The 230,686-nt window shown below is 45.3% G+C and carries 200 protein-coding genes, 1 pseudogene and 1 riboswitch (1 of these 202 cut by a window edge); of the genes and pseudogenes, 118 read left to right on the top strand and 83 right to left on the bottom strand.

Translation table 11 applies throughout. The annotated features are described in order from the left end of the window. The first annotated feature begins 1,245 nt into the window (after nt 1–1,245). Complete coding sequence (locus GZN30_RS14600; protein ID WP_075648084.1) at nt 1,246–3,216, top strand: replication initiator protein RctB domain-containing protein; 1,971 nt, start codon at nt 1,246–1,248, stop codon at nt 3,214–3,216. A gap of 237 nt (nt 3,217–3,453) precedes the next feature. Here the strand turns inward: GZN30_RS14600 and thiE are convergent, their stop codons facing one another. From thiE to GZN30_RS14650, 10 genes and pseudogenes are all read right to left on the bottom strand, one after another. Beyond that, nucleotides 3,454–4,071 (bottom strand): thiamine phosphate synthase, encoded by a 618-nt coding sequence (gene thiE / locus GZN30_RS14605; protein ID WP_075648083.1) that lies wholly within the window; start codon nt 4,069–4,071, stop codon nt 3,454–3,456. Nucleotides 4,072–4,128: 57 nt separating this feature from the next. Beyond that, the gene (gene thiM / locus GZN30_RS14610; protein ID WP_075648082.1) at nt 4,129–4,929 is read right to left on the bottom strand and encodes a hydroxyethylthiazole kinase; all 801 of its coding nucleotides are present in this window, start codon (nt 4,927–4,929) and stop codon (nt 4,129–4,131) included. A 9-nt stretch (nt 4,930–4,938) separates the two neighbouring features. After that, nucleotides 4,939–5,610 carry a thiaminase II gene (tenA, locus tag GZN30_RS14615; protein WP_075648081.1) on the bottom strand — a complete coding sequence of 224 codons (672 nt, stop codon included), beginning with the start codon at nt 5,608–5,610 and terminating at the stop codon, nt 4,939–4,941. 18 nt (nt 5,611–5,628) lie between these two features. After that, complete coding sequence (locus GZN30_RS14620; protein ID WP_075648080.1) at nt 5,629–6,579, bottom strand: ABC transporter substrate-binding protein; 951 nt, start codon at nt 6,577–6,579, stop codon at nt 5,629–5,631. 22 nt (nt 6,580–6,601) lie between these two features. Beyond that, nucleotides 6,602–7,336: pseudogene (locus GZN30_RS14625) on the bottom strand (ABC transporter permease); the annotation flags it as partial. Between the two features lie 58 nt (nt 7,337–7,394). Beyond that, nucleotides 7,395–8,147, bottom strand: coding sequence for an ABC transporter ATP-binding protein (locus tag GZN30_RS14630; protein ID WP_075648078.1), 753 nt, complete (start codon nt 8,145–8,147; stop codon nt 7,395–7,397). Between the two features lie 5 nt (nt 8,148–8,152). Next, a complete protein-coding gene (gene thiD / locus GZN30_RS14635) occupies nt 8,153–9,004 on the bottom strand; it encodes a bifunctional hydroxymethylpyrimidine kinase/phosphomethylpyrimidine kinase (RefSeq protein WP_075648077.1) in 852 nt (283 codons plus the stop codon). Nucleotides 9,005–9,102: 98 nt separating this feature from the next. Beyond that, a riboswitch (TPP riboswitch) is annotated at nt 9,103–9,212 on the bottom strand. 279 nt (nt 9,213–9,491) lie between these two features. Beyond that, nucleotides 9,492–9,965: a transcriptional regulator gene (locus tag GZN30_RS14640; RefSeq protein WP_075648076.1), complete on the bottom strand. Its 474-nt coding sequence runs from the start codon at nt 9,963–9,965 to the stop codon at nt 9,492–9,494. Then, on the bottom strand, nt 9,962–10,894 hold the full coding sequence (locus GZN30_RS14645; protein WP_075648075.1) for an ATP-binding cassette domain-containing protein: 933 nt from the start codon (nt 10,892–10,894) through the stop codon (nt 9,962–9,964). Before GZN30_RS14645 ends, GZN30_RS14640 begins: the two co-directional genes overlap by 4 nt. After that, nucleotides 10,891–11,739 (bottom strand): ABC transporter ATP-binding protein, encoded by an 849-nt coding sequence (locus GZN30_RS14650; protein ID WP_075648074.1) that lies wholly within the window; start codon nt 11,737–11,739, stop codon nt 10,891–10,893. The genes GZN30_RS14645 and GZN30_RS14650 overlap by 4 nt, the downstream gene beginning before the upstream one ends. Nucleotides 11,740–12,110: 371 nt before the next feature. On the opposite strand from GZN30_RS14650, the gene GZN30_RS14655 reads away from it, so the two are divergent. The 3 genes from GZN30_RS14655 to GZN30_RS14665 all read left to right on the top strand — a co-directional run bounded on the left by GZN30_RS14655 (nt 12,111) and on the right by GZN30_RS14665 (nt 13,479). Beyond that, complete coding sequence (locus GZN30_RS14655) at nt 12,111–12,308, top strand: PA3496 family putative envelope integrity protein (protein WP_075648073.1); 198 nt, start codon at nt 12,111–12,113, stop codon at nt 12,306–12,308. Nucleotides 12,309–12,452: 144 nt separating this feature from the next. Continuing rightward, the gene (locus GZN30_RS14660; protein ID WP_075648072.1) at nt 12,453–12,662 is read left to right on the top strand and encodes a DUF3283 family protein; all 210 of its coding nucleotides are present in this window, start codon (nt 12,453–12,455) and stop codon (nt 12,660–12,662) included. Between the two features lie 100 nt (nt 12,663–12,762). Beyond that, the gene (locus GZN30_RS14665) at nt 12,763–13,479 is read left to right on the top strand and encodes a YebC/PmpR family DNA-binding transcriptional regulator (protein WP_075648126.1); all 717 of its coding nucleotides are present in this window, start codon (nt 12,763–12,765) and stop codon (nt 13,477–13,479) included. Between the two features lie 62 nt (nt 13,480–13,541). Here the strand turns inward: GZN30_RS14665 and GZN30_RS14670 are convergent, their stop codons facing one another. From GZN30_RS14670 to GZN30_RS14680, 3 genes are all read right to left on the bottom strand, one after another. After that, nucleotides 13,542–14,552 carry a DUF2955 domain-containing protein gene (locus GZN30_RS14670; RefSeq protein WP_075648071.1) on the bottom strand — a complete coding sequence of 337 codons (1,011 nt, stop codon included), beginning with the start codon at nt 14,550–14,552 and terminating at the stop codon, nt 13,542–13,544. Between the two features lie 22 nt (nt 14,553–14,574). Then, a complete protein-coding gene (locus tag GZN30_RS14675; protein ID WP_075648070.1) occupies nt 14,575–15,636 on the bottom strand; it encodes an HlyD family secretion protein in 1,062 nt (353 codons plus the stop codon). A gap of 70 nt (nt 15,637–15,706) precedes the next feature. After that, nucleotides 15,707–15,922 (bottom strand): DUF2798 domain-containing protein, encoded by a 216-nt coding sequence (locus tag GZN30_RS14680; protein WP_075648069.1) that lies wholly within the window; start codon nt 15,920–15,922, stop codon nt 15,707–15,709. 83 nt (nt 15,923–16,005) lie between these two features. Between GZN30_RS14680 and GZN30_RS14685 the strand changes: the two genes are divergently transcribed. The 3 genes from GZN30_RS14685 (at nt 16,006) to GZN30_RS14695 (ending at nt 19,239) form a co-directional block, all read left to right on the top strand. Beyond that, on the top strand, nt 16,006–16,896 hold the full coding sequence (locus tag GZN30_RS14685; protein ID WP_075648068.1) for a LysR family transcriptional regulator: 891 nt from the start codon (nt 16,006–16,008) through the stop codon (nt 16,894–16,896). Between the two features lie 96 nt (nt 16,897–16,992). Further along, complete coding sequence (locus tag GZN30_RS14690) at nt 16,993–18,444, top strand: NAD-dependent succinate-semialdehyde dehydrogenase (RefSeq protein ID WP_075648067.1); 1,452 nt, start codon at nt 16,993–16,995, stop codon at nt 18,442–18,444. A 195-nt stretch (nt 18,445–18,639) separates the two neighbouring features. Next, on the top strand, nt 18,640–19,239 hold the full coding sequence (locus GZN30_RS14695) for a copper resistance protein NlpE (protein WP_075648066.1): 600 nt from the start codon (nt 18,640–18,642) through the stop codon (nt 19,237–19,239). 82 nt (nt 19,240–19,321) lie between these two features. Here GZN30_RS14695 and GZN30_RS14700 read toward each other — a convergent pair whose 3' ends face one another. Then, on the bottom strand, nt 19,322–20,983 hold the full coding sequence (locus GZN30_RS14700; RefSeq protein WP_075648065.1) for a methyl-accepting chemotaxis protein: 1,662 nt from the start codon (nt 20,981–20,983) through the stop codon (nt 19,322–19,324). A 207-nt stretch (nt 20,984–21,190) separates the two neighbouring features. Further along, nucleotides 21,191–21,976: a DUF4344 domain-containing metallopeptidase gene (locus GZN30_RS14705; RefSeq protein WP_075648064.1), complete on the bottom strand. Its 786-nt coding sequence runs from the start codon at nt 21,974–21,976 to the stop codon at nt 21,191–21,193. 223 nt (nt 21,977–22,199) lie between these two features. Here GZN30_RS14705 and GZN30_RS14710 point away from each other — a divergent pair, with 223 nt between their 5' ends. Beyond that, nucleotides 22,200–22,556: a YibL family ribosome-associated protein gene (locus tag GZN30_RS14710; RefSeq protein ID WP_075648063.1), complete on the top strand. Its 357-nt coding sequence runs from the start codon at nt 22,200–22,202 to the stop codon at nt 22,554–22,556. Between the two features lie 66 nt (nt 22,557–22,622). Here the strand turns inward: GZN30_RS14710 and GZN30_RS14715 are convergent, their stop codons facing one another. Continuing rightward, complete coding sequence (locus tag GZN30_RS14715) at nt 22,623–23,276, bottom strand: helix-turn-helix transcriptional regulator (protein ID WP_232060509.1); 654 nt, start codon at nt 23,274–23,276, stop codon at nt 22,623–22,625. Nucleotides 23,277–23,815: 539 nt separating this feature from the next. Here GZN30_RS14715 and GZN30_RS14720 point away from each other — a divergent pair. The 4 genes from GZN30_RS14720 to GZN30_RS14735 are packed head-to-tail and all read left to right on the top strand — an operon-like array spanning nt 23,816 to nt 26,490. Further along, complete coding sequence (locus GZN30_RS14720) at nt 23,816–24,772, top strand: hypothetical protein (protein ID WP_075648062.1); 957 nt, start codon at nt 23,816–23,818, stop codon at nt 24,770–24,772. 14 nt (nt 24,773–24,786) lie between these two features. Beyond that, nucleotides 24,787–25,137, top strand: a complete 351-nt coding sequence (locus GZN30_RS14725; protein WP_075648061.1) for a carbon storage regulator — start codon at nt 24,787–24,789, stop codon at nt 25,135–25,137. A gap of 1 nt (nt 25,138) precedes the next feature. Beyond that, a complete protein-coding gene (locus tag GZN30_RS14730) occupies nt 25,139–25,816 on the top strand; it encodes a C39 family peptidase (RefSeq protein ID WP_075648060.1) in 678 nt (225 codons plus the stop codon). A gap of 2 nt (nt 25,817–25,818) precedes the next feature. Next, nucleotides 25,819–26,490 carry a hypothetical protein gene (locus tag GZN30_RS14735; protein ID WP_075648059.1) on the top strand — a complete coding sequence of 224 codons (672 nt, stop codon included), beginning with the start codon at nt 25,819–25,821 and terminating at the stop codon, nt 26,488–26,490. Nucleotides 26,491–26,577: 87 nt separating this feature from the next. On the opposite strand, the gene GZN30_RS14740 is transcribed toward GZN30_RS14735, so the two are convergent. Further along, nucleotides 26,578–27,567, bottom strand: coding sequence for a transporter (locus GZN30_RS14740; protein ID WP_075648058.1), 990 nt, complete (start codon nt 27,565–27,567; stop codon nt 26,578–26,580). Between the two features lie 293 nt (nt 27,568–27,860). Then, entirely contained in the window at nt 27,861–29,024 is a 1,164-nt protein-coding gene (locus tag GZN30_RS14745) for an amino acid permease (RefSeq protein WP_075648057.1), read from the bottom strand. A 465-nt stretch (nt 29,025–29,489) separates the two neighbouring features. Between GZN30_RS14745 and GZN30_RS14750 the strand changes: the two genes are divergently transcribed. Beyond that, nucleotides 29,490–30,923 carry a catalase gene (locus tag GZN30_RS14750; protein WP_075648056.1) on the top strand — a complete coding sequence of 478 codons (1,434 nt, stop codon included), beginning with the start codon at nt 29,490–29,492 and terminating at the stop codon, nt 30,921–30,923. Nucleotides 30,924–31,141: 218 nt separating this feature from the next. Here GZN30_RS14750 and GZN30_RS14755 read toward each other — a convergent pair whose 3' ends face one another. Then, nucleotides 31,142–32,032 carry a LysR family transcriptional regulator gene (locus tag GZN30_RS14755; RefSeq protein WP_075648055.1) on the bottom strand — a complete coding sequence of 297 codons (891 nt, stop codon included), beginning with the start codon at nt 32,030–32,032 and terminating at the stop codon, nt 31,142–31,144. A 140-nt stretch (nt 32,033–32,172) separates the two neighbouring features. Here GZN30_RS14755 and GZN30_RS14760 point away from each other — a divergent pair, with 140 nt between their 5' ends. The 10 genes from GZN30_RS14760 (at nt 32,173) to GZN30_RS14805 (ending at nt 47,524) form a co-directional block, all read left to right on the top strand. Further along, entirely contained in the window at nt 32,173–32,475 is a 303-nt protein-coding gene (locus GZN30_RS14760) for a monooxygenase (protein WP_075648124.1), read from the top strand. A gap of 41 nt (nt 32,476–32,516) precedes the next feature. Then, the gene (locus GZN30_RS14765; protein ID WP_075648054.1) at nt 32,517–32,888 is read left to right on the top strand and encodes a hypothetical protein; all 372 of its coding nucleotides are present in this window, start codon (nt 32,517–32,519) and stop codon (nt 32,886–32,888) included. A gap of 611 nt (nt 32,889–33,499) precedes the next feature. Beyond that, on the top strand, nt 33,500–34,204 hold the full coding sequence (locus tag GZN30_RS14770; protein WP_075648053.1) for a GntR family transcriptional regulator: 705 nt from the start codon (nt 33,500–33,502) through the stop codon (nt 34,202–34,204). 29 nt (nt 34,205–34,233) lie between these two features. Next, complete coding sequence (gene prpB, locus GZN30_RS14775; protein ID WP_075648052.1) at nt 34,234–35,130, top strand: methylisocitrate lyase; 897 nt, start codon at nt 34,234–34,236, stop codon at nt 35,128–35,130. 136 nt (nt 35,131–35,266) lie between these two features. Next, nucleotides 35,267–36,394, top strand: coding sequence for a bifunctional 2-methylcitrate synthase/citrate synthase (gene prpC / locus GZN30_RS14780; protein WP_075648051.1), 1,128 nt, complete (start codon nt 35,267–35,269; stop codon nt 36,392–36,394). A gap of 131 nt (nt 36,395–36,525) precedes the next feature. Next, on the top strand, nt 36,526–39,123 hold the full coding sequence (acnD, locus tag GZN30_RS14785) for a Fe/S-dependent 2-methylisocitrate dehydratase AcnD (protein WP_075648050.1): 2,598 nt from the start codon (nt 36,526–36,528) through the stop codon (nt 39,121–39,123). A gap of 9 nt (nt 39,124–39,132) precedes the next feature. Next, a complete protein-coding gene (prpF, locus tag GZN30_RS14790; protein WP_075648049.1) occupies nt 39,133–40,317 on the top strand; it encodes a 2-methylaconitate cis-trans isomerase PrpF in 1,185 nt (394 codons plus the stop codon). 171 nt (nt 40,318–40,488) lie between these two features. Further along, on the top strand, nt 40,489–42,366 hold the full coding sequence (locus GZN30_RS14795; RefSeq protein ID WP_075648048.1) for a propionyl-CoA synthetase: 1,878 nt from the start codon (nt 40,489–40,491) through the stop codon (nt 42,364–42,366). Nucleotides 42,367–43,216: 850 nt separating this feature from the next. Further along, nucleotides 43,217–44,362 carry an efflux RND transporter periplasmic adaptor subunit gene (locus tag GZN30_RS14800; protein WP_075652470.1) on the top strand — a complete coding sequence of 382 codons (1,146 nt, stop codon included), beginning with the start codon at nt 43,217–43,219 and terminating at the stop codon, nt 44,360–44,362. Between the two features lie 12 nt (nt 44,363–44,374). Next, a complete protein-coding gene (locus GZN30_RS14805; protein ID WP_075652471.1) occupies nt 44,375–47,524 on the top strand; it encodes an efflux RND transporter permease subunit in 3,150 nt (1,049 codons plus the stop codon). 66 nt (nt 47,525–47,590) lie between these two features. On the opposite strand, the gene GZN30_RS14810 is transcribed toward GZN30_RS14805, so the two are convergent. Next, nucleotides 47,591–48,622, bottom strand: coding sequence for an NADP-dependent oxidoreductase (locus tag GZN30_RS14810; protein ID WP_075652472.1), 1,032 nt, complete (start codon nt 48,620–48,622; stop codon nt 47,591–47,593). Nucleotides 48,623–48,723: 101 nt separating this feature from the next. Continuing rightward, entirely contained in the window at nt 48,724–49,308 is a 585-nt protein-coding gene (locus tag GZN30_RS14815) for a TetR/AcrR family transcriptional regulator (RefSeq protein ID WP_075652473.1), read from the bottom strand. Between the two features lie 256 nt (nt 49,309–49,564). On the opposite strand from GZN30_RS14815, the gene GZN30_RS14820 reads away from it, so the two are divergent. Together GZN30_RS14820 and GZN30_RS14825 are read left to right on the top strand one after the other, a co-directional pair. After that, nucleotides 49,565–49,894, top strand: coding sequence for a hypothetical protein (locus GZN30_RS14820; protein WP_075652474.1), 330 nt, complete (start codon nt 49,565–49,567; stop codon nt 49,892–49,894). Nucleotides 49,895–49,896: 2 nt separating this feature from the next. Further along, nucleotides 49,897–50,391: a GNAT family N-acetyltransferase gene (locus GZN30_RS14825; protein WP_075652475.1), complete on the top strand. Its 495-nt coding sequence runs from the start codon at nt 49,897–49,899 to the stop codon at nt 50,389–50,391. Between the two features lie 84 nt (nt 50,392–50,475). On the opposite strand, the gene GZN30_RS14830 is transcribed toward GZN30_RS14825, so the two are convergent. Both GZN30_RS14830 and GZN30_RS14835 read right to left on the bottom strand, forming a co-directional pair. After that, nucleotides 50,476–51,144 carry a CatA-like O-acetyltransferase gene (locus GZN30_RS14830; protein ID WP_075652476.1) on the bottom strand — a complete coding sequence of 223 codons (669 nt, stop codon included), beginning with the start codon at nt 51,142–51,144 and terminating at the stop codon, nt 50,476–50,478. Between the two features lie 48 nt (nt 51,145–51,192). Then, nucleotides 51,193–52,083 carry a LysR family transcriptional regulator gene (locus GZN30_RS14835; protein ID WP_075652477.1) on the bottom strand — a complete coding sequence of 297 codons (891 nt, stop codon included), beginning with the start codon at nt 52,081–52,083 and terminating at the stop codon, nt 51,193–51,195. Nucleotides 52,084–52,184: 101 nt separating this feature from the next. Between GZN30_RS14835 and GZN30_RS21455 the strand changes: the two genes are divergently transcribed. The 9 genes from GZN30_RS21455 to GZN30_RS14880 all read left to right on the top strand — a co-directional run bounded on the left by GZN30_RS21455 (nt 52,185) and on the right by GZN30_RS14880 (nt 61,296). After that, the gene (locus GZN30_RS21455; RefSeq protein ID WP_269472809.1) at nt 52,185–52,472 is read left to right on the top strand and encodes a DUF1656 domain-containing protein; all 288 of its coding nucleotides are present in this window, start codon (nt 52,185–52,187) and stop codon (nt 52,470–52,472) included. A gap of 18 nt (nt 52,473–52,490) precedes the next feature. Continuing rightward, entirely contained in the window at nt 52,491–53,396 is a 906-nt protein-coding gene (locus tag GZN30_RS14845) for an HlyD family secretion protein (protein WP_075652478.1), read from the top strand. A 2-nt stretch (nt 53,397–53,398) separates the two neighbouring features. Continuing rightward, complete coding sequence (locus GZN30_RS14850; RefSeq protein WP_075652479.1) at nt 53,399–55,609, top strand: FUSC family protein; 2,211 nt, start codon at nt 53,399–53,401, stop codon at nt 55,607–55,609. 143 nt (nt 55,610–55,752) lie between these two features. After that, the gene (yidA, locus tag GZN30_RS14855) at nt 55,753–56,562 is read left to right on the top strand and encodes a sugar-phosphatase (protein ID WP_075652480.1); all 810 of its coding nucleotides are present in this window, start codon (nt 55,753–55,755) and stop codon (nt 56,560–56,562) included. Between the two features lie 540 nt (nt 56,563–57,102). After that, the gene (locus GZN30_RS14860) at nt 57,103–57,399 is read left to right on the top strand and encodes a 2TM domain-containing protein (RefSeq protein WP_232060511.1); all 297 of its coding nucleotides are present in this window, start codon (nt 57,103–57,105) and stop codon (nt 57,397–57,399) included. A 972-nt stretch (nt 57,400–58,371) separates the two neighbouring features. Continuing rightward, the gene (locus tag GZN30_RS14865) at nt 58,372–58,629 is read left to right on the top strand and encodes a YjhX family toxin (protein ID WP_075647633.1); all 258 of its coding nucleotides are present in this window, start codon (nt 58,372–58,374) and stop codon (nt 58,627–58,629) included. A gap of 200 nt (nt 58,630–58,829) precedes the next feature. Then, a complete protein-coding gene (locus GZN30_RS14870) occupies nt 58,830–59,318 on the top strand; it encodes a GNAT family N-acetyltransferase (RefSeq protein ID WP_075647632.1) in 489 nt (162 codons plus the stop codon). Between the two features lie 598 nt (nt 59,319–59,916). Then, on the top strand, nt 59,917–60,561 hold the full coding sequence (locus GZN30_RS14875; protein ID WP_075647631.1) for a LysE family translocator: 645 nt from the start codon (nt 59,917–59,919) through the stop codon (nt 60,559–60,561). A gap of 24 nt (nt 60,562–60,585) precedes the next feature. After that, on the top strand, nt 60,586–61,296 hold the full coding sequence (locus GZN30_RS14880; protein ID WP_075647630.1) for a class I SAM-dependent methyltransferase: 711 nt from the start codon (nt 60,586–60,588) through the stop codon (nt 61,294–61,296). Nucleotides 61,297–61,356: 60 nt separating this feature from the next. Here the strand turns inward: GZN30_RS14880 and GZN30_RS14885 are convergent, their stop codons facing one another. Together GZN30_RS14885 and GZN30_RS14890 are read right to left on the bottom strand one after the other, a co-directional pair. Continuing rightward, on the bottom strand, nt 61,357–62,685 hold the full coding sequence (locus GZN30_RS14885; protein WP_075647629.1) for a sensor domain-containing diguanylate cyclase: 1,329 nt from the start codon (nt 62,683–62,685) through the stop codon (nt 61,357–61,359). A gap of 547 nt (nt 62,686–63,232) precedes the next feature. Continuing rightward, nucleotides 63,233–65,053: a PhoX family protein gene (locus GZN30_RS14890; RefSeq protein ID WP_083627116.1), complete on the bottom strand. Its 1,821-nt coding sequence runs from the start codon at nt 65,051–65,053 to the stop codon at nt 63,233–63,235. 353 nt (nt 65,054–65,406) lie between these two features. Between GZN30_RS14890 and GZN30_RS14895 the strand changes: the two genes are divergently transcribed. The 13 genes from GZN30_RS14895 to GZN30_RS14955 all read left to right on the top strand — a co-directional run bounded on the left by GZN30_RS14895 (nt 65,407) and on the right by GZN30_RS14955 (nt 80,121). Next, complete coding sequence (locus GZN30_RS14895; protein WP_075647627.1) at nt 65,407–65,832, top strand: hypothetical protein; 426 nt, start codon at nt 65,407–65,409, stop codon at nt 65,830–65,832. Nucleotides 65,833–66,008: 176 nt separating this feature from the next. Continuing rightward, nucleotides 66,009–66,626 carry a LysE family translocator gene (locus GZN30_RS14900; RefSeq protein WP_075647626.1) on the top strand — a complete coding sequence of 206 codons (618 nt, stop codon included), beginning with the start codon at nt 66,009–66,011 and terminating at the stop codon, nt 66,624–66,626. Nucleotides 66,627–66,846: 220 nt separating this feature from the next. Continuing rightward, a complete protein-coding gene (locus GZN30_RS14905; protein ID WP_075649535.1) occupies nt 66,847–67,365 on the top strand; it encodes an Hcp family type VI secretion system effector in 519 nt (172 codons plus the stop codon). Nucleotides 67,366–67,390: 25 nt separating this feature from the next. Beyond that, nucleotides 67,391–67,528, top strand: coding sequence for a hypothetical protein (locus GZN30_RS14910; protein ID WP_161987076.1), 138 nt, complete (start codon nt 67,391–67,393; stop codon nt 67,526–67,528). Continuing rightward, a complete protein-coding gene (locus GZN30_RS14915) occupies nt 67,521–69,644 on the top strand; it encodes a type VI secretion system Vgr family protein (RefSeq protein WP_161987078.1) in 2,124 nt (707 codons plus the stop codon). The genes GZN30_RS14910 and GZN30_RS14915 overlap by 8 nt, the downstream gene beginning before the upstream one ends. Next, nucleotides 69,641–70,474: a DUF4123 domain-containing protein gene (locus GZN30_RS14920; protein ID WP_075650188.1), complete on the top strand. Its 834-nt coding sequence runs from the start codon at nt 69,641–69,643 to the stop codon at nt 70,472–70,474. Before GZN30_RS14915 ends, GZN30_RS14920 begins: the two co-directional genes overlap by 4 nt. Next, nucleotides 70,464–73,454: a toxin VasX gene (locus tag GZN30_RS14925; RefSeq protein WP_075650190.1), complete on the top strand. Its 2,991-nt coding sequence runs from the start codon at nt 70,464–70,466 to the stop codon at nt 73,452–73,454. The genes GZN30_RS14920 and GZN30_RS14925 overlap by 11 nt, the downstream gene beginning before the upstream one ends. Then, entirely contained in the window at nt 73,454–74,422 is a 969-nt protein-coding gene (locus GZN30_RS14930) for a hypothetical protein (protein WP_075650192.1), read from the top strand. The genes GZN30_RS14925 and GZN30_RS14930 overlap by 1 nt, the downstream gene beginning before the upstream one ends. A gap of 15 nt (nt 74,423–74,437) precedes the next feature. After that, on the top strand, nt 74,438–75,427 hold the full coding sequence (locus GZN30_RS14935) for a hypothetical protein (RefSeq protein WP_161987080.1): 990 nt from the start codon (nt 74,438–74,440) through the stop codon (nt 75,425–75,427). 57 nt (nt 75,428–75,484) lie between these two features. Continuing rightward, on the top strand, nt 75,485–76,441 hold the full coding sequence (locus GZN30_RS14940; RefSeq protein WP_075650196.1) for a hypothetical protein: 957 nt from the start codon (nt 75,485–75,487) through the stop codon (nt 76,439–76,441). Nucleotides 76,442–77,073: 632 nt separating this feature from the next. Continuing rightward, complete coding sequence (locus GZN30_RS14945) at nt 77,074–77,919, top strand: hypothetical protein (RefSeq protein WP_075650198.1); 846 nt, start codon at nt 77,074–77,076, stop codon at nt 77,917–77,919. A 12-nt stretch (nt 77,920–77,931) separates the two neighbouring features. After that, a complete protein-coding gene (locus tag GZN30_RS14950) occupies nt 77,932–79,050 on the top strand; it encodes a BamA/TamA family outer membrane protein (protein WP_075650200.1) in 1,119 nt (372 codons plus the stop codon). Nucleotides 79,051–79,059: 9 nt separating this feature from the next. Next, on the top strand, nt 79,060–80,121 hold the full coding sequence (locus GZN30_RS14955) for a DUF4056 domain-containing protein (protein ID WP_075650202.1): 1,062 nt from the start codon (nt 79,060–79,062) through the stop codon (nt 80,119–80,121). Nucleotides 80,122–80,177: 56 nt separating this feature from the next. Here the strand turns inward: GZN30_RS14955 and GZN30_RS14960 are convergent, their stop codons facing one another. Then, complete coding sequence (locus tag GZN30_RS14960) at nt 80,178–80,924, bottom strand: phosphatase (protein ID WP_075650204.1); 747 nt, start codon at nt 80,922–80,924, stop codon at nt 80,178–80,180. 343 nt (nt 80,925–81,267) lie between these two features. Here GZN30_RS14960 and GZN30_RS14965 point away from each other — a divergent pair, with 343 nt between their 5' ends. Beyond that, entirely contained in the window at nt 81,268–82,767 is a 1,500-nt protein-coding gene (locus GZN30_RS14965) for a glutathione synthase (protein WP_075650206.1), read from the top strand. 252 nt (nt 82,768–83,019) lie between these two features. Here GZN30_RS14965 and GZN30_RS14970 read toward each other — a convergent pair whose 3' ends face one another. Then, nucleotides 83,020–83,448, bottom strand: coding sequence for a PACE efflux transporter (locus GZN30_RS14970; protein ID WP_075650208.1), 429 nt, complete (start codon nt 83,446–83,448; stop codon nt 83,020–83,022). A gap of 116 nt (nt 83,449–83,564) precedes the next feature. Here GZN30_RS14970 and GZN30_RS14975 point away from each other — a divergent pair, with 116 nt between their 5' ends. Next, nucleotides 83,565–84,440: a LysR family transcriptional regulator gene (locus tag GZN30_RS14975; protein ID WP_075650248.1), complete on the top strand. Its 876-nt coding sequence runs from the start codon at nt 83,565–83,567 to the stop codon at nt 84,438–84,440. A 76-nt stretch (nt 84,441–84,516) separates the two neighbouring features. On the opposite strand, the gene sodC is transcribed toward GZN30_RS14975, so the two are convergent. Then, nucleotides 84,517–85,029 (bottom strand): superoxide dismutase family protein, encoded by a 513-nt coding sequence (sodC, locus tag GZN30_RS14980; RefSeq protein ID WP_075650210.1) that lies wholly within the window; start codon nt 85,027–85,029, stop codon nt 84,517–84,519. A gap of 275 nt (nt 85,030–85,304) precedes the next feature. After that, the gene (locus GZN30_RS14985; RefSeq protein WP_075650212.1) at nt 85,305–86,795 is read right to left on the bottom strand and encodes a UxaA family hydrolase; all 1,491 of its coding nucleotides are present in this window, start codon (nt 86,793–86,795) and stop codon (nt 85,305–85,307) included. Between the two features lie 330 nt (nt 86,796–87,125). Between GZN30_RS14985 and GZN30_RS14990 the strand changes: the two genes are divergently transcribed. The 6 genes from GZN30_RS14990 to GZN30_RS15015 are packed head-to-tail and all read left to right on the top strand — an operon-like array spanning nt 87,126 to nt 93,058. Beyond that, nucleotides 87,126–88,559, top strand: coding sequence for a tagaturonate reductase (locus GZN30_RS14990; protein ID WP_075650214.1), 1,434 nt, complete (start codon nt 87,126–87,128; stop codon nt 88,557–88,559). A gap of 36 nt (nt 88,560–88,595) precedes the next feature. Further along, nucleotides 88,596–89,588 carry a C4-dicarboxylate TRAP transporter substrate-binding protein gene (locus tag GZN30_RS14995; RefSeq protein WP_075650216.1) on the top strand — a complete coding sequence of 331 codons (993 nt, stop codon included), beginning with the start codon at nt 88,596–88,598 and terminating at the stop codon, nt 89,586–89,588. Between the two features lie 51 nt (nt 89,589–89,639). After that, complete coding sequence (locus GZN30_RS15000) at nt 89,640–90,173, top strand: TRAP transporter small permease (protein ID WP_075650218.1); 534 nt, start codon at nt 89,640–89,642, stop codon at nt 90,171–90,173. Nucleotides 90,174–90,175: 2 nt separating this feature from the next. Then, nucleotides 90,176–91,462, top strand: a complete 1,287-nt coding sequence (locus GZN30_RS15005) for a TRAP transporter large permease (protein WP_075650220.1) — start codon at nt 90,176–90,178, stop codon at nt 91,460–91,462. 10 nt (nt 91,463–91,472) lie between these two features. Continuing rightward, nucleotides 91,473–92,432, top strand: a complete 960-nt coding sequence (locus GZN30_RS15010) for a sugar kinase (protein WP_075650222.1) — start codon at nt 91,473–91,475, stop codon at nt 92,430–92,432. After that, a complete protein-coding gene (locus GZN30_RS15015) occupies nt 92,429–93,058 on the top strand; it encodes a bifunctional 4-hydroxy-2-oxoglutarate aldolase/2-dehydro-3-deoxy-phosphogluconate aldolase (RefSeq protein WP_075650224.1) in 630 nt (209 codons plus the stop codon). The genes GZN30_RS15010 and GZN30_RS15015 overlap by 4 nt, the downstream gene beginning before the upstream one ends. 30 nt (nt 93,059–93,088) lie before the next feature. On the opposite strand, the gene GZN30_RS15020 is transcribed toward GZN30_RS15015, so the two are convergent. Next, on the bottom strand, nt 93,089–93,997 hold the full coding sequence (locus GZN30_RS15020) for a GntR family transcriptional regulator (RefSeq protein WP_075650226.1): 909 nt from the start codon (nt 93,995–93,997) through the stop codon (nt 93,089–93,091). A gap of 137 nt (nt 93,998–94,134) precedes the next feature. Between GZN30_RS15020 and GZN30_RS15025 the strand changes: the two genes are divergently transcribed. The 4 genes from GZN30_RS15025 to GZN30_RS15040 all read left to right on the top strand — a co-directional run bounded on the left by GZN30_RS15025 (nt 94,135) and on the right by GZN30_RS15040 (nt 98,381). Next, nucleotides 94,135–95,154 (top strand): zinc-binding alcohol dehydrogenase family protein, encoded by a 1,020-nt coding sequence (locus GZN30_RS15025; RefSeq protein WP_075650228.1) that lies wholly within the window; start codon nt 94,135–94,137, stop codon nt 95,152–95,154. Between the two features lie 149 nt (nt 95,155–95,303). Continuing rightward, entirely contained in the window at nt 95,304–96,467 is a 1,164-nt protein-coding gene (locus GZN30_RS15030) for a methyltransferase domain-containing protein (RefSeq protein WP_075650230.1), read from the top strand. 26 nt (nt 96,468–96,493) lie between these two features. Continuing rightward, nucleotides 96,494–97,033 carry a GNAT family N-acetyltransferase gene (locus GZN30_RS15035; RefSeq protein WP_075650232.1) on the top strand — a complete coding sequence of 180 codons (540 nt, stop codon included), beginning with the start codon at nt 96,494–96,496 and terminating at the stop codon, nt 97,031–97,033. A gap of 361 nt (nt 97,034–97,394) precedes the next feature. Further along, nucleotides 97,395–98,381, top strand: a complete 987-nt coding sequence (locus GZN30_RS15040; protein ID WP_075650234.1) for a cytochrome-c peroxidase — start codon at nt 97,395–97,397, stop codon at nt 98,379–98,381. An 81-nt stretch (nt 98,382–98,462) separates the two neighbouring features. Here the strand turns inward: GZN30_RS15040 and GZN30_RS15045 are convergent, their stop codons facing one another. Then, nucleotides 98,463–99,821: a ferredoxin reductase family protein gene (locus GZN30_RS15045; protein ID WP_075650236.1), complete on the bottom strand. Its 1,359-nt coding sequence runs from the start codon at nt 99,819–99,821 to the stop codon at nt 98,463–98,465. Between the two features lie 608 nt (nt 99,822–100,429). Here GZN30_RS15045 and GZN30_RS15050 point away from each other — a divergent pair. The 5 genes from GZN30_RS15050 to GZN30_RS15070 all read left to right on the top strand — a co-directional run bounded on the left by GZN30_RS15050 (nt 100,430) and on the right by GZN30_RS15070 (nt 106,567). Next, on the top strand, nt 100,430–101,404 hold the full coding sequence (locus tag GZN30_RS15050; protein WP_075650238.1) for an autoinducer 2 ABC transporter substrate-binding protein: 975 nt from the start codon (nt 100,430–100,432) through the stop codon (nt 101,402–101,404). A 73-nt stretch (nt 101,405–101,477) separates the two neighbouring features. Then, nucleotides 101,478–102,971, top strand: coding sequence for a sugar ABC transporter ATP-binding protein (locus GZN30_RS15055; RefSeq protein WP_075650240.1), 1,494 nt, complete (start codon nt 101,478–101,480; stop codon nt 102,969–102,971). After that, complete coding sequence (locus GZN30_RS15060; RefSeq protein ID WP_075650242.1) at nt 102,964–103,962, top strand: ABC transporter permease; 999 nt, start codon at nt 102,964–102,966, stop codon at nt 103,960–103,962. The genes GZN30_RS15055 and GZN30_RS15060 overlap by 8 nt, the downstream gene beginning before the upstream one ends. Next, nucleotides 103,962–104,921, top strand: coding sequence for an ABC transporter permease (locus GZN30_RS15065; protein ID WP_075650244.1), 960 nt, complete (start codon nt 103,962–103,964; stop codon nt 104,919–104,921). Before GZN30_RS15060 ends, GZN30_RS15065 begins: the two co-directional genes overlap by 1 nt. An 11-nt stretch (nt 104,922–104,932) precedes the next feature. Further along, nucleotides 104,933–106,567 carry an FGGY-family carbohydrate kinase gene (locus tag GZN30_RS15070; protein ID WP_075650246.1) on the top strand — a complete coding sequence of 545 codons (1,635 nt, stop codon included), beginning with the start codon at nt 104,933–104,935 and terminating at the stop codon, nt 106,565–106,567. 46 nt (nt 106,568–106,613) lie between these two features. Here GZN30_RS15070 and GZN30_RS15075 read toward each other — a convergent pair whose 3' ends face one another. The 4 genes from GZN30_RS15075 to GZN30_RS15090 all read right to left on the bottom strand — a co-directional run bounded on the left by GZN30_RS15075 (nt 106,614) and on the right by GZN30_RS15090 (nt 115,146). Next, nucleotides 106,614–107,945, bottom strand: coding sequence for an IS4 family transposase (locus GZN30_RS15075; protein WP_075649976.1), 1,332 nt, complete (start codon nt 107,943–107,945; stop codon nt 106,614–106,616). Nucleotides 107,946–108,089: 144 nt separating this feature from the next. Further along, nucleotides 108,090–110,921, bottom strand: a complete 2,832-nt coding sequence (locus tag GZN30_RS15080) for a M16 family metallopeptidase (RefSeq protein WP_075648287.1) — start codon at nt 110,919–110,921, stop codon at nt 108,090–108,092. A 4-nt stretch (nt 110,922–110,925) separates the two neighbouring features. Beyond that, nucleotides 110,926–112,608, bottom strand: a complete 1,683-nt coding sequence (locus tag GZN30_RS15085; RefSeq protein ID WP_075648285.1) for an ABC transporter ATP-binding protein/permease — start codon at nt 112,606–112,608, stop codon at nt 110,926–110,928. 63 nt (nt 112,609–112,671) lie between these two features. After that, on the bottom strand, nt 112,672–115,146 hold the full coding sequence (locus GZN30_RS15090; protein WP_075648283.1) for a TonB-dependent receptor plug domain-containing protein: 2,475 nt from the start codon (nt 115,144–115,146) through the stop codon (nt 112,672–112,674). Nucleotides 115,147–115,373: 227 nt separating this feature from the next. Between GZN30_RS15090 and GZN30_RS15095 the strand changes: the two genes are divergently transcribed. Genes GZN30_RS15095 through GZN30_RS15120 form a run of 6 tightly spaced genes read left to right on the top strand, consistent with a single transcriptional unit; the run spans nt 115,374 to nt 120,142 of the window. Next, entirely contained in the window at nt 115,374–116,156 is a 783-nt protein-coding gene (locus GZN30_RS15095) for a DUF3450 domain-containing protein (RefSeq protein WP_075648282.1), read from the top strand. Then, entirely contained in the window at nt 116,156–117,445 is a 1,290-nt protein-coding gene (locus GZN30_RS15100; protein WP_075648280.1) for a MotA/TolQ/ExbB proton channel family protein, read from the top strand. The genes GZN30_RS15095 and GZN30_RS15100 overlap by 1 nt, the downstream gene beginning before the upstream one ends. Then, complete coding sequence (locus tag GZN30_RS15105) at nt 117,446–117,964, top strand: MotA/TolQ/ExbB proton channel family protein (RefSeq protein ID WP_075648278.1); 519 nt, start codon at nt 117,446–117,448, stop codon at nt 117,962–117,964. It begins immediately after the preceding gene. Then, entirely contained in the window at nt 117,948–118,349 is a 402-nt protein-coding gene (locus GZN30_RS15110; RefSeq protein ID WP_075648276.1) for an ExbD/TolR family protein, read from the top strand. The genes GZN30_RS15105 and GZN30_RS15110 overlap by 17 nt, the downstream gene beginning before the upstream one ends. Continuing rightward, nucleotides 118,324–118,992, top strand: coding sequence for an energy transducer TonB (locus tag GZN30_RS15115; protein ID WP_075648274.1), 669 nt, complete (start codon nt 118,324–118,326; stop codon nt 118,990–118,992). The genes GZN30_RS15110 and GZN30_RS15115 overlap by 26 nt, the downstream gene beginning before the upstream one ends. Continuing rightward, nucleotides 118,976–120,142 carry a tetratricopeptide repeat protein gene (locus tag GZN30_RS15120; RefSeq protein WP_075648272.1) on the top strand — a complete coding sequence of 389 codons (1,167 nt, stop codon included), beginning with the start codon at nt 118,976–118,978 and terminating at the stop codon, nt 120,140–120,142. The genes GZN30_RS15115 and GZN30_RS15120 overlap by 17 nt, the downstream gene beginning before the upstream one ends. Nucleotides 120,143–120,220: 78 nt before the next feature. On the opposite strand, the gene GZN30_RS15125 is transcribed toward GZN30_RS15120, so the two are convergent. Then, nucleotides 120,221–121,618 (bottom strand): glycoside hydrolase family 1 protein, encoded by a 1,398-nt coding sequence (locus GZN30_RS15125; RefSeq protein ID WP_075648270.1) that lies wholly within the window; start codon nt 121,616–121,618, stop codon nt 120,221–120,223. 32 nt (nt 121,619–121,650) lie between these two features. After that, nucleotides 121,651–121,944 (bottom strand): glucose PTS transporter subunit EIIB, encoded by a 294-nt coding sequence (locus GZN30_RS15130; protein ID WP_114764849.1) that lies wholly within the window; start codon nt 121,942–121,944, stop codon nt 121,651–121,653. Between the two features lie 337 nt (nt 121,945–122,281). Between GZN30_RS15130 and GZN30_RS15135 the strand changes: the two genes are divergently transcribed. Both GZN30_RS15135 and GZN30_RS15140 read left to right on the top strand, forming a co-directional pair. Beyond that, nucleotides 122,282–123,265: a 3',5'-cyclic-nucleotide phosphodiesterase gene (locus GZN30_RS15135; RefSeq protein WP_075648266.1), complete on the top strand. Its 984-nt coding sequence runs from the start codon at nt 122,282–122,284 to the stop codon at nt 123,263–123,265. 304 nt (nt 123,266–123,569) lie between these two features. Next, nucleotides 123,570–124,337 (top strand): alpha/beta fold hydrolase, encoded by a 768-nt coding sequence (locus tag GZN30_RS15140; RefSeq protein WP_075648264.1) that lies wholly within the window; start codon nt 123,570–123,572, stop codon nt 124,335–124,337. Nucleotides 124,338–124,432: 95 nt separating this feature from the next. Here GZN30_RS15140 and GZN30_RS15145 read toward each other — a convergent pair whose 3' ends face one another. After that, complete coding sequence (locus GZN30_RS15145) at nt 124,433–126,124, bottom strand: methyl-accepting chemotaxis protein (RefSeq protein WP_075648262.1); 1,692 nt, start codon at nt 126,122–126,124, stop codon at nt 124,433–124,435. A 502-nt stretch (nt 126,125–126,626) separates the two neighbouring features. Between GZN30_RS15145 and GZN30_RS15150 the strand changes: the two genes are divergently transcribed. After that, on the top strand, nt 126,627–128,825 hold the full coding sequence (locus tag GZN30_RS15150; RefSeq protein ID WP_075648261.1) for an immunoglobulin-like domain-containing protein: 2,199 nt from the start codon (nt 126,627–126,629) through the stop codon (nt 128,823–128,825). Between the two features lie 66 nt (nt 128,826–128,891). Here the strand turns inward: GZN30_RS15150 and GZN30_RS15155 are convergent, their stop codons facing one another. The 3 genes from GZN30_RS15155 to GZN30_RS15165 all read right to left on the bottom strand — a co-directional run bounded on the left by GZN30_RS15155 (nt 128,892) and on the right by GZN30_RS15165 (nt 132,677). Then, complete coding sequence (locus GZN30_RS15155) at nt 128,892–129,743, bottom strand: tetratricopeptide repeat protein (protein WP_075648259.1); 852 nt, start codon at nt 129,741–129,743, stop codon at nt 128,892–128,894. A 123-nt stretch (nt 129,744–129,866) separates the two neighbouring features. Then, a complete protein-coding gene (locus tag GZN30_RS15160) occupies nt 129,867–131,798 on the bottom strand; it encodes a putative bifunctional diguanylate cyclase/phosphodiesterase (protein WP_161987081.1) in 1,932 nt (643 codons plus the stop codon). 219 nt (nt 131,799–132,017) lie between these two features. Then, nucleotides 132,018–132,677 (bottom strand): NAD(P)H-dependent oxidoreductase, encoded by a 660-nt coding sequence (locus GZN30_RS15165; protein WP_075648255.1) that lies wholly within the window; start codon nt 132,675–132,677, stop codon nt 132,018–132,020. 215 nt (nt 132,678–132,892) lie between these two features. On the opposite strand from GZN30_RS15165, the gene GZN30_RS15170 reads away from it, so the two are divergent. Both GZN30_RS15170 and GZN30_RS15175 read left to right on the top strand, forming a co-directional pair. Next, the gene (locus tag GZN30_RS15170) at nt 132,893–133,111 is read left to right on the top strand and encodes a hypothetical protein (RefSeq protein ID WP_075648253.1); all 219 of its coding nucleotides are present in this window, start codon (nt 132,893–132,895) and stop codon (nt 133,109–133,111) included. 119 nt (nt 133,112–133,230) lie between these two features. Then, a complete protein-coding gene (locus GZN30_RS15175) occupies nt 133,231–133,710 on the top strand; it encodes a GNAT family N-acetyltransferase (RefSeq protein ID WP_075648251.1) in 480 nt (159 codons plus the stop codon). 25 nt (nt 133,711–133,735) lie between these two features. Here GZN30_RS15175 and malT read toward each other — a convergent pair whose 3' ends face one another. After that, nucleotides 133,736–136,432 carry an HTH-type transcriptional regulator MalT gene (malT, locus tag GZN30_RS15180; RefSeq protein ID WP_075648249.1) on the bottom strand — a complete coding sequence of 899 codons (2,697 nt, stop codon included), beginning with the start codon at nt 136,430–136,432 and terminating at the stop codon, nt 133,736–133,738. A gap of 647 nt (nt 136,433–137,079) precedes the next feature. Between malT and GZN30_RS15185 the strand changes: the two genes are divergently transcribed. From GZN30_RS15185 to GZN30_RS15205, 5 genes are all read left to right on the top strand, one after another. Then, complete coding sequence (locus tag GZN30_RS15185; RefSeq protein WP_075648248.1) at nt 137,080–139,533, top strand: glycogen/starch/alpha-glucan phosphorylase; 2,454 nt, start codon at nt 137,080–137,082, stop codon at nt 139,531–139,533. Between the two features lie 62 nt (nt 139,534–139,595). Further along, nucleotides 139,596–141,779 carry a 4-alpha-glucanotransferase gene (gene malQ / locus GZN30_RS15190; RefSeq protein WP_075648247.1) on the top strand — a complete coding sequence of 728 codons (2,184 nt, stop codon included), beginning with the start codon at nt 139,596–139,598 and terminating at the stop codon, nt 141,777–141,779. Between the two features lie 325 nt (nt 141,780–142,104). Next, complete coding sequence (gene glgB, locus GZN30_RS15195) at nt 142,105–144,285, top strand: 1,4-alpha-glucan branching protein GlgB (protein WP_075648245.1); 2,181 nt, start codon at nt 142,105–142,107, stop codon at nt 144,283–144,285. A 94-nt stretch (nt 144,286–144,379) separates the two neighbouring features. Further along, nucleotides 144,380–144,766: an MAPEG family protein gene (locus GZN30_RS15200; RefSeq protein WP_075648243.1), complete on the top strand. Its 387-nt coding sequence runs from the start codon at nt 144,380–144,382 to the stop codon at nt 144,764–144,766. Nucleotides 144,767–144,768: 2 nt separating this feature from the next. Further along, a complete protein-coding gene (locus tag GZN30_RS15205; protein ID WP_075648241.1) occupies nt 144,769–145,299 on the top strand; it encodes a DNA mismatch repair protein in 531 nt (176 codons plus the stop codon). Nucleotides 145,300–145,359: 60 nt separating this feature from the next. On the opposite strand, the gene GZN30_RS15210 is transcribed toward GZN30_RS15205, so the two are convergent. Beyond that, nucleotides 145,360–146,382, bottom strand: a complete 1,023-nt coding sequence (locus GZN30_RS15210) for an acyltransferase (RefSeq protein ID WP_075648239.1) — start codon at nt 146,380–146,382, stop codon at nt 145,360–145,362. 211 nt (nt 146,383–146,593) lie between these two features. Between GZN30_RS15210 and GZN30_RS15215 the strand changes: the two genes are divergently transcribed. The 4 genes from GZN30_RS15215 (at nt 146,594) to GZN30_RS15230 (ending at nt 150,183) form a co-directional block, all read left to right on the top strand. Next, nucleotides 146,594–147,190, top strand: a complete 597-nt coding sequence (locus GZN30_RS15215) for a TetR/AcrR family transcriptional regulator (RefSeq protein WP_075648237.1) — start codon at nt 146,594–146,596, stop codon at nt 147,188–147,190. 198 nt (nt 147,191–147,388) lie between these two features. After that, the gene (locus GZN30_RS15220) at nt 147,389–148,243 is read left to right on the top strand and encodes an alpha/beta hydrolase (protein ID WP_075648235.1); all 855 of its coding nucleotides are present in this window, start codon (nt 147,389–147,391) and stop codon (nt 148,241–148,243) included. 119 nt (nt 148,244–148,362) lie between these two features. After that, nucleotides 148,363–149,751 carry an SLC13 family permease gene (locus tag GZN30_RS15225; RefSeq protein WP_075648233.1) on the top strand — a complete coding sequence of 463 codons (1,389 nt, stop codon included), beginning with the start codon at nt 148,363–148,365 and terminating at the stop codon, nt 149,749–149,751. A gap of 159 nt (nt 149,752–149,910) precedes the next feature. Further along, a complete protein-coding gene (locus GZN30_RS15230; RefSeq protein ID WP_075648232.1) occupies nt 149,911–150,183 on the top strand; it encodes a nitrogenase-stabilizing/protective protein NifW in 273 nt (90 codons plus the stop codon). Between the two features lie 110 nt (nt 150,184–150,293). On the opposite strand, the gene GZN30_RS15235 is transcribed toward GZN30_RS15230, so the two are convergent. The 4 genes from GZN30_RS15235 to GZN30_RS15250 form a co-directional block, all read right to left on the bottom strand. Continuing rightward, nucleotides 150,294–150,641 (bottom strand): RidA family protein, encoded by a 348-nt coding sequence (locus GZN30_RS15235; protein WP_075648231.1) that lies wholly within the window; start codon nt 150,639–150,641, stop codon nt 150,294–150,296. Nucleotides 150,642–150,897: 256 nt separating this feature from the next. Next, nucleotides 150,898–151,824, bottom strand: coding sequence for an agmatinase (gene speB, locus GZN30_RS15240; RefSeq protein WP_075648230.1), 927 nt, complete (start codon nt 151,822–151,824; stop codon nt 150,898–150,900). Beyond that, entirely contained in the window at nt 151,825–153,735 is a 1,911-nt protein-coding gene (gene speA, locus GZN30_RS15245; protein ID WP_075648229.1) for an arginine decarboxylase, read from the bottom strand. 341 nt (nt 153,736–154,076) lie between these two features. Beyond that, nucleotides 154,077–154,433 carry a DUF413 domain-containing protein gene (locus tag GZN30_RS15250; protein ID WP_075648228.1) on the bottom strand — a complete coding sequence of 119 codons (357 nt, stop codon included), beginning with the start codon at nt 154,431–154,433 and terminating at the stop codon, nt 154,077–154,079. Between the two features lie 249 nt (nt 154,434–154,682). Here GZN30_RS15250 and GZN30_RS15255 point away from each other — a divergent pair, with 249 nt between their 5' ends. Beyond that, complete coding sequence (locus tag GZN30_RS15255) at nt 154,683–155,564, top strand: LysR family transcriptional regulator (protein ID WP_075648227.1); 882 nt, start codon at nt 154,683–154,685, stop codon at nt 155,562–155,564. A 153-nt stretch (nt 155,565–155,717) separates the two neighbouring features. On the opposite strand, the gene GZN30_RS15260 is transcribed toward GZN30_RS15255, so the two are convergent. The 3 genes from GZN30_RS15260 to GZN30_RS15270 form a co-directional block, all read right to left on the bottom strand. Then, nucleotides 155,718–156,296 (bottom strand): FMN-dependent NADH-azoreductase, encoded by a 579-nt coding sequence (locus GZN30_RS15260; RefSeq protein ID WP_075648226.1) that lies wholly within the window; start codon nt 156,294–156,296, stop codon nt 155,718–155,720. Between the two features lie 258 nt (nt 156,297–156,554). After that, the gene (pflB, locus tag GZN30_RS15265) at nt 156,555–158,852 is read right to left on the bottom strand and encodes a formate C-acetyltransferase (protein WP_075648225.1); all 2,298 of its coding nucleotides are present in this window, start codon (nt 158,850–158,852) and stop codon (nt 156,555–156,557) included. A gap of 557 nt (nt 158,853–159,409) precedes the next feature. Further along, nucleotides 159,410–159,610: a hypothetical protein gene (locus tag GZN30_RS15270; protein ID WP_075648224.1), complete on the bottom strand. Its 201-nt coding sequence runs from the start codon at nt 159,608–159,610 to the stop codon at nt 159,410–159,412. Between the two features lie 242 nt (nt 159,611–159,852). Between GZN30_RS15270 and GZN30_RS15275 the strand changes: the two genes are divergently transcribed. Together GZN30_RS15275 and GZN30_RS15280 are read left to right on the top strand one after the other, a co-directional pair. Beyond that, complete coding sequence (locus GZN30_RS15275) at nt 159,853–161,208, top strand: DNA-3-methyladenine glycosylase 2 family protein (RefSeq protein ID WP_075648223.1); 1,356 nt, start codon at nt 159,853–159,855, stop codon at nt 161,206–161,208. After that, on the top strand, nt 161,205–161,687 hold the full coding sequence (locus tag GZN30_RS15280) for a methylated-DNA--[protein]-cysteine S-methyltransferase (RefSeq protein WP_075648222.1): 483 nt from the start codon (nt 161,205–161,207) through the stop codon (nt 161,685–161,687). The genes GZN30_RS15275 and GZN30_RS15280 overlap by 4 nt, the downstream gene beginning before the upstream one ends. Here the strand turns inward: GZN30_RS15280 and GZN30_RS21300 are convergent. From GZN30_RS21300 to nhaD, 5 genes are all read right to left on the bottom strand, one after another. Further along, the gene (locus GZN30_RS21300; protein WP_167521314.1) at nt 161,684–161,854 is read right to left on the bottom strand and encodes a hypothetical protein; all 171 of its coding nucleotides are present in this window, start codon (nt 161,852–161,854) and stop codon (nt 161,684–161,686) included. The genes GZN30_RS15280 and GZN30_RS21300 overlap by 4 nt on opposite strands. Nucleotides 161,855–161,960: 106 nt before the next feature. Beyond that, nucleotides 161,961–162,509 carry a class IV adenylate cyclase gene (gene cyaB / locus GZN30_RS15285; RefSeq protein WP_075648221.1) on the bottom strand — a complete coding sequence of 183 codons (549 nt, stop codon included), beginning with the start codon at nt 162,507–162,509 and terminating at the stop codon, nt 161,961–161,963. Next, nucleotides 162,506–163,705, bottom strand: a complete 1,200-nt coding sequence (locus GZN30_RS15290) for a DEAD/DEAH box helicase (protein WP_075648220.1) — start codon at nt 163,703–163,705, stop codon at nt 162,506–162,508. The genes cyaB and GZN30_RS15290 overlap by 4 nt, the downstream gene beginning before the upstream one ends. Nucleotides 163,706–163,774: 69 nt before the next feature. Further along, a complete protein-coding gene (locus tag GZN30_RS15295; protein ID WP_075648219.1) occupies nt 163,775–164,068 on the bottom strand; it encodes a hypothetical protein in 294 nt (97 codons plus the stop codon). Nucleotides 164,069–164,217: 149 nt separating this feature from the next. After that, the gene (gene nhaD / locus GZN30_RS15300; RefSeq protein WP_075648218.1) at nt 164,218–165,648 is read right to left on the bottom strand and encodes a sodium:proton antiporter NhaD; all 1,431 of its coding nucleotides are present in this window, start codon (nt 165,646–165,648) and stop codon (nt 164,218–164,220) included. Nucleotides 165,649–166,213: 565 nt separating this feature from the next. On the opposite strand from nhaD, the gene GZN30_RS15305 reads away from it, so the two are divergent. The 4 genes from GZN30_RS15305 to GZN30_RS15320 all read left to right on the top strand — a co-directional run bounded on the left by GZN30_RS15305 (nt 166,214) and on the right by GZN30_RS15320 (nt 169,092). Then, the gene (locus GZN30_RS15305; RefSeq protein ID WP_075648217.1) at nt 166,214–166,945 is read left to right on the top strand and encodes a nucleoside recognition domain-containing protein; all 732 of its coding nucleotides are present in this window, start codon (nt 166,214–166,216) and stop codon (nt 166,943–166,945) included. Beyond that, nucleotides 166,942–167,409: a YjiG family protein gene (locus tag GZN30_RS15310; protein ID WP_075648216.1), complete on the top strand. Its 468-nt coding sequence runs from the start codon at nt 166,942–166,944 to the stop codon at nt 167,407–167,409. Before GZN30_RS15305 ends, GZN30_RS15310 begins: the two co-directional genes overlap by 4 nt. Before the next feature lie 9 nt (nt 167,410–167,418). Next, entirely contained in the window at nt 167,419–168,543 is a 1,125-nt protein-coding gene (locus tag GZN30_RS15315; protein ID WP_075648215.1) for a M20 family metallopeptidase, read from the top strand. A gap of 153 nt (nt 168,544–168,696) precedes the next feature. Next, nucleotides 168,697–169,092 carry a YkvA family protein gene (locus GZN30_RS15320; protein ID WP_075648214.1) on the top strand — a complete coding sequence of 132 codons (396 nt, stop codon included), beginning with the start codon at nt 168,697–168,699 and terminating at the stop codon, nt 169,090–169,092. An 88-nt stretch (nt 169,093–169,180) separates the two neighbouring features. Here GZN30_RS15320 and GZN30_RS15325 read toward each other — a convergent pair whose 3' ends face one another. Continuing rightward, nucleotides 169,181–170,485, bottom strand: coding sequence for a dicarboxylate/amino acid:cation symporter (locus tag GZN30_RS15325; RefSeq protein WP_075648213.1), 1,305 nt, complete (start codon nt 170,483–170,485; stop codon nt 169,181–169,183). Between the two features lie 412 nt (nt 170,486–170,897). On the opposite strand from GZN30_RS15325, the gene GZN30_RS15330 reads away from it, so the two are divergent. Together GZN30_RS15330 and GZN30_RS15335 are read left to right on the top strand one after the other, a co-directional pair. After that, the gene (locus tag GZN30_RS15330; RefSeq protein WP_075648212.1) at nt 170,898–171,356 is read left to right on the top strand and encodes a YaiI/YqxD family protein; all 459 of its coding nucleotides are present in this window, start codon (nt 170,898–170,900) and stop codon (nt 171,354–171,356) included. A 234-nt stretch (nt 171,357–171,590) separates the two neighbouring features. Continuing rightward, a complete protein-coding gene (locus tag GZN30_RS15335) occupies nt 171,591–172,238 on the top strand; it encodes a class I SAM-dependent methyltransferase (protein ID WP_075648211.1) in 648 nt (215 codons plus the stop codon). A gap of 6 nt (nt 172,239–172,244) precedes the next feature. On the opposite strand, the gene GZN30_RS15340 is transcribed toward GZN30_RS15335, so the two are convergent. Both GZN30_RS15340 and GZN30_RS15345 read right to left on the bottom strand, forming a co-directional pair. Further along, a complete protein-coding gene (locus GZN30_RS15340) occupies nt 172,245–172,688 on the bottom strand; it encodes a hypothetical protein (protein ID WP_075648210.1) in 444 nt (147 codons plus the stop codon). A gap of 18 nt (nt 172,689–172,706) precedes the next feature. Further along, nucleotides 172,707–173,135: a c-type cytochrome gene (locus GZN30_RS15345; RefSeq protein WP_075648209.1), complete on the bottom strand. Its 429-nt coding sequence runs from the start codon at nt 173,133–173,135 to the stop codon at nt 172,707–172,709. A gap of 160 nt (nt 173,136–173,295) precedes the next feature. Here GZN30_RS15345 and GZN30_RS15350 point away from each other — a divergent pair, with 160 nt between their 5' ends. Then, nucleotides 173,296–173,970: a cytochrome b/b6 domain-containing protein gene (locus tag GZN30_RS15350; protein ID WP_075648289.1), complete on the top strand. Its 675-nt coding sequence runs from the start codon at nt 173,296–173,298 to the stop codon at nt 173,968–173,970. Nucleotides 173,971–173,987: 17 nt separating this feature from the next. Then, on the top strand, nt 173,988–174,416 hold the full coding sequence (locus tag GZN30_RS15355; RefSeq protein ID WP_075648208.1) for a MarR family winged helix-turn-helix transcriptional regulator: 429 nt from the start codon (nt 173,988–173,990) through the stop codon (nt 174,414–174,416). Nucleotides 174,417–174,424: 8 nt separating this feature from the next. On the opposite strand, the gene GZN30_RS15360 is transcribed toward GZN30_RS15355, so the two are convergent. The 3 genes from GZN30_RS15360 to GZN30_RS15370 form a co-directional block, all read right to left on the bottom strand. Continuing rightward, nucleotides 174,425–175,075 carry a glutathione S-transferase N-terminal domain-containing protein gene (locus tag GZN30_RS15360; RefSeq protein WP_075648207.1) on the bottom strand — a complete coding sequence of 217 codons (651 nt, stop codon included), beginning with the start codon at nt 175,073–175,075 and terminating at the stop codon, nt 174,425–174,427. Beyond that, nucleotides 175,056–176,225: a YbfB/YjiJ family MFS transporter gene (locus GZN30_RS15365; RefSeq protein ID WP_232060554.1), complete on the bottom strand. Its 1,170-nt coding sequence runs from the start codon at nt 176,223–176,225 to the stop codon at nt 175,056–175,058. The genes GZN30_RS15360 and GZN30_RS15365 overlap by 20 nt, the downstream gene beginning before the upstream one ends. A gap of 210 nt (nt 176,226–176,435) precedes the next feature. Then, nucleotides 176,436–177,290 carry an N-acyl homoserine lactonase family protein gene (locus tag GZN30_RS15370; protein WP_075648205.1) on the bottom strand — a complete coding sequence of 285 codons (855 nt, stop codon included), beginning with the start codon at nt 177,288–177,290 and terminating at the stop codon, nt 176,436–176,438. Between the two features lie 114 nt (nt 177,291–177,404). Here GZN30_RS15370 and GZN30_RS15375 point away from each other — a divergent pair, with 114 nt between their 5' ends. The 10 genes from GZN30_RS15375 to GZN30_RS15420 all read left to right on the top strand — a co-directional run bounded on the left by GZN30_RS15375 (nt 177,405) and on the right by GZN30_RS15420 (nt 190,707). Further along, nucleotides 177,405–178,301 carry a LysR family transcriptional regulator gene (locus tag GZN30_RS15375; protein WP_075648204.1) on the top strand — a complete coding sequence of 299 codons (897 nt, stop codon included), beginning with the start codon at nt 177,405–177,407 and terminating at the stop codon, nt 178,299–178,301. Nucleotides 178,302–178,469: 168 nt separating this feature from the next. Then, complete coding sequence (locus tag GZN30_RS15380; RefSeq protein ID WP_075647792.1) at nt 178,470–178,994, top strand: hypothetical protein; 525 nt, start codon at nt 178,470–178,472, stop codon at nt 178,992–178,994. Between the two features lie 167 nt (nt 178,995–179,161). Next, entirely contained in the window at nt 179,162–181,237 is a 2,076-nt protein-coding gene (locus GZN30_RS15385; RefSeq protein ID WP_075647793.1) for a metallophosphoesterase family protein, read from the top strand. A gap of 50 nt (nt 181,238–181,287) precedes the next feature. After that, on the top strand, nt 181,288–182,160 hold the full coding sequence (locus tag GZN30_RS15390) for an endonuclease/exonuclease/phosphatase family protein (protein WP_075647794.1): 873 nt from the start codon (nt 181,288–181,290) through the stop codon (nt 182,158–182,160). A gap of 180 nt (nt 182,161–182,340) precedes the next feature. Then, on the top strand, nt 182,341–182,832 hold the full coding sequence (locus GZN30_RS15395) for a hypothetical protein (RefSeq protein ID WP_075647795.1): 492 nt from the start codon (nt 182,341–182,343) through the stop codon (nt 182,830–182,832). Next, nucleotides 182,814–183,122 carry a PTS fructose transporter subunit IIB gene (locus GZN30_RS15400; protein WP_075647796.1) on the top strand — a complete coding sequence of 103 codons (309 nt, stop codon included), beginning with the start codon at nt 182,814–182,816 and terminating at the stop codon, nt 183,120–183,122. The genes GZN30_RS15395 and GZN30_RS15400 overlap by 19 nt, the downstream gene beginning before the upstream one ends. Next, a complete protein-coding gene (locus GZN30_RS15405; protein ID WP_075647797.1) occupies nt 183,122–184,234 on the top strand; it encodes a PTS fructose transporter subunit IIC in 1,113 nt (370 codons plus the stop codon). Before GZN30_RS15400 ends, GZN30_RS15405 begins: the two co-directional genes overlap by 1 nt. A 96-nt stretch (nt 184,235–184,330) precedes the next feature. Beyond that, nucleotides 184,331–186,937 carry a glycoside hydrolase family 38 N-terminal domain-containing protein gene (locus tag GZN30_RS15410; RefSeq protein ID WP_075647798.1) on the top strand — a complete coding sequence of 869 codons (2,607 nt, stop codon included), beginning with the start codon at nt 184,331–184,333 and terminating at the stop codon, nt 186,935–186,937. A 22-nt stretch (nt 186,938–186,959) separates the two neighbouring features. Then, nucleotides 186,960–189,458, top strand: coding sequence for a phosphoenolpyruvate--protein phosphotransferase (ptsP, locus tag GZN30_RS15415; protein WP_075647799.1), 2,499 nt, complete (start codon nt 186,960–186,962; stop codon nt 189,456–189,458). 58 nt (nt 189,459–189,516) lie between these two features. Continuing rightward, on the top strand, nt 189,517–190,707 hold the full coding sequence (locus tag GZN30_RS15420; RefSeq protein WP_139312167.1) for an MFS transporter: 1,191 nt from the start codon (nt 189,517–189,519) through the stop codon (nt 190,705–190,707). A gap of 54 nt (nt 190,708–190,761) precedes the next feature. Here the strand turns inward: GZN30_RS15420 and GZN30_RS15425 are convergent, their stop codons facing one another. After that, nucleotides 190,762–191,169, bottom strand: coding sequence for a DUF1330 domain-containing protein (locus GZN30_RS15425; RefSeq protein ID WP_075647800.1), 408 nt, complete (start codon nt 191,167–191,169; stop codon nt 190,762–190,764). Nucleotides 191,170–191,477: 308 nt separating this feature from the next. Between GZN30_RS15425 and GZN30_RS15430 the strand changes: the two genes are divergently transcribed. Next, entirely contained in the window at nt 191,478–192,140 is a 663-nt protein-coding gene (locus GZN30_RS15430) for a cupin domain-containing protein (RefSeq protein WP_075647801.1), read from the top strand. 168 nt (nt 192,141–192,308) lie between these two features. Further along, nucleotides 192,309–193,004: a VC0807 family protein gene (locus GZN30_RS15435; protein WP_075647802.1), complete on the top strand. Its 696-nt coding sequence runs from the start codon at nt 192,309–192,311 to the stop codon at nt 193,002–193,004. A 72-nt stretch (nt 193,005–193,076) separates the two neighbouring features. Here the strand turns inward: GZN30_RS15435 and arfB are convergent, their stop codons facing one another. From arfB to GZN30_RS15450, 3 genes are all read right to left on the bottom strand, one after another. Beyond that, complete coding sequence (gene arfB / locus GZN30_RS15440) at nt 193,077–193,490, bottom strand: alternative ribosome rescue aminoacyl-tRNA hydrolase ArfB (RefSeq protein ID WP_075647803.1); 414 nt, start codon at nt 193,488–193,490, stop codon at nt 193,077–193,079. Between the two features lie 64 nt (nt 193,491–193,554). Further along, a complete protein-coding gene (locus tag GZN30_RS15445; protein ID WP_075647804.1) occupies nt 193,555–194,853 on the bottom strand; it encodes an alpha/beta fold hydrolase in 1,299 nt (432 codons plus the stop codon). A gap of 70 nt (nt 194,854–194,923) precedes the next feature. Beyond that, a complete protein-coding gene (locus GZN30_RS15450) occupies nt 194,924–195,700 on the bottom strand; it encodes an AraC family transcriptional regulator (RefSeq protein WP_075647805.1) in 777 nt (258 codons plus the stop codon). Between the two features lie 94 nt (nt 195,701–195,794). Between GZN30_RS15450 and GZN30_RS15455 the strand changes: the two genes are divergently transcribed. Next, a complete protein-coding gene (locus tag GZN30_RS15455) occupies nt 195,795–196,964 on the top strand; it encodes a multidrug effflux MFS transporter (RefSeq protein ID WP_075647806.1) in 1,170 nt (389 codons plus the stop codon). Between the two features lie 112 nt (nt 196,965–197,076). Then, entirely contained in the window at nt 197,077–197,841 is a 765-nt protein-coding gene (locus GZN30_RS15460; protein WP_075647865.1) for a ferredoxin--NADP reductase, read from the top strand. A gap of 18 nt (nt 197,842–197,859) precedes the next feature. Here the strand turns inward: GZN30_RS15460 and GZN30_RS15465 are convergent, their stop codons facing one another. Beyond that, on the bottom strand, nt 197,860–198,198 hold the full coding sequence (locus GZN30_RS15465) for a hypothetical protein (protein ID WP_075647807.1): 339 nt from the start codon (nt 198,196–198,198) through the stop codon (nt 197,860–197,862). A 259-nt stretch (nt 198,199–198,457) separates the two neighbouring features. Between GZN30_RS15465 and GZN30_RS15470 the strand changes: the two genes are divergently transcribed. Further along, nucleotides 198,458–198,814, top strand: coding sequence for an acyl-CoA synthetase (locus GZN30_RS15470; RefSeq protein ID WP_075647808.1), 357 nt, complete (start codon nt 198,458–198,460; stop codon nt 198,812–198,814). Nucleotides 198,815–198,885: 71 nt separating this feature from the next. Here the strand turns inward: GZN30_RS15470 and nagB are convergent, their stop codons facing one another. Then, a complete protein-coding gene (gene nagB / locus GZN30_RS15475) occupies nt 198,886–199,686 on the bottom strand; it encodes a glucosamine-6-phosphate deaminase (protein WP_075647809.1) in 801 nt (266 codons plus the stop codon). Nucleotides 199,687–200,134: 448 nt separating this feature from the next. Here nagB and GZN30_RS15480 point away from each other — a divergent pair, with 448 nt between their 5' ends. Next, nucleotides 200,135–201,313, top strand: coding sequence for a tetratricopeptide repeat protein (locus GZN30_RS15480; protein WP_075647810.1), 1,179 nt, complete (start codon nt 200,135–200,137; stop codon nt 201,311–201,313). Between the two features lie 78 nt (nt 201,314–201,391). Here GZN30_RS15480 and bcsG read toward each other — a convergent pair whose 3' ends face one another. The 3 genes from bcsG to bcsE are packed head-to-tail and all read right to left on the bottom strand — an operon-like array spanning nt 201,392 to nt 204,762. After that, nucleotides 201,392–203,017: a cellulose biosynthesis protein BcsG gene (gene bcsG, locus GZN30_RS15485; RefSeq protein ID WP_075647811.1), complete on the bottom strand. Its 1,626-nt coding sequence runs from the start codon at nt 203,015–203,017 to the stop codon at nt 201,392–201,394. A 3-nt stretch (nt 203,018–203,020) separates the two neighbouring features. Further along, nucleotides 203,021–203,182: a hypothetical protein gene (locus tag GZN30_RS21305; RefSeq protein ID WP_167521315.1), complete on the bottom strand. Its 162-nt coding sequence runs from the start codon at nt 203,180–203,182 to the stop codon at nt 203,021–203,023. Beyond that, the gene (gene bcsE / locus GZN30_RS15490; RefSeq protein WP_075647812.1) at nt 203,179–204,762 is read right to left on the bottom strand and encodes a cellulose biosynthesis protein BcsE; all 1,584 of its coding nucleotides are present in this window, start codon (nt 204,760–204,762) and stop codon (nt 203,179–203,181) included. The genes GZN30_RS21305 and bcsE overlap by 4 nt, the downstream gene beginning before the upstream one ends. 471 nt (nt 204,763–205,233) lie before the next feature. Between bcsE and GZN30_RS15495 the strand changes: the two genes are divergently transcribed. From GZN30_RS15495 to GZN30_RS15520, 6 genes are read left to right on the top strand one after another with little or no spacing between them, the layout of a single operon-like run. After that, nucleotides 205,234–205,443, top strand: coding sequence for a hypothetical protein (locus GZN30_RS15495; RefSeq protein ID WP_075647866.1), 210 nt, complete (start codon nt 205,234–205,236; stop codon nt 205,441–205,443). Next, entirely contained in the window at nt 205,440–206,216 is a 777-nt protein-coding gene (bcsQ, locus tag GZN30_RS15500; protein ID WP_075647813.1) for a cellulose biosynthesis protein BcsQ, read from the top strand. Before GZN30_RS15495 ends, bcsQ begins: the two co-directional genes overlap by 4 nt. A gap of 3 nt (nt 206,217–206,219) precedes the next feature. Further along, nucleotides 206,220–208,853: a UDP-forming cellulose synthase catalytic subunit gene (gene bcsA, locus GZN30_RS15505; RefSeq protein WP_075647814.1), complete on the top strand. Its 2,634-nt coding sequence runs from the start codon at nt 206,220–206,222 to the stop codon at nt 208,851–208,853. Further along, nucleotides 208,843–211,131 (top strand): cellulose biosynthesis cyclic di-GMP-binding regulatory protein BcsB, encoded by a 2,289-nt coding sequence (gene bcsB, locus GZN30_RS15510; protein WP_075647815.1) that lies wholly within the window; start codon nt 208,843–208,845, stop codon nt 211,129–211,131. Before bcsA ends, bcsB begins: the two co-directional genes overlap by 11 nt. Beyond that, nucleotides 211,128–212,234, top strand: coding sequence for a cellulose synthase complex periplasmic endoglucanase BcsZ (gene bcsZ / locus GZN30_RS15515; protein ID WP_075647816.1), 1,107 nt, complete (start codon nt 211,128–211,130; stop codon nt 212,232–212,234). The genes bcsB and bcsZ overlap by 4 nt, the downstream gene beginning before the upstream one ends. After that, a complete protein-coding gene (locus GZN30_RS15520; protein WP_083627121.1) occupies nt 212,225–215,998 on the top strand; it encodes a cellulose synthase subunit BcsC-related outer membrane protein in 3,774 nt (1,257 codons plus the stop codon). Before bcsZ ends, GZN30_RS15520 begins: the two co-directional genes overlap by 10 nt. An 88-nt stretch (nt 215,999–216,086) precedes the next feature. Here GZN30_RS15520 and sstT read toward each other — a convergent pair whose 3' ends face one another. The 11 genes from sstT to GZN30_RS15575 form a co-directional block, all read right to left on the bottom strand. Beyond that, the gene (gene sstT, locus GZN30_RS15525; protein ID WP_075647817.1) at nt 216,087–217,310 is read right to left on the bottom strand and encodes a serine/threonine transporter SstT; all 1,224 of its coding nucleotides are present in this window, start codon (nt 217,308–217,310) and stop codon (nt 216,087–216,089) included. A 387-nt stretch (nt 217,311–217,697) separates the two neighbouring features. Beyond that, nucleotides 217,698–218,753, bottom strand: a complete 1,056-nt coding sequence (gene rsgA / locus GZN30_RS15530) for a ribosome small subunit-dependent GTPase A (RefSeq protein ID WP_075647818.1) — start codon at nt 218,751–218,753, stop codon at nt 217,698–217,700. Nucleotides 218,754–218,968: 215 nt separating this feature from the next. Continuing rightward, the gene (locus GZN30_RS15535; RefSeq protein ID WP_075647819.1) at nt 218,969–219,412 is read right to left on the bottom strand and encodes a copper chaperone PCu(A)C; all 444 of its coding nucleotides are present in this window, start codon (nt 219,410–219,412) and stop codon (nt 218,969–218,971) included. An 18-nt stretch (nt 219,413–219,430) separates the two neighbouring features. Beyond that, nucleotides 219,431–220,015, bottom strand: coding sequence for an SCO family protein (locus tag GZN30_RS15540; RefSeq protein WP_075647820.1), 585 nt, complete (start codon nt 220,013–220,015; stop codon nt 219,431–219,433). Continuing rightward, the gene (locus tag GZN30_RS15545) at nt 220,012–220,437 is read right to left on the bottom strand and encodes a hypothetical protein (protein ID WP_139312168.1); all 426 of its coding nucleotides are present in this window, start codon (nt 220,435–220,437) and stop codon (nt 220,012–220,014) included. Before GZN30_RS15545 ends, GZN30_RS15540 begins: the two co-directional genes overlap by 4 nt. A gap of 203 nt (nt 220,438–220,640) precedes the next feature. Continuing rightward, nucleotides 220,641–221,195 (bottom strand): GNAT family N-acetyltransferase, encoded by a 555-nt coding sequence (locus GZN30_RS15550; RefSeq protein WP_075647822.1) that lies wholly within the window; start codon nt 221,193–221,195, stop codon nt 220,641–220,643. A 14-nt stretch (nt 221,196–221,209) separates the two neighbouring features. Continuing rightward, entirely contained in the window at nt 221,210–221,833 is a 624-nt protein-coding gene (locus GZN30_RS15555) for a DUF2057 family protein (RefSeq protein WP_075647823.1), read from the bottom strand. 396 nt (nt 221,834–222,229) lie between these two features. Continuing rightward, nucleotides 222,230–224,347, bottom strand: coding sequence for a type I secretion system permease/ATPase (locus GZN30_RS15560; RefSeq protein ID WP_075647824.1), 2,118 nt, complete (start codon nt 224,345–224,347; stop codon nt 222,230–222,232). 20 nt (nt 224,348–224,367) lie between these two features. Further along, nucleotides 224,368–226,284 carry a bifunctional diguanylate cyclase/phosphodiesterase gene (locus tag GZN30_RS15565; RefSeq protein ID WP_075647825.1) on the bottom strand — a complete coding sequence of 639 codons (1,917 nt, stop codon included), beginning with the start codon at nt 226,282–226,284 and terminating at the stop codon, nt 224,368–224,370. Nucleotides 226,285–226,289: 5 nt separating this feature from the next. Then, nucleotides 226,290–226,922: a transglutaminase-like cysteine peptidase gene (locus tag GZN30_RS15570; protein WP_232060557.1), complete on the bottom strand. Its 633-nt coding sequence runs from the start codon at nt 226,920–226,922 to the stop codon at nt 226,290–226,292. A 78-nt stretch (nt 226,923–227,000) separates the two neighbouring features. After that, the gene (locus tag GZN30_RS15575; RefSeq protein ID WP_075647827.1) at nt 227,001–228,392 is read right to left on the bottom strand and encodes an HlyD family type I secretion periplasmic adaptor subunit; all 1,392 of its coding nucleotides are present in this window, start codon (nt 228,390–228,392) and stop codon (nt 227,001–227,003) included. Between the two features lie 312 nt (nt 228,393–228,704). Here GZN30_RS15575 and pdxH point away from each other — a divergent pair, with 312 nt between their 5' ends. Next, a complete protein-coding gene (gene pdxH / locus GZN30_RS15580; RefSeq protein WP_075647828.1) occupies nt 228,705–229,340 on the top strand; it encodes a pyridoxamine 5'-phosphate oxidase in 636 nt (211 codons plus the stop codon). Nucleotides 229,341–229,376: 36 nt separating this feature from the next. On the opposite strand, the gene GZN30_RS15585 is transcribed toward pdxH, so the two are convergent. Both GZN30_RS15585 and GZN30_RS15590 read right to left on the bottom strand, forming a co-directional pair. Next, on the bottom strand, nt 229,377–230,075 hold the full coding sequence (locus tag GZN30_RS15585) for a helix-turn-helix transcriptional regulator (protein WP_075647868.1): 699 nt from the start codon (nt 230,073–230,075) through the stop codon (nt 229,377–229,379). A gap of 311 nt (nt 230,076–230,386) precedes the next feature. Then, a protein-coding gene (locus GZN30_RS15590) for an SUMF1/EgtB/PvdO family nonheme iron enzyme (protein WP_075647829.1) crosses the window boundary here: on the bottom strand, nt 230,387–230,686 show its 3' portion. 1,527 nt of this gene lie beyond the right edge of the window; 300 of the gene's 1,827 nt are visible here — the last part of the coding sequence; the start codon falls outside the window, past its right edge; the stop codon is at nt 230,387–230,389.

Below are 230,686 nucleotides of genomic sequence, written 5' to 3' on the forward strand. Positions count from 1 at the left end.
ATTCCGTTATTAGTAACCTAACGCTATTGTACAGCACTTAATGCTTTTTACAATAAAAAGGTGAACATACTACAATCGACAAACATCACATTAAATTGAGACAAACTTAGCCTTTTAATGATTTGTGAGACAAATTAGTTAAAAAATGACCATTCAATTTGTCACGCTTTACTCCCGCTAACACCACAAAACAAAAGTGTTACAGCGTCACTAATTTACAATGTAAAAAATAATTTTTGGGTGTCTTTTATCCAACTTTACCGGAACGATTAAAAAACCACGATAATTTACGGACAGTGTCAAATGGACTTTAACAATTTCAGCTGGAAATTGAGCGATAGTAGAATTCACGATGAAATGAGGCTGATGCTCTCTACATTTCACTGTATTCAGCGTTGCAGAACTGAAAGCATGATCAAGGAAGCTATCATGATCATGCTTTCGTGTGTAAAACCCATTTACGGAAAAATGATCAAGGCGATTTGGTGTCGAAGCATCAACTTAGAACCCACTAAGAAGAGAGATCCAAAATAGGATCAATGATCAAGGTCGTCATTGTTCCGGAAGCATGAGAATTCTGAGCTAACTTACGGTGAAATGCTGATGAACACTAGCTTTGCGCAAAATAAGCCTAAGAACCGAGCGAAATCGATGCGACATTCGATTTGGAAAGCAAACGCATTGAAATCCTTGATCATGCTTGCGGATATCTATTTTCAATGTCGAAAACATGCTTTTAGTTATAAGAGTTGAAATTTCAATGACACGATTGATGATATAAGCGGCAAAATTGCGTAGAATAAGACCCTACCTTGATCATCGTTTCGACATTACTGCGAGTAATACCAGGCAAAGACCTATTTGCATCGCCAAAAGCTAAGATCCGGCTGTGGATAAGGTGTGTAACTATGATGATCATGCTTCTTAGGTACTGTTGATCATCGTTTCAAAACTTTCATGATCATCGTTTCTAAAATGTTTGATCATGCTTTCCTTGCGGTAGTGATCATGTTTTCGGTCTAACCATGATCATGCTTTCACAAGCTAAAAAAAATATAACTTTACTTTCAGTTACTTAGAAGCAAAATTCCATTCAGATCAATAGATCATATAATCAATTAAGATCAATATAATCAGAAAGATCAGTTTAAAAGAACAATAAGTTTTTTCTTTATTTATGATCTTTTTTTCTTTATTCTTCGGGAACTATATCGATATTACGGCTTATGTGACACGGATCCAAGAATGAGCTCAGAAGAAAAAATACTGATCAAAGCCCCACGCAGTCATAAGGATGGACATCTATTTGAAGTCTCCGAAGCAGCCGTAGACTGGATCGAACAATACCAACACTTTAAAGGTGTCACCAAAAGCATCGTTGAATTACTTAACTTGATCTCATTACGCGGGTTTCGCAGTAAAGATGGGTTAGTTTCAACTACCGAACTCATCGAAGCAACTGATGGACAGATTACCCGTGCCGCGATCCAGCAACGTTTACGTGCCGCGGTCAATGTCGGTTTGTTTGATCAAATTCCGGTTAAGTTTGAAGAAGGTTTAGCCGGAAAAACGATGCTGCACAAGTTTGTTAACCCAAATAAGCTCATTTCAGCCTTAGGTGCCACCAGCTTAGTCACCGAAAGTGTCAAACAAACAGAAAAGAAAAAGCGTTCAAAAGCACTTGCGCAGACTCAAGTGAATAAGCGACTGCTTAATGAGTATGGTCTTAACACGCCACCAGCGATGAAAGATGAAGCGGATCAGTTTGTGGTATCGCCGACAAACTGGGCGGGCATTATCGATCAAGCGCTCGCGCCACCAAGAACCCGCAAAAACTATCAAAAATCGATGGTTTCGATCTCTGGTACACGCGCGGTGATCGAGACACGATCTTCAAAAAATATTATGACGGTCGATGATCTGATGACCTTATTTGCGCTGTTTACGTTGACCGTGCAATATCACGATCACCATCAGCATCAATACCAGCTTGATGCGAAGCAGACGCCGAACAAAACGCCACTCTACATCACGGATATCCTCTCTTTGCGTGGCAAAAAAGATAGCGGACCAGCACGCGATTCGATTCGTGACAGTATTGATCGTATCGAATTTACCGATTTTCAGTTGCATGAACTAACAGGTCGCTGGTTAAGCGAAAACATGCCTGAAGGCTTTAAAAGTGATCGCTTCCGTTTCATTGCACGCACCATTACGGCATCGGAAGAGGCTCCTACTGAGGGCGCTGACGGTGAAATTCGTATTAAACCGAACTTGTATATCCTCGTTTGGGAACCGTCGTTCTACGAAGAACTGCTAACTCGAGATTATTTCTTCCTATTTCCGCCAGAAATTTTGAAGCAGCACACTTTGGTATTCCAACTGTACAGCTACTTCCGTAGTCGTATGTCGCGTCGCCATACTGATGTGATGCTACTGAGTGAGCTGAATCAGAAATTGGCGCGTAACATTGAATGGCGCCGATTCTCGATGGATCTGATCCGTGAGCTGAAGCGACTATCCGATGGTAAAGGGTCTGAGGATCTTTTTGTGGTCAATTTGTGGGGTTACCACTTAACGATCTCTGCCATTGCCGAAAAGAACAAGATCACAGACTATCAAGTTGATATTAAATGTGATGTGGAGGAGGTGCTGCGCTACTCACGAGCTCGTACAACTAACGCGGGTAAACGTAATATGGCGCCAACCCTGCCTAACCCATTACGTAACGAGATGGTCACTCGACAGCAATTAGACGAGCTTTCACAAATCATTGATGGCGAATTTGAGCCGATTCAACGCAAAGAACGCTCACCAAAGGGCAATTTGGGTCGTCGTGTTAAGCAGAAAAAGCACTTAGTTGAGATTAATGCTGACGAAATTACCATAACCTTATCTAAATATACCTCTGAGGAGGCGCTAGAACGCAGTATAGCGGCTTTAGCGGCAATGACAGGGCATTCCCAAGGATCTATCCGAGAAGAGTGTCTGGAGTTGATTGACAAGCTTGATTGGCTGAGAGTGGGTGAAGATCCTATTCCTTACCAAACCTTGAGTAAGATGGTTGAACTGTACAATACGCAAAGCGATAACAAACATCTGTCGATTGAACGATTAATCGCGGGCTTAGCGGTAAGACGCAAAGTATGTAAACAGGTGATGGACGGTCACCTTGATGAATCGGTATTCCGTGCTCTTGATGAGGTGGCAATCTAAACAAGTGCTTGAATAGTAAATGAACAGTTTTACTACATTACGCTGACAGAGTACTGACAATGCAACTGAGCCAAACGTTATGATTAATCACGAATAGACAACCTTTTGTCCTTTCTGATGAAATTTAAGGATACTTCCTATCCTATAGATTGGCTCATATTGTTACATTCATTCTGAATTGTTCGCGAGTTCTTATGAACTCGCTTTTTTTTGTCTAAATTTTGCTGATTTTTTCCGTTATCGTTGCATTAACGCCAACAGTTCCTGAGCGGCTAACTTTGGGTCTTCCGCGTGACTAATGGCAGAAACCAGTGCCAGCCCATCAACACCCGTTGCGCTAAGTTGAGGAATGTTAGCGCGATTAATGCCCCCAATTGCCACGATAGGCAGCCTTGTTTTGCGAAGCGCAAACTCTAAACCTGCGATGCCCCAATGTTTTTGGGTATTGGTTTTCGTTGGCGTCGCAAAGATCGCACTGAGCCCGATGTAATCAATGGGCAGTTGATCGGCGACATTGAGCTGATCTTCGTTTTCGATCGACAAACCGAGGATCTTATCCGGACCAATCAATTTGCGAGCGATTCTCGCCGGCAGATCGCTTTGCCCTAGATGGAGGCCATCGGCATCAACGGCTAAAGCGACATCAACTCGGTCATTGATGATAAGCGGCACGCCTGTACCTTGCAGTACTTGTTTGACTGCCATGGCGCGTTCAATAAACGCACGTATATCACCATGTTTTTCACGTACCTGAACCATAGTGACGCCACCAGCGACTGCTTGCTCAACCACGTTTAGTAGAGTCGCGAGATCCTGCTGGTCATCGGTGACCAAATATAAACGGTAAGGGTTCATAAGAGTTCCTATTGCGCTCCTACTTGTCGATAAGCAGGAGCGGCTGAGTGAAATGGATTAAGCGTTTTCGCTCATTTGCAGCTTGATGCGCGCGACTAGATCAGAAGGTTCAAGCTGATAGAGAGTATCGAGCAGCGCCGTTTGTAGGCTGCCAGGACCCGCTGCTTGCTGTGCGGCAATTTCACCCGCGACGCCAAGTACTGCCGCCGCAGCGACGCCAGTATCCTCACCAACCGCTGCAAATGCGCCTGTAAGCGCCGATAATGTACAACCCATCCCAGTGACGCATGGCATCATTTTATCGCCATTAGAGAGCTTTACAGTGCGTTTGAGAGTAACGACGTAATCGGTCTCTCCGGAAATCACCACGTTGGCGCCGTACTCTTTGACTAAGAACTGGGCAGCACCAAGTGCCGCGTCGCTGCTGTCGAGCGCATCAACGCCCTTGCTTTGCGCTTGTTCACCAGCCAAGGCGATAATTTCCGATGCGTTACCGCGAATGATGAGCTTGTCTGCTAAGCGAGCAATTTGACGCGACGTTTCCGTTCTTAGACTACTGGCACCACAGGCCACAGGGTCGAGTACGACGATTTTGTCATTGGCATTGGCTTGCTCAACCGCAAACCTCATTCTTGGCGTCCAAACACTATCGAGAGTGCCGATATTGATCACCAGAGCCCCGGCAAAAGAGAGCATTTCAGCCATTTCTTGTTTTGAATGCGCCATGATAGGAGAAGCGCCTATAGCCAGTAAGGCATTGGCGGTGTTGTTCATCACGACATAGTTGGTGATATTAACCACCAGCGGTTTTTGCTGGCGAACGGCATTAAGAGCTTGCGAAATTTGTTCGATTAACATGGCTGTTTCCTATTTTACTAAATGGGCATCAAGCCCTTGCTGCCAAAAGGCAATTTCCATACGAGTCGCGGTTTTAAATACGTGGATGAGGTTTTTCCCGCGAGCGCTATCAATCTCTATGTCGGCGAGTAACTGGTTGAAGTGTTCAGCACCTGAGGCGACTCCGGTTTGGAATTCATCGCCTCCGTATAACTGGATCCAGCTTGCGTACGGGTTACCTTCAATCTGAGTCTGTGGGTCATTGATCAACAGATGACCAATGGTGGCATAGCCAATAGAGCAAGGAGCAAGAGCGGCATAGAGATCGACCAGGTCACCACTCATACCGGCATCCAACACATATCGGGTGTAGGCAACGGTGCCAAAATCTTCGGCTTCGTTTTCAAGGTCTGCCTCCGTTAGCCCCCATTGCTCGCAATAGCTCACATGGTGAGCGATTTCTGAATCGAGCAGAGCATGCACACTTGGCAATGCGCGACGCATATCATCAAGTGTGCGAGCCTTGTAAATTGCCAGCGCATAGGCACGAGCATACTGTTTGAGAAATAAGAAATCTTGCTTGAGGTAGTGAAGAAAACAAGCCTGTGGCAAGGTGCCTTTTGCTAATTGTTGTACAAAGTCATGCTGAGTATATTGCTGCCAATCTTCTTGGCATGCCTCAATTAAGTCTTGGTATTGCATGATGAGTAAATCCCAGTATTAGTTGAAATTTGGTACGTAATCTTGTGCTTTTGGTAGCGTGGTAATGATCTTTTGTGCGTACATAAATTGGGCATAATCGTCGTAACGTTTGAGATCCACTGCGGCAGGACGCAGGGCAAAGCGGGTTAACGTGTCATTCCATGCGCGTTGGTTTAGTTCATTGTTGAGTGTGTCAGGCGCGTAGCTGACGAACTCTTGCCAAGCTTGCTTAGGGTGATTGACGATATAAGTTGTCGCCTGCTCGAGCGCTTGGTTGAAGGCTTGAATGGCTTGTTTATCATAGGTGTTTGCGTTGGCAACAAAAACCAACTCATCATAAGTTGGTACTCCATGTTCCTCAGGGAAGAAAGCTTTGGCTTGATAGCCCTCTAATGCTAATTGGTTGGTTTCAAAGTTGCGTAAACCACCCCAAATTGCATCCACTTTGCCTGAAGCGAGTGACGAAGAGAGTGCCCAACCGACGTTGATGATCTCTACATCTGAGTAGCTCACATTGGCGCTTGCTAGCATAGTACCGATCGTCGCTTCTTCATTACCCGCGATAGCGATGCCGATTTTCTTGCCTTTTAAATCACTCAGATGGTTGCTGTGACCATTGTCGAGCACCATCAGGGTATTTAGCGGTGTCGCTATTAGGGTGGCAGAGCGGATCAAAGGCAGCCCAGCCGCAACATCAATGGTCAAATTTGGTTGGTATGAAATTGCCATATCCACTTTGCCAGCGGCGACGAGCTTAGGGGGCATGGTTGGGTCAGCTGGCTCTAAGATATTGACTTGCAAACCATGTTGTTTGAAATAGCCTTTTTGTTGAGCAATGACAATCGGTCCATGGTTGGGGTTTACAAACCAGTCGAGCATTAAGCTAATAGGTTTATCTTGCGCTAAAGCGTGAGTGGATATGAGGCTAGCAAGCAGAGCCGTTACGCGTACGAATTTGATGTTTAACATGTCTATTCCTTGTTGAAGTCGCCTATTTGTTTTCCCATGGAATGGCGGTTTTTAGTAATTTGTCGGTGATGAAATAGAGCGCGACAGAAATCGCAGCCAAAATAAATAACGCGGCAAACATTTCATCGATGATCATGCGGGCATTGGCTTGCAGCATCAGATACCCCAATCCCGCACTGGAGCCCACCCACTCCCCAACCACCGCGCCAATTGGTGCGATGACAACAGCAACACGAATACCCGAAGCTAAGGTCGGTAAGGCGGCAGGTAATTGAATATGGCGTAACAATTGCCATTTAGATGCGCCCATCGTTTTGCCAAGGTCGAGGTAACCCGTTGGGGTATTACGTAGTCCGTCGTAACAACAAGTTGTTACAGGAAAGAAGATAATGATTGCAGCCATCACCACTTTGGATGCGATGCCGTAGCCGAGCCAAAGCATTAATATCGGTGCAATGGCAAAAACAGGAATCGCTTGGCTGGCGATAAGAATGGGTAGCAACCAGCGTCTTAGGGGCTCAAACAACAACATTTGCAGGGCAAACAATAACCCCATCGTGATACCAAGCCCCAAGCCGAGTAAGATCTCCTGCGTTGTTACCCAGCTATGTTTGAGCAGTACAGGGTAGCGATTGAGCATGGTGTGCAGTACATCAAGTGGGGCAGGTAGGATAAAGCTCGGCATATCAAATGCCACCACAATCAGTTGCCATAACCCGAGGATGATTAATGCGCTAAAGATGAGTCTGAGCACTGGGCGGTGGACCTGTTCGCGCTCATCAAGCAGTTTTGCTGGCGTTGACCCTTGGGTTATATCAGTCATAGTCGCGCTCCAATTGATGTAAAATCGCTTGTTGCAGCGCCGCGCACTCGGCATCGAGACTTCTTGGCGGCAAGGTACTGGGTACCGTAAGCTTGACCGCTTGTGCTGGGGTTCCCTGCAGTACATAAAGCTGATCAGCCAAGCGCACCGCTTCTTGTGGATCATGGGTGATTAGAATCACGGTTTTGTTGGCGAGTAATTCAGCAGCAAGTCGTTGTAGTTTGTGCCTAGTAACCGCATCGAGCGCAGAAAATGGCTCATCCATCAGCACCAGCGGCTTGTCTTGCATCAGGGTACGCGCCAATGCGACTCGTTGGCGCATGCCTCCAGATAATTGATCGGGCTTTGTGTTGGCATATTGAGCGAGATCGACTTGTTCAAGCAGCGCTAGTGCCTTGTCTTGCATCTGCTGCTGATCACTTGCAGTAAATTTGGCGCTGAGACAGACGTTATCTAACACGTTGAGCCAAGGCAGCAATAAATCTTGTTGTGCCATGTAGGCAATGCGTTGTTCAAAAGGTTGATCATCACTTGAACGTATCTCACCACTAAGAGTGACGCTGTCACCTAGCAATCCAGCAAGATAGCGTAAAAGTGTGGTCTTGCCACTGCCACTGCGCCCCAACAATACAGTCCAACATCCAGCAGGAATCGACATATTAACGTTGGCTAGCGTGGCGACCACGTTAGTTTGGTACTGTAAGTAGGCGTGATTGATTTCCACGCCCAAAGCTTGTGTCGTCATTGGCTTTACTGCTTTGCGGCGTAAGCAAAGAAATGATTCACAGGTCCATGACCTTGACCGACTTGCAGCTCATCAGCGTGGGCGATTGCCTGCGAAATGTAGTGTTTAGAGAGCTTAACCGCCTCGGTCAATTCATTGCCTTGCGCAAGGTATGAGGCAATAGCAGAAGAGAGGGTACAGCCTGTACCATGGGTATTTTTGGTTTGGTGACGCTTGGCGCTGATCAATTCAGCTCGATTGGCGGTGATCAGCAGATCGTTACTGTTAAGATCTTTTTCTAGATGCCCGCCTTTTAGCAGCACCGCTTTGGCACCAAGCTGGCGAAGATCGCTGATCATGTCATTCATTTCAGCTTGAGATTGAGGTATAGCTAGGGAAGTCAGAGCCGCGCCTTCAGGAAGATTCGGGGTAATAATATCCGCCAAAGGCAGCAGTTCGCTTTTTAAGGTGGCAATGGCAGATTGCTCAAGCAGCAAGTCACCACTGGTAGCAACCATCACCGGATCCACCACCAAAAATCTTGGTTGGTATTGCTTAATTTTATTCGCGACGACCTTGATGATATTCGCATCTGCCAGCATACCGATTTTGACTGCGACGATATTGAGATCGGTAAACACGGCGTCTAATTGGCTCTCAACGTGCGCTAATGGGATCGGAAAAATAGCGGAAACGCCTTGAGTGTTTTGCGATGTGATGGCGGTAATTACGGAACAAGCAAAGCTGCCCGTTGCTGATATGGCTTTGATGTCAGCTTGGATTCCTGCGCCGCCGCCACTGTCTGAACCCGCGATAGTGAGCACAATTGGCGTGTGAGTAGAAGAGTTTGCGGTAATGGTTTGGCTTGTGTGCGCCATGGTCGCTCCTATTGTCTGACGGATAGGAACTGACTTTGACCAGGAGCATTAACGCGATCACAAAACGGATCGACGCTAGGGTGCGGAATGTAAGTGGTAGCAAAGTGTTGATAGTTCCCTACGTCAGTGTTAACTGAATCAGGTTCAACGGGTCTCGAAATTCGATCTCAGCCTTTGCACAATGGCAACAGCCCCCCGACTATGTGAGAGATAGTATCAGCTCATACTGATAACTACTACAACAAGCCTGATGTTTATCGTCTGCTGATTGAAAGATATTTGCCTTGATCACACTTCCGGGTTCCCTTTGAATCAGAGGCGTGATTAAGCAATTGATGGATAAACATAGCAACAAACCGCGATTGGTGGTTTGTCAGATTTAAGCAAGCAGGGCGAGAATAGGGCGCTAAGCCCTTTAAACAATCGGAAGCATGAATCGAATTGCGGAAAGATGATCAAGGCGGGTTAAAGTGAATTGCGGTGTAGATCAATGAAATGAAGCTTTGCCTTGATCATGCTTTCGAGGTTCATTCCAATTATGCGCTGCCATAAATTGCACGTGTGATTCGATCAAGTTATCCGACTCTTGTTGCCACTGGCTTTGTGGTTGTTGATTACAAAACTCCAGTGCCAGTACAGTAAGGTGTTGGAGGCGTTTCATTGACCAGTCTCGTAGCTCAAGCTCGGCAAGAGGTTGACTCGCGGTTGCCTGCAACTTACTGCTAGCCAGTTGCAGATATTGGTAGGCTTTAGTTGGGTTGCTGTAGCGCAACCCATGAAAAACCCGCAGGCAGCCATCTAACCAGCAGGCGATGGCTTTACTTTGTAGTTCGGTGACTTGAGGACCCCAAACAGAATCAGGAACAGAAAGGATCAATGAACACAAGGAATCATCTTGATCATGCTTCCGGTTTTGGTACCAATCAGAGATCGCTTCTACCCAAGATTCTAGTTTGATCATGCTGCATCATCCCACTGTTTTACAAAGTGATTTGGACCAACCTGTCGCACACCGTGCTGCACGATGGCGCTGGTGGCACGAATTTCATCCGCTTGTTGAGAATAGTTTGGTTCACTTTCGACCAAATGACCAAATGGCTGATCGGGATCGGGCACGGCGGAAATCAGTAGTTTGGTGTAAGGATGCTGTGGATTGGTCAAAATGGATTGTGTATCACCCCATTCAACGATCTGCCCTTTGTACATCACTGCGGTCTCTTCCGCGATGTAGTGGGCTGTCGCAAGGTCATGAGTGATATACAAAAAGCCAATGCCGAGCTCTTGCTTCATCCGTTGCATTAGGTTTAGTACCCCAAGTCGAATGGAAACGTCGAGCATCGAGGTGGGTTCATCGGCGAGAATCACTTCCGCGCCAACCGCGAGTGCGCGGGCTAAGTTCACTCGTTGACGTTGACCACCACTCAGTTCATGGGGGTACTTATCGAGCGTATCGGGTGCCAGTTCAACCAGTTGGATCAACTCATTTAATTTCGCTGGGATCTCAGCGTTATTTGTCACTTGCTTGTGGATCTTCAGTGGGCGAGTTAAATGGTGGCGAATAGTATGAGTGGGATTGAGTGAGCCAAACGGATCTTGGAATACCATTTGCACTTTACTGCGGTAATCGAGGAGATCTTTACGGCTGTTGATCTCATCAATATTACGCCCTTTAAATAAGATCTCACCGCTGGTGGTAGGGTAGACTTTAGTGATCAAGCGGGCACAGGTACTTTTACCACAGCCTGATTCACCCACTAACGCCAGCGTGCGACCTTTATGCAGATTAAAGCTCACCCCTTGCAGCGCTTTAAAACGTTCTACGGCAGAGAAACCGCCTCCGACATTAAATTCTTTTACGATATCATTAACTTGGATGATGGGTTCGTTCATGCTGGCGCTCCTTGCGTTTGATGTTTACCTTCATGGATATTCGGGAACGATGCCCATAGTTTTTGCGTATAAGCGTGTTGCGGATTAACACGGATCTCTTTGGAGGTATTCACTTCGACAATCTCACCGTGACGCATGATCGCGATACGATCACAGAGTTGGGTCATCAGTGCCAGATCGTGGGTAATAAACAGAATCGAAAAACCAAACTCTTCACGCAATTGGTAGATCTGTTGCAAGATCTCTCGTTGCACCACGACATCGAGCGCAGTCGTCGGCTCATCCATGATGATCATTTTGGGGTTAAGGGAGAGGGCTATCGCGATAACGAGCCGTTGGCGCATTCCGCCACTGAACTGGTGAGGATATTCAGTGAGACGTTCTCGAGGGATATTGACTAAATCCAGTAGCTGTTCGGCGCGCTTTTTCGCTTGCTCTTCACTTAGACCTTGATGGTGGCGCAGTACATCAGCGAATTGTTCTTGCACGGGTAACACTGGGTTGAGTGAGTTCATCGCACTTTGGAATACCATGGCAATTTCACTCCAGCGAATGGTGTTGAATTCACTCTCAGGCAATTTGAGAATATCACGACCTTCAAAGTGAATTTGTCCCCCTGAGATAAATGCTGGCGGCTTATGTAAGCGGTTTATAGCAAAAGCAATGGTACTCTTACCACAACCAGACTCTCCGGCAAGCCCAAAGATTTCACCTTTGCCGATATCAAAGCTGACCGACTTCACGGCGTTAAAATCACCGTTGTCGGTGATGTAGTCCACACACAAATTGCGTATTTGTATGATTGGATTGGCATGAAAAGCATGCTGTAAAAAATGTTCACTCATAACGACACTCGATTGGTAAGGATAATGATTATCATTAACTCTTATTTCGAATGAGAAAAGAAGTCTGAGATAAAAGGGTGAAGTTGATCTAAAAATAGCCAGTGAGCATGGAGATAAAAGAAGGGTTGGCACAGGAATTCGCTGATGGAATTTTGCGCTTTGCGTGATCTAAAACAAGGTAGGTTTTCACAGGGGAATTTTTTAAATGTACAGCGCAATTTCGGTGGGTGCAAAGCAATTTTCAGTGAATTTTATTATCGCTATTTGAACTATTATCGAAGTCACATTCTCGACCAATTGTACTTAACAAGCTAGGGTCGCGTTTGCTAAAGATTACCTCGTCCCTTGCATGGTTTTTCGCGGAGGTTTTTATGTCCATCAATTCTTTAGACCATGATGAAATGACAAGTATTGCAAGTAAGTGGGACTTCACGGAAGAAGTTGAATCACACAAACCTACTTCAATGGTTAAATCAGCTGAAGCTCGTCGCCGCATTGAGGCACTTCGCGAGATTCGTGAAAGCGGCTTAACAATCGAAGAAGCTCGAGAGCTAGGTTTGCTCCACTAAGCCAAATTAAGGCAATACTTTCCAGTAGGGTGGCTATTCTGTAAGCCACCCTTTGTTGTTTTTGATCTCACCCCATTTTCTTTTCTCAACATTTACTTCTGTTGTGGTATATTTCCGCCTCGTATTTTTAATCGAGATCTGACTATGTCGGTAAATTTGTCGTTGTTACCCGCAGATGAAAAGAACAAAGTGGAGCTAGATAAGCAAGCTGCGTTTCTTGTGTGGAAGCTGAAAGAAGCCAAAGCAGGACCTGATGAGATTGATCAACAAGCAGGAAAGATCGTCGATGATGCTGAACGTACTTGGTTTACTGAGTGTGTGGTAAAATACAAACGACTTATGGGTGTCGCGTAAGCCCAAGCTTACCTAATCAGGTATGAGAGGCGAAATTGAAAAGCCTCGAATTTTTGCTAAAATCCTTCGCGTTAAATTTAAATTAAGAGAGATCGTCCCGATGGGAAGAAGTTTTGAAGTGCGCAAAGCCTCTATGGCGAAAACTGCAGGCGCAAAAATTAAAGTTTATTCCAAATACGGTAAAGAAATTTACATGAGTGCGAAAAACGGTGGTTCAGATCCAGATATGAACCTATCACTTCGTCACCTAATCGCGAAAGCGAAGAAAGACCAAGTACCAGCACACGTTATCGAAAAAGCACTAGACAAAGCTAACGGCGGCGGCGGTGAAGATTACGTACCAGCGCGCTACGAAGGTTTCTCTCCAGGTGGTGCTAGTGTAATCGTTGACTGTCTAACAGATAACGGTAACCGTACTTTCCAAGACGTACGTCAATGTTTCGTGAAAACAGGCGCGAAAATTGGTGTTGAAGGTACTGTATCTCACATGTTCGCTCACCAAGCTGTATTCCAGTTCAAAGGCGAAGATGAAGAGTCAGTACTAGAAGCGCTAATGATGGCTGACTGTGATGTAACGGACATCGAGCTTGAAGACGGTGTGATCACTGTTTACGCGCCAAACACTGAGTTCTTCAAAGTGAAAACGGCTCTAAACACTGAGTACCCAGAGCTTACTCTTGACGTTGAAGAGATCACTTTCGTTCCTCAGTCTTACCATGAAATCGGTGCTGACGATCAAGAGAAATTCCAGAAGTTCCTAGACCTTCTAGAAGACTGTGATGACGTACAACAAGTTTACCACAACGCTGAAATCTAATTTGAGCGGGTGACAAACGATAAAGGCTTCGCAATTGCGAAGCCTTTTTTTATATCGAAATATCATGCTGGTTTACGTGAGCGCGTGACCAGTGTGTAGAGCGTAAATAAAATCCCGAGTGTGACCGCCAGTTGCCAGCCGCGCAGGAAGGTACGCTCTAAGCCCATCTCATTCGCACCAATATAGAGTTGAATTGGCAACATAGTCGCGAGTAGGGCGTCGCCATGAAGGTCACGCAGTTTGAAATCCGCCTTAGCCATCATGCTGGCAAGCAGAAAGATCAAACTGCCAAGTAAGATTACGTACAGCCCAATGTTGGTCTGGTGACCAGACAGCACTAAGGTAAAAATAAACGCCAGCGCACAACCGCCCACTTGGGTGATAAAACGTCTTTCCACCACTTGGCGAAACGCATCGGCTTGGCTTTGGGTAGCTGCGGCAATCACCGGAACCAGACAGAAAGTGGCGGATAACATTTCGACCTGCAGTAAAAAACCAACGCCAATACCAATTAGCGCAAGCGACAATAGCCGTTGCTCGGCGTTAACCGGTGTCTCTTCAAACACTGGCGGCTTCCCTTTGCTGGCAACTGGAAACAGTGCCACAGCGGCTTTGCACACCAGTGTGGTGATCACCATAGCAATCAAGATTTCATGGATGCGCGTGGTCATATCGGCGCTGGTGTGCTGAGCAAAGACGATCACCAAAATCCAGTTGAAAGTTGGCATCAACATGGCGCCCATTTTGGCGGGGGTTGTTGCTCTGCGGCGCATCCAATCGAAAAAGATCAGGCTAATGGTCCAAATAATAAATGGATGTTGTGAGAAGGTGTTGCTCACCACTAAAGCGCAGCTTGCCGCGAGTAGTGTTGGCGCTAGGGTTTTGCCTAAACCTAACCAAGAATAGTCTTTCGCCTTGGTCATGATAATGGTTGGATAGAGTGCTAAATAGACTGGGGATCCAAGGTTAAGCAGCTTACCCAGCACCATACACACCGTAATCGCCAGCGTGATACGCAGCGCCTCATTGCGCTGCGATATTTGATCAAATTGGAATAGGGAAGGGAATGTCATACTCATCACCTTTGTCTGCCAATTAGTAGATATAACGGAACAGTGATACTAGGTGGATCCAGCTGTAGCTGATTGCATCAATGATGGTTGAACCGTTTTGTACCGATACAGATGCTCTTGAGCCGGAAATTAAGCGCTGCGCCATTTCTGGTTGCATATCGTCTAGCACAATACGCACGCGTACTTTTTGCTGCTCACGGATCCAACGGGTATCGTTGACCACATCAACCAGCTGACCATTACTGTTATCACTATCACGAATTGCACGCTCTTGGCTTTCAATATGTCCAGTGAAAACCTGACCTGGAATCGCGTCAAACGCGATATAAGCGTGATTGTTGGTATTTAAGTGGCTGATACCTTTTTCATTGAAATCGGCGCTTAGCCACGCTTGAGATTCGTTTATTAGTAGTAAAGCGGTGGTGCCTTGGCTGATGTAGCTGCCTGGTTGTAATTGTAAATTGGTGACGGTGCCGCTTGTTTGCGCCGTAATATGAGTGTGCTGCTCATCGAGCTCGGCACTGGCTAACTTCGCTTTAGCCAGTTGGATGGCGGCATTGCTGTCACTGTCTGCCAATTGCGCTTCGATGCGCATGATGTCGGCTTGCGCGGCAAGCAAAGCACTTTTGGCTACTTTCACATTCAGTTCGCTGTCTTCAATCGCTTGCGTGGTGGTGAGTCCTTTCTTGTACAAGGCTTTATTACGCGTCAGTTTGGCGATGGCATTGCGTTCTTGCTCTTGTTTTTGAAGCAGCGTTTGTTTGGCGACGTTAAGCTGTTGTGTACTGGCTAGAAATGCTTGTTGTGCTTGCGCCAATTCTGCTTTGGCTTGGGCAACTTTGAGCTGATAGCCTTGATCATCTAAGCGGAATAGCGTCTCGCCTGCTTGTACGTGTTGACCATTTTTCACCGCGACCTGTTCAATTACCCCAGAGGTTTCGGGTGCAATGGTCGCGATGGTGCGATGTAACGACGCTTGAGTGGTAAAAGGGGCAATATTATCAGCAGCCACCAAGAAGAGTGAGAAAAGGATGGTGATGCTGAGAACGGTGTAAAGTAGGTATTGGTAGAATTTTTCTGTCATTAGGCTTCTCTTTATGCTGAATTATTTTTCACCTCCTTGTCTGTTCTTCTCATTGAATCACGTTTTTTGGTTAAGCTGTTATCCATGCAGCTAACCGGCGAACTTGCGGTAATACGGTCAGGTTGAGAAATAGCGCACACGGCCAAGCTAAACTGAAACTTTCTAACCAGATCAGAGACCAATCACTGCTAAAGCCAAGCTTGTAGCCTGACAGCACGCCAGACATCATTAGCGCCATCGTGAAAGAGGACATTAGTGCGGTGAGCCAAAATTGTTTTGTGTTCATGCTTTTCTCCTGTCTTGCTTGGCTTTGCGATAAAGAAACTATATAACCATTCAATAAATGGAAAAATAAGCAGGATTAGAAGTATGAATTCCATATTTGGAAATATTGATGATCTCTATCTGTTTTGCGCAGTCGTTGAGTTCGGCTCGCTACAAGAAGCCTCACGTCAGTTACGTCTACCGATTTCCACTATGTCACGCCGTTTAAACGCGCTAGAAGAGAGGCTTAACGTGAGATTATTGGAGAAACAAGGTCGGGAATTGGCGGCGACAGAATCCGGTATACATGCTTTTAATCTTTTCAAAAGTGGTATGGAAAGTATCGAAGCCGCGTTTGAACAGTTGAGCGAAGATCGCCAAGATGTGGAGGGCAAAATCAAACTCGCCTTACCCTACAATTTCTACCGTGGTTTTGCTGAAGATGTGGTTGAGGAGTTTCTCCAGCGTTATCCGAAGGTACAGCTTGATCTGGTATTAAGCCAAGAGCAGCTTGTCCCGCAAACCGATCGCGATTTGCTGATGACCTTTGATTTGCGCGAGATGGAAGGGATGATTGCCAGACCACTGTTTGAAGCCAAGCACGGCTTTTTTGCCAGCCCAGAATATTTGGCGAGAGTGGCACCAATCACTAACTTAGAACAGCTGCGTGAACAAGAGTGGGTGTCGGTCGATAACATAATCGACTTGCCGATTTATCGCGGAGATGAGCTGGTGGAGGTGATGTCGATTCAGCCCAAACTGGTCGTGAATGATATCTTGGCGGTGATCCAAGCGGTTGAAAAAGGGATTGGCGTCGCCTCTTTGCCCTTGCGCCACGTTAAGCCAGCAGCAAAACAAAATTTGCAGCAAGTGTTACCTGAGTATAACCGCAGCAATCGCAAAGCCTATTTGGTCTATAAACAGCGCCGTTATCAGCCGCGTGCGCTGTCATTATTTATTGAAGCCTTGCTGCAAGGAGTGAAAAAGATTTGGTAATGACCTTAGAGCGAAACTTAGGTTGCACAGCACTGGCTTAAAACCTCGACTAATGTTTGCTACTGTAGCCCGAAAATTGAGTCTAATGGGGAAAGTATGCAGCTTAAGTATCCACAATTGTTCCAACAACACTGTTTTATTAATGGACAGTGGCGCGCAGCGACCGGAAAGCAACAGGCGATTACTAACCCTTCCAATGGTGAGGTGATTGGTCATGTTCCTGATTTTGGGGCAGCAGAAGCGCTAGAATGTGTCGATGCAGCCCAGCAAGCTTTTACCTTGTGGAAGCAGACGACCGCCGATCATCGAGCCGACATTCTACGCAGATGGTATGAGTTATTAGTCGAACATATTGATGATCTCGCGACTATTTTAACCCTTGAGCAAGGTAAGCCATTTGCAGAGGCAAAAGGGGAGATCACCTACGCAGCCAGTTTTGTGCGCTGGTACAGCGAAGAGGCGCGTCGTGCTTATGGCGAAATCACCCCTAGTCATCGTCCAAACGGCAAAATCCTGGTTACTAAAGAACCGATCGGTGTGGTGGCCGTCATCACGCCGTGGAACTTTCCCGCCGCGATGATCACCCGCAAATGTGCACCTGCTTTTGCCGCAGGCTGCGCGATGGTATTAAAGCCCGCACCAGAAACCCCATTCACCGCGCTCGCATTAGCCAAGTTGGCTGAAGAAGCTGGTCTGCCAAATGGCTTGTTTAATGTTGTGACTGGTGATGCGATTGAGATTGGACGCGTGTTTACTGCTGATAAGCGGATGCGCAAAGTGTCGTTCACCGGTTCAACCAATGTCGGCAAGATTTTAATGAACCAGTCAGCCGCAACAATAAAGAAAATGGCGTTGGAGCTAGGCGGCAACGCGCCATTTATCGTATTTGATGACGCAGACATTGATGCGGCAGTTGAAGGGGCGATGATTGCGAAGTTTCGCAATGCAGGGCAGACCTGCGTGTGTGCCAATCGCTTATTTGTTCACGATGCAGTCTATGATGAGTTTGCCAGCAAGCTTGCTGAGCGAGTTAAAGCGCTCAAAGTTGGTGACGGTTTTGCCGCTGATGTCACCATTGGCCCCCTGATTAACGCCAATGCGGTCGCGAAAGTGCGCTCACATGTTGAAGATGCGCTGAGTAAAGGGGCGCAAATACTCTGTGGCAACTTGCCCCAAGACGACAGCTTACTGGTTGAGCCTTTTGTGTTAACGCAAATGCAAGACGAAATGCTGGTGGCAGATGAAGAAACCTTTGGTCCACTTGCTCCGCTATTTCGCTTTTACACTGAGGCAGAGGTGGTGGAACGTGCCAATAATACGGATTCAGGTTTGGCTGCCTATTTGTATACCCAGTCGCTTGGTCGAGCTTGGCGCGTCGCTGACGCTCTCGAAGTCGGCATGGTGGGGATCAATGAAGGTTTAATTTCAACCGCCGCCGCCCCATTTGGTGGCGTCAAAGAGTCCGGGCTTGGGCGCGAAGGTTCGCGTCACGGGATGGAAGAGTATCTCGAAATGAAATACCTGCTGATGGGTGGGTTAGATCGGTAAGTTTGACTGATTAGCTTAAGGTGTCGGTTTGTCACCAAAATGGTTGAAAGTAGTATGACAAATTGGTGCTTTTTTCTTGTATATCAAGGATTCCTGACAAAAGCGGATCAGTAATTTGCTTTTATTCTGACTTAAGCAACAGAAACACTCCTATGATTACAAGGGTGTATAGCAGTTGTTGAATAAGGAAAGATGATGAAAAAAACACTATTAATATTGGCGAGTTCTGCGTTTGTACTCGCAGGGTGTCAAGATGAAGCGCCAAGTGAACCGATTGGTCAAGCGCCACAGGAACAGGCAGCACAACCAGCCGATGCCCAGCCATTAGATAGCGTGACTGAAACAGTAACTGAAACTGTGACTGAGGGCATTCAAACTATTCAGTCTGCCGCTGAATCAACGATTTCAGCAGCAAGTAGTACTTTAAGACCGGAAACCGAGCAGGCTGATGAGCCGAGATTAACCCACAGTGCGCGCAACTCACTGGATTGGGAAGGCAATTACATGGGGACCATGCCTTGTGCTGATTGCTCTGGAATTGCGACGTCGCTAACTCTGAACTTTGATGGCACCTACTCTTATGATCAAGTTTATTTAGGTAAAGGCGAAGAGGGTGAATATAAGTCGACAGGTGAATTTGTGTGGAACAGCAAAGGTGACACCATTACTTTGTCTGAAAAAGATGATTCACAGCAGTTTTTCGTTGGTGAAAACGTACTGATGATGCTTGATGTTGATGGTAATAAAGTGGAAGGTGCGATGGCGGATAACTACACTTTAGTGCAACAAAAATAATGGCATTGGTGCTACTCATACCAATAAAAAAGTGACCGAATGGTCACTTTTTTTGTCTTGGCTGTTTAAATGTTGAGCAAGTTTACACTGTAAAACGGTTAACCAGTTCGTATAGTTCATTGGCTCGACCGTTGAGGTTCTGACTGCCAGCGCGGTTTTCATTGGCAAGCTGAGCTGATTGCGCACTTTGATCGGAAATGACCACAATACGCTCAGAAATCTCTTGTCCAACTAAGCTCTGCTGTTCTGTTGCTGTGGCAATCAGTGAGTTCATATCCATAATGGTTGCAATGGAGTGCTGAATCTTGACTAAGGCTTCAGCCGCAGCATTCGCTTCACTAACCGTATCTGAGCTGCGGTTTTGGCTGCTTTCCATCGCGCGTACAGCATCGTCCGAAGCCGATTTCAACTGTTCTATCATATTGTGAATTTCACCGGTACTCTCTTGAGTGCGGCTTGCTAGTTTACGCACCTCATCGGCGACGACGGCAAAGCCTCGTCCTTGCTCACCAGCACGTGCTGCCTCAATCGCTGCGTTGAGCGCGAGTAGGTTGGTTTGCTCGGCAATATCTTGAATCACTTCTAGCGATGAAGAAATGTTTTGAACATCACCTTCGAGGCGAGAGATAACCTCTGTCGCATGATGTACTTCATCAGCAAGTGCTCCGACAGAGTTCGCCGCGGCGTTAACGACTTGTTGCGCTTCAAGCGCATTATTGTCGGCTTCACGTGCTGATTCTGCCGCCTGACTGGCATTATTGGAGATCTCTTGTGCGGTGGTGGTCATCTCCGTCATCGCTGTTGCAACTTGCTCAGTTTCTTCACGCTGACCGGTGGCTAACTCATCCACTTTCGCGGCACGAGAGGACATGCTGGTGGTTTCTGATACCACTTGCTGACCCACATCGCTTACGTTACGGATGATGTTTTGTAGGCTTTCAACAAAGGCATTAAAGTTTTGACTTAAACGACGATATTCAGGTGCCTTAAACAGCTCCATACGTGCGGCTAAGTCAGCGTCGCCATTAGCGAACGATTGAATCGATTGGTCAAACTGCTCAAGTGGTCTCATGATAGAGCGGTTGATCGCAATGGCTGCAAATGCGACTACCGCTGAGATGCCCGCACAGAAAAGGACTATCATCCACAGAGTGTTTTCTAAGGCTTGGTTGGCATTGCTGTTCATATCAGCAATAACAGCATCGATATCGTCAGTATAAAAACCGGTACCCATCATTAAATCCCATTCAGGGATATAGATTGAATAACTGAGTTTCGGTAGCGCGACGGTCTCGCCCAATTTAGGGAAATAGTAGGTAGTGAAATCACCGGTTCTCGCATTTTTGATCAGGTCTTGGATCAGATAATTACCTTGTTTGTCTTGCAAGTTTAGGAAGTTATCGCCAATGCCTTTATCACTTTTACCATTGAATAAACGCACACCTTTTGAGTCATAGCCAAAGATATAGCCGTTTTCACCATACTCAAGCTCGCGCAGAGTTGGCAGTGCCTCTTGTAACGAAGCGCCACGATCTAAAAAAGGCTGGATAGCTGAGCGTGCCATTTGCACGTAGGTTTTTAGTTCACCTTTTTTTTGACTCATCATGGTACTGCTGGTGGATTCAACCTGCTGCGCTGTTAAGCCAGTTGTCTTGACATAGGTTACTCCCATGACACCCATCGTAATCAACAGCAGAGGTAAAAAAGACATCAAATAAAGACGTGTTCTTATTGTTAAATTCATAAATGGTTTCCGCACTCGTTTTTCTATTTTGTACAAACTGCAGGCGTTTGTGTTGCAAGCGTATGAAGTATGTTAACAATTGTGTCGGCAGATTACTGTGAAGCTGAAGGGGATAAAATTTAATTATTGGTGCAAAAGAACCAGTTGCAGCTTGGGTTGGCTGCAACTTATTGGTTAATCTTGGCGATACTTGCTGATATGTCTGTGTTAAAAGTATGTATTATCTTTGTTTTTTAGATAAATATGCCAATTATTGCTTATGATTTGATATTGAGAAACACAGTTATCTTTTCTTTCGTTAAGGAGATCTTTGTCGATTTCGTTAAGTAGATCGACATGCTTTTGTGGATCGCTGCCGAAAACCAAGCATAAAGTTGAGAAATAGCGTTGCAAATCAAAACTGTGCTCACCAATGTACTCATCGGCTTGATAATACTCGGGTCTATCTTCCGATTCGAAGGCGAACATATCGGCAGCACTAATCGCTGCATTGTCGCCATCTTCTACGTATTCCAGCATGATGACTGCGGCAAAATTATCAACCGCGTCCTCTTCTTTACCTAAAATCGGGATCGATTGGTCTTCAATGTAGGCATGACCAGCTTCATGCAGCAACGTATGCAAAATCGTGTCAATCGCGCCTGATTGCGCTGAGCGACCAAATTTTTCTTGGTACTGATTTTCCTCAAAATAGTGCAGCGCTTGATTATAAAAACTGTACGGCATTAGCATGGTGTGTTCTTGAGGGTCGTATAGCGGTCCTTCATCGCCACCATAACGAATGGTGAGCTTGTTTTTGAAAGGGAAGTGCTGCTTAGATAGCTCGACTAAAAGCAGATTGACTTCACTGTCTAGGATGGCTTGTTTGGCTTGTGTTTCTTGTTGTGATTCCGGAGCGAGATAGATGACTTGTATATTGGCATTGGCAGCAAAAACGCCGAAAAGCAACCACAGAGAGAGTAGACGTATACACTGAGTTAAATGGCTAAACATGGCAAGACCTTGGTTTATCGAGACTTAATTTAATATTAAGAGGTGAAGTTTGGCTGTGCCAGTTTTTACCTAATGATATGCGACTAACCCCCAAAGCATGATGAGATGGGAGATAGGCAATTTACATGGCTGCGAATTTAGGATGGAATCGATTATAATTAGGGCTCTAGATATGAGTGTGATAAACTCGCCGCCCTTTATTATTCGAGAGAGACTAATTGCCATGAGCTTAAAGCAAGATCTGCAAAAACTTCATAACCGTTTAGATAGTGCACAGCGTAAGCTAGATGCAGCGAAAACCCGTAACGATCAACCAATGATTACTAAGTTTACGGATGAAGTTGAGGATCTGACCAAGAAAGTGAATTCGCTACGTGGCAAGCAAGATTACGACTTGAACAAAGAGCGTAAGACTCTGTTGGATATGCCATTCTCTCGTGAAATTACTAAAGAAGAACAAGCTGATTTGGGTAAGTTGAAGAAGTCGGTGAAAGGTCTAGTGATTGTGCACCCAATGACAAAAATGGGTAAGCAACTACGTCTTGAGGCTATGACAGGTTTCGCACCGAAGAAATTCTAATCTCTTCTCGGAGAGCAAAGCGATAGTATCTCGCTTTGCTCTTGATACCGTTCTAATTTCCCTTCGTTACTCAAATCGAGCATGATTATTGTGCATTGCTTTCGTAATGTGCATTGCGTCTCTGCGTTTATGCACGTCAAGCTTTTTGAAAATTTTGTACACATGTGATTTTACCGTGCTCTCAGATAAGAATAGAGTGTTCGCAATTTGTTTATTTGATTTACCTGAAGCGACATGGTCAAGAATTTGTCGTTCGCGTGTGGTTAGATTGGTATAGAGCTGGCAACGATCCAGATTAGGGTTACGTCTGAGTTGCACCAAACTTTCTAAGCACTTTCTTGGCAGCCACAGACCACCACTTAATACATAAGCGACGCTTTCGCATAGGTGATCGATTGGGGCATTACTGAGCAAAATACCTTTGAGAGACTGCCAATACACATACTCACAATGCAATTCGTTTTGTGGCATGTTGTAGATGAGGACATCGAGCTTTAATAGATCGAAATTAGGCAAAACTTCATTGGTGATCATCATCTGCAGTTGTTCGAAATCTACCAAGATTAGATTGATAGGTTCGTCGTTAGTGTCTTTGTCCAATTGTGTCGCAGAGAAAACCTCTACTCGCACGTTGAGCTTTTCAGTTAGTTGCTGCTCCATCAGACTTGTCTGTAAAGATTTCTCAGACAAAATAACCACATATTTGGTTGTCGTATCCACTGTGTTTGACCTCTTTATTTCTGTTCTTATCCTATCTCACGCCTTTGATATCAACGCGGGTCAGATAAAGTATATTCAAGAAATCCCAGGTGGTTATTCATTTCATAAAATCTAATTACTTTTTTGTCAGTAATAGTTAGTAATTTAGTTTAGTTGAAACTTTACCTGTTAGTTAGTCCTTCATACTGCTGATTTTAACTCTTTGATCTAGTGTTCAATTTGGACTTTTACTCTATTGCGTATCGATTTGTCACTTAGAAAAAGTAGGAGTCGTGTTGGTAAAAGTATGAGGGTTAACATCAGTCGAATCCCAACTAAATCTTCATACTTCACTCAGTCGCAGGTTTTTAATCACCCGTAACTGCATGTTTATTAACAAGATGCATATTCAACTGTTTTTGTTCAACTGCGCATATCAATCTCACCTCGATTTACAGTCTCAAGTTTGAGACTTGTGCTGTCAGCTGCCTACCTATAATCGAGTTGCTCAAGGGCATAAACGAACAATTCAGACATGGATACACAACGGAGTGAAGGTTATGAATCTTAGAAAAACCAGCGTAGCGATCGCAATGGCAGCAATGATGATGAGTGGCGCAGCATTAGCAGGCGGCGGCGGCGGTGGCGGCGGTGCTGATTACTTCAGTAACAATGGTAATGGTCCGGGTAACGACAATAACCATGTGACTAACACTAGTGGCGGCGGCAACGACAACAATCGCTCAAACAATGGTAACGATGACAACATGATTACCAACACTGGTGCTGGCAATGATCACAATCGTTCAAATGATGGTCACGATAATAACTCGTACAGCCACACTTCTGGTGGTGGTGACGACGGTAATACGATGAAAAACAGTCATAACACTAATAATGGTGATGACAATAATCGTATTCGTACAAATGATGGTAACGACAACAACAAGTCTTACTCGAAAACGTACAGCAACAACGGTGACGACAACAACAAGACTTACACCAAGTCTGACAACGGTGATGATCACAACAAGACTTACACCAAAACTAACAACGGTGATGATGACAACACTTGGACTATGAAGAATAGCAACAATTCCGATAACGGAAATGATGGTAACTCATGGAAAAACAGTGCAAACAGTGACAGTTCTAAGTCTTGGAAAAACAGTGCAAACACTGATAACTCAATGTCTTGGAAAAACAGCAACAACAAAGTTGACCAAAGCCATACTTTGAACTTTGAAGTTGATATGGTAGTTGCAAGTTCTGATCTTGATGCTCACATTTCGAAAGCAAGTGTTGAATACGGTGAGTCAGCGAGTGGATACCGTGGACATCGTGGTAAACGTGGTGGTTGCAACACATGTCAAGGCGCAGGTGTACGCGTGAACAACAACAACACTATGACAGGCTTTAATAACGCTGCTGGTATTACCACTGTGTCTCAGTCTGCTGGTGCTAACTCTCTAGTTCAACAATCTGTTGTTACTAACGCTACTGTTAAAACTAACTAATTCTGGAGATTGTCATGCGCTTAGCACTATTCGCAATAAGCAGTATTTTAGTTGTCAATGCTTATGCTGAAGATTTGGTGCTGGCAGACGACTTGGAACTGTCCATGGATACCATGGATAGTTCCCGAGGCGGACAGTACATAATGGAAGTGGACCAATATAACGTCGATATTGACAGTATTACCGCTTCATCAGAAGTGAATGGAGTCAGCCTTGGCAACAGTGCGATTAATACCGTAAATGGTAATAATAACATTGGTGCTGGAGCTTTCGGTGCAGCTTCTGGAGTCAATAATGTTATCCAAAACACCGGTAACAACGTGCTGATTCAAAACTCAACAGTCGTTAACCTGACACTGAAATGATATGGTTTTCTTGCGAATCTTAACCTTGTGGATGCTGATTTTTTCAGCATCCTCTTATGCTTTAACTTACAACCCACATCGTGGGGCATTTAATGTTCCGGTCAAAAGCTATAAAGAGATGCTGTTTGGCGACGTTGTCCGTCAAGAGTACGATTTTAGCTGCGGATCGGCGGCGTTAGCCTCGCTTCTTACTTACCATTATGACTATTCAGTCAATGAAGACTCAATCTTTGAAGTTATGTTCGAACGTGGTGATCAAGATAAGATCAGAAAAAGCGGCTTCTCGCTGCTTGATATGCGAAATTACTTGCAAGGACTGGGTTATGACGCGGATGGTTTCAAAATTCCTTTAAGTAAGATGCAAGATCTTGGCGTACCAGGCATTACTTTAGTTAACTTTGATGGCTACATGCATTTTGTAGTGATTAAAGGGATGAACAGCCATTCGGTTATATTGGGGGATCCTTCTCGCGGAACCATCCAAATGAAATATACCGATTTTGAGCAGTATTATTCCGGCATAGTGTTACTGATTCGCGACAACGTCAATATTGCCAGAAACAGTTACATATCTGATGACGACTACACACTTTATGCACCTGCTCCGGTTGGTTCTGGAGTTTCACGGAACTCACTAGGTGTATTTAGTATTACGCTACCCGAACGTGGGGAGTATTAGAGATGTTCAGAAAAATAGGAGTGATAGGAGTTGCTTGTATTTGCCTCAGCGCACCTACGGTTGCATCTATCCAACTGGATCATCTACAGCCTCTCGATAATCAAGAGCTCGCCAGTTATCGTGGCGGATTTCTTGGTGAAGACTTTATGATCAATATAGGGCTCGATATTGCAACATCCGTAAATGGCGAGACACTTTTTAACAATCGAATTGCCAATCTATTCTTTCAGAATGGTCGATTAATCGCGGAGCAACCCGCTGCTGTACCGACAACAACCGTGGTTCAGGTTGGGAGTGGTAATAATGCTGCGATAATTCCGAGTGTCGAGCCGGTATTACCAAATTTACCGCCGCAACCTTCTTTACCAACACCAGCTTTACCTGCTGTAGCAGAGGCGGTTAATGCAGTAGAAGAGGTTACATCACAGGTTGTCGCCCCACCGACGACACCTGCCCCGGTGATTGAAACACCACAAATCACTGTGAGGCAAATTAGTGCGCCATTGCCAAGTGTCACTCAGACAGCAATTAATCAGGTTATCCAGAATTCACTGGATAACACGGTTCTTGGTTTCCAAACCACGCTGAATATTGATGCTCAGGTTGAAGGTGCTCTGAGACGAATAGATACGAGTAACAAAATCCAGCAATCCCTGCAATTTAACTTTAACTAGATTCGCCCTCAGTTATCAGGGTGAAAAAAGAGCCAACTATTTACTTAGTTGGCTCTTTTCTTTTGATGCTTTTGTTTCAATATTTGATTACAGACTAAATGGTACACGTACGTTAAGTTGGAAATCTGGCGTGTCTTCGGTAAGCCCTGCTTGCGCGCTAATGCTGATCGATGTCGTTGGAGAAAGAGAGTAGCTAACCCCAAAGTTTAGTGAGTCAAGTTGAAGTAACTTGGCATCTGGCGCTGTACTACCGTTGATTTTACTTTCCAAAATAGTTTGGTGACTAAAACCAATTGAAAGTGATAGATCTCTATTGATGGCAAAACCTAACCCAGCCCCAACAGAAATGGTATCACCTAAGTCAATATTAGCGTTTTGCCCGCTAATATTGTAATCCTCTTCGATGTTGTACACATATGACAAGCTGGCGAAAAGTACCGCAGGATCGGTGGGATAAATCATAGAGATGCCTGGTTCAATGCTCCAAAAACCTGAACCCGTTGGCGCATCGAGCAGTAGTAGTGGATCATTAGGGTCAGTTGCAATCTCGTAAGGTGATTTACCGGTATCAGATTTTATTCTTAAACTACCAACCCAGTATGGAGAAGTATCAAAGTTGAATTGATGACGAATGGCGAATTCAATATCGCCAAGACCGCCACCATCGACATCACGATTGATTGTCTCGTTGGAAGGTTGCGCGAGTGAGCGACCTGCTACTTGGTCACTACGGTAGACATACGGGATTCTAATTTCGATTTCTGTCGCATTCGTCAAGCCATAGCGGGTGGTGTAACCAGCAGTCATAGTTGTTCGGTCTGCATCACTGACTTGGATATCCCCCACAACCAATGCAGGTAGAACCGTATAACCAATAACGTTGACCCGATTTGATGAGTTCTGTGAGTAATTTAATGAGAACTCAATGCCCGCTTTTCCTTTAGGGGTTAAAACACCTGGTCGGTCAATCACATCTGCAACTGTTTGCGCGCGTTTGGCATCGGTTGCCGCGTCTTCTGCAAAGACCGATGGAGCGAGCAAAAGCAGTGGAAGAGAATAGAGTAGAGGCTTTGCCATTTTTTCGTCCCTTTTTTATTTGGCCCTCCTTCTAATTAGTTCAGTAATGTGACTCTCGCCACTATTGATTTTGGTGCTATTTGCACTCTTGCATATGCACAACAATGTCGATATTTTGCTTGTTGTTGATAAAAAAGAAAATTAGTGGTTCAAGTTATAAAGAGTGAGCTAACCGCTATTGGTTGCTTTTTAGTATATTTCTTGGTCTGTCTTATTTTTGAGACGTACTTTCTTCACTGACAGCAATAAAAAAGAGCCCGTAGGCTCTTTCAAGAAATCAATGGTTTACAGGGTTACCCCATAAACCAAGAGACAAAGATTAGCACGCCAAACATGAAGGTCGCGATAAGTGCTGGCTGACCACCACCAACCGTGTAGGTTTCAGTGCGGCCAGCTAGGGCGAAATCAGGTTTACGCACTTTAACCGCCATCGCTAATGGTCCCCAAATCGCTAGGAATACCAATACCATACCAGCGTAGTCCAACATACTGATGAACTGGTTAGCGAACAGCGTAGCCAGTATCAGTGGCAGAATAAAGGTAAGCGAGTAAGCGATCGCTGGATTTTTTGAAATCGCATCTTTGTTTTGGTCATACAGAGCCATCGATACGCCAAGGTATGAAGTGATCAGAGCAAGCGCTGAGAAAATCGCCACGACGCTTTTTAGTACGCTCGTCTCACCATCAAACGCGGCAATCAGTTGTGAGATGTTATCGAACTGGCTGACGGTATCTACACCTAAATTACCAATCACAGCAAATAGCCAAGTTAGGTAACATACCAGTGGGATCACACAGCCTAACAGCACCATGTTGCGAATTTGCGCGATAGTTGCATCTTGGTTGTAGCTCACCAGTGAAGGGATCACGATGATAGCGGCAAAGCTGGTAAAGATAACCGCGCTGTACTGAACTACATCGCTGGTGGTAAATGAACTTTCTTGGCTTAAATTGGCGATTTCAATGTTGTTCATTAGCGAGAAAATTACCACAAACAGCATCGCGATCATCAGGATGAACAGACCACGGTTAAGTTTGTCGATATATGACTTACCTGCCACGACAACTAAGCCCATGATCAAGCTAAAAATGGTGTAGCCAACAACCGGTGAAAGGTCTACGCCCACTTCCAGCAACATGCTGTGTAGCAAGTCACCAATGCCAATGGTGTAGGCAATCATTAGGCAAGCAAGCAAAAGGTAGAAAAGAATGTTGGTAAAGTGCATACCCTTGCGACCCAGCGTGAAATAAGCCGTGCTACTCATACTGGTGCTTTGTTGAGTTTTGGTGCATGCCTCAGCAAGCAGTAGTGTCGCGTACGTAGTGCCAATAAAGATCACGAACATCAAGCCTGCACTAACAAAAAAACCAAACTGCGCTAGCACCATTGGAATCGCCAACATACCTGCACCCAATGCGGTTCCCGCTAAAATGAGGGAACTACCAAACAACTTCATGTTCAAAAGAAAAGACCCTTACTGAAAATAATTTCAGAACAATGTGTAAATTTTATTTGCCAAGACTAACAAGAAATACTGAAAATTACGCATAAAATATTTTTATCTATTGGGATACTTTTTCTAATAACATGAGGAATTAAGGCGATTTCAATCTCAAAAACAGAGTTGTTAAATATTAGTGTTATCAAAAAGGGTGAGATCGATTGGTGAGTGAAATTTGTTCGGAATAATCGTTGGGTTGGGTTATAATTTGTCGAAATTTAATGCTATAACGAATAGTTATAATGAATCTGGTTAACTTTGTTTATTTTGTTATTTAACAAATGGTTAAACCATAGTTATTGCCTATCACACTAATAAGTATAATTGTTTTTGATATCCGGCATTTGAGTACTAATCTTCTTTCCTAGAAATCGGTTGAGACCGAAAACAAATAAAACTATTTCTGGAAGGAAGATGAACATGAGTAAAAAACTCACCACTGCTGCTGGCTGCCCTGTCGCACATAACCAAAACGTAATGACTGCTGGTCCTCGTGGTCCACAATTGCTGCAAGATGTCTGGTTTCTTGAAAAACTTGCGCACTTTGACCGTGAAGTGATTCCTGAGCGTCGTATGCACGCTAAAGGCTCTGGTGCTTACGGTACTTTCACCGTAACACACGATATTACTCAATATTCTCGCGCAAAAATCTTCTCTGAAATTGGTAAGCAAACCGATCTATTTGCTCGCTTTACCACCGTTGCGGGTGAACGTGGCGCAGCAGACGCAGAGCGCGATATCCGCGGTTTTGCGCTTAAATTCTACACTGAAGAAGGTAACTGGGACTTGGTTGGTAACAACACGCCAGTATTCTTCCTGCGTGACCCGCTAAAATTCCCAGATCTAAACCACGCAGTGAAACGTGATCCACGCACTAACATGCGTAGTTCAACCAACAACTGGGATTTCTGGACTTCACTTCCAGAGGCATTCCACCAAGTTACTATCGTGATGAGTGATCGCGGTATTCCTGCTTCTTACCGTCATATGCACGGTTTTGGTAGCCACACTTTCAGCTTCATCAACGCAGAAAATGAGCGCTACTGGGTGAAATTCCACTTTAAAACTCAGCAAGGCATCAAAAACCTGACTGACCAAGAAGCAGAAGCTATCGTTGGTAAAGACCGCGAAAGCCACCACCGTGACCTTTACGAAGCGATTGAGCGTCAAGACTTCCCTAAATGGAAGATGTACGTACAGATCATGCCTGAACTAGAAGCGGATGAAGTTAATTTCAACCCATTCGACCTAACCAAAGTATGGTCTCAAAAAGATTACCCTCTGATCCCTGTTGGTGAGTTTGAGTTGAACCGCAACCCAGAAAACTTCTATGCGGAAGTTGAGCAATCTGCGTTTAATCCAGCGGCAATTGTCCCTGGTATCGGTTTCTCTCCAGACAAGATGCTGCAAGGTCGTCTGTTTGCTTACGGTGATGCACAGCGTTACCGCTTGGGCGTTAACCACCACCAAATTCCTGTGAACGCACCTCGTTGCCCTGTTCACAGCTACCACCGTGATGGCGCAATGCGCGTAGACAGCAACTACGGCTCAACCATTGGTTATGAGCCAAACTACAAGCAAGAGTGGGCAGAGCAACCAGATTATTCTGAGCCACCACTACGCATCAACGGCAACGGTGATAATTTCGACCACCGCGTTGATGAAGATTACTTTAGCCAAGCGGGTGACCTATTCCGTCTAATGAGCGAAGCGCAGCGTCAAACTCTGTTCGACAATACGGCTCGTGCAATGGATGGTGTGCCTGAGTTCATCAAACAGCGTCATGTAGAGCATGCTTACCAAGCGGATGAAGCATACGGTCGCGGCTTAGAGTTAGCATTAAATCTAAAGTAACGGACTCTTAGTTATCCAAATCTAGGTAATAAAAAAGGCGCATTTCGCGCCTTTTTTGCATAATTTATACCCAAACAACTTGGAGATGCAGGTAGGCGACAAAGGAACAAAGCCTCTGAGCATAGATGGTCTATGTGATGAGGTTTGTGAGTGTCAGTCCCTTTTAAAACCAATAAAGCGCTGCAACTTCAAGTAGGACGGGTATATATGTGTGTTTACTAGATGCGCGTTTGCGCACTTTCAAGCAACTGTTGATACAGGGAAAGCGCCGCAGGACCGGTGTTAGCGCCCTTGGGTAGAGTAATATGCAGCGCGACTTGATAACGCTCTGAGTGCTCAATATTAAGCACAGTGATTGTTTGCTGGTGGGATTGCTTGACCATATGCAGCGGCAATCGACAATAACCTACGCCTTGTTCCACCGCGCGCAGCGCATGGTCGAAATTGTCGACCGTAATCCGCTGTCTTGACTTAAGCCAACCCACATCTCGTTTCGTGTTGCTGTTCTCACCTAAATCCCTCACGACGATTTGGCAGGTGGTGGCAAAATCAGCCAACTGGAGATTGTCTTTGTTTGTCAGTGGGTGATCATGAGCGACGACTGGCACCATAGTGGTGGTGCCAAATGCCTCAGCAGGGTAGTTGGTGATTGGTAAGTTAATGATCGCGATATCCGCTTGCTCACTTGTCACCATTTCGGTGGTTTTACTTAATGATGTTTCAACCACTTGAATCGATGTCGCACTGTTGTCTGCGAGAAAAGCCTGCATTGGTGCATAGAGCCAAGTTGGGTCGCAGAGGTGGTCAAGAGAGACCGTGATTTGCGACTCGATGCCACTGTTAAGCTGCTTGCTGATCATCTCTAGTTCATGGGCTTGTTCGAGCATCGAATCGGCGCGACGTAGCAGTGTTTTACCGTGGTTCGTCAATACCGCTCTGCGACCTTCCACCGTCAGCAATTCAACCCCGAGTTGCTGCTCAAGTTTTCTTACCGAATAGATCAACGTAGTGTGGCTTTTATTTAAAGCCTGCGCGGCCGCCTGAATGCTGCCCGCTTGCTCGATGTGGTGCAAAGTCTGCCACTGTTCTAGGGTTGTTTTTAAACGCATTGGTCAAATTTTTAGACGGTTAATGGCAATATTATGAACTTTTTTGTCGAATTCATAAAGGTAATAATCTTCTCATCAACAGCGAGCAGTCAGGTGACATCTCGCTTAGGTTAAACAACATGTGAGGAATAGCCGCGATGATGAAGTTACTGCAAGTCGATTTTGATTTTCATGGTCCTTTTGGTGAAGAGATGGTTCAAGCGATGACAGGTTTGGCTGAGTCCATTAATCATGAACCCGGTTTGATTTGGAAAATTTGGACGCAAAGCGAAAAGGACCAACTCGGCGGTGGCGTGTATTTGTTCGCTGATGAAACGTCGGCACAAGCTTATTTAGCCATGCACAGTGCGCGCTTGACTCAAATGGGGATAAACAACATCCGTGGTGTCATTTTCGATATTAATCAACCGCTCAGCGCGATTAACCACGCACCAATTAACTAACTGCGCCCCAAGCAACCATTTAACTTATTAAAGATAGATCAATGAACAACAAAACATTCCTAACCATTCACGGCACTATTTATACTCTATTTGCCTTAGCATTGTTTTTCGTACCGAGCTTAATGTGGCCAATGTATGGGGTAGAAATTAACGATCAATATGCGTATTTCTTATCACAGCACACCTCAATTTTTCTTGGGGGCGTTGCGGCAGTAAGTTGGTTGATGCGAGATATTGAATCGGGTGCAGCTATGACACAGCTACTTAAAGCGCTGCTGATTGGTAATTTGCTTGGTGTCTTTATTACGGCTTATGCATGCGTTACAGGGATTTTTGTTGGCTTCGGTTGGAGTGATCCGGCGTTCTTTGCTCTATTGAGTGTCATGAACTGGCGACAACTTAAAAAGCAATAAAGTGCCTAACACTGCGTTATCTGAGTATGGCTCGTTATTCTTCCTAAAGCCTCAATAGTGAGGCTTTTTCATTTTTGTCGACAATCATTTCGGACCATGTCCCTTTATTTATGGGGGGAATTATTGTCGACACTCGCCATTTAGTAACCTTAACCAGTGCTGCCAATCCTCAATGGATTGAACATCACCATCGCATGCCTTTTCTTGTTACTAAGATGGGCATTGAACCGTGGCTTTTTCCACTCGCCAGTTAGGCAGCATCTTTACTCTTTTCTGTGTATTCAAATCCTTTTTAAATAAGGTTTCGTCATGCAGATGACTAAGATGCTTTCTGCCAAATTTTAATATTACAGCATCATCAACGAGTCAACCGTAGAGAGTGACTTGATCTCGATCGCTTACTCTCGCTCTTCGCCAATCACTCGATACTATACCTTAGTCTAAATTGTCGACAATTAGCTTGATTGTCGACAATGTCATAGTCTATTTTATAATCAAGTTAAATAAATGTTGCCACTTTGAGTGTTTGTTGATGCGGGTTTCTTTTTCGCTAGGCGCAAACAAGTTTAAAGCACAGTGACAGACCACAGTTACAGACAAAGAGCCTTGATATGAATAGCGAGTTAAATCCTGAATTGAGAGATAAGCTGACAGGCAAGGATAGCACTAAGTCGGTGACCTTGACTGAGGTGCTGATTGAGGCAATTGTCAGTGGTGAATTTCCTTCCGGAAGTAAGATTTCCGAACCCGAGTTAGCCAAACATTATCAAGTCAGCCGTGGACCACTGCGTGAAGCCATTATGCGTTTAGAAGGTTTAGGCTTAATCGAACGCGTTGCTCATGTGGGAGCGCGGGTGATCACTTTATCTCCTGAAAAGCTAGTTGAATTGTATGCAGTACGTGAAGCGCTGGAAGGCATGGCCGCGCGTCTAGCGGCAAGACATATTCGCCAAGAAGAAATCCTCGCTTTAGAAATGCTGCTGTCGCAGCACTCTGCGCACATTGATGAAGTCGCTGGAGCCTCTTATTTTCACCAAGAGGGCGATTTTGATTTCCACTATCGCATTATCAAAGCGAGCCGCAACCAAAAGCTGATCTCCCTGTTGTGCGATGAACTCTATCACTTGCTGCGCATGTATCGCTACCAATCTCCGCGCGCTCAATCACGTCCTAAAGAGGCGCTGGATGAACACAAATTTATTCTTCAGGCGATCCGTAATCGCGATGAAGAACTCGCTGAAATGTTAATGCGTCGCCATATATCAGGCAGTCGCAAATTGATCGAACAACAAATTTCTCTTGCTGAAAATAATTAGGACCACAGAACTGATAAGGATAACAACTGATGAGCTTATCTCCTGGCGCGAAGTTTCGACTCGCGGTAAAAAATAATAATCCCCTACAAATCGTCGGAACCGTGAACCCATATTGCGCCATGATGGCGAAGAATGTTGGGCATCAAGCGATTTATCTATCGGGTGGCGGTATCGCCAATGCCTCTTATGGCTTGCCTGATTTAGGTATTACGACGCTTAATGATGTATTGGTCGATGTTGACCGCATCACCAACGCTTGTGATCTGCCTCTGCTGGTGGACATCGATACTGGCTTTGGCGGCGCTTTCAATATCGCTCGCACCATTAAAGCCATGGAAAAAGCCGGTGCTGCGGCAGTACACCTTGAAGATCAAGTGGCGCAGAAACGTTGTGGTCATCGCCCGAATAAAGCCATCGTCAGCCAACAAGAGATGGTTGATCGTGTTAAAGCGGCGGTTGATGCGCGTGATAATGACGATTTCGTCATCATGGCTCGTACTGACGCGTTAGCGGTAGAAGGCATCGAAAGTGCCATTGAGCGTGCGATAGCCTGCGTTGAAGCAGGCGCAGATATGATCTTCCCAGAAGCGATCAACGAGCTTGGTCAATACACCCTGTTTTCTAACGCACTGGCGAAAGCGACCGGTAAGCATGTGCCAATTTTGGCTAACATTACTGAGTTTGGTCAAACGCCACTCTATGGCTGTGAAGAATTAGCAGAATCGAATGTAGATATGGTGCTCTACCCACTTAGCGCATTCCGCGCGATGAATAAAGCGGCTGAAAACGTTTATCAGCATCTACTTCAAGAGGGCAACCAAGAAGCTTTAATCGCTGAGATGCAAACGCGTAAAGAGCTTTATGCCCACCTTAACTATCACAACTACGAAGATAAGCTGGATAAGCTTTTCTCCGAAGGAAAATAACTTACTGGGAAGCCCAAGAAAATCATTACTTAATCATCCAATAACGTGAAACCGTCTGACTCAGATAAAAACAGAGATAACCCGACCTAGTAGAGGTTCCATCAGGAAGGGGAGTCAGACCGAAAAGGAGTTCAACATGCCTACTAATGAATTAGGTGGCGCAGGTCTACGTGGCCAAAGCGCTGGTAGCACTGCACTATGTACTGTCGGTAAGTCGGGGACAGGTCTAACGTATCGAGGTTACGATATTACAGACCTAGCAAATAACGCTCAATTTGAAGAAGTGGCGCATCTTTTGTTACGTGGTCACTTGCCCAATCAACAAGAGCTGGATACTTACAAGACCCATCTACTTAGCTTGCGTGGTTTACCGCAAGCACTTAAGCATGCGTTGGAGCTCATTCCGGCAGATGCGCACCCAATGGATGTGATGCGCACAGGTTGTTCTGTTCTCGGTAACCTTGAACAAGAAAAAGATTTCTCTGAGCAACTGCACGCCACAGAGCGTTTGCTATCACTATTCCCTGCGATGATCTGTTACTGGTATCGCTTTAGCCATGATGGTGTGCGAATTGATACCGAAGACCAATCGCAAGACTCCATCGGTGGTTACTTCCTCAAGCTGCTAACAGATAAAGAGCCGAGCGAGCTACATAAGCAAGTGATGCACTGTTCATTGATCTTGTATGCGGAGCATGAATTTAACGCATCGACGTTTGCGGCGCGCGTGTGTGCATCGACACTGTCCGATTTGCACTCATGCATCACAGGCGCAATTGGTACTTTACGTGGACCTTTGCACGGTGGTGCTAATGAAGCCGCGATGGAAATGATTGAGAACTGGCAAACGCCAGAAGAAGCGGAAGATAACATCATGCGCATGCTGGAGAACAAAGACAAGATCATGGGCTTTGGTCATGCGATTTATCGTGAAAGCGATCCGCGCAATGCGCTGATTAAACGCTGGTCGAAAGAGCTTTCGGAAGCAGTGGGTGACACTCATCTCTACGCGGTCTCAGAGCGTGTTGAATCTGTCATGAAGCGCGAGAAAGGTCTGTTCTGCAATGCCGATTTCTTCCACGCTTCGGCTTACCACTTTATGGATATTCCAACCAAATTGTTCACGCCTATTTTTGTGATGAGCCGTCTGACTGGCTGGGCTGCGCACGTCTATGAGCAGCGCGCGAATAACCGCATCATTCGCCCAAGTGCCGATTACACAGGTCCTGAGCATCAAGAATGGGTGCCAATCGAGCAACGTTAACCATACCGATGGGTATCTGTTACTCGCACGATTTTGAAGATTGGAGTGACTCAAACCACATAGTGTTTGTCAGCGCAGTTAACAACCTGACAAACGCTATGTGGCAAGAGTGAAAGACTGGAAGTAACCCTATGACAATAAACACCCAATACCGCAAGCCTCTGCCGGGTAGTCAACTCGACTACTTTGATGCCCGTGAAGCGGTGGATGCGATTGCCCCAAATTCTTATAGCAAACTGCCTTACACATCACGCGTACTAGCTGAGCAACTGGTGCGCCGCTGTGATCCAAGCATGCTTGAAGCAAGCTTAAAGCAGCTTATTGAGCGTAAGCGTGACCTCGACTTTCCTTGGTACCCGGCTCGCGTGGTTTGCCATGACATTCTTGGTCAAACGGCTTTGGTCGATCTAGCCGGTTTGCGTGATGCGATTGCCGAACAAGGTGGCGATCCTGCCAAAGTAAACCCGGTGGTTGAAACGCAGTTGATCGTTGATCACTCGCTAGCCGTTGAACATGGCGGCTTTGATCCGGATGCGTTTGATAAAAACCGCGCGATTGAAGATCGTCGCAACGAAGACCGTTTCCACTTTATCGAATGGTGTAAAACCGCGTTTGAAAACGTCAGTGTGATCCCTGCTGGTAACGGGATCATGCACCAGATCAATCTGGAAAAGATGTCACCTGTGGTACAAGCCAAACAAGGCATTGCTTACCCTGATACCTGTGTTGGTACTGACAGCCATACTCCCCATGTCGACGCGCTAGGCGTGATCGCGATTGGTGTAGGTGGTCTGGAAGCGGAGACGGTGATGCTAGGTCGTCCATCGATGATGCGCTTACCAGATATCGTCGGCGTGAAGCTAACCGGTAAACGTCAACCAGGCATAACCGCGACCGATATCGTACTGGCGATCACCGAGTTTCTGCGTAACGAACGTGTGGTTTCAAGCTACCTCGAATTCTTTGGTGAAGGCGCGCGCGACTTAACCATTGGTGACCGCGCAACCATTTCCAACATGACACCGGAATATGGTGCGACGGCGGGGATGTTCTACATTGATGAACAAACCATTAATTACCTCAAGCTGACTGGTCGTGATGATGAGCAAGTTGCTTTGGTAGAGAATTATGCCAAACAGACTGGTTTGTGGGCCGATGATTTGGATAGCGCGGAATATGAACGCGTACTGGAATTCGATCTCTCAAGCGTAACGCGCAACATGGCCGGGCCATCTAACCCACATCGCCGTTTACCTACCTCTGAGCTTGCGGCGCGCGGGATTGCCAGTGAATGGCAACAAGAAGAGGGATTACTGCCTGATGGTGCAGTGATCATCGCAGCGATTACCTCTTGCACCAACACCAGTAACCCACGCAACGTGGTAGCAGCAGGCTTAGTGGCGAAAAAAGCCAATCAACTGGGTTTAGTGCGTAAGCCTTGGGTTAAATCTTCGTTCGCACCGGGTTCTAAAGTGGCGAAGCTTTATCTTCAAGAAGCGGGTCTGTTGGAAGAAATGGAAAAGCTCGGTTTTGGTATCGTTGCTTACGCTTGTACCACCTGTAATGGTATGAGTGGTGCGCTGGACCCTGAGATTCAACAAGAGATCATTGACCGCGATCTCTATTCAACTGCGGTGCTATCGGGTAACCGTAACTTTGACGGTCGAATCCACCCTTATGCCAAACAGGCGTTTCTTGCATCACCACCGCTGGTGGTTGCATACGCGCTGGCGGGCACGATTCGTTTTGATATTGAGCGTGATGCGCTGGGGACGAATGCTCAGGGCGAGCCAATTTATCTCAATGATCTTTGGCCAAGTGATGAAGAGATTGATGCGGTGGTGGGTAAATACGTTAAGCCCGAGCAGTTTAATCAAGTTTATATTCAGATGTTCAAACTGGATGATGCTGAGCGTAGCCCAAGCCCACTGTATGATTGGCGCGAAATGAGTACTTATATTCGTCGCCCGCCTTATTGGCAGAAAGAGGGCGAAGGAGCACTGGCTGGCGAGCGAACGCTTTCAGGTATGCGCCCACTGGCTATCTTGGGTGACAACATCACCACCGATCACCTCTCGCCATCCAATGCCATTTTGGCCAGTAGTGCCGCCGGTGAATATCTGACGAAAATGGGGCTGCCGGAAGAGGACTTCAACTCTTATGCCACTCACCGAGGGGATCACTTAACCGCACAGCGCGCTACTTTTGCCAACCCGAAACTGTTCAATGAAATGGTCAAAGAAAACGGTGAAGTGGTGCAGGGCTCACTGGCTCGCATTGAGCCAGAGGGCAAAGTTACCCGCATGTGGGAAGCGATTGAAACCTACATGAAGCGCAAACAACCATTGATAGTGGTGGCAGGGGCAGACTACGGGCAAGGATCATCGCGCGATTGGGCAGCCAAAGGCGTGCGTTTAGCTGGCGTTGAAGCCATCGTTGCTGAAGGTTTTGAGCGTATCCACCGCACCAACTTAGTCGGTATGGGCGTGTTGCCATTGCAGTTTAAGCCAGGCGTGAACCGCAATAGCTTAAACCTTGATGGCACCGAGACTTACGACGTAGTGGGCGATATAGCGCCGGGTACTGACCTAGCGTTGGTGATCACCCGCGCCAATGGCGAAAAGCTTGATGTGGCAGTGACGTGTCGTCTGGATACCGCTGATGAAGTCACTGTTTACCAAGCGGGCGGCGTATTGCAGCGCTTTGCTCAAGATTTCCTAGCGCAGTAAGAGGTGAACATGATTCGAACCAAACCTCAAATTCGCGTACCTGCTACTTACATGCGTGGCGGCACCAGTAAAGGGGTGTTCTTTAGCCTTAATGACTTGCCGCCAGAAGCGCAGCATCCAGGTGAAGCGCGTGACAAGTTACTGATGCGCGTGATTGGTAGCCCCGATCCTTATGCCAAACAAATTGATGGCATGGGCGGCGCAACGTCAAGCACTAGCAAAACCGTGATTGTGTCTGCCAGCGAGCAACCCGATCACGATGTTGATTATCTGTTTGGGCAAGTTTCTATCGACAAGCCATTTGTTGATTGGAGTGGTAACTGCGGCAATCTCTCCGCCGCAGTCGGACCATTTGCAATTCAAGCGGGCTTAGTCAGCTCAGAGCGATTGCCTCGCAATGGCATTGCCGAGGTGCGGGTATGGCAGGCTAACATCAACAAAACCATTATCGTCCACGTGCCAATGATTGATGGTCGGGTGCAAGAAACCGGTGATTTTGAACTCGATGGTGTGACTTTCCCAGCCGCAGAAATCCAAGTGGACTTTCTTGACCCGGCAGCAGGAGACAGCAGCCTATTTCCTACCGGTAATCTGATTGATCGCCTCGATGTCCCTGGGATTGGCACTTTTAACGCCAGCTTAATTACCGCAGGAATTCCCACCATCTTTATTGATGCGGAATCACTTGGCTACCAAGGCACTGAGCTGCAAGAAGAGATCAACAACGATGAAAAAGCGTTAGCGATGTTTGAAACCATCCGCAGTTACGGCGCACTCAAAATGGGGCTGATTGCTGATTTAGAGGAAGCGAAAAGCCGCCAACATACGCCCAAAATTGCGTTTGTTTCGCCCGCGCAAACTTGCCTCTCTTCTAGTGGTAAAACCATCACCGCCGACGAGATTGACTTGCATGTTAGAGCGTTATCAATGGGCAAGCTGCACCATGCCATGATGGGTACGGCAGCGGTGGCGATTGCGTCTGCTGCCAGTGTACCGGGTACCTTGGTCAACTTAGCCGCTGGTGGCGGTGAGAAGAGTAGCGTCACCTTTGGTCACCCATCGGGCACGCTAAAAGTGGGCGCACAGGCGAGTCTAATGAGTGGTGAATGGACAATCAATAAGGTGTCGATGAGCCGCAGTGCCAGAGTGCTTATGGAGGGGTTCGTGCGTGTACCCTTCAACGTATTCGAGTAAATACGAGCAGCTAATAACTAAAAAAGAATTTGAGATATCGCTTTAACCGCAAGGAGCGATAGAAAGACATATATCCCAATGATTTAGCGTAGCCGTTGTGGTGGTTGAGCAACACCACATAAAGCTTGTTGCTTTATCGCTAAGTCATAGGGGGATACTGGAGGAAGCAAAATGTCTGCATATCTAGAACAATATCAATGGGCGAAACAGCAACCCGAACAGTTTTGGCAACAGCAAGCGCAACAGATTGATTGGTTTGAAGCGCCAAAGACGATCTTAGCTAATGATGAAAATGGCATCGAAAGGTGGTTCCCTGATGGTGTATTAAACACCTGTTGGTTGGCGCTGGATTACCATTGTGAGCAAGGGCGAGGTGAAAATACGGCGCTGATTTATGACTCGCCAGTGACGGGAGCTAAACAAAGTTACACTTACCAAGGAATGCGCGATCAAGTGGCACGAATCGCGGGCATGCTGGCGGAGCAAGGTGTGACAAAAGGGGACCGTGTGGTGATCTATATGCCGATGATCCCAGAAGCGGCGATGGCAATGCTGGCTTGTGCTCGCCTTGGTGCTATTCATTCGGTGGTATTTGGTGGCTTTGCTCCAAATGAATTGGCTGTGCGCATTGAAGATGCTGAGCCAAAAGTCGTGTTAACTGCTTCGTGCGGGATTGAGGTCAATAAAGTGATCCCCTACAAACCGATGGTCGATAAAGCGATCATGGATAGCCGCTGGAAGCCTGAGAAAGTATTTGTGTTGCAGCGTCCTCAGTGCCCAGCTGAATTGACTCAAGAGCGAGATATCGATTGGCAGCAAGCGTTCCAAGCCGCGCTTCCTCACGCTTGTGTCCCTGTGCTTGCGACTGATCCGCTTTATATCCTTTATACCTCAGGCACCACGGGTAAGCCTAAAGGCGTTGTACGTGATAATGGCGGTCATGCCGTTGCGATGAAGTATTCCATGTCTACTATCTACAATATCCCGCAAGATGGTGTTTTCTGGGCAGCGTCGGACGTGGGCTGGGTTGTGGGTCACTCTTATATTGTCTACGCACCACTGATCCATGGTTGCACAACGATTTTGTATGAGGGTAAACCAGTACGCACGCCAGATCCTGGTGCATTTTGGCGAGTGTGCGAAGAGTACCAGGTTGATGCTCTGTTTTCAGCGCCAACGGCATTTCGCGCAATCAAGAAAGAAGATCCCGATGGCGATTGCCTCAAGCAGTACGACTTGTCTTCACTCAAAGCGATCTTTATGGCGGGTGAGCGCCTCGATCCGCCAACATTAGAATGGGTCGAGAGTAAAGCGAACAAGCCGGTGATTGACCACTGGTGGCAAACGGAAACTGGCTGGGCAATTGCGGGTAACCCAACCGGTGTCGAGCTCATGCCAGTTAAAGCAGGTTCGGCAACTAAGCCAATTCCTGGTTATCAGGTTGAAATCCTCAACGAGTTAGGTGAGCCTGTGGCAGCGAATCAACAAGGCTTTGTTGCACTCAAGCGTCCACTGCCACCAAGCTGCCTACCTACGGTATGGCGCAACCACGATCGCTTTGAAACGGGTTATCTCAGCCAGTTCCCAGGTTATTATGTTTCTGGAGACGGTGGCTATTTTGATCAAGAAGGTTACCTATTCATCATGGGGCGCATTGATGACGTAATCAACGTTGCCGGTCACCGTTTATCTACCGGTGAAATGGAAGAGATTGTTGGCGGACACCCTGCAATTGCAGAGTGTGCGGTCGTGGGTATCCATGACGAGCTTAAAGGGCAGCTTCCGCTTGGTTTTGTGGTGCTCAAAGATGGCGTGAGCATTGACTCGTTAGAGCTGGAAGGTGAGTTAGTCAGTAAAGTGCGCGACTCGATTGGCGCAGTAGCCTGCTTTAAGCATGCCTTAGTGGTCGAGCGTCTACCCAAGACCCGTTCCGGTAAGATTTTGCGTCGCACGATTCGCCAAATCGCTGATGGCGAATCCTACACCGTACCATCTACGATTGATGACCCAACCAGCATCAGTGAAATTGAACGCGTGCTGAGAAGTTAGCGCTGAAAAATTGATATGGTTGAAAGAGCAACTCGGTGAGTTGCTCTTTTTGTTTTCTTTTCGCAGCTCAGCTTAATCAAAGGAAATGAAAGATGACATTGATGGTAGAAAGCAGCAAATAAGCGCTAAGAATAGCGTTATCGATTTACTATTTAAAAAATAACAGTTGAAATAATCCATTTTTTGATAGCAAGATTCTTCATCTCACTTTAATAAAATGGTTATCAATACCCATTCTCTCTTATCGGAATAGAATAAAAATTTCACCGTCAATTGCTCACGTTTTTTCTTAAAATGCAATAATTAAATTCTTTTGTTATTAACAAATATTTTACTCATTATGTTTGGTAATTAGCCCAGTATTGTTTGCATGTTGAGCGAATGCACGGCTGGTTGGAAAGTGCTATTTATGAGGGCGTTTGTTTATGTGTATGATTTATATGACGATAGTCAGGTGTCTCTGAAGGGGGTAATGACTATTTTGATTTGTTTTATGAAAGTGTTGCTCAGATCTATTTGTTTTGTTTATGTAAAATAAAATTAAATGGCAGTAAATAAAATATTTTAATCAACACAAGAAAAATGGCTAATGGTAAGAATTGGTTACTTGTTCTAGAAAAATTATTTATTAATTCGATATTTTTCTCTACATTGATCCCACTATTTGTGGCATATTACCTGCGTTATTTACCACCTGGATAGTAAACGCCTTTTCACTAGAAGGGTGGTTTTCAAATTTTATAAATAAAGCACTCTTACATTGGGTGTGTTTTGCCTATTTGGCGATTAACACAATTCCATTTTTAGGGTAACGATCTGCGTTAAGTTGAAATTTTTCAATGGAGATTAAATGAACAACAAACTTAGGATTGCATCTGCAATTTCGCTTGCATTGTGGTTGTCTGGTTGTGACATGTCGTCACATGCGGCATCTCAAGACCAAACACCACCGGCTGTTCCGGTTAATATCATCGAACTGAAAAGCCAACCACAAGCAATTACGATGGAATTGCCTGGTCGCAGCCGAGCGTATATGGAAGCCGAAGTTCGTCCACAGGTAAACGGTATCGTGCTTGCACGTAGCTTTACCGAAGGTGGTTATGTAGAACAAGGTCAATCTCTGTACCAAATTGATGATGCAACTTATGCAGCGGCACTGATTAGTACTAAAGCAGAACTAAAACGCGCTGAAGCAGCGTTAGCATCAACAGGTGCGACGGCGAAGCGTTTTAAAGAGCTGTTGAAAACAAAAGCAATCAGCCAACAAGATTTCGATCAAGCGGAAGCTGCATACCTTGAAGCGAAAGCAAGTGTAGCTGTGGCTAAAGCGGCAATCAATAACGCTGAAATCAGCCTAGCTTACACAAAAGTGCAAGCGCCTATTTCTGGTCAAATTGGAAAATCGAGCGTGACGCCTGGTGCGCTAGTTACGGCTAACCAGCCACAAGCGCTAGCGAAGATTTCTCAACTTGATCCAATCAATGTTGATATCGCGCAATCAAGCACACAAATGCTGCGTTTAAAGCAACGTATTGCAAGTGGTCAGCTACAGCAGCCTGAATCAGCGCAAGTACGTCTGATTCTGGAAGATGGCACGGTTTACCCTCACCAAGGTTCAATGAAGTTTGCTGAAGTAACCGTCAATGAAACCACAGGTGCAGTAACGCTACGTGCAGAGTTCCCGAACCCAGAAGGTATTCTACTTCCTGGTATGTTTGTACGCACAATCATCACGGTTGGTACCGATCCAGCAGCGATTCTAGTGCCACAAAAATCAATTACTCGTAACCCACGTGGTCAAGCTATCGCTATGGTTGTGGATGCAAACAACAAAGTTGAATCTCGCATCGTAACGACTGCGGAAGCAATTGATAACCAATGGCTAATTACTTCTGGTTTGAAAGAAGGCGATAAGATCATTGTGGAAGGATTACAAAAAATCCGTCCAGGAGCTGCGGTTGCTCCGTCACTGATCAGCGATGCTAAAGCAAGCTAATAGGGATTCATAATGGCTCGTTATTTTATCGATCGACCGATCTTTGCATGGGTGATTGCAATCATCATCATGCTTGCAGGTGCGCTGTCGATTTTTGCTCTTCCTGTATCGCAATACCCAACAATTGCGCCACCAACGGTAGTAGTAAGTGCTAACTACCCAGGTGCGTCAGCGAAGACAGTAGAAGACTCAGTAACCCAGGTTATTGAGCAACGTATGACTGGTCTTGACCACTTACGTTACATCAGCTCTGAGAGTGACAGTTTTGGTAACGCATCAATCAAGCTAACGTTTAACGCAGAAGCTGATGTTGATATCGCCCAAGTACAAGTGCAGAACAAACTGCAATTGGCAATGCCTTTGCTACCTCAAGTAGTGCAGGCTCAGGGTGTAAGCGTAAACAAAGCGGGTAGTGGTTTCTTGATGGTTGTCGCCTTCGTATCTGAAGATGGCAGCATGGATAAAGCCGATATCGGGGACTACGTAGCATCTAACATTCAAGACCCGATCAGCCGTGTGGCAGGTGTAGGTGATATTCAGTTGTTCGGTGCTCAGTACGCAATGCGTATTTGGCTCGACCCACTGAAATTGAATCAATACAACCTCACTACTAACGACATAATCAATGCGCTTCGTGAGCAAAACGCTCAGGTTTCTGCAGGTCAGTTGGGTGCTGCGCCATCTGTGCAAGGTCAGCAGCTTAACGCAACGATTTCATCGTCATCGTTACTGCAAACGCCTGAAGAGTTCAGCAACATTGTGCTGAAGTCTGATACTACAGGTGCAAAAGTATTACTAAGCGATGTAGCCAAAGTTGAAAAAGGCGCTGAAAGCTACATGATCGAAGGTCTTTATAATGGTAAAGCCGCGTCAGGTATCGCAATTCAGCTAGCGAGTGGCGCGAACGCACTAGACACTAAAGACGCCGTTCTTGAACGTATGTCTGAGCTGGAAGAGTTCTTCCCACCAGGTCTAGAAATGGTTGTACCATTCGATACTACGCCATTCGTTAGTAGCTCGATTGAAGGTGTGGTGAAGACACTGCTAGAAGCGATCGTACTGGTATTCGTTATCATGTACCTATTCTTGCAGAACTTCCGCGCTACGCTTATCCCGATGATCGCGGTTCCGGTTGTACTGCTAGGTACATTCGGTATCTTGGCGGCAGCAGGCTTCTCAGTAAACATGCTGACGATGTTTGCGATGGTACTCGCCATCGGTCTTCTGGTGGATGACGCCATCGTTGTAGTAGAGAACGTTGAACGTATCATGTCAGAAGAAGGCTGTACGCCGCTTGAAGCGACGCGTAAGTCTATGGACCAGATCACTGGTGCACTGATTGGTATCGGTCTAACGTTATCTGCGGTATTCGTTCCAATGGCATTTATGTCAGGTTCGACCGGTGTTATCTACCGTCAGTTCTCGATCACTATCGTATCTGCGATGGCGCTATCGGTACTGGTGGCGATGATTCTGACACCAGCACTTTGTGCAACTATGCTTAAGCAAGTTGAGAAAGGTCACGCTTACACAGATAAAGGCTTCTTCGGTGCATTTAACCGTTGGTTCGATAGCTGTACTAACCGTTACGAATCAGGTGTAGCGAGCATCATCAAACGTACTGGTCGTATGTTCTTGGTGTTTATCGCGATCACTATCGGTACCGGTTACCTATTCTTGCGCATGCCAACCGCCTTCCTTCCAGATGAAGACCAAGGCGTAATGTTTGCTCAAGCAATTCTGCCAGCAAACTCATCGCAAGAAAGTACGCTGAAAGTGCTGGATAAGATGGAAACCTACCTAAATACCCAAGAAGCAGCCTCTGTAGAATCTGTGTTTACCGTAGCGGGCTTCAGCTTTGCTGGTATGGGTCAAAACATGGGTATGGCGTTCATCAACCTTAAACCATGGGATGAGCGTACCGAGCCAGGTACTGACGTTCAATCTGTAGCGGGTCGCGCAATGGGCGCATTCATGCAGATCAAAGAAGCGATGGTATTTGCGTTTGTACCGCCAGCGGTAATGGAACTGGGTACAGCAGGTGGTTTTGACTTCTACCTACAAGACCGTAGTGGTCATGGTCATGATGCGCTAATTGCCGCTCGTAACCAAATGCTAGGTATGGCAGCGCAAGATCCGAACCTTGTCGGTGTTCGTCCAAATGGTCAAGAAGATGCGCCAATTTACCAATTGCACATCGACCATTCTAAACTGCGTGCGCTTAACCTAAACATTGCTGAAGTAAACTCTGTGTTGGCTTCTGCGTGGGGTGGCTCTTACGTGAACGACTTTATCGACCGTGGTCGTATCAAGAAAGTAATGGTGCAAGGTGAAGATCAATACCGCATGCAACCAGAAGACCTTGATAAGTGGTTCGTACGTAACAGCATGGGTGAGATGGTGCCATTCTCTGCATTCGCAACCGGTTCATGGGAATATGGTCCACCACGTCTAGAGCGTTTCAACGGTCTACCAGCGGTGAACATCCAAGGTGCGCCAATTCCTGGTTACAGTACGGGTGCGGCGATGACCGACATCGAAAACATGGCGGCGAAACTGCCAACGGGCTTTGGTATCGAATGGAACGGTCTATCTTATGAAGAACGTCTATCTGGTAACCAAGCGCCAGCGCTTTACGCTCTATCAATCCTAGTTGTATTCCTAGTATTGGCGGCGCTATACGAGAGCTGGTCAGTGCCTATCGCGGTAATTCTGGTTGTGCCTCTAGGTGTTATCGGTGCCATCATCGCGATGAACGCGCGTGGTCTGCCAAACGACGTATTCTTCCAAGTAGGTCTTCTAACGACTGTTGGTCTAGCGACTAAGAACGCGATCCTAATCGTTGAGTTTGCTAAAGAGTACTACGAGAAAGGTGCAAGCCTACGTGATGCAACACTGCACGCTGTGCGTGTTCGTCTACGTCCGATCCTAATGACATCACTAGCGTTCGGTCTAGGTGTTGTGCCACTAGCAATCAGCTCGGGTGTAGGTTCTGGTGCACAAAACGCTATCGGTACTGGTGTACTAGGTGGCATGGTGGGTTCTACCTTCCTAGGCATCTTCTTTGTACCGCTATTCTTCGTCGTGGTTGAACGCATGTTTAGTAAGCGTGAGCGCGAAGAGTACCGCCAAAGCAAATTGGAAAAAGCTGAAGCGAAATAATCTTTAGCTAACAGCTAAGCAAAAGGGTCGACAGTGTCGACCCTTTTTTATGCGCGCTGTTCCAATCTAAAGTGGTTGATTGGTTTGGATAACGAGCTTACCAAAGTTCTTACCTTCTAGCAGACCGATGAATGCTTGGGGCGCATTTTCCAGCCCTTCTACAAGATGCTCACGGTAGTGAATTTTGCCCTCTGCTAGCCATTTCGACATATCAGCCGCGAACTCGCCGTAGCGGTGTGCGTAGTCATCAAAGATGATAAAGCCTTGCATCTTGATGCGCTTGATCAGCAGTTGCGCCATCAGCATCGACATGCGATCTGGACCGTCAGGTAGCGCGGTGGCGTTGTATTGTGAAATCAAGCCACATAGAGGAATACGCGCGCCAGTGTTGAGTAGTGGTAATACAGCATCAAACACTTTGCCGCCAACGTTCTCATAATAGATATCAATGCCGCTCTCACATGCAGCGGCGAGTTGCTCGACAAAGTCGTCGGCTTTGTGGTCGATACAATGATCAAAGCCAAGTTGTTCAACCGCATAGCGGCATTTCTCTTCGCCGCCAGCTACGCCAATAACGCGACAGCCCTTAAGCTTGCCGATTTGACCCACCATAGAGCCCACAGCGCCCGTTGCAGCAGCAACCACTAATGTGTCACCTTGCTTTGGCTGACCGATATCTAACAGTCCCATATAGGCAGTAAAACCTGGCATACCCATAACGCCCAGCGCGTATGAAGGATGGCTTGGATGCATACCTAGCTTAATTAATCCTTCGCCATTAGAGATGCCGTAGTCCTGCCAACCGGTATAAGCGAGTACCCACTCACCTTTATCAAAGTTGTTATGCTTAGTTTCCACTACCTGACAGACTGTGCCACCAACCATCACCTCGTCAATCGTGACAGGATCGGCGTATGATTTGGCATCATTCATACGTCCGCGCATGTATGGGTCAAGAGAGAGGTAGACACTGCGCAGTAGAATTTCGCCGTCATTTGGGTTTGGCAGCGCGACATTTTCTTGGCGAAAGTTTTCGGCAGTCGGTGCCCCAACCGGGCGAGAGGCGAGGACGATACGGCGATTTACTGGGTCGGTCATGTTGTTCTTCTCCATGTTACTCACTTTAAAAATAGACCAGTCGTCTAGTGTTCGGTGCAAAAAAATCCCGCCAATCAATCTGAGGTTTTGGCGGGAGGGTTTTAAGCTTTTAATAGCTGTTGTGTGGCGATCAAACTTAGCTCAAGGTGGGTTTGATCAGGCATCAGTTTGTTAAGCAGGCTCGCGCCTAACCACTGTTGATACAGCTGGGAAGCAATCTGATTACTGTTTGATACGTCAATAGAGCCATCTTGGATCCCTTGCTCAATACAATTTTCGAGTGCCTGAATGATTTGCGATGCACCTCGCGCGAGTGAGATACGCATTGCATCGGAAAGATCGGAGACTTCGGCGCTTAATTTCACCACCAAGCATTTATTGGCATTGCAGACACCGTTGTTTACTTCTAGCCACATTGAGAAGTAGTTAATTAGGCGTTGGTAAGCGGGCAGTTCAGGGTTGCTGAACAAGACATCAATTCGCTGCAAGTAGCTACGGAAGTACTCTTCGATCAGCGCTTCACCAAATTGCTCTTTGGATTTGAAGTAGTGATAGAAGGAACCTTTAGGTACATCAGCCGCTTTGAGCAGCTCGGATAAGCCGACTGCGGTAAAGCCTTTGTTGACGATAAGCCGATAGCCAACCTCTAAGATATGTTGGCGCGTGTCGTTGGTTTTTGCGTTCATGCCCAATACCATACAATCAATTAGACCAGTCGTCTAGTTTTGTGTTGGCGGCGGCGGAAAGGTAGGTATGAGTTTGGTTTGCGCCTTGACGAAAAACAGCAAGGAATTCATCTTGCGTTTACGGTTTGCAAATATTGATGAAGATCTCTGAATTGAGATTTTATTATGTAAGTTATTGAATAATTTAAGCTGTTCTATTGTTGCTTGGGGGCTTTCATGCTCATATAAGTTTTGCCTAAATTAGGAGCTTTATTTGATGTCTAAAGAAAATGCGGTGCTTAACGAGTTAACCGAACTCAAGTCTAAATTTGACCGAGTGATGGACAAACTGACACTCACGGATATGGATCTTACCGTTATCTCGGCGGAATATGGTCAGTTGAAAAAGTTAGTCAAATCGCGACTTGATGAGCTTCAGCAAGCTGCTGCGATGAATGTTGATGAGCAGAACTATTTGTTGCCAGCATTAAGAGAAGTTCACTTACATTGCGTGGCGAGAGGCAATACGCAAAATCGCCAAACGCTATCTGACTCGCTTGGTGATGCGCAAGATTATTTGAGTCATTACTTGAGCCAAAAACGCTAAGGATGAAAACCATACGCACCCAACTTAGAGCCTTCACTGTAACGGATTATCAGTGTCTAGTTGATTGGATTGATAGCGATGAGCTCAATTACCTTTGGGGTGGTCCTAAATTCTGTTTTCCACTGACTCAACAGCAGTTGGATGAACACTGCGCCAACCCTGACGTTTATGCTTATCTGTTTTGCGTTGATCAAGCCAACGCGGGGTATGTAGAGCTGTATCGAGAATCTCTCAATAGCTTTAAGATCTGCCGCGTATTTATCAGCAAAGAATTTCGTGGTCAGCAGTTATCGCAAGTGATGCTGACACAATTGATGCAAAATGCGCAAAGTGAGTTTAATGCCACTTCATTGTCTCTTGCGGTGTTTAGTCACAATCAAGTGGCAAAACGTTGTTATCAGTCGCTGGGTTTTACTACCACAAAGGTTGAGCAGGGAATATGTCAATTCCAAGGTCAGCAATGGGATCTAGAGATGATGCATAAAGTACTAGATTAAGTGACATTGTCACTTATTGCTCATCTGAGATCCCATTTATAAGCGTGATTTTCGAGTATTGGTTGCCGGCATTATTTGCCAGAATTAGCCATCAGAGTTGTCGTCGAGCAACTGAGGATTATTGAATAGCGATTGCAGGGTATGAATGAACTGACCGACATGCAAACCATCCATCAAACCATGATGCACTTCAAGTGATAGTGGCATACGCCAACCTTCACCTTCTTGGGTTAACTTACCATACGCCATTTTAGGCACACTATCGGGAAAGTTGGTATCTCGTGCATGGCTCATACTGGTGAAATCAACCCATGGCAGAACCGTCAGATGAATGGTGTTTTGCAACATCTCTTGACCAATAAACTGCTCTAAAATGAACGGCGTGTTTTTCACTCTCTGCTCGGTTTCAGTAGCGCTGTGGCAGAAATCCGCGAACTTAGGTTGATAAGGCAGGTCACAAAAACGCACCGTATCATCGTCAGCAAGAATCGCGACGCTAACATGCATCGGTGAGTAGATGCGCACTTCATCCCCAACCAAGCGCGTTGCCATAGGTTCACTCTTATTAAGCGCCTGCTGAGTTAGATAGAGATAAGCATGGAAGAATCGATGTCCGTGCTGCTTACAGTATCGATAAAGCTCACTGACATCGAGGTTGCTACAGATATTGTACCAAGGGTGGCTAAAGCCTTGGTAAAACTTGAAGTGTTCAGCGCGCGCCCATTGAGCGACATCCAGCACTGTATATGCCATGTTTATAATCCTAGTGTATCCCTTTTGCTCCGAGAGCTTAGGAACCGTTTATACGTATTGTTTTAGGGTTTGTTGTAGATGCTCTTTAAGCAAGGTCAATCTGGCGGTATTGCGTAAAGAGGGCAGGTAAATCATGTATAGGCTAACCTCTGGCAATTGATAATCCGCGAGAACTTGAATCAAGCGCCCATCTTTTAGCGCATTATTGACTTGAAAGATAGGTTGCATCGTAATGCCTGCGCCCTCAATCGCTGCGCTCATCATCGCTTGACCGCTATTGATGGTGAGTTTAGAGGATACCTCGGGCTTAAAGTGTTGTTTACCATCAAAAAAGCTCCAGTTATGGTTTAAATAGAGCAAGCTCGATTGTAAACATTGGTGATCGCTTAACTCATCTGGATGGTTTGGTGTGCCGTGCTGCTGCAAATACTCAGGTGAGGCACAGACAATCATCTCAAAGCTTTTTAGTTTGTGGGCGATGAGGTTTTCATAGCCATCCACTTTGTCGCGGAAAATCACTTCAAAGCCATCTTTCTTAATATCAGGCAGGCGATTGTCGACCACCAGATCAATCTCTAACTTTGGGTAGCGCTGCATAAAGCGTGCAAGGCTTGGCGCTAATACTTTGATGCCAACATTCACACCAGTGCAAATCTTAAGCGTGCCACTGGGCTCGTTCATGTTGCGGTAGATGTCTTCTTCTGCGGCTTTGAGCTCAGCTAGGATAGTTAAACAGCGTTGGTAGTAGCGTTCTCCTGCGGCAGTGACCTTTTGAAAACGGGTCGATTTAGCCAGCAGCTTAGTGCCTAGCCCTGCCTCTAAGCCTCGAACATGTTTGCCGACCATTTGTGCGCTAATGCCACGTTCGTCCGCAACGGCGGCAAAGGAGCCAAGTTGTACCGCACGTACAAAAATTTCCATGCTGGTAATTCGATCCATATCGCCTCCATTAAAAACCAAAAGTGGTTTTTAGCCATCTTTATTCGAAACTATTGGTTGTTAGTGTAATCCCTTTGCGTGCATTTATCTCTCGGTTATTTGTGATTAACATCACGTCGAAATCATTCCGATTGTGTTCCAACCCGATTTTAATTTCCCTGCGAGGCTCTGCATTGCTCATTGCTATTCCCCAAGAAATTGCCATTGGAGATATCTATTTGCCACCGTTATTAGTGGCGGGTTTCTTCGGTGTTATTTGTACCTCACTGACTACGCGGCTTCTCAATCGCTTGCGTTGGCATCGCTATGTTGTCAGCCCGCCATTGGTCGAGATGTCGATGGCGATTATTTATACCGTGCTGATTGGTACGTTTGTTTTTCCTAGTTGATTAAGTGAGAGTGAAACAGTGAAGAAGCGAGTTTTTGTAACCGGTTTAATTGTCGTATTGGCGCTAATGGCGATCGGTTGGAAGTATCAGCAGTACATCACCAATCCTTGGACGCGTGATGGGCAAGTACGCGCGCAAATTGTGCAAGTCACCCCACGTGTCACCGGACCATTAGTTGCGATTCATGTGAGCGACAACAGCGAAGTCAAAGCTGGGCAACTGTTGTTCGAAGTCGATCCGCGAACTTATCAAGCGGCGCTTGCCAAAGCACAGGCAAGCCTTGTTCAGGCAGAGACATTATTGAAACGTGCCACGGATGAATCTCATCGCGGGCATTCTCTTGCTCGTAAGCAGCCGGGCTCGATTTCACAACTGATGCTGACACAACAAGCCAATGCGGTTGAGTCGGCTAAAGCGGGTGTGACGGTGGCGAAAGCCGCACTTGAAGAGGCGCAACTGAACTTAAGCTTTACCCAAATTACGGCGCCAGTGGATGGTTACATCACCAACTTGAATCTGCGCGTTGGTAGCCAAGTGGTGGCGAACCAGCCGATGGTTGCTTTGGTGGATAAAAATAGCTTCTGGATTGAAGGCTTTTTCAAAGAGACCGATATCAATGATGTGATTTCTGGTGCGCCAGCCACGGTTACTTTGATGTCCTATCACGGTCAGCCTTTGCAAGCGCAAGTGGACAGCATTGGCTACGGCATTGCACATAAAGATGGCAGTACCGGTGTTTCGCTGCTACCCAATGTTAGCCCGACTTTTCAATGGATTCGACTGGCGCAACGCATTCCTGTGCGCGTACGTTTAGAAACGCTACCTAGCGATATACAGTTGCGTGTTGGCTCAAGTGCCACCATTGTGATTCACAAACACCCTCAGCTCGATTTGGAGTCACTCATCGCTAATCTTGCGGAGTAAGCATGATGGTTGGTCTTCGGTATCGATTGCCGCTCAAAGTGGCTTTAGCACTGACGTTAGCTATCGTCAGTGCGCTTTGGTTAGGTTGGGAGAAGCCGTACTGGGCGGCATTCTCTGTTGTGGTGATGGCGGTGACAGAGTCAACCGGTCACTCACTCAAGAAAGGACGCCAACGTATCGTCGGCACTTTTTTTGGTGTGTTGGTCGCGTTTGTTATGATTGGGCTCTATGCCCAGCAGCCAATCGAATTACTCGTTTGCTATAGCCTGTTTGCCGCGCTTTGTGTTTATCACCAAACTAACCCTCGTAACGGTTACGCTTGGTCTATCGCGATGATGGTCGCTACGTTAGTGATGGTGATGGGCGGCTTCTCTGGCACGCAAACATTCACTGTTGCGGTGTTACGTATTCAAGAAACGATTCTTGGCGTGGTCTGTTTTTCTCTGGTGTTCAGTTTGTTGTGGCCGGCATCAAGCCGCACGCTATTACTGCAAACGCTGCAAAGTTACTTTGATCAGCAAGCAGCATTAGTGGCTGAAATCATCTCAGACTTGGAGCAAACGGGGCATCTACGCCGTGATTACTCGTTAGGTAACAGTATTAAACGCTTAAGTCGTTTAGAAGACTTGATCCATGCGGCGATGGCGGACAGCTATGAGTTAAGCAGTGCAGAGCAAAAATGGCAGCAACTGCTGAAACAGCAAAATCAGTGGACTTTGCTTTGCGGTCATTTGTATGAAGCGACTCGCTTAGTCGATAAGCCATTCAGTCAAACTCAGCAAGATGAAATTAAGCGAGTGCTCGACCATTTGTTGCTGCGTGCTCAGCGAGCATCTACGTTGCTACAAATTCGCCTTGCTCAAGACTCTTGGCTTGAGTATGACCAGTTGGCAGAGAAATTAGATAACCCAGTCGCAGCGAGTATTGATCTACAGCCACAACCTGATGATGCGGGGCATTCTCATGGCGCGCTAAGGGCGATGGAGAAGATCCTCAATCAAATGGACGCTTACCATCATAAAATGCACGCTACCTTGCTGGAGGCGCTGGGTTTTACGCATCATTCATTGGCTACTGAACAAGAAGAGAAAACCCAGTTTCAAGCCAACCTGAGTGCTCAAAAGCGCCCATGGTTGAGTATTGATCCTGAGCGCGCGATTAATGCGCTTAAAGTCTCCATCATGTTGTGGATCTCAATGGCACTGTGGCTCTATGTACCAACACCCGGTGGACCGATGATTGTTCTGTTTGGTGGCGCTTTTGGTGCTGTAGTGCTGTCGATGCCGTTTGCGAGTACTCGCTCATTGCTGTTTTACATGCTCGGTTGGGCGGGCGTTGTGTTGCTGCAATACATCTTCATTTTGCCGCACTTTAGTGAAATCTGGCAGCTAGGAGGCTTTTACTTTATCAACAGCTTTGTGATTTGGTTTGTCTTCAATCAGCCGCAGCAGATTTTCCATCGCTTACTTGGCACGATGAACTTAGTGTTGATGACCAACAGTGCGATGCAACTGACGCCCACTTATGACATTCAATATTCGCTACTGGTGTTAATGCTGTTTACCTTTGGCATGTTGGTGATTTTCTTTGTCAATCATGGGGTGTTTTCAGCCAACCCAGAGCGCGTATTTTTGCGTCAATTAGGGCATTTTCGTCGCAGCTTGCAGGCAAACTTACAAAGTTTATTAACCTCGCAACGTCAACCCTGGGTAACCTTTGTTAGTCCCGTTGCGGTCAAAGCAGTGGCGGGTGCAGAGGCGGCGATTAATGTGATCAATTGGCAGATGTATCCAGAACTGGATAAAGCCGAAGCCGAACAGTTGATCGCTCGAGCCTATAGCTTGTGTTTGCATTATCGCGCATTTGCTGACAGCTATCGTCAATGGCAGCAAAGTAGTTTCCATGCGGGTATCGATAGATTGATTCAACGCTCGATAGCTGAGATGACCAAATTGCTCGATACCAGCATGATTAGCGAAGATAACCGACATCATGCCATTGTGTTACGCCAGTTGCAGCAGCAACTACAGCACTATTTGTATGGCTTTGAGGGGAGCTCTCCGCTGCAAATTGCGTTTAGTCAGCCGCAAGCGGATCAGAGCTATCAGCTATTGGTGTCGATGCAAATCTTGGTTGAATCTTTACAGCAATTGCAGCAAGACACCAGCGTGAAGGACTTTTATCAACTGCGCTTATCGCCGTTTACGATTTAGCCAGTGCTATCTATGGTGAGGACTGTTGATAGGCATCAATCTTGGGTGAGAATTTGTTATTTTGTCATCAATTGTTGTCGAGTTAGTCACAAAAATTCTTTAAGATGCGCTATCAAAATTTGTCGTTAGCCATGGAATTTCACATGTACAAACTGGTTGCCTTAGATATGGATGGCACACTGCTTAACTCGCAAAAAGCCATCACCCCTCGTACCAAGCAAGCCATTCAAGCCGCGCGTGATAAAGGCGTGGTCGTGGTGCTTGCATCCGGCCGACCTCTAGAAGGTATGCTGACCTCATTGTCTGAGCTGGAAATGCACAGCGATCAAGATTACGTGTTGAGCTACAACGCGTCATTGGTACAGCGCGTAGCGAGCAAAGAGGTGATTCGCAAACAAATTCTAACCGGATTGGATGCAAAAAATATCGCCAGCCTCGCTCGTGATTTAGGTACATTTGTGCATGCTTTCTCACCTGAGCGCGGTTTGATCACAGAAGCGGATAATCCGTACACCAAGCACGAATCTGATATCAACGGCGTACCAAGCACCGTGATGGATTTCACTGAGCTTTCTGATGATGAAGAGATCATCAAAGTTATGATGGTGGCAGAAGCATCAATCCTAACGGGTGCGATTGAACAACTACCAGCGGAGCTTTACCAGCAATACACCGTAGTGCAAAGCGCGCCATTCTTCCTTGAAATCATGAATGCCAATAGTAACAAAGGCACTGGCGTTGCCATGCTTGCCGAGCATCTAGGTTTTGATGCAAGTGAAGTGATTTGTATGGGTGATGCAGGTAACGATCACCATATGATTAAGTACGCCGGTCTTGGCGTCGCGATGGGTAACGCAACGGATGATATTAAAGCGTTGGCGAATCATATTACCCTTAGCAACGACGAAGATGGTGTAGCGGTAGTGATTGAAGATTTTATTCTTAATGCTTAATTAAGGTTTGTCTTTGTTGAAGAGGTGGCTGTTCACGGTGGTGAATGGCCATTTTTTTATGTTGGACTCAAACTTTGTCATTCTCTCGCTTTCGCGCACAAGACTCAAACTCTGTCATTCCACGCGAAGGCGGGGAATCTGGCTTTTGTTGATTCGGTAACTTAGTGAGTGGGTATGTCCCGCTTAGTAGTCTGCCGCTTTCTTTCACTTGGTGTAAGCGGTCCAGTTACTCTTTGTCTTTCCAAAGAGTAACCAGAAAGGCGCTTTAGTCTGCTGGTGTGGTCCGGTCGGTTTTAGGCGTTCCCGACGCCGAAAACCTAAAAATGCTGTCCTGCATTTTTACCTAGTGTTGTAGTTGTATCGGCTAGGTCATTTTGGGGTGCTAGACTCAAATTTTATTATTCCCGCGTAGGCGCTTTATCCTAGTTATCGACACTTCATCTCCTATTTCCGGCAATTCGTCGCACAGGAATTTTTGACGCCATAACTTCAATTATTATTACCGCATCAAACGACAACGTTAAATGAAAGGGTAATAAAATGAATCAAGCAATGCACACAACCGAGCAGCAGGAACATGTACTGGCTCAAGTAAAGAAAATCAAAGAGTTTTATTCTCACCTAACTCACTACTTGTCGGTAATATGCCTATTGTTTGTTATTAATTTCGTGGCTGGTACAGAGGATCTTTGGGCAATTTATCCCGCTTTAGGCTGGGGGATCTTTATCGTTTCACATGCGATTAAGGCATTTGAGCCGTTTAATTTCTTGGGTTATGACTGGGAGAAAAAGGAAGTGGAGAAGCGGTTAAATAAGTTAAATAACCGTGATGCTTAGCTTGCTGGATAGGTATGTCCCGCTTAGTAGTGTGTCGCTTTCTTTCGCTTGGTGTAAGCGGTCCAGTTACTCTTTGTCTTACCGTGATGATTTGCTACTCATGCGCTTTTGAACGATAGACTCAAACTTTGTCATTCCACGCGAAGGCGGGGAATCTTGGTTTTTGTTTTTTGATTCGGTGACTTAGTGAGTGGGTATGTCCCGCTTAGTAGTTTGTCGCTCTCTTTTGCTTGGTGTAAGCGGTCCAGTTACTCTTTGCCTTATCGTGATGATTTGCTACTCATGTGCTTCTGAACGATAGACTCAACCTTTGTCATTCCACGCGAAGGCGGGGAATCTTGGTTTTTGTTTTTTTTGATTCGGTGACTTGGTTAGTAGGTATGTCCCGCTTAGTAGTCTGCCGTTTTCTTTCACTTTGCGATAAGCGGTCCAGTTACTCTTTGTCTTACCAAAGAGTAACCAGAAAGGCGCTTTAGTCTGCTGGTGTGGTCCGGTCGGTTTTAGGCGTTCCCGACGCCGAAAACCTAAAAATTCTGTCCTGAATTTTTACCTTGGGCGATGCATATCTTTGGCTGTTTGGAAGGATCTACTGTTTAGTGAATGAATGGCTAATATTGATATATAGTTGTGACTCGGATTTGCCCCATTCTGTTTTAGTTAAACCTATCAATAATGTGAAGTAAGCAATCTAATGGGATACATTTTCTCACCAAGGACGAGGCTGGCTTATGTAATGATCCCACATGTATCGACGGGGGTAACTGCGTTTTTGATTGACATTCTGTTATTCCACTTCTACAGTTGCCGCGATTTATTTCATTTCTAATTTCACTGGAGAGTTTTTGCTAGAGTCCCGAACAATTGCACGTTCATAGTCCAAAGCGACTAGAGAACATTTAAAAAGCCAAATACCCGCCTTCATTATTTGATAGGTGGTAATTCTTTGCAATTGTAAAAAATGGGATTACTCCAGTGAACATATCTAAAAACGATCAACGCGTTTTACACGTACTCGCACTTGGTGGCGAAATTCACTATTGCCGTGAAAAAGGCAAAGTCCTTGAAGTTGTCTGCTATACCCGTGACGGAGCCGTACTGTCTAACTGTACGCTTGATATCTTCAAACGCTTAAAAAGCAAGAAACTCATTAGCTCGAAAAAAGGCCAGCCTTATCGTATTACTCGATTAGGGGCTAATTCAGTTCGATCGCAAATGTTTCAACGCTGTTAAACCAGAGTAATTTCTGACTGCATATCTCGTTTAGATATGTGGAAGTATTCAGAAAAAACGCTGCGCTTTAATGGCTTTGTAAAGAGACGTTTGATAATCGCTGAGAGTTGTCCCAACTTATTCTTGAATATCGGTTCCTGTTTCAATTAAGCCAAGCGCAGTAATCACAAATTAACAACTATTTTGGAGTAAATATCGTAATGATTAAGCTAATTGACCCGCAAGTAAGTAAATCTGACCTAGACAAAGTACATGATTTACTCAATAGATGTTTGAGCAATAGTGAGTCGTTCAAATTTCTAACCACTTCGTTGGTAGAATTTGACACTGCTGACATTGAAGGAATACTAGAAGAACAAATGAACAATGGTGTCGAGTTCTTGGTATATGAGAACGAAGATAATTTCGATGGTTTATTGCTGTGTAAGTCCAGTAAGTGGGAAGGATTCGAGTTATTTCTGTTAGTTGTGGACAGCCATAGTCAAAACAAAGGTATTGGACAGCAGCTTGTTTCACAGTGTATAGAGATGGTGAAGAATACTTCTTATCAATCAGTTGATGCATCAGTATATTCAGACAATAAAAGAATGCTCAGGCTTCTAATTAAAAATGACTTTAGACCGATCGACATTAAATTCCACGTAAGAGCTGACGGGATGGATATGATTAAGCTGAGAAAGTACATATAGGTGCTGTTTTCTCTCTAAATTGATAAAGCCCCGAGCATCGATTCGGGGCTCTTGTATTTCAAACGGTATCTATTTTCGTTAACGTCGTTACGGCTGTAATCAGCTATCGAGAATACGTTGGACATCTATGTGTTGGTAAGTGATCTACTTGAGCAATATTGGACAGTCGTCGAAGCGAGTGAAACTTCCTTTAACACACCTTTGTCCAAAAACGATTCAGTTAACATTGCTACATCATTAAGCAAAAATGCAGGATAGCATTTTTAGGTTTTCGGCGTCGGGAACGCCTAAAACCGGCTGAACAACGCGCGCAATACAAAAGCGCCTTTCTGGTTACTCTTTGGTAAGACAAAGAGTAACTGGACCGCTGACTACAACGGTAAAGAAATCGGCAGTCTAATAAGCGGTACATACAGCAACACTAAGCCAAAAATGATCCATCTCCGATATTTACAAATTCCCCAATAAGATTCTCATTTGCTGAAACTGCAATCTCGAATCATCGAGAACCTTGTGTAACCATGAGTGCGTTTGAAGCAAGGCTCTTCAATAGAATATTAAGTGCGATTAACCGAGAGCCGAATAAAGGAAAAAGGCGATGGATCTTATTGCGATATCAAGTTTCGTTTTTCTCGCAGCACTGCTGGTGATTTCTCCGGGACCCAACGGCGTTTTGATTGTCCGGACAGCAACACTGTATGGCTCGAAGGCTGCCTATTTCAATATATTGGGCTTTCTGGGGGCATTCTATATTCACGGCACCCTTTCCATCTTAGGGATCTCTTTACTGCTAGTGCAGTCGGCGCAGGCTTTCTTGGTGTTTAAGGTGCTGGGTGCTGCCTATCTTTGCTGGATGGGCGTTCAGTCGATTCTTTCTGCAAGGAAAAAACCAATAAATATCGACCCTGATATCAAAGAGAGTAACCGCGAACTCTCGTTTAAAGAAGCATGGCTACAAGGCTTTATCACCAACGTGCTTAACCCTAAAGTGTCGATGTTTTATCTCGCGGTTTTTCCCCAGTTTATTTCTTTAAGTCAAAGCCCTCAAAATGCTTATTTGTTGGTGACCTTACATGCCTGTGTGAACTTTATTTGGTTTGCTGGGGTGATCACTTTGCTGTCTAAAGTTGGGCAAAAAGTGCGTCACGGTAGAGCGAATGGTTGGTTAAAATCTGTTACGGGCGTGGTGTTTGTTGGTTTTGGACTTAAGCTATTATTTCTCAAATCGTTGGTAAGCCAATAGTCGGTTTAGTTAGGAGTTTTTATTTTGAGTGAACAATACAATGACGAAGTATCTAAGCACTATGCCGCTTACCGTCCACCTATCCACCAAATGATCCTTAAATCGCTATTGGACAATAAGCCTAGATTTGAGTTTGGATTAGATATCGGTTGTGGCACTGGTGTGTCAACGCTCGCGCTTAGCCCATATTGCGCCGAGGTGGTCGGTGTTGAACCTAGCGAGGCGATGCTTAACCAGGCGCAAACTATCGTCAATGCACGCTACTTAGTTGGGGATGGGGAAAACATCCCGCTTTCCGATAACACAGCGGATGTGATTACCTTCGCCGGTTCACTTTATTACGCCAAGTCTGATGCGTTAGTTAAAGAACTGCAACGTGTTGGTGCAGACAAGGCTTTAGTCATCGCGTATGACTTCGAGGTGCAACTGGCTAAGTTCATGCAACACTTGGGTATTGAGATTGCGTCAAGCTCATCAGGTTACGATCATGCCATCAACTTTAGTGATTGCGAGCCACTGCAAGAGCTTGCTTGTGAGCAGGGTTGTATTGAGCTTGAATTAGATAGCCAACAACTGGCACATGTACTCTTTTCGTCCTCTACATGCTACCAAAGGTTGGTCGATAAATTTGGCGCTGACGGCGTTTTTGAGTTGGTTGTTGAGCAACTGAATCAGTTGGCAAAGCTGCATTGTGTAGAAGTGCGGACTTATCAATCGATCTATCGTTTGAATTAAGACCAATATGATAAATCAGAGCGGGGTAGGCGATTCCCCGCTCATCTTAATCGTTCTTGATTAGTTGACACAAACGCGATTGCGTCCGGTTCTTTTCGCTAGGTAAAGCGCTTTATCAGCAGAACTGACGGCTGTCTCCATTTTGTCAGAGCTTGCAAAGCTTGCTATGCCAATACTGACGGTAATATTGATCTGCTGATGTTCAATTATCAATGGGGTGTTAGCGACAGCCTGTCTAAGCAATTCACATATCGCTTGTGCTTGATTGTCATCGGTATTTGGCATGAGCAGCATAAACTCTTCCCCCCCTGTTCTTGAAAAGATGGCATCTTCTTGAATCGAGTCTGAGCAAATTTTTGCAAACTGAACCAATACGATATCCCCAATATCATGCCCATAGGTGTCATTGATATTCTTGAAAAAGTCGATATCAAAAATCGCAATGGTACCAACGTGACAGTGATGTTTAATACTATCAAATTTGGATTCAAAGCCTCTTCGATTGAGAAGACCAGTGAGAAAATCGGTATGGGCTTCTTTTTGAAGATTGTGCCTCTGTTTGTCGGCATCCTTATATTTGTTAAAGTAGTTAATTAGCCCAAATATTAATAGTAAAAAGGCTGAGAGCGATAAGAACACGCCAAGGCGAGTGATAAAATCAAAGCTATTTGGAGAGATGCATATATCCCATTTAGTTTCAAAAACATGCAGCTGATCTTTATAAATATTTGTTTTATCCATTGACCCATTAGAGCTGATAACTCGATCTGCATCCAGTGTGCTATCAGGGTTGTAACCAACAATGGTGTAATGTTGAACGTTGAATTCTTTTAGCTTGGCTTCAATTTTCGTAAGTATTGAATCGAGATAAACAACTGAAGAAGTCAGCCCGATAAATCCGTTTTCATCGGAAATACTCTTGCGGAGGATAAATGCAATCTTACCGTTTTGGACTAATTTTAACGGTCCGATAATGGTTGTCTCACTGCTTTCAATCGATTTGTTTGCGCCGCGTTTTCTATTTTGATCTGCCAGAACATTGTGACCGATAGCCAATTTATGTTCTTGATATGGGTAAGCGAATTCGACGATACCATTGGGTAGGTAAAGTAGTCCATCGACATTACTATATGTTTCTAATAGTTTTTTACTTAGTTGATTGAATTTTTGCTGACAAATAGTGCGATCGCCAGAGAGTAGGGTCATCTCTTTTAACACTTCAGAAGTTATCAATGCATCATTGAAAACGGTTTTGATTTCTTTATTTAGCTTACTGATAACTTGTTTAGAGTGCTGTTCATGATTGATGCTAGTTAGCTTGGATGATAGCAATTCAGTACATATTAGCAGTGAGGATAAAATCAAAGTTACTTTCGTAAGTTTCACCACACTAATTGTTCCTGTTAGATACTTGTTATTATTTCTTCCGTACTAATTGTTAAATATCCATATTTATTTAACGCCGTTCACGTTCACTTATGATGGGAAATAAATTCAAACCAAAAACAAACATTGAGTTTGATTAAAGTGTGAAGAGGGTTAGGTAAACGACGTGATTAACGACCTTGCGATGTATTTATGAGCTATTTCTCGCAATATTTGCGAAATTATACGCATATTGAGTAATTGGTCGATGATTATTACCAGTTGTTTTGATTAAAAATTTTTATCGTACTTAAGGGAATGCTTATCGATCGATAGGATTGATCGAGACGATCGATGTTGTTGATTAAAAAAAGTAGTCGATAAGGTAAATTTAAATCCGCTTTTTGCTTAGAGTGATTTTTAATCAATAACTTAAGTATAGATATCAAACGTGGCTATAATTGAAACGATTTGGGAGATGCTCTAAGTACAGGAAGGGGGAGGTGACACTATGAATGACATAATACAAAGCCCAACTCAGTATAAGTTGGGCTTGTGCATGAGTATAAGGTTACGCGCCAATCACGCCGCCATCATCACGGGTGATCATAATTACCGATGAACGTGGAATCGCATTCCCGCCTTGTGGAAAGTGCGAAGGTGCAAGATCTTCACCGGGGTGCTGCACGCCAACAAACATGGTTTTGTAATCTGGAGAGAAGGTTAAGCCGGTGATTTCACATGCAATCGGACCGGTGAGAAAGCGACGGATTTCTCCCGTATTTGGATCGCTGCAAAGCATCTGGTTATTACCCATTCCGGCAAAGTTGCCTTGATTAGAATATTTACCATCAGTTTGAATCCATAAACGACCTGCTTTATCAAAGCCGATGCCATCAGGGCTGTTGAACATATTGTCTTTATTAATGTTGTCGCTACCTGCCATTAAGCTGTTCGGGTGAACTTCAGGGTTGCCCGCTAGGACGTAGATATCCCACTCGAATGTGTCAGCGTTGTGGTTGCCTTGAGCAGGACGCCAGCGAATAATATGACCATATGGGTTTTTCTCGCGAGGGTTAGCCGCGTTGAGTGGCTGAGATTCTTTCGCGCCGCGATGTTTATTATTGGTTAGGGTGCAAAAAACCGATTGGTTGTCTGGATGAACGGCGACCCATTCCGGTCTGTCCATCGTTGTTGCGCCTACTTGTGTCGCGGCGAGGCGAGCAAAGATCAGTATCGATGCCTGGTCAGCAAAGCCATTCTCTGGTGTTAAACCATTTTTACCCCAAGTCAGTTCTAGCCACTCCCCCTGACCTGTTAACTCACCCTCAGCGCCGGTGAATTTCGCCACGTATAGTGTGCCTTCTTCAAGTAAGTCTCGGTTTGAATCCGCCCCTGGGCGATACTTGTTCTTCGAGACAAATTTGTACAGGTGCTCACCACGTTCATCATCGCCTAGATAAACGACAACATGCCCGTCGTCATTGATAGTGAGGGCAGCATTTTCATGCTTGAAACGTCCTAACGCGGTGCGTTTTTTAGGTTTTGAGTTTGGATTCATCGGGTCGATTTCTACCACCCAGCCATGGCGATGTGGTTCATTTGGCTCTTTTGCCATATCGAAGCGCGCTTGATGTCTATACCAGTCGTAGCCGCGATCTTGATTATTTAAGCCATAACGTGCGTAAGTATCCCCTAATTTGGTGCCAGCGGTGTTGGCAAAGTAACCATTGAAGTTTTCTTCGCAGGTGAGGTAGGTACCCCAAGGGGTTTGCCCATTGGCGCAGTTGTTAAAGGTGCCAAGCACTTGTTTACCTGATGGATCGGCTTTGGTCTGCAGATGCTTGTGACCGGCAGCAACACCTGTCAATTCCATTTCAGTGTAGGCTGTCACGCGGCGATTGAGGCGACCGTCTACATTCACCAGCCATTTCCCATCGACTCTCTTGAGCTCAATGATTGAAACGCCATGCGCAGCTTGCGCTTTGCGTGCATCATCGGCGGAGATTTGCTTACCTTGATGAGAGTAAAGGTACTCATTGTTGGTGTACTCATTGTTGACCACAAGTACGGCGCGCTGGTCGGAGATTGGGAAAAAGCTCATGCCATCGTTGTTGTCACCAAATTGCATCTCTTGTGCTTTTGCGTTGTTGCTTTGCGCAAATTCAGGCGCGCCTTTTAGCACCGCGTCACCCCATGAGATCAGTACATCTGCTTTATAACCATCAGGTACGACAACAGTATCAGCGGTAGAGATTGGGATTGGTTCAAAGTTAAGCAAGTTAGGTTGGCTTGAGGTTGTTTTGGCGATGGCTTGGCTAATTGGACTGGCAGCGAAAAAGCCCACAGTGCTGGCGGCTCCAGATAGCTGTAAAAAGCGGCGGCGAGACATGGCTGCATCGACAAACTTATTGAATTCTGGTTCTTGGTCGAGCGGTCGTTGATCAGGGTTTAGCTTTGAATACGTCACAGTGGCTTCCTTTTAGTTTTTTCCATCTACTTAAATGGCTTTTGTTGTCAGCTCAGTATGATGCTAGGCGGATATGACGTTGAGGTTATGTTTTGTTAACAATAATGTTACAACAAAAATCAATGAAATCTGAATCTAACCAGTTCGCCTTTTTGATTTCTGATTCTTGGGTAACAACGTTGATTTACTGTGCTTAATGATATTTTTATTTCACCCAGTACGCGGTTGCCTTATTATGCGCGAAGTAAAATTGAGATTAACTTTGAGGGTTAACAATGAAAAAATACGTAGCTGCATTGGCACTTGTTGCAGCACTTTCAGGTTGTGACGACGCAACTAAAGCGATTGATCAAGCGCAAGAAGCGGCAAACAGTGCAGTGGATAGCCTTCAAGAGAAAATGGATTCGTTTGACCCGAGCAAACTGAATTTAGATCAGTTTGGCGAAGCGACAGAGTCAGCAAAAGAGTTTGCCGCGTCAATTGAAGAAGCAATGAATGCTGATTTTTCAAATCCAGAGATCCTAACGGAAGTTCAAGACAAGATTGCTAACACATATAGCTGTCTGGTTGATGCGACTTCAGAATCGACGGCTGAAAAATTGTTGAATAAAGTACTGGCTGCTATTGGCAGTGAAGATACTCAATCAGTGATCGAAAAAGGCATTGAGAAAGCTAAAGCTGCTCAAGAGTGTGTGATGTAATTCAGGCCTAAGTTTAATCACAATCGATATCCGAGCCCGTGGGTGAAAACCTGCGGGCTTTTTTATTGAGTATTCTTGGTCAAGATTCGAGCTGATTCATGTTCTTGTTTAAATAATTGTCATACGGTGTGTCATGATGAAGCACATAAATAATGGATTACTAGGAGTCAATCACGATGACCACCACTTCTGCGCTTGCACTGTTTCTTGCCATGGCTCTTTCAGCTTTGATCCCCGGTCCTAGTGTACTGGCTGTGGTATCGCGCTCGATTAGCCAAGGTTTTAGACAAGGTATGTTTACCGTGTTAGGTATTTTGTTCGGCGACTATCTGTTTATCTTCCTCGCTTTATCTGGTCTATCTGCTGCCTCAGTTGCGATGGGGGAGTTTGCATCATGGATAAAATATCTTGGGGTAAGTTACCTTTTTTGGTTGGCGTATCAAACTTGGAATACCAGCATTGAAGGCAAGTTAGATTTACCTCAAAGCTCTGAGTATCGTCAGGCTTCAAGTTTGCTGAGTGGATTGCTGATTGCGTTGGCAAACCCGAAAGCGATTTTGTTTTATATGGGGTTCTTTCCAGTCTTCGTTGACGTGACGAGTATTCATGCGGGTGATGTCTTCATGATTCTGATGATTTCGACACTGTCTGTCGGTGGTGTGTTGGCGACCTATGCGTTTTTATCAGCGAAGTCTCGTTATATGTTCACTAATAGATTGGCCCGTAAGTGGTTGAACCGCTGTTCAGCGGGGGTATTGGCAACATGCGGAGTGATGTTGGCGACTAGAAATTAGGGTTTTGAATGTTTTAGGCTGAGTTGTTGATACAGTTTATTGCCTAAATCTCGGGCAACTTTTTGCTCAGCCGAGCAAGATTTTGCCCGAGTTGAGCAAGATCTTGCCCAGGCAATGAATACTATCAATATAAGTGATTGAATATTATAAATGCCATGGCTGGCATATCTTTTGATTTATTGGCATTGAGTTATTCACATTTAAATTTAAGGATAAAGCCATGCCAACTCCATGTTATATCTCACTAGAAGGTCAAACTCAGGGACTTATTACTGCAGGCGCATGTACTGCTGACTCGATTGGTGATAGCTACGTTGAAGGTCACGAAGATGAGATGCTAGTACAGCAATTTGATCACGTAGTGACAGTGCCTACTGATCCACAATCGGGTCAACCTTCTGGTCAACGCGTGCATAAGCCGTTCAAATTTACGGTTTCTCTCAACAAAGCTGTACCACTACTTTACAACGCACTGGCATCGGGTGAGAAGCTAAGCAACGTTGAGCTTAAATGGTACCGCACGTCACTCGAAGGTAAACAAGAGAACTTCTTTACCACCCGCCTAGAAAATGCGTCTATCGTCGACATTCAGTGTGAAATGCCACACTGTCAAGACCCAGCAAAGGCGGACTTCACGCAAAACCTCGTGGTATCACTTGCTTACCGTAAGATTACGTGGGATCACGTAAACGCAGGTACATCAGGTTCGGATGACTGGCGTCGTCCTATCGAGGCGTAATCCTCGTCTGAATAATCACGATTTGATGTTCAGTGTAACCAGTGGCAGAGGAAACTCTGGCGCTGGTTTCTGCATGTATACCCAAGTGACTTTAAAAGAGACTATCTCGCATCATGAGGTTACTTGGGTATATGACGGCAAAGAAGGCGCAATGGATGGCTAAGCTAACGTTTACTCTGACTGTGAAAGGATTACCTGAAGAGACCTTTGTGGTTTCGGGTTACCAAGGTAAAGAGTGTTTATCACAATCATCATGGGAGGGTGGCGAACCCTATTTTGGTTTTCGCTATAAAATCGAGCTTGCGAGTCGGCAGTCTAGTATTGCGGCGCAGGACGTAGTGGATAAACCCGCCCACCTGATGATGAGTATCGATGGCGAACCCGTGCAGTATGTTCATGGTATTGTGCGCCAGTTTGCTCAGGGCGAGATTGGTCATCACCACACCTTGTATTCCCTAGTGTTAGTGCCCGCCCTTGAGCGCCTCTCTTTACGCCAGAATAGCCGTATCTTCCAACTCAAAACTGTACCAGAGATCATCTCTATTTTATTGCAAGAGATGGGGATAGAAGACTTCAGCTTTGCCCTTACCGGAACACCGACTTCGCGCGAGTTTTGCGTGCAATACCGTGAGACCGATTTAGAGTTTGTACAGAGACTCGCGGCAGAAGAAGGGATCAGTTACTACATTGAGCAAACTGACACGAAACACTCGGTAATTTTTGTCGATGACAGCGCATTGATTGCTAAATACGCCCAGCCTGTGACACACAACAGCATGGCAAGTGGCGTGATGAATGAGCCATATATCTCACACTTTGCGATTGCCCATCAAACCGAGCCTAGCCATTTAGAGCTAAAAGATTACAGCTTTAAAAAGCCCGGTTATGGCTTTACCCAAACGAACATGGGTAGTGATTTAAGTTTTCAACATAGCCAATATGAACATTACGACTTTCCAGGGCGCTATAAAGACGACGGTAGCGGTAAAGCCTTTAGCCAATATCGATTAGAGTATTTAAGGCGCGAATCCCATACCGCACACGGTAAGAGTAATCATCCAGCTCTACACGCAGGGGTGAAGTTTGATTTGATTGAGAACTTAGAGCTCACAGCGAACCGAGATTGGCTCGTGGTGGAAGTGAGCCACCAAGGTACGCAACCACAAGCGCTGGAAGAAGAGGGCGGCAGCGGCGCAACCACCTACAGCAATCAATTCAAAGTGATCCCCGCCGATAAACCATGGCGGGCAGAGCCACAACCGAAACCACAAGTGGATGGCCCAATGATAGCGATTGTTGTCGGTCCTGAAGGTGAAGAGATTTATTGTGACGAGCATGGGCGAGTCAAACTGCATTTTCCTTGGGATCGCTACTCCGCCGGTAATGAGCAAAGTTCATGTTGGGTGCGCGTCTCGCAAGGTTGGGCTGGCGCGCAATATGGCTTTATGGCGGTGCCACGTATTGGACATGAAGTGATTGTTGAGTTCTTACATGGCGACCCTGATCAGCCGATCATTACTGGGCGAACCTATCACGCCACCAATACGCCGCCTTATGCTTTACCTGAGCACAAAACCAAAACGGTACTGCGCAGTGAAACCCACCAAGGTGAAGGCTTTAATGAACTGAGCTTTGAAGACCAAGCCGGTACTGAGAAAGTCTATTTACACGCGCAAAAAGATTTTGCCGCAGACATTCTCAATGACCACAGTACCCACATTAAGCATGACCAGCATCTTATTGTAGAGAACGATCGTTTTACTCAGGTGGACAACAACCAGCATTTAGTGGTGACGGGTGAAAGCCGAACCAAGATCAACAAAGACAAGTCTCTCGTGGTTGATGGCAGCTTGCACCAGAAGGTCTCAAATTTACATGCCGTTGATGCGGGCACCGAGGTGCACCTGCAAAGTGGCGCCAAAATAGTGATTGAAGCGGGTAGCGAGCAAACATTCAAAGTGGGCGGTAACTTTGTAAAAATCGATGCATCAGGTGTGACGATTTCGGGCGCGACCATCAACCTCAACTCCGGCGGCAGCGCAGGCAGCGGCAGTGGGTTTGGTGGGAAGATGGCAGAGAATCCATTAGGGGTGGAGTCGCCGGAAGTTGAATCTGTATTTTCAGATCTCAATATCATTCCGACTGAGCAAAGTATGCCATTGCACCAGCAAGTCTTAGCGGATTTATCCAACAGCACCGCAATAACTCAGCTATGCCAGAAGAAAGCAGATGGCTCGTGTCCTTTGAGTGATTGTCCGTGTAGGGAAGGGCAATCATGAACCAACAGCCTTATTCGCAAAGCTATGAGCCCCGAAATGACAAACAACGCCACTACGCACTGCTAGCGTTTTATTCTGATATGCCTCAAGAGTTGTATAAAGCGATTGATGGACATAATGTTTGGCCATTGTATGGCAGAACCGTGCTCAAAGGGATGTTGGAGCATAGCCCTTACCTGATTGAATTGAAGCAGCACGATGCTCTAATCGCAGAATTACCTCAGACACATTTATTACTGTTTTCTGCGCCTGATAAATACAGTAAAGATGACGTGCTCGACCATCTAAGAAATCGCATGAAAGTCACGTTTGATAGCAACCGAAAAGGAATTTTTCATTACTATCAACCGGAGATCGCCAGTTATTTTTTCTTGGCGGAACGACGTGAGACACAAAATTGGATGGGCATCCTTTCCAGCGTTAGTTGGCTTAATCAAGTTAAAGCTGAAGAACAGGAGTGGAGGACCGTTGAGAATGAACTTGATACTGAGGAAGCTCTCAGTTCAGTAGATACTCAACAATGGGTGTTAACCGCTTCTCAAGCAGAGCAGCTCAATCGACAGTGGCTTGATCGGTTTATCGAGCAGAGCCTAGAGAGCCAAACTATTTCCGCGACTCAGTGGCAAAATTTGAGGCTGGCTTATTCCAATTGCCAGCAACTAGCCGTAACAGATAAGTCTCAGATTCAACGTTACTTCTCGCTGGTCTTGGCAGACGAGTCCACGTTGCAACTTATTCCCCAAGATATTGCATTAGCCGTCAATTTAACTGACCAACAGAAAATTGATCTAATCGAAAACAGATTCAAGGAAAATAACCATGTCAGCTAATTTTTCCTCCGCACCTGCCTGTAAACCTATTATTCCTATCTATCCAGTACGATATGGTTACATCAATATCTTCGATGACCTAGTGCCAGCAGCTAATCCGCCTGAACTATCAGTAATGATGAACAATAGGGATGTAAAGCAAACCAAAGGCTATGCGATTCGTTTGCTTCGTGAAGGGTGGGTATATATACGCGAGGAAGACAGCAACGAGCTGCTACATATCTTCAAATACACCCAGAAACAAAATGGTGATGCGGTCACAGAGTGTTTTGAAAAGTACTTGTATAAGAATAAAAAGAACGCGCAAGGTGGTTTAGTTTTAGATACTTCGGTTCGCAAAGATCTGCCATTTGCGTTTGTTTCGGCTGATACATCGCAAATCTCAATTGTCTACACCGAGCATGAACTTTCGCCTAATTTGATTGATCGTATGCATCAGAAAAAAGATGTACGCGAGCAATCAATGCAATTAATTGATCTTTCCGCAGAGCAAACAAGTCATTCGGTCAAGGCGACAGAGGAAAATCTAAAAGGCTTGGTTGAGGATTATCGGGATTTTAAGGAGCGAATGCTCACTCGTATTTCAGGTGATGGTGATGAACTAGAGGAGTTTAGCCTTGATGTTTTGACTACTCAGCCGAGCTATCAGCAAGATTCTGAATTATTGGCGGAGCATTTGAAACAAGAGTACTGCAATCAAGATAGGGCAAGGCTTGTTGCTCTGTTTGATCCTGTCGGCAGGCAGATGGAACTGTCTCAAGTACACGCCAAGTTAACTATATGGGAAAACGATCATGCTGCAATGAATATTTATCCTTATACCATAGGCGAGATGGTGAATGGATTTTTGATTCATAAAGACCCTGAAATTAAGAAAATTGCAACGGATAATATTGATACTGTCAGTCACGATAAATATTGGTCCGCTATGCGGGACGAGCGAGCATTATTTTTCTCTCGAAGAGTACAGATTCTCGAACTGTATAGTTATTTTTCTCAGAGTGACAGAACTGTAAACGAAGTCGGTACACTTACAGCCTTTATCCACAATTTTATTGATTTAGACCCAAGTGATAACCCCTTATGCGAACGTGAAATTCAAAAACTCGCTTTACTTAGTTGTTTGATTTTTGATGGTTTAATGAGTTCTTCTGAAGGAAGTATTTTACTAACAGATTTGATTAACAAAGCACACTCTGAGGAATTAGTAAGTAAGAATGTAGTAAATACTTATGAGCTTGTAGTGAATGGATTATTTACTTTAGTGACTATTCCACAGTCTGAATTTAACTGGGATAAAGCCACTAAAGTTGCGTTGGACGCAATGTATAATTGGGTAGGATCTAAATGGGGAGAAATGCGAGCAATCCATCTATATGGCCAACAAAATGCATGGAAAGCAGTTAATCAAATTAAAGCATCAGCAGCACAATATACGGTTGATAAATTGATCCCGAGTATGCTGAGTGTTTTTGGTCTCGAAATTGACGGTGAAAAAGTCAAACTTTCTGCCGATGAATTGACGCGTACTTTTGCACAAGCACTCGATAAGCAAATTGCTTGGGGAAAAGGGTTAGGCACTATAGCTAGTGATCACATCCTTGAAAATGCGGAAAGTAAAATGAAAGTAGGCCAAGATATATTTGATTGGGGAGAGCAGCACAGACAAGGAAGATTAAATATACAGTGGGAGTTAGCAAAAGTTAAGGTAACCCGCTTATCTGGCGAGCATTTTTCTTTTGTAACTAATGAAGCCGTAACCGGAAACATAGGGATACTGTTTGATAGTGGTTTTGCTGGATTATCAGCTTTTTTCAACATTTCCAGTATTACAGCTATAGCTTTGCAAACGGATTATGATCAACGCGATCCGCTCAAACATGCTGGGCGACGATACGATGCTTTGGCCATGACATCTGCCATTTCGGCGCTTACCGTTGATACATTGTCAGTTGCTAGGGGGGCAATGGTTGCTGGACAAGGTGTAGTAAAGGTACTGCCAGCTCGAGTGGCTGTGCGTTTACTTCCGGGATTAAAAAGCGGTGCTGAACATACGGCTCGCCTTTTGGCTGGAAGGGCTGTGGGTAGCTTGATAGCGATAGCAAACTTCGCCACAGCAGCCACTTCTTTCTACAATGCTTGGCATAGTTTTAATGATGGACAAACAGAGCTTGGTATCGGACACGCCGCTATTGGTATGGGTTCCTCATTGCTGTTTGTTGGTGCAGTAAAAGCATTGGTAGTATCAGGTGGTGGCGCGGTAGCAACAGGTGTAGGTCTACCTGTTGGCGTCGCTTGTTTTGCATTGGCATTGATTGTTGGTGGGGTAAGTTTAGTGTATGCCTTTGAGAAAAACCCGCTGGAGAATTTATTGTTTTATTGTTTTTGGGGGAAAAGCAAGAGGTATCCTTTTTGGAATGCTGTTGGGCTTGATAATTTAGCTATAAAAGACAGGCTTTACACAGCAAGTAATGAACCACAAACAGTTTCTCGTGCCTATCAAGTAGAGCTACAAGAGTTTATGAATCTATTAGCCATGCCTCAATTAACGTTGGATTTGGATTATAAGGAGAGTTCTACACGCTTTTGGTTTGGTAATATGGGCGGTAAAGAACGCACTTGCCGTTTTCAATTTAAGCTGCCTCAATTTCGCCCAGGTGTTTCAGAGATGCATGCTGGCTTGTATACTCGCTCCGGCTTAGATGAGATGGGACGTTTCTATTCGTCTTATAATGATGAACTCACCAAAAAGTTTAAAGAATCTATAAAACAAGCACTATTAGAACCATCAAACTATGATTTTAATGAAAGCACGTTAAGTCTTGATATTAAAATGGAGTTTAATGAAGATATCAAATTAATCTGGGTCTATAAGCCGACACCAGATATCGTGGTGCCATTACGATGGTTAAATCGTAGCGGTGAATTAAAAGATCCAGTAATCGGAATGCTAAACGATCAATTTATGGAGATATATTAATGCGTCGTCATAAAGAAAGAGCGCCATGGAAGCTGATATATGCTCGCCCTTTATCCATTTGGTGGGATGATTTACGAAGAAGCGTAAAGATCGACCCGCAAGATGAACCACTGTCTCCGATAATGTCAGTCACAGATACGATCATGACAGCAAAAGGTGCTAGTCAGACTGCTCGCATGATTTACTTACTCCCATTAATGTTGCTCTCTTGGTTTGTATTTTATATAAGTGTTGATGTTGTCTATCCTGAAAAAATTGAATCAATTGAGAAAATATCTAATAGATTCATCGACTCAAGCAAAAAAAAATTCGGAGAGGACTATTTTTTAATTACGGAAGATGAGTCTATTGCTAGACTTTACAATAGAGTTGGTGGTGATGGCAAAATGAGCTTTGAAGAATACTTAAAATATCGAGTGTATCAAGAAGGCGGATATTTATATCTTGGTCTTAAAATTTTGTTCTTCTTAGTTTGTTTATCTTGTGCCGCTTATTGTACTTACCTGATGATTTTCTTTCGCCGACAAGCGGATTTCTTTTTTGACCGAGAAAGGCAGATTGTTTACACCTGGCATCATAATAAAGTGATGGGATGTAGGTTCGAAAACTTGGGTATTATCGAGAACAAACTTGGCTTGATTATGTTTATGTATGGTGAATATCCGAAACGTGGTCAATATCAACATATATTCCGCTATATGCAACCGACAGATAAAGGCTACTTTTGTACAGAAGAAGATAATAACTATTTTCTTGCTGCTGTGCTCAAATTTATGGCAGAGGGTAAAAGTGCGATTATCACAGGTAACGAGTTTCATCGCCCGAAGAGCTTTAGTTTGATGGAGGATAAGCAGCCAGAAGACTTTGATCAGCGACTAGAAGAGGTGTTAAAGCGTGAGCATAAATTAGTCGATGTCTATGCCGATAACGAATTGAAGCAAGCTGAATCAGATAAGAAGTTTTTTTAATGGAATAAACAATTAATGCAACGCAACCCAAGAAGAAGTGCTTTTAAGGCGGTATATGCAAGACCGTTATCTTTATGGTGGGAACCGCTACGCAATAACAGTGAGGTGACCCCATTGGAACAGCCTTTGCCGCCATTGATGTCAGTGAATGCTAAGGTAATGACAGCTAAGGGTGTCTCGCAAACCGAACGTTTTGGAAAGTTTTTTATCATTATGGTTCTATCTTGGTACGTTTTGTTTATGAGCGCAGACTTGTTATATCCAACCAAGGTTTCGAGTATTGAAGATAGTTACAATCATTCGATTACGCTTCTAAAAAAAAGATATGGAGATGACTACTTCAATGTGACTAAAGATGAAGTGTCTCTTGCTATATATAATAGAGTTGGTGAGGATGGAAAATTAAGTTTTGACGAGTATGTTAATTACAGACTAGATCGCGAGGGTGGTTATACTTCGATAATAATAAAAGCGTTATTTTTAATTATTACTCTGTCAATTGTATCTTGGTCAACTTTTCAGTTTTTCTTTATGCGCCGATTGGCCGACTTCCACTTTGATCGAGAGCGGCAGATCGTTTACACCTGGTATCGAAATAAAGTGATGGCTTGTCGCTTTGAAAATCTAGGTATAATTGAAGAGCCAGGTGGTTTAACACTATTTATGTATGGTGAGCATCCCCATGAAGGTGTACACCAACACATGGGACGACATTTACTTCCTACCGATAAGACTCACTTTAATACTGAAGATGATAACACCTACTTTCTTGCCACTATTGTTAAGTTTATGGAGCAAGGTAAGGACGCTATTCTGATAGGCGATGAATATCAAACCAAGCAGTATTTCTTTTTCCGCGAAGATCCAAAGCCAGACAACTTTGAGCGACGTTTAGCGGAAGTACTTAAACATGAACATGCTCTTGTTGATATCTACGAGAAAAACATTGAGCGACAAGCAAAGGCTGACCGCAGTTTCAGCATATTTCCACCCAAGGAATTGTGACTTACGTTAAGCATCATTAAGAAATAGTCGATATAACATTACTCACAAGGAAGGCGAGTGAAACGGAAAAACAGCCATGGTTTTTTGGTTAAATACCAATACCCTCAACGTTTAATTAAATGGCGTGATGAGTTTGCAAAGCGAGAGCCGATAGAGCCAGACGTTGATCCATTAGAGCCTTTTATGTCTGTCACGGATGATGTGCTGACAGTGCGTGAGGCAAGTCATGGCTTACGTTTTTCTTTTCTGTTGCCATTGGTGATTGGCTTATGGATGTTATCTTTTACCTTTATTGGCGGTTTGGGTCCTAACTCAGCTTCTGTTGCAACCGGAAAAGAAACGCTGATTGACTATCGAGAAAAAGAGCAGAAAGGGGTAGAGTTTAACGATTTTCATGAACACTGGTATAACTATTACAAACTTATGTTTAATAGTGAGGGAGACTATTCACTGCTGAGTTACAGCAACGCGGTATTTGAGTATGGCACCGAAACTCAGCGTGAGAATCTGATAGTTGAACTAATTATCTCAACTATCATAGGCGTACTAACTATTTATTTTAGTGTTTTCTTGGTTAAGTCACCAAGACCTGCTGAGATCTATTTTGATCGCAAGCGCGGTATTGTTTACACATGGCTATTTGGTCGCTTGGCTGGCTGTCGGTTTGAAAACCTTGGTTATTTAGAACGAAAAACAGGGTTAATGCTGTACTTGTATAGTGAGAGTAAAAAACATAAGGGTGGTTACGAGGCATTGCCGATAACGTTACACCCAACAGGTAAACCACACTTAAACTCTGAGCTGGATAATGACTACTTTTTTGCACAGATTTTTAATTTCATGGCGAATGGTAAGAGCGCGTTAATCACTGGAGAGAGTTTTCATCGTCCTCAGCCTAAAACGTACTTTTTTATTGATAAAAGACCAGAGCCTTTTGAAGAGCGTTTAGAGCAAATATTACAACGTGAACATATCCTGCCTGACCTCTATGAAAACCTCAAAGTGGTCAATTAGTAAAATGATGATCATTAAAATAGTTTTAGTAACGCGGGTAGTGATGGATAAATACGTTTAGAGACAGGAATATTAATGCGCCGATTGGCAGACTTCCATTTTGATCGAGAGCGGCAGATCGTTTACACCTGGTACCGAAATAAATTGATGGCTTGCCGCTTTGGATCGCAAGCGCGGTATTCTGCCTAGGTGCTGTGCTTGACGGAGATGCTCTGATTGAGGTTACGGCTACCGCGATACGTCATGATGAACAACATCTATAGACCAAGGAAATACCTTGTTGCTAAGGATAAATTTAACTGATTGATATGGGGTGCGATGAGAGTATGCCAGCCATTACTCTTTATGTTCCCGATAAAATACCACCCATCACTTACCCTACAACTACCGATTACTGTATAATCGAGCACTGTTTTTTATTTAGTAAACCCTAGAGTTTACTTTATCTAAGTGTCGAGATATTATCCTGATTACTTAGGTGAGAATGCTTAAAATAACAACAATCCTTACCCGTCTCACACAATACAGAGGTGCTTTATCGACTTGATAAAGCGTGTATTAATTTTGGCTAAGACTCAGCCGACCAACGTTGTCGGTAAGGTTTAGATCGCCACACATTTCGATATTTATTAATGAAATTACGCTCGTTGTTGTTTGCAACATCTTTTGTATTTGCTGCCGGAGCAAATGCTGAATCCTTCTCTTTACCGATCTGGAAAGAAGAAGCAGAGGCCCTTGGCTATGAACTACCAAAAGCTTTTGGTCTCAACTTAAGTTACATGGGCATGGAGCAAGGGATCAATGTTGAGTCTATTGCGCTGAAAGGGCTTAAAATCCCAGGGTTGAAACTTGATATGGAAGCGGAACCGGGCAAGCAAGTGACTGATGTGATCACGTTAAGAGCAGATGTTTGGTTACTTCCATTTCTCAACGTATATGGATTAGTTGGTAAATTAAGTGGTTACTCGCAAACAGACGTAAATGTTAGTGCAAAGTTAGGCTTTATTGGACCTATAAAAGGAAGAATAGAGGACTTCCAACTCGATCTTGATGGTGATATCAAAGGTGCGGGCTTTGTTTTGGCCGGAGGTTATGAGCAGTGGTTTGCGTTGGTTGATGCTAGTTATACCCAGACTGATCTTACCGTTGTTGATGGCTCGATTGATGCGATAGTTATGTCTCCTCGTGTGGGCTATGACTTTCATCGCAACGGCGTGCCGCTGCGTCTTTGGGTTGGTGCAATGTATCAGAATGTAGAGCAAAAGTTGTCAGGATCAATTACTGATTTAGGTTTGCCTCCAGCGTTAAGTGGCTTGTTGTCTGATGATGCCCGATTCGAGGTTAAACAAAGTCTTGCCTCAGAATGGAACACCATTGCTGGTATGCAGTACCAGATTAATGACAGTTGGTACTTACTTGGTGAGATGGGCTTTGGTGAGCGTGAAAGCCTGTTCTTCTCGTTTGATTACCGCTTTTAGGGAGTAGTGGTGATGAGAGCTGTCTGTATCGCTATCTGTTCATCAGTTTTTGCCGCTTCACCGGTTTTTGCTCAAGAAGAGCAGGGCTGGATGGATGAGTTACTCACAAAATTGGGTTCAAGTGAAACGGTTGATGAATCAAAGCTAATCGATTGGGGCGTGTTACCGGGTCCATTTGTAAACCCTGAGCAAGGCTTTGGTATTGGCGTTGCGGCAGTTGGTCTTTATACCCCTTATGATTGGCAAAAAGGCGATCCTTATTCGACGCTAACCGTCACCTCCTACGGTTCCACCTCGGGATCTTATGGGTTAGGTGTCAATAACCGCACTTATCTTAATAGCGATAAAGTCCGTCTACTTGGTGAAGCTTGGATTAGCCATACGCCTGGCTATTATTGGGGCATTGGAACCCGTGCTGCGGAAAATGACAGCAGAAAAGTGCAGTATGAAGCGCAGCGTTTGCAGTTCAATCCGAAGCTTGCGGTTGAAGTGCTACCGAATACTTACCTTAAAGCGGGTTGGCAATGGCAATCCTATAGCGAACTGAAAGGCGTGGATGGCGATATTCTACCGACAGAAATGCAAGATGCGACCTCAAGCGGTAGCGTGATTGGCTTTGAATATGACACTCGCGATTTTGAGCCTAACCCAATGCATGGGCAGTTTATTGATATCGAATGGACGGCAAACCGTGAAAGTCTTGGCGGTGACAGTAACTACGATAATTTGATCGCCAACATTCGTCACTATCAGCCATGGTCTGAAGCGACCATCATCGCGATGGAAGTGTATTCCCAATCGATTATTGGCGAAGCGCCTTGGTTTGACTACGCGCAGCTGGGTGATGATCAACGTATGCGTGGTTACTACCAAGGTCAGTATCGCGATAAACACCAACTTTCCACCCAAGTTGAAGTGCGCCATACCATTTCTGGTCGCCATGGTGTGGTGACGTGGTTGGGCATGGGCAATGTCGCGCCAACATATGGTGAGTTGTTTGAAAGCGATTGGCTACCAAGCGTTGGTGTTGGCTATCGCTTTACCTTTAAAGCACGCATTAATGTGCGAGTGGATTTTGCTGTTGGTAAAGAGAGTACGGGTTTTTACTTTCAAATAAACGAAGCATTTTAGAGGTGGTGAGTGAAGAAAGTCGCATTGTTATTGTTAAGTTTGGTAGGTGGATTCGCTCAAGCCGACGAGCTTAAAGCGCCAGTGGGAGTTAGACCTTGTTGTGCCTTTGGTATGGATCTTAAAGCGCAACTGGGTAGTATTCCCGTGCCCTTTTTCTCTCTTGAGAACATCCTAGCCGCTGATGAAGTGGGGACGCATCGATACAACGATGGCAGTGAGTCGGTGTCTGGCAGTTTACTTGGGCTTAATGATGAAGTGAATGGGATCATCTTTACTAAACAGGGCGGCTTTATCGATACTGCTCATGTACGCGATACCGCTGATTACACTTACTATCTCTATCAGCTTAATCGTCACTATCTCGGCTCTGATGCAGAGTTTAGTCTGCCTGCGGAACTGCGGGTGCGCACGCTGCGTTGGAGCAAGCAGGATACGGTGTTAACCGAACCGCAGCGTTTACAATACAGCGCCCAAGCTGCGGCTCTCACCGCTTACCGACTTGCTCAGTGGCATGAAATTGCGCAGTGGTTTGGTATGGTCTCAGTGACGGGGTTTAAAGAATACGCCTCGGCATTTTCTTCCGAAGATCTTTACTCAAATATGCTTGGGGCAATGCTAGCGCGAGACATTTTACTCAAGCAGCCGGATGCCTGCCCTGATGGGTTCGCTCAAGCGATGGACAGTGTTTTTCAGCAAGCGTTAGAGGCGCTAGAAGTACAACCTAAATCGGTGACCCGTGACGTTATGCAGCAGCTCGACGGTGTTTGGTGGGATAGCAGTCGCCGCTTGCCAGATAAGTGGGTGGTACTGTTTCGTGACTACCATTTAGGTCTAGAGCTCAAACCTAACTATCCAACCGCCAAGCAAGTCTTGAGCCTTGATGCTCATTTTTCCAACCAGCAAACGATAGAAGATTGGGTTGAGCTAGAATTGCATGCCAGCGCGCAAGAGACGTCATTCTCTCAATTGCCTCAGGTGTTGACCGCTATGCCGATTTGGCGTGCAAAGCAGTTCCAGATGATTGCGGATTTTGCTCGCCAGAGCGATCAAAACACTCATCCTCATCAGTGATGAATTTAGTTAAGCCTTTGGTGCTGACCAAAGGCTTAATGCTTGTGTTTCTTGCTTTAGTAGAGGTGTTCAAACTCTGCAATACGTTCCCTGCCGCGCAGCAATAAGAAGTTTAGGAAGCGACTAGAGCTAGAAGTGATGATTTTCTCTTCTGCTACCTCATACTTGTTTAACAAAGCAACGGCATAGTCAAGGTTCGCAATGTCTTGACAGAAATGCGCGTCCGAACCTGTGGTGAAATAGACACCAATCTCTTTTCCAATTCGTACAATCTCATCACAACGGACATCGCTACCAATGCGACTTCTGCCGGTCAGTGAGGAGTTGTTAACTTCAATCGCGACATTGTGTTCTTTCGCACAGCTCAGAACGGTTTCGATATCAAAAGTAAAGTTAGGGTTCCCTAAATGCCCAAGTGCATCGGCTTTGCCGTTTTTAATCACGTTGATCAGGGCTTGAGTATGTTCTCGCTCACTTGCAGGTCGAAATACCGGTTCATGGAAGCTGGCTAATACCCAATCGAGATATTGAAAAGATTCATCGAACAAATCAAGCTCACCGTCGGTATTGAGGGTGTTGGCTTCAACACCGCGAAGAATACCTACATTACTAAGAAAACGTGGCAGTACGATTTGGTTATGGAAGAACCAGTAGTGTGGCGCTCCAGGCATTTTAGGTGCGTGGTCGGTATTACAGAGCAGCTTTAATCCTTTGCGTTGTGCGGCTTCTGCGTTTTCAATAATGGTGCTGTATGCGTGACCACTAGCCAGTGTATGGGTATGAGTATCAACCACTATGTCCATTCTTCCCTCCCGAAAAATGCAAAGCAACGGCTCGAAGCAGAGTTGAATATGGCTCGTGAATCGTTGCAAAGAATATGCTCAAGCCGCGCTAGAACGTTTGAGCAATACTACAGAAATGTTCAAATATTCTGCGATTTAACTCACGCTGTTGCAAGTAAATCCATATCAAAAAAGAGGTCAATTTTAGCAATATATGTTTCCTCTTTGAGCAAATTTATAATCGCTAACGAAAGCGATAATTTTACTATCCAGCTAGCAAAAAAATTTTTAAACTCGCGCCGTCTTTTTCAGACTTTGTTCGTCTAAGTAGTTAGACGATGATTAACTTTGCGTAATTGAATAAATGAAAAACACCCCAGAAACGTTGGAACAGATTAAACCTTTGCTTTCTCAACAGCTTATTGAAGATGTTTGTGAATGGGCAATCATGCATGGAGTTGCTTTTAAACAGTCGGATAATACCGCAAGACATTGTCCGTTTAGCATTGCGCCAACCACATTAGAGCGCCACATGTATCAACATCTGTTAAAGGTGACCCCTTTAATCGCTAAGTTGATCAGCAATGTCTCTGAAGATCATCAGTTCTTGCGTCAATCGCTCGCCAATATGTCACAAGCCGAGCCGTTTTTTGCTTTGCTGATGTCAATGCATCAGCAACTGCATGGCGCAATTGAACAAACTGAAAATGAAGCTCGCTTATTGCTAGCACCTGCGCGCGAGCCGCTACTGTTGATGCGCACAGACTTTATGGATGACCGCGAATTGGGCGCCAAAGTGATTGAGTTTAACGGTATCGCCGCTGGCATGGCACCGTTTGGACAGCGTGCGACTCAGCTTCATCGCTATATTGAGCAGCAGTGGGCAATGCAGTTCCAACAATGGTCTGTTGCCCAAGCCGCAACGCCAGCGGATAACCTTGGTATGGAGCAGTTGGCGCTGGGTATTGCGACGGCGGCAAAGAGCATAAAACGAGAGTTTGGCGATCAAGGCAAAGCAACGTTTTTGATGGTGGTTCAGCCCAATGAAGACAACGTTTATGATCAACATTTGTTGGAAGTCGCATTGCAAAATTTAGGCGTGCGAACGGTGAGACGTACTTTTGCGCAGCTCAGTTATCAGCTATCAAGCGGTGAAAATCAGCGCTTGATGCTGCAAGATGTAGGTGCGATTGATGCGGTGTATCTGCGCGCCGGTTATCAACATTCTGATTACTGCGATCCTGAGATTGTTGAAGCGCAGTGCTGTCATACTCTGAGCCAAACTCGCGTATTTATCGAGCAGCATAAAGTCGCAATGAACGCGACCATTAGTCAGCAATTGGCGACCAGTAAATCGATGCAAATGGTGCTGACTATGTTGCCTGCTGAGCAATATTTGCGTTGGGGTTTAACCCTTGAAGAAGCGGAGCTGGTTAAAAGCGTGCTGGCGGAAATGAAGCCGGTAAACTTAGCCAATATCGAATGGTTTAATCGCCATGCCGACAAATCTCAGTGGGTACTAAAAAACCAAGGCGAGGGTGGTGGTCATTGTATTTTTGCCGATGACATCGGAGTCAAACTGGCGCAATTGAAACCGGAAGAGTATGACGCATGGGCGTTGATGCAGCGCTTGTATCCCCATGAGCGTGAAAAACCAACCGTCGCAATTCGTGATGCTAAGCAGACCATCGTGGATGATTTGATCAGTGAAATTGGTTTATTTACCGCGCACTATAAAGGGCAACCAGTGACGGAATTTGATGGCTATGCTGGCTATTTAATTCGCAGCAAACCTGCGAGTGAGAACGAAGGTGGTATCCACAGTGGTAAAGGCATACTTGATTCGTTGATGCTGGTGGATTAAGCCGTTTCCAACTTCGCAAGTTGATGTTAATACCAATCAGCATAAGTCTTTGATCATTCTTGCTGATTAAAATCGCTGATAACGTTGTTGCAGATTTTGTAATTAGAATAACTAGTTAGCTGCAATCTGCGCCTAGTTCTAAGCGATTTTTCTTGCGCTTTACGTTGCACAAATTAGCTGACCACTTACTTATCCTGATTGGTATAAGAAGCCGAGCATTGCTCGGCTTCGTCGTTTTTGTATTGGTAAGTATCACGCTACTGCAGGAGAGCGACGCTCAACGAGCCATGCGCGAATATGGTCATAAGCGAGGTTGAATACAAAGGCATAAATGGTGATAAAAATGGTGACGCCGATGTCCATAACTAACGCTTCCCAAAGGCTCACTTGCAGTATGTAAGCCATCACAGGTACGGTAAAAAATAGCAAACCTGCTTCAAATAAAACCACATGATTGATGCGCGTCATCAAAGAGCGCTGCTCTTTTTTGCCGGGTACAAATTTATCGAACACCCAGTTAAAAAATACATTCCAAATCATCGCGATGGTTGCCACAACTATCATGGTTCCTGATAGATGTGCCACTTCATGATCGGTAAAAATAGCCAAACCTGTAATCGCCAGCGAAATTGCTAACACTTCAAATAGTACTGCGTGAAATACGCGCTCTAAACGACTCACTCAATAGTCCTCATAACTAAAAACAGGCGGCGATTATGCGGTTTTGAGATTAGAATGAAAGTTAGCAGCTATCACACATCGTGATGGCTTGGTTGATGGCAGCTTCAGAGTCCTTTATGTACAGTCTTGAACAACTCAAAATCTTTGTCACCGTGTGTGAATGCGGCACGGTGTCTGCGGCAGCTCGTAAGTTGAAACGCGCTCAATCTGGGGTAAGCCAGTCTATTGCTAACTTGGAGGTGGCGATTAATCAAGACTTGTTCAGCCGCGAAAAGAATGCGCTCAGCTTAACGGCGACGGGGCTTGCCTTGCTGCCGATTGCCCGCTCGATTCTTGGGCAGCAGCAATTGTTCGATCAAAAGGTCGAGTCTTTAGAGCAAAGCATTGAAAACACCCTCGCGATTGCGGTTGATGAATGTTTGGTGACGGATGAGTTGTTAGCGGTTCTTTCTCATTTAGCACAAGCATTTCCGGTGACCAACATTGAGTTGATCACGGTGTCGACGTTTGATGTGGAAGAGTTAGTGCGCAGTAATAAAGCGCAAGTCGGTATCATCTTCGCGGATGGAGAGTTAAGAGAAGATATGGACTTCTTTACCCTTGGACAGATGCGCTTTGTGACCGTGGCAGCGAGTGAGCACCACCTTGCCAGTTTGGTGGAGGTACGCGACTCAGACTTAAAAGCCCATAGGCAAATTGTTCATCGCAGCGCCAGTGAAAAGGAGCTGTGGTTTAGTTATGGCATTAGCTCCAATTATTGGCATGCTAACAGTCACCAAATGATGGTGACGCTCGCCAGCCAAGGCATCGGTTGGGCATTGGTACCCGAGGTAATGGCAAGCCCAATGATTGAGCAAGGCAAGCTTGCCAAGTTGCCGGTTGCGCATGAAAAAGAGGGTTGGCTCACCACCACTGGCTGCCTTGTATCACGCAGCCAAGCGTCAGGTCCGGTGCGCGAGAAGTTGATTGAGCTGTTGCAAAACATGTCGTGATGACGAGTAGTGCAATCAGGGGTAGAAGGTAACCATGTGTACTTCATCTAACATGGTTACCATTTCTAGTGTGGTACTACTTAATCACCCCACACACCACACGTGCACCGCCACCGCCAAGTGGGGCTGGGTGATCGGAGTGATTGTCGCCGCTCGCGTGAATCATTAATGCGCGCCCGCTTAAATCACTCATTTTCACTCTTGGTGCCAGAACAGGTTGAGTTGCGCTGCCATCTTTGGCGACATACAACGCGGGCAGATCGCCAAGGTGGTTGTCATCTGTCCAAGGAAGACCATGTTTACCTGTTTTGGCGGGGTCATAGTGACCACCTGCTGCGCCACCAAGTACGGTTTTGCCCTCTTTTTCTGAGCTTTCACATGAAGGGTTAGTGTGGACATGGAAACCATGTACGCCCTCAGTTAAGCCTTGCAGTTGTGGAGTAAATACGGTGCCGTATTCGGTTTCCATAATGGTGACTGTCCCTGCCGAGTTGCCACTTTTTAGGTCAACCATTTCTACGCTCATTTCTGCCGCCATCGCAGAAGTCGCTGCCATACATAAAGCCGTTATTAGTAGTTTTTGCTTCATCGCTTTTTCCTTTATCGATCTATTCCAGTGACCGCCTATTCATCCTCGCTGGATAACGCGGTTACCTGGCTATAAGTATGGCGAGAAAAATGATAATTGCCGCATAGTCAGCAAAGGTTCTCAATTGTGACAAGAAAACCGATGCCGACAGAAAAAAGTGTGAAGATTTAGGCTAGTGGGGACTCGCCTTATAGGGACAGACACCTCAAGCTGACTCGAAATCTTGCAGGGACAGACACTGCAAGCTAGATGCACAACGCCAATTTAAACGTGATTTAGAGAGTGACTCCAGATTTAAAAATCGCTAGTTCACGAATGCCGTTGCGCTCGTTTTTCGTTGGCTCACCGCTGGCAATGGAAGTGAAACATTCTATAAATTGTTCCAACATGGTCTCCATGGTGACACCTTCAACCAGAGCTCCGGCATTGAAATCAATCCAATGTGGTTTGTTGTTTGCCAGTTCAGAGTTGGTTGATAGCTTCATGGTTGGTACGAAACCACCATAAGGTGTGCCACGTCCGGTGGTAAAGAGCACCATATGGCATCCACTGGCTGCGAGTGCCGAGGTTGCGACCGCATCATTACCTGGTGCACTCAGTAAGTTTAAACCTGGTGTCGTTAAACGCTCATCATATTCAAGCACCCCAATAACCGGGCTAGTCCCCGCTTTTTGTGTGCAGCCCATCGATTTGTCTTCAAGGGTAGAAATGCCCCCTTTCTTGTTGCCCGGTGATGGGTTCTCATAGATCGGCTGATTGTGATCGATAAAGTACTGTTTAAAGTTATTGACCATATCGACGGCTTTGCTAAAAGTTGCGTGATCAATACAGCGTTCAAACAGTAGATGCTCTGCGCCAAACATCTCGGGCACTTCGGTTAACACGGATGTGCCACCGTGTGCGATAAGATAATCAGAAAATTCACCGAGTAGCGGGTTGGCGGTAATACCAGAGAGACCATCTGAGCCCCCGCATTCAAGCCCGACACGAAGTTTCCCGACGCTTATATCCGTCCGCTTGTCTTGCTTAACGGTTTGATAAATTTCTTCAAGATGCGCAACGGCGACTTCAATTTCATCTTGCTCTTTCTGCGCAATCATAAAGCGCACTCTGTCTTCATCAACCTCACCAACGCACTGTTTAAATGGACCGATTTGATTGTTTTCACAACCAAGCCCAATCACAAGAGCACCACCTGCGTGAGGATGATTGACCATATTGGCTAAAATTTGTTTGGTATTTTGGTGATCGTCGCCGAGTTGAGAGCAGCCGTAGTTGTGTGGGAAGAGATAGACGCCATCACATAGCAACTCAGGGTGACGCTGCGTAAAGCGCTGAATCGCTTGTTGTGCGATACCATTGACGCAGCCTACGGTAGGAATGACCCAAATTTCATTGCGAATGGCTACGTCCCCATTGCTACGTTGATAGCCGTGGAAGAAACGCTCGGCAAGGTTAGAAGGTTTGATTGGGCTAAAGTTGGGGTGATATTGATAGCTATCGGTATCAGATAGCTTGGTTTTGATGTTATGCGTATGCACCCACTCACCAACAGTAATATCGGCTTTGGCACAACCGATTGGGCTACCATATTTGATAATATCGTGATTGGCTGATATTGGTGCTAAGGCAATTTTACTTCCGCGTTCTACATCCTGTTTTACAACAATGGATTGATCATCAATTTCAATTGTTTGTCCGGCTTCTATTGCTTGTAGGCAAACTAATACATTGTCATTGCTATTAATTTTTATGAATTTTTTCATGGGTATCCCAATTAAGTGACCCCGTCCGACCCAAATATACTAGCCTTGTTTCGGTATTTTAATCAAATAAAAAACCACAAAACCGTTTAAAGAGCATTAAATAAAGCCAGTTAACTCTGAATTAAGCCTTTTAATCTACTACTTTGGTTTTAATTGCCAAATTAAATACAGATAAAAAACAGGTAAAGATGATCACATACACGTTTTGTGGTTATAAAAAATTAGTTGCCGCCTCCCTCGACCTAGACTCGCTTCATATTCGATAACACCTGTCCGACGCAGTGTTTACCTAGATTAGGTATCAATAAGATGCCAACAGAAGGGACAATAATGGAACAACTAAATAGAGACATTTCAACGCAAGCTTATCGCCCAGAGAAGGTGATTCAGTTCGGTGAAGGGAACTTTCTTCGTGCATTTGTTGATTGGCAGATTGACCTACTCAATGAACACACTGATTTCAATGCGGGTATAACCATCGTTAGACCGATTGACGCAGGCCACCCAAAATTGGATGTCCAAGGTGGTGTCTTTACTGCCTTGATTCGTGGTCTTAATGAGCAGGGCGAAAGTGTTTCGTTGCCGCGAGTGGTGACCTCAGTGAATCGTGAGTTGTTGGCATATGGTGAATATGACCAAGTGCTTGCCATCGCGGAAAACTCAGAATTGGAATGGGTGGTTTCCAATACCACGGAAGCAGGGATTTATTTCGATGAAAATGATGAATTCGCCACGCGCCCACCGAAATCTTTTCCTGCCAAGTTAACGCAGTTTCTTTATCACCGCTATCAACATTTCAATGGTGCCAATGATAAAGGGCTAATAGTTTTACCGTGTGAATTGATAGACGCAAACGGCGAAAAACTAAAAGAGATCGTGCTCAAATATGCACAAGTTTGGCAGCTAGAAAATGACTTTTCTACGTGGATTGAGAACTCAAACGTATTTTGCTCAACCCTTGTTGATAGAATTGTCACTGGATATCCAAGAGATGAGATCAATGCGATTGAGACTGAACTTGGTTACCGAGACGATTTCTTGGTTGCTGCTGAGTATTTCTATCTGTTTGTCATTCAAGGTCCAAAGTGGCTTAAACAGAAATTAAAACTTGAACAGTGCCCACTCAATATTGAAATTGTCGATGACATTAAGCCCTACAAAGAACGGAAGGTTGGTATTTTAAACGGCGCACATACAGCGATGGTTCCTGTCGCGTATTTAGCGGGCATCGATACGGTGAAAGACGCGATGCAAGACGCCGAGATCTCAGCATTCGTGGATCGTCTACTCAATGATGAAGTGATCCCTTCTTTAACGATGGATTCTGAGGATCTTAAACAATTCAAACAAAGTGTACTGGCACGTTTCAGTAATCCTTTTATCACCCACTACTTAACCTCAATCGCGTTGAACTCATTAACTAAGTTCAAAACGCGCTTACTTCCTCAATTGATTACCTACAGTCGAGAAAATGGCATAGCACCGAAACATCTGAGTTTTAGTTTAGCGGCTTTGTACTGTTTTTATCTGGGTAAACGCGGTGAGGAAGATATTCCTCTTAGTGATGACCAGCATTTGCTAGAAGCTTTTGGCGCATGGCGTCAAACCATGACTGACCACAGTGACAATGTGGCGCAGTTTCTAGCCATGGCACATCACTGGGATATTGACTTAAACGAGTTACCTGAGCTTACGCAAACGGTAGCGACGTATGTCAACGCTATCCAAACACTGGGTATGAAACAAGCAATGAAGCAGCTGTAAAACAGCAACGATAACTATTATTTGAAAGGAACATCTATGAACACTCTACAATCCAAACTTACTAAAGTCTCTGCTGCAATCGGTCTTGCGATGACGGTTAGCTTCGGTGCTAGTGCTGCCACAGAAATCATGATTGCTTATGGTAACCAACCAGGTGAACCGATTGATAAAGCGATGCATTACTGGGCGGAGCAGGTAAAAGAAAAATCGAATGGTGAGATTGAGTTCCGCTTATTCCCTTCAAGCCAGCTAGGTAGCGAAACAGAAGTAATGGAGCAGGCTAAATTTGGTGCCAACATTATTACTATCAGCTCTTATGGTTATCTAATGGATACAGTACCAGATCTTGGCATCATTAACGCTCCATATTTGACTCAGTCTTTCGAGAAAAAATCGAAACTGTTACATACCGAATGGTTCCAAGGTTTGAATGACCAGCTGTCGGCGAAAGGGCTAGAGATTGTTGTTCCTGATGTGGTTTACGGGACTCGTCACTTGTTATCTAAAGGAGAGGTGAAGTCTCCAACTGACCTTAATGGCGTCAAGGTTCGTGTGCAGCATTCTCGTCTGTTCGTTGCGACTGTAAAAGCAATGGGTGGTGTACCAACGCCGATGTCATTGGCTGATGTTTACCCTGGTCTATCTCAAGGAGTGATCGAAGGGGTAGAGAACCCAGCTGTGGTTCTCCATGGCGGTAAGTTTTATGAAGTGGCGAAAAACCTTAACTTAACTGCGCACACTAAGCATATGTCACCGTTTGTAGCCGGTTCAAGCTTCTGGAATTCACTTTCTGCTGAAGAGCAAAAAATCATCTTAGATACCAGTCGCGACATGGTGAGTTACGGCGCAACTCTCATTGCTGAGAGTGAGCAATCTGCGATTGATCAATTGAAAGCGGAAGGGGTAACGGTGAATGAAGTTGATATCTCTGCGTTTGAAGAGTCTGCTCGTAAAGTGGTTCAAAGTGAGTTCCCTGAGTGGACGCCGAATTTGTACCAAGACACACAAGCTAAGCTAGCTGAACTGTAATGCTGTATAGGGGCTGTAATGGCCCCTTTTTAGTTTGTAGGAGTATTTTTTATGCAAACGCAAGTTTCGATTTCTCATCATGAGGGGAAAGCAAAGAACAAATGGATTGCGGTTCTTGATCGCATCAGCCAACTAGACACGATCATCGCAGGGCTGTTTCTTGGGTTAATCGTATTGTTGATGAGCTACAGCGTGGTGATTCGATACGTATTTAACTCCCCAAGCTCTTGGGTTGAAGAGGTTTGTTTGGCGCTATTTGTATGGATGACCTTTATGGGCGCGAGTGCGTTGATGCGCACAGATGAAGTGGTGCGAATCGATTATTTAGTGCATAAGTTGCCAACCAAGGCAGCGCGAATTCTTGATCATCTTCTGCGCCCTCTAATTGTGATATTTGCCTTGGGTTTTATGGTGTACTGGGGCTGGAAATTGTTGCCATTTTCACAAGTACGTTTTACGCCAGCATTGAAGATTCCATATGTGTATATTTATGCGGCAGTGCCAGTTAGCGGCACATTTATGCTTTATCACCAGCTAAAGCATCTCTATTCGTTTTTTGTTCCTTCCAGTAACAAGGAAGTATAATTATGTCTGTAATTTTGCCTATTTCTGCACTGCTTGTGCTGTTTACGCTGGGGATTCCGGTTGCATTCTGTATCTTCATTGCAACTTTATCTTACTTCCTAATTAATGATCACCTGCCAATGATGATGTTGGTACAACGTTTAGCGGGTGGTTTAGAGTCGGTCACCCTGCTTGCGATCCCATTTTTTGTTATGGCGGGGGTGTTTATGAACCACTCTGGGATCAGCCAGCGTCTACTGAAATTCTCTGAGGTGTTAACCGGTCATATGAGTGGCGGCTTAGCGCAGGTTAACGTGGTGCTAAGTACCTTAATGGGCGGCTTGTCAGGCTCTAATATTGCCGATGCGGCTATGAGTTCAAAATTACTTGTGCCACAGATGGTTGCCCGCGGTTACAGCGCCTCATTTTCTTCAGCTGTCACAGCAGCATCATCGTTGATAACACCGATAATTCCACCGGGTATCGCATTGATTATCTATGGTTACGTGAATAACGTCTCCATTGGTAAGCTGTTTCTTGCTGGGGTAGTCCCTGGAGCGATGCTTTGTTTTATGATGATGGGCTTAGTATCGGTTATTGCTAAAAAACGTAATTACGCGCCAATTCGTGAAAAAAGAGCTTCTATCGGAGAGATCGCTGTTTCAGCGAAAGATGCCTTTTTGGCGTTATTACTGCCAGTTATCATCATTGGTGGTATTCGTTTAGGTGTATTCACGCCAACAGAGGCGGGGGCTGCAGCCGTCCTTTATGCCTTGATCCTTGGTATGTTTGTTTACAAGCAAATGAACAGTAAATTACTGTGGAGCGCGACCAAAGAGTCGGTCCTTGCTGCGGCAAACGTGTTGCTGATCATTTGTGTCGCTGTAGGCTTTTCAAAATTCCTTACTTGGGAACGAGTGCCACAAGAACTCGCGACATGGCTAACCAGTTCAGTGGATAGTCCATTGATGTTTTTACTGCTGGTGAACTTGTTCCTGCTGATCATTGGTATGTTCTTAGAAGGCAATGCCGTGATGATTGTACTGGCGCCGCTGCTTGCTCCCGTTGCCCAATCATACGGTATCGATCCGGTTCATTTTGGCATCATCTTTATCTTCAATAGTGCGATAGGCACCATCACGCCACCGTTGGGGACAGTGATGTTTACTACGTGTTCCATCACGAAAGTTGCCATCGAAGAGTTTGTCAAAGAGATCCTGCCATTTTGGTTACTGTTAATTGTCGCCTTATTGCTGATCACCTATATCCCAGTGATTTCAATTGGTTTGCCGAATATGGTGTTTGGCTAAGGTGGAAAGCATGAAAAGCAATAAAATCGCCATTATTGGTGAGTGCATGATTGAGTTGAGCGGAACACCATTTGGCGTGATGAAGCAGAGTTTTGGTGGCGATACGCTCAATGCCGCAATTTATCTTGCGCGTATGAGCGACGAGCAGGTTCAAACGTGTTACGTCTCGGCGTTAGGTGATGACGCGCTTAGCGATGGAATGATTGAGCGTTGGCAAGACGAGAGAATCAATACTGACTGGGTGTTACGAGACAATGTGCATTCGACAGGGTTGTATATGATCCATGTTGATAGTGAAGGTGAGCGTAGCTTTCAATATTGGCGTAACCAATCTGCGGCAAAACATATGTTTCAGCACTCAGGTTGGAACCGTATTGCCGCACAAATGGCTGACGTTAAGCTTATTTTTCTGAGTGGGATTAGCCTTGCGATTCTCCCTGAACAAGATCGCCAAGTGTTGCTTACTTTGCTAGTGGTGTGTAAAGCGAACGGCGTGGAAATCGTTTTTGATAGTAATCACCGCCCAGCGTTATGGCAGGATACGACCTTAGCTCGTCATGCTTATCAGCAGCTCTTGGCGATTACTGATATTGCGTTGGTGACTTTCGATGATGAAGCGATGGTTTGGCAAGACGGAACCCCAGACGATACGTTGCTTCGTCTTAAACAACTAGGGGTGAATAAAGTTGTCGTCAAATTGGGCGCACAAGGGTGTTTAAGCCAAGATTTTCAAACGCAATTCGAGCCTCAATCGATCCCTGCAAATTCGGTTGAACAAGTGGTTGATACTACCTCGGCGGGCGATTCATTTAATGGCGCATTTCTCGCGCAATACGTGAGTGGTAAACCGTTGTCGACTTGTTGTCAGGCGGGCAATCTCCTCGCGAGTCATGTTATTCAGCACTCAGGCGCGATTATCGATTTGGATGTCACGACGCCAATTAAAGCACAAATTAAGGAGTTAAAATGAGCACAATCACTGCCCAATTAGCCGAATTTAAAGTGATTCCAGTGATCGCGGTTGATAAAGCCGAAGATATTTTGCTGCTTGGCAAAGTACTGGCTGAAAACGGTTTGCCAGTGGCGGAAATTACTTTTCGTTCAGACGCGGCGGTTGGAGCAATTCGCCTGCTTAAGCAAGCTCAACCCGATATGGTCATCGGCGCTGGTACTGTCCTTAATCGCGAGCAGGTGATTGCGGCGAAAGAGGCTGGCGCAAGCTTTATTGTCAGCCCAGGCTTCAATCCCAATACAGTTCGAGCGTGTCAGGAATTAGACATTCCCATCGTGCCGGGGATTAATAACCCAACGACTCTGGAAGCGGCATTAGAGATGGGACTGACCACGTTGAAGTTTTTCCCTGCTGAAGCTTCTGGTGGTATTGCGATGGTTAAATCTCTCCTCGCGCCTTATGGTCATGTTCAGCTCATGCCAACAGGAGGGATTAATCTAAGCAACATTCGCGATTATCTGGCAATTCCTCGCGTGATTTGTTGTGGCGGCTCTTGGATGGTAGACAAAGCCTTAATTAACAATGGCGAGTGGGAGAAGATTGGCGAGCTAACGCGAGAAGCCGTTGAGTTAGTCAATCAATAGTCCAATTCCTGCTTTGAATTAGAGCCAGCATTACGCTGGCTTTTCCATTATAAGGCTATTTTCCATGGTGCGTTTTGCGGTTTGGAGGTGATGGCGTAATTCGCCCATCGCGCCAATATCATCGCCACTTATGATATTACTCAGCACGGCCATGTGCTCTTCAATCGCGACCATGTTACGTTTACGTAAATCACTATTGTCCCACTGATAATGGAAGTGGAAGATCACCGAAATAATGTCGTAGAACTGATCCATAAATGGGTTGTTAGACGCTGATAAAATCAGGCGGTGAAAGCGATGATCAAGCTCAGAAAACTGCTGATAGTCATTCACCATAGCATCGCGTAAAGCACGGTGTTCATGCAGCAGGTATTGCGCTTGTTGCCAGCGTTCGTCACTGCGTGGCAGGTTCATAAAGCGGTTGAGTGCATGACACTCGAGCATTTCGCGCAGTTCAAACAGACTGGCGGCATAGCTTTTCTCAAAGCGCACCATACGCCAACGACCGCGGTTAATATTCTCAATTAAACTAAATCGAGAGAAGCGGATCAGGTGTTCACGTACGACGGTGGTGGAGCATTTTGATTGCTTGGACAGCTCCAGCTCGGTAAATTCCTGCCCCGGTTTGATGTGTTTGTTTTTAATCGCATCGTTAAAGAAGGACTCAAACTCTGCGCTTTGAATATCGTTTTCTGATAATGGGGTGACGTAACCATCATTTTCGGTTGGCGAGCGGCTTACTTGCCAAATTTCACCTTGTTGCTGCAACACACCCTTTTCAAGTAGGTCATTCATCACATGGCGCATGGTAGTGCGACTGACACTGAATAGCTCGGACAGTGCTGATTGTGATGGTAATGGTGATTCAACATGACCAAGTTTTATCGCATCTAGAAGCTGATTGGTTGTCGTTTCACGTAGGTTCTTATTTCTCGCCATAGGGTTCCTCCGGATATATAAAATACCATTAAAAAACAGCAAAGATTGATGCGCAGCTCAACTATCTTGGGATTTAATTAAATAAAAAACAGCGGCAATACAATTGAGGAAAGTTTCCAACTTCGAGAGATAAACAGATGAAGTCATTGATTTGTGAAAAGCCGTATCAATTAAATTACGTTGAGCAAGAGAAGCCAGCCGTGAGAACCGATGAGTTGCTAATAAAAGTGAATGCGGTTGGGATTTGTGGAACGGATATTCATGCATACACGGGTAATCAACCCTTCTTTAGCTACCCACGCATTCTAGGTCACGAGCTCTGTGGTACGGTGTGCGAGCTTGGTCGTGATGTTGACCAAGATTTTGTGGTTGGCGACAAAGTGGCGTTGATTCCGTACGTGGCGTGTTTTGAATGTGCGTCTTGTAAAAGTGGCAAAACCAACTGCTGCGAAAACATCTCTGTGATTGGCGTGCATCAAGACGGTGGCTTTTGTGAGTATTTAGCCGTCCCACAAACCAATGTACTAAAAGTAAATGGCGTGGACAGTGCGACAGCGGCATTGATTGAGCCATTTGCTATCAGTGCTCACTCTGTGCGTCGTGCTGATATTAAAGAAGATGAGGCAGTACTGGTGGTTGGGGCTGGACCCATTGGCTTAGGTGCGGCTGCGATTGCCAAAGCGGATGGGGCAAATGTGATTGTTGCCGATACGCAAGCTGAACGTCGCTTACATGCAGAACAAGAGCTAGGTCTTCCAACGCTTAATCCTCTGGATGAAGACTTTCATCAAGTATTGACACAAGCCTTTAACGGCTCGCTCGCTCAAACCGTGATCGATGCTACTGGAAACCCTCATGCGATGAACGGCGCGGTGAACCACATTCGTCATGGCGGTAAGATAGTGTTTGTCGGTCTGTTTAAAGGCAATTTGGAGATAAGCGATCCTGATTTCCATAAGAAAGAGACGACATTGATGGGCAGCCGTAACGCGACGATGGAAGATTTTAGTAAAGTCCAACAATTGATGGAAAAAGGTTTATTGAGTGCCAGCATGATGCTCACCCATACTTTTGATTTTGACACCCTTGGTCATGACTATGAAGAAGCCGTAGTGAATAATAAAGAGCTACTAAAAGGCTTGATAGAATTTAACTAGCATTGCAGCAAGCCATCGCGTTTTATTGCCCCAGAATATTTTTCTGGGGCTTTTTTTAAATATTGATTGACCTGTCTACTGCTCTACAGTTTAGGATGCACCTATACTGACAAGCACAAACACAAACCTAGTTTTTAAGGCTTTATCTGATGTATCGAATTTCTGAACTTGGTGAACTGGTCGGCTTATCTCGCACAACACTGCTCTACTACGAAAAGTTGGGGCTGATTCAAGGTAAGCGGATGAGCAATGGCTATCGCACCTACAGTGAGATGGATTTGCAGCGTTTGCGCCTAATTCAACAGCTGCAAAGTGGGGGGCTGACACTCAAAGAGTGCAAAGCCTGCCTTGAAGCAAAAGTTGAACGTCAGTTATTACTTGAAAGGCTCAATCAGCTTGATCAAGAGATTGCGCAAAAGCAGCAGTCTCGCGATTTGTTGGCGGCGTTACTTGGTGAAAAGCCGCTGACTGATTGGCATGAAATGTTAGATAAAGTTGCGCCAGATGCTCACATAGATTGGCTAATCAAGCAGGGGTTTAGTGAAACAGATGCGCAGCGCTTACGATGGTTATCCAAAGATATGAACACACATGAAGCCTATATGGCTGACTTTTATCGCATTTTCGACCCACTAGAAAGGCGCGGTCCGGGCTCAGAAGTGGATACCTTAAAAGCATTAGCTAAAGTACCAGCAAGCTTTAGCACTGTGTTGGAAATTGGTTGTGGTTTGGGGATTGCGACTAAGTTGTTGGCGCAGCATTGCGATGCACATATTACCGCAATAGATAACGATCAAGAGGCGATTAGCGCCTTGCAAACCCAATTTGCCGCAGACGCGAACAAAGTCAAGTTTGAATGTGCCAGCATGACGGACTTGCCTTATGCCGAGCAGTCATTCGATCTAATTTGGTCTGAGGGTAGCGCCTACATCATGGGGGTGAACAACGCTTTTAAGCAGTGGCGACCTTTACTCAAAGATGGTGGGGTTTTAGTGCTCAGTGATTTGGTATGGGTGACCGATGAGCCGAGTGAGGTTAGCCAAGCTTTCTGGGGGAGTGAATACCCAGATATGACCAATGCTGCAACGCGTATCGCGCAAGCTAAAGCCGCTGGCTATAAACTGGTTGATAGCTTTGCAATTAGTGACGAGGCGTGGGACGGTTACTACCAACCACTTGCCAACCAAGTCGCAGCATTGAAAGCGGAGATGCCAGACTCACAAGCGATTAAAGATATTGAACGTGAGTTGCATGCTTACTCGAAGCGCAATGACCAATTTGACTATCAAATATTTATTTTAACGAAAGCCTAAGCCGCTTTTGCATAGAGACGAAAACAATGAATTACTCGATTTTAGATTTAACTCAACAAGACGAAATTAAAGACTTATTCCAAGCAACGTTCAGTGACTCAGAGGGTGCAGATGAAGGCGCGGTTATTGGTGAACTTGCCAATCAACTTGTGGTGACCACCAATAGTGATGAGATGGTGATTGTCGGCGCAAGCGAGAACGACACGCTAGTGGGCTGTGTGATTTTCACCAAGTTCCACTTTAAGTCCAATAGCATCAATGCTTACTTACTTTCTCCTGCTGCAGTGGCAACGTCGGCTCAAGGCAAAGGTATTGGTCAGAAGCTGATTACGTTTGGTTTAGAAACGTTGAAGGCTCAAGGTGTTGAGCTCGTCGTGACTTATGGTGACCCTAGCTTCTACTCTAAAGTAGGTTTTGCTCAGATCACGGAAGAGCAAGTGAAAGCGCCATTGGTGCTTAGCTACCCGCACGGCTGGCTAGGTCAGAAGCTTGATGGCAGCGACTTAGTCGTGATTGATAGCGAAACACTATGTGCGCCAGCTCTCAACGAACAAAAATACTGGTAAATGGCGTTGGGCGCAGCTCTGATTGAGCTGCGCTTACGGCTGATTAATATTGCAAGGCGAGGAGAAACTCTCGCCTTTATTTTTGATATTTCGCTAAATTGCAAATTGATGTAAATCAAGGAAGTGTGCGGTAAGAAAATCGATAAAATTGTAAACAAAAAGTAACTGATACATTTGTAAGCTAGAGATAATAAGGTATTTAAAGATTGAGCAGTTTTAACATCGATTATTGCCATAATCTTCATCGATTTTTTACATTTTATCCGTTTAAACGATTGCTCTATTTTGATTTCCAGAGCGTTTCAGTAAGAAAAACGCCACCTTAGTGAGGTTTGTTAGATCTCTGAGAGAGGAAGTCTCAATGAAAACAATCTTAGCAGTCTGTGTAATGTCGGTTTTATCGTTTGGCGCTTATGCTGAGCGACAAGATCAAGAGCCAATCAAAGTCATCGAACCCATTACGGGCTTAGATGCACAAAAAGTCGAGCTGGGTAAAACCCTATGGTTTGAGCCACGTTTATCGGCATCCAATACTATCTCTTGTAACTCCTGCCATAACTTAGCGCGTGGCGGTGTTGATAACTTGCCAACGTCGATTGGGCATAAATGGGCAATCGGACCCATTAACTCACCAACCGTGTTTAACTCGGATCTTAACTTCGTCCAGTTTTGGAATGGTCGAGCCAAAGATCTCAAAGAGCAAGCGGCAGGTCCTATTGCTAACCCATTAGAAATGGCGCTCACTCATGAGTTGGCGATTGAGACGTTGCAGTCAATTCCCCAATATCGCGAGATGTTTAAACAAGCCTATGGCGTGAATGAAATCACGATTGAAGAAGTCACAGATGCCATCGCGATTTTTGAGAAGACTTTGCGTACACCAAACGCACCGTTTGACCAGTGGTTAAAAGGCGATGACATGGCGCTGACGCAAGTGCAAAAAGAAGGCTACGATCTGTTTAAAGCCAAAGGCTGTACGACGTGTCACGCTGGTCCATTGGCGGGTGGGCAGATGTACCAAAAGATGGGGCTAGTTAAACCATTTGCAACGGATAACCCAGATATTGGGCGTAAAGCGATCACGGGTAACGACTTTGATAAGTTTGTCTTTAAAGTCCCGACGCTGCGCAATATCGAATTGACCTATCCCTACTTCCACGATGGTTCCGTGTGGGATTTGGAAGAGGCGATTATGTTGATGGCGGATATTCAACTAGGTATGGGTGTTAATGAGCAAGAAGCGGTGAAAATTGCTGAATTCCTACGTTCACTGACTGGCGACTTACCACAAGTGACGTTGCCGCACTTACCGCCTTCAAGTAACGAAACGGTACGTCCAAACATCTAATTTAACCTAGCTAATGAATTAAAGATCGCTAGTGAAAGGAGCTCAATAGAGCTCCTTTTTTGTATCTGTTTACTGGAAAGATTAACGGAAGTTAAACAGCTCACTATGAAAACCGTTCAGGTCAAAGCGTTGTTGTTTTAACTGCTGCTTAAGAGCTTGGCTAAACCCAGTTGGACCGCAGAACCAAAAACTCAGGTTATCAAGTGAGCCTGAAGTGCCGCTGAAAAGCTGGTTTTTGATTTTATCTATGGTCAAAAAACGCATAGTGCGATTGTCGATAAGATGAAAATGCACTTTGGCTTGTTTAGCGAGGTGCTCCAATTCTGTCACCAACTCAGGTGACGGCGCTTGAGTGCAATAATATAAATGCACTGGCTTTCTTTCACGGTACTCAACATCATTTTGCTCAGCATGATTGATCGCGAGTTGTTGCAAGCGCGCTTTAAACGCAGCAATGCCAATGCCGCCAGCTATCCACACTTGCTGCTTGTCATCATTAAACTCAAAGTGACCATAAGGACCTTCAACTTCAATATCGTCACCGACGGCAACGTATTGGCTGAGGTTGCCGGTGAAATCACCCAGCGCCTTAATGGTGAACTCGATATAGGGTTTGTCATTGGTTGAGCTAATGGTAAACGGATGCGCTTCTTCGCCTTTTACTTTTAGGAAGGCAAACTGCCCCGCGTTGTGCCCACACCAGTTAGGTACATTTAGGCGTAATATCTGGGTTTGATTTGCCGCATCTAAATTTAGTGCTTCAACGTTACCTTGATAGCGGCGTTTTTTGCCGACTTTGCCAAGTAGACTCCAGACTGCGCAGCTAATACCAACCACCGCCAGTAACAGCACGATTGGAGTGATTAAGCTACTCCAATAGGCAGGCTTTAATAACACGACGGAGTGATAAGCGATCACCACAAACGCCACCGCCATTGCCTTATGTGTTAGCTTAAAGCGCTTGTACTGAATGGGTGCAAATAGGGCAATCAGAGTCAGCGCAATAAAAGCATACAGCGCCATTTCGCCAATTGATTCAGCGCCGCCACGTAAGTTCATCACCATGGCTTGGAATGATTCAGCATCGAGTTGTGGTCGAGACTGACTGCCACGCTCTAGCAAACCATATTGGACCAGTTTTTTCGGCACGATAGCCAGCAGCCAATGCACCGCACCGAGGAGCACGCCATAAATGGCGACCCATTTGTGCAAGCGGTATGACTTATCTAATCCGGCTGTGAGGCGGTCGATAATTGGCAAACGCAGCGCCAATAACATCGTCAGGGTTAACAGTAACAGAGAGACAATACCAGTACCTTGAATGAGGGCACTGCGCCACTGCATAAATTGGTCATAACTAAATAGATTTGGCTCAGCTTGTAGCCAAATTAGCGTACAAGTTGCGACGAGTGTGACAACGGTGAGATAGAGTTTTTTCATGGTCTTGGCTCCTAGTGAGCCTGTACTTTACTGCTTGGAATGTATGCTGCGGTCAAAGAGCGTAAAGCTGTGTAAAGTCCCGATAGGCGTGTGACTTATCTTCTATTTGCCACTGGATAGGGCTGACAGGGAGGTAAAATCATAAACCAGTGCTAAAAACACCGGTTAATTGTAAGTTAGTAACAAAATAAACAACACGGTGGCTTGAACTCAATACTTAACCACGCTTTTAAAAGGCGTGATAGCTGCAGCTCTGCGGGTTTATAGCACGTAAAAAGTGATCAAAATCTGATTATTCTTAATTCAAGACGCGATTTAAGTGCTGATTCAGCCAGCTAAACGATTGCATGCCAAAATGGCATATTTAAATGTAAATAAATTGATCTTGATTTGTTGATTTTATGGGTATTTGTCACTCGATGTCTGATCGTTAAATTACGTACTTCTTGCAAGTTAACTATGTATTAACAATGTTTGTTATGTAAATTATCATTAACGTGCTTATGTCACAAAATCTGCTTGCCTGAGCAATAACTTGTTGCTTGGAGCCTTACCATTTCTTCATCGATTCACCTTACCCCTACACATAACTAAAAGGATTGATGAAGATGAAAAAGGTCTTACTGAAAGCTGCTGCTTTAACGCTTGCACTGAGTGCTGCTGGCGTACATGCCAAAGATTACGAGATCGTCAACGTAGTAAAAGTATCTGGTATTCCATGGTTTAACCAAATGAATAAAGGTATTGAGCAAGCGGCGACGGACTTTGGCGTAAATGCACGTCAGCTTGGTCCTTCTACACCAGATCCAGCGCAACAAGTTAAAATTATAGAAGACTTAATCGCGAAAGGTGTTGATGCGATTACAGTAGTACCAAATGATGTAACGGTTCTTGAGCCAGTATTTAAGAAGGCTCGTGAGAAAGGCATTATTGTACTGACTCATGAGTCACCGGATGGTCATGGTGCAGATTGGGATATTGAGACAATCGACAATCAGGCTTATGCCAAAGCGACCATGGATGAGTTAGCGAAAAATATGGGTGAAAAAGGTGGATATGCCGTATATGTCGGCTCACTAACGGTGCCACTGCATAATAACTGGGCTAACTTAGCCATTGACTATCAGAAGCAAGCTTACCCAGAGATGTATGAAGTGACGAGTCGTATGCCTGTTGCTGAAAGTATCGACCAATCGTATGCAGCGACAAATGATCTAATGAAAGCACACTCAGATATGGCGGGTATTGTTTCTTATGGTTCATTAGGCGGTATCGGCGCCGGTGAAGCGATTAAGAAAAAACGTGCCAAGGATAAGATCAGCGTGGTAGGTATCATGATGCCAAGCCAAGCGGCTCCATATCTAATGCGTGGTGAGATTGACAAAGGCTTCCTATGGAACCCAGCAGATGCTGGCTACGCTATGGTAGCGGTAGCGAAGCAGATGTTAGAAGGCAAAGATGTTTCACAAGGTGTGAAGGTGGCTGGTCTAGGTGATGCGGATATTGATACTGAAAAACGTGTCATCAAATTCAATAAGATCCTAGAAGTAGATAAAACCAATGCTAGAGCGTTAGGCTTTTAACTAAAGATCCTACGCAATTTAAGTAACACCAATGGGGCGGTGCAACGCCGCCCCCTGACTTCTGGAAACTCACATGTCTGGTACTCCTTTTATTACCCTCAAACAGGTTTCAAAACACTTTGGATCTGTCAAAGCGCTAGATGGTATTAACCTCACTTTTAATCAAGGCGAAGTACACTGTTTGGCAGGAAAAAATGGCTGCGGTAAGAGCACTTTGTTTAAAGTGATCTCGGGCGTTCATGCTCCTGAGAAGGGGGCAGAAATCGTACTGGGTGGCAAAACTTATCAACGCTTAAACCCACAACAATCAATTGAGCATGGTATTCAGGTTATCTATCAAGATCTGTCGCTTTTTCCTAACTTGACGGTAGCGGAAAATATTGCGATTCAAGACCATGTTGCTTGGGCTAAAGGGTTAGTCCAACAGAAACGAATTCAAGACATTGCTATTCAGGCAATGGCAAAAGTAGGGGTAAAGCTGCCACTGCAAAAGCGTGTAGAACAGCTTTCTATTGCTGAATGTCAGCTAGTGGCTATCTGCCGTGCAATGGCTTCTGATGCCAAGCTGATGATTATGGATGAACCGACAGCTTCGCTTACCCGAACAGAAGTGAATCACCTAATTAAAGTGGTTGAGGATCTAAAATCGAAAGGCGTTACAGTCGTGTTTGTTAGCCATAAACTCGATGAGGTAATGGAGATTTCTGATCGTATTACTGTTATTCGTGATGGTCGCACTGTTGGGACCTACCAAGCGGATGAGGTTGACAGCGATGAGTTGGCATTTTTAATGACAGGTCAGCGTTTTGAATTTACACCATTACCAGCATACCAACAACAAGGTGAGGTAAAGCTAGAGGTTAAAAATCTCACCAAACAAGGGCAATTTAGCGATATTTCTTTCTCAGTCCGCAAAGGAGAGATTGTCTCTATTACCGGTTTACTTGGTGCCGGTCGAACAGAGTTATGCATGGCATTATTCGGTATGACTCGACCAGATAGTGGTGAGATTTTAATTAACCAGCAAGTGGTGTCATTTGATTCAAATCGTGATGCCATTGCTCACGGTATTGGCTATGTATCGGAAGATCGGATGTCGACAGGGTTGGTTATGGAACAAGCCATTCAGGACAATATCACTGCTTCCGTTCTACCACGTTTACGTAAAACGTCGGGCTTTTTAGACCACCTCAAAGCGAATAAATTGGTTTCCACGTTAATTTCATCGTTGTCGATTAAAGTCGCGGATCCTAAATTGCCAGTTACCAGTCTCTCCGGTGGTAATGCACAGCGTATTTCAATCGCTAAATGGATTGCTGCTGAGCCAGAAGTATTAATTTTAGACTCACCGACTGTTGGCGTGGATGTGGCGAATAAAGAAGCCATATATAACATTGCAAAAGATCTCGCTTCACAAGGCATGGCAATCATTATGGTTAGCGATGAAATTCCAGAAGTGTTTTATAACAGTCATCGTGTGATTGTAATGAAAGAAGGGCGTTTTACTCATGACTTCCAGCCTACTCACTCTTCAGAACAAGAAATTATGGAGGCGGTCAATGCTTAATGCTGTTAGCTGCTCATTGTCCTCATTTACCAAACGACATGAGTTTTACCTTGCGCTAATGATTGTGTCGATCGTTGGAGTGTTGGGGATCACTTCGGAAGACTTTTTGACCCTAGGCAATATTTTCGACATGTCCGTCAGCTCAGCAATTTTGGGCATTATGGCATGTGGTCTTTTCGTCGTATTGATTGCTGGTGGTATTGATATCTCCTTTCCAGCGACGGCGGCAATCGCACAATATGTCACCGCTACCTACATCTTAACGATAGGCGGTAACTTTATGATTGCTTTCGCGATTGCTACGGTAGTAGGTGTGTTGCTTGGCATGATTAACGCGACATTAGTTTACAAACTCAAAGTGCCCGCGATCATCATTACCATCTCAACGCTAAACCTGTTCTTTGGCTTGCTGATTTACTTCAGCAATGGCGAGTGGCTGTACGGTTTCCCTGACTGGTTTATGTACGGCATTGAGTTATTCACGTTTACCGGTAGTGATGGCTACGATTATGGCTTATCTCTTCCAATTATTACCTTGGTTGCGATGATTGCGTTAACGTCATTTTTGATGTCAAAAACTCGTTTGGGTCGCCAGATCTACGCGGTTGGCGGTAACGCAGATGCGGCTAGCCGTATCGGGATTAATTTGTTTGGTATTAACTTATTCGTCTATGGCTATATGGGGGCTTTAGCCGGTATTGCTTCTGTGGTGCAAACCCAAATTACTCAATCAGTTGCACCTAACTCGCTTATGGGTTTTGAGTTAACGGTATTGGCTGCTGTCGTACTTGGTGGCACTAGCATGACTGGAGGTAAAGGCACTCTGTTTGGTGTTGTGCTGGGTGTCATTTTGCTTGCGGTGGTCAAAAATGGTCTGACTCTGCTGGGGGTTCCGTCTTACTGGCATACCGTTGTGACAGGTTTGATTATTGTTTGCAGTATTAGTATGACCGCGATTAATGAAAAGAAACAAGCGGCGCAGGGGGCATAATGGAACAAGTACTCAATAGTTTGAAATTGCCAACAGATAAGAATATTCGTTACTTGTTAGTGATTCTCGTCGGCATTTTATTAGTGATGGGTTTTTCAAGTGGTCAGGCGTTCTTTTCCCTAGATAACTTACAGTCAATGTCATCGCAAATGCCATTGTTAGGCTTGCTTGCACTGGCTATGGCGGTTTGTATGTTGACGGGGGGGATCAACCTTTCCATCATCGCGACGACCAATGCTTGTGGTTTAGTGATGGCAAGTATCATTACTCAAGCCCCGGATAGTTCAATGATGTTAGTGATGGCATTGGCTGGTGGCTTGGCTACAGCGGTTGTAATCGGGCTGCTTAATGGTGCGTTAATAGCGTATGTTGGGGTGTCACCTATTCTTGCTACGCTCGGGATGATGACACTGATTAATGGTCTAAATGTGCTGATTTCAGGCGGTAGCGTGATCTCTGGTTTCCCAGAGGCATTACTGATACTAGGTAATGGCGTGCTAATGGGTATCCCGATGCCGCTAATCTTATTTGTGGCGTTTGCGATTGGCTTATGGGCATTGCTTGAACACACAAGTTTGGGGCGCACCATCTATCTAATGGGCTCAAATGAGAAAGCGACACGCTTCTCAGGCATTAATACACAAAAAGCGACGCTGTATGTCTACATCCTATCCTCAATGTTGTGTTGGGTGGCTGCCATCGTCATGATGGCAAAATTTAACTCAGCGAAAGCAGGATATGGTGAATCCTACTTGCTGATTGCTATCTTGGCATCCGTACTGGGAGGCATTAACCCAGATGGTGGATTTGGACGCATTATTGGTATTGGTTTAGCACTGATTGTGCTGCAAACATTGGAAAGTGGTCTTAATTTGCTGGGAGTGAGCAGCTATCTCACTATGGCGCTGTGGGGCGGCATCTTGATCCTATTTATCTTCTTACAAAAAAATAAGGCTTAACGGGGTAGTTTATGAGTATTTATTTTATCGGCGTTGATGTTGGCAGTGGCAGCGCACGAGCTGGGGTCTTTGATGCTCATGGTCGAAAAGTGGGTGAAGCTAAACGTGATACCTTGATGTTTAAACCTCAAGCTGATTTTGTTGAGCAGTCTTCTGACAATATTTGGCAAAGTGTATGTCTAGCGGTTAAAGATGCAGTGTCTCAAGCGAATATTGATCCTATTCAGGTCAAAGGTATCGGTTTTGATGCCACTTGTTCGTTGGTTGTTTTGGACAAAAATGGTCAACCTTTAACTGTCAGCCCAACGGGGCGTAGTGAGCAGAATATCGTTATGTGGATGGATCACCGAGCGATAGCGCAAGCCGATCGTATTAACCATACCGAACATCCGGTATTGGCGTATGTAGGTAATCGTATCTCACCAGAAATGCAAACGCCTAAGCTGTTGTGGTTAAAACAAAATATGCCGAATACCTGGTCAAAAGCTGGATACTTTTTCGATTTGCCAGACTTTCTAACCTGGAAAGCGACTTTTGATGATAGCCGTTCACTTTGTTCAACAGTATGTAAATGGACTTACCTTGGACACGAAAGTAAATGGGATAAGAGTTTCTTTGAGCTGATTGGCTTGGAAGATCTGTTAGAGAATAATGCCAAAACCATAGGTGAACGTATTCTGCCGATGGGGCAACCTGTGGGAGATGGCTTAACGGTGCATGCTGCGGATGATCTTGGCTTAATGCCAGGTACGGCAGTAGGGACTTCAATTATTGATGCGCATGCTGGTGGTATTGGAGTGCTAGGCGCCGCAGGCATGACCGGTGAAAAAGCGGATTTCAATACCCGCTTAGCATTGATAGGAGGCACTTCTTCTTGTCATATGGCAGCAGCAAAAACAGCTCGTTTTATCGATGGTGTTTGGGGTGCCTATTACAGTGCGATGATTCCAGGTTATTGGTTGAATGAAGGCGGGCAGTCCGCGACGGGTGCGCTTATCGATCATATTATTACTTCTCATCCTTTATACGAAAGTGCCAAAGAGCAGGCAAGTAAACTAGGGCAAACGGTCTATCAGTTATTGAATGATCGCTTACTGGCATTAGCTGGCAGTAAGGAAGATATTGCGTTTTTGACTAAGGATATCCATGTATTGCCGTATTTTCACGGTAACCGTTCTCCTCGCGCCAATGCTCATTTGACCGGGACGATAACCGGGCTAAAAATGTCAAAAACCTTAGATGACATGGCACTGCAATACCTCGCGACCATTCAAGGAATCGCACTTGGTACACGTCATATTATCGAAGTTATGAATGATGCTGGCTATGAGATAGACACTATCATGGCGTGCGGTGGAGGCACGAAAAATACCGTCTTTTTGCAGGAACATGCGAACGCAACTGGATGTATGATTTTGCTACCTGAAGAGAGTGAAGCGGTGCTACTTGGTTCGGCGATGCTGGGTTCTGTTGCTGCAGGTTTCTACAGTGATATTCCTGATGCGATGAATGCCATGAGCCGTATCAGCAAGAGTGTGATGCCACAAACAGAAAGAATTAAGCATTTTTACGATGCGAAATATCAAATTTTCCACAAAATGTATCAAGATGACGCGGAATATAAAGCTTTGATGAGCGAATTCTAATTGTAGGTTGGTATTGATTAAGAGGTCTCATGATGAGTAATGCCAGTCAGTTAAGCTGACTGGCATTTTTTCTATTTGTCGCATATTTCTTGGGTTTCAGTTTCACCCAACGAGGATAACTTCTATCTTCTCTTCGGGGGGGTAGGATAAACATGGATATTTGCTGTAGTAGCACTTCATAGTGTTTAGGGAGTTTCCCTGGACTCGTTAAAGGTAAAGCTGCAAAGTATTGAGTCACAGCCATGGCACTACTCGTAAAGCTTAATTGGTTCGGCCAAACGCTATCTAACTTGCTCGCCGCTTTTGTCATAACCTGCCTTATAAGGTTATAGGCTAGCAAAATCCCCCAGAGCTCCTGTCTAACCATATCTGGGCGCTTACTTCGCAATGTATACTCACTATCAAGCAAGGTTTGCTTCATTTCTCTATAGCCTAATTCGATTTCCCAACGATAGCGATAGAGCTCTACAATGTCTTCTCCGGGAAAGCGCAACCCATCACGCATTGAGGTAAGAACCTGATACTCCTTACCTTTAATGGCTTTCGATACCAACCTTGCTTCTATTATCTCAGGCAGGTCACTGAACTTCTTCCTTGCCTGAGGTGATGTTTTTATAGCAACGATAGCATCACTCTGACTGTATTTATGGACAACTTCATACTGAAAGTCTTTTCTCACAGGGAGCATCCAATGCCTTTCTTGACCTACTTTGTTCCAGCGATTAAGCAGCCCTAAAGAGTAATATCCTTTGTCAAAAATGGTCAGTGATTGATCTGGCGTTTGTTCAATAAGCTCTTCTGCGAGCCGCATTTCGCTGGTGCGATAGTCAGAGAATGCACTATCGATTAGCTGATGACTTGTAAGCTCCATCAAGCAAACCATGCGGACCTTAGGGTAAATATTCTCAGATGATTGATTGCGCTGCGCTTTAAACTCTTGATGATTTTCGGGTGTATCTGTCGTTCTCCAAACGACACCATCGACAGATAGAAGGTTTAGTCCACACCAAGTTTCGAAGTTAGACGACTGATAGCTATGCGCAGCCATCTTCTTAAAGACTTGCTTTACACCTTCTTCGCCTAATCTCTGTCTCGCTTGAACAACTGCACTTGGTGCAACAAAACGTTGTTTGTCTGGCAAGACAATATCGAGTTGGTTAGCAATATCCCAAACAGATTGTTGACGAAAGAGACTCATTCCAACAACGGACCAAAGTACGGCTTCTAAAGGTAACCGTCTTCTTCTAACGGTTGCTACACCAGCTTGCTCAAAACCTTGCTGGATAAGCTCTGGACTAAGAATGTCAGAGTATTTATCAAAGTGGTGGAAGGTATTACATGACCGAAAAGTATTGGCAAGTTGGCTTTCTAAAGACATAAAAAAATCCGATATTAGTTTCCTAATATCGGATTTTGAAGCCTTTTGAGGATCGGTCAAATGATCTCACAAATTTCTTAACTGATCGGCATTACTCATGATGAGACCTCTTTTTTATTGTTCGGGTTAAATCGGACCGCGCGATTATTTCTGACGTGGCAGCAAATAGAACGTTTTCTGATTTTGGTTCATTAGCTGCTTGGCTAACTGGTTAACATTCTCGACCGTGGCGTTATTGATCATAGTGACACTGTGCGTAACCGCCTGGTAAGGCTGCGCTGAGAAGCTGTCTTGGCTGAAAGCGGCTAGCCAGTAGTCCGTGTATTCCTCTTGTTGGGCTTGGTTAACTGCCCAAGCTTTTTTCGCCTGATCTAACTCTGCCTGAGTGATGCCATTGTGTTGAATATCCTCAACGACACGGCTGGCAAGTTTTGCTAGTTCATGGGCTCGGTTAGGAGCTGTGGTAAAGTTGAGGCGTGCCAGATAGTACGGGGCTGGGTCACGGGCAAGCATTTGTGACATGTTAATCACGTACACACCGGACGCTTTGACTCGCACCGTTTCACGCAGGCGGTTATTGGTGATTTGCTCGAGTAGTTGCAACTGCATTTGCTGCTGTAAAGACCACGGATGATCCGCGCTGTATTGGATCTGTACCATGGCTTTATTACTGCTACCAATCGCGTAGGTGTACTCTTCGGTGACAGATTTTGGCTCGATGCCTCGATCAATTGGCTTGAGCTCTGGCTGCGGATTCGCTGCTAGAGATGCCAACCAACGTTTGATACTTGGCTCAATCGCTTCTGGCTTTGCATTGGTGACGATGGTGGTGATCATCTGTGCTGGGTCGCCATACAGTTTTTCACGCCATTGCGTCAGTTCCTGGGCAGTAAACTGATGCCAATCACCGTCCACGGTTGCCACTAAACGCTGACCATTATCGAACGCTTGTAGGCTGATTTGATCCATAAAAATACGTTCGGCAGGCACTTTTGATAGGTTTTGCAGCGTCGATTGTTTCATGTCGGCGAGTTTATCCTCACAGCTATTGGCTTGAGTCAGTTTCAAGTGAAGCAACGCCAGTGCATCATCCAATTGCTCGGTTTCACTAGAAACGCTGAAACCATGGAATAGCAACTCGCTGTAAGGTGCCACGCTTACTTGATGTTGCTTACTCCATTGAGTCAGTTGGTGAGGCGTATAGTCACCGTAACCGCATTGCTCTGCGAGTTTCCCTGCCCAGTCAACGATGCCCAGTTGATTGGCTGCCTCAAGTGAGCGACCTCCTGGAATGCGCAGATTGATTTGCGTGCCACCTTTAAGATCGGACTTACTTACTACCACTACTTTCATACCATTGCTTAGTTGGTACTCATAAACTGGTGTTTCACCAAAGTTGACCTGTGAGTTTTTAGCCACAATGTCACCTGCTGCTTGCGGTGTCACCTTCAAGTCGATTTCCGGTTTGGTCAGATTAAACGGCTCAGGTTGGCTTGCACGAATGGTTTGCCACTGCTGTGGTAATTGACGGATATCGACTTTGGCTTGGTCACTATCAGGACCGATTAGCGCCAGTTTTGGTGAGGTGTTGTTTAATACCTTCGCCACATGTTGCTGAATGTCGTGCGCAGTCAAAGAGTCCAAAAAGGCTTCTGTTAACTGTAATTGCTGCTCTTTATCCATCATTGGCAATTGATAGCTATCGGCTTGCACCAATTGGTCGGCGAGGTATTGGTTGGAGTAACCAGCACGATGTTTCGCTTGTTGCGCGACTTTATTTAGCATTTGCTGTTTCGCAAACGCCAGTTCAGTCTCACTGACAGGTTGGCTCGCGAGGCGTTGCAACTCAGTAGTAAGCTGTTGGAAAGCGTTGTCATAACCGTGTTTAAATGGGTGAGCGATGACCAAATACTGAACTCGTTCAGTACTGAGTAGATGGCTCTGCGGCGCGACCATTGCGGCTTTTAACTTGCCATTGGCAACCAAAATAGCCAGTCGCTGATTAAGAATGGCAAGCCACAACGAATCGAGCGTCTCCTGCCATTGACCTTCGACCGTGTTCAGCGGCGTATCGATATCATTTTGCAATAACAACTGCATAAAACGGCGGCTGTTTTCTGGGTCAAATACTGTGGCGACTTGCAGCTCAGGTTGCGATTCAAATTGTTGCCATGCGATAGGGTCGCTTGGCGTGCTGCCTTTTTCTTTGCTGGCAAATAAGGCTTCGATTTGGCTTCTTACCGCCGCATTATCAAAGGAGCCACTGATAACCAGCGTCATACGCTGTGGTTGATACCACTTTTGGTAATACGCAATGGCTTCTTCGACAGGCGCAGTGCGGATCACGTCGATAGTACCAATCGCGTTACGCTCGGCAAGGCGGCTACCTTCGTAGCGTAGCGCCTCAAGTTGGTCATTAATGCGAGAGCCGACACCTTGGCGCAGACGCCATTCTTCGACAATAACTTCACGTTCGCGATCGAAAGCTTGTGGGTCAAAACTGATTTCACTAGCCCAATCTGAGAGGATGCGTAACCCTAAATCAGTCGTCTGGCGAGCCGAGTTTGGTAGCGATAGTTTATAGATAGTGCTGTTGTAACTGGTGACGGCATTTACGTGTGAGCCAAGGTTGATGCCTTGGGCTTCAAGAGCTTTAAAGCTTTGACTATCAGGGAAATTGGTTGTGCCTTTAAATGCCATATGCTCGACAAAGTGTGCCAAGCCGCGCTGTTGCTCTTCCTCCTGCAATGAGCCTGAATGAACCGCAAGACGCATTTCTACGCCTGGTGTTTTCCTCGGTTGTAGGATCACTTGCATATCGTTATCGAGCCAATACTGGAAGATATCTTCGCGTACCGGCAGCGGCTGATATTGTTCGCTCTGTGCGAGATTAGGTGGGTTGATAGTCGTGGTTTGGCAGCCTGTTAAACCAAGAGCCACTGCAAGGGCGAGTGAAATTAAGGTCGGTTTAATCATAGTGTTATGCTCCTAGTGCAACAGGTTGAGAGTTATCTAAATCAATTAAGGAATCCGCCATACTCCATAGCTCTGGCTGGTGGGTAACCATCAGAATGGCGCTGTTGGGTAAGGCTTGTTTTAAGGTGGTAATCATTTGTTTAGCCGCATGCTGATCGAGAGATGAGGTAGTCTCATCAAGCATGATCAGTTGTGGTTTATTCATAAGTAGACGAGCAAACATTAGGCGTTGCTGTTCACCTCCCGACAATTGATTAGCCCAAGGGGCTACTTCGTCTAGCGAGCTGCTCAGCGAGCCTAACCCAACTTGATTAAGGGCTTGGGTACAGATGTTGTCATCAAACAGCGTCTGCTCTTGTGGGTAACACAACAGGGCTTTGAGGCTGGTAGTTGAGAGGTAGATCTTTTGCGGAATCCAAATCGATTCGTCACGTTGATATTCACCGATATAGTTGGTCCAAAAACCACTTAATGTTCGCAGCAGACTGGATTTACCTAACCCAGATCGACCTTTTAGCATCACAAGTTGACCTTGCTTAACGATGAGGTTGTTCACTGTTAGCAGTGAGTGGTCGCGATCAATTTGTACGCGTAACGTCGCACTGAGCGAATTGGGCGCAATCGGCTTTCTTGCTTGTTGTGGCAGGGTGACGTCGTTCAGTTTTTGCTGAAATACGGTTAAACGCTCTACCGTGGCACTTAGTTTGGCTAAGTCACGATATGAGTAGATAAACCAACTCAATGAGCCAGAAACTTGCATAAACGCCATTTTAATTTGCATCAGTCCACCTAGCTGAATGGCACCGGAGAGGAATTGCGGAAGGGCAAAAAAGATAGGTGCGAGGCTAGATACTTGCGCGTAACCCACGGTAAAAAAGCCCAAGTTGCGCTCTTTTATCATTAACTTGTACCAATTTTGCGCGACAAAGGTGAATGTATTCCCGAGTGTTTGGCGTTCGATTGCTTCGCCATTTTGTGCGCCGATCATTTCACTGTTCTCACGACGCTCGATCAGTGCTGCACGAAAATCCGCTTCGCGTTTTTGTTGATTGAAGTTCAGTCTTTGTAGTGGCTTGCCAATCCAATGCGTAATAGCGGTTCCCACTAGGGTATAAGCGATACACATCCACACCATGTAGCCTGGGATATGCCACTCTTGTCCTGCCAAGTTAAAACTCATCTCACCGGATAGATTCCACAAGATGGTGATAAATGAGCCGAGTGTGAGCACCGAACGTAAGAATGACAGCAGTAGATCGAGCGACAGATCGATCAGTAGATAGATATCTTCAGCAATACGTTGATCCGGGTTGTCCGGCTCCGTTTGTGCCAACTTGATGTGGTAATGATGATGTTGATCGGATAACCACTGCTCAGTCAGTTGCTTGGTCATCCAAGTGCGCCAGTCAATAAGCAGTTTTTTCTGCAAATAGCTGCTGTAAACCTGCACTAAAATCAGTGAACTAATAAGCAGAGCGAACTGACCAAGTAAGCGATAGATGCTTGAACCATCAAGCTGTTGTAATGCGTTGTAGAAATCGCCATTCCATTGGTTAAATTGGACGCTAAGCCACACGGAACCAAAGGTCATGCTAATGATGACTAACAGTAAGCCTAGCGACGGTAAACGCTCTTTGGAGAGCCAAAATGGTTTTACTAGCTGCCAGTAATGAGAGAGAAAATTCATGATTATTATTGCTTTACGATCAAAGGGCAGACGAGGTGGTCTGCCCAAGTCAAAGAAAAAAGATTAGTAGTCGTAACTTGCTTGTAGCCAGAATTGACGACCTGCTTCGTAAACGCGGTAGACTTCGCCTTGATGGACGAATGAATCAGTGGCGTTTTCGTTGTTTAGCAAGTTGGTGATTTCAGCTGAGATAGCTGCGCCATAAGCAAAACTTGGTTTCCATTCGGCTTTGACGTCCCAGCGGAAAGTGTCTTCAAAATCGACACGTTGATACTTAAGAACTTGTTTACCTGTCGACGGATCGACGGCGTAGTCGTTCTCGTGGCGTGTTGCTTGCGCGCGACCTTGTTGCCATTGCCACAAGTTGTAGATGGTGGTGCCGTACTGAGGCAGTTCTGCAATCCACTCAACATTGGCGCGAAGCGGCGAGTTAAAGTCAGTACTTGGCAGGTCAGCCGCATTAATGATTTTTCCGTCGTACCACACTTTGTCGTAATCAAGGTTGGTATTTGGATCGAAGAATGCGTAACCCATATCGCTAGGAGTGTTGCTTTGGGTTTGTTGCCACACAAGTGATGCACTCAGTTGGTTACGAACACTTTCAATCACAACCGGAAGACGGTTACGTACGGTTAGAGAAACCGAGTCATGCGTTGTTTCACCGCCGTTATCGAAGGTGCGAATGCGTGCTTCATTTGGATCATTGGTACCTGGGTATTTCGGTCGGCTGCGAACTTCATCTTTCCCTAAGCGGTGTACGTAATTTAGGGCCCAAATGCTGTTGCGCCACATTTGTTGCACGCCAAGAGAGAGCTCGTCGTTGTACGGCGTTTTCAGATCAGACATACCTTCATAGTCTGACGTGGTGGTCCAGCTATCTTGATGCTCACTATTTGGGTTACACATCATGTAACAGTGCTTAAGCCCTGCGTTTTGACCTTCATAAAGCGCGTAGGTCAACATTGAACGACCGTAGTAACGGTTAGCACCGGCAGTGAATACTGTGTCACCATCACCTAACACATCCCAACTGGCAGTAACACGTGGTGCCAGGTTGTTGTTTTTTACAAAGTCATCGCGTTCAAAACGTAAACCTGTACGCAGGGTAAAGTTGTGAATTTCGATAGTATCTTCGGCGAAAATGGCGCTATTAGTGTAATTGGTGGTGTAGGTGCCAGCGAAGAAGGCATCGACTTGATCGGAATAGTTGAGCCATTCCATTGTATCCCAAGTGCCACGGTAACCATTTCTAAAGTAGGTCTCATCACGGATGTATTTCGCCGTAGTACGGGTCGTTTCACCACCTACCACAAATTGATGTGTAGTATCACCGAGACGTTTAGGGTTAAAGGTCATTTTGCCTTTAAGGCTGGTATTGTTTTGTTCTGTGCGCAGATCGCCCGGTCCGCCAGAGGCGTAAGTTACGGGGTTTTGCCAATCTGAGAAGTCCTCTAATTGCACAAAGTAGTCTTGTTCGCTATCGCGAACATCTTCCATGGCTTGATAACCAAGGGATACGTCCAGTACACCGGCATCTAACATGTGTTCGACTTGCAGTGTGGTAGCAAGACCATTGTGCTCTTCGGTGTAGTCTGAGTTAGCGACACCATTCATAAAGAGTTCAGACTCGTACTGAGAAAGTGCGACACTAAGGTTTGCTGTGGTTCGAGGCGTTGCGTACCAAGTAAATTTAGTGAAAATGTTGTCCGAAACGCGGGTCTGATCTTTGATGCTGTCTTGGTATTCGAAGCCGCTGAGTTTATTGTTTTCGAGTACCACGCTACGACCGCCGGCATTTGCCATCGGAATTGAGGATTCTCGACGAGAGACAGAAGCGACAAAGCCGAGATCATCGGTGATCCCGGTTTCTACAGAAACACCGTAGCTGCGTTTTTTGTAGTCCGGCTGGAAACGCGCAGGGTTGCTAATATCGTTGCCACTAGAGTCAAAGTTCAGTTTGTCATCGACGATAGTTTTGTTCCAAGAAGAGTCGGTTTGTCGATAATAAACATTGGCTGAGCTCTCACCTTGCCAACTGCGGCTTTTGGTTTCAACCACACCACCAGTAAAGCCACCAAACTCAACCGGCACGTTGGCATCATAAACCGTCACGCTCTCAATTAAGCGGCTATCAAGATAAAAGCCTTGTTCGTCAGAGGAGAGGTTTGAGTTAGTGACACCTAAACCATTGTCAGCAGGATCGATATCATTATTGATGCTCATCCCATCTAATGTGAATGAGTTTTGATAAGCGGTAGAGCCGTGAATCGAAATATCAGATGGCTTAATTTCACCTTGATTCAGACTATTATTCCCACTATTTGAGAATTGAACCGCTGGATTTGTTTTCAATAAGTCGGTGATATTTCCATCGCCAGTCGGTCTCTTATTAATATCTTCAGCATTAAGAGTTTGTTTACTGGTTAATGGTGCCTCAACTTTATCTTTGACGATAATTTCTTGCTGAGGAATGTCGTCATTAGCAAAGACGCTAGACGCGGAAAATAGCCCAAATAAGAGAGCGGCTGCGGGTTTCATTCATTCTGTCCGTATTGTTAAATTGTTTTTAAAATTCTGTATTTGTTATGATAAATAGGCTGATGTCCTATTCGGCGGCACAATATCATAATGCAAATCTAAATAGCAATTGTTATCATTAATATTTAGTGATAATCTTCACATCAATTTTTTAGGGCGGATTCAGCTCTCGTATCGATAGTTCTGTTTGTTTTTTAAGCAGGGTATGGTCGCGAGTGAATAGCGCGATGTCGGAGAAAGTTAGGTTGTTTTCTATCAGTCAAAAGCAAACTTGGAATAGCGTTCTGCTAGGTTTTGCTGCGAGTTTTTTATTTATTTCGGCGAGTTCTAAAGCGGAAAAAATAGATGAAGTGTTTCATCAAGATCGAGTGGGTTTAAAAGCGAGCCAGCAAGCACAAAAAAAAGTAGAAGCGCTTGATGATCAAACGTTAGCTATCGTAGAGCAGTATCGACAAGTGCTCAGAGAACAGCAGTTAGCCGATAAGTACAACCAATTGCTAAATAAACAAATAGACCAACTTGAAGCTGCGCTCGCTGAAATTGAAGCGAAACAAACCCAATTAAGAGCGACGCGAATGATGCTAGGACCCCTGTTGGAGGAAATGGTTGAGTCATTAGCGCTGTTAGTACAAGCCGATGCACCGTTTTTATTACCAGAGCGACAAGCGAGAGTAGCGAATTTGAAGCGCTTGTTAGTTGATGCCAGTTTGAGTGAGGGAGAGAAAGTTCTTTCCGTACTGGATGCTTACCAAGTTGAACTGAGTTACGGCTATACCACGGAAAGTTGGCAGGGAAGAGTGGATGGTGCATTGGTTAACTTTGTACGCGTTGGTCGCTTGGGGTTCTACTACTTTACTCCTGATGAAAAGCAAGCCGCAGTGTGGCAGCAAGGTTGGCAACCTCTTTCTGTAGATTGGATTGAAGCGTTAAAACAAGCGGCAGAGGTGGCTAGCGGACAGCAATTACCTTCACTTCTTACTCTCCCAGCTATCAATATCGAGAACAAGTAATGAAATCAGTATGGCTAATGTTAGCGCTAGCACTGAGCTGGCAAACTAGTGTCTCGGCATCAGAGTTGGACAAGGTATTACAACAAGTAAAACAAGGCTCATTGGTGGAAAAACGCCAAGCAGAGCAGAGAGTGAATCAAGTTGTTGGTGAATTTAACCAAGCAAAAGCCGCGCTCACTGCCGCGCGAAAAAATCTGGCTGAGAGCAATGCGGTTAACATCGAATTAGAAGATCGCATTTTGCAGCTGCAAGCGAGCTTGAAGCAGAGAAGAGAGCAATATCAAGCGCAACGTGAGTCAATGAACAGCGTGTTTACTCATGTGGTCGAGCATGGCGATATGATGTTGCAGCGAGTGACGCCGCATGGTCTTTGGCAGTTTGATCAGTCTGACTTCGTCTCTGCGGATGAAGACGCGGTCGATATTGCCCAGATCAAACGTCTTTGGATGGCACTGCTAGAACAGACGATTCTTTCCGGTAAAGCGATCAGCAGTGAGCAGTCTATTGTGTTAGCCAACGGTAAGCCTCGCGATGCAAAGGTGACTCAATTTGGTCCTTTCAATGCTTATGCCGAGCTAGAACAGCCATTGTGGTTGCATTATTTGCCAGGTGAACAAGCGTGGATGGTGATGGACCCGCAACCTTCGATTTTAGTCACTGAGCAGCAGGCAACGATTGACCCTAGCTTTGGTGCACTACTTGATAAACAAGCCCATGCCCCGAGTTGGTTAGAGCGCATGGCACCGGCTGGTGTGGTGGGTGTGCTGATCGTGCTGATTGGTGTGTTAGGTGCAGGTATTGCGTTGGTGCGTAGCCTCGCTTTGCGCAAAGCCAAACGTCAGATGTATGTACAGATGAGTGCTGAGAAGGTCAGTGATGACAATGCCCTCGGACGGGTGATGTTAGCCAGTGAAAAATGCCAAAACGCACAGCTTGAAGCGGTGATCGACGAAGCGGTATTGAAAGAAGTACCAAGCTTTAAGACAGGTGTCGGTAGTTTGGCTGTATTTGCAAGTATTCCTCCACTTTTAGGTCTTCTTGGTACAGTTGGCGGCATGATCGAGACATTTCGGATTATTACTGAGCATGGCAGTGCGGACAGTCAGCTGTTATCAGGCGGTATCTCTCAAGCATTGCTAACCACTGAAATGGGCTTGATTGTCGCAGTACCGTTGTTGTTGTTGCATTGCGGACTAAAGGCACAAAGCACTCAATTAATCGAGTTACTGGAGCAACAGAGTGTTGGCTTGGTTGTGTTACGCCAGCAGGCGAATGCCAAGAGGTCTTAAATGCTCAATTTTATTCAGACAGCGGGCCCTTTAGTTTGGGGGATCATCGCGCTTTCCACCTTGATGTGGTGGTTGATTGCTCGCGCCTACCACAATCAATCGCGCTGCCGAATGAGCTTTGAATCTTCTTTAGTTATGCAGCGAGAAATACAAAGTGAACTGGCTACTAATGACTATCAGCATGTGTGCCGTACTTGGTTAAGCCAAGCGGAACAGCAGCTTAATCAAGGTCTGGCTTGGGTATCGGTTTTGGTGAAAGTACTTCCGCTATTGGGGTTGCTAGGGACGGTCGACGGTATGATCGATAGCTTCCAGCAGCTTGATCAACTGGATATTCAACGCCAACTTTCTGGTGGGATTTCCCAAGCTTTATTAACCACATTATCGGGCTTAGTGACATCACTGTCGGGCTTGTATTTTGTGCATAACCTTAATCAGCGTAAGCGCCGTTACTTAGCCGAGTTTCGCAGTCAACTTGAGGTTAAACATCTAGAGGTCACACATGCGTTTCCGTCATAGTGAAGATTCTGCCGAGCAGGCAAATGTGGATATGACGCCATTGATTGATGTGGTGTTTATCTTGCTGATTTTCTTTATTTTATCTGCCTCATTTCAGCAGCAGAATCAAATTCGAGTCGAGCGTCCCAATAGCCAAGTCACCGATTCTATCTCCAGTGTGTCGTTGACTGTCGCTGTCGACGAACAAGGACAAATTTGGCTTGATAATCAAGCGGTGGAAGTGGCAATGCTCACCAGTCGAGTGCAGCAGAAAGCTGCCCAAGCGAGCAATGTCTCGGTTGTAATTGACGTTGATAAATCGGTCGATAGTGGGCGCTTAATTCAAGTGATTGATAAGGTACGTATTGCAGGGGTAAATAATGTTGCTGTTGCTACAGAGTCCTAGTCTAAAGCGCTGTTGGTACCATCAACCACTGCTATTTGCACTATTGATTAATATCGCGCTGGTCGGGTTGATGTATTGGCTGACGATGGGGAATCAAAATATGAGTCGCACTAAGTCGGTGAGTTTGTCTACCGTGTTTCAAGCGCGTCAGACCGAGAGCGTTGAGCCGGAGCTGGAACCGTTATTTGAGGTTAGCCAAGCCCCACAAAGCGCTTCGATGCCACCGCCACCAATGGCATTGAATGTCACCAGTTTGGAGTTTGATTCATCGGTAACGATTCCCAACATTAAGGTGCCACTTGAAACCAGTAAGCCCAATTTACAAATGGTGAGCTTGACGTTTAGTCCGCAAGGCAATGGGCTCGGTAGCGTGATGACGAGTGCGATGGCACAGGCAAAGCCAGTCTTTCAAATTCCACCACAGTATCCGGCGAAAGCGAAACAAAATGGCATTGAAGGGTATGTCACCCTCGACTTACTGGTTGATGTAAGTGGTCGAGCACAAGAGATTAAAGTGGTTGAAGAAACTCCAGCAGGCGTGTTTGCCCGCTCAGCGAAACGTGCGGTCATTCGTTGGCGTTTTGCCGCTCCCGAAGAAAGCCAATGGCAAAGGATCACTATCCGCTATGAATTGGAAAAATAGTTTCATCCTATTGTGCCTGTTCTCGTCTCTTTCATGGGCAAGTGGCGAGGCAAGACACTATCAAACCTATCAACGTTTACAGATGCAGCTACAAAAAGATCCGGTTGCAACCCTTGCGGCGATTGAGTTGTTTACTAAGCAAGTTGCCTCAGCAGACGATCAGTCGAAGCAGATGGCAGCTTATTTGCATTTGCAAGCGTGTATTGCGCTGAATCGTTATAGTTGCGCGGCAAACGCCGTAGAGATTTTGCTGGCGTTAAATCAAGATGAAGCGCGTAAACCTGAGTTACTCAAGTTATCTGCTCAGCTGCATTATCAAACACAGAGCTACAACACGGTAATCAACCATGTGCAACAGTGGTTGAACTTAAGTCAGTCGCAGCAAGTCTCGCCATCGGCAAAAGATTGGGCGGAAATGTACTCTTTGCAGGCTTATGGGCAGTTTTATTTGCAAGCTTATCAACCTGCTATTGTTGCGATAGAGCGTGCGATTAAGTATCAAAAAACAGAACAAAGAGAGCTGTTCGCTTTGGGTTTATATCAGCAGCAAAAAGATTGGCGCAATGTGAATCGCGTATTGAAGTCCCTAGTTTCTGCACACGCCCATAAACCAGAATATTGGGAAAAATACGCTTACTCATTTCTTAAGCTTGATCAGCAAAAGCAAGCGCTGCACACATTAGGCAGTGCTTACAAAGCGGGTAACTTACCGCAGCGTAGCATTATTTTATATGCACAAATGTTGTTGCGTTTTAATGCTCCTGATCGAGCGGCAAATGTGTTGGAAGCACATCCTAATCTAGCGAGCCATGCTATCTATAATTCGTTACTGACGCAAAGCTATCTACTGGCGCGGGATAAAGATAACGCGGCGAAATGGTTGGCGAAATCGACACACAAAGATGCCGACATTACCCGTGGTTTGCTCGCCTACCAACAGGGGCAGTGGCAGCAGGTTGTGACGTTATTCTCTTCGCTTGATGTGGCTAAAAAGCGTAATCACTATTGGTTATTGTTAGCGGCGATTAGTGAGTTCGAATTGCAACGCTGGCAACAAGCTCGAGTCGCGTTTGAACGCTTGGCAGGCACGCACTATGCTGAGCTGGCGACTCAGTGGTTGAGTCAGATTGATTATCTAACCAGTGAATAAGTTCTTAGCAAACGTGGAATGAGATAGAAAAGGGTTAGCCGCAGCTAACCCTATTTGAAGACCTTATCGAAGCGTGTATCAGCCTTTCAGTGATGCACCTTGCGTCTTGATCACTTCTTGGTACCAGTAGAAGCTTTTCTTACGCAGACGAGTGAGATCGCCATTGCCTTCATTGTCGCGGTCAACGTAGATAAAGCCGTAGCGTTTGCTCATTTCAGCGGTTGAGTTTGCCACCAGGTCGATAGGTCCCCAGGTGGTGTAACCCATCAGCTCAACGCCATCTTCAATCGCTTCGCGTGCTTGAACAAGGTGATCGTTTAAGTAAGAGATGCGGTAATCATCGATGATTTCGCCCTCAGCCGTAATTTCGTCGCGCGCGCCTAAACCGTTTTCAACAATAAAGAGTGGCTTTTGGTAACGATCGTAAAGGAAGTTAAGCAGAATGCGCAGACCTTTCGGGTCAATCAACCAGCCCCATTGGCTCTTCTCAAGGTATGGGTTTGGTACGCCAGCCACGATGTTACCGACTTCTTTTTCTTGCTCTTTTGCGCTAGCACAGCCTGATGCGTAGTAGCTGAAAGAGATGAAATCGACACTCGCTGCGGCTAATGCTTCTAGATCGCCATCTTCCATCTCAATTGTGATGCCGTTATCACGGAAGTAGCGCAGCATGTAACCTGGGTAGCGACCACGGGTTTGTACATCACCAAAGAATAACCATTGGTTATTTTCGTGCATGGTGGCGATGACATCATCTGGGTTACAGGTGTGTGGGTAAGCGATAGCACCTAGTAACATGTTGCCGATTTTGGCGTCAGGAATGATTTCATGGCAGAGCTGAACTGTTTGCGCACTTGCTACGAGTTGGTGGTGAATCGCTTGGAAGATCTCTTGTTCTGACGCTTCTTCTTGTAAACCAACACCAGTGAAAGGCGCGTGCAGTGACATGTTGATTTCGTTAAACGTCAGCCACAGTTTTACGCTGTCTTTGTAACGTTCAAACACGGTACGCGCATAACGAGTGAAGAACTCAATCAGTTTACGGTTGCCCCAGCCATTGTAGTTCTCGACTAACGCATAAGGCATCTCGTAGTGTGACAGCGTCACGAATGGTGTGATGTTGTGTGCTGCTAATTCCGCAAAAATCTTGTCGTAGTACTCTAGACCTGCCTGGTTTGGCTCTAGCTCGTCACCATTCGGATAGATACGTGTCCACGCGATTGAAAGGCGCAGACAGGTAAAGCCCATCTCTTTAAATAGCGCGATGTCTTCTGGGTAGCGATTGTAGAAATCGATGGCGAGATCTTTGATGCCCGGTGTGCGTTCTTCACGAGTTTGATGCGGGCTTAAGATGCCGTTAGGCAGCATGTCAGAAGTCGATAGACCTTTGCCATCCAGTGTGTGAGACCCTTCTACTTGGTTAGCAGCAATAGCGCCGCCCCATAAAAAATCATTTGGAAATGTTGTATTTGTCATTGGGAATTCCCGATTGTTCGCAAGCGAATAAATTAGCTACGTCTTAGTTCGATACATTGAGCATAGCTGTTTGCTTTCAAGCCGTAGATAATTTGAACATGGTGTTGGTCGATACGAACCACACCAATGGCTCCCGCTTGCTTAAGCGCTTTTTCATCTAACAATGAAAGCTCTTTAAGTTCGAGTCTCAATCGAGTAGCACATGCTCCACAATCCAAAATGTTATGGAGTCCCCCCAATGCGCTAATGATGGTATCAACCTCTTGATCAAGGTCAGGGTTAACACGCGTGAGTAAAGCAAAAAAACGGCGCAGAAAAGTAAGCACGTTTCTATCTCTCATTATCTATACAGCTGAAAGTTGATTATGCGGATTCTCTAGCTTAGAGGTAGAGGGAATGTGTCAGAAAGTGAACTAGGATGAGAATTTCGCGACTGGTTGGTTAACTTATCAGCATCGTCTGAGCTCAGTAAAGACGAGGCTCGACGACGAAATATGCAACTGAGAATGGATTGGATCGGTTAATGATGTCGATAAAATGTTTGAGTCGAAGTCGGCAGTTTGCAACTAACTATCTGTAATACAATGACGATATCGTTTGCTTGAAACGTCTCAAGATAACTTGAGCATGACTAAGTGGCACTAAGCCGTAATAAGGATAGATATGTTAAAAACGAAACTAGCGCTATTGATTGGTTGTTTGTCTTTTGGCGTTAATGCCGCCAGTTTTGAAGCGGTGACTTTAGGTAGTAAAGGTGGCATACAAGACGGCAACTTGACCGCATTTATGCTCAAAAGTGAGCAAGATGACAACTATGTACTGCTTGATGCTGGTTCAGTGGTTAACGGTTTGATTGTGTCTGAGCAAAAAGGCGCGTTTGATGATGTGAAAGTGCCGCAAGAGTCTAACTTAACCAAAGTTGGCTACCTGTTAAAAGAGAAAGTGAAAGGCTACTTGATCAGCCACGCTCACCTTGACCACGTCGCGGGCATGATTATCAGTTCTCCAGATGACAGCAATAAACCAATCTATGGTTTGTCTGCCACCAATGAAGCGTTGATGAATAACTACTTTAACTGGTCAGCATGGCCAAACTTCGGTAACGAAGGTAATGGTTTCAAGCTAAGTAAATACACCTACACAGATTTGCCGCAATACCAATGGCAGCCAGTAAAAGGCACCAGCATGCAAGTGATAGCGATGCCATTGGCGCACTCTGGTGGTCAATCTACGGCATTTGCGCTGAAAGATAGCGACGGCGACCTATTTGTTTACTTTGGTGATACGGGACCTGACGCGGTCGAGAAAAGCGATGCGTTGAGCAAAGTGTGGCAAACGCTAGCGCCGTTTGTGAAAGAGGGGCAGCTAAAAGGTATTGTGATTGAAGTCTCCTTTACCAATAAAACGCCAGATAAAATGCTGTTTGGTCATCTAACACCAAATTGGTTGTTAAAAGAACTGACGGCACTTGAGACACTTGCAGGCAAAGGTAGCCTAGAAGATCTAGATGTGGTGATTAGCCATATCAAATACAGCTTGAAGAAAGGCGAGGACCCACAAGTGGTCATTCAACGTGAATTGGAACAGGGCAATGAGCTTGGTGTGAACTTCCACTTCCCAGCCCAAGGTGATGCGTTAAGTTTTTAACCTTATCGACTTCGTTTGATCTTCATTAGCCTCGCGATTTTGCGGGGCTTTTTATTGTCACGCTCGTTACTTCGTGAATATGTTCAATTAACGGTTGGGATTAGGTACCACGGACAAGTATGTGAGTATTTAGTACTTTTTTGTATGAATTGGTTTGGCACATCGATTTGATGTATTGATAAAACTTTAACTAAATAGTGAGATCTCGGTACTGATCGCGGCGCTTTTTTGTGAAGGTGTGGACGTTGTTAAAAATTTGCGCTGGTTAGAATGCCCTTGATTTACACGAACAAGGGAAAGGATTATGTCTGGTTTTGGTCAGCATTTAGAAGTTGATGGCGCTGAGATCTACTACCAAGTTTCAGGCAATCCTGATGGCCAACCACTAGTAATGTTACATGGTGGTTTAGGCAGTAGTGAAGATCTTGATGGGCTAATGAAGTTTATACCGGAACTCTTTAAAGTGATTCGGATTGATTTGCGAGGTCATGGACGCTCGACATTGGGCGAACAACCACTGACTTACACTCGTTATCAACAAGACGTTGAAGCGGTGTTAGATACACTACGAGTGGATAAATTCCACCTGTTTGGCTTCAGTGATGGCGGCACAGTCGGCTATCGACTCGCGGCTTGCGCTAAGCGTCGAGTATTGAGCTTAGCGACGTTAGGTGCTCAATGGCGCCTTGAGCCGGACGACCCATCAATTGAAATGTATCAAGGATTCAATGCGGACTTTTGGCAGCAAGAATTTGCTGAGGAAGTGGCGCGCTATGAAGAAATCAACCCGCAGCCAGAGTTCATTAAGCTTGTCGCTCAAGTGAAAAAGCTCTGGTTGGATACTTTTGATAGCGGTTACCCAGATGAAATGGTCGAGCAGATAGAGTGCTCAACGTTGATCATGCGCGGTGACAAAGACTTCCTGTTTTCATTACCAGAAGCGGAAGAGTTGTGTGATCGCATTGAAGAATCAGAATTTTTTAATGTGCCTTTCACTGAACATGAAGCACACAAAGAGTATCCAGAGGTGGTAGGTGAGGTACTAAGACGCTTCTTGCAGATTAACCATTAAGCCAATCACGATATATTACTTGTAAAACAAAACCTCGCTAAAGCGAGGTTTTGTTATTTGGGGTCATCGGTTTTCTGTAAATCCGATGGCGGATTTTAGACCCGATAGCGATCGATCTCTTCTCGCAGAGTCTCGGCAAGTTTTGCTAGTTCTAGAGTCGCTTCGGTACTTTGCTCAGCACCATCGGCAGTTTGATTTGCCAGCTCGCTAATAGATGAAATATTGGTATTGATATCCTCAGTGACTAAGCTTTGTTCCTCTGCCGCAGTCGCAATTTGGGTATTCATTGCGGTAATTTGATCGACGCTCGCTTTAATTTGCTCCAGCGAGTGACCCGCTTCTTGTGCTTTCTCGACGGTTACTGAAGCGTTATCTGCGCCTTTTTCTAGTCTTTGTGTGGAATCTCGACTGCCTTGTTGCAAGCGTTGGATAGTCTCCATGATCTCTTTGGTCGATTCTTGGGTTCGGCTGGCGAGAGTTCGCACCTCATCAGCAACCACAGCGAAGCCTCGTCCTTGCTCACCGGCACGGGCAGCCTCGATTGCAGCATTTAATGCCAAAAGGTTAGTCTGTTCGGAGATATCTTGAATGACATCAACAACCTTCCCAATTTCTTCAGAGTGCTGGGCGAGTACATGCATAGCATTAACTGACTCGTGCAGATCGGTTGAGAGGTTTTCAATCATCTGAATGCTCTCTTCGACCACCACTTTGCCGCTTGCCGCTGCTAGATCTGCTTGCTCGGATGCTTCAGCCGCAGAGTTTGCACTTTGGGCAACCTCATGGACAGTGGCGGTAAACTGGTTGATTGCCGCTGCAACTTGAGTGGTTTGCTCTTGCTGACTGATGATGTTTTGCTTCGCCTGACTCGCAACGACGGAATTTTCTTCGGAGGCACGGGCAAGTTGACTGATGGAATCGCGGTTGGTTTTTACCACATGTTGAAAGTCAGCCACTATTTGATTGACCGATTCTGCGATATGGGCAAATTCATCGTTACCCTTTAGGTTAATTCGCTGAGTAAGATCCCCTTGTGCAATTTGACTTGAGCTGGTTTCAAGCAATTCAACAGCATGGTTAACACGACGAACAATGATGACCGCCACACTCGTAATGACGAGTAACGCGAAAGCGGCGATGGCACTAAAGACGATAATGAAATCTTGGGTGTTTTGCTCAGCTAACTCGAAGTTCTGCAGCCCTTCTTGGCGTTGGATATTGAGAAACTCTTCGGTGAACTGATAGGTCTTACTGAATAACGGGTTAATTTTGGTCAGTAGGATTAGATTCGCACGGTCGAAATTTTGTTTTTCTAGTTCAGCGATCGCAGGGGTAAAGCCTTGATCGGTGATCGCATCCAAGGTTTGGGCGAGTTGTTGAACCACATTTTGTTCTTGTTGAGTGAGTGGTGAGGTTAATAGTTCATCGTCGACAATGCGGTGTAAGTTGCTCAGGGAATCTTGAATTTGCTCGATATGAAATTGGGTTGGGTGATCATGCATTTTGGCAAACTTTGAGCTTGGGTCATGCTGGAACGCAAGCAATAGAGCACTTCGAGCACTGCCTAACTCATCAAGTATGCGTCCGGTGCGTTCAGTGTGTTGCATGCCTTGTTTATATAGATCTTCAATATAAGCCGCACTGGTTTGCATTCCAGATATACCTTTATATCCGAGTACTGCAAAGCCAATCGCCATCAGAAGTACGCAGATCTTCAAGCGAATGCTTACGCTTTCCAGTTTAGAGAGCAAGCCAGAAGATTGAGCGGGTGGATTATTGTTGTTCATATACACCTCATTTATTAATTATCTTTCTCCAATATAAATGAGAGGCGACAAAAACTCCTGATGTAAGTTTGATGTAAATCATTGATTAAATCGAATTGTATTTGTTTGTTTTTAAAGTGTTAATCAATTCTCGGTTTTGAGAAAATTGGCTGGTAATTTGACCAATTAATTAAATAACCGCATAAACATGATATTTTATGGAATGGCGTTTTATTTAATTGTTGGGTTAATTTTCTACGCTTCTGCACGATTTTGAAAGAATATTCCTACTTGCTTGGAGGGTGTTTGATTAAAAAATTGCACTAAAATCATATGGTTAATGTTGTGTTGCTCGAATGCTGTCAACTAAAAAATGAATTTGGCATTGATTTCGTGACAGAGAATCACATTGCGGAGAAAAAGTCTTGTTTTGACCGAAAAACCAATAACTAACGACTAATTTTGCTCTCTACAATAAGTTACAAAGCTGTGATGACCACAGCGATTTTTGTGGAAGTAGAAAATGTTAAAACGTAATGCACTTCAATTAGCAATATCGATGGGTATCGCAGCACTATCTGGCGTCGCACACGCCAATAGTTCTAATATGGTTAACCCGGATGCGGGCGTGGTGGTTGGTTACTGGCACAACTGGTGTGATGGCGCAGGTTACCAGCGTGGTAATGCACCTTGTGTGACTTTGGAAGAAGTAAACCCAATGTACAACATCATCAACGTTTCATTCATGAAAGTGTTTGATGTTGCGGAAGGGCGTATTCCAACGTTTCGTTTAGATCCAGCAATCGGTTTGTCAGAGCAAGAGTTTGTTAACCAAATTGGTGAGTTGAACAAGCAAGGTCGTTCAGTACTGATTGCTCTTGGCGGTGCTGACGCGCATATCGAATTAAAAACGGGTGACGAGCAGGCATTTGCTGAAGAGATCATTCGTGTGACTGAGCGTTACGGCTTCGATGGTCTAGATATCGACCTAGAGCAAGCGGCGGTAACAGCAGCGGATAACCAAACTGTGATTCCAGCGGCTCTTCGCATTGTAAAAGACCACTATCGTGAGCAAGGTAAAAACTTCCTGATCACAATGGCACCAGAGTTTCCGTACCTTAAAAAAGGCGACAAGTACGTTCCATATATTGAGAACCTAGAAGGTTACTACGATTGGATTAACCCACAGTTCTATAACCAAGGCGGCGACGGTCTTTGGGTTGATGAAGAGAACGCATGGATCACGCAGAACAGCGATGCAATGAAAGAGAAGTTTATCTACTACATCTCTGATTCATTAGCGAATGGTACGCGTGGTTTCCACCAAATTCCGCATGATAAATTGGTATTTGGTATCCCGACCAACATTGACGCAGCGGCGACAGGTTTCGTTAAGAACCCACAACACCTATACAGTGCTTTTGAGCGTCTAAACGCTCAAGGTCAACCGTTACGCGGTGTAATGACTTGGTCAGTTAACTGGGATATGGGCACGAACGCGGCGGGTCAAGCTTACAATGAACAGTTTATTAAAGACTATGGTTCATTTATTCATGGTCAAACGCCACCGCCACCATCAGAAGGCGAGCCAGTATTTAAAGGTTTGACTGACGTTCGCGTGTTACATGGTGCAAGCTTTAATGAGCTCGCCGGCATTTCTGCTTCAGATAAAGAAGATGGTGATCTGACTGGTTCAATCGTTGTTGAAGGTGTTGTTGATACCAATCGAATCGGTACTTATGTACTGACATACCGTGTGCAAGACAGTGATGGTAACGAAACCGTCAAAGCGCGCAGTGTCGATGTCTACAGCCAAAAGCCAGTATTCGCCGGGGTAGCAGATACTACGGTACTTGTTGGCGCTGAATTTGACCGTCTTGCAGGTGTTAAAGCGACCGACGCAGAAGATGGCGATCTGACCGCTGAAGTTCGTGTTGTGGGTGAGGTTGATACTGCGATTACTGGTAACTACACACTGCAATACTCAGTGACTGATAGCGCGAATCAAACCGTGCGTGTTGAGCGCAATGTGACTGTTACTGATGGCAGCAGTTGTGCTAATGCATGGGACGCGGCTGCAACATACGTGCAAGGTGACCAAGTATCACACGAAGGTGCAACTTGGGAAGCTGGCTGGTGGACTCGTGGTGAAGAACCAGGCACAACGGGTGAATGGGGCGTTTGGAAGAAAGTGTCTGATAGCTCTTGTGGTGGAGAAACGCCAGATCCTGAATTGGGCGCTGAGCTTAAAGTTTCTGGTCTAGCTGCGGAATACGTTGCTGACAATGGTGAAGTGCGCCTTGCGTTAGATCTTAAAGCAAACAAACCACTAGATGTGACGGTGATGATTGCTAATAGCACAGGCATGGTCGTTAATCAGGCGAAAGTCAATCTGGTTGATAGCAAAGCGATCACCATTGATATCTTTGAGGCGAAAGAAGGTCGCTACACATTAGATGTTGTTGGTACAGCAGAAGATGGTGAAATGGTGGTGTTTACATCATCATTTATGGTTAAAGAGCAGGGAACAGTAACGCCGCCTCCAGGTGACTACCCTCCATTCCAAGCAGGTACTGACTACCAAGCGGGGGATGTCGTACTGGGCGCTGACAATGGTCTGTATGAATGTAAGCCTTGGCCATACACAGCTTGGTGTTCAAGCGCGTCTTACGCACCGGCAGACAGCTTGTACTGGCAAGATGCTTGGATTAAGAAAAACTAAAGTTTCGTTATACTAATAAAAAGCACCACGCCAGTGGTGCTTTTCTTGTTCTTAGCAGTGCTAAATTTATTCTTCGGTGTATTGCTCGAGAAGCGCCTCAAAGCGTTTGTTTCCGTGCAGTGATTCAAAGTCTTTTTCATGGGCAATCAGATCGCGAGTCGATGGGCTATTGTCAATCGCACGTTCTAAATCATCAATCGCTTGCTCCTCAACCCCCAATCTCGCGAAGGCACAGGCGCGTTGATAAAGTGCCGGGCCATTGCTTTCATCCAGATCAAGTACTCGATTACAAATGCTTAATGCCCAGTTGTACTCGCTCGCTTCCATAGCGGCATCGGCTTTGTAGGTTAGGGCTTCTAAATCGCCTGGGCGAATATGTAAAATCTCATCGTAAACTGCGATTTTTTGCTCGGGAGTTTGTACGCTTTGCGCGCGTAGCCAGAGGTTGTGTACCTCGTTAATAATCTCAATTTCTTTGTTGTTTTCGCTGATGATGCGAGTTTTGCGTTTTAAATCTCGCTCTAACGCAACGAATTTTTTCTCATATTCTTGCGCTATCGCTTCAAGGCGTTTGTCTGCCATTTGGCGCGTGTTTACTTTCAACTCTCGTAGAGATTGCCATCCAACAAACGCAATCAAAGAGGCTACGCCTGCGATGATATAAAAGAAGTAGGTAACAGTAACATTGGCATAATTGAGAGACTTGTCGGCGACAGCCAGTTCACGATCAGTGATATCAATGACCAGTCTGCGTTCAAGGTCTTGTTGTGACTCACGGAGTGACTTTAGTTCGTCCAAGATATATCGCTCCATCAGTGGGCGATCAAGTAGGTCTGATTCTGAGTATTTTTCTTCGGCAAAACTAGAGAAACTAGTAGCTGTAAGGAGGATCAACAAAAGTGAAAAGATAGAGCGCATTTGGCTTCCTTACTGTAAAAAAGTTGTAGATTTTTATCGTTCTTTTTCACAGTAGCAGATAGGCGTATGGTAACGCAAAGCGTTCGCCGATCTTTTATCAACAATTTACCTGCGGTCAAAGCGTTAGTGAAGGTAACGTGCAGCAAATTCATCAGCCGCGATAGGGCGGCTAAACAGGAAACCTTGTAAGAAACCGTAATTATACCGATGCATCAATTGCTTTTGTCCTTCATCTTCTATGCCCTCTGCCACGACTTGTAAGTCAAGCTTGTCACAGATAACCGACGTTGCTTGAATGATTGCCAAGCCGCTTTCATCATCAGATTGAACAAAGCTCTTGTCGAGCTTGACCATATCAATTGGTAACTGTTGCAATACGGAAAGTGAAGAATAACCCGTGCCAAAATCATCAAGGTAAATTTTTACGCCAAGTTCCGATAGTTCGCTTAACCACTGTTTTACTTCTTCCATGTTATACACCATGCAAGATTCAGTGAGTTCGATCGCCACCTGTTTAGGGTTTACTTGGTAGTGCTCTAATAGATCGGCAAGATACTGGCTAAATCCGCTATGAAGTTGAATGCGCGAAACATTGATACTAATTACTAGTTCTCGCTTATACGCTGATTGCCATTGGTGTAACTGAGCTAACGCATTTTCTACCACCCAATCGCCTAGAGAAACGATTTGCCCTGAATCTTCGGCTATCGGGATAAATTCAGCGGGAGAAATATGACCAAGTTTAGGATCATGCCAGCGTAATAATGCCTCCGCACCATGCAAAGACCCTGTATTGCTACAAAAAATCGGTTGGTAGTGGATAGAGAATTGATCATTGGCAATCGCAGTAGAGAGATGCTGACGAATTAACGATCGACGAACCATTGCTTGTGCGAGTTGAGGGGTGAAGATTTGATAGCGATTTTTACCTTGTTCTTTGGCTTTATGCATCGCATAGGTTGCATACTGGATCGCCGTCTCTACGGCGGTATCATCTTTGGCATCAAACGTCGCACAACCAATACTAGCGTTGACAGATACGTTGTGAGAGCCATTGAGTTTAAATGATTGGCTCAGCTGTTGATTGATCTCGAGCAGTCGCTCTGGTAGGCGTTCTTGAATGGGAAGTAGGGCAACAAATTCATCCCCTCCGAAGCGTGCGATAGCAAAGGCATCGGATAGATGTTGCTGCAACCGCTTGGTAACTGCCACAAGTAACGAGTCGCCAACGGCATGACCATAGGTATCATTGATCATCTTAAAGCCATCTAGGTCGATAAAGACAAGATGAAATGAGTTATGAGTTTTCGCCCAAGAATCCCCTTGAAGTAACAGACCACGGCGATTATACAATCCAGTGAGATAGTCGTGGTTGGCTTCAAATTGTGCGGTTAATACTTGTTCTTTTTGTTTGGTTGTATCGGTGAGTTCGAGCAGCAGTTGTTGCTTTTGTTTGAGCCAATGGGCTGTGACTTGAAAGCAGAATAGCTGCTGATCAATATTAATATTGATCTCTTTATTCAGCTCTCGTGATTGTCTCACCTCAGACAGCCATTTTTCGGCACGTTGCTCACTTCCCGTTAATGTTGATAGATGTTTGATAGGGAAAGGAGAGAATTGAGTGAAGGCATCATTGGCACTAATTAAATGACCGTGATGGTCAAAAAGTAACGATAGATTAGAGCCTTTAGCAAAGGCTAGGTCACTACGTAATTGCGCTTCTTCGGATAGCGCGTGGACCAACATGGCAAGTTGACCATCCTCGGTTTCAATGCCGGAAAAATCACACAACAAGCATTTGTTATTTTGGTTTGGTGAAATGTGCCACCACGAACGGATCGTGTCGCCGGACTCAAATTTAGCTCGGTAGGTTTCGAGTGTCGCTTGAACTGCTTGCGACATGCCTGATTTTAAGTCACGCAGAGAAAGTTCTTGATTGTCTTTAGCCTCCCACAGTTCCAGTGCTGCGGAGTTAGCCCACAAGATGCTTTGTTGCTCAAAGCTATACACCCAAATAGGTGTTTGTACTTGCCCTAAATCTTTGAAACGATCCATCTATCATTCTCTAACAGGTTGATATCTAACCGGATGCGTATGCTATTTAGTAGAGTGAGAAGCTTCAACATTAATTATCGGCAAATGTTGAATAGTCTCACCAATGAGAAACATTTCTTTTTTATGCAAAACGTACCATCTAAATCTATCCGCCTTAAATAGACAAAAGCCCCCTGAATGAACAGGAGGCTAAATGAGATCTAGTTGACTATTTAGTCGTTAAAGTACTTGCAGAATCTCTTCCATTGCTAGACGAGCTTTTGGTTTGCCGTGGTTATAGTCTTCACCATCTTTGTGGTAACCCATCGCTAGGGCAACTTCACATACATAACCATCCAATTCTTCTTTGAACAGTTCACCGATAAGCTCTGGGTCAACGCCTTCCATTGTGGTTGAGTCAATACCTAGACGCGCGAGAACGTGCAGTGTGTTACCTAGTGCTAGGTATGTTTGCGCGCGAGTCCAGTTACCGTTGAAGCCATTTTCGTCAGTATTTGCTTCAGCAAATGTGTAAGCACCATCAAGCATGTTGTTGTACATGTCTGCTGGTAGGTGACCTGAAGTCACTTCCGCGTCGACTACTTTTTTGTAGTTGTCTTTGGTGTAGTTTGGGTTATAAGCAAACAAAATAACGTGTGATGCTTCTTTAGCATGCGGTTGGTTAAATTGGTGCTTATTCGCGAAGGTGTCATGAAAGCGTTGTTTTGCTGCGTCACTTTCAATCACAATAAATTTCCAAGGCTGTGAGTTGATAGATGATGCAGATAGACGAATTGCTTGGTAAATCACATCGAGATCCGCTTGTGAGATACGCTTTTCAGCATCGTAGCGTTTTGCAGTATAACGTGATTGTAAGTCAGCAATAATTGGATGTGTCATAGTCGTACCTTTTGAATTCTATATTGGCGCTTGCCGTGTCTACGAGGTGCATTCTAGGGGGAACGACAGGAGAGAAAAACTATCTCGCAATTGAAACATTATCAAAAAAATATTGATAATGATGATTTAATAGGGCTCTGCTGATGACAGAGAGCGAAACTCAGTTCTAGCTTCTAAACTGGTTTAGAGATAAGTAAACATAGTAGGAGAGAGCGATGGCTGAGAGTGATAAAGAGAAAGTCAGACAGTTATTAATTGCTACGCGTTTCGGTGTCTCTGCCTCCGAGATGCCGATCATTATCAACGTGGAACAACAAATTGGCTTACAAGTTATCGAACAACTCAAAGCGGAAGGTGAAGATGTTCAATCACTAGGCGAAGGCTCTAATCCACCGGAACTGGTGCTTTACTCGATAGGAGAGATAGAGCCTTAGAGACTATTTTATTTTGGCTTTGCTAATCGCTTTTGAAACTTATTAGTCATTGGTTTTTTTCTATCATATTGATATTGTGATTAATCTTTCATCTCGAACACAAAAACAAGGAAGTCATCATGTTCAAAATGCGATCTGCTACGGAAGCCGATGTCGCGACCATTTACCGATTTATTCATGAGCTCGCGGATTACGAGCGAGCCTCTCATCATGTTAAAGCCACCGAAGACGATATACGTACAAGCTTGTTTTCTGATGATGCCACAGCTATGGGGTTGATCTGTGAACATCACGGAGAAGCAGTTGGTTTTGCGGTCTACTTCTTCAACTATTCCACTTGGATGGGCAAGTATGGACTGTACTTGGAAGACTTGTACGTGACACCAGACCATCGCGGCTCTGGTGCTGGGCGATTAATCATGAAAACGCTGGCAAAGATGGCGTTAGAGAACAACTGTGCACGTTTTGAATGGGCAGTGCTAGATTGGAATCAACCAGCGATTGATTTTTACCACTCTATAGGCGCACAAGAGCAGAGTGAATGGCGCACATATCGTTTAGATGGTGACCGCTTGACTTGCTTTGCCGAGCAAGATTAGTCAAACGCAGCGAAATGCTGCGTTTTTAGTTGCCCACAATCTTGATTAAATTCTCTGCGGTCGCGATTGCTTGCTTGCGATTGGCGATATTCAACTTCTGATACAAGTTACGGATATGGGTTTTAATTGTGGTGCCTGCCACGTCCAATTCGTGCGCAATTTGTTCATTGGTTAAGCCAGAATAGATCAAGCCTAACACTTGCCATTCTCGCTGCGTGAGCGGGCTATTACGCACCAGTTCTGGAACTTGAGGGTGATGCACCAATCGGTCAACAAACCCTTCGTCAAAATGGTTTGCGCGTGAGCGCTGCGCCAGATTGACCGACTTCAGCAGTTGATTGACACGGTAACGAGTGAGGTCATCAAGTTCTGCCAGGAAACTGTGTTGCTCTAGCAGTGGCGTGAGCGCTTCAATATCGTAAAGAAAGTCACCAACGATGCCGGTTTGATTGGTCAGAAGTAGCGCTTGCTTCAAGCTTTCAATGGTGACCGATGGCTTGTCAGCCGCAAGGTTGATTACTGCGCGTAAGATTGCATTACGGCTGGTGTCCGCCACCAAGTTGTGTTGTAGCGCCGCATCCTTGAGCAGGTTCAGTGTGTCAGTCGCTTGGCTATGTTGTTTGAGCAACGTCTGCGCGCGAGCGATGTTGCGCCCATGCTGCTGGGTAAAATGATTGCATGCTTGCTCGATTGGAGAGGCTTTCTCTAGCCAAAGCTGAATGCTGGTGCCATCTTGCTTTGCCTGCCAAAACAGCAGTAAACAAAGCTCAGCACTCGCCGTTGCGTCGGTATGATAAAAGGCTTGGGCAAGGCGCAGTTCAATTTCGAGCACATACTTGGCGGCTTTATCTAATTCCCCGCGGCAGATGGCAATGCGAGCTAATAAAGAATAGCTCTGCAACTGCAACTTATCAGGCATCTGTTTAGTTAATGAGAACGCCTGCTGTGCATATTCCTCCGCCTCTTCTAGACGATTCCAACTAAAGAGTAATTGGGCGCGCACGCGCAGCAAAAACTCGTACAGAGGGTCTTGGTTCAAATGCTGATCTTCAATCAATTTAAAGCCGCTTTCCTGCACATCAAATGCAGCTTGCAGATAGCCTTTTGCCACCAGAATTTCACTCTGTTGAGCAATAGCCCAAAGCGCTTGGTGATGAACTTGATATTGTCGTGCGAGTTTTTCGGTTTGCTGCATCAAAGGTAATGCGCGGTCAAGGTAGCCCAACACATGATTGACTTCGCCAATAACAGACGTGGCGACAATACGGCTATGGAAAGCTTGCCCATCAACCTGGCTCAAGGCTAATTCGGCGAGTTGTAACGCAAGTTCTGGTTGATTTTTGCTGACAGCAATCTGCGCCTTTAAAGCGTTAAATTCGCCAATATCGCTGTTATTTGTTGCGAGATGGGAGGAATCTGCATGATGTAAAATCAACTCAACGTCTTCATGGCGTTGTTGGCTTTGTGCGATCCATGCATGCAGCAGACACAAGGTGGCATTACGATAGATTTGCTCGCTACTCAAATGACTTAATATTTGCTGTAAATACTCGAGTTCACCACTGTTAAATAACTGCCAACCTGATTGCTGCAATATCTCGACGAGCATTTGTTCACAATCGGCTTGTTCTGCATGCCAGAGTGCTTGCTTGGGATTAGCGTGTGCTAGCCAAGCTTGCGCGGCAGTTTGATGCAGGACTAACTCTTGGTCAATGAGTTGGACTTTCCTTTCGTGGACCAAAAATTCTTTGAACAGGCTGTGGAAGCGAAACCAGTTATATTGCTCCTGAATCGGTTGAATAAACAGCCCAAAGCGTTGCAGGTTTTCAATCATACTTTGCGCATCACTGCGTTTTGTCACTATCGCCGCAAGGGTATGGTTGAATCTATCGAGTACCGAACATTGCAATAAGAACCGCTGAGTATCTTGGTCGGTATTGGCAAACACTTCCTCTATTAAATATTCCCACAAATGTGTTTGATTGAGCTCGCTAGGCTGCGTGTTTGCGGCAAGCGATGAGTGGTTTTGATAGCGGGTTTGCCATGCGATTAGCTCAAGTGCGGAAGGCCAACCTTCTACGTAATCAAACAATTGCTCCACTTTGCCTGCTTCAAGCGGGGTGTCAATTCGCTGCTCAAGGAAAGCTCGCGTCTCTTCTACATCAAAAGCCAACATATTCTGTTCAATTTCAATGACTAATCCGTGAATACGTAGGTTGGATATACCCAGAGGTGGCATTGAGCGACTGGTGATAAGTAGCGTGAGGTTATCTGGCATGAGTTTAATGAAATATTTCATTGCCTGATGTATTTCTGGGTCTTGAATATGATGGAAGTCATCAAGCACTAGATAACTGTTGGCTTTGTGTTTACTGATCTGCTTGAGCGCATCTGTAAGCAGCTCCATGACGCTCAGTTGCGGGTTTTGCTCGGCTAATTTGAGGGTGGATTTACAGGATTGGCTCGTCGCCTCATTCAATGCTGCAACAAAGTAACCAGCAAAACGGTAAGGTAGGTTGTCATTTTCGTCTATGTTGTACCAACCGACACTCTTTTCTACTTCAACGAACTGTACTGCTAGAGCAGTTTTGCCATAGCCAGCGGGTGCCCGTAGCAATATCAGTTTGTGTGGTTTATTTAGCGTTAAGCGTTGCTTGATTCTTTCACGCGCAATCAGCGACATGGTGTAGCTTGGGCGACTGAGTTTAGAAGGAATCCACATCCTGTTTTGATCCTTATACTCGATAAATTGAGTGTGTTTTAGCTTATGTTACGCGATAAAGCAGCATTAGATGTATTGCTGCTCAGTGGTGATGAATTAGAACAACGGCTACCTCACGCTTTATTACTCTCTACGCCTTAGTTATGTGATGGCTGTCACTTATTGGCTCTGTAAGGCAGAAAGTAAGCACAATTTATCGCTAATAACTGAATTACAGAGAGGCACTTTGTTGATCAAATTCACGAATTTGGGGATTAGTCTGGTTCGGTTATCAGGCGGAACGGCTGAGTAGTCTGGAATGAAAGTAGCAGTTTTAAGTGATACGTATCACTGAGTTGGGTGACTGAGTTAGCCTAAGAGTGATATTGGTCACGTGTTGTTTGGTTTTAAGCCCACTACGCCCCCCAATCTCCACCTTACGGGTTGAAGCTCTAGGATGATGTATCCCCGCTTATGCCTAAGCAAGATACGACTATCCTATTTGAAGTTATGGTTGGGATCGTGGCACCACTCGATGTAACTAGCTTAACGGCTAGCTTTTACTTCTGTAGTGCGACCGACCGTAACGTTTAGTTGTTTAGGCTCAGTACTGCCCAAGAATTGCTTATTAACTGGGTTATGACAGGGAAACGAGAGAGATTTCAACGATGAAACCGACACAGCAGATCCATTTCGATAAAGCTTCATTCCAAAACAGTGTAAAAAAACACCTTAGCTCAACTTACGCCACCACCATTGAAAAAGCGTCAAGCCGCGCTTGGTATTTGGCGATGGGGCGTGCCCTCGCAGAATTGACAACCTTTGACCTGTTAGAAACCGAACAAGATGACAAAATCCGTAACGCTAAAAGTGTGAACTATTTGTCACTTGAGTTTTTGATTGGTCGCTTAACGGGTAATAACCTGATTAGCATGGGCTTATATGAGCCAATTTCTCAAGCGATGGAAGAGCTGGGACAAAACTTGACTGACCTATTGGAAGAAGAGCGCGACCCTTCCTTAGGTAACGGTGGCTTGGGGCGTCTTGCCGCTTGTTTTATGGACTCGCTTGCCGCACAAGAATTCCCAACTGTGGGCTATGGTTTGCACTACGAATACGGTTTGTTCAAACAATCTTTTGAGCAATGCCATCAAAAAGAAGCACCCGATGCATGGCGTGGTGTAGAAGGGTATCCATGGGAAATTGCTCGTCCTGAACTGGCACAAGAAATTGGCTTTTACGGTCACGTTGAAGTGAGTCAGGATAATGGTCGTGAAGTGCGCCGTTGGGTGCCGGGCATGACCGTAAAAGCAATGCCGTGGGATATTCCAATTGTTGGTTATCAGAGCGATACGGTTTATCCATTGCGCTTGTGGGAGTGCCGAGCTATCGCGCCATTCTCACTTGAGAGTTTCAACAACGGTAACTATTTTGAAGCGCAGCATGCGCTGATCGATGCGGGTAACATTACTAAAGTTCTTTATCCAAATGATAACCATGAGAAGGGTAAAACGCTGCGTTTAATGCAGCAATACTTCCATAGCGCAGCCTCTGTGCGCGATATCTTGCGTCGCCATGAAGAAGCGGGTCATACCTTAGCTTCGTTGCCGAAATACGAAACCATTCAACTTAACGATACTCACCCAACCATCGCTATTCCTGAACTGATGCGTATTTTTGTTGATGAGAAAGGCATGGGTTGGGATGAAGCGTGGGCGATTTGTTCAAAAACGTTTGCCTACACCAACCATACGCTATTGCCTGAGGCGCTTGAGACTTGGAGTGAATCACTGATTCAACGTCTACTGCCTCGCCATATGGAAATCATTTACCACATCAACCACTTGTTCCTAAAAGAAGTGCGTGAGAAGTGGCCAGGCGATGTTTCAAAGCAGCGCAAGCTTTCTATCATTCAAGAAGGCTTCCACCGCATGGTGCGTATGGCGAACCTGTGTGTCGTTGGCTCTTATGCTGTCAATGGCGTTGCCGCCTTGCACTCAGAATTGGTTAAGCGCGATCTATTCCCTGAGTTCCATGAATTGTATCCGAATCGCTTACAGAATGTGACTAACGGCATCACGCCGCGTCGTTGGTTGAAGTTCTGTAACCCAGGACTAAGTCAATTGATTACGGACAAGATAGGCGACCAGTGGGCTGCGGATCTTGACCAACTCGAGGCGATTTCTCAATACGCCGATGATGCAGAATTTCAGCAGCAGTTTATGGCGGTGAAGAAAGCCAATAAGCAGCGTTTAGCGGATTGGGTAAAAGCCAACATGGACATCGAGCTCGATACCAATGCGATCTTTGATGTGCAGATCAAGCGTTTACATGAATATAAACGCCAACATTTGAATATGTTGCATATTTTGTCGCTTTACCATCGCCTGCTGAATGATGCTGATTTCGATATGGCGCCTCGCGTGTTTATCTTTGCTGCCAAAGCGGCACCGGGTTATCACTTGGCTAAGCAAATCATCTATGCAATCAATAAGATTGCCGAGAAGGTAAACAGCGACCCTCGCATCAACAACAAGCTCAAAGTGGTGTTCTTGCCGGATTACCGCGTCAGTATGGCAGAAATCATTATTCCAGCGGCGGATGTATCAGAGCAGATCTCCACAGCGGGTAAAGAAGCGTCGGGTACCGGTAATATGAAAATGGCGCTTAATGGTGCCTTAACCATCGGAACTATGGATGGGGCGAACGTCGAAATTCGCGAAGAAGTGGGCGATGACAACATCTACATCTTTGGTCTAGAAGTCGATGAAGTTGAACGCCTACATGCCTCTGGTTACAACCCATATGCTTACTACAATGCTGACCCATTGCTAAAAGCGTCGCTCGATCTCCTGATTGGTGATGAATTTACACCAGGTGAGCCGGGTAAGCTGGGCGCAACCTATGACAGCGTTTTAGATGGTGGTGATCCTTACTTAGTGTTAGCTGACTTTGCCTCTTATGTTGAAGCGCATGAAGCGATTGATGCGCAATATCGTGACCAAGCGGGTTGGGCGAAAAAAGCCATTCTAAATACGGCATTAGTCGGCAAGTTCAGCTCAGATCGCAGCATTAGAGATTACGTTAACAACATCTGGCAACTTGAAAGCGTTAAGCGCTAACGAGAAAAAGACCACCGTAAGGTGGTCTTAGTTTCCACATTTTACCGCTTTCGGAGAAGTTTATGATTAGTAATACCGTACTCAAACAGGTCGCTAGCTTGGCTCATATCGCTGACTCTTACATCAGCGCTTGGGGAACGCCAGCAGAGGTAGAGCCAGAGAGCATTGTGCGTTTGTTATCCTCGCTAGGTTATGACACCAGCAGTGATGAAGCGCTGTTAGCAAGTTGCAGCAAAAAATCTCAAAAGGAGGTGCTTGCGCCAGTTTTGGTACTCAAAGAGAACCAAGCGTTTGAGTTTTCGCTGAATATTGGTCAAAGCATCCGGGCAAGTGAGTTTAAATGGTCAATTCAAACTGAGCAGGGTGAGCACTTCTCTGGAGAAGTGAGTGCAAACGTTGTGCGTGATGAACGCACCACTGGGGGAGCGCTAGTGGTCGCTCTCCCTAGCGAGTTGCCTTGGGGATATCACCAACTCAGTGTCGAACGCAAAAGACGTAAAGCGCCTTATCAAGCCCGTGTGATTGTGACTCCGCAAGCTTGTTTCAAACAAGCAGCGATGGATCAGGGCAAAAAAATGTGGGGTCCAAGCATTCAGCTCTATACGCTTAAGAGCAGCCACAACTGGGGGATGGGCGACTTTGGTGATCTGAAACAATTGGTGGCAGAAATCGCCTCTCGTGGTGGTGATTTCGTCGGCTTAAACCCAATTCATTCATTGTTTCCTGCAAACCCGGAAGCAGCGAGCCCGTACAGCCCATCTTCGCGCCGTTGGCTTAACATTCTCTACATTGATGTGAGCTCAGTGCCGGAGTTTGCGTTGAGTAGCCAAGCTCAACAGGTTGTGGGTAGTGGAGAGTTTCAACAGCGATTACAACATGTGCGAGACACCCACTGGGTCAATTACAGCGAAGTGGCGGCGCTAAAAATGAGTATTTTGCCGTTACTGTTTGCTGAGTTTAAAGCACGTCATATCGAAGCCAACAGTGAACGTGCGCGCCAGTTTTTGGAGTTTGTTGAGCTTGGTGGTGACAGCTTGCTGCATCAAGCTGCCTTTGATGCTTTACATGCAGAGTTGCATCTGCAAGACCAAAGTATCTGGGGGTGGCCAGTATTCCCTGAGAAGTATCAGCGTTTTAGCAATAAAGCGGTTCAAGAATATATTGAGCAACATCGTGACCAAGTCCATCTGTATATGTATTTACAATGGGTGGCGGATTGCCAAGTGAAAGAGGCGCAACAGCTGGCTGAGAGCAAAGGCATGTCGGTTGGTTTATATCGTGACTTAGCGGTCGGTGTGGCGGACTCTGGTGCAGAAACTTGGGCTGATAGCGGTAATTTGGTGCAAGATATGAGTATCGGCGCTCCGCCGGATGTACTCGGTCCTCTAGGGCAAAACTGGGGCTTGCCGCCATTGAATCCTCAAACGCTGCAAGCTACAGGTTTCCAAGCTTATATCGATTTACTTCGCGCCAATATGAAGCATTGTGGCTCTTTGCGTATTGATCATGTGCTTGGTCTGTTACGTCTGTGGTGGATTCCAAAAGGTGAAAACGCCACTAAAGGTGCTTATCTCTACTACCCGGTTGAAGAAATGCTGGCAATATTGGCGCTTGAATCTCACCGTCATCAATGCAGCGTGATCGGTGAAGACCTCGGTACTGTGCCTGATGAAATCGTCGATAAACTGCGTGAAGCGGGTGTGCACTCGTACAAAGTATTTTTCTTTGAAACATCCAAAGAAGATGGGGGCTACCTGTCACCGGCACATTATGCTGGGCAATCTATGTCTGCACTCTGTACTCACGATATGCCAACCTTACGCGGTTTCTGGCATTGTGATGATCTTAAAATGGGTAAAGAGCTTGGGCTGTATCCGGATGAAGAGCAACTGCAAGGGCTGTTTGATGATCGTCTTAAGAGCAAGCAAGGCATTCTCGATTCAGTTGCATGGCACGGATATCTGCCAGAAGGTATTGGTCGTGATGCCTCTTTGGTGCCGATGGACAAACACCTAGCAGAAGCATTGCAACTGCATGTGGCTGCGGGCTCATCAACGCTACTGAGTGTTCAGCTGGAAGATTGGCTTGAGATGGATCAACCAGTTAACATTCCCGGCACAGTGAATGAATACCCGAACTGGCGACGTAAGCTATCGATGGACTTAGAACATATTTTTGGCTTGGATGCGGTTAATCATATCGCGGATAAACTTTCGCAGGTTAGAAGCAAGGCTTCTTCTTGTTAAGCAGATAAATCAGAGGGTAACGACTGATGTAGCAAAGTTTGATCTCAATGCTCACGTCGCGACCCTAATTCGAGATACTCTGCATATTGACGCTTAACCCAAGTTGTTGGGGTAGGCGGAATTTCAAATAATTTTGCCCGTGACGGCTTTGTTTCACGGGCTTTTGCTTGTTGCTATTCTTTGCTAGTGCGAGTGGTCGGAGTGATTGGTTGAGGAAAGGCTTTTCTTGTCAGTCGCCTTGAGTCATTTCGTCACGTTGAGAAGATCGCGGCAATTTTGAACAAAAAAGTTAGAACAACAAAAGTTAGGTTAGGGAGAGAATAACTTGAATACCACGGTAGAGAGAAAAACGCAGGCTTATAACCAGCTTTCAGGGGCTTCTTTTGCCGACCCATTCTCATTCTTAGGACCATTTTTAGAGCCTAAATGTGGCTCTTTGCGAGTCTGGATGCCGGGGGCGGATAAAGTGGAAGTGGTGCTGGATGATCAGACCCGTATCCCTTTGACCCAAGAAACCGAAGGCGGTTTCGTGATGTCGCAGCAACGCGACCTGCGTTTTAGCCACTATCAGTTAGCAGTGGATTGGTCTGGTGTTGAGCAGTTGATCGATGACCCATATCAGTATCATGCTATTTACGCAGAATACGATGACCTGCATACGCCAAAGAATATGTATCGCCACATGGGGGCGCAATTTGTCACGTTAGAGCGTGATGGTAAGCAGATTTCAGGTATTCGTTTTTTGGTTTATGCACCTCATGCTAGCGCGTGTAGCTTGATTGCGGACTTTAACCACTGGGATGGTCGTCGTACGCCGATGCAGCGACTCGACTACGGCATTTGGGGTATTTTTATTCCTAATTTAAGCGAAGGTGTTCGCTATAAGTTTGAGCTTAAAGGACCAAATGGCGAGCGCATTGCGCATAAAGCCGATCCGTGGGGGTGCTTCGCAGAGCAATACCCATCTTTCTCCTCTGTGACTTACGACCATCAACGTTATGCGTGGCAAGATAACGAGTGGCAGCAACGCCCTGTGACGGACAAACGTAAGCAAGCACTCGCTTTTTACGAACTGCATGCAGGCTCGTGGCGTCGCGATGAAGATGGACAGTTCCTTAACTACCGTGAACTTGCCAATCAATTGGTCCCTTATCTGGTCGATCTTGGCTATACCCACGTTGAACTAATGCCAGTATCAGAGCACCCCTTTTACGGCTCTTGGGGCTATCAACCTGTGGGGCTATTTGCGCCAACCAGTCGCTTTGGCACGCCAGATGATTTCAAATATTTTGTCGATACCTGTCACCAAGCGGGTATTGGTGTGGTGCTGGATTGGGTGCCAGCGCACTTCCCATCAGACGATCACGGTTTAGCCAATTTTGATGGCACACCACTGTTCCATGATCCGGACCCACGTCGTGGTTGGCACCAAGATTGGAATTCTTATATCTACGATATGAGTCGTGAGCACGTTAGACGTTTCTTAGTCTCTAACGCTCTGTATTGGTTTGAGCAATTCCATATTGATGGGATTCGAGTCGATGCTGTGGCGTCGATGTTGTATCTCGACTACTCGCGTAGTCACGATCAGTGGATCCCGAACATCGACGGCGGCAATGAGAACTACGATGCTATTGCAACGCTTAAGTGGATGAATGAGGAGGTGTACAAACACTTCCCGAATGCAATGACGATTGCGGAAGAGTCAACAGCGTTCCCGGGTGTATCAGCCCCGACGTATCTTGGCGGTTTAGGCTTTGGTTTTAAGTGGAATATGGGCTGGATGCACGATAGCTTGGCGTACATCAAAGAAGAGCCAGTGCATCGCAAGTATCACCACAACACCATCACTTTCCCGCTGATTTACGCCCACAGTGAAAACTATGTCCTGTCACTTTCTCACGATGAGGTGGTGTATGGCAAAGGCTCGATTCACAACAAAATGCCGGGCGATGAGTGGCAGCAAACCGCTAACTTGCGTGCTTACTACGGTTATATGTACGGTCAGCCTGGTAAGAAGCTCAACTTTATGGGCGCTGAACTGGGTCAAACCGCGGAGTGGAATCATGATGATCAGCTGCAATGGTTCTTATTGCAATTTGGTCGCCATCAAGGTGTGCAACACCTTACCCGTGATCTTAACCTGCTGTATCGTCAAGAGGTGGCATTGCATGAGTTGGATTGTGAGCCAAGTGGATTTGAATGGCGCTTACAAGATGAATCAGACAGCAGCATTTTGGCGCACGAACGTATCAGCGAATCTGGGGAACGGATCTTGGTTATCTCGAACTTCACGCCTGTGCCACACAATCAATTCCAATTGGGTGTGCCTTTCGCTGGGCGTTATCAATTACTGCTTAACACTGATAACACCAAATACGACGGCAGCGGTTTCGAGGTGCGAGAGTTGATTGAGACGGAGGACAAAGAGAGTCAAGGGCTTGCTCAATCTTTGCAGATGAGTTTGCCGCCACTTTCGACTTTGTTCTACAAACTGCTCGACTAGATAGAAAAGATAATGCCTCACTGAATCAGTGGGGCATTTTTTTATCAAGGGGACTATTTTCTCCTACACTGAACAAAAAAGGAGAAAAAACAAGATGATTACCGCACTCTACGCCTCGTTACTCACCCTGCTAATGATGTGGTTAGCTGTCCAAGTGATCAAGCAGCGCCGCACCAATCGTGTTGCTCACGCGGATGGCGGAATTGAAGGGCTGCAAATTGCCCGCAGTGCCCAAGGTAACGCCGTTGATTATATTCCTATAACGGTAATCTTACTGGCATTGGTCGAATACAACGGCGCAAACAGTTTGATTATTCACGGTTTAGGCGTGTTATTTCTAGTTGGGCGAATCATTCATGCGCGGGCGATATTGGCCAAAGACCTCAAAGGGCGCGTAATGGGTATGAAGCTGACCTTCGCTGTGATGTTTACTTTAGTGGTCTTTAACCTTATCTACTTACCGTTTGATAAGTTGTGGTAGTGATGAATGTTAGATGGCCGCCAGCATGGCTTCTGGTTTTAGTTGGCTTGGTTCTGAATATTCTCGCGATTCTAATGTCGAGTGTGGTGCTGGAAGATCTAAGCAGCAAGATGTCTGGCTTTAATGAGCGTAAGCAAGACAATCTCTATTCAATTCAGTTAGCGTGGAATCGAGTGGAAACGCTTGAGCGCAAAAAAGAGTTGGCGCTAATTTATCTTAGCCAATCGGATTCGGTGAGTCACAGTGCTGACGCTTCGCTTGTCGCAAGTGAATTAACCAAACAGTTAAGTGACTGGGTTGGTGAGCCTGTTCCCATTTTACTCACCACAAACCTCAGTCAAATAATGGCAGTCATCGAGCGAGCGCAGAAAACGCAACGTGAGCAGATTGATGACTTTTATTTGCAGAATTTGACGTTCAATGAACGGTTGAGTGCCTTGGATGAACAGATCGCTTGGTATCGTAATATCAGTTTGTTTTTGCAGGTGTTTGGACTGGCGTTAATTCTGGCAAGAGATCTCGCAAGAAAATAAAATGGCGTAACCTCGGTTACGCCATTTTTATTAGTAAGCTATTGATAAATAATTGATAAGCTATCTAAATAGCCACTTGTTGAGTGGGGTTTTCTCTACGCCTTTCACCAGCAGTAGCGTCAGAATTACTGTGCCAGACAAGACCGTCGCATCTTTAGCTGGACCGGTTAACTGCATTGCGCCTGTCACATTCATCATCACAATGATGAGCGGTAAGTGCGCCACATAGATAGCGAGTACCGATTTGGATAAGTTCATTATCCACGGTGAGTTGCCCAAGTTCGGTTTCGCCAACAAGAATAGGAAGATGCCTGTTCCCCAAAGCATGGTACCAAACAGGAAGTCGTTACCGTTAAATGGCTGCTCGTAACCGGTGAGGAAAAAAGCTTCGCCGAAGTGTAATGTCATGCCTACTAGCGCCAAGACAATGCCTTGAGCAGGGGTCGCTTGGATGTTTCGCTCGCGAATAACAAAACCAATGGCAAACATTAAGGTACTGAAAAATGGACCGTTACGAGTAAAGAATGGTGACCACAGCTCAGTGATGTTGACGTAGCTGCCCGCCAGCACGCCGTAAATGTAGAGAACAATCGCGACTGGCAGTAGCAAGCGCCCTTTACCGGCTTGTAGCAGTAATGCTGTGATTAACGCTGCGATCATTAAAGCTGGAATAAACCACAAGTGAACTAAGCTGCCCTCCAGCAAAGTATTCACAGGTGCTTGCATTAGGTAGCCCCAGTAGCCGCTGCGTTCAGCCAAATAGCCCTCAGTCATCACTTTGTGTAAGTTAAATGGCATTAACAGACAAATGACGCTCCAGACTATAAATACGCGAATCAATGGCGCACAGTAGCTCTTGAGCGTTGCTATTGGTGTTGCGGTGAGTTTGGGCTGAATTAAATAGCCAGAAATTAGGAAAAATAGCGGAACAGCAAAGCGGGTCGATTGGTTAAAAATATAACCAAACCAAGGGGTGTCTTGGTAAAGGAAGTAACTCAGGAACATTTGGCAATGCATCGCCACGATGACGAAAATCGCGACAAGGCGTCCGAGCTCTATGCTGGTAATTTTTTTAGTATCCATAACGTCAACTTAAGTTATTAAATTGCGCACAAGCTAGCAGGAAAACGTTTATATTCAATGGATGTGCGTCAATTCCTACGTTGTTTCAGCCCTAAATTTGTTTAATTCGAGATGAAAATCAAGTTTGTGAACTGGTCTGATGTTTAGTTTAAGGGTTGTAAAATAGAACGTTCGTGCTAAAAATAGATTATTGAAGAAAAATGGTAGTGCTATGAGTAAAGGGCGATTAACGCGTGAAGCGATTTTAGCCACCGCGTTTGAGTTGGCGAGCAAGAATGGCTTAGAGAGTTTAACCATTGGTGAGCTCGCCAAGCAGTGCGGCATGTCTAAAAGTGGTCTGTTTGCTCACTTTAACTCTAAAGAGAATATGCAGTTATCTGTGCTGGAGTATGCCAATTTAGTTTTTGCTCAGCGGGTAATTGTACCGGCTCGCAGTTTAGGTGATGAAGATATCATCCATAAACTTAAAGCGTTATTGGATCTTTGGCTTGGCTGGAATCATTCGTTCCAAGGCAGTTGTATGTTCCTTGATGCTTGGAAGGAAACTGGTAGTAAAGAGACACCGATTCAGCAGCAACTTAAAACGACCATTTTGAAATGGATTGATTACTTGACCATTCAATTACGTAAAGGACGAGACAACGGTCAATTTCGTGCAGATTTGGATTGTCAGCAGGCGACATTTGAGCTGTATGGTCTGTATCTAAGTGCACATCTGTTTTACTCCTTGCGTGGTGAAGAAGCGAGCCAAGCGCACTTTTGGCAAGGGATTGATCGCTTGATAGCGGAATGGTCAAATTCCAACTAATGGATTGAATGACGAATAACCAGGTGGAGGGTCAAATGCTCTATCCACCTTTTTTAGCAAGATAAAAAGCACGGTCGTTCGTTTTTCTAATGGCAACGACGATGCAATTAAACCAGTGCTAATCTAAACAAGTAAGTTGTCTGTAAGAGTATACAAGTGCTTGTTTCGGTTGGTTTAAATACCTCAAGGATAGGTAACATGAGTGAGAAGATTTATTTTAATACCTCGAACAAGTTCAGTTTCAAACGTAGCTTGGTCAATATCTCAACCAGACTGCATCACCGCTTAGCTCCGAGGCATGCAGAGAACACTGCCCGCAAGCTTTTACTGACGCCTGTGCGCACTCAACCCAAAAATGCGTTACCACAGGGTATGGTCAAGGGCAAAGTTGAGTCTAAAGAAGGGGTGTTAACCACTTATTCACTCGGTTCAGGTCCCGTTTGGGTACTGACTCATGGCTGGTCGGGGACGGCAAGTCAGTACTTTCCTTTGATGGAACATATTGCGAGCCGTGGCTTTACTGCGTTGGCTTATGATCATCCTGGTCATGGTGAAAGTGAAGGGATTTACGGTCATATTCCTGCGTTTGTTGGTGGGCTGGAAGCCATCTTAGACAGCGTTGAGGATGTTGCAGGACTAGTCGGTCATAGTATGGGCACGGCGTCTGCGATTGAGTGTCATCATATTAAGCTGGTGGACAAACCGCTGCTATTGATCGCACCGGTGCTTGATTACCTTGATAATCTATTCGGCAGTGTTGCGCGCTCGGGCTATTCGATGCGTCTATTTAATGCGGTGGTGGAAGAAGTGCAGCAAGCCTATCGCTATCCAATTCAGTCGATTGACCCGTACAACAAGTTGAAACTTCGTCAATCACAAACCATTATTGTTCACGATGAAGCGGATAAGTTCACCAAGTTTTCTGTGTCGCAAAGAGCAGCGAATGAGATGGAAAATGTGACGTTGGTGGCAACTCAAGGTCAGGGGCATGGGCGTGTAATGAAGTGCCAACAGGTGCTAGACAGTTTTGATAAGTTAATAATCAAATCATAACCTTAACATCTATAACCATAATGTTGATGTGGTTAACAAATTCGCAAAACAAAATATTTCCTTAGAGGGTTATGTGGGATCATTTGCTATGCCAATTGGCCCTCATAAGGAAAATAACAATGAATAGAAATGATAGTGTCCCTTTGCCCAACAACACACGGGAGTGGTTGATCAACCGCAATAGCCTAATAATCCTCGCGGATATCGCGTTGTTTTTTACCCTCTATTTCACTTTACCGTTTGATCCTCAAGTGGTATTGGGTCTTAGTATGCTGATTTTTGTCGCGATTCTTTGGTTAACAGAAGCGCTGCATGTCACCGTAACCGCTATTTTAGTGCCAATAATGGCGGTGCTATTTGGTGTGTTCAATACTCAGACTGCCCTAAACAACTTTGCTAACTCAATTATCTTCCTCTTCTTAGGTGGTTTTGCCTTAGCGGCGGCTATGCATCGACAAGGATTAGATAAAGTCATTGCCGATAAAGTGTTGATTGTCGCCAAAGGTAAGATGAGCGTTGCTGTCTTTATGCTGTTCGGTGTGACCGCATTGCTTTCTATGTGGATCAGTAACACAGCTACCACCGCTATGATGCTGCCTCTGGTACTGGGTGTTCTGAGTAAAGTCAATGAGGAGAGTGGTCATAAGACTTACGTTTTTGTCTTACTTGGCATTGCGTACAGTGCGAGTTTAGGTGGTATTGCGACCATCGTGGGCAGTCCACCAAACGCAATTGCAGCCGCTGAAGTGGGTTTAACTTTTACGGATTGGATGGCGTTTGGCTTACCGACAGCGGCAATCTTACTGCCACTTTCAATCGTTATTCTTTATGCCGTGCTCAAACCAGATTTACGTGGTGATTTTGAACTTAACCACGAACCAGTACAGTGGGATAAAGGTAAGGTAGTGACACTGGCTATCTTTGCAACCACGGTATTTTTCTGGATTTTCAGTAAGCCAATTAATGCGATGCTAGGCGGCTATGCTAAGTTCGATACTATCGTTGCGTTAGGTGCGATTGTTGCGGTGAACTTTGCGCGCGTGGTGCACTGGAAAGACATTGAGAAAACCGCTGACTGGGGCGTATTGCTGCTGTTTGGTGGTGGTATCTGTTTAAGTAATGTGCTTAAAGCGACAGGCACCAGTGTGTTCTTAGCGAATGCATTGAGTGAGATGATTGCTCACCTTGGCATCTTCTTTATCATCGCTGTGATAGCGGTGTTTGTGGTATTCCTGACGGAGTTTGCCAGTAATACCGCCAGTGCGGCGCTACTGATCCCTGTTTTTGCTACGGTTGCCGAAGCATTTGGTATGTCACCGGTGATCCTATCAGTACTGATTGCGGTAGCAGCGTCATGTGCGTTTATGTTGCCAGTCGCGACCCCGCCTAACGCGATTGTGTTTGGTTCGGGGCACGTCAAACAGAGTGAGATGATGCGAGTAGGTTTGATCCTAAACGTTGCTTGTATCGTGGCTCTTACGTTTATCGCAATGACGTTCTGGGCATAAGCACAACAATAATAAATAATTAGCTCAACACGATTCTAACGCCTTGCTTTGAGAGTAAGGCGTTTTGTTTTGTTGGCTATAGCAAAATCAAAGCAGCGTGGGATAAGGTGTGCTAATTTAGCGCCCTGTTCACTTTTGCATTTATCACCGAAAGTCGCCATGAGTAACGATATTCAAGCCAAAATCGCCAGCTTTACCTCGATAGAAGAGGCGTTGGATTACTTTGACATTGGTTACGCGAGTAAGTTTATCAATGAGAATCGTATTGAGTTGGTAAAGCGTTTTAACGGCTACTTAATCTTGGAAAAACCTCAAGACTGGTTCGCAGCGCGTCGCGCATTGAAAAATGCCTACTGTAAGGTTCAGCGTTCAAAATTGGATAAGCATACCCGTCAGGCGTGTCGAGGTTGTACGACTTGCCAAAGAAGGTAGCGGCAGGACAGTGAAAACAAAGCGCAAAATAAAGCTGAGCGAGTATTGGTGATAGCGGCAACTGCCTTGAGTTTGACCGTCGCCACTTTGCATAAACGTTGTGCGGGAGATTATTTCTCTGCTGCAACCACAGAAATTTCGACCAGTAGCTCTTCACGAGCCATGCTTGCTTGTACACACGCACGTGCTGGAGCATGACCTTCTGGTACCCATGCATCCCATACCGCATTCATTTCTGCGAAGTGCTGCATATCTTTGATGTAGATAGTCGCTGAAAGCATATGCTCACGAGAGCTGCCCGCTTGCTCAAGTAGTGCCTCTACTTTGTCTAGCATGGTTTGCGTTTGCTCAGTAATGCCTTTGGTGGCGTCAGCACATACTTGACCACATAAGTAGATGGTTCCGTTGTGCTTAACGATGCGGCTCATACGTTGGTTGGTTTCTTGGCGTTCAATCATGATTTCTCTACTTCTTGTCAATGATTTAATGGGTACCGAGCAAGGGTAATGAAATTGGTCAGGTTATTCGAGCAAAGGAGTGTGAAGAGGTGATCCCAGTTTTGATTCTAAGATTCTGTTAGGTGTAGCGATTGACAGGAGTGCTGGGAAATGCGCAATCAGTTTTTAACGTAGGTATAAAAAAGCCTGCTATTGGTATGTATCCATAGCAGGCTGATAATTTTGCTGAGTGTTTTACTCTAACAATTGCTGATTATTACTCAGCTGACTTTCGAGAAGCCCAAACGTAGAGCAACTCAAGCGCGATAGTTGCGCCAGCAAGTGCTGTCATGTCTGCGTGATCGTACGCTGGAGACACTTCTACAACGTCCATACCCACCACATTCATGCCTGCGAACCCGCGTAGGATCTTAAGCACTTTGTCTGAGTTTAAGCCACCACATACCGGAGTACCTGTACCCGGTGCAAATGCAGGGTCAAGACAGTCGATATCGAAAGTCACATAAACTGGCTTGTCACCAACGATACCACGAACTTGCTCAACGATTTCGTCTGCCGACATATCGTTTGCTTGCATCGCATTGATAACGTTGAAGCCGTGATCTTGCTTCTCGTATTCTGTACGAATACCGATCTGCACTGAGTGCTTCGGTGAAATCAGACCTTCGTTTGGCGCATGGTAGAACATCGTACCGTGGTCGTACGCACTGCCGTTTGCATAAGTATCTGTGTGTGCATCGAAGTGAATCAATGCCATTTCACCGTGGTGTTTTGCGTAAGCACGTAGGATAGGTAGGGTGATAAAGTGATCACCACCTAGCGCCATCAATGTTTTACCATTTTTAAGGATCTCACCTGCCGCTTTCTCTAGGCGGTAAGTGAAGTCTTCGGCATCACCACAATCGAATACAAGATCGCCCGCATCAATCACTTTAGCGCGATCGAATACGTTGAAATCCCATGGGAATTTTTTACCTTCCCAAGCCAAGTTCACTGAAGCGCGACGGATAGCATCAGGACCCATACGAGCACCTGGACGACCAGAAGTCGCCATATCCAGAGGCACACCCAGTACCACTACGTCAGCATCGCTGCCAATAGGGTTACGTAGGTATGGTCGGCGCATAAAACTCATTGAGTTTGAGTAAAGTGAATAATCAGTTTTACTAAACAAATCATTCATTTAGAAATCCTCTAAGTAGGTGTAACCACAGAGACCTTGTTCTAGTTCTTGCAGTACCTGTTGTTGTTCTTGTTGGTCAACACGCTGGTTGACGAGCTCGCGATAATGCTCTCGAATGTTGTCTACGTCAATGTGTACGTAACGCAACATGTCTTCTACCGAGTCGCCGACATCGATTCGTTCGATGATCGCTTCGCCTTCATCGCTTACTGTCACAACCGCACTGTGTGTGTCACCGAATAGGTTGTGCATGTCACCAAGGATCTCTTGGTAAGCGCCAACAAGGAAGAAACCCATTAGGTATGGCTTATCTGGATTCCAAGCTGGTACTGGCAGCGTTGTCTCAATACCTTGACCTTCAACGTATTGCTCAACTGCGCCATCTGAGTCACAAGTGATGTCCAGCATCACTGCGCGACGGTCTTCAAGTTCATCCAAGCCTGACAGCGGCAGTACAGGGAATACTTGGTCGATACCCCACGCATCTGGCAGTGATTGGAACAGTGAGAAGTTAACAAAAAACTTGTCCGCTAAACGTTCGTTTAGTTCGTCCAAAATTGGACGGTGGAAACGGTTCTTGGTGCTCATTGCACGACTTAACTCAAAGTAGATGCGCAGTGACATCTGCTCAGCCCAAGCTCGTTGATGCAGGTTCAACACACCGGTAGCAAACTGAGAGTGTACTTCTGCCAAGTCAGCTTGAGTATCGTTATAGATCTCAATCAGCGCACGAGCGTCGCTGCCATCTTGCAGGTTGTGCCAGTTACGCCACATGTTTTGTAGTAGCGTTGGTGCATCTTCTTCCAGCGTTTCAACTTGCTCTGGTTGGTACGCTTCTGTACCAATTACGTTGGTGATCAGCACCGCGTGGTGCGCCGTTAATGAGCGACCGGATTCTGAAATGATCACTGGCATTGGTTGACCGTACGCCTGACATACGTCACCTACAGTGCTGACGATGTTACGCGCATACTCAATCAAACCGTAGTTCATTGAGTTTGATGATTGGCTACGAGTACCGTCGTAATCGACCGCAAGGCCGCCACCGATGTCGAAGAAATCGATCTTCGCACCCATTTCACGCAGTTCGCAGTAGAAACGTGCTGATTCATTAACACCATTACGGATATCACGGATGTTTGCCATCTGTGAACCAAGGTGGAAATGCACAAGCTGCATAGCATCAAGCTGATCTTCTTTTTTCAGACGATCGATAACAGTCAATACTTGAGAGGCTGACAAACCAAATTTTGATTTTTCGCCGCCACTTGCTTGCCATTTACCCGCACCTTGAGAGGCGAGGCGAATACGAATACCTAAGCGCGGTTTCACGCCCAGACTCTTGGCTTCTTTTAGCACAAGATCAAGCTCAGATAGCTTCTCGAGTACGATGAAAACTTTATGACCCAGCTTTTCACCGATCAGTGCCAGACGAATGTATTCACGGTCTTTGTAGCCATTACATACGATCACTGAACTGGCTTTCTGTGCTAGACCTAACACAGCAAGTAGTTCAGGCTTACTGCCTGCCTCTAAGCCTAATTGTTTTGTCTCTAGGCTAGCTTGGCTGGCAAGAATTTCGTCAACCACTTCCTTCTGTTGGTTTACTTTGATTGGGTAAACCAATAGATAATTGTTCGGATATTGATACTCTTCAATCGCTTGGTTAAACGCATGACAAATACCATGTACACGTTGATGCAGGATCTGCGGAAAGCGAACCAGTACAGGTAAGTTCAGCTGATGTTGTTCAAGCTGAGTAACGATATTGCTTAATGGGATTTGGTGCGCTTTATCTTGAGTAGGAGATACATACACTTCGCCTTGGTTGTCGATACCGTAGAAACCTTGGCTCCAGTAGTGCACGTTGTAATCCGCGCGCACGCGGTCTAATTTGGATGTTTTTTCCACATCTATTCTCACGAAAATAGAGAGAAGAAAATGAATCAGTTTTGGCTGATATCACACCTGACACGGCATTGCAGCTTTCTCGTGTCCGCGCGCATTAACGGACAAAAAGCAACCAGAGTAAAACAAATAAGATCTATCGAGATGATTAATATCTGTTGTTGATGATATAATTAAAAATAGCTGAAAAGTTGTGCAATTAAATCAACAATTTCAATGATTGGTAGTGGTTTTTACCATGAGATAAGAAAGTCGCAATCGTTTAACTTGCGTGAAAATATGTTTGCGATTAAGAGTGGGGAAGGTAAAAAAACGCCCCTAAGGCTTAGAGGCGTTTTTGGTGATTAATCTTCTTCGACTAGGCTAGTATCGTCAGCGTAATCATCACTTGCTTCTGGTTTGTTGCGACCATTTAGAGTATGGAAACGCTTACGACCACGAGCAAGTTGGACGTATTTTAACCATACACGCTCAAGTTTAGATTTCGCTTTACCTGGGTTTTCGATAACTTTAACGAAGTGTTTCTCTTCAGCATTTTGCGGAGACAGTTCGCCAGTTTCTAAACCAAGCATAGTATCGCCGTAGACAGTTAGGATTTCTTCTTCTGCTAGAGTAAAGTCACCTGACTTGGCAAAACCACGTGGGAATTTAGTGTTATCGTAAAAACGCTTTTTGCCATGACGAAATTCAGTGTCAGACATTTCGATTAACCTCAAATGGTATGTATTGGACGAAAGACCAGTGCTATTGAGCTGCTAAATGTCATTTCGCCCTAATCAGCATTGGTATATGGCGAAAATTAGGCGTAAAGTTGGAAAAAGAAAAACAAATAATTTTTCTCTTAATCATTAATTTTTATTGTTAAATCCATGTAACACTTTGCGCATTCTCGCTTTATTTATTGAGGATTTCCCTGTTAATCTTGCTGCGCTTTTTTCTGAGGTATAACAATGGACGTAAAAGTCTTTAGAACGTTTTTAGAGTTGGCAAAAGTACGTCATTTTGGACGTGCTGCTGAAAATCTGTACATAACCCAAGCTGCGGTAAGCGCACGTATCAAACAACTGGAAAGTTACTTTGATACTCAACTGTTTATTCGCGATCGAAACAACATCAAACTCACCTCGGCGGGCGAGCGACTAGTGAGCTATGCGGAAGTGATGGTCACTACGCTGCAACAAGCCAAACTAGAGCTGTCGTTAGAAAGCGGGAAAAAATTGCAACTGACCATGGGCGGGACGCCTAACGTGTGGGATGCGTATCTACAAAACTGTTTAAGCGCAACGACCGAAGCGTTTGATGGCTATGGCTTTATTGCTGAAGTGATGGGACGCGAAGCATTAATCCGCAGTCTACAGGAACGCACTCTCGATATGGCGTTCGCGTTTGACCAAATTAAAGCCGATGAACTGAACTGTAAGAAAGTAGCGGAAGTGGTGCTGATGCTTGTCTCTACTGAGCAGTGTGGCATTGAAGACGTATTTGCAGACAAGTACGTCTATGTTGATTGGGGTACTAAGTTCGTTGCTGAGCACGCCGATCGTCACGCAAAAATTCCGGCACCTTACTTACGCACATCAACGGCTCGAATTGCTTTGGACTTCATTCTTGAAAAAGGCGGCAGTGCATACTTACCAGCCTCTTTGGTTGAACCATTCCTTGCATCGGGTCAGCTACACAAGGTAGAGGGTGTGGAAGATTGGTGTCGTCCAATTTACCTAAGCTACCGCAAGGCGAGCAGCGCGGTTGATGCGATTAAGCAAGTTGAAGAGTTGGTGAAAGGAATTGACCCAGTAACCGCATACAGTATTAAGCAAGCGGCTGACTGTTAAATCACAAAAACCATCTCATTTGAGGTGGTTTTTTTACACTTCAAGATTAGTGAAACCAAGATTAGTGAAATAAAAAAGCGGAATACAAAAGTGTTGTATTCCGCAAAGACTAAGGACTTAGGATTTGAAATTGAAAGCGGTCATTAGTCGAAATTAGATAATCTCTGCAAGCTGCTTTAATGCTTGCTCTCGGCTCGCTTGAGCGGACTCTTCACCCATGTTTAGTGCTTCTGCGTAAACATATTGCACATCAGTAATCCCTATAAAGCCAAGCATAGTGCAGACATAGCTCTCGATAGAGTTACGTGGACTGTCTTTATGCAGACCACCGCGTGTGGTAACCACGATCACTTTTTTGTTGTCGATAAGACCAACAGGTCCTTGCTCTGTATAGCTGAATGTCACACCTGCTCGAGCGATTAGGTCGAACCAGTTTTTGAGTTGGGTTGGAACCATAAAGTTGTACATTGGCGCCGCGATAACAATTTGATCGGCGGCTTTGATTTCATCAACTAGCTGATTTGAAAGGTCTAAAATTGCTTTAAGTTCTGGTGCTAAATCATCGCCATTGCCACGCAGTGCAGTTGCAACGTTCGCGTCAAGCATAGGTACAGGGTTTGCTGCTAAATCACGTTCAATAAGGTTAGTTTTACCTTCTAGCGCCGCATCAATAAGCTGGTTAGATTGTGAATATTCACCAAGAATGCTGGATTTTAAAACGAGAGTGGTCATAGCAGGGCTCCAAATTTTTGAACGTGTCGTTAACTTATGCAAGCAAGTTTATGTGAGCGGCAGCCGGTTAAAAATCCATGCAGTTAGATGAAGCTGTTCAAAAAATTCGAACGAGTTGCAGGGTAGGGGTAAGGTAAGCGAATACTGTTGATTGGAGGCGCGGTATGAAGCTGAAAGAAAAAAGGCCCGCGTACCACGGCAGGCCAAACAGGTAGTGCTTTATTGATAAAGCTTGTTATTTTCCGTTACTGTTTAGCGCTACATTTTCTCAGTGAATGTGCGTGTAATAACGTCTTGTTGTTGTTCTTTGGTCAATGAGTTAAAACGCACCGCATAACCTGAAACACGAATAGTCAGTTGAGGGTATTTCTCTGGATGCTCAACAGCATCGAGTAACATCTCACGGTTCAGTACATTGACATTAAGGTGCTGACCCCCTTCGATTAGGTGACCGTTGTCACCGGCTTCGTGATGGAAATAACCGTCCATTAATGCTGCCAGGTTTTGTTTTTGCATCTCAGCATCTTTACCGAGTGCATTCGGTACGATAGAGAAGGTGTAAGAAATCCCATCTTTAGCAAACGCGAATGGCAGTTTTGATACAGATGTCAGTGATGCAACCGCACCGTTTTGATCGCGACCATGCATAGGGTTTGCACCAGGACCAAACGGCATGCCTGCACGACGACCATCTGGAGTGTTACCGGTTTTCTTACCATAAACCACATTTGAGGTGATGGTCAGAATAGATTGAGTCGGAATCGCTTCGCGGTACATAGACATCTTCTGAATCTTTTTCATGAAGCGCTCAACCAAATCGCAAGCGATATCATCGACGCGAGCATCATTGTTACCGAATTTTGGATAGTCACCTTCAATCTCAAAATCGACAGCGATACCCTCTTCATCACGAACTGGTGTGACTTTGGCAAATTTGATCGCAGCAAGAGAGTCAGCGACAACGGACAACCCAGCAATACCACATGCCATGGTGCGACGTACATCGCGATCCATCAGCGCCATTAGTGAAGCTTCGTAGCTATAACGGTCGTGTGAGTAGTGAATGATGTTAAGTGCAGTCACATACTGGGTTGCCAACCAATCCAACATCGCATCGAAACGTGGCATTAGCGCGTCAAAATCGAGTACAGCATCTGAGATAGGCGCCTGTTTTGGTCCTACTTGAGCTTTAGATTTTTCGTCGATACCGCCATTGATGGTATACAGCAGCGCTTTAGCCAAGTTTGCACGAGCACCAAAGAATTGCATGTCTTTACCGACAATTTGTGGGCTAACACAACAGGCGATGGCGTAATCATCATTGTTGAAGTCCGGACGCATCAGATCATCGTTTTCATACTGAAGTGATGAGGTATCGATGGACACTTTTGCCGCGTATTTTTTGAAGCCGTCAGGTAGCTGTTCCGACCAAAGTACCGTCATGTTAGGCTCAGGAGCCGGTCCCATGTTGTATAAGGTATGAAGGTAACGGAAGGTGGTTTTGGAAACGAGAGTACGACCATCCACACCCATGCCCGCCATGGCTTCAGTTGCCCAAATTGGGTCGCCAGAGAAGAGTGAGTCGTAATCAGGTGTACGTAAGAAGCGCACCATACGCAATTTCATAATAAAGTGGTCGATCAGCTCTTGAGCTTGTGACTCGTTAAGGATGCCATTGGCAATATCACGCTCAATGTACACGTCGAGGAACGTCGAAGTGCGTCCTAGAGACATCGCTGCCCCGTTTTGTGATTTTACCGCAGCTAGGTAGCCAAAGTAGGTAAACTGAATCGCTTCTTGTGCAGTGCGCGCCGGCGCTGACATATCGATACCGTATTTAAGACCCATGGTACGAATATCTTTTAGCGCTTGAATTTGATCGGCGAGTTCTTCACGCAGACGGAGTGTTTTTTCGAGATCTTGTCCTTGTTCAAGGAAGCTTTGAGTCGATTTTACTTGCTCTTGCTTGTCTGCAATCAAGAAGTTAATACCGTATAGAGCCAAACGGCGGTAGTCACCAATGATACGACCACGACCATAAGCATCCGGTAGACCCGTGATGATACCGGATTTACGACACGCGAGGATGTCTTTGGTATAAAGGTCAAAACAGACTTTGTTGTGTGTTTTACGGTACTCAGTAAAGATCTTTTCTACGCTTGGATCTAATTCACGACCGTACACCTCACAAGAGGTTTTCACCATACGAATACCGCCATTAGCGATAATTGAGCGTTTTAGTGGTTTGTCTGTTTGTAAGCCAACGATGGTTTCTAACTCTTGGTTAATGTAACCAGCGTCGTGAGAAATAATGGTAGAAGGTAGGTCAGTATCGAAATCTAATGGAGCGTGAGTACGGCTCTCTTCTTTAATGCCTTCAAGTACACTGTTCCAAAGGGTCGTTGTCGCTGGAGTCGCCTCAGCTAAGAATGACTCATCGCCCTCATATGGGGTGTAGTTCGTTTGGATAAAATCACGAGTGTTTACTTCGGTTTGCCATTGACCAGAAGTAAAGCCTTCCCATGCTTGTAGCATTTCAGTAGTCGGAATAGTCATGAGTAATACCTATTGATTTATGATGCTGTATACAATCCAAAGCTCTGTTGTGAATGCAGAAAAGGCGTCATGAGTTCATTTTTTAGGTGAATAATGTTCGCTTTACTCAGATAAATTAATTACTTAGCTTTGAATAAAAATTAGTTGGGTTGATTTCATTTGGGCGCAATTAGGTCTGGATTTGCCCCCTCAACTCGATGACTTGATACTATGCCTGTAAGGTATATGAGTAAAATGAATGTATTTCATTTTTTAAATGCACAAAACGCATTTTTATGGTCAGCTAAGAATGAGATTACGTTAGAGTGTGAGTGTTCACTTCTGTGTAATGCTTTATTTTTAAATGCTTGTGTATAGGTTTCACTAGTAACTTTTTCTGTCTTTGCCAGATTGAATTGGATGAAAATGAAGAGGAAAAAGTGAGCGGAAGAATGAAAAAAAGAGTTGGTTTGAAGGTCGCCCCTCAAACTAACTCAACAATATTCTGGTTGTGACCAGAAACGGATAGGTCTGATATTTAAGGTATAAAGTGAGTTCAAATAAACCACTGCGAACAGCTATAGGTTCATCAGACTCTCAATTGACTCTTCAAAAGGAAGGTTATAGGAATTAATCCCATAGCCATCGGTTGCGTCAATGTAGATATCAGTAATCTTTGACTGCCCGTGGTATTCAATCACGCCAAGAGATTGTTCCACTGTTTTGCAGATTAATGTTGAGTTATCGTTAAGCCTGATAGTGCAAGATTGTAAGTTCATAGCCAACTCCCTGTTAGTGCACTTTTGATTGGTTTCGCCAAGGGAATCCTTCCCTCTCAACTACTAAAATTAGTTAAGGCTTTATCAATAAGCAATTTGATGTAGGGAAATTTTGCAAATTAACGCTTTAGTATTAAGTTCCGAAAATGGCGAGTGCCACTGGAAAACCACGGTACACTCTAAAAGAGTTGAGAGTTGAGAGTTGAGAGTTGAGAGTTGAGAGTTGAGAGTTGAGAGGGATGATGACAGACAATTTTGAGCAGTTTCAATTAGCACGGCAAACCCGTGATGCTCGCTTTGATGGGCGTTTCTTTGTTGCAGTAAAAACGACGAAAATCTTCTGTCGTCCGATTTGTCCGGCGAATTTACCCAAAGAAGAGAACGTTGAGTACTACACTAATGCTGCCCTCGCGCTACAGGCAGGTTACCGACCATGCTTGCGCTGTCGACCAGACAGTGCACCTAACTCATGGGCTTGGCAGGGAAGTAAAACCACTTACCAGCGAGCTCTCGGTTTGATTGAACAAGGTGAATTGCAGCAAGGCTCGTTACAAACATTAGCGGAACGGTTAGGCATTTCCGATCGTTATCTGCGTCAACTGTTTGAACAGAACTTAGGAATGTCCCCTAAGCAATATGCTCTCTATCATCAGCTGCTATTCGCGAAACAGCTATTGCATTCAAGTAGTATGAGCATCACCGAGATTGGCTTTGCGAGTGGTTTTAATAGTACACGTCGCTTTAATGATGCATTCAAAAAAGCACTACGGCTTTCGCCGAGTGATTTAAAACGTGAAGTGGCGAATGGCAGCGCACGTAATAGTTTAGAACTGAGTTATCGCGGCGCTTATGATTGGCGCTATACCCTCGAATTTTATCGCCTACGAGCGGTTCAAGGGCTCGAAGAGGTCGGTGAGAGCAGTTACCAACGTCATGTGCAAATCAACAATAAACCGGCTTGGTTCCACATCGATTTTGCAGCAAAAACCAATAAGGTGGTGTTGCAGTTTGAATTGGCGGATATCAGCCAGTTAAAGCATCTTGTCACCAATGTCAGACGCATGTTTGACCTCGATGTTGATGTTAATCTGATAGAGCAGCATCTAGAGCAACTTGAGCCGGGGTTAGTGATTCGTCATGGTATTCGTATGCCCGGGGTTTGGAGCACTTGGGAAGCGGGTGTTAGGGCGATTCTCGGTCAGCAAGTTTCAATCAAAGCAGCGATTGGTCAGTTGAACTCGTTGGTGTCGACTTTGCAGCCGCACGGTGCCACGCATTTTCCTACTCCCCAAGAGGTGAGCAGCGCTGATTTGGGTTTCTTACGCATGCCGCAAAGTCGCCGTGATACGCTCAAACGATTTGCCGAGTTAATCGCAGCTGAACCGGAAGCGGAGTTTGAAAAATGGCTGGCGCTTAAAGGGATTGGTCCTTGGACGGTAAACTATGCCGCGCTGCGCGGTTTATCTGAACCCGATCGATTCTTAGAAGGTGACTTGGTGGTGAAAAAAGCGCTTCAACAATTCACTCAACTTAACAAAGACAATGTTTCGCCATTTGGCAGTTACGCGACCTTTCATTTATGGAGTCACGCAGGATGAATCGCTTTACAGTGATAGATACCCCATTAGGTAAGATGACCCTTCAAGCCAACCAACATGGTTTACTCGGCGCTTGGTTTGAAACCCAAACTACACAGCCGAATGAATTAGGGGTACGTGATGATGAGTTTGCCTTGCTGCATGAAACCAAAGTTCAACTTGATGAGTATTTTGCCGGTATTCGCAATCAATTTGATCTACCGCTCGCCGCTCAAGGGACCGCGTTTCAAACTCAGGTTTGGCAAGCTTTGACTACGATTCCTTTTGGTGAAACTTGGAGCTATCAACAATTGGCGGATGCCATTGATAATCCGAAAGCGGTACGCGCAGTGGGACTGGCGAATGGTAAAAATCCGATCTCGATTATTGTTCCATGCCATCGCGTAATAGGTAAAAGTGGTAAATTGACTGGTTATGCGGGTGGCGTTGAGCGCAAAGCGGCGTTACTTAAACTGGAAAATATTGAATTTGATGTTTAGTGTTGCTCTGGCTCGCGGTAGCGATCGGGATTAAAGAGTGGTTTGCTTGGCATAAAATAGCCGCACGCTTCACGGGTGGCGAGGGTAGGTTGTTGCCAAGCTGCACAGAGATCTTTGTCGTTAGCGCGCGCGCGAGTAAATTGCCGACACTGTCCACATTTAAACATCATTGAGTCCCTTCAATTTTGATGCTTAGAGTGTATGGCGATTTACCAAGGGAAAAATTGATCTATCGCCTGAATTGGTTTTTAACTACGACTTTAAATCGTACTTTCAAATCGCACTTTCAAATAAGGTTAAATAAGAGCGATGTTCAAGATCTTGAAACAGTAAACCAAATTGCTGCGCTAGCTGTTCCAACTCACTTCGGTAGCGCGCCAACGCACTCTCGTCGTCCGTCATAATGGCGAATTCGGCGAAGTGACCTATGTTGGCTAACTGATCAAAGGTGATATGGAATGGTCCAATAAAGTAGATGCTGCGTGTTTTCTGCGTGATTAATCTGACTTGATACCCCATATTTTCCAGCATGCTACGCGCATTCGCTGAGTTGGTAATATTGGTCGCTTCACAGCGGTCTGCTTCGGGTCCTTTTACAATCCACAATTTGATCCCAGACGGCTCCATCTCACGGATTGAAACGGTTTTAGCTTGCTGCTTGAGGGTATGCTCGGGAGTGTCAAAGTACCAGTCGGTTTCTTGGTTTTCATGCACCATAACTTGATGCTCAAGAGAGTTAAGGACGCGATAAAACGCATCCTTATCTTTGACTCGGAACTTCAACTCGACTTCATATTTCCCTTTGAAGTGTTCTTGGCTCATTCGGCGTCTTTCTGTACTCGTTTGCTTTTTGGCACGTAGTTGAGAATTGAAATTGGCACAGGTTTGCGTGGTGCAAAGCCTTCAACTTCGCGGCGTTCAATCAGGTGACCAAGACGGCTTTCAATCATGCATAGATTCTTGAAGTTATCTTTAGATACGAACGAGATCGCTTCGCCTTGCGCATCCGCACGACCAGTACGACCAATACGGTGGACATATTCGTCAGCTGGGAACGGTAAATCGTAGTTAATTACGCGAGTTAAGCCATGAATATCGATACCACGCGCGCCTACACCGGTTGCGATCATGTATTGAATCTTGCCAGCTTTGAAATCTTCTAGCAGTTGACTACGAATGGCTTGGCTACGCCCACTGTGGAATGCTTCGGCAGCGATGCCACGCTTCTCTAATTGTTGAGCTAGTTTTGCTGCGCCATGTTTGGTCTCGATAAAGATCAACGCTTGGTCCCAATTGTTCTCTTTGATTAGGTGTGCCAGCAGTGACGATTTCATGTCTTTATCAACGGTGATAAGCCACTGTTCGATATTCTTTTTCGATGCTTGGTTTGCTGCAATCGAGATCTCGTATGGGTTGTGTACCGCGGTTTTGGCAAGATCACGTACTTTGTTTGACAGTGTTGCTGAGAACAATAAGTTCTGAATATCGGTTGGCAGACGATCGAGGATCTTGTTGATGTCATCGATAAAGCCCATGTCTAGCATGCGGTCAGCTTCATCAAGTACTAATACTTCGACTTCTTCGAAGTAAACCGCGCGTCTAGCGTACATATCAAGTAGACGACCAGGGGTTGCCACCAAAACATCAACGCCTTCGATTAACGCCTGTTTTTGTGCTTTCTCGTCAACACCGCCATACATAGCTAATGAAGTCAGTTTTAGATGTTGACCATATTGGCGAACTTTTTCTTCTACCTGGATGGCAAGTTCACGGGTCGGCGTTAAGATAAGCGCGCGAATACGTTTTTTACGTTGCGTTTCACCTTGGCTTAACTTTTCTAGAATGGGTAATACAAAGCTTGCCGTTTTACCCGTGCCTGTTTGCGCGGCTGCAATTAGATCTTGTCCTTGCAGAATCACAGGAATCGCTTTGGTTTGGATATTGGTAGGCTTGCTGTAACCCAATTGTTGGATAGCGTCTGTGATAGGTTGGCTTAAGCCGAGTTTTGAAAATGGCATGCTTTCACTCTGTATAAATGACCAAAGGGGCTAGTGCCCCTTATTTGCGTTGAGTTTAGCATGAACAGGCTAAATTTCTTTCTCTATTTTGTCCGCCATTTTATCTTCAAGTTCTTCTTTGTTCTGCTCGCCTTTTTTGAGCATGTCATCGACTTTTTGGTCTTCTTTATCCATCTCTGCCTTTATATCAGCCTCGGCTTTATTTACGTCAGCTTCAGCTTTGCCCATTGCACTATCACGTTTATCCATCATTTTTTGCTTCGATTCATCCATCATATCGGTTTTACCGTGATGATCGGCAACCACTAAAGGCGTAAATAGAAGTGAACTAAGCAGAGCTGCCAAATAAGGGATTCGATTCATAACATGACCTCCTTTGATAAAAGTCTTATTGAGTATTGACTAAATAGTCGCCATTTTCCTGTTATAAGCCGATGACTGGTTAGATGAAGGAAGTATTAATTTTGCTGGTTAGACGGTGCTAACCAGCAAAATTAAACAGAAAGAGCAGGTTAGAATAGCGCGCTATTCATCCAGAGGTGGGCGGCAATACTGGCAACATACCCAAGCCCGATGACCGGCGCCCATTTTAGATGACCAAAGAAGGTGTACTTGCCATGTGCGGCGCCCATAAGCGCAACACCTGCCGCAGAGCCGATAGAGAGCAAACTACCGCCGACACCGGCAGTTAAGGTGACCAGTAACCAGTTACCCATCGACATTTCAGGTTCCATAGTCAGTACCGCAAACATGACAGGGATGTTATCGACAATCGCAGACAATATCCCCACCATGACGTTGGCCCAGATTGGATCCCACTGGTAGTACATGATCTCTGATACCATGTTGAGGTAACCAATCAGGCTCAAACCACCAACACACATGACCACGCCGTAGAAGAACAGTAATGTATCCCACTCGGCATGGGAGACTCGGCGAAATACATCAAATGGTACCACTGAGCCTAAACGTTTGAGCGCTAGGTCGTCGCGGTTAGCAATGGCGACTTGTGCTTTACGAGCTAACGAACGCTTAAGCGTGCGACGCAGGAAGAAACCGAAAAATTGCAGATAGGCGAGACCCATCATCATACCGATCACTGGTGGGAAGTGCAGTACCGCATGGAAAGCGACCGCAGTAGCAATGGTGAGAATGAACAGCGCAACGATACGGCGTGCACCACGTTTGAGCTCAACATGCACGTGGGCGACGTTAGGCTTAGCATTAGGAATAAACCAAGACATGATCACCGCAGGCACGATGTAACTGATCACTGAAGGGGTAAAGAGCGGCATAAACTCAGAGAAAGAGACGTGACCTGCCTGCCAAACCATCAGTGTGGTGATATCACCAAATGGGCTAAATGCGCCCCCTGCGTTTGCGGCTACAACGATGTTAATACAGGCGAGGTTGATAAAACGCGTGTTATCGCCGCCAACTTTCATCACTACGGCGCACATCAGGAGTGCGGTGGTGAGGTTATCGGCAATCGGTGAAATAAAGAAGGCGAGAATACCAGTGAGCCAAAATAAGGCTTTGAAATTGAAACCTTTACCCACCATCCAAGCTTGAAGCGCATCAAACAGCCTTCGCTCCTCCATGGCGCTGATGTAAGTCATGGCAACCAGCAGGAACAGTAGCAGCTCGGCATACTCGAGTAAGTTGTGCTCTAATGCCGCATGGGCAACATCCATTTGTCCTTGTTGTGAGTAGACATAACCGACCATCGCCCAAATGATACCAGCAGCAAGCAGTACCGGTTTGGATTTGCGCAGCTGCAAATACTCCTCGAGCATAACTAGGGTGTAGGCAAGACCAAATATAATTAGCGCAGCGTAACCGACAGTAGAGTGGGTAAGATCAAGAGGGGATACGTCGCTGGCTGCGAATACGGGGTAGGGCAAAAATATTAGACCGATAATATACGGCCACAAGCTTTTCATTACTTCAACTCCTTGAAAATTCGACTTTACAGTGTTGTTTCAACGCTCGAACCAAAGATTATTGATGCAGTCTCACAGCTTGCTGCATATATCTTATTGTTCGTCTTCCCGATTTCACTACAGAGTTGGCGACTGCAGCGGTTTCAGCTCGGTCTGACGATTTAATTTGTTATTCAGGCATGAATTGACTCGGCGCGGTTTAAGAAACTGCGCACATTCTAAAGACCTTTTTACAGATTGTTTGTGAGGTAAGTGGTATTCGACTGAATCTCTTAGAATTTAATAAATTATAGGAATTTTATGAATGTTTGTGATGTGCAATGTTATGAGCTTTGAGTGTAATTAAATTCTAATTTTGCTTCGTATCACAAAATATGACACTAAATTGAAGAGTATGAACAGATTTAATCTCGGCTTGATACGGATCAGATTTCTAGCACAATAATTCCCACAAAATTCGTCAGGGTTACTAACCTGACGCTGACATAAAACGCTTTTTATAGAACGAATTTTCCAGCGATTGCGTTGTAGCTCTGTTGTTCTATCTAATTAATAAGGTGTAAATATGTCCACTCCTAACCCAATTGAGCGCAAGGTGACATGGGGATGCTATGTCGCACTCGCATTCGCTGTCGTATTTTTCTCAGGCTTAATGCAATCTAACGAATGGTACGGTGTATTCGACTTTACCACGCTAAATGGTTCGTTTGGTAAAGTTGCATATGGCGTGCAAGAAACCGCTGAAGGTGTTGAAGCGGCAACCACGTCATTCCGTGGTAAAGGTGGTAGCGGTGCGCGCGATGGCTTTATCTTCGCATTGACGCTGATCCCAACGGTTATGTTCGCACTAGGTGTGATTAACGTTCTTGAGCATTACGGCGCACTAGATGCAGCGCGCAAACTGCTTTCTCCACTGCTACGTCCACTGATGGGTATCCCAGGTAGCTCAGGTCTAGCGCTAATCGCATCGCTACAAAGTACTGATGCAGGTGCAGCAATGACTCGTCAGCTTAAAGATGAAGGTCGTCTGACTAAACGCGAGACTGACGTATTCACTATGTTCCAATTCACTGCAGGTGCGGCGATTGTTAACTTCTTCTCATCTGGTGCGGTGCTATTTACGTTAACTTTGGCTGACGGCTCACTGGCTGTGTCATCGTCAATTGGTTTGGCTGTAGGTGTGATGTTCCTATTTAAGTTTATCGGCGCGAACCTATTCCGCGTTTACCTAAACATCACAGAAGGCAAAGAAGACAAAAACCAATCAGCTGAGCTACAAGAGGAAGCAGCAAAATGAGCGAAGTAAAAGCAAAGAAACCTATGGTAACGGACATCTTCGTTGAAGGTGCGAAAAAGGGTTGGGTAATTGCGACTACCTCTACAGTACCAAACGTATTGATGGCATTTGTGATCATTAAAGCGCTGCAAATCACGGGGGCGCTGGATCTAATGGGTACTATTTTTGCGCCTATCATGGCAGTTTTCGGTCTTCCTGGCGAAGCGGCGGCAGTGCTAATTGGTGCTTGGATGTCTATGGGCGGTGCAGTCGGTGTCGTTATTACGCTATTTGACCAAGGCATCCTAAACGGTGCGCACATCGCGATTCTTGCTCCGGCTATCTACCTAATGGGCTCACAAGTGCAGTACATGGGTCGTATCATGGGTCCTATCGGCACTGAAGGTCGTTACATTCCAATTATGATCGCTATTTCTGTACTGAACGCGTTTGGTGCAATGTTAGTGATGAACCTATTTGTGTAAGGAGTGATGATGAACTTTTCACTTGAACAATATTTAGCAGAGCTGCGTCCACTGATTGATGTGGATTGCGGCACTTACACGCTAGAAGGCATTGAGTTTATCGCTAGCCAATTTGAAGCGAAATTTGCTGAGATGTCTGGTTGGAGCGTGAAGCGTATCGATTGTGGTAAAGCGGGTGTCGGTCTAGAGATCCGCAACCAACCAGAAGCAGAGATGATTGATGTGATGCTGATTGGTCACATGGATACTGTTTTCCCAGTAGGTACAGCGGCTGCACGCCCAATGACCACGGATGCTGATAAAGCATACGGTCCTGGCGTATCAGATATGAAATCTGGTCTGCTAAATGTGGTTTACGCGGTGCGTAACCTAGACCAAGCCGTCTTGGATAAGCTATCTATCTGCATCTGCATGAACCCTGATGAAGAAACCGGTTCGACTGATTCGGTTGAATGGCTGCAATCTGTGGCGAAAAATGCGCGCAACGTATTGGTTGCTGAAGCGGCTCGCGCTGACGGTAGCCTTGTAAAAGCACGTAAAGGTCTAGCAGGTTACAAGCTAACCTTTAGTGGCAAAGCAGCCCACGCAGGTAACGATCCGCAAGCAGGTCGCAGTGCAATCACTGAGATGGCAAACTGGATCTTAGCCATTAATGCGATGACTAACTTCGAGTCAGGCACGACACTTAACGTTGGCGTTGTGAACGGTGGCACAGGGGTGAATATCGTTCCTGACCACGCGACAGCATTAGTGGATGTACGCTTCTGGAGCAACGACGAGTATGCGGATGTGGATGCGAGGCTAAAAGCGATGCTTGAAACGCCGTTTGTTGATGGTGTGACGATTACGCTAGAGCGTGAAACTTACAAGCCATCAATGGTTGCAACTGATAAAACTCATGCGCTAATGGCGCTGGTGGAAGAGTCTGCACAAGAGCTTGATATCGCGATCGGCTGGCAAGAAGTCGGTGGTGGTTCAGACGCAAATAACACCGCAATTCTTGGTGTTCCAACTCTAGACGGTTTTGGTCCGATTGGTGCTGGTTTCCACAGCGATCTTGAATACTTGCAGTTAGATTCAATTGAGCCACGTATCCGTATGCTGATGCGTGTGCTTGAGAAAATCGCCGCTTAATAAGCTCAAAAATTTAGTCAAAGTTCCCCTAATATCAATCCCCAAGCTTAGGTTTGGGGATTTTTTTATTTTGATTAATCTTAGGTTCATCTTGACTCATCTATGCTTAAACACATAAATAGAACTCGAAGTAGATAGAGTGAGGAGGAACAGATGACCTCATTAACTAATGACAATGTGGCTTTAGATCTTGAGCAAGGTGTGGCTTTGCAGCTAGAGCAATCACAAGCCCCTGCGCCAGATGAGAAAACCTTTTGGCATAAAATGAAGAAATCCGCCAAGCGTGCAGGCGAAGAGCTTGCGGTGATGGGGATTAAATCTTGGTTAGCAGTGGCTGACTCGAACACTTCAGTGCGCCATAAAGCGGTGCTAGGCGGCGCGCTCGCTTATTTTGTGTTACCAACGGATATGGTACCGGATGTGATGGCAGGTGTGGGTTTTACCGATGACATGGCAGCACTAACCTTGGCTGCAAATTCAGTAGGTAGCGCAATTACCGATGAGCATGAAGCGCAAGCGCGTGATAAGTGGAGCTCAATGACAGAGTAACTGCTTTATCGTTAGTCTATCGCCTAACGCTTTCAAATTTCATAAAAAAACCACCGCACGCGGTGGTTTTTTACACTGTAAAGTAACTTTACGCTTGGCTTCGTTTGAGATGAACTTCTTCTTCTGCAACACCAGCTTGAGGGTCATTAAAACGAGCCTCATCCAATGCGCCTTCCGATTTCGCGACAATAATAGTCACTGCGCTATCACCGGTGATATTTACCGCAGTGCGAATCATATCCAGCAGACGGTCAACACCCATAATCAGAGCAATACCTTCTAGTGGTAGACCAACTTGGTTTAGTACCATCGCTAACATCACCAAACCAACGCCAGGGACACCAGCAGTACCAATCGACGCCAGTGTTGCTGTCATGATCACCATTAGGTAATCCATCATGGTCAGATCAATATTGAACGCTTGAGCGATGAAGGCGGTAGCAACACCTTGCATGATTGCTGTGCCATCCATGTTGACTGTTGCGCCAAGTGGTACAGTGAACGAGGAAACGCGGTTCTCAACACCCATTCGGTGCTTTGCTGTTTCCATAGTGACTGGAATGGTGGCGTTTGATGAAGCCGTTGAAAAGGCAAACATGATCGCATCTTCCATCTTACGTAGGAAGGTAATCGGGCTAAGACCGGTAAAGCCTTTTAGCATCACACTGTAAGTCACGAGACCATGCAGCAATAACGTACCTGCGAGTACTAAGAAGTATTCTGCTAGGTTGATGATGGCACCTAAACCAATATCGGTGAACAGTTTTGCCATTAGGAAGAACACACCAAAAGGTGCCAAGTTCATCAAGATAGCCACAAGCTTCATGATCACTTCATTCAGATCTGAGAAGAAATCAGCGATGCGTTCACCCGGCTTACCTGCTGCACTGATGGCAATACCAAACAGTACCGCAAACACAATGACTTGCAGGGTCTTACCTTCAGCCATTGCGCTGATAGGGTTGGTTGGGAACATATCGATGATCACTTGACCAAGCGATGGCGCTTGCGCTGATTGGAATGTGCTAGCTGCGGTCAGATCAGCACCTGCTCCTGGTTGGAATAGCGTACCCATCGTTAGCGCTAAGGTAATCGCGATAGCAGTGGTGGCGATATAGAAAGCGAGGGTTTTACCACCCATGCGACCAAGGGTTGAAAGGTCTTTAAGAGAGCTGGTGCCACACACCAAAGAGACAAAGACTAGCGGTACAACTAGCATCTTCAAGCTAGCGACAAAAATCTGTCCACCAACTTCAAACAGTCCATTTACTACATACTCGTCGACAAATCCGCTGTCAGCAAACAGGGCTCGAATGGCAAAGCCCGTCAAGATACCCGCTACCATGCCTAAAATTACGCGGCCGGTGAGCGACATCGGTTTCTTGGTATTCATTTTGAACACTCCTTATAGTTTTACCCCTCCAATGGGGAGGTGCAGGAGGTTAGCAGTGGAAAGAGTAAAATAAGAAGGAAAAAGGTTTCTTTGTAGTTATAGATGTGATCACAATCACTAAATAAATGTGATTTATTTCATATTTAATGTGTATATTTTGCTTCTTATCATCATTAAATGGTGATTTTACGCACAATGTGTGTTGTTTGTTATGACGGAACTTCGGATAAAATTAACTAAAGTTGGCTTAAGTTCGTTTAAAATTGGTAATTTTTGTCGAAATTTGGCGAAGTTTGGTTTGTGTTCGCTAAAAGTGCTCGCATCCTGATCTCAAGGGAGCGATGATTAGTCATAGGTATCACAGCACTAAGCCGTTACAATGTAATTTGTTTAGATTTGAGAGAAGTCATTGATGAAGATTTGGGTTGATGCGGATGCTTGTCCGGTTGTTATTCGCGACATTCTATATAGAGCGGCGCAACGCACCGGCGTAGAGGTGACATTAGTTGCCAACCAGTTTATCCGTACACCAGCAACAACCAACATCACTATGCTGCAAGTAGAAGCAGGTTTTGATGTGGCAGACAACGAGATTGTGAAGCGTTCACAAGCAGGCGATCTGGTGATTACCAGTGATATTCCACTCGCTGATGAAGTGATTACCAAAGGTGGTCATGCACTAAGCTCACGCGGTGAACTGTTTACCAAAGAAAACATTAAGTCGCGTCTCAACATTCGCGATTTTATGGAAACGATGCGCAGTAGCGGTATTCAAACCGGAGGTCCAGCACCTCTAAACCAAGCCGACCGTCAGCAGTTTGCTAACCAACTTGATAAATGGTTAGTGCAATGGCAACGCGCGCAAAAGTAATCTGATTTTTCCGGCTGTCAGCACAGTTTTTGTTCAGAGTTGACTGTTTTGATAGCCGTTGCCCTCCATCCCATTTACCCTGTGATTGCCACACTTGATGCTGCTGCTATGCCAAGAGATACCTTGCCTGTTATAGGCTATAAGCAACCATAAGTGATTTGGTCATAACGAAAAACAACTAATAACTAATAAGCAATGTGGCGATCTTTTATTTGCGATTCCTAGGAGAACGACATGGAAAACAAATGGGAAGACTTTGCCAAGAACTTTGAACAGAGTAATAACTATGTGGTTGGTATAGATGATATTAACCGCGTGAAGCAGCGCTTGGCGCGACACCGTGAGCTTGGTGATGTGCTTGAATTGGGCTGTGGTAACGGCACCTATACGTCGAGCTTATTAGCGTCAGCCAAACGAGTGGTTGCCACGGACGTGTCACAGCAAATGCTGGAGGTGACTAAAATTCGCTTTGAACAAGAGCCTAAAGTCGTAGTTGAGTTAGCCGATTGCTTTGCTCTTAGTTATCAAGATGCCAGTTTTGACACGGTCTTTATGGCTAACTTACTCCACGTTCTCCCCAATCCTGAGCAAGCATTACATGAGTGTATGCGAGTGCTTAAACCTGGCGGACAGCTGATCGCGGTTAGTTTTACTCTGCATGATATGAGCTTTTTCAATAAGCTAGGATTGAAATATCGCTACTTAAGAAAATACGGCTCTAAAAAAAGTAATAACTCAATCGTGATGACGCCCGTACTTGCCCACGAACTGGCGGCATCGGCAGGCTTGCAAAATATCGCAACAGAAATGCTAGGTCAGAGAGTAAAAGCCGTGCATTTAAGTGGCGTGAAGTCAGAGCATGAAGAGTTAGTGGCAGGGTAGCTGCCACTAGATTTTGCGTGTTGATAGCACATCTTTTAGGCTTAACGCCATCAGCATTAGGTTAGTAGTCCCTGCCAGTAGCTCAATGATCTGTACCGTATAGAAAGTAGCACCAAAATCACCTTGGCTTGCTAGTGAGTTAAGGTATAACGCAGCAGGTAGCAGAACGACCAAGCCATTGATGGCAATAATAGGCATGCGTTGCTTTTTACGCCCAATCGGACCGACGCCCATTTTGACTTTAGGTGCCAATTTCGCGCCCGTCGCACCTGTTATCGCCATAAGTGGTATTAATCCCCACACGGCATAAGCGATGGCTTGTTTTACCACAGCAACCGTTTGTTGCGAGGCGAAGAGTTCGCTAACTAAGGTTGAGCTAAAAAAGCTAGCGATGGTAATGAATGCCAGCACGGCACAGCTTCGATGCAGAGTTTTAAGTTTGCGGTTCATACTTGTGTTTCCTCATCTTTAACGTGAACGATAACTACGGTGACAACTGCGGCAGGTATCTTCTGCTCGCTCAATCCCTTCTTCAGCCATATCAACCTTGCGCTGCTGGCTGGCTTGATACAGCTGACTAATACCTTGATCCATTTTCGCCATTAACTGTTCAAATTTGGTGGGATCTTGCCAGACTTTTTCGTTCGCTTTACTGCCATCATGGCTACCTTGAGGAAAGCTTGTGGTTAAGGTTTGGCTCGCATTAGTCAGTTGTTTCGCGACTTGTTCAATTTGTTGCCAATTGGTGTCATCGCCGTCAACAAGATCGCTGGCGTTATCTAACTGTTCTTCAATCAGGCTGAACGCCTTTTGACGCGTTTCGATGACATCCGCGTAGTTATTTGCCCAAGTAACACTTGGCAGTAGCAATGTTAGTAGCAAGAGTGTTTTGTTCATTTTTAACTTCTCATCAGTGGGTCTACAATTAATTTACACAACAATAGTTGCGTGCGCAACTATTGTTGTGTAAATTAATTGGCAAGTAAAGCTAAGGTGACCAAGGAATGTGCCTTAAGTAACTCATTCAATTATGAAAAGCGAAAGGTAGAATATGAAAATTAAAGTATGGGATGGCGCTACGCGTCTTTATCACTGGACTCAGGCGGGGTTATTTGTCGCGCTGATGGCAAGCGGCAAGTCGGGTAATGGACCACATATCGAGTTAGGTATCGCGTTGCTTATTCTGGTGATTTGGCGCTTAATTTGGGGTTTTGTCGGCAGTGAAACCAGTCGTTTCAGCTCATTTATACGCTCGCCAAAACAAACTTGGCACTATGTGACAGGCAAGATGACAGCTCGTCTTGGGCACAACCCCCTTGGTGCTTGGATGGTGGTTGCGTTAGTGGTGAGTTTGCTATTGCAATGCCTTTCTGGCTTAGCCTTGGCGGGGTTACTTGATGGTCTACCTATGGCGCATGTTTGGCTAAATGATGACGTGTTTGCGTTGTTGGAGTCATTACACTTAATTCTGGCTAACTTACTTCCGGCGTTGGTTGCTTTGCACCTAGTTGCGATTCTGGTCTATAAACTGCGAGGTAAGCCTTTAGTTAAAACAATGATTACGGGCTTTACTAAACCCACGGACTTTCCGTCGGCTGAGCAGCAGTCATTCGATCAATTGTTATCACATGAAATCGCTACTCAACCACAAATCGCTTCACCAACATTCGCATTTTTGATGCTAGTTGCTGCGGCATTAGTTACTATGGCAATTATTGCATTTTCAATTTAGTGATTCATGGTAGTGGTATGAGCGAGAAATTTGATCGACAAACTAGCTTTGGTTGGATGATAAATGTTGTCGCAGGTAGAGCGGAAAAAGTATTCGATGCTGAGCTGAAAAAGTACGGCTTAAGCGTGGCGCTATGGCCAACCATGATGTGTTTATGGGAAGAAGAAGGCGTGACACAGCGGGATATTGCCGCCAAGTCGAAAGTAGAAAACTCAACCACGACGCGCACGCTGGATAAATTAGAAAAGCTCGGTTTGGTGGAGAGACGCGCCGACCCAAATAGTCGCCGCTCTCACCGCATTTTCCTGACCGAACAAGGGCGAGCGCTTAAAGCGACGTTAATTCCTATTCCGGTGGCTGTTAATCAGCAGATGCTAAGTAGTCTCAATCAAGACGAACAGCAGCAGATGATCGCTTTACTGCAAAAAATGGTGGCAGCGATTTAGTCGTTATCTTATCCGTTTACCGAGTTATGTAAGTTTGCAAAACTCGGTTTGCTGATCAGTTTCGCCACGCTGATGTGGTTGAGTACGCAATTAAATGGCGAGTGGCGCATAAAGTCGAGGGTCGGCTGCTGCGCACACTGCTCAAATAATTCGGGTAGACGGAATTCGACGTAATCTAGGGCGCAATGCAGGTAAAGTGCCGTAAGTGTTGCAGCTGGTGCTTCTTCGCTCTGCTGTTTTTCTAGATGGTGGTTTAACTCTACCAATGCCCTTTGCACCGCGATGATTGCACGTTGGTATAGTTCATTTGGCAGTTCAATAAAGCGTCCTAAGGCGACGGATTTAAAACTGATTTCCATCAGAGTTTTCGCCATGCCAGTCAAAACGGCTTCCCCTTCGTCTGCCATATTGAGCGGCTGAACGGTTTGAGGTTGATAGCGGGCAATGAGGTAGTGGCAGATGGTTAAACTTTCGATGATGCTGTGGCTACTATCTAACTCCAGTGTAGGAATCATACTAAACGGATTCACTTGCAATAGTGCTTGCGGAGATGCCCATGGATCAACCCAGATTAATTCAAATCTCTTTTCCTCCGTTAGCAGGGCGGTTGCCAGCGCAACGCGTGAAAAAGGAGAGGTATCATTTAAGTAGAGTTTCATTGGGCTTCCTTAATGACTTGGGGTGACTAAAATAGGTCAGCACAGCGGCGAGTACGAGAGCGCACGTGCTGGTAATAAATAGTGGCTGGTAGTTAGTAATTTGGGGAGCAAGGTAAGCGTACAAATAGCCGAACACGCCTTGAGATAAGGCAAACGCCATGGTGAGCATGCCCCATGCCTTGGTATTAAGTTCATAACCGACGCACTCAAGTGTATAAGCAGAGATGAGTGCCACCACGCCGGTAGTAAACAGACCCACCAGTAAAGATGACAGCATCAAACCCGCGAGATTAGTGGTGAGCGTTGGTAACAATACCCCAGTCGCTTTTAACAGGAATACGCTGCATAAGGCGAGCTTGAGATCCAGTTTATCGCCAATCGAGCCGACTAATATGGGTCCTAATGCCGCACCAACGCCAAAAATCGCCCACATTGCCCCGCCCAAGGTTAACGACCTATCAAGATCTCGCACGATAAAATCGACCCAAAACAGCGTATGTGGCAGGTAACCTATGGCATCAAAAGCATAAGCACACACCAGTAGCCCGAGTGTTCTTTGCTGTGACTTAGATAGGGTATTAAGTTTGGCTGAGGAGGGGCTAAAATTCGAATTGGTTTCGGTTTTTTGCCAAGTGGACCAAGTCGCAAAGGTGGTGGCGAAGGTGATGGCGGCAAGAAGTAACCAAGCAGCAGATATGCTCTGTTGCAAAATGATTGGCAGCAAGCAACCAGCAAGCATGACGCCAAGCCCAATGCCAGAGAATATGATGCCACTAATACGCGCTTTGGTTTCCGGCGGATGTAAACGCACAATCAAAGGCGGAGCGAGGATCATCAGCATCGCACCGGTTAACCCTGCCATGGCTCGTAGTAGAAAATAGTAACTAAAGCTGATGTCTTGCAAAGCGCAGCCGAGAAAGCTCAAACTGCTGAGTAACATGGCTACGCGGATTAAGCTGACCGCGGTGAAGTAGTGCGTTAGATATTGGCACAGTGGGGCACCGAGAATATAACCGATGAGGGTAGCCGCCCCCAAGTAAGAGGCTTGCGCTTCATCGAACCATCCTGCATGAATTAAAGCAGGCATCATCGCAATGTAAGCAAATCGCCCGATACCATTACCTACTAGGGTTGCACCGAACCCTGCCATGGAATAGGCATTAAATAACTGGGGACGAGAACGCGTTAAGTTGGGGCTGTGCACCTTGATTCCTTGCCTATACATCTAGGTGAATGTTGAAAGAGATGTTTGACGGCATCTCTTTCAGTTTGTCTTCAGCACTAAGCTTCTCATTTTCGAGAGATATGCGCAGTTAGACTTTAGGTCAACAAGCCTTCGTTTTATTTTGCATCAGACGGTTTATTGGTAGCGATAAGGCGCGAGCTTTTTCTGATTAAACTCATCGATATCATGCCCAATCCAGATTTCAGCTTGCTTTTCTTTTAGCAGCTGCTCAACACGGGCAAAAGATGCTTTCGTTTGTTCAGGCTGGTTAAAAACAGGGATCGCTTTTTGATCTCGGTTTTGGTGTGAGTGATAGAGATCGCCGCTGAGCACGATCGGTCCGTAGTTTGGTAGGTCAACATAGAGCGCTTGATGCCCCGGTGTATGTCCAGGTGCGGAAACAATCACGACAGAACCATCACCAAAAACTTGATGGTCACCCTTAATGACTTCTACTGAGTCTTTAAGATTCTGATATTGGGTTAGGTCAAATCCAATCTTGGCAGAGATCTCTGCATCAAAGGCAACTTGGTGTTCACTCTCTTGGATCAGCCATTTAGCCGAACTGAATTGGTTGGCGTTACCGGTATGATCGGCGTGTAAGTGCGATAGTACGAGGTAGTCGATATCATTCGGCGCAATGTTCATTGCGGTTAGTTGCTCGTGAAGCGTGATAGGTAAAGTGAAATGAAAAGCGCCACCCATGACTTCCATTCCATCCGCGAGCTTGTTTAGTCCATCATTAAGACCGGTATCCCATAGCAATGTCCCTTTGGGATGCTGGATTAGATAGCAGCTATTGGCTGACTGGAGCGGATGATCATCAGAGATGTTTGGGTTAAACATACTAGGCTTGCGAGCTTCGATTCTGCCGCAATCGAGCACACTGATGGAAACATCCACTTTGCCATCACTATTAAAGTGATCAAATCCATTAGCCAATGCGGTAACGGGCAAGGCGAGGCTGAGTAAAAGTAGTCGATTGTTCATCAAGATTATCTCCATTTTCTTGAAGTGACGTGTAAGTTGCCCCAGTCTAGGTAGTTTTGAGTGCAGCAAAAACGGCATAATTTGGACAGTGGATTCCAATAATGGGACGATAGCGTGAACTTTAACGACCTTCTGATCCTCAAAACCATTGCTGAGCGGGGGAGTTTTGTCTCTGCGGCAGAACATCTTGATTTACCCACCAGTACGGTCAGTCGACGTATTGCCGAGTTGGAAAAACACCTTGGAGTGAAGTTGATTCAACGCACTTCGCGTACCGTGCAGTTGAGTGAGTTAGGGCAACTATTGAACCAGCAAACAGCGCCGCATCTTGAGGGTTTAATTGATAGTGTGACCTTTCTGCAGGATCAACAAGAGCATATCAGCGGCAAAATGGTGGTGGTTTCGCCCATTTTCCTTGGTTACTTTCGTCTCTCGGAATGGCTAGGGGAGTTTCAAGCGCGTTATCCAAATCTGGATCTTCATTATCGAATCAGTAACAGTATCGAAGACATTCATACTGAACAGGTTGATTTAGCGATTCGACCTGGACCACTCAAAGATTCTGCTTTGGTCGCTAAGTTTCTTTATCAGCCTGAGATGCGTCTCTACGCCGGTCTTCCATGGATAAAGAACAACACCTTGCCCACCCAACCCAGTCAACTCAATGGCTTAAAGTCACTGACCGTGCCTTACTTTGCCAAAAGCTGGAACCTCTATAAAGGAACTCAACCCAGCAACAATAAGACCCATCAGGTGACAACGGATTATCGTACATACGCGAATGATTTTGGTCCGGTCGCCGAAGCTCTCGCGCATAACTCGGTAATCGGAATTTTGCCAAGTGTGTTTGGTGATGAGCTCGTCAAGCAGGGGAAATTGGTGAAGCTGTTACCTGAGTATCAAGTTGAGCCACCGGGACCCATATACGCCGTTTATCCTTCTAAACAGTTTTTGCCACGTAAAACACAGTTGTTAATTCGCTTCCTAGCCGAAAAGTTCGCTGCACTTTAGTGAAAGAATGATTATTAAGTTAGATAAAATTAGGTGGTTATTTTCACTGTCCGAAATTAAATAGTGATAATTTAAATAATAAAAGTGTGAGCATGACTATATAAATAAATCCAATAACGGCTATTATTGTCGAAGTTAATTTCTGTTCACTTACTCAAGTAGGCAATCATGGTCGGTATTATTAGCAAAGCATATGTGCAAGGGAAGACTCTGTTCTTTTCTACACTTGCATTGCTTGAAAATGCCGGCGTCTCGCTTGTTCCGGAAACGGAAGCCCTTAATCAGTCTGAGCTATGTGAGTGGGATGAATGTGATCAGTTTGCATTGCAATGGGCGCAGCTTTGGCAACAAGTCATTGTTGCAACTCCATGCCATGCGCCAGTATTTAATTTCCAGAAGTTACTTAGGAAATCAGCTCAAAACCAAGCTATAGCAATGTTTTTGGTGGCGGGGACTAAGCAACGTATCTGTGCTGAACGTGGTTCGTCGATTTGGCAAATGCTCGCATGTCAGCGTCAATTAGGTGATCCTGATCATGCGCTGTTCTCTACTTTTGCTCGCATTTTATGTCTATCTAAATCATTTCCACATTCTAACGCCTTAGTCTTTTCTTCGATTTATCCCATTCTAAAATCAGTGTCTAACGCTGAGCGTTTTCGATTCGTTGTACCTAGTAATAAACCACCACCCTAAATCATTAGTTATCTAGCGCATATTATTTAAGACTGTTTTTATTGGATTGTATTTATATATTTTCCAAGGGTTATTTTTGTCTTGAATATAATTGCCGTCTCACTTCGTTAGTTATTTTGTTCTTAAGTGTTTAATAAATATAAATCCAATAATTGGAGAATTACCCAATGAAAAAATTTAAGTTAAGTGCTACTGCATTGCTGTTGTCAGCGTGCTTTGGCCAAGCTTTTGCTGCTGAATCTGTACAAGTTGCTTTTATGCCAGACATCCATTTCCATGACGTTTATGGAGACTTTCAAGATGGTAGCTTTACCGGACTGAAAAATAGTCATAGTGGGGAGAATGCGACGATAAGAACCATGCATGCTCAGCTAACTTCGACTCGTCTTTTCAATGAAAACTATTTTGCGTTGTTAGCGGCTCTTGATGATGCAGTAAAACGTGGCGTTAAGTATATCGCTTTACCAGGTGACTTTAGTGATGATGGTCAACCCGTACACATTCGAGGGTTACAGAAGATTCTCGACCATTATGCGAATAAATATGATATCGAATTTTTTGCCGCCCCAGGGAACCACGATCCAGTGCGACCATACGATAGACCTAGCGGTGAAGGCGATTTCCTAGGTAGCGACGGTAAGACTCAACGTATTTTTAGTAAAGGTGCTAACGAGTGTCAGGGCTATGATACGCCATCAGCCGTTATTGATGCGGGACATGAGTTACCGACTATTTGTACCGAAGAAATACGTGAATTGGGTTATGAGGGCTTAATGGCTGAACTTAGCCAATTTGGTTTCTTCCCACAAGCCGACAACCTCTACTGGGAAACACCGTACTCGACCTACAACCAAAAAGAATATCAGTTTGATGTTGCCAAGCAGCAAGCAAATTATCAACAGCGCCAGTATGAAATCTGTCATCAAGGTACTGGTGGTGACTATAAACAAGATGGATACACATCGTGTTTTATGGTGCCTGACTCCTCTTATCTGGTGGAGCCTGTGGAAGGCTTATGGCTACTGGCTATCGATGCGAACGTTTATATCCCGAATGCCGATGCAGATACATCCAAGCCAGAGCTAGCAGCTAACTTTGGTGGGTCGGGTAACTCAGGTTATAACAAAATGTTGACCCACAAACAGCAAGTGATTGCTTGGATGGAAGATGTGGTCAAACGTGCCGATGCACAAGGTAAAACGCTGGTTGCATTTAGCCATTTCCCGATGACTGAGTTTTACAATGGCGCCGCGGAAACGATCGAGGATATCTTTGGTGCAGGCAAGTTCCAACTGGCTCGTTCACCAAAAGAGGATGTCAGCCAAGCATTAGCTAAAACGGGCATTAAGCTACACGTTGGCGGACACATGCACTTCAATGATACTGGTGTAAAACACTATGACGATGGTTCATTTTTATTCAACATCCAAGCGCCGTCTATGGCAGCTTATGTCCCAGCATACAAACTACTGACTTTTGAAGATAACAATAAAGTCGAAGTTGAGACGGTGATTTTGCAGGACGTACCTCGCTTCAACGAATTGTTTGAACACTATGAAAAAGAGTGGCAGCACCTAAATGCTAAAGGTGAGCAAGGTCTTTGGAACAAAGAGGTACTCTCTTCTAAAGACTACTACGAATTTACCAATTGGCATATTACTGAGCTCACGCGCATGCGCTTTTTGCCGAGCGAATGGCCTTGCGACTTAAAGCAGATGGTGTTTGCTCTCGATGGTCGTCAGATGATGGTGCTGAGTCAATTAGAAACCTCAATAACTCAAGATCAAGTTGCCAAGCTTACGCAAAATCGTCAGGCGATTGAGATCTGCCAAGAGCAGCCAGTTAAGTTTGAGCCAAATCAGATTGATGATCCTGCATTTAATGCCGCTTGGCAGCAAGCTGAGCGCAAAGCCATTGAGCTTGCGAAGCAGAATGGACTAGAGCTAGACGATTTTGCCAACTGGAATGGCTTTGATCTCGCGGTGGATTTTTACCGCCTACGAAACGCTGATGAACTGGCATTTAAAGATATTGATAGAAATCGAATGCCACAATATGAGTTGATTGCACAGGCATTGGCGCCACATGCACAACATGACCATGGTTCAAATGATTTTGGGGACGTGTTTAAGCAACGCTTTGGCGGACTATTTGGCATTTTAACTAAGTTCGCGAATGGTCAACCTAGCTTCCACTTCGAGTTGGATCTAGGGAAAGGCACGATTTCAGATTTGAATAAGTAACCGCGGAGTGGTGGGGAGACCCACCACAGCTCAATTAAGGAGTTATAAAAATGAATAAATTAGCACTTTTGATCTCTTATATTCTATGTGGTTCAGCGGTGGCAGCCGACTTTAATGTGATGTCATTTAACATTCGCAACAGTAAAGATAGCGTTGCTGGCAGTGAATATGATGGCAAGAATACTTGGGAAAATCGCAAGCAAATCGTGACTGAGGTTTTCGCCGAGCAAGATATTGATATTGCTGGGCTTCAAGAGCCCTTTAGTGATCAGTTAGTTTATCTGGCACAACACTTACCAAACTATAGCTGGGAAGGCGTGGGGCGAGATGATGGCAATGCTCTGGGTGAAGCGGTACCGATTTTTTATCGCAATGATAAATACGTAAAGTTGGCAGGAGGCACATTCTGGCTATCTGAAACTCCACAGGTGGTGGCGAGTGTTGGTTGGGATGCTGAACTGACGCGCATTACCACTTGGGTGCGACTAGAGGAGATTGATACCGGTAAGCGTGTCATCGTCTTTAATGCTCACTTTGATCATGTTGGTAAGCTGGCTCGCCAAGAGAGTGCAAAGTTGTTGAGTGAAAAAGCGAAGCAGATCAGCGGTGGCGAAGGCGATGCGGTGATTGTTCTAGGCGATCTGAACTTCGAGCGCAGTGATGTGGACTCATACCGTGCGATCTCCAATCTGTATCGTGATGCCAGAGATATCGCCAAAACCCCATTTACCGGTGTGAATGGTGATGAAACCCAACGATATACCTATCATGGTTATGGTAACGCGAAAACAGAAGACATCGACTATATCTTTGTTGACGACAAGTTAGCGGTAAACCGCTTTGAGTATAAAAATGTCATTAAAGAGGGTATCTACGCGTCGGATCATCTGGTGGTAATGGCTAATCTGGAGTTTAGCCAATAGGGATGCTAAGTAATCTGTTATCAACAACCTAAGTTTGTTGTTATGGATTACTTTTATTCATGTTAGGTTGAAATTATTTGACTCGATTTTTATATTATTTAATTAACTATGAGAATCGAGTCACGAAACACTTTTAATTTTTAAATTACTATTTATTGGTATTTTTGATTGGTGAATGAAATGTCGAATAACATTAACAAACAAGTTGCATTAGAGGCGTTTAAGCAAATATTGCTTATGCTTCGTGCTATCTGTTTGTTTTTTATTCCCCAATCGATTGACTCTGGTGAAGCTTTGTCTGTTGCCCCTGCTAGTGAGCAGGAAAAAGACGAACTTAACCTAGCAGATCAATATGCAAGCTTGTGGGAAAAAAGCGCTGAATTGTTACCGCCATTTACCCATTGGTTCCGTTCTGTAGAGAAAACAAACTTAAACCATGATCTGACGATTGCGGTTAAGCATGCCGCTTTAGCAATGAATGCCCTAGGTTTCGTTGCTTTGGTTGGTTTCACACAAATTTTAAAAACTTGTCAGTACTCAGTGCTGGAGAAAGCAACAGCTTTCGTAAAATTTATTAATAGAGATATCAAAAACACACAACTAGCGTTCTCGCGGTTGTGTGTTTTTTTTTACAATAAAAAGAGGAACACACAATGTACATCGTATGCGTAGCCGCTTGCCCTACTGGCGTTGCACACACTTATATGGCTGCTGAAGCTCTTGAAGTGAAAGGCAAAGAGTTGGGAATTGAAATTAAAGTCGAAACTCAAGGTAGCATGGGCGTAGAAAATGAAATCACAGCAGAAGATATCGCACGTGCAGATGCAGCAATTATTGCAGCAGACGTGGCGATAAATGGTGCAGAACGTTTTGCATCGCTACCTAAAATCGAATGTAAAGTCGCAGACCCAATCAAACATGGTGACGCACTATTTGAGGCGCTTACCGCGGAGGTTCAGTAATGTCGCAATTTAACCCAGGACAAAAATCGGTCGGGACCGAACTTAAGAACGCCATAATGACTGGCGTATCATATATGCTGCCTTTCATCATCGCCGGTGCGGTGCTGATGGGAATCGCACGTATTGGTGCTTCTTTCTATGGTGTAGACAACATTTGGGATGCTAGCCATGCGGAATCCGTCCATGGTTTGGTGCAAATATTCCATGACTTTGATGGCTTTGGTGGTTTAGCACTATCTTTAATGCTTCCTGTAGTGGCGGGTTATATTGGTTTTGCAATCGCCAATAAACCTGCGATTGCTCCAGGTATGATTGGTGGTCTACTTGCTGGCAAGTTAGGAACCGGTTTCCTTGGCGCATTGGCGGCAGGTTTACTGGCTGGTTACATCGTTAAGTACCTTGCAACCAAGATTAAATTGCCAAAAGCTCTCGCGTCTGCTGGTCCTATTTTCATTATTCCTGTTGGCGGCACGCTGCTTGTTTGTGCACTGATGTCTTATGTGATCGGCGACCCTATGGCAGCACTTAACCGTGGTCTTGAAACTTGGTTGCTTTCTATGTCCGATGGTAACAAGGTTATCCTAGCGGCTGTTGTGGGTGGCATGGTTGGCTTTGATTTAGGTGGTCCTATCAACAAAGCGGCAGTAACGACAGCGATGGCTCTGCTCGCTTCTGGTATCTACGATCCAAACACCGCCGCTCAAGTAGCTATCATTATCCCACCAATTGGTATTGGTGTGGCGACTCTGATTTGGCGCACGCGTTTCCCTGAATCTCTACAAGAAGCGGGTAAAGCATCAACATTGATGGGTTTAATTGGTGTCTCTGAAGGTGCGATTCCATTCGCGTTAGCAAATCCGAAAATTATTGTGGTGAACGTGGTCGGCTCTGCGGTAGGTGCTGCTCTAGCTGTTGGTCTAGGTGCAGTAAATAAAGCGCCTATATCCGGTTTCTACGGTTGGCTTGCGGTTGAAAACTGGTTTGTGTACGTGCTAGCGATTGCGGCAGGTTCTGCAATTATCGCAGTGGGCTCACTGCTCGTATTTAATGGTGAAGCGAGCAAGCCAGAAGTAAAGAAAGAAAGCGCGCCTAAATTCACCGTTTCACGTTAATTTTTATTCCTTTCTGATTTGAGGGCTATGCTGCCGTAGCCCTTTTCCACTCTTTTTGATGTATGGAGCGTTTTGCTTCAGGGGTAATGACGTCTTATGAAAACGATACATTTAATTCAACACACTCATTGGGATCGCGAATGGTATTTTACAGAAAACGATTCTAAAGCTCTTCTTTATTATTTTATGGAAGATTTAATGTCTCGTCTTGAGGCGGATAATAATATTGGTCCTTTTATTTTAGATGCGCAAACAGTCATGCTTGATGACTATTTTGAAGTGGCGCCTGAAAATAAATTTAGATTAGAAAAACTAATCAATGATAATCGAGTTCTTATCGGTCCTTGGTACACTCAAACCGACTTTTTAACGGTTAGTGCCGAGTCAATCACTCGTAACCTACTACTGGGTTTAATCGACTGTCGCAAGATGGGTAAAGCTCTGGAAGTTGGCTATATACCAGACTCATTTGGGCAAATGGCACAGTTACCAATGCTGCTCAATCAGTTCAATATTGATAAAGCGGTTTTGTGGCGAGGCTGGTCTGAACGTTTAGTGGCTAACAGCGAGTTTACTTGGTCTAGCCAAGATGGTAGCAAAGTCACGACAGCGGTGTTTCCTTGGGGTTATGGCTGCGCCAAGTGGTTGCCGACGGATAAACACAGCATCACAGACGCCATTGTTGCATGTGCGCAAAAGCAGTGTCAGTTTGCCGCAACACAACAAGTGATGCTGCCTAATGGCAATGATCAGTCACCATTTGAATATCAAATCCCGGGTCTACTTGAGCACGTCAATCAAAGCCAAGATGAGTTCCATTTTGTAAATAGCTCATTTGGTGAATATTTCGTAGCTTTGAGTAATGAGCAGCACCTGCTGCCAGAGTTTAGTGGTGAAATGCTCGACCCTAAGTACATGCGTATTCACCGCGGTATCTTCTCTACTCGCATGGATATTAAGCAAGCCAATGCGCGTCTAGAGCAGTTGCTTAGTCGTCAACTAGAACCACTGTTGGCGCTCAATTACAGTCAAGGTTTGCCATATCCGCAAAGCGCAATCAATGCGATTTGGCGTTCGGCGATGAAAAGTCATGCTCACGATAGCATTGGCGGTTGTAACTCAGAGCGTGTTAATGCCATGGTCCTTAATCGTCTTGAATCAGGCATTGAGATGGCGGAACAATTACTGGAGTTAAATTTCCGCAAGCTAACAGAAGGTATTGAAGCTCAAGTAGCAGGCACCAAAGTGGTGGTTTTCAATAGTGTTCCGAAAGCACGTGACAGCTTGGTCGAACTGACAATTTATACCCCGCACCAGCAGGTTGCTTTTGTTGATGGTGAGGGGCAGCCGCTGCGTTATCAGATCATCAGTGAATCCCAGCAAGATATGTCGACTATCATTCAAGAGCTTTCGAATAACACGACGACCACATGGTATCGCAAACTTGAGTTGGCGGTTGAAGTCACCGCGATCCCGGCTTGTGGCTATACCACGATCTATTTGCAGGAAGAAACGGATAACGCCGGTGAGCTGCCAGTGACGGTCAGTCAGGCGAAACGAATTACAAACCAATGGTTTGAGTTGGAGCATTTAGCAGACAACACCATTCGTTTGACAGATTTAAGAAATAATCGTCACTACTCCAACGCTTTTGAGCTGGTGGATGGGTCTGACGAAGGTGATAACTATAACTTCTCACCTCTTGCTAATGATTGGCTACTATCAAGTCATGATTGTCGCCAACAAGTTGAGGTTGCGACAGGTGAGTTGTTTAGCACTCTGAAAGTCAGTTTTGAATTTGAGCTACCTGCGGATCTCGCTGAGCGTAAGCAAGGAAAGCGCTCGGTGACATTGCCAGTCTGTATGACGCTAACCTTGCGCCAAGACCGTCCAAGCATTGATTGTAAAGTTGAACTCAATAACACCGCACTCGATCATCGCATCCAGATTCGTTTCCCAACTGGGATTGCCAATGCGCTCCATTATGCTGACCAACCATTTGGATTGATCACGCGTGAAACGGTGCCGCAAGAGCTCGCATTGTGGCAGCAAGAAGAGTGGACCGAAGCGCCAATTGCCAACTATCCGATGCAGTCTATGGTATTGCAGCGTGATGAATCGGCTGGCTTAGCGGTGGTTACTCAGGGATTGCGCGAATACGAGTTTGCTCAAACGGAACCAGAGACGATTGCAGTGACGTTATTCCGCAGCGTTGGTTGGCTCGGTCAAGCCAATTTAACTTATCGACCGGGACGCGCATCAGGCATGGTTTTACCATCACCAGACTCCCAAATTCAAGGTGAGCATTGTTTTGAATTGTCTGTGGTTCCATTTAGCGCTGAAGCAGAAACCGAGTTCTGGTGCACGATTGAACAAATAAATACGCCTGTTATTGCTCATGTGGGCACAGATTGGGCTCGCTTCCGTCTGAACTCCGAACAAAACCATTTCCCGGCTCGTCACAGCTTAGTCTTGTGGCAAAGTGATTTGCACTTTAGCACGTTGAAAAAGGCAGAGCAGGGTGAGGGGTTAATTTTACGCGCCTACAACCCGACGGCTCAGCCACAAACTATGGGCACACTAAATACGGAGTTTGTTACGCAGCTGACTCAACTGGATGAGACGACATCACGTGAATGGACAGAGACCGCTCTACCAAGCTCTCCAGTTACCTTGAGCATGACCCGTGCCGAACAACAATAAAAACGAATTGAGATACAGAACGATGAAAACGATTGATTTTATTTGTCCACTTCCAAATGGAGTGCATGCTCGCCCTGCGAAGGAAATTGAGCTGCGCACTAACCAGTTTACTGCGCAGATTAACTTAGTTAACAAGAGCAAAGATAAGGTTGCAAACGCGAAAAGCGTGTTGTCGATGATCAGTGCCGATATTTTGTTAAATGACGCCTGTTGCTTTGAAATTAGCGGTGAAGATGCCGACAGTGCTTATGAGTTTTTACAACAGTTTGTTGAGCAAGAGTTAGCGGGTATTGATGAAGCTTCGCCGACATCAAACGTCCAAACCAGCCAGCTATTGCCAGTCTCTTTGGTGCAAGCTGCACCCAATATGTTGCGTGGTAAAGTCGCGTCCACAGGAATTGGTCATGGGCAAGCGGTAGTTATTCAACCCGTTGACCTGCTGGTATTAGCGGCTGATTACTCGCAGCAAGCCGACACCGAAATTAAAGCGATGCTAGAGGTTTCTCTTACTGCTTTGGTAAACAAACTGTCTGCGCAGCTTGATATTGAGGCGAATGAGATTGTCGCCGCTCATCTGAAAATTGCTCAAGATACGGAACTTGCCAATGCTCTAGTAGCACATTCTTCGGCAAGAAATGCCATGCAGGCAATCGGCTTGGCTTGTCGTGATATCTGTGAGCCGTTAGAAGCAAGTAGCAGTGAATATCTTAAAGAACGCACTTTAGATATTAAAGATATCTGCTTACAACTGGCATCAATTTGCTACGGAAGGTCGTTAACTGCGATACCGGTGTTAGAGCAAGACAGCATTATTGTTTCGCCATCTTTGTTAACACCGAGCCAGCTTCTAGCGCTACCAAAAGAGAAAATTAAAGGCTTGGTGATGGGTGAGGGTGGTACGACATCACATACTGTGATTCTGGCGCGATCTTTTGCGATTCCTGCATTAGTGGGCATTGAGTTGCCACAGGGAGACTCAGTGCTGTCCGTGGTAAATCCTCATCAGGCATTGATTGTCGATGCTGTTCATGGGGTGTTGGTGCTGGAATTAAACCCGCAAACAGAAACATTTTATCAACTTGAGCAGCAGAAATGGGCTCGTATCGACGCTCATAATGAGGTTTTTAAACATAGCAGCGTGACCACTCGTGATGACGTTCATCTCGATGTGTTAGCTAACATAGTCACCAGTCAGGAAATTGATTCGGCACTTGAGGCTGGAGCTGACGGCATCGGTTTGTTCCGTACTGAAATGCTGTTCTGTGAGCGAGCGACACCACCAAGTGAGGAAGAACAATATCAGCACTATCTGCGCGTAGTCCAAGCGAGTGCAGGTAAAAAAGTAGTGATTCGTACTTTAGATATTGGTGGTGATAAGCCTTGTGAATATATGGGCTTTCCACAAGAGGAAAACCCATTTTTGGGTTATCGCGCAATACGAATGTACCCAGAATATCTAACCATCATGACTGCTCAGTTCCGCGCATTAGTGAGAGCAAGTGCGGCAGGAGAGGTATCAATAATGGTGCCGATGGTCGCGAACCTTGATGAGATTCGTTGGTGTCGAGAGATGCTTGATCAAGTGACGAAGGATTTGACCGAGCAAGGTACGACTATTGGTACGGTGAAACTGGGTGTGATGGCAGAAGTGCCATCAATTGCTTACCTGCTTAATCAAGCGAATGATTATCTTGATTTTATTTCTATCGGTAGCAATGACTTAACTCAATACTTCTTTGCTTGTGACCGTGGGAACCAGGCGGTTGCACACCTATATGACCACATGAATCCGGCATTTTTGGCGTTTGTTGCTGACATTATTGCCCGCGCAAATCAGGCTGGTATCGCGGTAAGTTTATGTGGCGAGATGGCGGCAGATGAGCTTGCTCAGCCGCTATTACTTGGTGCGGGGCTGCGTCAGTTTTCAATGGCGGCATCAAAAATTGCGGCGAGTAAACGTCGCCTCTCTCAGTTCGATACGACTTCTTGTCAAACTCTATTTGAACAGGTCGTGGGGTTAGAAAATGGCTCGGCAGTGAAGCAAGCGGTTGAGGAATTTATTTCTCAAGGGCAAGCATTGCCGACCTTAGATGAAGCCTTGGTATTTACTCATCGAGAGGTAAAAAACAAGGCAGAGGCAATCAAATTGCTTGCGGATAACTTGCAAGTTAATCAGCGTGCTCCTAGTGCCCAAGCGGTTGAGCAAGCTATTTGGGATCGAGAGGCAGTGTTCTCTACAGCGCTTGGTTTCTCGGTAGCGATTCCTCACTGTAAGTCTTCTGCGGTTACTCACAATAGTGCGTCGCTACTAACTTTAAATGAGAAAATTGCGTGGGGTGACGATGTCGATGTGGATTTAATCATCATGCTAACGGTAACCGAAGAGGGTAAAGATACCCATATGCAAGTGTTCTCAAAAATCGCGCGTAAATTGATGCATGAAGAGTTCCGTTCTTCTTTGAAAGAGGCGACTCAACCGGCGCAAATTATCGACATCTTGAACTTAACACTTAATGGCTAACGTTGCCGACTGTGGCATATGCATGAAGGCGGCTCGCAGAAATGCGAGCCGATTTATTATGAGTAATCCATCGACTCGTTCACTGATCTTACTGTCTCTGGTCTTTTTTACATGGGGGGTATTAACCTCTGCAAACAGTATCCTTGTTCCGCACTTTCAGTCCTTATTTAATTTGAGTTATCAACAATCGATGTTGGTACAAATGGCGTTCTATATTGCTCCATTTGCGGTGAGCATTCCCACTTCGATACAAATGGTTAAACGAGGCTACAAATTTAGTTTAACAGCGGCTTTGCTGCTGACGGTTATTGGTGCTTTATGTCTCTATTTAGCACTGAAAAATCTAAGCTTTGCTGCTGCGTTATGTTCGGTATTCGTGGTTGCTATGGGGGTCGCAGCGTTGCAAGTGGTTGCCAACCCTTATGTGACAGTGACGGGGGAGGCAAGCGAATCAACCCGCCGCCTGACGATTGCATCGACTCTAAATTCTACTGGCACGACAGCCGGTCCGGTATTGCTTGCACTGGCAATGGTGACAGTGGGAATCGCTAATATTTACCTGATGTTGGCTTTACTGATTACCCTGATTACCTACTTGATACGCCGCTACTTGTTGGTTGATGTAAAAAGCGAACAACAAGTTAATGTCTCTGCCCATTTGGCAAAGTTGAGCAAGCAACCGCAGTTTGTGTTCGGTGCATTGATGATCTTTGTCTATGTCGGTGTCGAGGTCGCGATTGGTACGGTGACCATTAGTTATCTATCCGATGAAACACTTGTGGGGTTGTCCGCTACCACGGCGACGACGTTGATGAGTATTTATTGGGCAGGGTCATTAGTCGGACGTATGGCATATAGCTTTGTTGCTCACCGATGTGCGCCATTGAAAACCCTGTTGTTTGGAGCGATGGGTGCTTCGGCATTGATCTTACTTGCGATTTTGACCAGCTCTTTGGTCGGGGGGATTGCGCTGGTTCTGATAGGCTTGGTTAACTCATTTATGTACCCGATCATTTTTTCACGTGCGATTGAAAACTTGGGTGATTCAACAGGCGCTGCTTCAGCAATACTGATTATGTGTGGCATTGGTGGTGGTGTAGTTCCTATGCTGCAAGCCAGTACAATTGCTTCATGGGGCGTTGCCAACAGCTATTTTGTGCCATTGTGCGGCTATATAATGCTGGCGCTGTATGGTGCCGTCTGTTTAAGAAGAAAAGTTGCAGCGAGTCAGTTCGGTCAAACGGCTTGAGCATGATAGACGAAAACGCCCTAAGCGATTGGCTGTGGGCGTTTTTGTAAAGACTTAAGGCACTTTGGTTTCGATATTTAATTGTCCAGCAAGACCGGCTTCTCGGTGTACCTTGAGTTGTTGAAACTCCTCGGATGCAGTCATATCGAGCAGCGCTTGCCGAGAGGGGTATCTGACTATCACAAATGAATCCCAAAGCTCATCGACTTGCCCTAGGATCAATCCGGTCACTTCAGAATAGAACACCACCTCAGCACCATATTTCTCTAATACTTTGAGCATCGGCTGTCCATACAAATCGTATGCTTCTCTGCCGGTAAGGCTGGTTTTTCGACCATCCGCATATTCCGCTTGGTCGCGAAATTTAAAGAGATTAAGCAGGTGGATGGGACCACTCTCTGGCGCGGTTTGCAGTCTGTCCATCTGTTGTTCTGTTGGGTGTAATTTATTGAGCACTTCCATGTTATCTCTTGCCTGTCTGCTTGATATTGAATAACAGGTTAACATTTAATCAGCGTGCGTATGGCAGGATTAAATTCGATTTTTCAGCGGTCTATCGAAGGTTTGTTTGCTTCATAGTGGAAAGTTACTTGGGTATAAGTGATTAAAAATATTGAGACTTTCATTGGTGATTTACGTACAAACCAAGCAGTAAACAGACAAATTAGTCACTACACTTACATTAGGCAGTCAAGCACTAGGCACTGGTGCATTAGGTAATGGCGCATTAGGTAATGACTGAGTAGATGACGACAAACAAAGAGCCCAATATGACGACTTTGATTAACGCCGATTTTGACCAGCGAGTGGTTGTTCGCCCCCATGAGTACCAGTGGGTCGCTTCACCGATGGCTGGAGTGGAGCGGATGATGCTTGATCGAGTAGGTGATGAAATCGCGCGTGCCACGTCACTTGTTCGTTATGCGCCAAACAGTACGTTTTCTGCTCATATTCATGGCGGCGGTGAAGAGTTCTATGTCCTCGAGGGGGTATTTTCTGATGAACACGGTGACTATCCTGCGGGTAGTTATGTACGCAATCCGATTGGAACCGCGCACACACCGCGCATTGGTGTGGATGGGGCAACCATCTTCGTTAAGTTGCATCAATTTAGCCAACAAGACGCTCAACCCGTCAACGTGAATACGCATCAACAGCGTTGGCGACAAGGATTAGTGGACGGTTTAGAGGTGATGCCGTTACACGAGTTTGAGTCAGAGCACGTTGCTTTGGTAAAATGGGCGCCGAATACTCAGTTTAATGCTCACCAACATTGGGGAGGCGAGGAGATCTTTGTGTTAGAAGGTATTTTCTGTGATGAATTTGGAGAGTACCCCGCTGGCACTTGGATCCGTAGTCCGCATTTAAGTCAGCATAAGCCGTTTACTAAAGAGCATGGCGCGCTGATTTATGTGAAAACTGGGCATTTGTGACTCTTGTAGTCATATGGGATGTATAGAGAAATATTTGTCGTGTTGGTCGATTTATTTCATAAGTCGTTACATAACTCGCGCTCTTTGTGCTTTACATCTGAGGCAAGGCAATCAACACTTGCCCCCGAACTTTAATAGCAGCCGAAATGGTAAAATAAGTAATAGTCTATGAATAACACGACCGCGAAAAAGTCGAATCCTCTTTTTGAGATCCTGTTTAACGTGTTTATCCCTTCATTCATTTTGATGAAGTTTAGTGGTGATGAACATCTAGGTACGGCAATGGCATTGGTTGTTGCTCTCATGTTTCCTATCGGCTTCGGCGGTATGGATCTTATCCGCAATAAGAAGTTTAACTTTATCTCCGCACTGGGTTTTATTAGCGTGCTACTCACGGGTGGTATCGGTCTTTTAGAGCTGGATACACGTTGGCTAGCGCTGAAAGAAGCCTTGATCCCTGGTTTGATTGGTTTGGCGGTATTAGGCTCTACGTTTACCCGCTACCCACTGATGCAGAAGATGATCTTGAATGACACGGCACTGAATTTGGATCTGATTAGGCAGCGTTTGCAGCAGAATGGTAAAACTGAGCAGTTTGAGCGTTGTTTGATGTCGTCGAACTACTTGTTCGCGAGTACTTTCGCTTTTTCATCTGCGATGAACTACTTTCTTGCAACTTGGATTGTGACCAGCCCAGCGGGTACTGCTGAGTTCAATGAAGAGTTGGGTAAAATGACGTTGTACAGCTACCCAGCGATTGCTATTCCAAGTATGTTGATGATGTTTGGTATTTTTTACTACATCTGGCGTCAAGTTCGTGCAATGACTTCGCTGGAAACTGAGCAAATTTTCCATACCAAATAATCGCTATTGTGTTGCCAGTGAGTCTCGCTGGCAACGCTTCCTTCTAGCTCCGCCAATACTCGCTATCAGCGACTAATCGCGGACTCTTCCTCGTAGTGTCTTGGTTTGACTCTTAATACCTTTCGCTTTTAAACGTCGTTCTTTTGATGCCCGGGTTGGTCGGGTTGCTTTGCGCGCTTTTTGTACCACCATTGCCGCTCGGATCACTTCGGCTAGACGGTTTAATGCATCCTCTTTGTTTTGCTCTTGAGTGCGATACTGCTGTGCTTTAATCGTGATCACGCCTTCTTTTGAAATGCGTGAATCACTCAGCGCGAGTAGGCGCTCTTTGTAGATGGTCGGGAGCGTAGAGTGCTTGATATCAAACTGCAGATGAATGGCACTGGAAACTTTGTTGACGTTCTGCCCACCCGAACCTTGCGCGCGGATCGCCGTCATTTGAATTTCCCAGTCACTGAGCGTGACACTATTTGATATTTTAAGCATGACCTTTCCCATAAAAACAAAGCCACAGCGTGGCTGTGGCTAAGTGTACACTAAGAGTTATCGATTAAACCAATGTTGCTGCGGTTTGGTTGCCCATCGCGATAAGCTTATCTAGGATGCGCTCCCCATCTGCACGTAAGCCGTTATGCTCATATTCATTGGTAATCCAAGCTTTAGCGTTTGGCATGGTGGCTAACGTTTCACGGCTATAATCCATCTCGACAAACATATCATCGGCATAAACCGCGCAGCTTACCGGAACTTTGTTGTGCGCCAGCTGGATTGGGTCATAGAGCGAACCCCAGTCGGTTTTGTTGGCTAAGATTTCCGCCGCTTGTTGCAGTGGTTTTAGATTTTGGTATTGCTCAAACATCCATGGGAAAACCATTTCACCGGTAAACAGGAATGGCTGACCTTTTTGATAGTTAAACTGGGCGTATTGATCGCGCACGCGATGAGCACTCCAATTGGAAGCGAAACCTTGGCAGTAGATAGATTCGTGCAAGATGGCGTAAATCGGGTTGGTTTGGAAACCTTGCTCTGCCAGCATGGCATTGAGAAACTCATAACGAAGCTGCTTTTGCCCTTCAATATCGACAAAGGCATTTTCTAGCCAGTAGTAGGTACTAATGAAGCTATCACTCATGCCGAAATTGATGCCGATTTGTTGAAATTGCTCAACGGTAAAGCGCTGCCCGTTTGGCAAGAACTCTTCATGGTCGATTAGGTGATCGGCAATGGATTGGCAAAGATCTTGAGCATGTGGGTACTGAGCAAAGAACGCTTGGTTTTTATCGAGAGTGCGTTTGAAGGTCGCGTGATATACATCATCAGCATGGCGCGAAATGGAGGGTACACCACCGGTGATGTAGCTACGCAGAATGCTTTGCGGGAATAGTGAAAGGTAGGTTAATGAACAAAAACCACCAAAGCTTTGACCTAATATCGCCCATTGCTTAACGCCGAACTGTTCACGGATCAGTTCGGCATCACGTACGATATTGTCCGCACGAAAATGGCTCAAATACTCCGCTTGCTGCTCGGGTGTTTTCGTTGCCAAGGTTTGGTGGCTAATCACAGAGCTATTGCCTGTCCCGCGTTGGTCGAGTAGCAATATGCGGTACTCTTGCAGTGCGCGTTTTACCCATCCGCTATTGCCTGTTGGGCGCAGCGCAGGGAAGCCTGGACCGCCTTGAAAGAAGACTAGCCAAGGCTTTTGGCTCTGTTCATCACCCACTAAGCGAACTTCACGAGCAAAGATGGTGAGCTCACCTTTATCCGGCTGAGAGTAATCCAAAGGTGCTGAAAAATAATGGGGTAAGTAATGTAATCCATCATCGATAAATGCGTGTGCGTATTGCATGCTTTCTTCCTAATCAACGCGCGCTGTTGTCTAAGCGGCGTACTAAATAACGTGACGACTTAATGTTAGGTCATTGATTGATATATTGATATGGGGTTTGTCCTGTTTGCTGTTTAAAAAAGGCAATAAACGCACTGTCACTGGAAAACGCTAACTGATGGGCGACATCAGCAACAGTAAGCCCTTGTGAGAGATACTCAATGGATTTGAGGAGCCGCCATTGCTGACGCCAAGCTTGATAAGGCATACCTGTCTCACGACTAAAAATTCGGCTGATGGTTTTACTGCTGGCGGCGATTTGTTGGCTCAATTGGCTCAGTGATGGCGCATTGCTGGGGGTATCAACAGCTTGTAACTCACCAAGCCAAGTTTGCAAACGGGCATCCTTGGGAAGTGGCAAGAAGAGAGTTTGCGGTTTCGCTTGTTGCAGTTCTTCAGTAAACAAATTTAGTGTATTGGTCATCTCATGAGATGGCTTGTCCCAAGCCCAAAATGACATTCGCTCTATTAATTCACGCAACAGTGGCGTGACTTCTATGATGCTGACATCGTCACCACCAATGTTGGCGTATTGTTCACTGAGATACAGTGATCGGTATTCAACCACATTGTTCATTCGCGCACAGTGCAGGGTGTTCGCAGGAATCCATGCCGCTCTCGTCGGTGGCAATACACATTGAACCTCTGCGAGGGTAATCGTCATACACCCTTGCGGAGCGTAGAGCAGTTGACCTTTCTGATGTTGGTGTAATCCCGAATCATGACGCCCGACACGGGCAGCGATACCAATCACCGGGTTCTCGAGATCATCGGGGGCGAATTGGGTGGTTTCGTCGATGAGTGCCATTTGTCCGAATCTTGATGTAATTAGTCTTAATCCTATTAATAGGACTTTAGCACATTTGGTTAGACTTCTCTGCGTGAATTAATGGAGAGAAGAAATGAAAACGAAATCTGCGATAGGGTTGATGGTATTACTGATGATGTTTCCCCAAATCGTTGAAACCATCTATAGTCCGGCATTGCCTTATATTGCCAAGGGCTTTGACGTCTCAATGTCACAGGCTGGAATGACACTATCAATCTACTTTACCGCTTTTGCTGTAGGGGTGATGAGTTGGGGTGTCGTTGCTGACAAAATGGGTCGTCGACCTGCGATGTTATTGGGTTTGCTGGTGTATGGAGTAGCGGCTTTGGGCGCTGTTTATGCACAAAATTTTTATTGCTTGTTGGCAATGCGTGCTCTGAGTGCATTTGGTGCGGCGGTGGGTTCAGTTGTAACACAAACTATGTTGCGAGATACCTATGATCAAGAGGAGTTAAGTAAAGTCTTCTCTCTGATGGGAATCGGCATTGCGATTAGCCCTGCATTGGGATTACTGTTTGGTAGTGTGTTGGCGAGCCACTATGGTTATTATGGCGTGTTCAGTACTCTCGCGATGCTTGCTGCGTTGTTGTTACTGCTCTCCTTTCGCTATCTACGTGAAAGTCAGCCTCAGCATCGCGCAAATATCACGACAACTACGCTTGCTAAGCCAACCATGCTGACGTTGGCAAAGCGTATGATTTTAGATGGCGAATTGTGGCGTAGTGCATTGCTGATTTGTGGCTTTAACGTGATGCTGTTTAGTTATTATCTACATGGTCCATTTTTGTTTGCTCAGCTTGGGTTTAGCTCGATGCAATTTGGTTTGAGTGGGCTGCTTCTTGCTGTCGCGACCTTTATTGGTAGCCAATTTAATCAACATCTCGCGAGACGCGACATCACCGCGACTCAACGGGTTCAATTAGCTGCTGGGATTGCGTTGTTAGGAGGCGTAGGCGTGTATCTGAACGGTCAATCCGTATGGTTTTTAGTGCCGATGATGCTGGTGGTGATTGGCTTTAGTGTTGCGATACCGAATATCTTAGCGGGCGCTTTAGCGGGTTATAAACAGCAAGTGGGATCGGCAGGCGCACTATTCGGTTTAGGTTATTACCTTTTGATTGGGTGCGGTATGGCGCTGGCAGGGAAAAGTGCGAATTTAGGTGCGATATTGATGTTTTCTGCGGTGATCACACTGTTAGTCTCCTGCTTAAACCGGAGCAAGAATCGTTTGTCGATTATGTAACAAACTAAGAAGTTAGACTGATTTTTGCCCAAGAATTAGTCTATATTTTAACTTGTTACGTAATTGTTATTTTTGCTATGGTGGCTAACAGTCAACCGGAATGGGGGAATGGATGGTGGATATTGCGGGATATCATCGAGGTATAATTCAGAAACGAACCGATTGGACTGAGCAGGTCTTTAGCCTGCGAGTCACTGGTGCCCCCTTACAGTTTAAGGCAGGTCAGTTTACCAAATTAGCCTTGCTTGATGACGATGGTAATCTTGTTTCTCGCGCTTATTCCTTAGTCAATGCGCCGCTTACTAGCAGTGATATGTTGGAATTTTTGATTATTTCTGCCCCTGATGGAAAACTCAGTCCACGGCTTAAGAACCTTCGCGAAGGGGAGGGCGTTTACGTTGCTCAGTCTGCCCATGGGGATTTGATTTTTGAGACGATTCCTAAACAAACCAAAACCTTGTGGCTATTGTCCACCGGCACTGGCATTGGTCCTTTTCTATCGTTATTGGACGACATTAGTTTTCGCCCAAGCAGCGATAAGATTGTCTTAGTGCATGGAGTAAGGCAAGAGTCGGACTTGGTATATCGTTATCTTATCGACCAGTTAGTAAAAGAATATCAAGGGCGATTAACCTACCAACCCGTCGTGTCTCGCGAAAAGGTCACTGACGCGCTGCATGGGCGCATTACAGATTTGATCTCGACAGGCAGTTTGATGGAGCAGTGCGAGGCGCAATTTGACCCTCAGCATAGCTTTGTGATGCTGTGTGGTAACCCCGAGATGATTAAAGATACCACCCATATACTGCTGCAAGCTGGCTTATCCAAACATCGAGTGGCAGAACCAGGCAATATTATCTTTGAGCGCTATTGGTAGCGCTCAGTCTGACTAACGTTATTGCCCATCGAATGGCATTTGGTCGAGAGCCCAGAAATCTAAGGTGTGCTCAACTTCACTACAGCGCCCCTTAAGAATTTGGTAGCTTGGTTTGAATGTGTCACCAAGATAAGTGGTACGAATCATCTCGCCAGTTTTCAAATCCACTTGAGAAACCACTCGACCTTTAAAGTTTTGAAACAGGACAAACTGATCGCTTTGATAAATTCGCTGCGGTCGGTAGTAGAGGAAATTGTCTTTGGTTTCTAGCAATACACACTTCAATGGCAAGGAATCAGGTCCCGTAGAAGAGGGAGAGGTTGTGAGTAGCAGTATTGAGAAAATTAAACCATTCATTCGTTATCCCCGTTATGCACCATGCTGAGTTAAGTATAGAACTGCATTGAGTATCATGAGCTAACTAATTTGGTTGAATTAATAACCTCTGCTTATTTTTCATCTGGTGAGAAAATGGTGGTTTGTTTAGCTCGTTAGAAGGATTCTTTCCAAGTTACTCTAACTCAATAAACGCAAATAACTGTCTGATCTTTAATGCTCATCAAGGGCTGCTTGCCAATCAGTGCTGCAAGCAGCCTTAGCTTAATGGAGTGCAACAATGAACTTGATCGTCAATGTGCATAAAGGTGTTCGTAAAGCTGGTTTTGAGATGGCGACACGACAAGCTTGGAAATGTGGAATGAAAGCCAACTTAGTGAATCGAGTGATTGGTGTTGCTAAGGGGCAAGTCGTCTGTGTGGTAGAAGGGGTGCGTGCAGAGCTATCTACACCGCTTAATAACCCACTGCATACCGATGAGAAGCAAGGGCGTTACATGTTTGTTGGCGGCGTATGCTGGGAGCCAAACTCACTACTCGCGCCAGGTTTTCCGGACTTTATGTTTATGCACCTCAGAAGCTTGGGTAACAAACACAAATACATGACGGATGATGAGTTATTTTTTAATCTAGCTTAAATCTTTATCGGTGTTGAACTGGCAAACAAAAAGGAGGCATAAAGCCTCCTTAGTTCATTTATCGGTTTGAATTAGAAACCTTTGATGTTTTCTGCTTCTAGCTCAGTGAAGTATTTCACTGTTTTCACTTTCAGCTCTTGTGTCGATGGCTCGTCACATACGATGACTGATTTAGGGTGTAGCTGTAGAGCAGATACAGTCCATAGGTGGTTTACGCTCCCTTCAACCGCTGCTTCTAGCGCTTGAGCTTTGTTGTGACCTGTTACTAGAATCATGATCTCTTCTGAGTCTAGTAGAGTACCTACACCGATAGTTAGTGCGTATTTTGGTACTTGGTTGATATCACCATCAAAGAAACGAGAGTTCGCAATACGAGTATCTTCAGTCAGAGTCTTGATACGAGTACGAGAAGATAGCGAAGACGCTGGCTCGTTAAATGCGATGTGACCGTCGTTACCTACACCACCCATGAATAGGTTGATTTTGCCGTAAGACTTAATTTTGTCTTCGTAACGCTTACATTCAACTTCGTGATCTGGTGCGTTACCGTCTAGAAGGTTGATGTTCTCTTCTTGAATATCGATGTGATTGAAGAAGTTGTTGTACATGAATGAACGGTATGACTCTGGGTGGTCAGCTGGGATACCAATGTATTCATCCATGTTGAATGTTACAACGTGCTTGAAGCTAACTTCGCCAGCTTTGTACAGTTCGATTAATGCATTGTATGTTGCTAGAGGTGTACCACCAGTAGGTAGACCTAGAACGAACGGACGCTCTGCTGTTGGTTGGAAATCATTAATGCGCTTAACGATGTGTGCCGCTGCCCATTTACCTACTTGTGCTGCTTGTTGAAGCGGGATAAGTCTCATTTTCTGCCCCTGATAATTAGAATTCGGTACGTTGTATCATTATTTCGCATTATAAAATAAGTGATCTGGATGTTCTATTGTTTTTGGTCAATTTTTGCGTTTTCTTTTTAAAATGCTGCGAAAAGTCAAAAGGTACACGTTTGCATGTTATTGAGGTGTAAAGTTAATGATGGTAAATGGTAAGATTTTTTATTGAGCGAACTATTACTATGGCGAATAATTTTTCAGCAGTTAATGACGATATACCCACATAAAAACAGCAACAATATCGCTAATTAGAGCGAGTTGGCATATTCTAATGAAATCTCGAAAATCTAAGCTTACAAATGACAAAAAAGCTCAAAATTGCAGCAAATTTGTCGATATATTATGTACCTAACCGTACCAAGGATATTCGAGAACTTGACGGAGATAATTTGGTGTTAAACGCGACGTGTGAAGTTAATTCATGAGTATGATGGGAATTGCCATTGGGGCAACCGGACTGCTGCTGCTGTTATTGTTCCTTTGGATGTTTGCGCTTTCTGTGCGTCAAAAACGCGTGGAAGAGGAGCGTAAGCAGAGAGAAAGTGCCTATCGCAAAGCAATGGCTCGAGATCGACAAAGAGAGTTAGAAGAACGAATCAGAAAAGCAGAGCATGGCGATATTACGATGATCCTCTACCTTGCTAAAGAAGAGGAAAGAACGAATTTGCGCAAAGCTTTGTATTGGTATTTGAAAGCCGCGCATCTTGAAAATATTACCGGAATGTACGGCATTATTCGTATTAGTGATCGGATGAAAGATGACGTCGTGCTGCGTCAGCAGGCGCAGTATTGGCGCTTAGCGGTCTCGGCGGCGGAAGGTAGCTTGGAGGCGAAATATCAAGTTGCTGAGGCGCTGTTCTATGGGCGTGGTGTCGAGCAAAATGTCGATAAAGCTTACAAGTTTATGGAAGACGCTGCCAAATTACAGTATATACCGGCAATGCTGTTTCTTGGTGATTGGGCAGTGGCTAACAACAACCCACAACCTTCGCCAATTAATTCATATGAATGGTTTTTCCATGCGGCAAAACTCAAAGATAATGAAGCAAGATTGCGTTTAGGTGTTTGTTATATTGAAGGTATTGGTGTTGAAGCCGACTTTCAACGCGGTTGTTACTGGTTAGAGCGTGCGGGTGAAAAAGGCTATACCCCAGCGATGCTAAAAGCCGGTGAATACTGGATGGAGCAAGGTGGGCAAGGAAAATCCATTGCTTACATTTGGCTCTTTATGGCAGCGCAATTGGGCAATGAGGATGCGCGGATTTTGCGTGACCAGATTTCGCTTACCATAAGTGTTGATATTGTGGTGGGCTTACAATCTTTAGCTAAGCCAATGCTGAAACGAATCCGTGAAAAAAGAGTCGGTAAACACGCGATTATTAAAGCGCTTAACCGCTTGTACAAACGCGATTTTGATTATCTGGCTTATGATATGACGCCAGAAACGGAAAACGTGAATCTGGATGAAGATCTGGATGCGGAACTGCCGTTAGAGCCATCTTTCAATCATTTTGAAAGCCCAGCACAGGGGATAGAGAGCCAGCGCCCGCAAGCAACGTTAGATTTTTCTCAATCACCGATGGATCAAGCTAAACGTTAGATCGACTAGCAAGTTCTTTTCGTTTTAAGCAGAGATTAATGAACAAGACCGAGTGATTCACACTCGGTCTTTTCTATTTTAGTGCGGGTATTCAATCCAACTTGTTCCATCGAGTGAGACGTAGTATTCGCCATTTACTTCGATGACCGTCGAGCCGGAATTCTGCGCAACGACTCTCGTTTCTGGTAGATCCTTGGTTAAACTTGCAGGACTAAACTGCTTCGATTGGTAGATATCTTGATGCAAAATATTGGCAATTAGCTGAGAAAGTGCCAAGTAACTCGATGGCGCTTTGATATGCTCAATCTCACCTAGACGTTCCATGTCTTTACCAAAAATCTTCACACCGACAGGCGTATGAATAATGGTTGGTGCGGGGATTTCGCGCATCCCCGAAATCTGCATTCTATCACCACGCATACCGGCACCGTGTTCAGGCACGAGTGCGACCACAATGTTTCGTCCAGAGGCTTCGAGGGTTTTAAAGAAAGCATACAAATCATCCAAAAGATTATTGAGACGCTTTTTGTAGCTCACCATTGAGGTGGTTGAATTGGCATTGATGATGCGGTTTCCATCGTGCAGTGAAATTGAGTTATATAGCGCGACAACTTTGTCATTATCGCTATTGAGTCTTTGTTGCCACCAGTTATTGAGCACTTGTTTGTCACGAAAGATGTTTGAGCCGTCGAACGACTTTTGATAAGGGGTAAAGCCTTGCTGTGACATCAAGTCTGCTTGTATATCACCATCTTTTTTGATCAGTTCTAAGAAGCTATCAAATACACCATTGTGGTTCATGACTAAGTTTTCGCTGAAGCCTAATTGCTTGAGATCATCGAATAAATAGCACTGTTTGTTGGGTGCAGCAGCGAACAGCTGACTATGCTCTTGCTGACCGCAGCTCGCTCTTAACAAGCGAATCACCGCAGGTCCACTGTAGGAAGTGGCTGAGCTAAAATTGTCGAACATAATGTCGAACTCTTTAAACAGAGGGTGATTCGCAAGCCCAGCAATCTCGATATCGTCCCAAGCGACAGAACAGATACTCAATAGCAACAAATCAAAGGGTGCATCTTGTGCGCTGCTGGTGTTGAAGTTGACTTCTCTTGATGCCTCTTGAGTAAAGAATTCTGAGGTGAGGGTACTCAATGTTTGGTCGTTTATTTCGGCGTCGAGTGCAGGCTTATTCTCGGTAGGCTTTGTTGTAGGTTGCGGATTATTTTCGCTCTCAGCGACCAAGTTAGGGTTCGATGGCGTGGTACTCGGTAAACTGATGTAGAGCATTGCTAGGGTAACCAGTACCGACACACGTAAGAACTTGCTGAGGATAGCGTATCCAGCGCACACGACAAACAGACCGATCAACAGCTGAGGAGAAACAAAGCGTCCCAATAATTCGAGCAAATAGCGCCACTCGAACTGCATCAGTTGCCCCATTTGCGCCCAAAGACGATCAAGCGGCGGTAAGTAAGAGTCAAAATGGAGTAACCATACAGCCGCGATAACCGCTACGAAATGACGGAGTCGATTAACGGCTTTACTTTTTATTGGCAATAAAATCGCCAGCAATAGTGCAAAGTTATACAAGGGATGGAAATTGATCGTGCCTTGTAGGTACAGAGCGATCTTGGCGATAAAGTAGACGTTCCACCAACCTAACCCGATGGAGAATGTGGTGTTCGCAAGAGTTTTTGTTGGCATAGACTAATCTTCTGGCTTGGTATCGAGATCGAAATAGACTGAGCGTTTAAAACGCTTGGCAGAAAAGATGCGAAGCGCGTGCAGCATATCCCGTAAGAAAAAACCAATGAATACGCCGACGGTTAGGCTAACGCTGACTGTGATTAAGAAATCGCTGATATTCATAGTGATCCTTTGAGTGCAATGGGCTTTTTAACAGCATACAGTGCTGGCAGCTCCGTCGTAGCGGGCGTGTGACCGGAAAAAATCTGCGTTTCTGTGGCGAGAGAGGTCACTTCATTAGAGATTAATACTTCATCACCTATGATGTATTTTAGTTCAGAATCAATATCGTATTGGGTTTCAAATGTTCGTGTTGAATGAAACAAGTCACGAATTGGAAACTCGAAAATATTGTTGAGGGCAACATCAATATCGTTATGGCGCACCGCACTGAATAAAATATAGAGCGCTTTTTGTGTCGCAGTGACGACATCACCGTCGCGTTTGATATGGCACAGGCGTAAGCATTCTTCAGCCAGCATTCCCGGTAGTAAATTGAGTTTTACTAGGGCGAAATTGACCTTTGACTGTGCGGAAGTAGAGATCACATCGTTACAGTAGCGGGTAAATTCTTTGCCGCGTAAATATCCCTTGCTGCCAAAGCTGAGGTCATATTTGACCAATGCATCCAAGGTGTCTGGTATGGCTCGAGTTAGCAATTGTCCTTGAATGGCTTCGACTTGGGTCATAAAACGCATCGATGGCACCTGTACGGGAGCAATCAGGTTAGCTCCCGCTCGGAGCAGGTATTTTTCATCAGCATAGCGTAAACATTGCTGTGTTTCTCTAATGATAATCTTTAGCTGAGGACCTGATTTAACCCTCAGTTGATAGCATTCTATCGCCAGTTGTTGCACATCTTCTTGGCTTGAGCAGCTAAAAATGAGGGTGGAGGCTCTTGGGCTATCTAACAACTCAATTAAGTGTCGATTGTTTTCAGCAACATGCATGCTAGCCGGGGCTTTCGCTGTTTCACCTAAAGCCGTTCTTACAATATACACCCGCTCACTATCCGCTTTATCCTCTCTCAGAGTCTGGGTTGGAGCCTGGGTGGATTGGGTGGCTAACAGGCGAGCGTCATGCTGTTGAGTCAACAGATATTCTTGAGTGGCAGTCACTCCGTGGCTATTTGACCAGAAATCGACAAAATAACTATAGCGTGAGTGGTCAACGGCGGTCATCGTTGCTAAGCCCGCTAGTGAACGGTTGTGAGTCAGTAGCTTGGGCTTCAGTACTGAAGTGGCTAAGTGACCAAAAATACACAAGTTTACTCGGCTATTCGTTTTCGTCGCAAACGTATTGAGATTACGCAGAAATGAGTCGATCTCTTCACCATGACAGTGAGCAAGTAAAGAGTCAGGAATTAACAAAATAACATGAGAAAGAGGCGTAATATTAATTGCCTGAATGTCTTTCGCTAAAGAGAGAGGATTTAAATTCTTTTTTTGCCCCTTTCTGTTAATAAAATATTTTATATTGAAATATTTATCTTGTAACTCATTGAAATATTTAATTGTAGTAGAGTCTAGCCCTGAAGTAATGGCGTCTTTGTCAATGAAACTCAGCAATGTATTGGTTTGATTTTTATTCAAAGCACTTAAAAGGAACTCAATTGTCATGTGCTTGTTAGTAAATAAATTGACATATGTGGATTTACTTTCTAACTCACTAGTGGTTGCTGGTAAACCGATGATTGATGACATGATAACTGCCTTTTTATCAGTGGGTTAATTGGTTTTTTTTGACTCTGCTTTCGATGCTTATGCTTAGTTGAACAGAAATGAGAGTCAATTATGACAAAAAAATGACGCCAAGATATTAAACGAAATTGATCAAAAGTAAAATTACATATAGCATTGTTGAACTTGATGTTTATAGGCTAAATCGACGCTATCAATAGCGATAAAATTATGTCGATGAATAATATTTAAGCTTATATGTCGTAAACGGATAATTGCAACTCATCTTCGAAAATAATTCTGAAGTAAAACATCATCATAGGAAATAGAAACGCGAATATTTAGAGGTGTAAAGTTCTTCGATGTTACGCGTTGATTAAACCTTGATACACAGATAAGTGTATTACATCGTTATTTGCGCTCTAGCTGCGGAATTCAGTGTGGACTTGGATGTCTGCGCTCTGAGCTGCTGCGCCTGTAATGTGGAAAGATGTTTTGTCACAGACAGCAAAAGACATTAATTCGATCTACTCTTCATATAACTTAGTTCAACATCAATATGTTGAAACGGTAGAAAATGAATCGTACTCAACAGTGAAAAAAAAGTGGCTAGTGTTACAAAGCCAGCGTCAGTATCAGCATATTGAGGTTCAAGTGACAGGGGCGAGTGCGAAAAGAGTCGGTCTTACAACGGAAACAGCATGAAACGTCTTCTTCTTGTAAGCCTAAGAGGCGGTTGTGGGTCAACCACAATTACCGCTAATTTGGCGCAAGCGTTAGTTAAGATAAACAAACCCGTGCTAGCGATTGACGCAGTTGCGGAGAATCTGTTGCAACTTCATTTGGGCTTGCCGTTTGAAGAGGGCGACGGATGGGCTGCGCGTATGGCTAAACAGCAAGCTTGGAATGAGGCGGGTTTTATCAGTCCGCACGGTGTGGATTTTCTCCCTTTTGGACGGTTAGACAACGAATTTGATTCCGTAACTCGTCATGTGGACCTACAAGCATTTAGGCAATTAGATCAAAACTTGCGTGAGGTGGCGAACCCATCCCAGTGGCAACTATTTCATGGTGAGCTCGATTACATCAATCAGGCTGTATTGCTCAATTTCATAGACTCTCTAGACATGGTGCTGGTGGTACTAACCGCGGATGCAATTAACTATACGATCTTGCAATCCCAACTAGAAAATAATCGAGCGCTACGCAAACTGATTGAATTAGGTAAAGTGCGTATTCTTCTCAACCATTACCAACCCGAAACTGAGATTGGGCGTGACTTTTCTTTAGTGTTGAAGCATGAACTACAAGATATTTTAGTACCAGTCATGATGCATCGAGACGCGGTTTTAGCCGAATGTGCAGCCAACCTGACTACCGTTCAATACTATGCGCCAATTAGCCAAGCCGCGAAAGATTATCAGGCTTTAGCCTTTTGGTGTGTGTCGTCACTCGCTGATCCTCATGATTTGGGCTAGCCTATGCATAGCCTTAATCTCTTCTTTCGTCGCTGGGTAGTGCAACAGTTTGAACAGCAAAAACTGGTCTATGAACGAGCTTGGGATTGCCGTGCTAACTGGCTCGGTAATCTATTGCTTTCGTTATGGTTCAGTGTCAGCTTTGTCTTCTTAAAGCCCGTTATTGCTGGCGTACCATCTTGGAAGTTGCCGTTAGTCTATTTCCCACAGGTAAACTTTGCCGCGCCAAGTTTATTCGCCCCAATACGTTTTGCCGTGCAAGGTATTTGGCTACTTTGCTTTAAACAAAATGTGAACCGCACATGGTTGAGTAAACTGGGCAATGGGTTTTCTGCAGCAACACAGCAAATAGGAAAATGGATCTATCTTCCGCTGGAATGGTTCGAAAAGCTCATCAGTTGGCTAGAGAAAACAGCTAGCCAACCGAAAAAATCGCGACAATCTCAAGTTTTGCGCACGGGAAAATCAATCTCAATCCTTAACGCCTTATTGTTATTTATAGTGGTGCTATTGGCGTTAATTTGCTTTACGGTGCCGTTTGGCTATCAAGCGCAGCTGGTGTTTGTTGTTTTGTTATGGACATTGGCGATGATGGTTCGACGTCTACCGGGGCGCTTTCCTACCATGTTGCTCATTATTCTCTCGCTGACCGCATCGTGTCGTTACCTTTGGTGGCGCTATTCTTCCACGCTTAACTGGGACGATCCGCTTGCTTTGCTACTTGGCGGGATTTTGCTACTCGCCGAGACGTACTCTTGGATAGTTTTGATCTTGGGCTATTTTCAAAACATTTGGCCGCTTAACCGTCAACCGGTCGATATGCCGGAGGATGTCTCTACGTGGCCAACCATCGATCTTATGATCCCTACTTACAATGAAGATTTAGATGTAGTTAAAGCGACTGTCTATGCTTCGCTCGGTGTCGATTGGCCTAAAGATAAACTCAATATTTACATTCTTGATGATGGTAAGCGCGAAAGTTTTCGAGACTTTGCCCAAAGCGTTGGTGTGAATTACATTCGACGCCCAACCAATGAGCATGCCAAGGCTGGCAATATTAATTATGCCTTGCAGCAAACCAATGGCGAGTATGTTGCCATCTTCGATTGCGACCATATTCCGACGCGGGTGTTCTTTCAGCTAACCATGGGTATGTTTCTTAAAGACCCTAAATTGGCTTTAGTGCAAACCCCTCACCATTTTTTTTCGCCTGACCCGTTTGAAAGAAACTTGGCAAACTTCCGTAATGTGCCCAGCGAGGGGAGTTTGTTCTATGGTCTGATTCAGGATGGTAATGATCTGTGGGATGCGACGTTCTTCTGCGGCTCTTGCGCTATCTTGCGTCGAAAACCGCTAGAAGAGGTTGGCGGGATTGCGGTGGAAACGGTGACAGAAGATGCGCATACCTCGTTGCGCATGCACCGCTTAGGCTATCGCTCGGCGTATCTGAAACAACCAATTTCAGCTGGCTTAGCGACGGAGACGCTTTCGGCACATGTTGGGCAGCGTATTCGTTGGGCAAGAGGGATGGCGCAGATATTCCGAGTAGACAATCCATTGACTGGTAAAGGGCTCAAATTGTCACAGAGGTTGTGTTATGCCAATGCGATGCTGCATTTCTTATCCGGTATTCCGCGAATTGTTTTTTTGATCGCACCACTCGCGTTTTTGATTCTTCATTCTTACGTAATTTATGCGCCAGCGTTAGCGATTATTTTGTACGTGTTACCTCATATGATCCACGCCAGCATGACCAATTCTCGCATGCAGGGAGACTATCGTTATTCATTCTGGGGCGAGGTTTATGAAACCGTGCTGGCTTGGTATATCGCCAGACCAACCACGGTGGCGTTATTTGCGCCCCATAAAGGTACATTCAACGTTACTGCAAAAGGCGGCTTGGTTGAAAAATCGCACTACGATTGGGTGATCTCTCGACCCTACCTCGTTTTAGTGGCACTCAATATCGTCGGTATAGCTGTGGGGTTATATCGCTTGGGTTGGGGCGCGCAAGATGAGATAGGTACGGTATTGGTTAACCTTGTTTGGACTCTGTACAACTTGCTGATTTTAGGCGCAGCAGTTGCTGTAGCCGTGGAAGCTAAACAGGTCCGTAAAGATCACCGAGTGGATGTCTCTATCCCGATCACGGTGCGTCTAAAATCCGGTCATTTGCTGCAAGCACTGATGAAAGATTTTTCGTTTGGTGGGGTTCGGGTTGAAATAGCTGGTGTAGACGAAGAGGCTGCGCATTACCTTCAGGGGCAATCTTTACAAGTTATTCTCAACCGTGGTGGTCAAGAATTCGTTTTCCCGATGACAGTCACCTATGCTCATAAGGGAATCTTTGGTATGCAACTCAACGAGTTGTCACATCAACAACAAATACAGTATGTCCAATGTACGTTTGCTCGCGCGGATACATGGGCGAAGTGGCAACAAGGTTATCAAGCCGATAAGCCTCTATCTAGTATGCAAGCCGTTTTACACGTCGGCTTTAATGGATACAAACGCTTGCTAAAACACAGTCCTACGCCGATTAGAGTCTGTGTTGATGCTCTTTTTATTTGTATTAAATTTGTTTGGTCTTTTAGACCTCGCTATGTCCCAACCAGGACCTTAAGTCATGCTCAATAATAAAAAACTAACAGCGTTGACGGCGGCCATAACTCTGATGAGTTTGTCGGGTAGTCTCGCAGCACAAGAAGTAAATCAGTCAGCAAATGTCTCGCTAGCGCAATCTCATGAGCTTGAGAATTCGTCAGTATTTAAACGAGTCGTGCCATTTAGTCAGCTCGGCTACAACAGCTCGATTGCCATTCAAGGTAGTGAAACCAGTGCCTACATAGGGTTCGGCTCTCGTTTGGATGAGGTGGTCTCTCAAGCCACCCTCTATTTCGACATTACACCGTCACCAGCGCTACTGTCGCTGGTTTCTCATGTTAAAGTTTATTTGAATAATGAATTGATGGGGGTGACCCCAATTGTTGACGGGCAGCAAGGTAAAAAACTGAGCTTATCAATGCCATTGGATACGCGTTTTTTCAGTAACTACAACCAGATACGTTTTGAATTGATCGGCAACACAAAAAAAGATTGTTCTAATCCTAATGATTCAAGTATCTGGGCTGAAATCAGTCAGACCAGTCGCATCGAGATGTTGGTGCAAAAGACCCGTTTAGAGAGCGATCTCAGCTTGTTGCCAGCGCCATTCTTTGATGTACGTGATTTTAGCCAGTTGAATCTACCTATGGTGATGGGCGATCAATATGATTTAGCAGAGATCAAAGCAGCGGGCGTGGCTAGCTCTTACTTTGGTTCTTTAGCGGGTTGGCGTGGCGCACAGTTTCCTTTGAGTTTTGACACTATACCTAAGCGCAATGCCATTGTTTTTGTGACCAATGACAACAAACCGGACTTTTTGCGCGATTTCCCCGATAGCGACGGTCCTCGTTTGCAAATGATCACGCATCCGACCGATCCGTTTGTTAAGTTGTTGCTGGTAATTGGGCAAGACAGTGCGGACTTAAATACCGCAGTAAGAGGGTTAGCGCTTGGCAACCAACTTTTGACAGGTCCGGTTGCGAAGATAAACCGTGTGTCGCAAATTCAGCCGCGAGTGCCTTATGATGCGCCCAACTGGGTCACCACAGAACGACCTGTTGCACTGTCAGAATTGGTGGAACAGAAATCTACGCTACAAGTGGAAGGGAGAACACCGCCACCGATCAATGTGAGTTTGCGATTACCACCTGATCTGTTTACTTGGCAAAGTCGCGGTATTCCTATGGATCTTAACTACCGTTATTCGCCGCCAACGGAAGACCATTCTGGTTCGCGTCTAACTCTGAGCATTAATGATCAATTCATTGAGGCATTTAACTTAACCACTGCCGGTCAAGGCGGTGACTCGAATCGAATTCGTGTTCCTTTACTCGACGATACCTTGTTAAGTGGTGAAGATCGAGTGCGTATCCCTGCACTTAAAGTCGGTAGTGAAAACCAGATAGAGTTTGAATTTGGTTTCGCATCAGTGACCGATGGTCAATGCCAAGTGACGCAACCGAGCAAGCAATATGCTGTAGTTGATGGTGATTCAACCATCGATTTTAGTGGCTTTCCTCACTATATCGAAATGCCAAACATGCGTGCATTTGCCAGTTCGGGGTTCCCTTATACCCGCATGGCGGATCTCTCTGAAACCGCAGTGGTGATCCCACAAAATGCGCCAATAGAAGTACTGCAAACATTTTTAAATGTGATGGGTTCTCTCGGCGCCGATTCAGGCTATCCAGGCATAAAGGTACAGTTGAGTGATAGCTGGGATGCACAACAACTCAGTGATAAAGATATTCTTAGCATCGGTTTAGATAGCAGTTTGTTGCAAGCTGCGAGCGACCCAAACCAAGTGAACTTAGTGGTAGAAGCGGGTCAGCGTCAAATCCGTTTGCCAACCAAGAATGAGCAGCAACTTGGGTCAAATTGGATGAGCCCAACCAGCAGTAGCCAACAAGCGGCAGATTTCGTGTCAGTTGATGCGACCGGTGCATTTGCGGCGATTTATGGCAGTGAGAGTCCGTTTACCGCCAATCGCAGTCTGGTTGCAATTATGGCAGCACAGCCAATGGATCTCGCTTTAGTCGATAGCGCTTTGATTGACTCAGGTAAGTTTGATTATATGTTCGGCTCTGTCGTTACCTTGCGAAAGGATGAGGTAGCAAGCTACAACGTTGGTGAGCACTATTATGTTGGTCAACTGCCAGTATGGAAGCTAGTTTGGTACCACTTCTCTAATCATCCGATCATTGTTGCTTGCTTTGCGGCACTATTAGTGGTGATCGTGACTATCGTGTTGTGGCGTGTTTTACGTCAAGTGGCAACTAAGCGATTAGAGAAGCAGGAGGAGGAGCAATGAAAAAGCTGATGGTATTGGTGGCAGTTTTTCTTTCCTCATCGGCATTTTCGCAAGGTTGTGAATGGTCACAGTGGCAAACTTTTAAGTCGGTCTATATTGAACAAGGACGAGTGGTTGATGGCAGTGATTCGCGGCGAATTACCACCTCGGAAGGTCAGTCTTACGCTCTGTTTTTCGCTCTCGTTGCCAACGACCAACAGAGTTTCGCTCAGTTGCTCAATTGGACGCAACAAAACTTAGCTGGGGGGGATTTAACCGCCCAGTTGCCGGCGTGGCTGTGGGGGAAAAAAGCCAGCGGGCAATGGGGAGTGTTAGATAGCAATCCGGCGTCAGATTCTGATTTGTGGATTGCCTACTCTTTAGTTGAAGCAGGTCGTTTGTGGGATAACTATTACTATCAATCGCTGGGTTATTTGCTGGCTAGCCGTATTTTGCGTGAAGAAACGGTGACGATTGAAGACGGTGGCTTGCTGTTGTTGCCCGCGCCGCAAGGTTTCAAGTTGGATGATGGCTATCGAGTCAATCCTAGTTACGTGCCTTTGCAACTGCTTGAGCGTATGCGCTCGTTGTACCCTCAGCAACCTTGGGGTGAGATGTACCAGACTAGTGTAAATATGATCACCAACACAATGCCGAAGGGCTTTAGCCCTGACTGGGCTCTTGAGGAGGCAGGGCAGTATCAAGTCGATCCGATAACCGGAGCGATTGGCAGCTATAATGCCATTCGTACCTATTTATGGGCGGGGATGCTCGACGATGGTGTGACAGAAAAACGTGCGCTAGTGGAGCAAATGCAACCATTTGTTGAGGCAACGAGTGCGCTTGGCGCGCCACCTCGAGAAGTGAATACTCAGACGGGTAAGTATAGTAACAAGGGGAGTGCGGGTTTTTCTGCCGCTGCACTGCCGCTCATCCATACCACAGCAGACAAGGAGTTATTACAACAACAAGCTGACAGAGCGAAGCGTTTGTTGGTCAACGATAGGGACGACCATTATTACGACAATGTGCTGACTCTGTTTGGTTTAGGGTGGCATGATGGACATTTCCGTTTTGGGTTGAATGGTGAATTAGTGCCTGCGTGGAGTGATTCATGTCAGTAAGTGGACGCGCTTCATGGTTGGTTTCATTGTGCTGCATAGCGGGTGGAGTAGGGGGGGCTCAGGCGGCGAACTTTAGTTCAAAACCGTTAAGCAAAGAGCAACTCTTGGGTGTTTACCAACCGATTGAACCAACCCAATTCTCGACTTCTGCAGCTAGAGTTAATTCAGTCGCATGGTTGGTTGAACAATTGAAGTTGGCTGACGCTATTGGGCGTGATGATATTGTTGAAAGCACGCTAGAACGGTTGTTCGCGATAGATGAAACCAGCCCAATAGGTTTGTTCTATCAAGCGAATATGTTTTTGAAGCGTCAACAGCTTGCTTTAGCACAACAGACTTTCGAACGTTTAAAACAGAGTGCACCGAACTCTTCGCAAACACAGGATCTTGCTGAAATCATCGCGATTAGAACCGATAAAAAGCTAGATTATCAGCGCGCTAAGTTACTGGCAAAGTCGGGGCGTTATCAAGAGGCGATCGAGGCGTATAAAACGCTTTTTCCTACCGGTATGCCGTCAGCTGCCTTACAACTTGAATTTCTCCAATTACAGGGCAACCTTACTCAAAACTGGCAAATGGTAAAGCAAGGTCTGGAACAACTTAATGCAGAATATCCGGGCGTTCCGCAGTTTCAGTTGGCTTTGGCAAACCATATTCGTAAACAAGATCCCGCCGATGCGTGGATTCTTGATACTTACAACAAGCTCGCATTAGTACCATCGGTGGGTAAAAGCGCCGCAACCTCATGGTTAAGAGCGTTAGACCAACTCCCGATTTCTGCTCAAGTGGTACAACAGTACGCCATTTTAGCCAGTTATTATCCGGCAGATTTGGAAATTCAGCGAGCAAATCAAAGCGCTATTCAGCGTTGGAATACCGAGCAAGCGCTGCGCAAAGATCCGACATACTTGGCGAAGTTGAAAGGTCTGCAATTACTTGAGCAAGGCAAGACAGAGCAAGCGGCGGTTCAGTTGCGTTATGCATTAACCACCCGTCCGGATGATCCTGAAATACTTGGGGGGATGGGTAAGGTTTATTTGCGTCGAGGTGAGCAGCAAAGAGCTTTGGCGTATTTTCAACGTGCGCAGGCACTAGACAAAGATCCAGATAGTGCGAGCAAATGGGCGACGCTGGTGGAGACCTCTCGTTACTGGAGTTATCTCGATCAAGGTGACGCATTGATGGCGCAAGGGAAATACCCTCAAGCGGAACGGTTTTATCGCCGAGCGATTCAGTTAGACAGTTCTCAACCCTATGCCTTTACTGGCTTGGGTGCTTCGCTGGTTAGCCAAGCGCAGTATCTTGCTGCGGACAAAGCGTACCGCCAAGCTTTACAGCTAGAACCGCTCAATGGTTCAGCATTACGTGGACGTTTGGATACTCGAATTGTGCAGAACGATTGGTTAGGAGCTCAATCCATCGCTAACCATTATTCCTCCAAGCAGAAATTGGTGGTGTCGGAAAAAATTAAGGCAATTGAATCTGAAATCATCTTGGTGAATTTACGCCAGGCGATTGATAAAAATGACGCCGTGATGACAAGAGAAGCCTCTGATCAGCTCATTGCATTGAATCCGAGTTCACCTTGGCAAAGGTTAGACATTGCGAATGTGATTCAGTCATTGGGAGAGAAAAAACGTGCTGATCGTTTAATGGCTGATTGGAATCAATCTAGCCAAGATCCAGAAATGAAATTCGCTTACGCACTGTACCTTGCCCAAGAATATCGCCTGCTAGAGGCGACTCAACAACTAGAGAGTATTGATACAAACGACCGCACGCCTGCGATGCAACGTAACTTAACTCGTTTGAAATTGGATGTTGAGTTGAGAGATGTGCAGTCGCGTTATTTGGTTGATCCTCAGTCTGTTACCGATTCTCTGGATATGTTGTCAGCCCAATATGCCGGACAGGTTCAGCCGCTTGCGCGTATTGTCGCTGCTTGGATAGCGATAGAGCGCACAGACAAAGCAAACAAGATCTACACCAGTCTTTTTCCTTTGCAAAGTTGGTCGTTCGATGATCAGTTAGCCTATGGGGAGATGATGGTGAGTTTGCAGCGTTTTGCTGACTTTGATCACTGGTTCAAACAGCAAACATCTCAGGCAGAGTATGCGTCGCTGAGCGTTTCTCAAGTGTTGCAATTTGAAGAGCTCAATATCCGCCGTTTGTTGGCGCAAGGGGATGTGTTGCTCGCCACACACCAACCGCAACAAGCGCTTGAGGTATTTCAGCAAGTGTCGACAAAGAGTGAGCCGTTTGTTACTCAGGCGCAAATTGGCATGCTGCAAGCGAGTGCTTTAATTGATGAGCACGCTATCTATCATGATTTACATTTGCTGTTGCTGAAAAAGAAATCGAGTTTGACGGCTGCACAACTAATGACCGTTGCTGAGGTGTTTAATCAGCAAGGGTATCGCGAGGATGCCAATACTCTCAATCAGGCGTTAGACAATACACCTGACGCGAATGCCTTCGCCTATCGAAATAGTCTAGCGATTGCTATGGATAACCAGCAATGGAATCTAGCCGAGCGCCGCGTATATCAAGCGCTTGATAGTGATAGATTGGAAAAGAATCCTCAGTTGACTGAGACAGATCAATCTTCGTTAACACTACGAGAGCTTTATGATAGTGCAGCGGATTATTGGCTGACTCGCAATGTAAAAGCGGATATTGATGCATTGCGTGATCGCAGCGATGGGCATGTGATGTTTGGCTGGGATTATAGTGCTCGCGACGGCAATAACACCACTAACCAAGTTCCGATTGAGGCGCGAATTCCAGTAGAAGAGTGGGATGGGCATCTGCTGCTAAGGGCAGATTATGTGGCTGTCGATTCCGGTAAGTTAGAGTATTTCGAGAAAGACCCTGATCATTCGCCAAAAGATAATGTCGTTGAAGGCAGTGCATCGGGTGTTGCGTTGGGTATTGGCTGGCAAGCGCAAGATTGGCAGGTCGACATTGGTACGACACCAGTCGGTTTTGACCATACCACATGGGTTGGTGGTGTTGGTGTTAATGGCGATCTGGGGGAGTTTGGCTGGTCAGTTGATGCATCTCGAAGACCAGAAACCAGCAGCACTCTCTCCTATTCGGGGTTAAGTGTGCCTGCGCAAACCAGTGAACTTTCGGGTGAAGGCACTAAATGGGGCGGGGTAGTGAGTACTGGACTGAAGCTCAACTCAAGTTGGGATATCGGTGGTCCATATGGTTTTTGGAGCAGCTTACAATACCACTCTCTAACCGGTGAAAATGTAGCGGATAATACCCGTCTTGGTCTATTGGGGGGCGGCTATTACAAACTGATTGCGACAGACACTCAGCGTTTGAGTATTGGGACTAACTTGATCTATTTGAGTTATGACAAAAACCTAGGCGAGTACTCGCTGTATCACGGTGGTTACTATAGCCCGCAAAGCTATATTTCTCTGTCGCTACCAGTTAACTTCTACGGTCGCTACGACAGTACCTGGTCTTACTTATTGAGTGGGTCAATTTCAAACTCATGGACGCAACAAGATGGTCCGTATCTGGTTGAAAATGGTAAGTCAGAGCGTGGTGGTGGGTTTGGTGCGTCATTACAAGCCGCAGTAGAAAAGCGGGTAAGCAAGCATTGGTATCTTGGTGCGTTGGTAGATTTGCAGCGTTCGGAATTCTACACCCCAAACCACTTTATGCTTTACGCGAAGTACACCTTCAACGATCGTTGGCAGCCGATAGCCTATCCACCCCAGCCGCCTATTTTATATAGTGATTTTTAGATTGAGCTGATCTTTAGGCAATAAAAAACCGAGTGTTTGTCGCACTCGGTTTTTAGTATGTTGTGTTTAACTTAAAGGAGTTATCAGCTTAGTGAGGGCGATTTTCTTTTTGTTTTTGCTTACATACCGCAGCAGTAAATACCACGTCCGTTGAGCTGTTTAACGCAGTCTCTGCCGAGTCTTGAATCACACCGATGATAAAGCCCACCGCGACGACTTGCATCGCAATCTCATTTGGAATACCAAATAGACCACAAGCCAGTGGGATCAGTAGTAGCGAACCGCCTGCGACACCAGATGCGCCACAAGCTGACACTGCTGCGACGATGCTTAGTAATAGCGCCGTCATTAGGTCAATTTCGATACCCATAGTGTGAACAGCTGCTAGTGTGAGCACTGTGATAGTGATTGCTGCGCCACCCATGTTAATGGTTGCACCCAGTGGAATCGACACCGAGTAGGTATCTTCATCCAATTTCAGTTTTTCACACAAAGCCATGTTAACTGGGATGTTAGCGGCGCTCGAACGAGTGAAAAATGCCGTCACACCACTTTCACGTAAACATTGGAATACCAATGGATATGGGTTCTCTCGTGTCTTAATAAACACGATGAGTGGGTTGATCACTAGGGCAATAATTGCCATTGCGCCAAGCAGTACCGCAAGTAGGTGAGCGTAGCCTGCTAATGCAGAGAAACCCGTTGTTGCTAGCGTCGAAGCCACCAAACCAAAAATACCCAGTGGTGCTAGGCGAATAATAAAGCGCACGATTTGTGATACGCCATGGCTAAGATCTTCAAATAATGCTTTGGTTGATGCAGATGCATGGTGCAGAGCAAGACCAAGTGCAATCGCCCAAGCTAGAATGCCAATGTAGTTGGCATTTTTAAGCGCATTGATTGGGTTATCAACCAATTGGAATAGTAGGGTATGCAATACTTCACCAATGCCTTGCGGTGGCGTTGCGCCTTCGGCACCAGAAACCAGAGTCAAAGTGGTAGGGAAAAGGAAACTCATGGTCACTGCGGTTAGCGCAGCTGCAAAGGTGCCAAACAGGTATAACACCACGATTGGACGCATATAGGTGTGTTGGTTTTTCTTTTGGTTAGCAATCGATGCGGCAACCAAAATGAACACAAGAATTGGCGCAACGGCTTTTAGCGCACCTACGAATAGCTCACCGAGTAGACCAACACTTACAGCGTGATCAGGAGCGATTAGAGAAAGTGCCACACCTAAGATTATGCCGGCTAAGATCTGTAGTACTAAATTTCCTCGTGCAAGCCGAGCTAAAAATGAATTGTAAAGCATAATAAATCCTGCATTTTGCTTTGGTTTATAGTGTCACGAGTTCGGCTGATGACTTGGTTTACATCAGTGTGAAACCAGGTAATCGATCGTATCGAAGTAAAGTCGAATCGTTGCTGACATTGCTTGTCAGCTATCTCGAGACAGCAGTAACCTTGATTATTGTTTTGATGTTCTCTCCACGAGTGGAAGAGAAGCAACTTATACTATCCTTCTGAGATATTGTGTCTAGGAATAATTAGAAAATAGAACTTAATATTAACATTATCTACATATTTGGAATCTAATTTTGACGATTTGCCCTATTTTATAGATAAAAAAGGGGCTAATGCCCCTTGTTGTCTGCGCAATCTATTGCTTATTTAGTTGCGTTTTTGTTCAACTAGTCTCTTAGTAAGATTGCTTGCGTGAGCGGTTTTCACTTTGGACTGAGCGACAATATTTGGTGAATTGTTTACTTTTAGAGCGTTGTTCCGCCAACGTTGCGCCATTCCATTCTTGTTCACGCATCAACTTAAGGTAATTAGTGACTCGACGCTCATCAATTTCACCCGCATCAAGCGCTTTTATTACCGCGCATCCAGGTTCATTGTTGTGTTTACAATCGCTAAAGCGGCATCTTTCAACCAGTGATTGCACATCACTAAATGTTTGCTCGACACCATCGGCACAATCATGGATTTGCAGCTCACGCATTCCCGGAGTGTCAATCAGCACGCCACCACTAGGTAGCAAGTGAAGAGAGCGACTGGTTGTCGTGTGGCGACCTTTGCTATCGTTTTCACGAATACCACCGGTCTGCTGGGTTTGCTCGCCCAGTAAGGTGTTCACTAGCGTTGATTTACCAACCCCTGAAGAGCCCATAAACGCCACGGTTTTGCCTTGTTTACACCAACTTGCCAGTAATTGGCACTGTTCACTATCAAGTGCATTTAACGTTTCAACAAATAGCATCGGGTCCAACGCTTGTACCTGAGATCGTTTTTCTTCGCTATCGTCACAAAGATCTGCTTTCGTTAGCACAATCACTGGCTCAACTTCTGCGTCATGGGCAATGGCAAGGTAACGCTCAATCCGGCTTAGGTTGAAGTCGTCATTAAGCGAGCAGACGATAAATAGCGTGTTGACATTGGCAGCAATCAGTTGCTCTTCTACTTTGCTTCCTGCTGCTTTGCGGCTGAATAACGATTGTCTGTCTAGTAGGCGCACAAATTGGCTGTCATTATCCAGTACCACCCAATCTCCGACGGTCATATCCGGCAGAGATTTGTGGATTGCCAGCGTACTTTGTCCGCGTTCTGCAAGTAACGTGTAGCCACTGCGATGATGCTCTGATACGCGCGCGATTTGATGGTGTTCTAGATCATTGAGCGTAAGTTGTTGATGAAATAGATTGCTCCAACCAAGTTGGTTGAGTGTCATGGTGGAGTTGGCATTTGAATTCATTTTAAATCCCAAGGGCAAGCTAAACTGCGAAGTGTTGTTTTGTAGTATCTCGGATGAAATGCACATAGTCAGTATAGATGACAGTGGTGACTGTCTTTCTACCTTTACGTTCTAAGTGCATTGCTACAATCATACTTTCTTCCTGAATGATTCCGCGGGGGCAGAATAGCAAAAGAGGAGAGCCTTAGCCCTCCTCTTTTCTCACTTGGTAATAATCAATGGTGGTGTTTCATACCGCTCATGACTTTTTTGATCGGTGCACTAAACGTTTGCGTTTCACCATTGGCGAAGGAGATTTCGACCTCGATATTCTCACCTTCAACTAAAGGCTTGGTTAAGTCGAACAGCATAATGTGCAAGCTGCCAGGTTTAAGTGAGGTATGGCTATGAGCGGGCAGGGTGATTTTTTCGATCTGACGCATTTTCATCATGTCGCCTTCGTGAATCACATCATGCAGTTCTACCTTGCCAGCTGCTGGTGTTGATGCCGACACAATGGCACGCTCTTTTTCACTGTGGTTCATGATCTCGACAAATACTGCGCTGGTGGCGGCATTCGGTGGAGTGGCACGAGCATAAGGGTTGTGCAGCATAACGTCAGACGCGTGGGCTAGTGGGCTTAAAAGTAGGGTCGCCAAAATCAGTGGCTTAAGTTTCATAGTCAGTCCTTTATTGTTTTACTGTAGATTTTCAATTGCTAGCACAATTGGGGCTGGGTTGAGTGTGTGCGACACTTTAGTGATCAGTTCACCGTTAGGCTGCAAAAAATAGAAATATGAGTTGTGGTCAATGGTATAAACCAGTTGAGACTCTTTTAGCTCGGTACGTTTAAATACCACGCCATACTTTTCTGCTAACGGCTTAGTGACTTCTATCGGCGCTGACAACCCTTCGATAGAGGGGTGGAAATATTGTGCGTATTCATGGGCTTTGCTTGCCACATCGCGCTCAGGGTCGAGGGTGATAAAGATAGGACGAATTTTGTCTTGTTGTGCAGGATCAAGTTGTTTTAAGGCAGCCGATAGCATCGCAAGTGAAGTTGGACAGACATCTGGACAGTGGGTGAAGCCAAAATACACCACGCGAATACGAGGATCTGTCTCATCGAATAGATCGACATTTTGTTGGTTTGCTCCCTCAAAGAGGGCTGCGCTTTGTGTCGGGGTGTTCCCAGTTTGATCTTGTTGATTATCGAAGAAGAGTTTAAGTCCAAAGCCTAAGCTAAATGCGACGACCAAGATTAGTGACCAATTTTTGTTCATCGAGCCATCCTTATTGCCACGTTAACAGATTGCTTGCCATCGCTTAGTGTGCCAATCCAAGTCATATCATCCATGGTGCAAGCGGGTAATAATACATCCGCTTGATATTCACCATTAAGAGTGCGCGCAATGGCAAAGCGTGCGGTGCCCATATCCATCTCATGTCCTTCAAGGGTAAGCATTAAGTTGTCGTTTTGGCTACTTGCCCATTGAACGTTTAAGTTAAAAGGTTGCAAGGGTTGCGCGGTATCTTGGTTCATTGAGATTATTACGCCATCTTGTGTACAAGCTTCAGTAGACAACTGGCAATAGCTATCGAGTGATACTTTGGGTGAGGCTTGGAAAAAATCGATTAGGTCGGTAGCAAAAAAGCCAACAGAAACGGCAACCAACGCGGAGAGGAATTTTAATAGTTTACTCATAGTGGGCATACAAACGACGGAAGAAGACGTATGTTACCATGGTGATAATGAGTTGGGTGATTAATGATAATGAATCTGTGATATCACTTAACGTCTTGTTGTAATTAGAACACTAGCGAGCGATCAGGCACGGCTCAAGGGGTAAGTTTAACAAGATGGTTAGCAACCCAGCATAAAGCCGGGTTGCTGGTTATTTCAAATGACTAGAGGCGCTTTTGATGGTGGATGCCGTACACTGCGTGATCAAGGATGCGATCACCCACTTTCTCGTTGTTAGTAATCACGCCCTCAAATGACATACCACATCGCTCAGCAACCGCGCGGCTCGACCAGTTATCGACGGCAGCTAACAGCTCAACTTTTTCCATTTCATATTTAGTAAATGCGAGATCGATGAGTTTATTGACTACTCGAGTCACGATTCCTTTGCCGGTTTGCGTTTGAGACAGCCAATAACCGATTTGAACCTTTTTCAAATCGTGATTGATAGTGTTAAAACTGCAGTTACCCACGACGTTACCCTGGAAAGTAATGGCGCAGGTGAGAGATTTACCCTGCGCATAATCGTCAAGTGAGCGAGCAATAAACAGACGAAAGTCTTGCTCTGATCGACAGTAGGGTGGCCAAGCGAGCCATTGCGAAAGATAGTCGAGTTGCTCACTGACTATCTCGGCATAAATTGGCGCAAAGCTCTCTTCAACTAGGGCAAGCTGTATCTCGTCATCGACCTTGATGGTAAATAGATTGTCCAGTTTCATGCCACCACTACCAATTACTGCTGGTTGATATACTGTTTAAATTTCGCTTTGGTTTCCGCATCGGCTTTTTGATACCAGAAATGCAGCATTTCTTCCGCGGTATTTGCATCGACTTTGACATTAGCCGGTAAAGTAACCGCGACCGCAGAACCCGAGTTCAAAGCCGCAACACCATTAGTTCGGTTGTATTCTTTTGATTCTTGGACAAAATCGCGACCAATCTGCATACCATCTTTGTGAAGCACATCTTGAGTCAGAGCAATTGGCTGGTTTTGCTGATCAATAAGCGTGACTTGCCAAGCTTTGATTTGTTTCTCTGCTTCGCGTTCATTGCGATATTCAGGTAGGTCTAAACTCAGTTGCTGATTGTTAGCGGTGAACTTTGTGATGACCGGAGTGCTTTCAACGATAACGCGATCGTTACCTTGCGAGAAGTAAGGTGTATAACGGAATACGACTTGGTTTTCACCATTTGCCAGAGTGATGCTTTTGGTTGAACTGAATAGACCGCCCTCTAGGTCGGGTTTTTCAGCATTCACAGCCAGTACTTGCACATTGTCAGGTATGTTAATTGTTACTTCTGCGTGCGCACCAGCAGCAAGAAAAAGACCAGATAGAAGTGTAGCGACGGTTTTCATTTTAATTCCTTTAAGCAGCAAATGGATTAAATTAGCAATTGAATGCCAATTATCAGCAATAGAAAATTAACGAGATTGTAGTTATTTTTTGTCTATACCTGAGATAGCTTACCCAGTGGAGGTTACTCAAGTATGACAGGCTTTCTTCCCTACCATAGCGGAATTAACACGCTTTATCACCTCTGTTTTATATTAAATTTCTCATAAAAGTACCTCAGTGAAGAAATAGTGCACATTGCATGTGTAAAAGTTGTTTTACGTGCATTATCAATAACTTTTAAATATATAAGTGTTATTTATAGGTTGGTATGCATTGGTGTTTTGAAATAATAAATCCGCCCATATAAAGGCGGATTTGTCAGTTATTTGTCAAGGTGTGAAGTTGGGCAATATTTATTATGCACTTGCCGCTCTCACTTTGCCTTGCATTAGATTGCTTAGTACCTCGGCTTTTGGTCCATCAGCGATCACCGCACCTTTCTCCATTACAATGATGCGATCAACCACATCCAGCATCGATGTTTTGTGTGTAATGAGGATAAGAGTCTCATTCTGCTTCAGTTGCGCCAGTTGTTGCTTGATGTGCATTTCTGAACGGTTATCCATTGCGCTAGTGGGTTCATCCATCAGCAAGACCGGAGGTCGCCCTAAAATGGCTCGTGCGATTGATACTGCCTGACGTTGTCCGCCTGAGAGTAATTGACCACCTTCACCAACTTGGCGTTCAAGACCTGCGGGATCTTGTTGGGTAAATACGGTGACGCCTGCTCGGTTGGCTGCATCCATCACATCGCGATCGTCAGCCAGAGGTCGACCCAAGGTTATATTGTCACGGATGGAGCCGTAGAACAGGTGGTAGTCCTGCGGAACACAGCCAATGTTACGTCGAATATCAATGTGATGCAGTTGATCGATGTCTGTATCATCGATGCGAACATGACCTTCAGTTGGCTTGTAGAGACCAAGAACCAATCGCTCAAGCGTGGTTTTACCTGAACCGATACGCCCAATGATCGCCACTTTTTCTCCTGGATTAATGGTCAGGCTCAAATTGCGAATTGAAGCAATGGGCGAGTCAGGGTAGTGGAATGTCACGTTATCCAACTCAATTTTGCCATGCACGATAGGGCGGTGAATATAACGCTTCCCTTCCTCTTGTTCATCCGGCATAGCCATCACTTGCTCAATAATTGTCATTGACGATTTAGCTTGGTTGTAGCGAGCGGAAAGAACGGATAACTGGACCATTGGACCAATCGCGCGCCCACTTAGCATCGTTGCTGCAATAAGACCACCCATGGTGAGGTTGCCTTCGGCAATTAGGTAGACACCAAAGATGATCATACCAACGTTACATGACTGTTGTACAAAGCCTGCGGTGTTTTGAATACTATCGGTAATACGGCGGCTCTTAATATTCCAGTTCGCCATGTGCGCCACCGCTTCTTCCCAACGGAACTGAAATTGGCTTTGTGCGCCGAACAATTTCACTGTTTCTAGTCCCGCTAAACTCTCAATTAAGTTGGCATATTTTTGCGACGCAAGGCGAGAGCCTTCTTCAATTGCTCGGCGCAGTGGACCTTGGATTAAAAGAGAGTAAATGATTAGGAACACTACACCCGCGATAGGTACGAATACTAAATGCCCCGCCATCAGCCAAATCAACAGTAAAAACAGGATGGCAAATGGGAGATCGATCAGTGAGCCAATCGTTGCAGAGGTAAAGAACTCGCGGATGGATTCAAACTCTTGTAGATGACGTGCAAACGCCCCGACTGATGGTGGGCGTGACTCCATACGAATGCCAAGCACTTTGCTAAATAGCTTGGATGAAATCAAGATATCAGACTTTTTCCCTGCAACGTCAATGAAGTAGCTGCGCATTAATTTGAGGATCAAGTCAAAAAGGAAAATAACAAAGATACCACTCGCCAAAACCCAGAGAGTCTCAAAAGCTAAGTTAGGCACGACTTTGTCATAAACCAAGCGAGTAAACATTGGGGCGGCGATGGCGAATAAGTTGATCAGGATTGAGGCGATCAATACATCGCGGTAGATGCTGCGAGATTGCCATAACGTACTCCAGAACCAGTGTCCCTCTTTGGTTTTGAGTACTTCTGGTGAACGTTCATCGTAGCGGAACTGCTTTTTAACTAAGAAGTAACGACCCGTATAGAGTTGCTGCAACTCTTCTAGCGGAATTGATATTGGCACCAAACCCGATTCACCGGTGACAATTTCTGCTTCTTGCTGTTCGCCGTTAATGCTGTTCAATACACAGGCGTCGCCACCTTTGAGCAGCAGTACCACTGGCAGCACTAATTGGGATATTGAATTGAGCTCTGCACGGTTTTCTTTCGCGACCAAACCTGCACGCTCCGCAGAACGTGGAAATAGGAAGGGCGTGAGTTTGCCCTCTGATAAAGGCAAACCGTTTATCAGCGCTTCTGGTGAATTCGCTAAGCCGTAGTAACGACTGACATAGATTAACGAATTTAATAGTGGATCTTGCATACTCGCTGCCTTTTATAGTTCTACTTGTCGACAATGTAACCTTGGAAGACATCAATGAAGTGCTCAGATAAGAAATCGAGCTGTGCTTGTGTCTCAACCCTAGATGCAATCGTCTTGATACCTAAATTATGGGCGGTTCTCGAGATTGAGGTTAGCGTAAAGGCTTGTTTTTCATCTTCCAAGTGGTGTGTATAGAGATAATCGAGTTTGACGTAAGCAGGACGGAACTCATTAATGTAATCTAATGATTGGAAGTTTCGACCATAGTTGTCGACGCCAAAGTCTGCGCCTGCGGCGCGTACGGCATTACAGAATAACGCGGTATGGTGTGGCGAATTTACGAAACAGTTTTCGGGAATTTCAAAGTGAATCAGTTTCGTCAGATCTTTGTGACGGTTTAACTGTTGAGTTACCCAACGGATAAAGCTTGGTTGCGAAATGCTGTTTTGCGCAATATTGATCGCAATAGGCGCGTCAAAGGCACTGCCATCTCTGCTCAGTCTTTGCAGAACTGACGAAATGACATACTCGTCAAAGATGTGGCTGGCATTGAGCTGTTCTAGTGCGAATAAATACTGGTTGGCGCCATAGCGTTGTTCACCATGTTCAATAGCGCTAAACATCTCATAGTGATAGGTCTTACCGTTGGTAGCGTTAGCTGGTTGAGTTCGAAAAGCAAACCAATCATTACTGATCGCTTCTTCAACCAGCAGTTTCCACTGTTGTTTGCCCATGAGTGTCGCGGAATTATCGCTCGTAATATAGCTGTAGGCTTGGTCTGGATTGGTTGTCGCGTCTGCTAGTGCGTTGTCTAGCAGGGTGAGTAGGTCTGAGGCAGAGGTGGTGCTAGAGTTGTGCACCACCCCAAGGGCTGCGTTAGCTTTTGCCATACCAGTTGGATCTGCGTTCAGGTCTTGCACACATGTGATCACGCTTTCGGCTAGCAGTTTAAGCTCACCTTCATCGGTATTTTGCAAGATAAATGCAAATTCGTCGGAAGAGATGCGCGCCATCGTTACGTCACTGCCGTTGAGCGCGACTTTTAGATGATCGGCGAGTTCACGTACCATTTTATCTCCTTCCTCGTAGCCTTTTTCGTCATAGAGGTCTTTGATAAAACGAGCTTCTAGCAGCGCGACGCCACCGTAGCCACCTTCACTTAACCAACCATTGAGTTGGCTCATATAGTAAGCGCGGTTACCTAACGTTGATACCGGATCGATGTAGGCACGTTCTCGCAGTTGCTGAGCTTCTTTCGCTTGGGCTTTAAAGGACTCTTCAAGCTGCGCAGACATGCTGTTGATACCTTCCACAACGCTCAATAAATCGGTGGTTTTTGGCAGTGGCAACGGTTCGCCAAACTTGTTTTGCGCCACTTGCTTCATTTTGACAACAATACGATCAAGCGGATTGAGCGCACGCTTGAGTAAGAAAGAAATCGCCAGCAGTCCAATCAATAACACGATACAAAAGGCGATAACCAAATCTTCAAATGCGAGCCAAAGTTGCTGGTAAGCACTACCAGGGTGACTGATGATTTCCACTTCGGCTAACTGCATCCAACCACTTGTCACTACGCGGCTGTCATGGATAGGTTCAAATAGGTTGAGGGCGACAAACCAACTTGGTACATCGCTAGGTTTGACAGGATAAGAGCGGACAATCTCTTGATCACTGTCGAGGAAAGTTAGTCTAACTACCGAGTAGCTACTGCCATCAAAGAGCGCATTGATCACTGACTCCACTGCGACGGTGTCTTTCTCTTGCAGATAAGGGGCGAGAGCAAGACCCACGGTATTGATGGTGTTGTTAACCTCTGAGCGCTGTTGCTGTTCTAAGAAATTTCGTGTGGTATTGATCTCTATCACCGACACTGAAATCAGCAGCAATATGATGACGGTAATCATCCCTGCGACAAGCTGTTTATGTAAAGTCATAGTGGCTACTCATCGTAATTGATTTTGGGTTTCCGTAATTGGAGTGATTTTTCGCGTGCGCGTAAATCATTCCATAAACTTAGCCGTGAAGATTTTCCGGCTAGTTGTCCGTTTTGTGACTTCATCAACCAAAGGTTGTTACCGTTGAAACTGTATATCGGTAGTAGATCACGGCGCTTGGTTGCCGTGGTGATCTCTGGGTTGATATTGTCGAGTATCAGAGGTTCGGCACTCGGATGGGAGTAATACGCTAGAACCATGTGAAACTGATTTAAACTCAATGCTTTAACATATACTAGGCGTAACTTTTTGTCAGAGATGCCAAGCTCAAGCAGTGAGAAATATTTGGCAATAGTGAAATCTTCACAGTCGCCAGCATTACTGCCTAAAAATTCTAAAGGTGTCGCCCAGTAATCGTTTTTCCCCCACAACCTATCGTCATTGACGAAATTGAGCTGGTTGAAAAACTGATTAACACGCTCCAATTGTTCTCGTTCTGCAAGCCCTTGATAGACCCGCATTTCATTGCGCCAAGTAGTGACGCGCAGACCAGCACGATCACCGTAAATACGAGTTACTGTGTCGACTAAGCGCTGTTCCGATGTGTTGAGCGCCTGGGGTGCTGACGCGACCATCATGCACACTGCACTCACACACAACCTTTTTAACGTTTTGAATCTCATCCTTACTTCAATGGGCACGAACACAAATGCTCTCTATTCTTTCAGTGCGTTGGTGCGAGCACTAAGAATTGGCTTGAGTAAATAGTCCATGACGGTACGTTTACCAGTGATGATATCGACGGTTGCTGTCATACCAGGAATAATCGGTAGTGACTCATCTTTATTTAACGAGGTTTCGTTGGTGCGCACACGAACGAGATAGAAGCTGTTGCCCTCTTCATCGGTGGTGGTGTCGGCACTGATGTGTTCTAGCGTGCCTTCGAGACCACCGTATTTAGTAAAGTCATAGGCGCTGAATTTCACAATTGCTGCAAGCTCTGGGCGTAAAAACGCAATATCTTGCGGAGCAATTTTAGCCTCCACTAGCAAGGTATCTTCACTAGGGACAATTTCGACAATATCCATGCCCGGTTGAATCACCCCGCCAACCGTGTTGATGTTAAGCGTTTTGACTGTTCCGGTTACAGGAGAGACCACAACGGTACGGTTGACGCGGTCTTGCAAACCAACCGTCGATTCCGTCATTGCTGAGAGTCGGTCTTGCGCATCGTTGAGTTTTTCTTGTTGGGCTGAGCGGAATTTTTGCGCGGCGTCGATTCGGCTTAACATGGCTTCTTGAATTGCTGAACGTAGTACCGGTACTTTTAGTTCGCTCGAGGTCATTTCGCGGCGAGTATCGTTAACCTGACGTTGCAGTTTGAGTAGTTCAATCCGTGGCACAACACCTTCTTCGGCAAGAGGGCGGGTAATATCAAGCTCTTTGCGGGCAAAGCTATAGCTTTCACGTAGGTTACGAACTCGCGCTTGGATTTCAACTAAGTCCTGTTGTTTCTGTTTGACCTGTTGATCTATAAGGGAAATTTGGTTACGTAGTTCATTGAGGTCTTGGCGATATTCGGCTTTTTGTCGCGAGACCAGTCGGGGACGATCTTGCTGGAAATCTTCTGGGTAAAACAGTTTGTCGTAGGCGATTTCAACGCTCTTTTGCCAATCTTTATTGTTAAAGTCTTCGTTAATTTTTACGCTGGCAAGCGAGGCTGAAAGTTGGATAACGTTGGCGGTTAAGTTGGCAACTTGCTGTTCTCTTTCTCTAAAGTCTGAACGAAATCGCGTATCATCAATCAATAGTAGCTGTTGACCTTTCTCGACCAACTCACCCTCTTGCACCAAAATTTCTTTAACCAAGCCACCTTCAAGGTTTTGAATGACTTGTACTTGTGAGGAGGGAACGACTTTACCTTGTCCGACGGTCACCTTGTCAATTTCTGCCCATGACGCCCAAGCAATCGCGATAATAAAGAACAGTAGCATCAACCACAGCATGATTCGTGCGCTGCTTGGTGTGTTTAAGAGCAGAGCTGCGGTTTTATCATCGACATAATCCAACTCATCTGAATTGAGACGGTTGTAACTACTTTTGCTCATAAATAATCCCTAGCGTTAATGACATATATGATACCTAAGTCACTTTAATGAGTGCTCTATTTTGCCGTTGTGGTACAAAAATTGGCTTATAAGGTGTAGACCAAAAGTTCTAGCTAAATCCTCATATTGTTAGTTTACCAAATAATTGTTAATAAGTTGATATAAAAGAATAGCCTACATTGGGTACTTATCTTTCCTAAAGGGTGATCCAGTTTTTATTTACTGACTTAAGTCTAGTTGCTTTGTGGGTAGTGCACTTGAGTTATCAATAATATGAGCGCACAATCACGCAAACAATGTTCAGGAGTGAATATGGAACTTGAAGATATTCGCCGTGAGTACACCAAAGGTGGTTTGCGTCGTAAAGATTTATTGAGTGACCCTATCGACCAGTTCAACTTTTGGTTGCAACAAGCGATTGATGCCAAGTTGACAGACCCTACTGCCATGACTGTGGCAACTGTTGATGAAACCGGTCAACCTTACCAACGTATCGTGCTACTTAAACACTGTGACCAAGACGGTTTTGTGTTCTATACCAACCTAGGTAGCCGAAAAGCCCAACACATCGAGCATAATGCTAAAGTGAGTTTACACTTCCCTTGGCACAGCCTTGAACGTCAAGTGAATGTGATTGGTGTGGCGGAAAAACTGTCCGCAATGGAAAATATGAAATACTTTACTTCACGTCCGAAAGAGAGCCAGATTGCTGCACTTGCGAGTAAGCAAAGTAGTCGCATTTCGGCACGCGGTGTGCTTGAAGGAAAGTTTCTTGAACTAAAACAGAAGTTTGCCAACGGTGAAATTCCGGTGCCATCTTTCTGGGGCGGTTATCGAATTAGACCGACTAGTATTGAGTTTTGGCAAGGTGGTGAAAACCGTCTTCACGACCGTTTCTTGTACTCTCAAGAAGCGAATCAGTGGGACATTGATCGCCTCGCGCCATAAAAAACAAAAAAACGCCTTCGGGCGTTTTTTGTTTCTTTAATCGTCGCTATGTATCACGACCGACAGTTGGGTCTTTAGCATGGTTTGCGGAATGTATGAACCGTAACCACGTTCGAGCGCTAGGTCGATCAGGTGCGCTTTGCTATGGGCGTTAAATTTGGTTCTTAGCCGCGCTACGTAACCTTCAAAGGTTTTGATTGAAATCCCCATCGCGTCAGCAATAAAGGTCGGTTTTTTGCCATAGAGCATCAGAAACAGCACTTCTTGTTCTCGCGTGGTCAACTTTTCGCTACCTTGAGATGAGACTTCCCACTTTGCCCCTTTGAGATCGGATAGGATGCCTGTTGCGCGGCAGATCCAATGTCCTACCTCTAAAATTGCCGTATCGGTCAGATCTTGACCAAAGAAGATTGTGCCTTGCACTTCTCCTTTCGCGTTGTACCAAGGTTTTTTACTGAAAATATGCGCACGCCAACTGCCATCCGGATAGGGGTGAACGTCGAGGACTTTAATGGTTTTCTGAGTCTCGATCACCATTTGATCTTGCTGTTTAAAGTCTTGGGCGCAGTTTGCTGTTTGGCAAGGCATATCTCGGTCTGCGAGACCAACTAATTGTTGCGGATCTTGAAAGCCAACGAGTTGAGCATACGCAGTATTGGCATAAACAAAGACAGAATCTAAATCTTTGCATCCCCAATAACCTGGAAGCTGGTTGACCAGCGAATCAAAACTCATATCCACTGATTTCACCTGTCTTTATTGTTATGATACTGAATGAGCAAATGGTACGTCATTCTAAATGATGATGAAATAAAAAAAGCCAGACATCTCACAATATCTGGCAAATACAAGAATAACTCTTGTCGACGTGTAGAAGAGGTTCTACGACTCAGCGAGGGTCAGCTGAGCAATAGACGTATCAACAATACGATTACTGATACGAAGCCAAGTGCCGTAAGCCCTTGACTACGCGGCTAATGTATCTTCTGCACTGCTATCGAGAAAGGGGGGAAATCCCCCCTCCGATTTATAAATGTGATCTAGAGCTAGTTAATCACTCTCACCACGCGGAAACCGAGATAGTTCGCCGCACTGGTTGGTGATAAATAAAGGCGTTCGTCTGCGGCGGCTTGCTCCGGAGAGAAGCTCCATGCACCGCCTTTTGCAATACCTTGTGAGTTGCTGGTCCATTGCCACACGTTGCCAACACTGTCGTAAATGCCTAGTGGGTTAGGTTTGAACGCTTTAACGGGTGAGGTACTGGTGTTTGCCCAAGGTGAGCTACTCCAACCGGTATTGGCTTGACCAGATACAAACTGCTCACCCCACCAATATTGGCTTTGACT

The organism is Vibrio ponticus (genome assembly GCF_009938225.1).
Taxonomy (GTDB): Bacteria; Pseudomonadota; Gammaproteobacteria; order Enterobacterales; family Vibrionaceae; genus Vibrio; species Vibrio ponticus.

Coding starts and splice junctions, on each gene's coding strand:
- GZN30_RS14745 (WP_075648057.1), bottom strand. CDS start 29,024: ATGAAGTTGTTTGGTAGTTCCCTCATTTTAGCGGGAACCGCATTGGGT.
- GZN30_RS15560 (WP_075647824.1), bottom strand. CDS start 224,347: ATGCAAGATCCACTATTAAATTCGTTAATCTATGTCAGTCGTTACTAC.
- GZN30_RS15175 (WP_075648251.1), top strand. CDS start 133,231: ATGTTCAAAATGCGATCTGCTACGGAAGCCGATGTCGCGACCATTTAC.
- GZN30_RS14680 (WP_075648069.1), bottom strand. CDS start 15,922: ATGAACACAAAACAATTTTGGCTCACCGCACTAATGTCCTCTTTCACG.
- GZN30_RS14930 (WP_075650192.1), top strand. CDS start 73,454: ATGCGTCGTCATAAAGAAAGAGCGCCATGGAAGCTGATATATGCTCGC.
- GZN30_RS15055 (WP_075650240.1), top strand. CDS start 101,478: ATGTCTGGTACTCCTTTTATTACCCTCAAACAGGTTTCAAAACACTTT.
- GZN30_RS14975 (WP_075650248.1), top strand. CDS start 83,565: ATGTACAGTCTTGAACAACTCAAAATCTTTGTCACCGTGTGTGAATGC.
- GZN30_RS15540 (WP_075647820.1), bottom strand. CDS start 220,015: ATGAACAAAAATTGGTCACTAATCTTGGTCGTCGCATTTAGCTTAGGC.
- GZN30_RS15455 (WP_075647806.1), top strand. CDS start 195,795: ATGAAAACGAAATCTGCGATAGGGTTGATGGTATTACTGATGATGTTT.
- GZN30_RS15040 (WP_075650234.1), top strand. CDS start 97,395: ATGAAAACAATCTTAGCAGTCTGTGTAATGTCGGTTTTATCGTTTGGC.
- GZN30_RS15165 (WP_075648255.1), bottom strand. CDS start 132,677: ATGACACATCCAATTATTGCTGACTTACAATCACGTTATACTGCAAAA.
- GZN30_RS14760 (WP_075648124.1), top strand. CDS start 32,173: ATGAAGTTACTGCAAGTCGATTTTGATTTTCATGGTCCTTTTGGTGAA.
- GZN30_RS14700 (WP_075648065.1), bottom strand. CDS start 20,983: ATGAATTTAACAATAAGAACACGTCTTTATTTGATGTCTTTTTTACCT.
- GZN30_RS14915 (WP_161987078.1), top strand. CDS start 67,521: ATGGCTAAGCTAACGTTTACTCTGACTGTGAAAGGATTACCTGAAGAG.
- GZN30_RS15255 (WP_075648227.1), top strand. CDS start 154,683: ATGGACGTAAAAGTCTTTAGAACGTTTTTAGAGTTGGCAAAAGTACGT.
- GZN30_RS15105 (WP_075648278.1), top strand. CDS start 117,446: ATGCTCAATTTTATTCAGACAGCGGGCCCTTTAGTTTGGGGGATCATC.
- GZN30_RS15430 (WP_075647801.1), top strand. CDS start 191,478: ATGACGACTTTGATTAACGCCGATTTTGACCAGCGAGTGGTTGTTCGC.
- GZN30_RS15090 (WP_075648283.1), bottom strand. CDS start 115,146: ATGAAACCCGCAGCCGCTCTCTTATTTGGGCTATTTTCCGCGTCTAGC.
- GZN30_RS15345 (WP_075648209.1), bottom strand. CDS start 173,135: ATGAACAAAACACTCTTGCTACTAACATTGCTACTGCCAAGTGTTACT.
- GZN30_RS15465 (WP_075647807.1), bottom strand. CDS start 198,198: ATGAATGGTTTAATTTTCTCAATACTGCTACTCACAACCTCTCCCTCT.
- GZN30_RS15310 (WP_075648216.1), top strand. CDS start 166,942: ATGAGCGAAGTAAAAGCAAAGAAACCTATGGTAACGGACATCTTCGTT.
- GZN30_RS15200 (WP_075648243.1), top strand. CDS start 144,380: ATGATTACCGCACTCTACGCCTCGTTACTCACCCTGCTAATGATGTGG.
- GZN30_RS15315 (WP_075648215.1), top strand. CDS start 167,419: ATGAACTTTTCACTTGAACAATATTTAGCAGAGCTGCGTCCACTGATT.
- GZN30_RS14650 (WP_075648074.1), bottom strand. CDS start 11,739: ATGAGTGAACATTTTTTACAGCATGCTTTTCATGCCAATCCAATCATA.
- GZN30_RS14750 (WP_075648056.1), top strand. CDS start 29,490: ATGAGTAAAAAACTCACCACTGCTGCTGGCTGCCCTGTCGCACATAAC.
- GZN30_RS14710 (WP_075648063.1), top strand. CDS start 22,200: ATGAGCTTAAAGCAAGATCTGCAAAAACTTCATAACCGTTTAGATAGT.
- GZN30_RS15470 (WP_075647808.1), top strand. CDS start 198,458: ATGAACTTGATCGTCAATGTGCATAAAGGTGTTCGTAAAGCTGGTTTT.
- GZN30_RS14960 (WP_075650204.1), bottom strand. CDS start 80,924: ATGGACATAGTGGTTGATACTCATACCCATACACTGGCTAGTGGTCAC.
- GZN30_RS14825 (WP_075652475.1), top strand. CDS start 49,897: ATGAAAACCATACGCACCCAACTTAGAGCCTTCACTGTAACGGATTAT.
- GZN30_RS14850 (WP_075652479.1), top strand. CDS start 53,399: ATGATGGTTGGTCTTCGGTATCGATTGCCGCTCAAAGTGGCTTTAGCA.
- GZN30_RS14705 (WP_075648064.1), bottom strand. CDS start 21,976: ATGTTTAGCCATTTAACTCAGTGTATACGTCTACTCTCTCTGTGGTTG.
- GZN30_RS15015 (WP_075650224.1), top strand. CDS start 92,429: ATGAGCACAATCACTGCCCAATTAGCCGAATTTAAAGTGATTCCAGTG.
- GZN30_RS15135 (WP_075648266.1), top strand. CDS start 122,282: ATGTTAAAAACGAAACTAGCGCTATTGATTGGTTGTTTGTCTTTTGGC.
- GZN30_RS15290 (WP_075648220.1), bottom strand. CDS start 163,705: ATGCCATTTTCAAAACTCGGCTTAAGCCAACCTATCACAGACGCTATC.
- GZN30_RS15270 (WP_075648224.1), bottom strand. CDS start 159,610: ATGAACTTACAATCTTGCACTATCAGGCTTAACGATAACTCAACATTA.
- GZN30_RS15280 (WP_075648222.1), top strand. CDS start 161,205: ATGAATCGCTTTACAGTGATAGATACCCCATTAGGTAAGATGACCCTT.
- GZN30_RS15160 (WP_161987081.1), bottom strand. CDS start 131,798: ATGGATCGTTTCAAAGATTTAGGGCAAGTACAAACACCTATTTGGGTG.
- GZN30_RS14730 (WP_075648060.1), top strand. CDS start 25,139: ATGGTTTTCTTGCGAATCTTAACCTTGTGGATGCTGATTTTTTCAGCA.
- GZN30_RS15555 (WP_075647823.1), bottom strand. CDS start 221,833: ATGAAAACCGTCGCTACACTTCTATCTGGTCTTTTTCTTGCTGCTGGT.
- GZN30_RS14720 (WP_075648062.1), top strand. CDS start 23,816: ATGAATCTTAGAAAAACCAGCGTAGCGATCGCAATGGCAGCAATGATG.
- bcsQ (WP_075647813.1), top strand. CDS start 205,440: ATGAAACGTCTTCTTCTTGTAAGCCTAAGAGGCGGTTGTGGGTCAACC.
- GZN30_RS15260 (WP_075648226.1), bottom strand. CDS start 156,296: ATGACCACTCTCGTTTTAAAATCCAGCATTCTTGGTGAATATTCACAA.
- GZN30_RS14945 (WP_075650198.1), top strand. CDS start 77,074: ATGAAATTACGCTCGTTGTTGTTTGCAACATCTTTTGTATTTGCTGCC.
- GZN30_RS15230 (WP_075648232.1), top strand. CDS start 149,911: ATGAGTAACGATATTCAAGCCAAAATCGCCAGCTTTACCTCGATAGAA.
- GZN30_RS14755 (WP_075648055.1), bottom strand. CDS start 32,032: ATGCGTTTAAAAACAACCCTAGAACAGTGGCAGACTTTGCACCACATC.
- GZN30_RS15225 (WP_075648233.1), top strand. CDS start 148,363: ATGAATAGAAATGATAGTGTCCCTTTGCCCAACAACACACGGGAGTGG.
- GZN30_RS14965 (WP_075650206.1), top strand. CDS start 81,268: ATGAAAAACACCCCAGAAACGTTGGAACAGATTAAACCTTTGCTTTCT.
- malQ (WP_075648247.1), top strand. CDS start 139,596: ATGATTAGTAATACCGTACTCAAACAGGTCGCTAGCTTGGCTCATATC.
- GZN30_RS15340 (WP_075648210.1), bottom strand. CDS start 172,688: ATGAACCGCAAACTTAAAACTCTGCATCGAAGCTGTGCCGTGCTGGCA.
- GZN30_RS15100 (WP_075648280.1), top strand. CDS start 116,156: ATGAAATCAGTATGGCTAATGTTAGCGCTAGCACTGAGCTGGCAAACT.
- GZN30_RS15070 (WP_075650246.1), top strand. CDS start 104,933: ATGAGTATTTATTTTATCGGCGTTGATGTTGGCAGTGGCAGCGCACGA.
- GZN30_RS14690 (WP_075648067.1), top strand. CDS start 16,993: ATGCAGCTTAAGTATCCACAATTGTTCCAACAACACTGTTTTATTAAT.
- GZN30_RS15035 (WP_075650232.1), top strand. CDS start 96,494: ATGAATTACTCGATTTTAGATTTAACTCAACAAGACGAAATTAAAGAC.
- GZN30_RS15085 (WP_075648285.1), bottom strand. CDS start 112,608: ATGAATTTTCTCTCTCATTACTGGCAGCTAGTAAAACCATTTTGGCTC.
- nhaD (WP_075648218.1), bottom strand. CDS start 165,648: ATGAAAAGCTTGTGGCCGTATATTATCGGTCTAATATTTTTGCCCTAC.
- GZN30_RS21305 (WP_167521315.1), bottom strand. CDS start 203,182: ATGAATATCAGCGATTTCTTAATCACAGTCAGCGTTAGCCTAACCGTC.
- GZN30_RS15380 (WP_075647792.1), top strand. CDS start 178,470: ATGGTCGGTATTATTAGCAAAGCATATGTGCAAGGGAAGACTCTGTTC.
- GZN30_RS15435 (WP_075647802.1), top strand. CDS start 192,309: ATGAATAACACGACCGCGAAAAAGTCGAATCCTCTTTTTGAGATCCTG.
- GZN30_RS15325 (WP_075648213.1), bottom strand. CDS start 170,485: ATGAATACCAAGAAACCGATGTCGCTCACCGGCCGCGTAATTTTAGGC.
- GZN30_RS14685 (WP_075648068.1), top strand. CDS start 16,006: ATGAATTCCATATTTGGAAATATTGATGATCTCTATCTGTTTTGCGCA.
- GZN30_RS15145 (WP_075648262.1), bottom strand. CDS start 126,124: ATGAACAACAATAATCCACCCGCTCAATCTTCTGGCTTGCTCTCTAAA.
- speB (WP_075648230.1), bottom strand. CDS start 151,824: ATGAATGATTTGTTTAGTAAAACTGATTATTCACTTTACTCAAACTCA.
- GZN30_RS15025 (WP_075650228.1), top strand. CDS start 94,135: ATGAAGTCATTGATTTGTGAAAAGCCGTATCAATTAAATTACGTTGAG.
- GZN30_RS15305 (WP_075648217.1), top strand. CDS start 166,214: ATGTCCACTCCTAACCCAATTGAGCGCAAGGTGACATGGGGATGCTAT.
- GZN30_RS15215 (WP_075648237.1), top strand. CDS start 146,594: ATGAGTAAAGGGCGATTAACGCGTGAAGCGATTTTAGCCACCGCGTTT.
- GZN30_RS14800 (WP_075652470.1), top strand. CDS start 43,217: ATGAACAACAAACTTAGGATTGCATCTGCAATTTCGCTTGCATTGTGG.
- GZN30_RS15565 (WP_075647825.1), bottom strand. CDS start 226,284: ATGACTTTACATAAACAGCTTGTCGCAGGGATGATTACCGTCATCATA.
- GZN30_RS15545 (WP_139312168.1), bottom strand. CDS start 220,437: ATGAGTAAACTATTAAAATTCCTCTCCGCGTTGGTTGCCGTTTCTGTT.
- GZN30_RS15050 (WP_075650238.1), top strand. CDS start 100,430: ATGAAAAAGGTCTTACTGAAAGCTGCTGCTTTAACGCTTGCACTGAGT.
- GZN30_RS15320 (WP_075648214.1), top strand. CDS start 168,697: ATGACCTCATTAACTAATGACAATGTGGCTTTAGATCTTGAGCAAGGT.
- bcsZ (WP_075647816.1), top strand. CDS start 211,128: ATGAAAAAGCTGATGGTATTGGTGGCAGTTTTTCTTTCCTCATCGGCA.
- GZN30_RS15450 (WP_075647805.1), bottom strand. CDS start 195,700: ATGGCACTCATCGACGAAACCACCCAATTCGCCCCCGATGATCTCGAG.
- GZN30_RS15235 (WP_075648231.1), bottom strand. CDS start 150,641: ATGATTGAACGCCAAGAAACCAACCAACGTATGAGCCGCATCGTTAAG.
- malT (WP_075648249.1), bottom strand. CDS start 136,432: ATGTGGATTCCTTCTAAACTCAGTCGCCCAAGCTACACCATGTCGCTG.
- GZN30_RS15355 (WP_075648208.1), top strand. CDS start 173,988: ATGAGCGAGAAATTTGATCGACAAACTAGCTTTGGTTGGATGATAAAT.
- GZN30_RS21300 (WP_167521314.1), bottom strand. CDS start 161,854: ATGTTTAAATGTGGACAGTGTCGGCAATTTACTCGCGCGCGCGCTAAC.
- GZN30_RS14830 (WP_075652476.1), bottom strand. CDS start 51,144: ATGGCATATACAGTGCTGGATGTCGCTCAATGGGCGCGCGCTGAACAC.
- GZN30_RS14860 (WP_232060511.1), top strand. CDS start 57,103: ATGAATCAAGCAATGCACACAACCGAGCAGCAGGAACATGTACTGGCT.
- GZN30_RS14645 (WP_075648075.1), bottom strand. CDS start 10,894: ATGAACGAACCCATCATCCAAGTTAATGATATCGTAAAAGAATTTAAT.
- GZN30_RS14925 (WP_075650190.1), top strand. CDS start 70,464: ATGTCAGCTAATTTTTCCTCCGCACCTGCCTGTAAACCTATTATTCCT.
- GZN30_RS14665 (WP_075648126.1), top strand. CDS start 12,763: ATGGGAAGAAGTTTTGAAGTGCGCAAAGCCTCTATGGCGAAAACTGCA.
- GZN30_RS15030 (WP_075650230.1), top strand. CDS start 95,304: ATGTATCGAATTTCTGAACTTGGTGAACTGGTCGGCTTATCTCGCACA.
- GZN30_RS15335 (WP_075648211.1), top strand. CDS start 171,591: ATGGAAAACAAATGGGAAGACTTTGCCAAGAACTTTGAACAGAGTAAT.
- GZN30_RS15385 (WP_075647793.1), top strand. CDS start 179,162: ATGAAAAAATTTAAGTTAAGTGCTACTGCATTGCTGTTGTCAGCGTGC.
- GZN30_RS14695 (WP_075648066.1), top strand. CDS start 18,640: ATGAAAAAAACACTATTAATATTGGCGAGTTCTGCGTTTGTACTCGCA.
- GZN30_RS14675 (WP_075648070.1), bottom strand. CDS start 15,636: ATGACAGAAAAATTCTACCAATACCTACTTTACACCGTTCTCAGCATC.
- bcsA (WP_075647814.1), top strand. CDS start 206,220: ATGCATAGCCTTAATCTCTTCTTTCGTCGCTGGGTAGTGCAACAGTTT.
- GZN30_RS14895 (WP_075647627.1), top strand. CDS start 65,407: ATGAAAAAATACGTAGCTGCATTGGCACTTGTTGCAGCACTTTCAGGT.
- GZN30_RS15585 (WP_075647868.1), bottom strand. CDS start 230,075: ATGAGTTTTGATTCGCTGGTCAACCAGCTTCCAGGTTATTGGGGATGC.
- GZN30_RS14640 (WP_075648076.1), bottom strand. CDS start 9,965: ATGATCAAACTAGAATCTTGGGTAGAAGCGATCTCTGATTGGTACCAA.
- cyaB (WP_075648221.1), bottom strand. CDS start 162,509: ATGAGCCAAGAACACTTCAAAGGGAAATATGAAGTCGAGTTGAAGTTC.
- GZN30_RS15210 (WP_075648239.1), bottom strand. CDS start 146,382: ATGGATACTAAAAAAATTACCAGCATAGAGCTCGGACGCCTTGTCGCG.
- GZN30_RS15520 (WP_083627121.1), top strand. CDS start 212,225: ATGTCAGTAAGTGGACGCGCTTCATGGTTGGTTTCATTGTGCTGCATA.
- GZN30_RS15575 (WP_075647827.1), bottom strand. CDS start 228,392: ATGAGCAAAAGTAGTTACAACCGTCTCAATTCAGATGAGTTGGATTAT.
- GZN30_RS15295 (WP_075648219.1), bottom strand. CDS start 164,068: ATGAATCGAATCCCTTATTTGGCAGCTCTGCTTAGTTCACTTCTATTT.
- GZN30_RS15420 (WP_139312167.1), top strand. CDS start 189,517: ATGAGTAATCCATCGACTCGTTCACTGATCTTACTGTCTCTGGTCTTT.
- GZN30_RS14820 (WP_075652474.1), top strand. CDS start 49,565: ATGTCTAAAGAAAATGCGGTGCTTAACGAGTTAACCGAACTCAAGTCT.
- GZN30_RS15480 (WP_075647810.1), top strand. CDS start 200,135: ATGAGTATGATGGGAATTGCCATTGGGGCAACCGGACTGCTGCTGCTG.
- bcsG (WP_075647811.1), bottom strand. CDS start 203,017: ATGCCAACAAAAACTCTTGCGAACACCACATTCTCCATCGGGTTAGGT.
- GZN30_RS15170 (WP_075648253.1), top strand. CDS start 132,893: ATGGCTGAGAGTGATAAAGAGAAAGTCAGACAGTTATTAATTGCTACG.
- GZN30_RS15395 (WP_075647795.1), top strand. CDS start 182,341: ATGTCGAATAACATTAACAAACAAGTTGCATTAGAGGCGTTTAAGCAA.
- GZN30_RS14655 (WP_075648073.1), top strand. CDS start 12,111: ATGTCCATCAATTCTTTAGACCATGATGAAATGACAAGTATTGCAAGT.
- GZN30_RS15410 (WP_075647798.1), top strand. CDS start 184,331: ATGAAAACGATACATTTAATTCAACACACTCATTGGGATCGCGAATGG.
- GZN30_RS14660 (WP_075648072.1), top strand. CDS start 12,453: ATGTCGGTAAATTTGTCGTTGTTACCCGCAGATGAAAAGAACAAAGTG.
- GZN30_RS14950 (WP_075650200.1), top strand. CDS start 77,932: ATGAGAGCTGTCTGTATCGCTATCTGTTCATCAGTTTTTGCCGCTTCA.
- bcsB (WP_075647815.1), top strand. CDS start 208,843: ATGCTCAATAATAAAAAACTAACAGCGTTGACGGCGGCCATAACTCTG.
- GZN30_RS15125 (WP_075648270.1), bottom strand. CDS start 121,618: ATGACAAATACAACATTTCCAAATGATTTTTTATGGGGCGGCGCTATT.
- GZN30_RS14910 (WP_161987076.1), top strand. CDS start 67,391: ATGTTCAGTGTAACCAGTGGCAGAGGAAACTCTGGCGCTGGTTTCTGC.
- GZN30_RS15075 (WP_075649976.1), bottom strand. CDS start 107,945: ATGTCTTTAGAAAGCCAACTTGCCAATACTTTTCGGTCATGTAATACC.
- pdxH (WP_075647828.1), top strand. CDS start 228,705: ATGGAACTTGAAGATATTCGCCGTGAGTACACCAAAGGTGGTTTGCGT.
- GZN30_RS15000 (WP_075650218.1), top strand. CDS start 89,640: ATGCAAACGCAAGTTTCGATTTCTCATCATGAGGGGAAAGCAAAGAAC.
- GZN30_RS14995 (WP_075650216.1), top strand. CDS start 88,596: ATGAACACTCTACAATCCAAACTTACTAAAGTCTCTGCTGCAATCGGT.
- yidA (WP_075652480.1), top strand. CDS start 55,753: ATGTACAAACTGGTTGCCTTAGATATGGATGGCACACTGCTTAACTCG.
- GZN30_RS15065 (WP_075650244.1), top strand. CDS start 103,962: ATGGAACAAGTACTCAATAGTTTGAAATTGCCAACAGATAAGAATATT.
- GZN30_RS14765 (WP_075648054.1), top strand. CDS start 32,517: ATGAACAACAAAACATTCCTAACCATTCACGGCACTATTTATACTCTA.
- GZN30_RS15060 (WP_075650242.1), top strand. CDS start 102,964: ATGCTTAATGCTGTTAGCTGCTCATTGTCCTCATTTACCAAACGACAT.
- GZN30_RS15445 (WP_075647804.1), bottom strand. CDS start 194,853: ATGCAATACGCACACGCATTTATCGATGATGGATTACATTACTTACCC.
- rsgA (WP_075647818.1), bottom strand. CDS start 218,753: ATGAATTCAAATGCCAACTCCACCATGACACTCAACCAACTTGGTTGG.
- sodC (WP_075650210.1), bottom strand. CDS start 85,029: ATGAAGCAAAAACTACTAATAACGGCTTTATGTATGGCAGCGACTTCT.
- GZN30_RS15140 (WP_075648264.1), top strand. CDS start 123,570: ATGTCTGGTTTTGGTCAGCATTTAGAAGTTGATGGCGCTGAGATCTAC.
- GZN30_RS14620 (WP_075648080.1), bottom strand. CDS start 6,579: ATGTTAAACATCAAATTCGTACGCGTAACGGCTCTGCTTGCTAGCCTC.
- acnD (WP_075648050.1), top strand. CDS start 36,526: ATGACAATAAACACCCAATACCGCAAGCCTCTGCCGGGTAGTCAACTC.
- GZN30_RS15405 (WP_075647797.1), top strand. CDS start 183,122: ATGTCGCAATTTAACCCAGGACAAAAATCGGTCGGGACCGAACTTAAG.
- sstT (WP_075647817.1), bottom strand. CDS start 217,310: ATGCTTTACAATTCATTTTTAGCTCGGCTTGCACGAGGAAATTTAGTA.
- GZN30_RS14725 (WP_075648061.1), top strand. CDS start 24,787: ATGCGCTTAGCACTATTCGCAATAAGCAGTATTTTAGTTGTCAATGCT.
- GZN30_RS15275 (WP_075648223.1), top strand. CDS start 159,853: ATGACAGACAATTTTGAGCAGTTTCAATTAGCACGGCAAACCCGTGAT.
- GZN30_RS15250 (WP_075648228.1), bottom strand. CDS start 154,433: ATGTCTGACACTGAATTTCGTCATGGCAAAAAGCGTTTTTACGATAAC.
- GZN30_RS14630 (WP_075648078.1), bottom strand. CDS start 8,147: ATGACGACACAAGCTTTGGGCGTGGAAATCAATCACGCCTACTTACAG.
- GZN30_RS15460 (WP_075647865.1), top strand. CDS start 197,077: ATGGTGGATATTGCGGGATATCATCGAGGTATAATTCAGAAACGAACC.
- GZN30_RS15120 (WP_075648272.1), top strand. CDS start 118,976: ATGAATTGGAAAAATAGTTTCATCCTATTGTGCCTGTTCTCGTCTCTT.
- GZN30_RS15370 (WP_075648205.1), bottom strand. CDS start 177,290: ATGAACAATCGACTACTTTTACTCAGCCTCGCCTTGCCCGTTACCGCA.
- GZN30_RS15220 (WP_075648235.1), top strand. CDS start 147,389: ATGAGTGAGAAGATTTATTTTAATACCTCGAACAAGTTCAGTTTCAAA.
- GZN30_RS14805 (WP_075652471.1), top strand. CDS start 44,375: ATGGCTCGTTATTTTATCGATCGACCGATCTTTGCATGGGTGATTGCA.
- GZN30_RS14985 (WP_075650212.1), bottom strand. CDS start 86,795: ATGAAAAAATTCATAAAAATTAATAGCAATGACAATGTATTAGTTTGC.
- GZN30_RS14795 (WP_075648048.1), top strand. CDS start 40,489: ATGTCTGCATATCTAGAACAATATCAATGGGCGAAACAGCAACCCGAA.
- GZN30_RS15005 (WP_075650220.1), top strand. CDS start 90,176: ATGTCTGTAATTTTGCCTATTTCTGCACTGCTTGTGCTGTTTACGCTG.
- prpB (WP_075648052.1), top strand. CDS start 34,234: ATGAGCTTATCTCCTGGCGCGAAGTTTCGACTCGCGGTAAAAAATAAT.
- GZN30_RS15155 (WP_075648259.1), bottom strand. CDS start 129,743: ATGCGCTCTATCTTTTCACTTTTGTTGATCCTCCTTACAGCTACTAGT.
- GZN30_RS15330 (WP_075648212.1), top strand. CDS start 170,898: ATGAAGATTTGGGTTGATGCGGATGCTTGTCCGGTTGTTATTCGCGAC.
- thiE (WP_075648083.1), bottom strand. CDS start 4,071: ATGAACCCTTACCGTTTATATTTGGTCACCGATGACCAGCAGGATCTC.
- prpC (WP_075648051.1), top strand. CDS start 35,267: ATGCCTACTAATGAATTAGGTGGCGCAGGTCTACGTGGCCAAAGCGCT.
- arfB (WP_075647803.1), bottom strand. CDS start 193,490: ATGCTTAAAATATCAAATAGTGTCACGCTCAGTGACTGGGAAATTCAA.
- GZN30_RS15080 (WP_075648287.1), bottom strand. CDS start 110,921: ATGATTAAACCGACCTTAATTTCACTCGCCCTTGCAGTGGCTCTTGGT.
- GZN30_RS14835 (WP_075652477.1), bottom strand. CDS start 52,083: ATGGATCGAATTACCAGCATGGAAATTTTTGTACGTGCGGTACAACTT.
- GZN30_RS15570 (WP_232060557.1), bottom strand. CDS start 226,922: ATGATGGTCGCGTCAGCACCCCAGGCGCTCAACACATCGGAACAGCGC.
- GZN30_RS15150 (WP_075648261.1), top strand. CDS start 126,627: ATGTTAAAACGTAATGCACTTCAATTAGCAATATCGATGGGTATCGCA.
- GZN30_RS15010 (WP_075650222.1), top strand. CDS start 91,473: ATGAAAAGCAATAAAATCGCCATTATTGGTGAGTGCATGATTGAGTTG.
- GZN30_RS14600 (WP_075648084.1), top strand. CDS start 1,246: ATGAGCTCAGAAGAAAAAATACTGATCAAAGCCCCACGCAGTCATAAG.
- GZN30_RS15205 (WP_075648241.1), top strand. CDS start 144,769: ATGAATGTTAGATGGCCGCCAGCATGGCTTCTGGTTTTAGTTGGCTTG.
- GZN30_RS15095 (WP_075648282.1), top strand. CDS start 115,374: ATGTCGGAGAAAGTTAGGTTGTTTTCTATCAGTCAAAAGCAAACTTGG.
- GZN30_RS14990 (WP_075650214.1), top strand. CDS start 87,126: ATGGAACAACTAAATAGAGACATTTCAACGCAAGCTTATCGCCCAGAG.
- thiD (WP_075648077.1), bottom strand. CDS start 9,004: ATGGCGCACACAAGCCAAACCATTACCGCAAACTCTTCTACTCACACG.
- GZN30_RS14670 (WP_075648071.1), bottom strand. CDS start 14,552: ATGACATTCCCTTCCCTATTCCAATTTGATCAAATATCGCAGCGCAAT.
- bcsE (WP_075647812.1), bottom strand. CDS start 204,762: ATGTCATCAATCATCGGTTTACCAGCAACCACTAGTGAGTTAGAAAGT.
- GZN30_RS15365 (WP_232060554.1), bottom strand. CDS start 176,225: ATGGCAGGGTTCGGTGCAACCCTAGTAGGTAATGGTATCGGGCGATTT.
- GZN30_RS14870 (WP_075647632.1), top strand. CDS start 58,830: ATGATTAAGCTAATTGACCCGCAAGTAAGTAAATCTGACCTAGACAAA.
- tenA (WP_075648081.1), bottom strand. CDS start 5,610: ATGCAATACCAAGACTTAATTGAGGCATGCCAAGAAGATTGGCAGCAA.
- GZN30_RS15390 (WP_075647794.1), top strand. CDS start 181,288: ATGAATAAATTAGCACTTTTGATCTCTTATATTCTATGTGGTTCAGCG.
- GZN30_RS14735 (WP_075648059.1), top strand. CDS start 25,819: ATGTTCAGAAAAATAGGAGTGATAGGAGTTGCTTGTATTTGCCTCAGC.
- GZN30_RS15110 (WP_075648276.1), top strand. CDS start 117,948: ATGCGTTTCCGTCATAGTGAAGATTCTGCCGAGCAGGCAAATGTGGAT.
- ptsP (WP_075647799.1), top strand. CDS start 186,960: ATGAAAACGATTGATTTTATTTGTCCACTTCCAAATGGAGTGCATGCT.
- thiM (WP_075648082.1), bottom strand. CDS start 4,929: ATGTTAATCGAACAAATTTCGCAAGCTCTTAATGCCGTTCGCCAGCAA.
- pflB (WP_075648225.1), bottom strand. CDS start 158,852: ATGACTATTCCGACTACTGAAATGCTACAAGCATGGGAAGGCTTTACT.
- GZN30_RS14935 (WP_161987080.1), top strand. CDS start 74,438: ATGCAACGCAACCCAAGAAGAAGTGCTTTTAAGGCGGTATATGCAAGA.
- GZN30_RS15400 (WP_075647796.1), top strand. CDS start 182,814: ATGTACATCGTATGCGTAGCCGCTTGCCCTACTGGCGTTGCACACACT.
- prpF (WP_075648049.1), top strand. CDS start 39,133: ATGATTCGAACCAAACCTCAAATTCGCGTACCTGCTACTTACATGCGT.
- GZN30_RS14905 (WP_075649535.1), top strand. CDS start 66,847: ATGCCAACTCCATGTTATATCTCACTAGAAGGTCAAACTCAGGGACTT.
- GZN30_RS14740 (WP_075648058.1), bottom strand. CDS start 27,567: ATGGCAAAGCCTCTACTCTATTCTCTTCCACTGCTTTTGCTCGCTCCA.
- GZN30_RS14875 (WP_075647631.1), top strand. CDS start 59,917: ATGGATCTTATTGCGATATCAAGTTTCGTTTTTCTCGCAGCACTGCTG.
- GZN30_RS14810 (WP_075652472.1), bottom strand. CDS start 48,622: ATGACCGACCCAGTAAATCGCCGTATCGTCCTCGCCTCTCGCCCGGTT.
- GZN30_RS14815 (WP_075652473.1), bottom strand. CDS start 49,308: ATGAACGCAAAAACCAACGACACGCGCCAACATATCTTAGAGGTTGGC.
- nagB (WP_075647809.1), bottom strand. CDS start 199,686: ATGAGACTTATCCCGCTTCAACAAGCAGCACAAGTAGGTAAATGGGCA.
- GZN30_RS15045 (WP_075650236.1), bottom strand. CDS start 99,821: ATGAAAAAACTCTATCTCACCGTTGTCACACTCGTCGCAACTTGTACG.
- GZN30_RS15020 (WP_075650226.1), bottom strand. CDS start 93,997: ATGGCGAGAAATAAGAACCTACGTGAAACGACAACCAATCAGCTTCTA.
- GZN30_RS15425 (WP_075647800.1), bottom strand. CDS start 191,169: ATGGAAGTGCTCAATAAATTACACCCAACAGAACAACAGATGGACAGA.
- GZN30_RS14920 (WP_075650188.1), top strand. CDS start 69,641: ATGAACCAACAGCCTTATTCGCAAAGCTATGAGCCCCGAAATGACAAA.
- GZN30_RS15535 (WP_075647819.1), bottom strand. CDS start 219,412: ATGAAACTTAAGCCACTGATTTTGGCGACCCTACTTTTAAGCCCACTA.
- GZN30_RS15115 (WP_075648274.1), top strand. CDS start 118,324: ATGTTGCTGTTGCTACAGAGTCCTAGTCTAAAGCGCTGTTGGTACCAT.
- GZN30_RS14770 (WP_075648053.1), top strand. CDS start 33,500: ATGAATAGCGAGTTAAATCCTGAATTGAGAGATAAGCTGACAGGCAAG.
- GZN30_RS14900 (WP_075647626.1), top strand. CDS start 66,009: ATGACCACCACTTCTGCGCTTGCACTGTTTCTTGCCATGGCTCTTTCA.
- GZN30_RS15185 (WP_075648248.1), top strand. CDS start 137,080: ATGAAACCGACACAGCAGATCCATTTCGATAAAGCTTCATTCCAAAAC.
- GZN30_RS15360 (WP_075648207.1), bottom strand. CDS start 175,075: ATGAAACTCTACTTAAATGATACCTCTCCTTTTTCACGCGTTGCGCTG.
- GZN30_RS14890 (WP_083627116.1), bottom strand. CDS start 65,053: ATGTCTCGCCGCCGCTTTTTACAGCTATCTGGAGCCGCCAGCACTGTG.
- GZN30_RS15550 (WP_075647822.1), bottom strand. CDS start 221,195: ATGAAACTGGACAATCTATTTACCATCAAGGTCGATGACGAGATACAG.